Annotated in this window: 212 protein-coding genes, 7 pseudogenes and 1 other annotated feature (2 of these 220 only partly in view); of the genes and pseudogenes, 102 read left to right on the top strand and 117 right to left on the bottom strand. The window is 51.8% G+C overall.

The annotated features are described in order from the left end of the window. Nucleotides 1-638: the final stretch of a tagaturonate reductase gene (locus HV243_RS12890; protein WP_046276380.1), read on the top strand. The gene continues 814 nt to the left of window position 1, outside the view; the window shows 638 of its 1452 coding nt (coding positions 815-1452); its start codon lies beyond the left edge, outside the window; its stop codon occupies nt 636-638. 208 nt (nt 639-846) lie between these two features. Continuing rightward, on the top strand, nt 847-1761 hold the full coding sequence (locus tag HV243_RS12885) for a bestrophin family protein (RefSeq protein WP_046276379.1): 915 nt from the start codon (nt 847-849) through the stop codon (nt 1759-1761). On the opposite strand, the gene HV243_RS12880 is transcribed toward HV243_RS12885, so the two are convergent. The 3 genes from HV243_RS12880 to HV243_RS12870 form a co-directional block, all read right to left on the bottom strand. Beyond that, on the bottom strand, nt 1758-2135 hold the full coding sequence (locus tag HV243_RS12880) for a GFA family protein (RefSeq protein WP_053389807.1): 378 nt from the start codon (nt 2133-2135) through the stop codon (nt 1758-1760). The two genes, HV243_RS12885 and HV243_RS12880, sit on opposite strands and share 4 nt — an antisense overlap. Nucleotides 2136-2266: 131 nt before the next feature. Next, nucleotides 2267-3025, bottom strand: coding sequence for a trans-aconitate 2-methyltransferase (tam, locus tag HV243_RS12875; RefSeq protein WP_016157955.1), 759 nt, complete (start codon nt 3023-3025; stop codon nt 2267-2269). Nucleotides 3026-3793: 768 nt separating this feature from the next. After that, complete coding sequence (locus tag HV243_RS12870) at nt 3794-4510, bottom strand: YebC/PmpR family DNA-binding transcriptional regulator (protein WP_046276377.1); 717 nt, start codon at nt 4508-4510, stop codon at nt 3794-3796. Between the two features lie 454 nt (nt 4511-4964). Between HV243_RS12870 and HV243_RS12865 the strand changes: the two genes are divergently transcribed. Both HV243_RS12865 and HV243_RS12860 read left to right on the top strand, forming a co-directional pair. Then, nucleotides 4965-5252 carry a VF530 family protein gene (locus tag HV243_RS12865; protein ID WP_016153085.1) on the top strand — a complete coding sequence of 96 codons (288 nt, stop codon included), beginning with the start codon at nt 4965-4967 and terminating at the stop codon, nt 5250-5252. A gap of 12 nt (nt 5253-5264) precedes the next feature. Beyond that, on the top strand, nt 5265-6632 hold the full coding sequence (locus HV243_RS12860; RefSeq protein WP_047359101.1) for a glycoside hydrolase family 10 protein: 1368 nt from the start codon (nt 5265-5267) through the stop codon (nt 6630-6632). A 65-nt stretch (nt 6633-6697) separates the two neighbouring features. On the opposite strand, the gene HV243_RS12855 is transcribed toward HV243_RS12860, so the two are convergent. Next, nucleotides 6698-8641 carry a methyl-accepting chemotaxis protein gene (locus tag HV243_RS12855; RefSeq protein ID WP_016153087.1) on the bottom strand — a complete coding sequence of 648 codons (1944 nt, stop codon included), beginning with the start codon at nt 8639-8641 and terminating at the stop codon, nt 6698-6700. Nucleotides 8642-8796: 155 nt separating this feature from the next. Further along, nucleotides 8797-9126, bottom strand: a complete 330-nt coding sequence (hdeB, locus tag HV243_RS12850) for an acid-activated periplasmic chaperone HdeB (RefSeq protein WP_003019999.1) — start codon at nt 9124-9126, stop codon at nt 8797-8799. Nucleotides 9127-9526: 400 nt separating this feature from the next. Here hdeB and HV243_RS12845 point away from each other — a divergent pair, with 400 nt between their 5' ends. Genes HV243_RS12845 through HV243_RS12815 form a run of 7 tightly spaced genes read left to right on the top strand, consistent with a single transcriptional unit; the run spans nt 9527 to nt 16444 of the window. Continuing rightward, entirely contained in the window at nt 9527-10393 is an 867-nt protein-coding gene (locus HV243_RS12845) for a MurR/RpiR family transcriptional regulator (RefSeq protein ID WP_016153088.1), read from the top strand. A 14-nt stretch (nt 10394-10407) separates the two neighbouring features. Then, complete coding sequence (ddpX, locus tag HV243_RS12840) at nt 10408-10995, top strand: D-alanyl-D-alanine dipeptidase (RefSeq protein WP_053389796.1); 588 nt, start codon at nt 10408-10410, stop codon at nt 10993-10995. 15 nt (nt 10996-11010) lie between these two features. Continuing rightward, nucleotides 11011-12573: an ABC transporter substrate-binding protein gene (locus HV243_RS12835; protein WP_016153090.1), complete on the top strand. Its 1563-nt coding sequence runs from the start codon at nt 11011-11013 to the stop codon at nt 12571-12573. Between the two features lie 44 nt (nt 12574-12617). Next, the gene (locus HV243_RS12830; protein ID WP_053389797.1) at nt 12618-13640 is read left to right on the top strand and encodes an ABC transporter permease; all 1023 of its coding nucleotides are present in this window, start codon (nt 12618-12620) and stop codon (nt 13638-13640) included. Continuing rightward, a complete protein-coding gene (gene ddpC / locus HV243_RS12825) occupies nt 13637-14533 on the top strand; it encodes a D,D-dipeptide ABC transporter permease (RefSeq protein WP_049281776.1) in 897 nt (298 codons plus the stop codon). Before HV243_RS12830 ends, ddpC begins: the two co-directional genes overlap by 4 nt. Beyond that, a complete protein-coding gene (locus tag HV243_RS12820; protein WP_016156537.1) occupies nt 14530-15516 on the top strand; it encodes an ABC transporter ATP-binding protein in 987 nt (328 codons plus the stop codon). The genes ddpC and HV243_RS12820 overlap by 4 nt, the downstream gene beginning before the upstream one ends. Next, nucleotides 15509-16444, top strand: a complete 936-nt coding sequence (locus HV243_RS12815; protein WP_053389798.1) for an ABC transporter ATP-binding protein — start codon at nt 15509-15511, stop codon at nt 16442-16444. The genes HV243_RS12820 and HV243_RS12815 overlap by 8 nt, the downstream gene beginning before the upstream one ends. Before the next feature lie 28 nt (nt 16445-16472). On the opposite strand, the gene HV243_RS12810 is transcribed toward HV243_RS12815, so the two are convergent. Next, the gene (locus tag HV243_RS12810; protein ID WP_016153095.1) at nt 16473-17363 is read right to left on the bottom strand and encodes a LysR family transcriptional regulator; all 891 of its coding nucleotides are present in this window, start codon (nt 17361-17363) and stop codon (nt 16473-16475) included. 142 nt (nt 17364-17505) lie between these two features. On the opposite strand from HV243_RS12810, the gene HV243_RS12805 reads away from it, so the two are divergent. From HV243_RS12805 to HV243_RS12780, 6 genes are read left to right on the top strand one after another with little or no spacing between them, the layout of a single operon-like run. Then, nucleotides 17506-18213: a CoA transferase subunit A gene (locus HV243_RS12805; RefSeq protein ID WP_016153096.1), complete on the top strand. Its 708-nt coding sequence runs from the start codon at nt 17506-17508 to the stop codon at nt 18211-18213. Nucleotides 18214-18215: 2 nt separating this feature from the next. Then, a complete protein-coding gene (locus tag HV243_RS12800) occupies nt 18216-18872 on the top strand; it encodes a CoA transferase subunit B (RefSeq protein WP_053389799.1) in 657 nt (218 codons plus the stop codon). 10 nt (nt 18873-18882) lie between these two features. Next, the gene (locus tag HV243_RS12795) at nt 18883-20088 is read left to right on the top strand and encodes an acetyl-CoA C-acetyltransferase (protein WP_047417444.1); all 1206 of its coding nucleotides are present in this window, start codon (nt 18883-18885) and stop codon (nt 20086-20088) included. Then, nucleotides 20078-21001, top strand: a complete 924-nt coding sequence (locus HV243_RS12790; protein WP_053389800.1) for a 3-hydroxyacyl-CoA dehydrogenase family protein — start codon at nt 20078-20080, stop codon at nt 20999-21001. The genes HV243_RS12795 and HV243_RS12790 overlap by 11 nt, the downstream gene beginning before the upstream one ends. A gap of 43 nt (nt 21002-21044) precedes the next feature. Further along, nucleotides 21045-22439 carry a GntP family permease gene (locus HV243_RS12785; RefSeq protein ID WP_196615732.1) on the top strand — a complete coding sequence of 465 codons (1395 nt, stop codon included), beginning with the start codon at nt 21045-21047 and terminating at the stop codon, nt 22437-22439. Nucleotides 22440-22450: 11 nt separating this feature from the next. Next, nucleotides 22451-23221 carry a 3-hydroxybutyrate dehydrogenase gene (locus HV243_RS12780; RefSeq protein WP_053389801.1) on the top strand — a complete coding sequence of 257 codons (771 nt, stop codon included), beginning with the start codon at nt 22451-22453 and terminating at the stop codon, nt 23219-23221. Between the two features lie 47 nt (nt 23222-23268). On the opposite strand, the gene HV243_RS12775 is transcribed toward HV243_RS12780, so the two are convergent. After that, complete coding sequence (locus HV243_RS12775; protein ID WP_047359112.1) at nt 23269-23700, bottom strand: OsmC family protein; 432 nt, start codon at nt 23698-23700, stop codon at nt 23269-23271. A gap of 227 nt (nt 23701-23927) precedes the next feature. Between HV243_RS12775 and sra the strand changes: the two genes are divergently transcribed. The 3 genes from sra to HV243_RS12760 all read left to right on the top strand — a co-directional run bounded on the left by sra (nt 23928) and on the right by HV243_RS12760 (nt 27970). Further along, entirely contained in the window at nt 23928-24068 is a 141-nt protein-coding gene (gene sra / locus HV243_RS12770) for a stationary-phase-induced ribosome-associated protein (protein ID WP_006684530.1), read from the top strand. A 179-nt stretch (nt 24069-24247) separates the two neighbouring features. After that, nucleotides 24248-25945 carry a malate dehydrogenase gene (gene maeA / locus HV243_RS12765; RefSeq protein ID WP_016153104.1) on the top strand — a complete coding sequence of 566 codons (1698 nt, stop codon included), beginning with the start codon at nt 24248-24250 and terminating at the stop codon, nt 25943-25945. Between the two features lie 309 nt (nt 25946-26254). Continuing rightward, a complete protein-coding gene (locus HV243_RS12760; RefSeq protein ID WP_046276369.1) occupies nt 26255-27970 on the top strand; it encodes an ABC-F family ATP-binding cassette domain-containing protein in 1716 nt (571 codons plus the stop codon). Nucleotides 27971-28040: 70 nt separating this feature from the next. Here the strand turns inward: HV243_RS12760 and HV243_RS12755 are convergent, their stop codons facing one another. The 4 genes from HV243_RS12755 to fdnG form a co-directional block, all read right to left on the bottom strand. Then, nucleotides 28041-28640 (bottom strand): inorganic diphosphatase, encoded by a 600-nt coding sequence (locus HV243_RS12755; protein ID WP_046276368.1) that lies wholly within the window; start codon nt 28638-28640, stop codon nt 28041-28043. Nucleotides 28641-28769: 129 nt separating this feature from the next. Then, nucleotides 28770-29426: a formate dehydrogenase-N subunit gamma gene (gene fdnI / locus HV243_RS12750; protein WP_016153106.1), complete on the bottom strand. Its 657-nt coding sequence runs from the start codon at nt 29424-29426 to the stop codon at nt 28770-28772. Beyond that, nucleotides 29419-30303 carry a formate dehydrogenase N subunit beta gene (gene fdnH / locus HV243_RS12745; RefSeq protein ID WP_016156544.1) on the bottom strand — a complete coding sequence of 295 codons (885 nt, stop codon included), beginning with the start codon at nt 30301-30303 and terminating at the stop codon, nt 29419-29421. The genes fdnI and fdnH overlap by 8 nt, the downstream gene beginning before the upstream one ends. Before the next feature lie 13 nt (nt 30304-30316). Continuing rightward, on the bottom strand, nt 30317-33364 hold the full coding sequence (gene fdnG, locus HV243_RS12740; RefSeq protein WP_181603809.1) for a formate dehydrogenase-N subunit alpha: 3048 nt from the start codon (nt 33362-33364) through the stop codon (nt 30317-30319). Between the two features lie 287 nt (nt 33365-33651). Between fdnG and yddG the strand changes: the two genes are divergently transcribed. The 3 genes from yddG (at nt 33652) to HV243_RS12725 (ending at nt 36611) form a co-directional block, all read left to right on the top strand. Then, nucleotides 33652-34533 (top strand): aromatic amino acid efflux DMT transporter YddG, encoded by an 882-nt coding sequence (gene yddG, locus HV243_RS12735; protein ID WP_016156546.1) that lies wholly within the window; start codon nt 33652-33654, stop codon nt 34531-34533. 459 nt (nt 34534-34992) lie between these two features. Next, nucleotides 34993-36087, top strand: coding sequence for a porin OmpD (gene ompD / locus HV243_RS12730; RefSeq protein WP_019076795.1), 1095 nt, complete (start codon nt 34993-34995; stop codon nt 36085-36087). A gap of 143 nt (nt 36088-36230) precedes the next feature. Continuing rightward, a complete protein-coding gene (locus HV243_RS12725; protein WP_087121860.1) occupies nt 36231-36611 on the top strand; it encodes a GFA family protein in 381 nt (126 codons plus the stop codon). On the opposite strand, the gene HV243_RS12720 is transcribed toward HV243_RS12725, so the two are convergent. Beyond that, nucleotides 36612-38099, bottom strand: a complete 1488-nt coding sequence (locus tag HV243_RS12720; protein WP_053389783.1) for an MFS transporter — start codon at nt 38097-38099, stop codon at nt 36612-36614. It lies immediately after the preceding gene. Between the two features lie 117 nt (nt 38100-38216). Between HV243_RS12720 and HV243_RS12715 the strand changes: the two genes are divergently transcribed. From HV243_RS12715 to HV243_RS12685, 7 genes are all read left to right on the top strand, one after another. Next, nucleotides 38217-38795 carry a TetR family transcriptional regulator gene (locus tag HV243_RS12715; protein ID WP_016153113.1) on the top strand — a complete coding sequence of 193 codons (579 nt, stop codon included), beginning with the start codon at nt 38217-38219 and terminating at the stop codon, nt 38793-38795. A 212-nt stretch (nt 38796-39007) separates the two neighbouring features. After that, entirely contained in the window at nt 39008-40393 is a 1386-nt protein-coding gene (locus HV243_RS12710) for a NarK family nitrate/nitrite MFS transporter (RefSeq protein WP_047358146.1), read from the top strand. A 113-nt stretch (nt 40394-40506) separates the two neighbouring features. Next, nucleotides 40507-44247 (top strand): nitrate reductase subunit alpha, encoded by a 3741-nt coding sequence (locus HV243_RS12705; RefSeq protein WP_149330455.1) that lies wholly within the window; start codon nt 40507-40509, stop codon nt 44245-44247. Then, nucleotides 44244-45788: a nitrate reductase subunit beta gene (narH, locus tag HV243_RS12700; RefSeq protein WP_019076801.1), complete on the top strand. Its 1545-nt coding sequence runs from the start codon at nt 44244-44246 to the stop codon at nt 45786-45788. The genes HV243_RS12705 and narH overlap by 4 nt, the downstream gene beginning before the upstream one ends. Continuing rightward, a complete protein-coding gene (narW, locus tag HV243_RS12695; RefSeq protein ID WP_053389785.1) occupies nt 45788-46483 on the top strand; it encodes a nitrate reductase molybdenum cofactor assembly chaperone in 696 nt (231 codons plus the stop codon). Before narH ends, narW begins: the two co-directional genes overlap by 1 nt. Continuing rightward, a complete protein-coding gene (narI, locus tag HV243_RS12690) occupies nt 46480-47160 on the top strand; it encodes a respiratory nitrate reductase subunit gamma (protein WP_003833047.1) in 681 nt (226 codons plus the stop codon). Before narW ends, narI begins: the two co-directional genes overlap by 4 nt. 135 nt (nt 47161-47295) lie before the next feature. Then, a complete protein-coding gene (locus tag HV243_RS12685) occupies nt 47296-48189 on the top strand; it encodes a PhzF family isomerase (protein ID WP_053389786.1) in 894 nt (297 codons plus the stop codon). Nucleotides 48190-48246: 57 nt separating this feature from the next. Here the strand turns inward: HV243_RS12685 and nhoA are convergent, their stop codons facing one another. Next, entirely contained in the window at nt 48247-49092 is an 846-nt protein-coding gene (nhoA, locus tag HV243_RS12680; RefSeq protein WP_053389787.1) for an N-hydroxyarylamine O-acetyltransferase, read from the bottom strand. Nucleotides 49093-49249: 157 nt separating this feature from the next. Between nhoA and HV243_RS12675 the strand changes: the two genes are divergently transcribed. Beyond that, entirely contained in the window at nt 49250-49822 is a 573-nt protein-coding gene (locus HV243_RS12675; protein WP_053389788.1) for a flavin reductase family protein, read from the top strand. A 39-nt stretch (nt 49823-49861) separates the two neighbouring features. Here the strand turns inward: HV243_RS12675 and pptA are convergent, their stop codons facing one another. Together pptA and HV243_RS12665 are read right to left on the bottom strand one after the other, a co-directional pair. Beyond that, the gene (gene pptA, locus HV243_RS12670) at nt 49862-50089 is read right to left on the bottom strand and encodes a tautomerase PptA (RefSeq protein ID WP_047358141.1); all 228 of its coding nucleotides are present in this window, start codon (nt 50087-50089) and stop codon (nt 49862-49864) included. 34 nt (nt 50090-50123) lie between these two features. After that, entirely contained in the window at nt 50124-51128 is a 1005-nt protein-coding gene (locus tag HV243_RS12665) for a LacI family DNA-binding transcriptional regulator (RefSeq protein ID WP_047417410.1), read from the bottom strand. Between the two features lie 319 nt (nt 51129-51447). Between HV243_RS12665 and HV243_RS12660 the strand changes: the two genes are divergently transcribed. Together HV243_RS12660 and HV243_RS12655 are read left to right on the top strand one after the other, a co-directional pair. Next, entirely contained in the window at nt 51448-52644 is a 1197-nt protein-coding gene (locus tag HV243_RS12660) for an L-talarate/galactarate dehydratase (RefSeq protein ID WP_016153126.1), read from the top strand. Between the two features lie 73 nt (nt 52645-52717). Next, nucleotides 52718-54028, top strand: a complete 1311-nt coding sequence (locus tag HV243_RS12655) for an MFS transporter (RefSeq protein ID WP_016156557.1) — start codon at nt 52718-52720, stop codon at nt 54026-54028. Nucleotides 54029-54095: 67 nt separating this feature from the next. Here HV243_RS12655 and HV243_RS12650 read toward each other — a convergent pair whose 3' ends face one another. From HV243_RS12650 to HV243_RS12615, 7 genes and pseudogenes are all read right to left on the bottom strand, one after another. Continuing rightward, entirely contained in the window at nt 54096-54713 is a 618-nt protein-coding gene (locus tag HV243_RS12650) for a glutathione S-transferase family protein (RefSeq protein ID WP_016153128.1), read from the bottom strand. 83 nt (nt 54714-54796) lie between these two features. Beyond that, entirely contained in the window at nt 54797-55570 is a 774-nt protein-coding gene (locus HV243_RS12645) for an amino acid ABC transporter ATP-binding protein (RefSeq protein WP_016153129.1), read from the bottom strand. Beyond that, nucleotides 55554-56480 carry an amino acid ABC transporter permease gene (locus tag HV243_RS12640; RefSeq protein ID WP_053389789.1) on the bottom strand — a complete coding sequence of 309 codons (927 nt, stop codon included), beginning with the start codon at nt 56478-56480 and terminating at the stop codon, nt 55554-55556. The genes HV243_RS12645 and HV243_RS12640 overlap by 17 nt, the downstream gene beginning before the upstream one ends. Before the next feature lie 9 nt (nt 56481-56489). Beyond that, nucleotides 56490-56999 carry a GNAT family N-acetyltransferase gene (locus tag HV243_RS12635; RefSeq protein WP_053389790.1) on the bottom strand — a complete coding sequence of 170 codons (510 nt, stop codon included), beginning with the start codon at nt 56997-56999 and terminating at the stop codon, nt 56490-56492. A gap of 10 nt (nt 57000-57009) precedes the next feature. Beyond that, a pseudogene (locus HV243_RS25560) lies at nt 57010-59268 on the bottom strand (NtaA/DmoA family FMN-dependent monooxygenase). Nucleotides 59269-59293: 25 nt separating this feature from the next. Next, the gene (locus HV243_RS12620) at nt 59294-60415 is read right to left on the bottom strand and encodes an amidohydrolase (protein WP_046275586.1); all 1122 of its coding nucleotides are present in this window, start codon (nt 60413-60415) and stop codon (nt 59294-59296) included. Beyond that, nucleotides 60415-61413 (bottom strand): MsnO8 family LLM class oxidoreductase, encoded by a 999-nt coding sequence (locus HV243_RS12615; RefSeq protein WP_131350800.1) that lies wholly within the window; start codon nt 61411-61413, stop codon nt 60415-60417. The genes HV243_RS12620 and HV243_RS12615 overlap by 1 nt, the downstream gene beginning before the upstream one ends. 516 nt (nt 61414-61929) lie before the next feature. Between HV243_RS12615 and HV243_RS12610 the strand changes: the two genes are divergently transcribed. Then, nucleotides 61930-63471 carry a PAS domain-containing methyl-accepting chemotaxis protein gene (locus HV243_RS12610; protein ID WP_053389793.1) on the top strand — a complete coding sequence of 514 codons (1542 nt, stop codon included), beginning with the start codon at nt 61930-61932 and terminating at the stop codon, nt 63469-63471. A gap of 93 nt (nt 63472-63564) precedes the next feature. Here HV243_RS12610 and HV243_RS25555 read toward each other — a convergent pair. The 3 genes and pseudogenes from HV243_RS25555 to HV243_RS12595 form a co-directional block, all read right to left on the bottom strand. Next, nucleotides 63565-63797, bottom strand: a pseudogene (locus HV243_RS25555) (hypothetical protein). 29 nt (nt 63798-63826) lie between these two features. Continuing rightward, complete coding sequence (tssD, locus tag HV243_RS12600) at nt 63827-64306, bottom strand: type VI secretion system tube protein TssD (protein ID WP_053389794.1); 480 nt, start codon at nt 64304-64306, stop codon at nt 63827-63829. Nucleotides 64307-64545: 239 nt separating this feature from the next. Next, a complete protein-coding gene (locus HV243_RS12595; RefSeq protein ID WP_131350804.1) occupies nt 64546-65238 on the bottom strand; it encodes a hypothetical protein in 693 nt (230 codons plus the stop codon). Between the two features lie 69 nt (nt 65239-65307). On the opposite strand from HV243_RS12595, the pseudogene HV243_RS12590 reads away from it, so the two are divergent. Next, nucleotides 65308-65941: pseudogene (locus tag HV243_RS12590) on the top strand (Tn3 family transposase); the annotation flags it as partial. A gap of 224 nt (nt 65942-66165) precedes the next feature. Beyond that, a complete protein-coding gene (ansP, locus tag HV243_RS12585; protein WP_047358134.1) occupies nt 66166-67608 on the top strand; it encodes an L-asparagine permease in 1443 nt (480 codons plus the stop codon). A 41-nt stretch (nt 67609-67649) separates the two neighbouring features. Here ansP and HV243_RS12580 read toward each other — a convergent pair whose 3' ends face one another. Continuing rightward, the gene (locus HV243_RS12580; RefSeq protein WP_003020157.1) at nt 67650-67871 is read right to left on the bottom strand and encodes a YgdI/YgdR family lipoprotein; all 222 of its coding nucleotides are present in this window, start codon (nt 67869-67871) and stop codon (nt 67650-67652) included. A gap of 136 nt (nt 67872-68007) precedes the next feature. Beyond that, on the bottom strand, nt 68008-69069 hold the full coding sequence (locus HV243_RS12575; RefSeq protein ID WP_046275590.1) for a YncE family protein: 1062 nt from the start codon (nt 69067-69069) through the stop codon (nt 68008-68010). A 260-nt stretch (nt 69070-69329) separates the two neighbouring features. Between HV243_RS12575 and pqqU the strand changes: the two genes are divergently transcribed. Further along, nucleotides 69330-71450, top strand: coding sequence for a TonB-dependent receptor PqqU (gene pqqU, locus HV243_RS12570; protein ID WP_053389777.1), 2121 nt, complete (start codon nt 69330-69332; stop codon nt 71448-71450). 30 nt (nt 71451-71480) lie between these two features. Here pqqU and HV243_RS12565 read toward each other — a convergent pair whose 3' ends face one another. Continuing rightward, the gene (locus tag HV243_RS12565; protein WP_016156570.1) at nt 71481-72518 is read right to left on the bottom strand and encodes an NADP-dependent oxidoreductase; all 1038 of its coding nucleotides are present in this window, start codon (nt 72516-72518) and stop codon (nt 71481-71483) included. 58 nt (nt 72519-72576) lie between these two features. After that, nucleotides 72577-73152 (bottom strand): XRE family transcriptional regulator, encoded by a 576-nt coding sequence (locus HV243_RS12560; RefSeq protein WP_046275593.1) that lies wholly within the window; start codon nt 73150-73152, stop codon nt 72577-72579. Nucleotides 73153-73189: 37 nt separating this feature from the next. Here HV243_RS12560 and mddA point away from each other — a divergent pair, with 37 nt between their 5' ends. Then, complete coding sequence (gene mddA, locus HV243_RS12555; protein ID WP_016156571.1) at nt 73190-73708, top strand: L-methionine sulfoximine/L-methionine sulfone acetyltransferase; 519 nt, start codon at nt 73190-73192, stop codon at nt 73706-73708. After that, complete coding sequence (locus HV243_RS12550) at nt 73705-74154, top strand: DMT family transporter (protein WP_016156572.1); 450 nt, start codon at nt 73705-73707, stop codon at nt 74152-74154. Before mddA ends, HV243_RS12550 begins: the two co-directional genes overlap by 4 nt. Before the next feature lie 66 nt (nt 74155-74220). Here the strand turns inward: HV243_RS12550 and HV243_RS12545 are convergent, their stop codons facing one another. Continuing rightward, the gene (locus HV243_RS12545) at nt 74221-74454 is read right to left on the bottom strand and encodes a YdcY family protein (RefSeq protein ID WP_016153143.1); all 234 of its coding nucleotides are present in this window, start codon (nt 74452-74454) and stop codon (nt 74221-74223) included. Nucleotides 74455-74471: 17 nt separating this feature from the next. Further along, nucleotides 74472-76070: an ABC transporter substrate-binding protein gene (locus tag HV243_RS12540; protein ID WP_016156573.1), complete on the bottom strand. Its 1599-nt coding sequence runs from the start codon at nt 76068-76070 to the stop codon at nt 74472-74474. A 282-nt stretch (nt 76071-76352) separates the two neighbouring features. Between HV243_RS12540 and HV243_RS12535 the strand changes: the two genes are divergently transcribed. Genes HV243_RS12535 through HV243_RS12525 form a run of 3 tightly spaced genes read left to right on the top strand, consistent with a single transcriptional unit; the run spans nt 76353 to nt 82802 of the window. Next, entirely contained in the window at nt 76353-77660 is a 1308-nt protein-coding gene (locus HV243_RS12535; protein ID WP_053389778.1) for an SrfA family protein, read from the top strand. A gap of 4 nt (nt 77661-77664) precedes the next feature. After that, nucleotides 77665-80646, top strand: a complete 2982-nt coding sequence (locus HV243_RS12530; protein WP_046275606.1) for a virulence factor SrfB — start codon at nt 77665-77667, stop codon at nt 80644-80646. Beyond that, nucleotides 80643-82802, top strand: a complete 2160-nt coding sequence (locus HV243_RS12525; protein WP_053389779.1) for a virulence factor SrfC family protein — start codon at nt 80643-80645, stop codon at nt 82800-82802. Before HV243_RS12530 ends, HV243_RS12525 begins: the two co-directional genes overlap by 4 nt. Before the next feature lie 19 nt (nt 82803-82821). Here HV243_RS12525 and HV243_RS12520 read toward each other — a convergent pair whose 3' ends face one another. Further along, nucleotides 82822-82995, bottom strand: a complete 174-nt coding sequence (locus HV243_RS12520) for a GhoT/OrtT family toxin (protein ID WP_016153148.1) — start codon at nt 82993-82995, stop codon at nt 82822-82824. A 192-nt stretch (nt 82996-83187) separates the two neighbouring features. Between HV243_RS12520 and yncL the strand changes: the two genes are divergently transcribed. Then, nucleotides 83188-83283, top strand: a complete 96-nt coding sequence (gene yncL / locus HV243_RS12515) for a stress response membrane protein YncL (protein WP_071524268.1) — start codon at nt 83188-83190, stop codon at nt 83281-83283. Between the two features lie 119 nt (nt 83284-83402). Here the strand turns inward: yncL and HV243_RS12510 are convergent, their stop codons facing one another. After that, nucleotides 83403-84182: a helix-turn-helix transcriptional regulator gene (locus tag HV243_RS12510; protein ID WP_053389780.1), complete on the bottom strand. Its 780-nt coding sequence runs from the start codon at nt 84180-84182 to the stop codon at nt 83403-83405. A gap of 101 nt (nt 84183-84283) precedes the next feature. Here HV243_RS12510 and HV243_RS12505 point away from each other — a divergent pair, with 101 nt between their 5' ends. Beyond that, the gene (locus tag HV243_RS12505) at nt 84284-85411 is read left to right on the top strand and encodes a multidrug effflux MFS transporter (protein ID WP_053389781.1); all 1128 of its coding nucleotides are present in this window, start codon (nt 84284-84286) and stop codon (nt 85409-85411) included. A gap of 195 nt (nt 85412-85606) precedes the next feature. On the opposite strand, the gene patD is transcribed toward HV243_RS12505, so the two are convergent. The 8 genes from patD to HV243_RS12465 all read right to left on the bottom strand — a co-directional run bounded on the left by patD (nt 85607) and on the right by HV243_RS12465 (nt 93443). After that, entirely contained in the window at nt 85607-87034 is a 1428-nt protein-coding gene (gene patD / locus HV243_RS12500) for an aminobutyraldehyde dehydrogenase (protein ID WP_016156580.1), read from the bottom strand. 21 nt (nt 87035-87055) lie between these two features. After that, a complete protein-coding gene (locus HV243_RS12495) occupies nt 87056-87862 on the bottom strand; it encodes an ABC transporter permease (protein WP_003020204.1) in 807 nt (268 codons plus the stop codon). Beyond that, complete coding sequence (locus tag HV243_RS12490) at nt 87852-88796, bottom strand: ABC transporter permease (RefSeq protein WP_016153152.1); 945 nt, start codon at nt 88794-88796, stop codon at nt 87852-87854. The genes HV243_RS12495 and HV243_RS12490 overlap by 11 nt, the downstream gene beginning before the upstream one ends. Further along, nucleotides 88797-89813 (bottom strand): ABC transporter ATP-binding protein, encoded by a 1017-nt coding sequence (locus HV243_RS12485; RefSeq protein WP_053389782.1) that lies wholly within the window; start codon nt 89811-89813, stop codon nt 88797-88799. 16 nt (nt 89814-89829) lie between these two features. Beyond that, a complete protein-coding gene (gene ydcS / locus HV243_RS12480) occupies nt 89830-90975 on the bottom strand; it encodes a putative ABC transporter substrate-binding protein YdcS (RefSeq protein WP_016153154.1) in 1146 nt (381 codons plus the stop codon). Between the two features lie 329 nt (nt 90976-91304). Next, nucleotides 91305-92714 (bottom strand): PLP-dependent aminotransferase family protein, encoded by a 1410-nt coding sequence (locus tag HV243_RS12475; RefSeq protein WP_019076828.1) that lies wholly within the window; start codon nt 92712-92714, stop codon nt 91305-91307. Between the two features lie 92 nt (nt 92715-92806). Next, on the bottom strand, nt 92807-93223 hold the full coding sequence (locus tag HV243_RS12470) for a type II toxin-antitoxin system HicB family antitoxin (RefSeq protein ID WP_131382557.1): 417 nt from the start codon (nt 93221-93223) through the stop codon (nt 92807-92809). Nucleotides 93224-93254: 31 nt separating this feature from the next. Next, nucleotides 93255-93443 (bottom strand): type II toxin-antitoxin system HicA family toxin, encoded by a 189-nt coding sequence (locus HV243_RS12465; RefSeq protein ID WP_049259794.1) that lies wholly within the window; start codon nt 93441-93443, stop codon nt 93255-93257. A gap of 263 nt (nt 93444-93706) precedes the next feature. On the opposite strand from HV243_RS12465, the gene HV243_RS12460 reads away from it, so the two are divergent. The 4 genes from HV243_RS12460 to HV243_RS12445 all read left to right on the top strand — a co-directional run bounded on the left by HV243_RS12460 (nt 93707) and on the right by HV243_RS12445 (nt 96665). Further along, nucleotides 93707-95110: a cytochrome ubiquinol oxidase subunit I gene (locus HV243_RS12460; protein ID WP_016153156.1), complete on the top strand. Its 1404-nt coding sequence runs from the start codon at nt 93707-93709 to the stop codon at nt 95108-95110. Then, nucleotides 95110-96120 (top strand): cytochrome d ubiquinol oxidase subunit II, encoded by a 1011-nt coding sequence (gene cydB, locus HV243_RS12455; protein WP_016153157.1) that lies wholly within the window; start codon nt 95110-95112, stop codon nt 96118-96120. Before HV243_RS12460 ends, cydB begins: the two co-directional genes overlap by 1 nt. Then, nucleotides 96120-96245, top strand: coding sequence for a DUF2474 domain-containing protein (locus HV243_RS12450; RefSeq protein ID WP_003020230.1), 126 nt, complete (start codon nt 96120-96122; stop codon nt 96243-96245). The genes cydB and HV243_RS12450 overlap by 1 nt, the downstream gene beginning before the upstream one ends. A gap of 189 nt (nt 96246-96434) precedes the next feature. Beyond that, complete coding sequence (locus HV243_RS12445; protein ID WP_016153158.1) at nt 96435-96665, top strand: DUF2554 family protein; 231 nt, start codon at nt 96435-96437, stop codon at nt 96663-96665. 3 nt (nt 96666-96668) lie between these two features. Here HV243_RS12445 and HV243_RS12440 read toward each other — a convergent pair whose 3' ends face one another. Together HV243_RS12440 and HV243_RS12435 are read right to left on the bottom strand one after the other, a co-directional pair. Then, nucleotides 96669-98630 carry a U32 family peptidase gene (locus tag HV243_RS12440; RefSeq protein ID WP_046275600.1) on the bottom strand — a complete coding sequence of 654 codons (1962 nt, stop codon included), beginning with the start codon at nt 98628-98630 and terminating at the stop codon, nt 96669-96671. 79 nt (nt 98631-98709) lie between these two features. Next, the gene (locus HV243_RS12435) at nt 98710-99246 is read right to left on the bottom strand and encodes an XRE family transcriptional regulator (RefSeq protein ID WP_016153160.1); all 537 of its coding nucleotides are present in this window, start codon (nt 99244-99246) and stop codon (nt 98710-98712) included. Nucleotides 99247-99351: 105 nt separating this feature from the next. Here HV243_RS12435 and HV243_RS12430 point away from each other — a divergent pair, with 105 nt between their 5' ends. Further along, on the top strand, nt 99352-100518 hold the full coding sequence (locus HV243_RS12430; protein ID WP_053390120.1) for a benzoate/H(+) symporter BenE family transporter: 1167 nt from the start codon (nt 99352-99354) through the stop codon (nt 100516-100518). Here the strand turns inward: HV243_RS12430 and HV243_RS12425 are convergent. Next, nucleotides 100501-101370 carry a helix-turn-helix domain-containing protein gene (locus HV243_RS12425; protein ID WP_053390121.1) on the bottom strand — a complete coding sequence of 290 codons (870 nt, stop codon included), beginning with the start codon at nt 101368-101370 and terminating at the stop codon, nt 100501-100503. The two genes, HV243_RS12430 and HV243_RS12425, sit on opposite strands and share 18 nt — an antisense overlap. Nucleotides 101371-101554: 184 nt before the next feature. Between HV243_RS12425 and HV243_RS12420 the strand changes: the two genes are divergently transcribed. Further along, complete coding sequence (locus HV243_RS12420; RefSeq protein ID WP_016153163.1) at nt 101555-102463, top strand: DMT family transporter; 909 nt, start codon at nt 101555-101557, stop codon at nt 102461-102463. A 34-nt stretch (nt 102464-102497) separates the two neighbouring features. Here HV243_RS12420 and HV243_RS12415 read toward each other — a convergent pair whose 3' ends face one another. The 3 genes from HV243_RS12415 to tehA form a co-directional block, all read right to left on the bottom strand. After that, nucleotides 102498-103172 (bottom strand): DUF3313 domain-containing protein, encoded by a 675-nt coding sequence (locus HV243_RS12415; protein WP_019076834.1) that lies wholly within the window; start codon nt 103170-103172, stop codon nt 102498-102500. Nucleotides 103173-103327: 155 nt separating this feature from the next. Beyond that, entirely contained in the window at nt 103328-103924 is a 597-nt protein-coding gene (tehB, locus tag HV243_RS12410) for a tellurite resistance methyltransferase TehB (protein WP_053390122.1), read from the bottom strand. Next, entirely contained in the window at nt 103924-104925 is a 1002-nt protein-coding gene (gene tehA / locus HV243_RS12405; protein WP_053390123.1) for a dicarboxylate transporter/tellurite-resistance protein TehA, read from the bottom strand. Before tehA ends, tehB begins: the two co-directional genes overlap by 1 nt. Before the next feature lie 113 nt (nt 104926-105038). Here tehA and ydcK point away from each other — a divergent pair, with 113 nt between their 5' ends. Continuing rightward, on the top strand, nt 105039-106019 hold the full coding sequence (gene ydcK / locus HV243_RS12400; protein ID WP_181604066.1) for a YdcK family protein: 981 nt from the start codon (nt 105039-105041) through the stop codon (nt 106017-106019). Here the strand turns inward: ydcK and rimL are convergent. The 5 genes from rimL to HV243_RS12375 form a co-directional block, all read right to left on the bottom strand. After that, complete coding sequence (rimL, locus tag HV243_RS12395; RefSeq protein WP_149330458.1) at nt 106011-106556, bottom strand: 50S ribosomal protein L7/L12-serine acetyltransferase; 546 nt, start codon at nt 106554-106556, stop codon at nt 106011-106013. The genes ydcK and rimL overlap by 9 nt on opposite strands. 102 nt (nt 106557-106658) lie before the next feature. Beyond that, nucleotides 106659-106883, bottom strand: a complete 225-nt coding sequence (locus HV243_RS12390) for a YdcH family protein (RefSeq protein ID WP_003833168.1) — start codon at nt 106881-106883, stop codon at nt 106659-106661. A 167-nt stretch (nt 106884-107050) separates the two neighbouring features. Beyond that, a complete protein-coding gene (locus HV243_RS12385) occupies nt 107051-108706 on the bottom strand; it encodes a glucan biosynthesis protein (RefSeq protein ID WP_053389632.1) in 1656 nt (551 codons plus the stop codon). Nucleotides 108707-108899: 193 nt separating this feature from the next. Further along, entirely contained in the window at nt 108900-110243 is a 1344-nt protein-coding gene (locus HV243_RS12380; protein ID WP_053389633.1) for a VOC family protein, read from the bottom strand. 120 nt (nt 110244-110363) lie between these two features. Continuing rightward, entirely contained in the window at nt 110364-111266 is a 903-nt protein-coding gene (locus HV243_RS12375) for a manganese-dependent inorganic pyrophosphatase (protein WP_053389634.1), read from the bottom strand. 230 nt (nt 111267-111496) lie between these two features. On the opposite strand from HV243_RS12375, the gene pcaQ reads away from it, so the two are divergent. After that, nucleotides 111497-112420 carry a pca operon transcription factor PcaQ gene (pcaQ, locus tag HV243_RS12370; RefSeq protein ID WP_003020288.1) on the top strand — a complete coding sequence of 308 codons (924 nt, stop codon included), beginning with the start codon at nt 111497-111499 and terminating at the stop codon, nt 112418-112420. A 45-nt stretch (nt 112421-112465) separates the two neighbouring features. Here pcaQ and HV243_RS12365 read toward each other — a convergent pair whose 3' ends face one another. The 10 genes from HV243_RS12365 to hrpA all read right to left on the bottom strand — a co-directional run bounded on the left by HV243_RS12365 (nt 112466) and on the right by hrpA (nt 126630). Continuing rightward, nucleotides 112466-114154, bottom strand: coding sequence for a methyl-accepting chemotaxis protein (locus HV243_RS12365; RefSeq protein WP_053389635.1), 1689 nt, complete (start codon nt 114152-114154; stop codon nt 112466-112468). Between the two features lie 169 nt (nt 114155-114323). Continuing rightward, nucleotides 114324-115442 (bottom strand): S-(hydroxymethyl)glutathione dehydrogenase/class III alcohol dehydrogenase, encoded by a 1119-nt coding sequence (locus tag HV243_RS12360; protein ID WP_016153173.1) that lies wholly within the window; start codon nt 115440-115442, stop codon nt 114324-114326. Between the two features lie 32 nt (nt 115443-115474). After that, the gene (locus HV243_RS12355; protein ID WP_003833178.1) at nt 115475-115750 is read right to left on the bottom strand and encodes a metal/formaldehyde-sensitive transcriptional repressor; all 276 of its coding nucleotides are present in this window, start codon (nt 115748-115750) and stop codon (nt 115475-115477) included. A gap of 339 nt (nt 115751-116089) precedes the next feature. After that, nucleotides 116090-117391, bottom strand: coding sequence for an AppA family phytase/histidine-type acid phosphatase (locus HV243_RS12350; protein ID WP_053389636.1), 1302 nt, complete (start codon nt 117389-117391; stop codon nt 116090-116092). A 278-nt stretch (nt 117392-117669) separates the two neighbouring features. Then, nucleotides 117670-118938: a Y-family DNA polymerase gene (locus HV243_RS12345; protein WP_047499135.1), complete on the bottom strand. Its 1269-nt coding sequence runs from the start codon at nt 118936-118938 to the stop codon at nt 117670-117672. A 2-nt stretch (nt 118939-118940) separates the two neighbouring features. Continuing rightward, entirely contained in the window at nt 118941-119360 is a 420-nt protein-coding gene (locus tag HV243_RS12340; protein WP_016153176.1) for a translesion error-prone DNA polymerase V autoproteolytic subunit, read from the bottom strand. A 171-nt stretch (nt 119361-119531) separates the two neighbouring features. Beyond that, complete coding sequence (gene cybB, locus HV243_RS12335; RefSeq protein WP_019076843.1) at nt 119532-120062, bottom strand: cytochrome b561; 531 nt, start codon at nt 120060-120062, stop codon at nt 119532-119534. A 149-nt stretch (nt 120063-120211) separates the two neighbouring features. Beyond that, nucleotides 120212-121651 carry an aldehyde dehydrogenase gene (aldA, locus tag HV243_RS12330; protein WP_053389637.1) on the bottom strand — a complete coding sequence of 480 codons (1440 nt, stop codon included), beginning with the start codon at nt 121649-121651 and terminating at the stop codon, nt 120212-120214. 199 nt (nt 121652-121850) lie between these two features. Beyond that, complete coding sequence (locus HV243_RS12325; protein WP_053389638.1) at nt 121851-122642, bottom strand: YdcF family protein; 792 nt, start codon at nt 122640-122642, stop codon at nt 121851-121853. Between the two features lie 85 nt (nt 122643-122727). After that, complete coding sequence (gene hrpA / locus HV243_RS12320) at nt 122728-126630, bottom strand: ATP-dependent RNA helicase HrpA (RefSeq protein ID WP_047498566.1); 3903 nt, start codon at nt 126628-126630, stop codon at nt 122728-122730. 201 nt (nt 126631-126831) lie between these two features. Between hrpA and azoR the strand changes: the two genes are divergently transcribed. Beyond that, nucleotides 126832-127437: an FMN-dependent NADH-azoreductase gene (gene azoR / locus HV243_RS12315; protein ID WP_006684422.1), complete on the top strand. Its 606-nt coding sequence runs from the start codon at nt 126832-126834 to the stop codon at nt 127435-127437. A 43-nt stretch (nt 127438-127480) separates the two neighbouring features. Here the strand turns inward: azoR and HV243_RS12310 are convergent, their stop codons facing one another. The 4 genes from HV243_RS12310 to HV243_RS12295 form a co-directional block, all read right to left on the bottom strand. Further along, nucleotides 127481-127666 carry a hypothetical protein gene (locus tag HV243_RS12310; protein WP_016153181.1) on the bottom strand — a complete coding sequence of 62 codons (186 nt, stop codon included), beginning with the start codon at nt 127664-127666 and terminating at the stop codon, nt 127481-127483. Between the two features lie 127 nt (nt 127667-127793). Beyond that, nucleotides 127794-128117: a YdbL family protein gene (locus HV243_RS12305; protein ID WP_016156611.1), complete on the bottom strand. Its 324-nt coding sequence runs from the start codon at nt 128115-128117 to the stop codon at nt 127794-127796. Between the two features lie 7 nt (nt 128118-128124). Next, the gene (locus tag HV243_RS12300; RefSeq protein ID WP_016156612.1) at nt 128125-128316 is read right to left on the bottom strand and encodes a YnbE family lipoprotein; all 192 of its coding nucleotides are present in this window, start codon (nt 128314-128316) and stop codon (nt 128125-128127) included. Further along, the gene (locus tag HV243_RS12295) at nt 128313-130952 is read right to left on the bottom strand and encodes a YdbH family protein (RefSeq protein WP_053389639.1); all 2640 of its coding nucleotides are present in this window, start codon (nt 130950-130952) and stop codon (nt 128313-128315) included. The genes HV243_RS12300 and HV243_RS12295 overlap by 4 nt, the downstream gene beginning before the upstream one ends. 690 nt (nt 130953-131642) lie before the next feature. On the opposite strand from HV243_RS12295, the gene HV243_RS12290 reads away from it, so the two are divergent. Both HV243_RS12290 and hslJ read left to right on the top strand, forming a co-directional pair. Next, nucleotides 131643-132632, top strand: a complete 990-nt coding sequence (locus HV243_RS12290) for a 2-hydroxyacid dehydrogenase (RefSeq protein ID WP_003833196.1) — start codon at nt 131643-131645, stop codon at nt 132630-132632. 114 nt (nt 132633-132746) lie between these two features. Further along, nucleotides 132747-133166: a heat shock protein HslJ gene (gene hslJ, locus HV243_RS12285; protein WP_053389640.1), complete on the top strand. Its 420-nt coding sequence runs from the start codon at nt 132747-132749 to the stop codon at nt 133164-133166. Nucleotides 133167-133179: 13 nt separating this feature from the next. Here the strand turns inward: hslJ and HV243_RS12280 are convergent, their stop codons facing one another. Further along, on the bottom strand, nt 133180-133446 hold the full coding sequence (locus HV243_RS12280; RefSeq protein ID WP_003020360.1) for a DUF333 domain-containing protein: 267 nt from the start codon (nt 133444-133446) through the stop codon (nt 133180-133182). A gap of 274 nt (nt 133447-133720) precedes the next feature. Here HV243_RS12280 and nifJ point away from each other — a divergent pair, with 274 nt between their 5' ends. From nifJ to ttcA, 5 genes are all read left to right on the top strand, one after another. Then, a complete protein-coding gene (gene nifJ / locus HV243_RS12275; protein ID WP_053389641.1) occupies nt 133721-137245 on the top strand; it encodes a pyruvate:ferredoxin (flavodoxin) oxidoreductase in 3525 nt (1174 codons plus the stop codon). Nucleotides 137246-137612: 367 nt separating this feature from the next. After that, the gene (gene ompC / locus HV243_RS12270) at nt 137613-138746 is read left to right on the top strand and encodes a porin OmpC (protein WP_016156616.1); all 1134 of its coding nucleotides are present in this window, start codon (nt 137613-137615) and stop codon (nt 138744-138746) included. A gap of 145 nt (nt 138747-138891) precedes the next feature. Next, nucleotides 138892-139104 carry a KTSC domain-containing protein gene (locus HV243_RS12265; RefSeq protein ID WP_043016208.1) on the top strand — a complete coding sequence of 71 codons (213 nt, stop codon included), beginning with the start codon at nt 138892-138894 and terminating at the stop codon, nt 139102-139104. Nucleotides 139105-139185: 81 nt separating this feature from the next. Further along, a complete protein-coding gene (gene uspF / locus HV243_RS12260) occupies nt 139186-139620 on the top strand; it encodes a universal stress protein UspF (protein WP_016153190.1) in 435 nt (144 codons plus the stop codon). A 198-nt stretch (nt 139621-139818) separates the two neighbouring features. Further along, complete coding sequence (ttcA, locus tag HV243_RS12255; RefSeq protein ID WP_016156617.1) at nt 139819-140754, top strand: tRNA 2-thiocytidine(32) synthetase TtcA; 936 nt, start codon at nt 139819-139821, stop codon at nt 140752-140754. A 49-nt stretch (nt 140755-140803) separates the two neighbouring features. Here the strand turns inward: ttcA and dbpA are convergent, their stop codons facing one another. The 4 genes from dbpA to HV243_RS12235 form a co-directional block, all read right to left on the bottom strand. Beyond that, nucleotides 140804-142177, bottom strand: a complete 1374-nt coding sequence (dbpA, locus tag HV243_RS12250; RefSeq protein ID WP_016156618.1) for an ATP-dependent RNA helicase DbpA — start codon at nt 142175-142177, stop codon at nt 140804-140806. Between the two features lie 28 nt (nt 142178-142205). Beyond that, nucleotides 142206-142373 carry a hypothetical protein gene (locus tag HV243_RS12245; protein WP_016153197.1) on the bottom strand — a complete coding sequence of 56 codons (168 nt, stop codon included), beginning with the start codon at nt 142371-142373 and terminating at the stop codon, nt 142206-142208. Nucleotides 142374-142648: 275 nt separating this feature from the next. Further along, on the bottom strand, nt 142649-143632 hold the full coding sequence (gene zntB / locus HV243_RS12240; protein WP_016153198.1) for a zinc transporter ZntB: 984 nt from the start codon (nt 143630-143632) through the stop codon (nt 142649-142651). Nucleotides 143633-143788: 156 nt separating this feature from the next. Further along, the gene (locus HV243_RS12235) at nt 143789-144898 is read right to left on the bottom strand and encodes a methyl-accepting chemotaxis protein (RefSeq protein ID WP_049040722.1); all 1110 of its coding nucleotides are present in this window, start codon (nt 144896-144898) and stop codon (nt 143789-143791) included. Between the two features lie 410 nt (nt 144899-145308). Between HV243_RS12235 and HV243_RS12230 the strand changes: the two genes are divergently transcribed. Together HV243_RS12230 and HV243_RS12225 are read left to right on the top strand one after the other, a co-directional pair. Beyond that, nucleotides 145309-147423 (top strand): EAL domain-containing protein, encoded by a 2115-nt coding sequence (locus HV243_RS12230; RefSeq protein WP_053388541.1) that lies wholly within the window; start codon nt 145309-145311, stop codon nt 147421-147423. 67 nt (nt 147424-147490) lie between these two features. Beyond that, nucleotides 147491-148723 carry a sensor domain-containing diguanylate cyclase gene (locus tag HV243_RS12225; RefSeq protein ID WP_053388542.1) on the top strand — a complete coding sequence of 411 codons (1233 nt, stop codon included), beginning with the start codon at nt 147491-147493 and terminating at the stop codon, nt 148721-148723. Nucleotides 148724-148735: 12 nt separating this feature from the next. Here HV243_RS12225 and smrA read toward each other — a convergent pair whose 3' ends face one another. Continuing rightward, nucleotides 148736-149299: a DNA endonuclease SmrA gene (smrA, locus tag HV243_RS12220; protein WP_053388543.1), complete on the bottom strand. Its 564-nt coding sequence runs from the start codon at nt 149297-149299 to the stop codon at nt 148736-148738. A 213-nt stretch (nt 149300-149512) separates the two neighbouring features. Here smrA and ogt point away from each other — a divergent pair, with 213 nt between their 5' ends. The 3 genes from ogt to uspE all read left to right on the top strand — a co-directional run bounded on the left by ogt (nt 149513) and on the right by uspE (nt 152077). Then, nucleotides 149513-150028 (top strand): methylated-DNA--[protein]-cysteine S-methyltransferase, encoded by a 516-nt coding sequence (gene ogt, locus HV243_RS12215; RefSeq protein ID WP_019076854.1) that lies wholly within the window; start codon nt 149513-149515, stop codon nt 150026-150028. A 194-nt stretch (nt 150029-150222) separates the two neighbouring features. Beyond that, nucleotides 150223-150975 carry a fumarate/nitrate reduction transcriptional regulator Fnr gene (gene fnr, locus HV243_RS12210; protein WP_003020397.1) on the top strand — a complete coding sequence of 251 codons (753 nt, stop codon included), beginning with the start codon at nt 150223-150225 and terminating at the stop codon, nt 150973-150975. Between the two features lie 151 nt (nt 150976-151126). Beyond that, nucleotides 151127-152077 carry a universal stress protein UspE gene (gene uspE, locus HV243_RS12205; RefSeq protein ID WP_016153204.1) on the top strand — a complete coding sequence of 317 codons (951 nt, stop codon included), beginning with the start codon at nt 151127-151129 and terminating at the stop codon, nt 152075-152077. A 48-nt stretch (nt 152078-152125) separates the two neighbouring features. Here the strand turns inward: uspE and HV243_RS12200 are convergent, their stop codons facing one another. Next, nucleotides 152126-152386, bottom strand: a complete 261-nt coding sequence (locus HV243_RS12200) for a DUF2534 family protein (protein ID WP_053388544.1) — start codon at nt 152384-152386, stop codon at nt 152126-152128. 243 nt (nt 152387-152629) lie between these two features. On the opposite strand from HV243_RS12200, the gene HV243_RS12195 reads away from it, so the two are divergent. Continuing rightward, the gene (locus tag HV243_RS12195; RefSeq protein ID WP_016153205.1) at nt 152630-153661 is read left to right on the top strand and encodes a mechanosensitive ion channel family protein; all 1032 of its coding nucleotides are present in this window, start codon (nt 152630-152632) and stop codon (nt 153659-153661) included. 201 nt (nt 153662-153862) lie between these two features. On the opposite strand, the gene HV243_RS12190 is transcribed toward HV243_RS12195, so the two are convergent. Further along, nucleotides 153863-154270 (bottom strand): cupin domain-containing protein, encoded by a 408-nt coding sequence (locus tag HV243_RS12190; protein ID WP_181604077.1) that lies wholly within the window; start codon nt 154268-154270, stop codon nt 153863-153865. Nucleotides 154271-154485: 215 nt separating this feature from the next. Continuing rightward, on the bottom strand, nt 154486-154869 hold the full coding sequence (locus HV243_RS12185; RefSeq protein WP_053388546.1) for a VOC family protein: 384 nt from the start codon (nt 154867-154869) through the stop codon (nt 154486-154488). 117 nt (nt 154870-154986) lie between these two features. Between HV243_RS12185 and HV243_RS12180 the strand changes: the two genes are divergently transcribed. Continuing rightward, a complete protein-coding gene (locus tag HV243_RS12180) occupies nt 154987-155757 on the top strand; it encodes a DeoR/GlpR family DNA-binding transcription regulator (RefSeq protein ID WP_053388547.1) in 771 nt (256 codons plus the stop codon). Between the two features lie 107 nt (nt 155758-155864). Here the strand turns inward: HV243_RS12180 and mppA are convergent, their stop codons facing one another. Further along, nucleotides 155865-157478, bottom strand: a complete 1614-nt coding sequence (mppA, locus tag HV243_RS12175; protein ID WP_053388548.1) for a murein tripeptide ABC transporter substrate-binding protein MppA — start codon at nt 157476-157478, stop codon at nt 155865-155867. Between the two features lie 184 nt (nt 157479-157662). Here mppA and mpaA point away from each other — a divergent pair, with 184 nt between their 5' ends. Next, nucleotides 157663-158391 (top strand): murein tripeptide amidase MpaA, encoded by a 729-nt coding sequence (mpaA, locus tag HV243_RS12170; RefSeq protein WP_016153210.1) that lies wholly within the window; start codon nt 157663-157665, stop codon nt 158389-158391. On the opposite strand, the gene ycjG is transcribed toward mpaA, so the two are convergent. Beyond that, on the bottom strand, nt 158366-159331 hold the full coding sequence (gene ycjG, locus HV243_RS12165; protein ID WP_047417302.1) for an L-Ala-D/L-Glu epimerase: 966 nt from the start codon (nt 159329-159331) through the stop codon (nt 158366-158368). The genes mpaA and ycjG overlap by 26 nt on opposite strands. A gap of 115 nt (nt 159332-159446) precedes the next feature. Here ycjG and tpx point away from each other — a divergent pair, with 115 nt between their 5' ends. Next, a complete protein-coding gene (tpx, locus tag HV243_RS12160) occupies nt 159447-159953 on the top strand; it encodes a thiol peroxidase (protein WP_016153212.1) in 507 nt (168 codons plus the stop codon). A 53-nt stretch (nt 159954-160006) separates the two neighbouring features. Here tpx and tyrR read toward each other — a convergent pair whose 3' ends face one another. From tyrR to pspE, 4 genes are all read right to left on the bottom strand, one after another. Then, on the bottom strand, nt 160007-161551 hold the full coding sequence (gene tyrR / locus HV243_RS12155) for a transcriptional regulator TyrR (protein WP_016153213.1): 1545 nt from the start codon (nt 161549-161551) through the stop codon (nt 160007-160009). A 146-nt stretch (nt 161552-161697) separates the two neighbouring features. Further along, a complete protein-coding gene (locus HV243_RS12150; RefSeq protein ID WP_053388549.1) occupies nt 161698-162759 on the bottom strand; it encodes a YcjF family protein in 1062 nt (353 codons plus the stop codon). Continuing rightward, on the bottom strand, nt 162756-164153 hold the full coding sequence (locus HV243_RS12145) for a YcjX family protein (RefSeq protein ID WP_016153215.1): 1398 nt from the start codon (nt 164151-164153) through the stop codon (nt 162756-162758). The genes HV243_RS12150 and HV243_RS12145 overlap by 4 nt, the downstream gene beginning before the upstream one ends. 142 nt (nt 164154-164295) lie before the next feature. Then, the gene (gene pspE / locus HV243_RS12140) at nt 164296-164613 is read right to left on the bottom strand and encodes a thiosulfate sulfurtransferase PspE (RefSeq protein ID WP_053388550.1); all 318 of its coding nucleotides are present in this window, start codon (nt 164611-164613) and stop codon (nt 164296-164298) included. A gap of 228 nt (nt 164614-164841) precedes the next feature. On the opposite strand from pspE, the gene HV243_RS12135 reads away from it, so the two are divergent. Beyond that, nucleotides 164842-165852: a LacI family DNA-binding transcriptional regulator gene (locus HV243_RS12135; protein WP_016153217.1), complete on the top strand. Its 1011-nt coding sequence runs from the start codon at nt 164842-164844 to the stop codon at nt 165850-165852. Between the two features lie 29 nt (nt 165853-165881). Here HV243_RS12135 and HV243_RS12130 read toward each other — a convergent pair whose 3' ends face one another. From HV243_RS12130 to pspA, 15 genes are all read right to left on the bottom strand, one after another. Next, on the bottom strand, nt 165882-166787 hold the full coding sequence (locus HV243_RS12130; protein WP_016156630.1) for an OmpG family monomeric porin: 906 nt from the start codon (nt 166785-166787) through the stop codon (nt 165882-165884). A 69-nt stretch (nt 166788-166856) separates the two neighbouring features. Further along, nucleotides 166857-167939 (bottom strand): ABC transporter ATP-binding protein, encoded by a 1083-nt coding sequence (locus tag HV243_RS12125; protein WP_016153219.1) that lies wholly within the window; start codon nt 167937-167939, stop codon nt 166857-166859. 10 nt (nt 167940-167949) lie between these two features. Then, nucleotides 167950-168618, bottom strand: a complete 669-nt coding sequence (gene pgmB, locus HV243_RS12120; protein WP_053388551.1) for a beta-phosphoglucomutase — start codon at nt 168616-168618, stop codon at nt 167950-167952. After that, on the bottom strand, nt 168615-170891 hold the full coding sequence (locus HV243_RS12115; protein WP_100250033.1) for a glycoside hydrolase family 65 protein: 2277 nt from the start codon (nt 170889-170891) through the stop codon (nt 168615-168617). The genes pgmB and HV243_RS12115 overlap by 4 nt, the downstream gene beginning before the upstream one ends. After that, nucleotides 170888-171943: a Gfo/Idh/MocA family oxidoreductase gene (locus tag HV243_RS12110; protein ID WP_016156633.1), complete on the bottom strand. Its 1056-nt coding sequence runs from the start codon at nt 171941-171943 to the stop codon at nt 170888-170890. The genes HV243_RS12115 and HV243_RS12110 overlap by 4 nt, the downstream gene beginning before the upstream one ends. A 10-nt stretch (nt 171944-171953) precedes the next feature. Then, nucleotides 171954-172742, bottom strand: a complete 789-nt coding sequence (locus HV243_RS12105; protein ID WP_016156634.1) for a TIM barrel protein — start codon at nt 172740-172742, stop codon at nt 171954-171956. 16 nt (nt 172743-172758) lie between these two features. Beyond that, nucleotides 172759-173811, bottom strand: coding sequence for a zinc-binding alcohol dehydrogenase (locus HV243_RS12100; RefSeq protein ID WP_016153224.1), 1053 nt, complete (start codon nt 173809-173811; stop codon nt 172759-172761). Between the two features lie 27 nt (nt 173812-173838). After that, nucleotides 173839-174681 carry a carbohydrate ABC transporter permease gene (locus HV243_RS12095; protein ID WP_003020474.1) on the bottom strand — a complete coding sequence of 281 codons (843 nt, stop codon included), beginning with the start codon at nt 174679-174681 and terminating at the stop codon, nt 173839-173841. Beyond that, complete coding sequence (locus HV243_RS12090; protein WP_003840754.1) at nt 174668-175549, bottom strand: sugar ABC transporter permease; 882 nt, start codon at nt 175547-175549, stop codon at nt 174668-174670. The genes HV243_RS12095 and HV243_RS12090 overlap by 14 nt, the downstream gene beginning before the upstream one ends. A 20-nt stretch (nt 175550-175569) precedes the next feature. Continuing rightward, nucleotides 175570-176862: an ABC transporter substrate-binding protein gene (locus tag HV243_RS12085; protein WP_053388553.1), complete on the bottom strand. Its 1293-nt coding sequence runs from the start codon at nt 176860-176862 to the stop codon at nt 175570-175572. A 16-nt stretch (nt 176863-176878) separates the two neighbouring features. Further along, nucleotides 176879-178585: a sugar phosphorylase gene (locus tag HV243_RS12080; protein ID WP_053388554.1), complete on the bottom strand. Its 1707-nt coding sequence runs from the start codon at nt 178583-178585 to the stop codon at nt 176879-176881. A gap of 164 nt (nt 178586-178749) precedes the next feature. Next, entirely contained in the window at nt 178750-178980 is a 231-nt protein-coding gene (gene pspD / locus HV243_RS12075; protein WP_047500373.1) for a phage shock protein PspD, read from the bottom strand. A gap of 8 nt (nt 178981-178988) precedes the next feature. Then, nucleotides 178989-179348, bottom strand: coding sequence for an envelope stress response membrane protein PspC (gene pspC, locus HV243_RS12070; RefSeq protein ID WP_003020497.1), 360 nt, complete (start codon nt 179346-179348; stop codon nt 178989-178991). Beyond that, a complete protein-coding gene (gene pspB / locus HV243_RS12065) occupies nt 179348-179572 on the bottom strand; it encodes an envelope stress response membrane protein PspB (protein ID WP_016153227.1) in 225 nt (74 codons plus the stop codon). Before pspB ends, pspC begins: the two co-directional genes overlap by 1 nt. A 54-nt stretch (nt 179573-179626) precedes the next feature. Beyond that, nucleotides 179627-180295: a phage shock protein PspA gene (pspA, locus tag HV243_RS12060; RefSeq protein WP_016153228.1), complete on the bottom strand. Its 669-nt coding sequence runs from the start codon at nt 180293-180295 to the stop codon at nt 179627-179629. 155 nt (nt 180296-180450) lie between these two features. Here pspA and pspF point away from each other — a divergent pair, with 155 nt between their 5' ends. Together pspF and HV243_RS12050 are read left to right on the top strand one after the other, a co-directional pair. Beyond that, a complete protein-coding gene (gene pspF / locus HV243_RS12055) occupies nt 180451-181440 on the top strand; it encodes a phage shock protein operon transcriptional activator (protein ID WP_029139556.1) in 990 nt (329 codons plus the stop codon). A 93-nt stretch (nt 181441-181533) separates the two neighbouring features. Beyond that, nucleotides 181534-182178 (top strand): quinolone resistance pentapeptide repeat protein QnrB10, encoded by a 645-nt coding sequence (locus HV243_RS12050; RefSeq protein WP_032492467.1) that lies wholly within the window; start codon nt 181534-181536, stop codon nt 182176-182178. Between the two features lie 8 nt (nt 182179-182186). On the opposite strand, the gene HV243_RS12045 is transcribed toward HV243_RS12050, so the two are convergent. Beyond that, on the bottom strand, nt 182187-182510 hold the full coding sequence (locus tag HV243_RS12045) for a hypothetical protein (protein WP_072161006.1): 324 nt from the start codon (nt 182508-182510) through the stop codon (nt 182187-182189). 312 nt (nt 182511-182822) lie between these two features. Here HV243_RS12045 and sapA point away from each other — a divergent pair, with 312 nt between their 5' ends. The 5 genes from sapA to sapF are packed head-to-tail and all read left to right on the top strand — an operon-like array spanning nt 182823 to nt 188105. Then, the gene (sapA, locus tag HV243_RS12040) at nt 182823-184466 is read left to right on the top strand and encodes an ABC transporter substrate-binding protein SapA (RefSeq protein ID WP_016153232.1); all 1644 of its coding nucleotides are present in this window, start codon (nt 182823-182825) and stop codon (nt 184464-184466) included. Further along, nucleotides 184463-185428: a peptide ABC transporter permease SapB gene (gene sapB, locus HV243_RS12035; RefSeq protein WP_003020545.1), complete on the top strand. Its 966-nt coding sequence runs from the start codon at nt 184463-184465 to the stop codon at nt 185426-185428. The genes sapA and sapB overlap by 4 nt, the downstream gene beginning before the upstream one ends. Beyond that, a complete protein-coding gene (gene sapC, locus HV243_RS12030; protein ID WP_053388556.1) occupies nt 185415-186305 on the top strand; it encodes a peptide ABC transporter permease SapC in 891 nt (296 codons plus the stop codon). Before sapB ends, sapC begins: the two co-directional genes overlap by 14 nt. Continuing rightward, nucleotides 186305-187297 carry a peptide ABC transporter ATP-binding protein SapD gene (gene sapD / locus HV243_RS12025; protein ID WP_016153234.1) on the top strand — a complete coding sequence of 331 codons (993 nt, stop codon included), beginning with the start codon at nt 186305-186307 and terminating at the stop codon, nt 187295-187297. The genes sapC and sapD overlap by 1 nt, the downstream gene beginning before the upstream one ends. A gap of 1 nt (nt 187298) precedes the next feature. Beyond that, nucleotides 187299-188105 carry a peptide ABC transporter ATP-binding protein SapF gene (gene sapF / locus HV243_RS12020; protein ID WP_016153235.1) on the top strand — a complete coding sequence of 269 codons (807 nt, stop codon included), beginning with the start codon at nt 187299-187301 and terminating at the stop codon, nt 188103-188105. A gap of 38 nt (nt 188106-188143) precedes the next feature. On the opposite strand, the gene HV243_RS12015 is transcribed toward sapF, so the two are convergent. Then, nucleotides 188144-188833: an EAL domain-containing protein gene (locus HV243_RS12015; protein ID WP_053388557.1), complete on the bottom strand. Its 690-nt coding sequence runs from the start codon at nt 188831-188833 to the stop codon at nt 188144-188146. Between the two features lie 441 nt (nt 188834-189274). Here HV243_RS12015 and fabI point away from each other — a divergent pair, with 441 nt between their 5' ends. The 7 genes from fabI to osmB all read left to right on the top strand — a co-directional run bounded on the left by fabI (nt 189275) and on the right by osmB (nt 197388). After that, nucleotides 189275-190063, top strand: coding sequence for an enoyl-ACP reductase FabI (gene fabI / locus HV243_RS12010; RefSeq protein ID WP_053388558.1), 789 nt, complete (start codon nt 189275-189277; stop codon nt 190061-190063). Nucleotides 190064-190262: 199 nt separating this feature from the next. After that, nucleotides 190263-191408, top strand: a complete 1146-nt coding sequence (locus HV243_RS12005; RefSeq protein ID WP_053388559.1) for a carboxymuconolactone decarboxylase family protein — start codon at nt 190263-190265, stop codon at nt 191406-191408. Between the two features lie 89 nt (nt 191409-191497). Next, complete coding sequence (locus HV243_RS12000) at nt 191498-193432, top strand: exoribonuclease II (protein ID WP_047417275.1); 1935 nt, start codon at nt 191498-191500, stop codon at nt 193430-193432. A 265-nt stretch (nt 193433-193697) separates the two neighbouring features. Next, nucleotides 193698-195689, top strand: a complete 1992-nt coding sequence (pdeR, locus tag HV243_RS11995) for a cyclic di-GMP phosphodiesterase (protein ID WP_047502364.1) — start codon at nt 193698-193700, stop codon at nt 195687-195689. 182 nt (nt 195690-195871) lie between these two features. Continuing rightward, nucleotides 195872-196054, top strand: coding sequence for a hypothetical protein (locus HV243_RS11990; protein ID WP_053388560.1), 183 nt, complete (start codon nt 195872-195874; stop codon nt 196052-196054). A gap of 94 nt (nt 196055-196148) precedes the next feature. Beyond that, nucleotides 196149-196901 carry a DNA-binding transcriptional regulator YciT gene (locus tag HV243_RS11985; protein WP_016153242.1) on the top strand — a complete coding sequence of 251 codons (753 nt, stop codon included), beginning with the start codon at nt 196149-196151 and terminating at the stop codon, nt 196899-196901. A gap of 268 nt (nt 196902-197169) precedes the next feature. Beyond that, nucleotides 197170-197388: an osmotically-inducible lipoprotein OsmB gene (gene osmB / locus HV243_RS11980; protein WP_003020583.1), complete on the top strand. Its 219-nt coding sequence runs from the start codon at nt 197170-197172 to the stop codon at nt 197386-197388. Between the two features lie 90 nt (nt 197389-197478). On the opposite strand, the gene yciH is transcribed toward osmB, so the two are convergent. The 5 genes from yciH to pgpB all read right to left on the bottom strand — a co-directional run bounded on the left by yciH (nt 197479) and on the right by pgpB (nt 201132). Next, on the bottom strand, nt 197479-197805 hold the full coding sequence (gene yciH, locus HV243_RS11975) for a stress response translation initiation inhibitor YciH (RefSeq protein WP_016153243.1): 327 nt from the start codon (nt 197803-197805) through the stop codon (nt 197479-197481). Further along, nucleotides 197806-198543: an orotidine-5'-phosphate decarboxylase gene (gene pyrF / locus HV243_RS11970; RefSeq protein WP_049282555.1), complete on the bottom strand. Its 738-nt coding sequence runs from the start codon at nt 198541-198543 to the stop codon at nt 197806-197808. It lies immediately after the preceding gene. A gap of 190 nt (nt 198544-198733) precedes the next feature. After that, a complete protein-coding gene (gene lapB, locus HV243_RS11965) occupies nt 198734-199903 on the bottom strand; it encodes a lipopolysaccharide assembly protein LapB (RefSeq protein ID WP_016153245.1) in 1170 nt (389 codons plus the stop codon). Between the two features lie 6 nt (nt 199904-199909). Beyond that, complete coding sequence (locus tag HV243_RS11960) at nt 199910-200218, bottom strand: LapA family protein (protein WP_053388561.1); 309 nt, start codon at nt 200216-200218, stop codon at nt 199910-199912. Nucleotides 200219-200367: 149 nt separating this feature from the next. Continuing rightward, nucleotides 200368-201132 carry a phosphatidylglycerophosphatase B gene (gene pgpB, locus HV243_RS11955; protein ID WP_019076872.1) on the bottom strand — a complete coding sequence of 255 codons (765 nt, stop codon included), beginning with the start codon at nt 201130-201132 and terminating at the stop codon, nt 200368-200370. A gap of 202 nt (nt 201133-201334) precedes the next feature. Here pgpB and ribA point away from each other — a divergent pair, with 202 nt between their 5' ends. Further along, nucleotides 201335-201925, top strand: coding sequence for a GTP cyclohydrolase II (gene ribA / locus HV243_RS11950; RefSeq protein WP_016153247.1), 591 nt, complete (start codon nt 201335-201337; stop codon nt 201923-201925). A 50-nt stretch (nt 201926-201975) separates the two neighbouring features. Here ribA and acnA read toward each other — a convergent pair whose 3' ends face one another. The 5 genes from acnA to topA all read right to left on the bottom strand — a co-directional run bounded on the left by acnA (nt 201976) and on the right by topA (nt 209328). After that, entirely contained in the window at nt 201976-204651 is a 2676-nt protein-coding gene (gene acnA / locus HV243_RS11945; RefSeq protein ID WP_053388562.1) for an aconitate hydratase AcnA, read from the bottom strand. Nucleotides 204652-204918: 267 nt separating this feature from the next. Next, the gene (locus HV243_RS11940; protein ID WP_016153249.1) at nt 204919-205089 is read right to left on the bottom strand and encodes a hypothetical protein; all 171 of its coding nucleotides are present in this window, start codon (nt 205087-205089) and stop codon (nt 204919-204921) included. A gap of 3 nt (nt 205090-205092) precedes the next feature. Next, nucleotides 205093-205233 (bottom strand): YmiA family putative membrane protein, encoded by a 141-nt coding sequence (locus HV243_RS11935; protein ID WP_213083732.1) that lies wholly within the window; start codon nt 205231-205233, stop codon nt 205093-205095. Between the two features lie 314 nt (nt 205234-205547). Further along, a complete protein-coding gene (gene cysB, locus HV243_RS11930) occupies nt 205548-206522 on the bottom strand; it encodes an HTH-type transcriptional regulator CysB (protein ID WP_016153251.1) in 975 nt (324 codons plus the stop codon). Between the two features lie 208 nt (nt 206523-206730). After that, on the bottom strand, nt 206731-209328 hold the full coding sequence (topA, locus tag HV243_RS11925; RefSeq protein WP_131350876.1) for a type I DNA topoisomerase: 2598 nt from the start codon (nt 209326-209328) through the stop codon (nt 206731-206733). A gap of 397 nt (nt 209329-209725) precedes the next feature. Between topA and HV243_RS11920 the strand changes: the two genes are divergently transcribed. Continuing rightward, on the top strand, nt 209726-209977 hold the full coding sequence (locus HV243_RS11920) for a YciN family protein (protein WP_003020616.1): 252 nt from the start codon (nt 209726-209728) through the stop codon (nt 209975-209977). 53 nt (nt 209978-210030) lie between these two features. Here the strand turns inward: HV243_RS11920 and sohB are convergent, their stop codons facing one another. Further along, nucleotides 210031-211077: a protease SohB gene (sohB, locus tag HV243_RS11915; RefSeq protein ID WP_016153253.1), complete on the bottom strand. Its 1047-nt coding sequence runs from the start codon at nt 211075-211077 to the stop codon at nt 210031-210033. A 210-nt stretch (nt 211078-211287) separates the two neighbouring features. Between sohB and HV243_RS11910 the strand changes: the two genes are divergently transcribed. Both HV243_RS11910 and cobO read left to right on the top strand, forming a co-directional pair. After that, the gene (locus HV243_RS11910; RefSeq protein WP_016156651.1) at nt 211288-212049 is read left to right on the top strand and encodes a YciK family oxidoreductase; all 762 of its coding nucleotides are present in this window, start codon (nt 211288-211290) and stop codon (nt 212047-212049) included. Then, nucleotides 212046-212636: a cob(I)yrinic acid a,c-diamide adenosyltransferase gene (gene cobO / locus HV243_RS11905; RefSeq protein WP_016153255.1), complete on the top strand. Its 591-nt coding sequence runs from the start codon at nt 212046-212048 to the stop codon at nt 212634-212636. The genes HV243_RS11910 and cobO overlap by 4 nt, the downstream gene beginning before the upstream one ends. A gap of 83 nt (nt 212637-212719) precedes the next feature. Here the strand turns inward: cobO and rluB are convergent, their stop codons facing one another. The 3 genes from rluB to rnm form a co-directional block, all read right to left on the bottom strand. Next, the gene (gene rluB / locus HV243_RS11900) at nt 212720-213595 is read right to left on the bottom strand and encodes a 23S rRNA pseudouridine(2605) synthase RluB (protein WP_006684306.1); all 876 of its coding nucleotides are present in this window, start codon (nt 213593-213595) and stop codon (nt 212720-212722) included. Nucleotides 213596-213695: 100 nt separating this feature from the next. Beyond that, on the bottom strand, nt 213696-214316 hold the full coding sequence (locus HV243_RS11895; RefSeq protein WP_016153256.1) for an L-threonylcarbamoyladenylate synthase: 621 nt from the start codon (nt 214314-214316) through the stop codon (nt 213696-213698). Beyond that, nucleotides 214313-215191, bottom strand: a complete 879-nt coding sequence (rnm, locus tag HV243_RS11890; RefSeq protein WP_053388564.1) for an RNase AM — start codon at nt 215189-215191, stop codon at nt 214313-214315. The genes HV243_RS11895 and rnm overlap by 4 nt, the downstream gene beginning before the upstream one ends. A 135-nt stretch (nt 215192-215326) precedes the next feature. On the opposite strand from rnm, the gene trpL reads away from it, so the two are divergent. The 6 genes from trpL (at nt 215327) to trpA (ending at nt 221995) form a co-directional block, all read left to right on the top strand. After that, nucleotides 215327-215371, top strand: a complete 45-nt coding sequence (trpL, locus tag HV243_RS11885) for a trp operon leader peptide (RefSeq protein WP_012905981.1) — start codon at nt 215327-215329, stop codon at nt 215369-215371. Next, nucleotides 215348-215442 (top strand) — a sequence feature (Trp leader region). It overlaps the preceding gene by 24 nt. A 23-nt stretch (nt 215443-215465) precedes the next feature. Next, complete coding sequence (locus HV243_RS11880) at nt 215466-217028, top strand: anthranilate synthase component 1 (RefSeq protein WP_016156654.1); 1563 nt, start codon at nt 215466-215468, stop codon at nt 217026-217028. Then, nucleotides 217028-218623, top strand: a complete 1596-nt coding sequence (trpD, locus tag HV243_RS11875) for a bifunctional anthranilate synthase glutamate amidotransferase component TrpG/anthranilate phosphoribosyltransferase TrpD (protein ID WP_003020639.1) — start codon at nt 217028-217030, stop codon at nt 218621-218623. The genes HV243_RS11880 and trpD overlap by 1 nt, the downstream gene beginning before the upstream one ends. A 3-nt stretch (nt 218624-218626) precedes the next feature. Next, nucleotides 218627-219985, top strand: coding sequence for a bifunctional indole-3-glycerol-phosphate synthase TrpC/phosphoribosylanthranilate isomerase TrpF (gene trpCF / locus HV243_RS11870; protein ID WP_053388610.1), 1359 nt, complete (start codon nt 218627-218629; stop codon nt 219983-219985). A 10-nt stretch (nt 219986-219995) separates the two neighbouring features. Continuing rightward, nucleotides 219996-221189 (top strand): tryptophan synthase subunit beta, encoded by a 1194-nt coding sequence (gene trpB, locus HV243_RS11865; RefSeq protein ID WP_003020645.1) that lies wholly within the window; start codon nt 219996-219998, stop codon nt 221187-221189. Beyond that, nucleotides 221189-221995 (top strand): tryptophan synthase subunit alpha, encoded by an 807-nt coding sequence (trpA, locus tag HV243_RS11860; protein WP_053388565.1) that lies wholly within the window; start codon nt 221189-221191, stop codon nt 221993-221995. The genes trpB and trpA overlap by 1 nt, the downstream gene beginning before the upstream one ends. 32 nt (nt 221996-222027) lie before the next feature. Here trpA and HV243_RS11855 read toward each other — a convergent pair whose 3' ends face one another. The 3 genes from HV243_RS11855 to ompW form a co-directional block, all read right to left on the bottom strand. Further along, a complete protein-coding gene (locus HV243_RS11855; RefSeq protein ID WP_053388566.1) occupies nt 222028-223500 on the bottom strand; it encodes a GGDEF domain-containing protein in 1473 nt (490 codons plus the stop codon). A 185-nt stretch (nt 223501-223685) separates the two neighbouring features. Then, nucleotides 223686-223961 carry a hypothetical protein gene (locus HV243_RS11850; protein WP_016153262.1) on the bottom strand — a complete coding sequence of 92 codons (276 nt, stop codon included), beginning with the start codon at nt 223959-223961 and terminating at the stop codon, nt 223686-223688. 132 nt (nt 223962-224093) lie between these two features. After that, nucleotides 224094-224732, bottom strand: coding sequence for an outer membrane protein OmpW (gene ompW / locus HV243_RS11845; RefSeq protein ID WP_016153263.1), 639 nt, complete (start codon nt 224730-224732; stop codon nt 224094-224096). Nucleotides 224733-225015: 283 nt separating this feature from the next. Between ompW and HV243_RS25550 the strand changes: the two are divergent. The 4 genes and pseudogenes from HV243_RS25550 to yciA form a co-directional block, all read left to right on the top strand. Next, nucleotides 225016-225102 (top strand): annotated as a pseudogene (locus tag HV243_RS25550) (YkgJ family cysteine cluster protein); the annotation flags it as partial. 28 nt (nt 225103-225130) lie between these two features. After that, complete coding sequence (locus HV243_RS11840; RefSeq protein WP_016153264.1) at nt 225131-225874, top strand: YciC family protein; 744 nt, start codon at nt 225131-225133, stop codon at nt 225872-225874. Nucleotides 225875-225928: 54 nt separating this feature from the next. Beyond that, on the top strand, nt 225929-226468 hold the full coding sequence (locus HV243_RS11835) for a septation protein A (protein ID WP_019076883.1): 540 nt from the start codon (nt 225929-225931) through the stop codon (nt 226466-226468). Nucleotides 226469-226633: 165 nt separating this feature from the next. Beyond that, a complete protein-coding gene (gene yciA / locus HV243_RS11830; RefSeq protein ID WP_016153266.1) occupies nt 226634-227035 on the top strand; it encodes an acyl-CoA thioester hydrolase YciA in 402 nt (133 codons plus the stop codon). Between the two features lie 75 nt (nt 227036-227110). Here yciA and tonB read toward each other — a convergent pair whose 3' ends face one another. After that, on the bottom strand, nt 227111-227827 hold the full coding sequence (gene tonB, locus HV243_RS11825; protein ID WP_049282557.1) for a TonB system transport protein TonB: 717 nt from the start codon (nt 227825-227827) through the stop codon (nt 227111-227113). A 224-nt stretch (nt 227828-228051) separates the two neighbouring features. On the opposite strand from tonB, the gene HV243_RS11820 reads away from it, so the two are divergent. The 3 genes and pseudogenes from HV243_RS11820 (at nt 228052) to HV243_RS11810 (ending at nt 229854) form a co-directional block, all read left to right on the top strand. Then, complete coding sequence (locus HV243_RS11820; protein ID WP_003020675.1) at nt 228052-228348, top strand: YciI family protein; 297 nt, start codon at nt 228052-228054, stop codon at nt 228346-228348. A gap of 151 nt (nt 228349-228499) precedes the next feature. Next, nucleotides 228500-229018 (top strand): annotated as a pseudogene (locus HV243_RS11815) (SOS response-associated peptidase family protein); the annotation flags it as partial. 248 nt (nt 229019-229266) lie between these two features. Then, the gene (locus HV243_RS11810) at nt 229267-229854 is read left to right on the top strand and encodes a hypothetical protein (RefSeq protein ID WP_181604064.1); all 588 of its coding nucleotides are present in this window, start codon (nt 229267-229269) and stop codon (nt 229852-229854) included. A gap of 244 nt (nt 229855-230098) precedes the next feature. On the opposite strand, the pseudogene HV243_RS11805 reads toward HV243_RS11810, so the two are convergent. Continuing rightward, nucleotides 230099-230604, bottom strand: a pseudogene (locus tag HV243_RS11805) (S24 family peptidase). Between the two features lie 30 nt (nt 230605-230634). Here HV243_RS11805 and HV243_RS11800 point away from each other — a divergent pair. Continuing rightward, nucleotides 230635-230686: pseudogene (locus HV243_RS11800) on the top strand (DinI family protein) (its annotated part continues 29 nt past the right edge of the window); the annotation flags it as partial.

The following is a 230686-nucleotide window of genomic DNA, read 5'->3' as shown; positions in this document are numbered from 1 at the left end:
ATGACATCAAACCGTACAAAGAACGAAAAGTGGCGATTCTCAACGGCGCACACACCGCACTGGTTCCCGTTGCCTGGCAGGCAGGGCTGGACACCGTGGGCGAGGCGATGAATGACGCAGAGATTTGCGCCTTCGTTGAAAAAGCGATTTATGAAGAGATCATTCCGGTACTGGATTTACCCCGCGATGAGCTGGCGTCTTTCGCCAGCGCGGTGACCGGTCGATTCTGCAATCCGTACATCAAGCATCAGTTGCTGTCTATTGCCCTGAACGGCATGACTAAATTCCGTACCCGTATTTTGCCGCAGCTGCTGGCAGGGCAACAGGCCAGCGGCAAACTGCCGGCGCGCCTGACGTTTGCGCTTGCCGCGCTGATTGCTTTCTATCGTGGAGAGCGTAACGGTGAGGCTTATCCGGTCCAGGATGATGCGCACTGGGTGGCACGTTTTCAACAGCTGTGGTCCCAGCATCATGACCGCCAGATAAGCACCGACGAGTTAGTCAAATCGGTACTGGGCGTTAAAGAACACTGGGAACAGGATCTGACTCAGGTTTCCGGACTCGTGGAGCAGGTTTCAGCCGATCTGGATACCATTCTGGCCAAAGGCATGCGTGAAGCCGTTAAGCCATTGTGCTAAGAAGACAACCCGGCTCAGGCCGGGTTTTTTATAGAACATTCTTTAGTTACAACATACTATTGTTTATTAATAACTACACCGTTCTGTAACTCCGGTGCGTGGTGGTTCTGGCAGAGCAAAAGTTGTTTAGTTAATGTTGCGATTAACTTGCAACATTGATCATGATCGCGTCTAATGTGATGGATTTCACATTTTCCCGAAGAAAACCATGATCGTTCGCCCCCAACAACACTGGCTACGCCTGATATTCGTCTGGCATGGGTCAGTATTATCCAAAATCTTTTCACGACTGCTGCTGAACTTCCTGCTCTCCATCGCCGTTATTATCATGCTTCCGTGGTATACGATGCTGGGAATCAAATTCACGCTGGCGCCATTCAGCATTCTCGGCGTGGCGATTGCAATCTTTTTAGGTTTTCGCAATAACGCCTGTTACTCACGTTACGTTGAGGCCCGACACCTGTGGGGGCAGTTGATGATTGCTTCCCGATCGCTACTGCGTGAGGTAAAAACCACCTTACCGGACGACGCCGAATTAGGGGAGTTTGTTCGTCTGCAAATCGCGTTTGCCCACTGTTTACGCATGACTTTACGTCGAAAGCCGCAGGCAGAGCCGTTGGCGAAGTACCTCAGCGAGAAAGATCTGCAGACGGTATTTGCCTCACAATCTCCAGCAAACCGCATTTTGTTGTTGATGGGAGAGTGGTTGGCCGTGCGCAGGCGTAATGGTCAACTGTCAGACATATTATTTCATAGTTTAAACAATAGGTTAAACGATATGTCTGCGGTACTGGCTGGTTGTGAGCGGATTGCGAATACGCCGGTCCCGTTTGCTTATACTTTGATCCTTCATCGCACGGTATACCTGTTTTGTATCATGCTGCCATTCGCGTTAGTGGTGGATCTGCACTACATGACACCGTTTATCTCTGTGCTTATTTCCTATACATTTATCTCGCTCGACACGCTTGCAGAAGAGCTTGAAGATCCGTTTGGCACAGAGAACAATGACCTGCCGCTGGATGCGATTTGCAATGCGATCGAAATTGATTTGCTGCAGATGAACGATGAAACAAATGTGCCAGCAAAACACATGCCTGATAAGCATTACCAACTAACTTAGTTACGTTCGTTTTGCCACCAGGCTGGCTGCATATCGGAAAACGAATGAAACTCTGGCGCCAGGTCTTCATCGTTAGGGTCATCAAAAGCCCCGGCTAAAAGTGCAATTACCGGGGCATCATCAATAGCGCCCACGGAACTGCCGCAATGAGGGCAAAAGGCTCGACAACTCGTTTCTGATGAGCGCCAGGTTGTCGGTTTTCCGGCTTTTCCCGTCCATTCTACATTTTCTGCATCAAACTCAATCCAGACGACAGTCGGTGCGCCCGTATGTTTCCGGCATATATCGCAGGAGCAGGTATGGGAATTATTAGGACTGCTGGCCGTGAAGCGGATCGAACCACAAAGACACCCACCAATGTAGACTTTAGACATAACAACTCCCGTCAGAAACACGTGGCAAGACACTAGCAGATGCCTCGCATTGTCACTAGATCCTTATGTTAAAAAGGCGAGGGCGCTCATAGGCGATCCTCTATTCCTGTGATCTATCTGATGATAAATGCTTAATTATTGCGGCGCGCAACAATAAACAATCGGGGAAATGCCAGTAAAATTTTGCCATTTTCCTGCAGTGGATATTGCTCCTGAAGTAGTTCGTGGTAGCGCGCCAGATACTGACGTTGCTCGCTTTCTCTCAAATCCTGTAACCAGGGGCGCAGGCCTGTAGAACTTACCCAGTCGATAATTGCTTGATGAGAATCCATAATGTGATAATACGTGGTGCGCCAGATATCCACCTCACAGCCAGTTTCGGTCAAAATATCATAGTAGGCATGTACGCCAGGAAGTGGCGCACGACCCCGGTCCGGGAAACCCTGTTCATAAGCCACTTCGCGCATCAGAACATGCGTGGGTTCCAGCCAGTTATCCGGCATTTGTACGGCCAGAACGCCGTTGCGACCCAGTAGCGATACCAGGTTCGGCAATAATTCATAGTGATCGGGTACCCATTGTAAAGACGCATTTGCGTAAAGCAGATCCACAGGATGCTCGGGCTGGAACTGACTGATATCCGCTTCAATAAAATGGCATTGCGGTAATGCGTTGCGCGCTTCATTCAGCATGGCGGGTGAGGAATCAACCCCGGTTATTACAGCCGAAGGCCAGCGCTGATGCAGTAATGCCGTGCTGTTTCCCGGACCACAGCCGAGATCAACAACTGAACGAACACTCTCTAACGCCACTCTGTTGAGTAATTCCGCTGCGGGTCTTGAACGTTCAGTTTCATATTGCAGATAAAGCGAAGGGTTCCAGTCAGCCATGAATGAATCTCCAGTATGAGAGAAAAAGGCAGAAAGGACCGCATAAGTCCTTGCCGGTGAGCCATTTCATCTAGAAGATTATATGATAATGAAGGATAAGGGCAGAAATATGCCAGGAAGACAGATTGGCATGTCTGTGGTTTGCCTGCGTGAACTACAGTTATCAGTTTTGATGTTCAGTGAGTGATGTGGCACAGGTCGAAAATGGTTAGCGCTGGTAACGGCATTTGAAAAGAGGTTTGACCATCATTATCGAGCAGCACAAGGATTACCATAAAGCATCAGATTCTACCTTACTCAACACTAGTGCGCATAATGTATATTATGTTAAATGCAATTTGGTATTTGATGGATGCTTAGTTCATACCCCTTAGCTGACGCCGTTCCATCAAATCCTTACCCTTCCCTTATCTGCTACGGTAAAAAGTTTTCGTCAGATGACCCCGAATGCAGATCCCTCTTCAGCCATTCTCAGTTTGGCGGTTCCGGTTGGTACACAGTGATGAAAAACGATAAGGTCAGAGCTGTTGTCGCCTTCGAGTCAGGAAGTCAGGAAGCGGTTTTTTTCATTACTGGAAAAGCTCCCCGTGCTAATCCTGACTGAAAACTGCTGGACATGACTGTCTGCCTTGAGCAAAAGCAGACAGTCACTTTGATTTTCTACCGTAAGTTTTTTCTTTTTTTATAATCAATGTATCGGGCTAGATATTTTTGTAACAACTTTATAAGTTAAAGATCTGCCGCAATAACAGATTCCTTTATTTATAATTAGAGGTTTGCAACGTTGTGATAGACTTTTTGAACATCATCGTCATCTTCAAGGGCATCAACGAGTCCTGCAAAGATTTCTAAATCTTCTGGTGAAAGTTCAACTTCTGATTGAGCAATCATTTCTAATTCTGTTGTTGAGAATTCATTAATCCCAGCGGCTTTCAGGGCTGCAATTCCTTTATGAAGGTCTGTAGATTCAGTATAAATAACGATGTTTCCCTCTTCTTCGGTTACATCGCGAACATCTACATCAGCATTAAGCAAAATTTCAAAAATATGGTCAGGATCTGTTCCTGCAAATACAATCACCCCGGTATTGTCAAACATATAGCTGACAGCACCTGCCGCTCCGATATTCCCGCCTTTTTTATTGAAAATTGAGCGCACATTAGCAATCGTACGGTTAACATTTGACGTCAATGTTTCAGCGATAATCAGTGAACCACTTGGACCAAAGCCTTCATAACGCCCTTGCACGAACGTTTCATCGCTGCCGCCTTTGGCTTTATCAATTGCTTTATCAATAACGTGTTTAGGAACCTGTGCTTGTTTCGCACGTTCAATAACGAATTTTAAAGCTGAGTTTGATTCTGGGTCTGGTTCACCTTGTTTGGCAGCAGCATAGATTTCCACACCGAATTTTGCATATATATTAGACGTTGCACCGTCTTTAGCAGTTTTTTTAGCAACAATATTTGCCCATTTACGTCCCACTGGAATAGTCTCCTCAGAAATTCATTTACATTACATGCAGATTAATAGCCTGCAAATTTTTCCGCAATATTATATCATGATATGTAAACTCTCGTCCATGAAAAACAAAATATCCATGTTTTACTAAATGTTACTTTAATTTTATCAATAGTTAACATTATGGATATGTTATTTTCGCTTTTTTTAGATCTTTTGTTTTTTTATTTTAATAGTCGAATGACAGCGATAATACATAAATAAAGAGAAACTGGAGTAACAATCCAGGTATAAATACCCACTTAAGATTAATGAACGCATCTAATCCAGATCTTTTCTTCAGCAATGTTTGGCTGATGTTTACTTCTTAATCATGAAAGCCTGAGGAACAGATGCCATTGCTGGTCGCCCCGCTTTCTTGTAACCTTCTTCCCGTTGCACTACTGACAAAATCTGGAACCACTGAACTGGACTTCATATGAATGCTCATATTTCTAAAGACCCTTTACATGGCGTAACGCTTGAAATGCAGGTCAATGCACTGGTTGATCGTTATGGTTGGGCTGAGCTGGCGCAACGCATTAATATCAACTGCTTTAAAAATGAGCCGAGCGTTAAATCCAGTCTGAAGTTTCTGCGCCGCACGCCGTGGGCGCGGGCAGAAGTTGAAGCGCTGTACCTGGATTCACTGCATGACCTTGCCTCAAATAACACCACCGAACCGGCGTTCGATCCCTGGGCTAACAGCCGAAACAAGAAGAATTAAGAGCAAAATCTGATGTCAGCATCCGGTTTTATTTCAGCAAATTATCAGAAAAAACTGGCGACTATTCTCGCCCGTTCCCGAGCCAGGCTGCCGCGAACCAACATGAAATGGTTTGCGCTGCTCGTAGGCAGTATGTTGCTACTTGGCAGTTGTTCTTCACAGCCGCCCGGTTCAAAAATCACCCCACTGCCCCCGGTGGGCAAACCGCAGCAGAGCAAGGAGCCGGTGCGCGGTATCTGGTTGGCAACGGTTTCGCGTCTTGACTGGCCGCCGATTTCATCCGTCAACATCAGCTCGCCTGCCGTTCGTATCAGCCAGCAGCAAAAGGCGCTGACGGACAAGCTGGATAACCTGAAACGTCTTGGTATTAACACCGTTTTTTTCCAGGTGAAGCCCGATGCCACTGCGTTGTGGCATTCTACAATCTTGCCGTGGTCAGATACCCTGACCGGTAAGATTGGTCAGGATCCGGGTTACGATCCGTTACGGTTTATGCTCGATGAAGCGCATAAACGCGGAATGAAAGTCCATGCCTGGTTTAACCCCTACCGCGTGTCCGTGAACACTAAACCGGCAACGGTTACCGAATTAAACAACACGCTGTCACAGACGCCTTCCAGCGTTTATGTCCTGCATCGGGACTGGATCCGTACCTCGGGCGAGCGTTTTGTGTTAGATCCCGGTATTCCCGAAGTGCGTGACTGGATAACCAGTATCGTGGCTGAAGTCGTTGAGAATTACCCGGTTGACGGCGTGCAATTCGATGATTACTTCTATACCGAGTCTCCCGGCTCTGCGCTCAACGACAGCCAAACCTTCAGAAGATACGGCCAGGGATTTGTCTCCAAAGCTGACTGGCGGCGCGATAACACGCAACGCCTGATCGCTCAGGTTTCACGAACTATCAAGAAACTCAAACCTGAAGTTGAATTTGGCGTCAGCCCTGCGGGCGTGTGGCGCAACCGTTCGCACGATCCGGCGGGCTCCGACACGCGCGGCGCGGCAGCCTATGATGAATCGTATGCGGACACCCGCCGCTGGGTGCAACAAGGCTTGCTGGACTACATCGCCCCGCAGTTGTATTGGCCTTTTGCCCGCGACGCGGCGCGTTACGATGTGTTGGCAAAATGGTGGGCAGATGTCGTCAAATCAACCAACACCCGCCTGTATATTGGGGTGGCGTTGTACAAAGTCGGTGAGCCGTCGCGAAAAGAACCTGACTGGACGGTCAAAGGCGGTGTGCCGGAGCTGAAAAAACAGCTCGATCTGAACGAGTCTGAACCGCACATTAACGGCACAATTTTGTTTCGCGAAGATTACCTTAATCAGCCGCAAACGCAGGAAGCCGTGACCTATATTCGCAGTCGTTGGGGGCGTTAATGGTCGTCCGTATTGGATTTATAACGCAAGAGCGTCCGGTTATACGGACGCTCTTAACCGATTCATCAGGCAACTGAAGGCTCAGGCAATCTGAATGATGAGACCAGCATCGCCAGCTGTTCCGCCTCCTCTTTCAGCGCCTGGGTTCGCGCGGCAGCATCATCTATTAACGAGGCGTTTTGCTGAACGGTGCTGTCCATTTCGGTAACAGCCAGCGTAACTTCGGAAACGCCCTTGCGTTGTTCTTCACCCGCAACGCGTATTTCCCCCATTAACTGACGTACCTGACGTACATTACTGACCAGTTCTCCCAGACGTTCGCCCGCATTGTGAATTTGCTGACTTCCGCTACCTACATGAGAAACGGATTCATCAATCAACGCCTTTATTTCCTGCGCGGCGGTGGCGCTGCGCTGGGCCAGCGTGCGCACTTCGGAGGCCACAACGGCAAACCCTCTCCCGGCATCACCTGCTCTGGCGGCTTCAACCGCGGCATTCAGGGCGAGAATATTGGTCTGGAACGCAATGCTGTCGATAACCGCGACAATTTCCACCATTCTGCCGGATGAGGCACTGACGTTATCCATTGTAGAGATAACACCCTGCATAACATCGCCGCAGCGGTTGGCCGTTTGCGCGGTGCTATCAGAGAGCTCATCCGCCAGTTGAGTATTACTGGCATTTTGATGAACGGTCGCATTTAACTGTTCCATCGCCGCCGAACTCTCTTCCAGCGCAGCGGCCTGTTGCGTCACGCGAGATGAAAGTTCCATATTACTGTCTGCCAGGCTGACAGCGTTATTCGCCACCACTACGCTACTGCTTCTGACAGTGATCAGAATGGCTGAGATTTTATCGACGAACAGGTTAAACGCTTCGGCGATAGCGGAAATCTCATCTTTGCCACGCACATCCAGGCGACGGGTAAGATCGCCTTCTCCCTGCGCAATATCATCGAGAGCCTGACGGGTATCATCGAGACGCGAAATCAGTCGGCGAACCACCAGCCAGGATCCCACCAGCAACAGGGTCATGATCGGGATCAACACTTCCAGCACGTCCTGCATCATCACTTTGGCAAGGCCGACGATACGCGATTCAGGCGTCGCAAGACCAACAACCCAACCGGTATCCGCCATCGGGAACAGCATCACCCGTGAAGCCGAATTCAGGACGTTATCATTTGCAAGCGTAATCGTTTTCACCCCGTCCGCTGGGCGCAGAGATTTCAGACCGTTTTCCACCGGGATAAGCCATTGCGCGCTTTGCGCCAGATCGTTAATGGTTTTATATTTCGCCAGATCGGCCTGCGGGAAATAGAGGATTTGTCCCTGCTTGTCCACCACAAACGCGTAACCACCGGTGCTGTTTCCCTGCTGCTGCATGAAAGTGGCGACGTTATCCAGGCGAATATCGGTGGTGGCGACACCGGCAAACTTGCCCGCCAGTTGATAAGGTACGCTGCACGTCACCATGTTGACGCCTGAACTGGCGTCCTGGTAGACATCAGACCATAAGCAACTGTTTTGTGAATGTCCTTTAGCATGCTGATACCAGTTTTCATTGTGGTATCCGCTTGACCCTTCGACGTTATAGTCGTTGGAATACACCAGTTTACCTTCAGCATTACGCGCCCAGAAAAAGCTTCTTTTCTCCACACCTGCGGTGAAAGCGTCTGGTTCTGGCCAGATGCCGCCACCGGTAATAATCGAATCTTTATCTTCACCAATCAGATGCGGAACGACGCTTTGATAAAGAGATTCATCATTTGGCAGCACCTCAGCCAGTCGTGACAAGCTGACGGTCTCACCTTCAATTCGGGACAATACGGTACTCAACTGGCGGGTTAAACCTTGCCCTGTTTCTTCGATCAGGGCGGTGTTGATTTCAACGACGCGCGGTTGGCCACGCCAGAGCATAATCACCACAATAACAAGGGTCGTGACTGCAAGCAGCAGAATGCCGCCGATGGTTAAACGCGTTGAAATACGAGTAGGATACCAGGCCATACAAACTCCTTCTGCAAAAGGCTAACTTTTATCCAGTATCGGCACAGGCGTTTATATCTTTATAAAGTTTTCTTAAGTATCACAAAATAAATAGGTGACATTGTCACAAATAGCAAAACCCAGCACTTTGGCTGGGTTTTAATAATGACTTAATCTTATTTGGATAATTCTTTTTTGATTTCGTCTTTTATTTTGCTTAATTCGCTCTGCGGATGTTTTTTACAAAGTTCAACGGTCAGAGGAACTGCTGTAGTCACGGTTTCGTTATAGTCTACGTAATCGCCACCCTTGAAATCTTCGTCTTCATTGAGCACCCAGAAAGCCACCGGGGCCATAGTTTGCGGGTTCAAATCAATAAACTCCTGGCAATTCATGCCTTTTGGAGTCACTTCAGTTTTAGCGTTATCAGTTGCTGCATTGACGCTGACACTGGTTAACAGCGCTGCGACCAGAATACCTGCTGTAGAAAGGGAGAATTTATTCATTGTAGTACTCCATTTATAATATAAATAATATCTACACTTGCGCTTCAAACCGTTAATGTAGTTCGCAAAAAATAATACCCCTAACGTCATAAGAATAAAGATTGCCACCATTGATATGGCTGAAATTTATATTTCACATTACTGATTCTGATGTCTGGGCGTAAAACGTGACCACAATGTGATCGTTCCGACGAAATCAGCAGATTCATACCCCTCTTCCCCTGTCGCTGCACCAAAACTGAACTATTCTGCACAAATGTTGATCATTAGTTAACGGATATGGGCTGATTTTTAACAAACATGGTCAGCGTGCCGCTGTTACCAACATGGCACGCGTCCTGCATTGTTAATTTGCTAACAGTGAGCCGTACTCTGACAAACAATTAACAGCGAGAAGGTAATGACAGCGAAACCGGAGTTATTTACCCGCATAGAGCAGACCTTTAGCCAACTGACGCCCAGCGAAAAGCGCGTGGCCGGGTGGCTGTTAGCCCATGCTGTGCAGATCCCTTTTGAAACCGCGGATGGTATTGCTAAAGCGACCGGAACCAGCGGCATTACCGTTGGACGCTATCTGCGTAAACTGGGTTTTCGCAATCTGGAAGATGCAAAAGCCAGCCTGCGGGAGCTACCCATCGTCGCCTATCAACCCTGGGGGATGAACGAGCGGCTGGACTCCTGGCACCAGCAACAAAGCCTGCCAGATCGCGCGCAGCAGTCGCTGTTACTGGAAATCGACGCCATTACCTATGTCTATCAACTCGCGCAAGGCGAAACGTTTTTACGCATAGCGCAGCGGCTGGCGCATGCGGAAGCCGTGTATATCCTTGGGATCCAGTCCACCCGCGGGATCGCTAACGCCTTTTTCAGTCACCTGGAATACCTGCGGCCTAAAGTCAGCTACTCCGAAGGGCTTTCCGGCAGTTGGGTCGAGTCGCTGAATTCAGGATTCACCCAGCCTTACGTGGTGATCACCGATATGCGCGCCTATTCCGCTATCTCGCGACAATATTGCCGCGTTGCCACAGAACGCTGCATTCCGCTGGCGCTAATCACCGATGTGTGGTGCCCGTGGGCCAGAGACTATTCCATTGACTTACTTCAGGTGAAAACTGACACCGGACATTTCTGGGACTCACTGGCTCCGGTGAGCTGTCTGTTCAACTTATTACTCTCTGCGGTGGTGGCCCAACTGGGTGATTCCCTCGCAGAACGCCTGCAAACCAATCGCCAGTTACAACAACAATTTGGTCAATTCGAACAATAAACAGGAAACGTGCTATGTCAGAAACCCCAGAACTGGTCGATCTGTCGGTGATATTCCCGTCGCTGCATATCGATCTTAAATACGCTACGGCAGACAACATTACCGGCGCCCCTATCTACCGGGAAGCTCGTTGCCTGTTGCACACCGAGGCGGTCACTGCGTTGGCGAAAAGTATCAGTATTGCGCAACTGGCGGGCCTGAAGCTTGTGGTATACGACGCGTATCGCCCGCAGCAGGCGCAGGCGGTGCTGTGGAATGCGTGTCCGGATCCTCAGTATGTTGTCGATGTGGCGATAGGATCCAATCACAGCCGCGGGACGGCCATTGACGTTACGCTAATGGACGATCGTGGCAATCTTCTCGATATGGGCGCCGGCTTTGATGAGATGCACGACCGTTCCCATGCCTGGCACCCTTCTGTTCCTCCGGCTGCGCAGCGCAACCGCCTGCTGCTCAATGCCATTATGTTTGGCGGCGGTTTTGTCGGTATCACCAGCGAGTGGTGGCATTTTGAATTACCTGATGCCGCCCGCTATCCGCTGCTTGACGATCAGATAAATTGTTACACTGTCACACCCATAACAACACAACATTCCCTTTAATTCTGGAGCCTGGTTATGAAGACTACACCTGCGTTAAACGCGTTTTTTCGCCCCGCTCTGATAGCCGTTGCGCTGGCGTTTGCCCTGCCCGCTGCGCAGGCCGCCGTTCCCAAAGATATGCTGGTGATCGGCAAAGCTGCCGATCCGCAGACGCTCGATCCCGCCGTGACCATCGATAACAACGACTGGACGGTCACCTATCCCTCTTATCAGCGGCTGGTTCAGTACAAAACGGATGGAGGTAAAGGCTCCACGGAAGTTGAAGGCGATTTGGCCAGCGGCTGGAAGGCCTCTGACGACCAGAAAGAGTGGACGTTTATCCTGAAAAACGATGCCAAATTCGCCGACGGAACGCCGGTGACGGCTGATGCGGTAAAGCAATCTTTTGAACGCCTGCTCAAAATCGGCCAGGGGCCTGCAGAAGCGTTCCCGAAAGATCTGAAGGTTGAGGCTATCGATAACAATACGGTGAAGTTTACCCTCAGCCAGCCATTTGCGCCGTTCCTGTATACGCTGGCCAATGACGGGGCCTCAATTATTAACCCGGCCGTCTTAAAAGAGCATGCCGCAGACGATGCCCGCGGATTCCTGGCGCAGAACACGGCAGGCTCCGGTCCCTTCATGCTCAAAAGCTGGCAAAAGGGACAGCAGTTGGTGCTGGTTCCTAACCCATATTATGCCGGTGCAAAACCGGCGTTTAAGCGGGTTTCGGTAAAAATCATCGGTGAAAGCGCCTCTCGCCGTCTGCAATTGTCGCGGGGTGATATCGACATTGCTGATGCGCTTCCGGTTGACCAGCTTGCCGCCTTAAAACAGGAAGGCAAAGTTAACGTGGCGGATTATCCCTCGTTGCGCGTGACCTATCTGTATCTGAATAACAGTAAAGCGCCGCTCAATCAGGTGGATTTACGCCGCGCCATCTCGTGGGCAACCGATTATAAAGGCATGGTAAACGGGATACTGAGCGGCAACGGTAAGCAAATGCGGGGTCCGATCCCTGAAGGCATGTGGGGTTTTGACGACAAGGCCATGCAGTACAGTTTCGATGAAGCCAAAGCGAAAGCGGCGTGGGAGAAAGTTGCCACCAAACCTGACAGCCTGAGCTTCCTGTACTCGGATAATGACCCCAACTGGGAACCTATCGCGCTCGCGACCCAGGCAAGCCTTGGCAAACTGGGCATTAAGGTGAAGCTGGAAAAACTGGCGAACGCCACCATGCGTGACCGCGTGGGCAAAGGAGATTACGACATTGCCATTGGCAACTGGAGCCCAGATTTCGCCGATCCGTACATGTTTATGAACTACTGGTTTGAGTCAGATAAGAAAGGCTTGCCGGGTAACCGTTCGTTCTATGAAAACGGTGAGGTCGATAAGCTGCTGCGTAGCGCGCTGGCCACGACCGATCAGGTTGCCAGAACCAATGACTACCAGCAGGCGCAAACTATCGTGATTGATGAAGCCGCCTACGTCTATTTATTCCAGAAAAACTATCAGTTGGCGATGAACAAAGACGTCAAAGGATTTGTATTCAACCCCATGCTGGAACAGGTCTTCAATATCTCCACCATGAGTAAATAAGCCACGTTAATGCGGAGCCGCTCTGGCTCCGCAAGGGGAAGCTAATGACGTTCTGGAGCATTTTACGCCAGCGATGCTGGGGACTTATTCTGGTGGTTATCGGTGTTTGCGTAATCACTTTTATTATTTCGCACCTGATACCTGGCGACCCCGCGCGGCTATTGGCGGGCGATCGCGCCAGTGATGAAATTGTCGAAAATATCCGCCAACAGTTGGGGCTGAACCAGCCGCTGTATGTCCAGTTTTTTCGCTATGTCAGCGACATTTTTCACGGCGATTTAGGCACCTCTATTCGCACCGGACGTCCGGTGCTGGATGAGCTGCGCATCTTCTTCCCCGCCACCCTTGAGCTGGCTTTCTGCTCCTTGTTGCTGGCGCTGGTTATCGGTATTCCTTTGGGCATTTTATCTGCGGTCTGGCGCAACCGCTGGCTTGATCACCTCGTTCGCCTGATGGCGATCACCGGTATCTCCACGCCAGCATTCTGGCTGGGGCTGGGGGTTATCGTACTGTTTTATGGTCATCTGCAAATTTTACCCGGCGGTGGACGTTTAGATGACTGGCTGGATCCGCCAACTCACGTCACCGGGTTCTATCTGATTGATGCACTGCTGGAAGGCAATGGCGAAGTCTTTTTCAATGCGCTTCAGCATCTGATCCTGCCATCACTGACGCTGGCCTTTGTGCACCTGGGGATCGTTGCCCGTCAGATTCGCTCCGCCATGCTGGAGCAACTGAGTGAAGATTACATTCGCACCGCTCGCGCCAGCGGGTTGCCGGGCTGGTACATCGTGTTGTGTTACGCGTTGCCAAATGCGCTTATCCCCTCGATAACCGTTCTCGGCCTGGCATTGGGCGATCTGCTCTACGGTGCGGTGCTGACTGAAACGGTCTTCGCCTGGCCGGGAATGGGCGCCTGGGTGGTGACGTCGATTCAGGCGCTCGACTTCCCGGCGGTGATGGGATTTGCCGTGGTGGTCTCTTTCGCCTATGTGCTGGTTAACCTGGTGGTGGATTTACTCTACTTGTGGATCGATCCACGAATTGGACGCGGAGACACACAATGATGCTCACACAAGAAACGCCAGCCGCGCCTCAGACAGCACGCCGTCGCACGGACTGGGCTAAACTGTTCTGGATGATGAAAAGCAGCCCGCTGACGCTGGTTGGCGGGGTCATCATTGTGTTGATACTGCTGCTGATGGTGCTGTCGCCGTGGATAACCCCTCACGACCCTAATGCCATCAATTTGAGTGCGCGCCTGCTGCCCCCGTCAGCCGCTCACTGGTTTGGTACCGATGAAGTCGGCCGCGATCTGTTCAGCCGCGTTCTGGTGGGTAGCCAACAATCGGTCGTTGCGGGGCTGGTCGTGGTGGGTATCGCCGGGGGATTGGGTTCGCTGCTGGGCTGTTTGTCTGGCGTAATGGGCGGACGCGCCGATGCAATTATTATGCGAATAATGGACATTATGCTGTCCATTCCCTCGCTGGTGCTGACGATGGCGCTGGCCGCCGCGTTGGGTCCAAGCCTGTTTAACGCCATGCTGGCGATTGCTATCGTACGTATTCCGTTTTATGTGCGCCTCGCACGCGGTCAAACGTTAGTAGTGCGCCAGTTTACCTATGTGCAGGCGGCGCGGACCTACGGCGCATCACGCTGGCATCTGATTAGCTGGCACATTTTACGTAACTCTCTGCCCCCGCTAATTGTGCAAGCGTCGCTGGATATCGGCAGTGCGATCCTGATGGCCGCCACGCTCGGATTTATCGGTCTGGGCGCACAGCAGCCCAGCGCTGAATGGGGAGCGATGGTCGCAATAGGCCGAAACTATGTGCTTGATCAGTGGTGGTATTGCGCTTTCCCCGGCGCCGCCATTCTGATTACCGCCGTAGGCTTTAATCTCTTTGGCGATGGTATTCGCGATCTGCTTGACCCGAAAGCCGGAGGAAAACAGTCATGACACAACCCGTGCTGGAAATCGAAGATTTGCATTTGAGTTTTCCCGGCTATAAAGCTGACGTGCATGCGCTTAACCATGTATCGCTGCATATCAACCGCGGAGAAATCGTTGGGGTGGTTGGTGAGTCCGGTTCCGGTAAGTCCGTGACGGCCATGCTCACCATGCGTCTGCTGCCGGAAGGCAGTTATCATATCCACCAGGGACGCGTTTCGCTGCTGGGGGAAGATGTGCTCAATGCCAGCGAGAAGCAAATGCGCCAATGGCGCGGCGCACGCGTAGCGATGATCTTTCAGGAGCCCATGACGGCGCTGAATCCGACCCGGCGCATCGGTCAGCAAATGGTGGAGGTTATCCGCCATCATCAGGCGTTAAGCCGCACGGATGCCCGTCAGAAAGCCATCGCTTTACTCCAGGAGATGCAAATCCCGGACGCGGCGGAAGTCATGAAGCGTTTCCCGTTTGAGCTTTCCGGCGGGATGCGCCAGCGCGTAATGATAGCGCTGGCCTTTTCGTGTGAACCGGAGCTTATTATTGCCGATGAACCGACCACCGCACTGGACGTCACGGTGCAACTGCAGGTGCTGCGTTTGCTGAAGTTAAAAGCGCGAGCCAGCGGGACAGCCGTGTTATTTATCAGCCATGATATGGCAGTGGTTTCACAGTTATGCGACCGGTTGTACGTCATGTATGCCGGAAGCGTGATTGAGAGTGGCCCAACGCAAACCGTTATTCAACGCCCGACGCATCCCTATTCCATTGGTCTGCTGAAATGCGCGCCGGAACACGGCGAGCCGCGCGCATTGCTGCCAGCCATTCCCGGCACCGTGCCGAACTTAACCTGCTTACCGACGGGATGCGCGTTTCGCGAGCGCTGCTTTGCCGCTGGCCCCCGTTGTGAAGAAACACCTGCGTTACGCAGTCAGGGAGGCGGGGATCAACAATCTGCCTGCTGGTATCCGCAACTGGAGACAACACATGTCTGATTTTTTACTGGCGCTGCAGAATGTTCATGTCAACTTCCCTGCGCGTAAAAACTGGCTCGGCAAGGTAACGGAACGGGTGCATGCGCTCAATGGTCTGGATTTACAGATCTGTCAGGGGGAAACGCTGGGGATTGTTGGCGAGTCCGGTTGTGGAAAAAGTACGCTGGCGCAACTGCTGATGGGGATGCTGAAACCCAGTCAGGGCAACTATGCGCGCCGTGGTGACAAGCAGCATACCGGTATGCAAATGGTCTTTCAGGATCCCCTTTCATCGCTGGATCCGCGCTTACCGGTATGGCGGATTATCACCGAACCGGTGTGGATCCAAAAACGTCCTGCAGAACGTGAGCGCCGTATGCTTGCTGAAGATTTGGCGCGACAAGTGGGAATTCGTCCTGAATATCTCGACCGCCTGCCGCATGCGTTTTCCGGTGGACAGCGCCAGCGTATCGCCATCGCCCGGGCGTTGTCATCAGAGCCGGACGTGATTGTGCTTGATGAACCTACTTCGGCGCTGGATATCTCCGTGCAGGCGCAAATTCTCAATCTGCTGGTGTCATTGCAGGCGCGCAGAAACCTGACCTACGTGCTGATCTCGCACAACGTGTCGGTGGTCCGCCATATGAGCGACCGCGTGGCGGTGATGTACCTCGGGCAAATTGTTGAGCTGGGCGATGCGCAGCAGGTTCTCACGCAGCCCGCCCATCCCTACACGCGATTATTGCTGGATTCGGTCCCTAAAACGGGAGCACCGCTGGCGGAGGATTTGGTGTTACGGAAAACCGAACTACCGGGGAACCGAACGCTGCCCCAGGGTTGTTTTTTCCGTGACAGATGCCCACTGGCGACCAGCGGCTGTGAGAAGAAACAGGCATTGCTGAAAAGTGATAGCGGTGGTGAAGTTCGCTGCTGGCGGGCGGTTGCATGAGCTGAACGGTTGGCGTATTGCGTGAGAGTCAGGTGCAATACGCCTTTTTCAGTGAATCCACCAGCACTTCAGAAGCGGTAGATAACTTATGATGCGCCGAACGCAAAACGCCGATCCGACGCTGGATCACCGGCGTATCCAGATCGATACAGGTTGCACCCAGCTCTGTCATTTGCGTGCGGCACAATGCGGGCACGGCGCTGCCGCCCAGTCCGCTCGCCACCAGGCGACCAACCGTCACCAGTTGATGGCTCTCCAGCGCCACTTCCAGCGTATGCCCACTTTGCACCAGCTGTTCTTCCAGCATCAGGCGCACGGCGGAAGGACGTTGCAGGGTGATAAAATCCAGCGTCAGTAATTCGCGCCACGCAATACGATCCCGGCCCGCCAGTTTGCATGTCGGCGGAACAATCGCGATAAAACGATCCACGCCGAGCGGGGTGAAATGCAGATGCCCTGAAGAGTCCGGCTCAAAGGCAATGCCCATCTCCACCCGCCCTTCACTGACCATCTCAATCACTTGTTCGTTAATGACGTCATGTACCGTTACGTTGATCCCGGAGTAGGAATCACGAAACGTTTTCAGTACCGATGGCAGGACGTTAGCGGCGAATGAGGGCATGGCGGCAATAGAAATTTTCCCGCGCTGCAGCGTAAAGCGCTGGCGCATTGCCTCTTCCGTATTCTCCCAGTCCGCCAGCAGCTGTCGCCCCATGTTGAGCAGCGTTTCTCCCTCCTGCGTCAGGGTCACTTTGCGGGTGGTTCTCAACAGTAACGCCCCGCCCAGTGAATCCTCCAGTCCTTTAATCGCCAGACTTAAAGCGGGTTGCGACATATTCAGTCTTTCACTGGCATGAGCAAAATTCAGAGTGTGAGCTACCGCTAAAAACGCGCGTAACTGTTTGATGCTCATTCCCATTTCGCATTCCTTTAACTTGTTGAATACCTTTAATTAACATTAAATTGATAAAAAAACCCAATGAGTGAGTCACAAATTTAAAATTAACAAATCATTTTTCACCCCCAATGATGTCGGCAAGGACAACAGGAGGGGCAAGTGTATGGCTGGACTGGATAAACGGGTTGCCACCTATCAAGAGGCGCTGGAAGGACTGACCGATAACATGACGCTGCTGGCGGGCGGTTTTGGCTTATGTGGGATCCCTGAGAACCTGATTGCCGAAGTACGCCGTCGGGAGGTTCAGGGGCTTACGGTTGTGTCAAACAACTGCGGCGTGGATGGTTTTGGCCTTGGCGTTCTGCTGGAAACGCGCCAGGTACGCAAAGTGGTCGCATCTTATGTAGGTGAAAACGCCCTGTTTGAGCAGCAGGTTCTCAGCGGTGAACTGGAAGCTATCCTGACGCCGCAAGGCACGCTGGCTGAGCAGTTGCGCGCGGGCGGCGCGGGGATCCCGGCATTCTTTACCGCGACCGGATACGGAACCCCGGTCGCGCAAGGGAAAGAAGTTCGCGAGTTTGCCGGACGCCCTTACATCTTAGAGCAGGCGATAACCGGTGATTTTGCGTTGGTTAAAGGCTGGAAAGCCGACTGGTACGGCAACGTTATTTATCGCCATACCGCACAGAATTTTAATCCGCTGATGGCTGCCGCTGGGCGTATTACCGTCGTGGAAGTTGAAGAAATTGTCCCTCCCGGAGAGCTGGACCCCGCCGCAATTCACACCCCCGGAATTTACGTTAACCGCATTATCCAGGGGCAGTTTGAAAAACGTATTGAACAACGCACCCTGCGCCAGAAAGGAGCCTGACCATGTTAACGCGTGAACAAATGGCGATGCGTGTCGCCCGCGAGCTGCGAGACGGTTATTACGTCAACCTCGGGATTGGTATTCCTACTCTGGTGGCGAACTACATTCCTGAAGGCATGGACGTAATGCTGCAATCGGAAAACGGTTTGCTGGGTATGGGCCCGTTTCCCACGGAAGACGAAATTGATGCTGACATGATCAACGCCGGGAAACAGACCGTGACGGCGCGCAAAGGCGCGGCAATCTTCGACTCGGCGCAATCCTTCGCCATGATCCGCGGCGGTCACGTCGACCTGACGGTGCTCGGCGCGTTTGAAGTGGATGTTAACGGCAATATCGCCTCATGGATGATCCCCGGAAAAATGGTGAAAGGCATGGGCGGCGCGATGGATTTGGTTGCCGGAGCCGACAACATCATCGTAGTGATGACGCATGCCTCTAAAAGCGGCGAGTCGAAACTGCTTCCCGCCTGCACCCTGCCGCTGACCGGCGTGGCCTGTATTAAACGCGTGCTTACCGATCTGGCGCTGCTGGAGATTGCCGATGGGGCGTTCATTCTGCGCGAGCGAGCGCCGGGCATCAGCGTGGATGAGATTGTCGCCAGAACCGCCGGCAAGCTGATCGTTCCCGAAAATGTCCCCGAAATGCAATTTAGCTGAGGAGCTGACCATGCAGGATGTTGTTATTGTCGCGGCAACGCGCACCCCAATTGGCAGTTTTCATGGCGCGCTGGCTCCGCTTTCCGCGGTTGAACTAGGTTCAGTGGTGATCCGTTCGCTGTTGGAAAAAACCGCCGTGGCACCTGAGCAAATTGATGAAGTGATCTTCGGCCAGGTTCTGACGGCTGGCTGCGGCCAGAACCCTGCCAGGCAAACGGCGTTACGCGCAGGACTGCCGGTCACCACGCCCGCGTTAACCCTGAATCTGGTGTGCGGCTCGGGCATGAAGGCGGTGCATCAGGCGGTCCAGGCGATTCGCTGCGGCGATGCGCAAATTGTGATTGCCGGTGGGCAGGAGAGCATGAGCAATGCGCCCTATTTCCTCGACGGCGCCCGGGCGGGACTGCGGCTCGGTCATGCCAGCATGAAAGACAGCGTGGTGCATGACGGTCTGTGGGATGCGTTTAACGACTATCACATGGGGATTACCGCGGAAAATCTGGCGGATAAGTTCGTGATCGGTCGCGAGCAGCAGGACGCCTTTGCCCTGCGCTCACAGCAAAAAGCGGCCGCCGCCATTGAAGCCGGTCGTTTTAGCGCGGAAATCACGCCAGTCAGCGTCCCGCAGGGCAAAAAACCGCCGCGTGTCGTGGATCGTGACGAACAGCCTCGTCCGGATACGCAGGCTGAAAAGCTGGCGCAGCTCAAACCAGCGTTTCGCCCAGGTAACGGCACGGTGACCGCCGGGAATGCATCTTCAATCAACGATGGCGCCGCCGCGGTGATGTTGATGAGCGCCGCCAAAGCAGCAGAACTCAATCTGCCGGTTCTTGCCAGAGTGGCGGGCTACGCTGTCTCCGGCGTCGACCCTGCGATTATGGGCATTGGGCCGGTAGAGGCATCACTTCAGTGCCTGAAGCGAGCTGGCTGGACGTTGAATGATGTCGATCTCATTGAAGCCAACGAAGCCTTTGCCGCGCAAGCGCTGGCGGTTGGCGAATCCCTGAACTGGGACAGCAATCGGGTGAACGTAAACGGCGGCGCGATTGCGCTGGGCCATCCCATTGGGGCGTCAGGTTGCCGAATTCTGGTGACTTTGCTGCACGAAATGGCCCGCCGTAACGCCGCCAAAGGGCTGGCTACGCTGTGCGTAGGCGGCGGTCAGGGGGTGGCGCTGGCGGTTGAGCGCCCGCAGGAGGTATCTCATGAAAAGTAAGCATATCTGCGTACTGGGCGCGGGTTTAATGGGTGTCGGTATTGCCACCCACTTCGTCCGTTATGGTCACGATGTCTGGCTGTACGACACCGATAGCAACCGTATTGCAGACATTGGCGCAGTTGCCAGCGGTATTCTGGATGAACTGATTGCCACCGAACAGTTTCCTAAAAACGACAAAGAACAGGCTGTGAGTCGTCTGCATGGTACTGCCTCGCTGCACGATATTGCCGCGTGCGGGTTACTGATCGAAGCCATCCCGGAGCGACTCGAACTCAAGCACGCGTTGTATGCACAACTGGAAGCACTGATCGCGCCTGAGGCCGTCATTGCCAGTAACACCAGCGGCCTGCCGCCGGATGCGCTGGCAGAAAAGCTCGCCCATCCTGAGCGGTTGTTAATCGCCCATTTCTGGCACCCGCCGCATTTTATTCCACTGGTTGAGATTGTACCCGGCACGGCCACGAAGCCGGAATATCTGCAGGAACTGCAACAGCTGCTGCTTTCGATGCAGCTGGAAGCCGTCGTGCTCGACCGCGCCGCGCCGGGGTTTGTCGGTAATCGCCTGCAGTTCGCTCTGCTGCGTGAAGCGTTGCATATCGTAAAAAGCGGGATCGCCAGCGCAGAGGTGGTGGATCAGGTAATGCGCGCCTCGCTCGGTCGTCGCTATGCGATGGTCGGTCCGCTGGAGGCGGCGGATATGACCGGACTTTCTACGGTACAGGACATTTGTCGGCATCTGCTACCGGAGCTGGCAACCGGGAGCGACATGATGTCTCTGGTCGCTGACAAGGTGGCTAACGGTGATACCGGTTTGCGCAGCGGTCAGGGATTTTATCGCTGGGATGATTCGCGCAAGGAATATATCCAGCAACGCAGAGAGCATCAGCTGCGCTTTGCCCTGAAACCGTAACTTCTCTTTCTGTACCCCACTATAACAATGATATTGAGGAGTCATGATGAGTGTATTAATCGCCCTGGCAGCGTTGGGCCTGCTGATGCTGGCAGCCTATCGCGGATATAGCGTCATCCTGTTTGCCCCCATCGCGGCATTAGGTGCTGTATTGCTCACCGAACCCAGCGCCGTCGGCCCTGCCTTCACCGGCCTGTTTATGGAAAAAATGGTCGGTTTTGTGAAGCTTTACTTCCCGGTGTTCTTACTGGGCGCTGTGTTTGGCAAGTTAATCGAGTTATCGGGTTTTTCTCGCTCCATCGTTGCCGCCGCCATCAACATTCTCGGGCGTCGTCACGCCATCCCTGTGATTGTGCTGGTGTGTGCACTGTTGACCTACGGCGGCGTATCGCTGTTCGTGGTGGCATTTGCGGTATATCCGTTTGCGGCGGAGCTGTTCCGTCAGAGTAATATTCCGAAGCGCCTGATCCCGGCCACCGTTGCGCTGGGCGCGTTTTCCTTCACCATGGACGCTCTGCCAGGCACGCCGCAGATCCAGAACATTATTCCGACCAGCTTCTTTGGAACTAACGCCTGGGCCGCGCCCTGGCTGGGTTTGATCGGCTCTCTGTTTATCATCGTTGTCGGTCTGGTTTATCTCGAGCGCCAGCGTCGTAAAGCGCAGGCAAAGAATGAAGGGTACGGCACTGAACTGTTAAACGAGCCGGAAACGCCGGATAACATTAACCTGCCGAACCCGATAATTGCTATCTCTCCGCTGATCCTGGTTGGCGTTTTTAACCTACTATTTACCCACTGGATCCCGCAATGGTATGGCGCTACGCATCAACTGGAACTTCCGGGCCTTGCCAAACCGATTACCACCGAAGTCGGTAAAATCACCGCTATCTGGGCGGTAGAGGCGGCGCTGATTTCTGGGATCCTGCTGGTGGTGCTCTTCGGCTATCGCAACATTAAAGGTCGCCTGGCGGAAGGGAGCCGAACGGCGGTTGGCGGTGCGATCCTCGCGGCCATGAACACCGCATCAGAATACGGTTTTGGCGCAGTGATCGCCGCCCTGCCAGGTTTCCTTGTGCTGTCAAAAGCGCTGGCGGCCATTCCCGACCCGCTGCTCAATGAGGCTATCAGCATCACCACGCTTGCCGGGATCACCGGCTCGGCGTCTGGCGGGATGAGTATTGCCCTCGCCGCCATGTCTGACACTTTTATTGCCGCCGCCCATGCCGCCAATATTCCCCTCGAGGTCTTCCACCGCGTGGCGTCAATGGCCAGTGGTGGTATGGATACCCTGCCACATAACGGTGCGGTCATTACCCTGCTGGCCATAACCGGTCTTAGCCATCGTCAGGCGTACGGCGGGATATTCGCCATTACCGTAATTAAAAGTCTGGCCGTGCTGTTTGTTATCGGCGTCTTCTACACCACCGGAATTGTTTAAGGAGAATCATCATGAACTTAACGGGAAAAACCGCTCTGGTTACCGGCTCTACCAGCGGTATTGGATTAGGTATCGCACAGGTGCTGGCGCAAGCGGGCGCTACCCTGATCCTTAACGGATTTGGTGATGTGGAAGCCGCCAAAGATGCCATTGCACAATATGGCAAAACGCCAGGCTATCATGGCGCGGACCTGAGCGATGAAGCGCAAATTGCCGACATGATGCGCTATGCCGATAGCGAATTTGGCGGGGTGGATATTCTGGTCAACAATGCCGGGATCCAGCATGTTTCACCGGTGGAGACCTTCCCGGTTGATAAATGGAACGCGATTATCGCCATTAACCTCTCTTCTGTCTTTCACACCACTCGCCTGGCGCTTCCCGGCATGCGTGCGCGTAACTGGGGACGCATCATCAATATCGCTTCTGTTCATGGCCTGGTGGCCTCAAAAGAGAAATCCGCCTATGTGGCGGCGAAGCACGGCGTGGTGGGATTAACCAAAACCATTGCGCTGGAGACCGCGCAGACGGGTATTACCTGCAATGCGCTGTGCCCCGGTTGGGTGCTTACGCCGTTGGTCCAGCAGCAAATCGATAAACGTATTGCCGAAGGCGCTGAGCCTGACGCCGCGCGTGACGCCCTGCTGGCGGAAAAACAGCCGTCGCACGAATTCGTCACGCCGCAACAGTTGGGTGAGCTTGCGCTATTTTTGTGCTCAGACGGGGCGTCGCAGGTGCGTGGTGTGGCGTGGAATATGGATGGCGGCTGGGTGGCGCAATAAAGATATCTGGTGCCGGATAAGACCCCGTCGCATCCGGCACACCTTCTTTACGATGTTAACTGATAATCCAGCGTGATTTCCGCGTTCAGTACCTGTGATACCGGGCAGCCGGCTTTTGCTTTCTGGATGATGCCGTCAAACGTGGCGGCATCTATCCCCGGGACGCTCACCTGACTGTGTAGCGCGACTTTGGTGATAGCAAATCCGGCATCCACTTTATCCAGAGAAACATCGGCAGTGGTATCAATGGCATCTGGGGTAAAACCCGCTTCGCCCAGCATGAGCGAAAGCGCCATTGAGAAGCAGGCTGCATGCGCCGCGCCAATCAACTCTTCAGGATTGGTGCCTTTCGCCCCTTCAAATCGGGTATTAAACCCATACGGTTGCTGATTCAACACCCCACTTTCGGTCGACACGGTACCTTTACCGCGCTTAATGTCACCTTCCCAGTGTGCCTGACCTTTCTTATGGATAGTCATTACCGCTCTCCTGTGTTGTCGTTGGAGTTACAAGTATAGGACGGCTGAGAAAAAGCATGGCACATACGGGATAGTTCTCATTTGCCGCTTAAGCATTGACCTTTCAGTTGAAATGACCGACCATCCAGAAAGCCGCTATTTTCAACATCGGCTTTCTATCAGGTTGTATTTCGTCCGTTCTCATACGGACTCGCCCTTGAAACCAGTAACAGGATTAAGGAGTTAGAATGAAATCGAACCGTCAGGCCCGTCATATTCTCGGACTGGACCACAAAATCTCAAATCAACGCAAAGTCGTGACCGAAGGTGACAAAACCAACGTGGTCAATAATCCTACCGGAAGAAAGCGCCGCGCTGACGGCAAATAGCCTTTCGCACGTCTGACTGAATAACGAGATAAACACCATTGCAACCGCAGTGGTGTTTTTGCTTATAAAACCCCTTAACCCATTCACAATGCTTTATACTTCGGCCGTTTCCCTGGCGGACAGGCCACATACGATCATAAAGAGTGCCAGGGACGGTTATTCAAAAAAGAGTGAGTGACATGGAAAACGAAACTAAAAAACTGCGTTCCCTTTACATCCCCTACGCTGGCCCGGTTCTGCTGGAATTCCCTTTACTGAATAAAGGGAGTGCTTTCAGTGCGGAAGAACGCCGTAACTTCAACCTGCTGGGGTTACTGCCGGAAGTGGTCGAGACGATTGAAGAACAGGCTGAACGTGCCTGGATCCAATATCAGGGATTCAAAACCGAAATCGATAAACATATTTACCTGCGCAACATCCAGGACACCAACGAAACCCTGTTTTACCGGCTGGTGCATAATCACCTTGATGAGATGATGCCGGTTATCTATACCCCAACGGTTGGCGCGGCCTGTGAGCGTTTCTCCGAGATTTATCGTCGCGCGCGCGGCGTGTTTATCTCTTATCAGAACCGCCACAATATGGACGATATCCTGCAAAACGTTCCTAACCACAATATCAAGGTCATCGTTGTCACCGATGGGGAACGTATTTTGGGACTTGGCGATCAGGGGATCGGCGGGATGGGTATTCCAATCGGTAAACTGTCGCTGTATACCGCGTGTGGTGGGATCAGCCCGGCCTACACCCTGCCGGTGGTACTGGACGTCGGAACCAACAACCAGCAACTGCTCAACGATCCGCTGTATATGGGCTGGCGTAATCCGCGTATCACCGATGATGAATACTACGAATTTGTCGATGAATTCATCCAGGCCGTGAAGCATCGCTGGCCGGACGTGCTGTTGCAGTTTGAAGACTTCGCACAGAAAAACGCCATGCCGCTGTTGACCCGCTATCGCGATGAAATTTGCTCGTTTAACGACGATATTCAGGGTACCGCTGCGGTGACCGTTGGCACGCTGATTGCGGCCAGCCGTGCGGCCGGTAGCCAGTTAAGCGAACAGAACATTGTCTTCCTCGGGGCAGGTTCCGCCGGTTGCGGAATTGCCGAGCAGATCATCGCGCAAATCCAGCGTGAAGGTTTAAGCGAAGAAGCGGCGCGTCAACGCGTGTTTATGGTCGATCGCTTCGGCCTGTTAACCGATAAGATGCCGAACCTGCTCTCTTTCCAGACCAAACTGGTGCAAAAACGCGAAAATCTGCAGCACTGGGATACGCAAGAAGATGTGTTGTCGTTACTCGATGTGGTACGCAACGTTAAGCCGGACATCCTGATTGGTGTTTCCGGACAGACTGGCCTGTTTACCGAAGAGATCATTCGCGAAATGCATAAGCATTGCCCGCGTCCGATCGTCATGCCGCTGTCTAACCCGACTTCCCGCGTAGAAGCCACGCCACAGGATATTATCGCCTGGACCGAGGGTAACGCGCTGGTTGCGACCGGTAGCCCGTTCGCACCGGTACTGTGGAAAGAGAAAATCTATCCCATTGCCCAATGTAACAATGCCTATATCTTCCCGGGAATTGGTCTGGGGGTAATTGCTTCTGGCGCATCGCGTATCACCGATGAAATGCTGATGTCAGCCAGTGAAACGCTGGCGCAGTATTCACCGCTGGTGCTCAACGGCGAAGGACTGGTGTTACCTGAGCTGAAAGATATTCAGACCGTTTCCCGCGCCATCGCGTTTGCCGTCGGTAAAATGGCCCAGCAGCAAGGCGTGGCGGTGAAAACCTCCGCCGAAGCGCTGCAACAGGCGATTGACGATAATTTCTGGCAGGCAGAATACCGCGACTACCGTCGTACCTCTATTTGACGGTTTGCCCGGCGGCACTCTGCTGCCGGGCGCTCAGAACTTGCGCGACTGCGTGACTTACGATTACACTTTCACCATCGATTAACATTTGGAAAATAATAAGGAGGATACTTATGCTGTACTGTGAACGTTTTATCGTTTCACATGCTTTTGGTGATCGCCAGTGCTCAAGCGTTATCGGTATCGTGCTGCGATAACTTCTGCTTGAGCGAAGCTAACTTCTAAATCCCCTTCTCTCGGGCTTACCGGGTTATCGTCAGCGATGTTTGACGAGGCGTTTTTACGCCTGTAACTCTTGAGTAAGCAACAATGAGCACATTACTAACCGCACAATCCTTACACGTTGATACGGCATTTGGCACGTTATTCGACGATCTTTCCTTTACCCTGAAAAAAGGCGACCGCATCGGGCTTATCGGTTACAACGGCTGCGGCAAAAGCACGCTGTTAAAACTGCTCGATGGCACAATTTCGCCGACCAGTGGGGTTATCGCGCAGGCAAATCACTGCCATCTCGCCCGTGTAGAACAACATCTCCCAGACGAAATACTGCCGCTCACGCTGCAGGAAGCCGTTCTGGCTCAACTGCCCGAGCATGAACGCGCAGGTCAGCAGTGGCGAGTTGAAGCACTGCTCGCCGAAATGGGGTTCACGCCGGAGAATTTATCTCTGACAGCACACACGCTGAGCGGCGGCCAACACACGCGTCTGTTATTGGCGCGGGCGCTGATGCGAAACCCTGACCTGCTGCTGCTGGATGAGCCGGGTAACCACCTGGACTTGCCAACATTACTGTGGCTGGAACAGTTCTTACAAAACTGGTCTGGCAGTTTTGTGGTGGTTTCCCACGACCCGCAGCTGTTAGACGCGGTGACTCACGGAACCTGGATCCTGCGCGATCGAACTCTTCATGCCTTCGATCTGCCCTGTAGCGCGGCGCGTCAGGCTCTGGCAGAAAGAGACATCAGCGATGCTCTGCGCCATAAGGCTGAGCAAAAGGAGATAGACCGGGTGACCGCCAGCGCCAAACGGCTGGCTACCTGGGGGCGGGTCTACGACAACGAAGATCTTTCCCGCAAGGCCAAGCAGATGGAAAAGCAGGTACAGCGCCTGAAAGAGGTACAGACTGAAGTGACGTCAGGAAGTCAGTGGACACTAACATTGCAGGGAGATGCCCTGCGTGCGGATCGTTTGCTGGAGATGACTAATCTGTCCGTGGCCCCTGCTCCCGACGCCGATACGCTGTTTTCCATTGCCGGACTCCGGTTAAAAAGCGGCGATCGCGTGGCGATTGTCGGGCGCAACGGTTGTGGGAAATCATCGTTGTTAAGGCTTATCTGGCAACAGTTTCACTCACAACTGGCATCACCTTCACTGGTGTTGCACCCGCGTGTTACGTTGGGGTATTACGACCAGACGCTGCACCAACTCGCAGATAACGATTCGTTATTTGACGCGCTGGAGCCGTTTGCTCCGCAGCCCGATATCCGCAAAATGGCGCTGATTAGCGCGGGTTTTCCGTGGGTTCGTCACGCGCAGCGGATCAGTTCCCTAAGCGGCGGTGAGCGCTCCCGGCTGCTGTTTGTTGGGCTAACGCTTGCGCGCTACAGCCTGCTGATGCTCGATGAACCGACCAACCATCTGGATCTGGAAGGTAAAGAGGCGTTGGCAGAAACGCTGCAAAGCTATAACGGCGGCGTGTTGTTGGTCAGTCACGACCGTCAGCTTATTAGCCAAAGCTGTAACCGGTTTTGGTTGATCGACAAGGGCGAACTCAGTGAATGGCACGATCTGGACGCGGTCAATGCGCGTATTCGGGAAACATCCTCGGAGATAACCGTTCCCAAAACGGTGGTCGTTGCGAGAGTCGAAATAAGCGGTGACAGCGATGGATTGCTGGAACAACTTCTTGAGCTGGAGCAGCGTCTGGCTGACGATCTTGCCCGCAAGCCGAAACATCAAAAGCCGCTGTTACAGGCGCAATGGCGTGAGGAGATTGAGCGCCTGAACTCACAACTGGAGTAAACCGTATTGCCGGATGGCAGCCTACGTCAGCAAAATGCGCGTGTAGGCCCGTCATCCGGCTTATCTTTTGTTATTGCGGTTTTTTCTCTTTCCAGGCATCCCAGGCCTGCTTGATCTCTTGCTTTGCCGTAGCGGCGTCATTGAAACCGTTTAATTCGACCTTCTTGCGCCCTTCCGGCAGATCTTTGTATACGCGGAAGAAAGATTCCAGACGTTGAACTTCAATCTTGGGCAGGTCGCTTAACTCTTTGATGTTGTCATAAGTGGGGTCAATTTTGCTGGCCGGAACGGCGACAATTTTATCGTCCTTTTCACCGCCGTCGATCATCTTCAGTACGCCTATAGCCCGCAGCTTAATCAACGTTCCCGGGGCCAGCGGCGCGCGGGTATAAAAGATAACATCCAGCGGATCGCCGTCACCAGCTAAAGACTGGGTTAGTGAACCGTAGTTGGCGGGATAGGCAACCGGCATTGACTGGAAGCGATCGGCCACGATAAAACCGGTTTTGGCGTCGGTTTCATATTTAATCATTCCACCTGCCGGGATTTCGGTTACGGCATAAAACTCTTCCGGGTTATTTTCTGGCTGAGGAAATTCGAGGATGTTCTGCGCCTGAGCGGACGCACAAAGAAACACGCTGACTGCGAGTAATTTTTTCACCAGATGCATTGTCTTTTAACTCTTCTATTATTGGAAAGACAATACCTTACGTTCAGCAGATGACAGAAACATGACGTTTTTTTGGCAAAAAAATGGCGCTACAGGTGTAGCGCCATTACGATCAGGGCACGTCAGGAGTTAGTTAACCCCTTCCTCGCTCTCTTTTTTCGCTTCTTGTCGTTCAACTTCGCGATACCAGCGTGGGTGATGTTTCTTCGCCCAGCGGCGGCTCACTTTCCCTTCGACCATGCCTTTGATCGATCCTTTCACCCAGAATGCCATATACATGTGGATGAGGATGGCGTGCATCAGGATAATCCCCGCAGCCGCATGGATAAGCAGGCTATAGCGCACGACCTGCATCGGGAAGAACTGCGCAAAGTACGGACGCCAGATAATGATGCCGGTGATCAGCAGCACGAAAATCATGCTCATGATCGACCAGAACATCATTTTCTGTCCGGCATTGTACTTACCCACGTCCGCCACTTTGTGTTCATTGCCTTTCAGCACTTCCACAATGTTTTTCAGCCACGGGATATCTTTTTTATCCGGGATGTTGTGGTGAACAAAGCGTACAAACATGAACATCAGTGCCACGAAGATCAGCAGTCCGAAGAACGGGTGCAAAATGCGCCCCATCTGCGGCGTACCGAAGGTCTGCGTCAGCCATTGCAGAGTCGGGAAGAAAAACGAAATCCCCGACAACGCCACCAGGAAGAAGCAGATCACCACCGTCCAGTGACAGGCGCGGTCGATAAACTTCGTGCGCACAATCATTTTCGACTTACTCATGATGATCCTCCTCGTCGTCGTCCACTTCCTTATTCGGACCGATACCAATGTAGTGGTAAATCAGTCCGGCGAAGGTGGCGATAAATCCGGCAGCGGCCAGCGGTTTCAGCGCCCCTTTCCACAGATTGATAGAGGTATCGATCTGCGGTTCTTTCGGCAGGCCGTGATACAGCTCCGGCTGGTTGGCATGATGCAGAACGTACATCACGTGCGTGCCACCCACACCTTCCGGGTTGTAGACACCGGCATGTTCATAACCACGTGCTTTCAGTTTTGCCACACGCTGTTCGCCCATTTCCAGCATTTCCTGCTTGGTACCGAAATGGATTGCCCCGGTCGGACAGGTCTTCACGCAGGCAGGCTCCTGCCCGACGCTGACGCGGTCCACACACAGCGTACATTTATATACGCGGTTATCCTCTTTATTGAGGCGCGGAATATTAAATGGACACCCGGCAATACAGTAGCCGCAGCCAATACAGTGCTCTGACTGAAAATCAACAATCCCGTTGGCGTACTGGATGATAGCCCCGGCAGACGGGCATGCCTTCAGGCAGCCCGGATCTTCACAGTGCATACAGCCGTCTTTACGAATCAACCACTCGAGCTTGCCGTTCTGTTCGGTTTCGGTAAACCGCATCACCGTCCAGGACTTGGCGCTAAGATCGGCAGGGTTGTCATACACCCCGACGCAGTGGCCGACTTCATCGCGGATATCATTCCACTCTGAGCATGCCACCTGACAGGCCTTACAGCCTATACAGGTGGAAACGTCGATCAGCTTTGCGACCTCAGCTTTGTAATCACGGGCCTGAGGCGGCGGCGTGATGGCGTTTGTTGCGGACCGTTTGATGATGTCCTGCGTTTCCATAGACATATGTTCGCCTCCCTTACGCCTTCTCGATGTTAACTAAAAACGCTTTGTATTCCGGCGTTTGCGAGTTTGCATCACCGACATTCGGCGTCAGGGTGTTGGCGATATAGCCTTTACGCGCGACTCCTTCAAAGCCCCAGTGGATCGGGATCCCAACCGTTTCAACCTGCTGACCGTTGACGTGCAGAGTACGCAGACGACGGGTAACCACGGCAACTGCGCGAATAAATCCACGCTTGCTGCTAACTTTGACGTGATCGCCGTTGGAGATCCCCTTCGCTGCCGCCAGCGTTTCGCTGATTTCCACAAACTGCTCTGGCTGGGCAATCGCATTCAGCAATGCGTGCTTGGTCCAGGTATGGAAATGTTCGGTCAGACGATAGGTCGTTCCGACGTGCGGGAAGTCCTGTTTTGTACCCATGCGTAGCTTATCCGCTTCGTACAGACGCGCTGCCGGGTTGGAGATCACGTTCGGATGCAGCGGGTTCGTACCCAGCGGCGTTTCCATTGGCTCGTAGTGTTCCGGGAACGGACCTTCCGCCATCTTATCGATAGCGAACAGACGACCCAGCCCTTCCGGCTGCATAATAAACGGATTGGTGCCACTGCCCGGTGCTGCGGTGTTGAAGTCCGGGATATCGTTCCCCGTCCACTTCGTGCCGTTCCACTGGATCAGCATGCGTTTTGGATCCCATGGCTTACCTTGCGGGTCCGCCGAAGCGCGGTTATACAGCACGCGACGGTTTAACGGCCATGCCCAGGCCCAGCCCAGCGTATTACCGAGACCTGACGGGTCGGCGTTATCGCGATTGGCCATCTGGTTGCCCTGCTCGGTCCAGCTACCGGTATAAATCCAGCAGGACGATGACGTAGACCCATCATCGCGCAGAAGCGCAAAGCTGCTGAGTAACTGGCCTTTCTTCGCAACCAGCACACCGTTGGCATCATAGAGGTCTTCCAGCGCATAGCCGTTGTTCTCTTTTGCCACTTCCTCGGAGTGCGGTTCATCCGGCTGCTTATAGTTCCAGCTCATTTTCAGCACGGGTTCTACGGCTTTACCGCCTTCAGTGCGATACATGTCGCGCAGACGGTGATAAATACCGGCCAGAATTTCGCCGTCGTTGCGGGCTTCACCCGGGGCATCCTGACCTTTCCAGTGCCACTGCAGCCAGCGACCGGAGTTGGCGATGGAGCCGTCCTCTTCCGCAAAGCAGGTGGATGGCAAACGGAAGACTTCGGTCTGAATAGAAGCCGGATCAACGTCGTTTGATTCACCGTGGTTCTGCCAGAACGTAGAGGTTTCGGTCACCAGCGGATCGATAACCACCAGATACTTCAGTTTGCTCAGGCACTGCACCACTTTGTTTTTGTCCGGGAAGGACGCGACCGGGTTAAAGCCCTGGCAGATGTAGCCGGTGACTTTCCCGCTATCCATCATGTTGAAGTATTTGATGACGTCGTAGGACTGATCCCACTTCGGCAGCCACTCAAAGCCCCAGTCGTTTTCTTTCTGCGCCGCATTGCCGTAGAAAGATTTCATCAGGCTGACGAAGAATTTCGGGTAGTTGCCCCAGTAGTTCACCTGATCGGCCAACGTCGCTTTTGGCGTGTTAGCAGCCAGATAGGTTTGCAGATCGGCCTGTTTCTCTGACGGCAGCGTCAGGTAGCCTGGCAGACTGGTAGAGAGCAGCCCTAAGTCGGTTAAACCCTGAATGTTGGAGTGACCGCGTAAAGCGTTGACCCCGCCACCTGCCATCCCCATGTTGCCGAGCAGCAACTGGATCATCGCCATGGTACGGATGTTCTGCGCCCCGACGGTATGCTGTGTCCAGCCCAGCGCATACAGGAACGTGGTGGTGCGATCCGCTGCGCTGGTGGAAGCCAGCACTTCGCAAACTTTCAGGAAGTCTTCTTTTGGCGTACCGCAGATGTTTTCCACCACATCCGGCGTGTAGCGGGAAACGTGCTGTTTTAGCAGATTCCAGACACAGCGGGGATGGCTTAACGTTTCATCGCGTTTCGCGTAGCCGTTTTCATCGAACTGGTAGTTCCAGGACGATTTATCGTATTGGCGTTTTTTCGCGTCGTAACCGCTGAACAGACCGTCTTCAAAAGCAAAATCATCCCGCACCAGCAGGCTGGCGTTGGTGTAATGCTTAACGTATTCAGCGTTGATTTTGTTGTTTTCAATCAGATACAGCAAGACGCCGGACAGGAACGTAATGTCCGTGCCGGAACGAATTGGCGCGTAAATATCCGCTACCGAGGCTGTACGTGTAAAACGGGGGTCAACAACAATTAGCGTGGCATCATTGTTGTTTTTAGCTTCCATCGCCCAGCGGAATCCCACCGGATGTGCTTCAGCGGCGTTACCGCCCATCACCATCACGACGTTGGCGTTTTTAATATCAACCCAGTGGTTGGTCATCGCACCGCGACCAAATGTTGGAGCAAGACTTGCTACCGTTGGTCCGTGTCAGACGCGCGCCTGGTTGTCTACTGCCAGCATGCCGAGTGAGCGCACAAATTTTTGCGTCAGCATGCCGGTTTCATTACTTGCCGCAGATGCGCACAGCATCCCGGTAGAAAGCCAGCGGTTTACCGTTACGCCCTGCTCATTCTTCTCAATAAAGTTGGCGTCGCGGTCAGTTTTCATCAGCTTCGCGATACGGGTGAAAGCCTCATCCCAGCTGATACGCTGCCATTTGTCGGAGCCTGGAGCGCGATATTCCGGGTAACGCAGACGGTTTTCACTGTGCACGTAATCCAGTAATCCTGCGCCCTTAGGGCATAATGCCCCACGGCTCACCGGATGATCCGGATCCCCTTCAATATGGTAAATCGACTCTTTGGCGTTTTTTGCTCCATCTCCCAGGCTATACATTAATAGCCCGCAACCTACGGAACAGTATGTGCAGGTGTTTCGGATCTCTTTGGCGCGCAACAGCTTATAGTTTCGCGCCTGAGCCAGTGCCATTTTGGGTGCAAAACCCAGAGCGGCTACTGTTGTTCCCGCCATACCGCCCGCGCAGATTTTAAAAAATTGTCTGCGGCTGACGTCCATTGCTTTCCTCTTTTTTGCAGGGATTCGTACAGGAAATCTCTCAAATTGCGCCAGCGCGGCATGATTGAAAGATGACATGTACAACTTCGCGACGAAACTATCAGCTATATCCATATTTTTTTTGCGTCAAATCAATAACGAAACGGTTCCGCTACTAAATAGTGCACTTCGCTTAACCTTTGTACCCATAAGGGAGTAGACAAAAGGGAATTAATTAGCGCGCTACGGTGTAAAGGTGCTATACATTTCAGCTTAATTTTTGCCAGTACCATGGACAGACAACCAGCATGACAAAACAAAAAGCAACGTTAATTGGGCTTATTGCCATCGTGCTCTGGAGCACGATGGTCGGGCTTATTCGTGGGGTAAGCGAAGGACTGGGGCCGGCAGGCGGCGCGGCGATGATTTTTACATTAAGCGGCCTGTTGCTGATATTTACCGTCGGATTCCCAAATATCAGAAAAATTCCTGTGCGATATTTAATCGCCGGTAGCGTGCTTTTTGTTAGCTATGAAATATGCTTAGCGCTGGCCCTCGGCTATGCCGCCACTCGTCACCAGGCTATTGAAGTGGGTATGGTCAATTATCTCTGGCCAAGTCTGACAATATTATTCGCCATCTTATTTAATGGCCAAAAAACAACCTGGTTGGTGATTCCCGGATTAATCATCGCATTGACCGGGGTTTGTTGGGTGTTGGGGGGCGAAAACGGCCTCAATCCTGGAGAAATTATCAGTAATGTTGCCAGCAGTCCGCTTAGCTATTTCCTTGCCTTTCTCGGTGCTTTTATCTGGGCAACGTATTGCACGGTGACCAATAAATATGCGAAAGGTTTTAACGGCATCACCGTGTTCGTTTTACTAACGGCGGCAAGTTTGTGGGTTTACTATTTTATTACGCCTCAACCGGAAATGGTTTTCAGCACTTCGGTGACGATTAAAATGTTCACTGCAGCATTAACGTTAGGATTTGCCTATGCCGCGTGGAATATTGGCATTTTGCATGGCAACGTGACCGTTATGGCCGTCGGGTCTTATTTTACTCCAGTGCTGTCCTCTGCGCTGGCCGCGGTGTTGCTCAGTGCCCCGCTGTCACTATCCTTCTGGCAAGGAGCGCTGATGGTCTGCGCGGGGTCTCTGCTTTGCTGGCTGGCAACACGCCGTGCCTGAAAAAAAGTCGGGTTTTATCACAAACAAATAAAATCCGGCTATACTTTAGACAATTTAATGAATAATAATTGTTCATTCCACTGCGGTTTATGTTTATATTTTTTTAATTAAATGTTAAATATATGGAAATTAATTAACGCCAGAAAGTATTACTCGGTCATCTATATCTCTTCACATGTATATATTACACCTGCGAAACTAACGCCATTTAAATCATAGTCCGCACAATAGTCCCCCATGTAAATATACCCATTCCGATCTGTCACATATTAAGATTAATACAATCAGCTATATTATGTAGATCTGGATCACACAACTTCAAATATTTCGCAATATTATGAAACTTATTATTGAACTTATACCACTGCGTCATTTAAAAATGGTTTGCCATTGACGAACTCCTTCGTTTAGCAATGGTTTAGGAAACACACCAAGAAATAATTATAAGGATTATTTAGAATGAAACTTAAATTAGTTGCAGTGGCAGTGACTAGCCTGTTGGCGGCAGGTGCGGTAAACGCAGCTGAGGTATATAACAAAGACGCAAACAAACTGGACCTGTACGGTAAAGTTCACGCTCAACACTACTTCTCTAACGATACCAGCAGCGATGGCGACAAAACTTACGCGCGTCTGGGCTTCAAAGGCGAAACTCAGATCAACGACCAACTGGTTGGTTTTGGTCAGTGGGAATATGAATTCAAAGGCAACCGTTCTGAAGATCAGGGTTCCGACAAAGATAAAACCCGTCTGGCATTCGCTGGCCTGAAATTCGCTGAATACGGTTCTTTCGACTACGGTCGTAACTACGGCGTAGCTTACGACATCGGCGCATGGACCGACGTTCTGCCAGAGTTCGGTGGCGATACCTGGACCCAGACTGACGTCTTCATGACTGGTCGTACTACTGGCGTTGCAACCTACCGTAACACCGACTTCTTCGGTCTGGTCGAAGGTCTGAACTTTGCCCTGCAGTACCAGGGTAAAAACGATCGTAGCGCCGACAAAGAAGCTAACGGCGACGGCTTCGGTCTGTCAACTACCTATGAGTACGATGGCTTCGGCGTAGGTGCAGCCTATGCGAAATCTGACCGTACTGACTCCCAGAACAACCACAGCGGTCAGTTCAAAGCTGACGGTAAGAACGCTGAAGTTTGGGCTGCTGGCCTGAAATATGATGCGAACAACATCTACCTGGCAACCACCTACTCCGAAACCCGTAACATGACTACCTTTGGTGGTACTGTTAAAGGTACTGAGATCATCGGTATTGCAAATAAAGCACAGAACTTTGAAGCTGTTGCTCAGTACCAGTTCGACTTCGGTCTGCGTCCGTCCGTTGCTTACCTGAAGTCTAAAGGTAAAGACATCAACGGTTACGGCGACCAGGATCTGGTTGAATACGTAGACCTGGGTGCTACCTACTACTTCAACAAAAACATGTCCACCTTCGTTGATTACAAAATCAACCTGCTGGATGCCAACAACTTCACAAGAGCTGCCGGTGTAAGCACTGACAACATCGTTGCTGTTGGTCTGAACTACCAGTTCTAATTTTGTTGTAGTCTGAATACAAAGCCAGTCCTTCCAGGGCTGGCTTTTTCTCTTAATGTAGACTCGGTCATAAGGAGTATGCCGTGCAGACATTCACTGGTCGTTGTCTTTGCGGGCAGAGTCATTTTACCGTCGACGTCGAAATGCTGGATGTCTATGCCTGTCATTGTACGCTGTGCCAGAAGTGGTCAGGTGGCATCGCTATGTATCTGGAAGCCAGCGCTCAGCCGCTGATGTCGCCAGATTCAGCAGAACCTTCGCACTTTCCTTCTTCAAATCGTGGTGAACGTTTCTTCTGTTCCGGATGCGGGTGCCCGCTGTGGTTTACCCTAACGGGCAGCGATCGTTATTTTGTGCCGTGGACGCTGCTGGAGCTGAATGAGGTGGATCGCCGCCGCCTGGTTTTAGCGGCAGAGATCTATACGGAAACACAGCCTGCGTTCTGGAGGCTGACGGGGCAATACGCTCGACTGAGTGGAAAAGAAGTCGAAGAGATGGATTACCCCTGTCATTTAGCCCATTAGTTATTGACGCTGTACCTTTGCCAGACTGAACCACATTCCTACCGCTAATACGATAAGCATGCTGCCGGCGCTGCTTAAGGCCACGCTGTGCGACCAGGTAAAGGCTTCTTTAGCAGCCGACAGCAACGCCTCACTCAGCGACGACGGGAGCGAGTGCGCCAGTTGCACCGCCTCACCCATTGACGATGAGGCTCGTTCTATCTCCTGTGGATTAAGTCCGACAGGCGGCAGAATCGAGGCTGAAAAGCTGCGGCTCAACAACAAACCAAAGATAGCGATCCCAAGCCCGGCCCCCAGTTCATAAGCCATTGTCTCAATGGCGCCCGCGGCTGCGGCTTTTTCTGCCGGGGCTGCCGCCATGATAGCCGCCGTTGAGGCCAGCAGCGCACTGGCGGCGCTGAAACCGAGCAAAGCCATTAATATCCAGGCTTGAATCTGCTGAGTACTGAAATCTGTCATCGCCAGGCCGTAAAAACTGACGGCGCTAAGCGCCATACCCGCCGTTGCCACACAACGTAATCCCAAGCGTGACACCAGCATACCGGCAATGGGGCCGCTGAAGCCGCTTGCCAGCATCACCGGCAGCATAAACAGTCCCGCCTGATACGGTGTTAAACCATGAACAAACTGTAGCTCCTGAGCCATCAGTAACTCGAAACCCACCAGAGTTATCATCGCGGTCATCGCCATCACAACGCCGCTTAAGATGATGCGATGCGTGAACAGCCGCATATCTATCATCGGGCGGGAAGCGGCAAGCTGGATGCGGACAAACTGCCACAACAGTAACGCGCCGGTTAACAGCGTCAACGTAATGGCAACGGTCGCCGTATGCCCTTTCAGCGCGGTTTTAGCGCTGTAAACCAGCAGCAGAATGGCGACAATCAGCATTATTGCATGACCGAAATTTAACGATTGATCGCGACGTCCGGCCTGGCGCGGCACTAAGCGTGCGGTTAAGGCCATTACCACCAGGACAATCGGCACATTAATTAAGAATACGGATCCCCAGTAGAAGTGCTCCAGCAGCATCCCACCAACCAGTGGGCCAAATGCCGCACCGCCGGAACCCACGGCCGCCCAGACGCCGAGCGCCATATTGCGATGCCGTTGCTCAGCGAATGTGGCGCGAATACCCGCAAGCGTTGCCGGAACAATCATCGCCGCCCCAATCGCCAATACGGCCCGGGTGGCAATCAGCCAACCCGCGCTGTGGGCAAAGGCAGCGGCCAGCGATGCGAGGCCAAATAATCCGCCCCCTAACAGCAGCAGACGTTTAAAGCCAATACGATCGCCCAGCGCGCCCATTGGCAATACCATTCCGGCCATTACCAGAGAATAAATATCAATGATCCACAGCAGCTCGTTACCACTGGCACCCAGCGTCATACTCAGCGTGGGCGCGGCAACGTGCAGCACCGTTGCATCAATCGCAACAGGGATGTAGACCAGTACAATAATGACTAACGTTAACCACTGACGAAACATAAAACTCCCTAACGAAACTGAAACTGGACACGTGTCCAGCTTTAGCGATCCTACGGAAATTTGAACGTATGTCCAACTTTTTGTTAGACTGCGTGCTATACGGGTACAGGAGGAAAGATGAGCTATCTGAATCGGGACGAACGTCGGGAAGTTATTCTGCAAGCGGCCATGCGTGTCGCGCTTGAGGAAGGATTTACTGCTATGACGGTGCGGCGTATTGCCACGGAAGCTCAGGTATCCACCGGGCAGGTACACCATCACTTTACCTCTGCGGGTGAGTTAAAATCCCTCGCGTTTGTGCAACTGATACGGACCCTTCTGGATGCCGAACAGGTCAGTGATAACGCCAGCTTCCGCGAACGACTGCATGCTATGTTGGGCAGCGAAGATGGCGGGTTCGAACCCTACATTAAACTGTGGCGCGAAGCGCAGGTCCTGGCGGATAAAGATCCGGAAATCAAAAGCGCCTACCTGCTAACCATGCGGATGTGGCATGAAGAAACCGCCGCTATCATCACTCAAGGACAGAGTGCAGGTGAATTCTCAGCAATACCGGATGCGGCCGAGGTGGCCTGGCGCTTAATCGCATTGGTTTGCGGCCTGGATGGCATCTATGTCTTAGGCATTGAGGAAATGGCCGACCCTGCATTCGAACGCCATTTGGATCGTATGATTACGTTAGAGTTAGTTAATTGATGTTATAGATGAATTAATAATACATCTTTTAATTTTACAATTGGTAACACTTAAGCAACATGTAATTCCCTCATCACGCCGCGTTATTGCGCTTTTTTATCTATTCTTTCAGTCAATATTCCCAAAACTTTTCAATAGTTTCTAAAAAGAACTCGCGCGGCGCTGTGTGCGTTTATTTCTTTTTCATGAACGGCATGGGCATGGAGAATAATATGTCAGCATCAAATGAGAAAAATAATCGTTATCTTTTAACTGACTGGAAACCGGAGAACCCCGCCTTTTGGGAAAACAAAGGTAAGCATATTGCACGCAGAAACCTCTGGATATCAGTAAGTTGTCTGTTGCTGGCGTTCTGCGTCTGGATGTTGTTCAGCGCCGTGGCCGTCAATCTGAATAAAATTGGGTTTAATTTCACCACTGACCAACTGTTTTTATTAACGGCATTGCCTTCTCTTTCTGGCGCAATATTGCGCGTTCCCTACTCCTTTATGGTACCTATATTTGGTGGGCGCCGGTGGACCATTTTTAGCACGATTATTCTGGTTATTCCCTGCGTCTGGCTCGGTTTTGCCGTGCAAAATAACGCTACTCCGTTTGGCGTATTTATTATCATTGCGCTGATGTGTGGTTTTGCTGGCGCAAACTTTGCCTCCAGCATGGGTAATATCAGCTTTTTCTTCCCCAAAGCGAAACAAGGCAGCGCATTAGGCGTTAACGGTGGTCTCGGCAACCTTGGCGTCAGCGTGATGCAGTTGATCGCGCCGCTGGTGATCTTTCTGCCTATCTTTACCTTTTTGGGCGTACAGGGCGTACCGCAAGCCGACGGCTCGTTATTGTCGCTGGCCAATGCCGCATGGATTTGGGTTCCGTTACTGCTGATAGCCACCTTAGCAGCAGGCATGGGAATGAACGATATTGCCAGTTCGAAGGCCTCAATTGCTTCCCAGTTGCCGGTCCTCAAGCGTTTTCATCTGTGGTTATTAAGCCTGCTGTATCTCGCCACCTTCGGTTCATTTATCGGCTTTTCGGCAGGCTTTGCCATGCTGGCGAAAACTCAGTTCCCGGACGTGAATATCCTGCAACTGGCGTTCTTCGGCCCCTTCATCGGCGCTCTTGCGCGATCGGCAGGCGGCGTGATCTCTGACAAATTCGGCGGTGTGCGCGTCACGTTAATTAACTTCATCTTTATGGCGTTGTTTAGCGCCCTGCTGTTCCTCACCCTGCCTGGGTCAGGCGAAGGAAACTTTGTCGCCTTCTACCTGGTGTTTATGGGCTTGTTTCTGACTGCGGGTCTGGGAAGCGGCTCAACCTTCCAGATGATCGCGGTGATCTTTCGCAAAATCACCATATACCGGGTGAAGCTGCACGGTGGTACTGAAGAACAGGCCCAACGTGAGGCGGTAACCGATACCGCTGCCGCGCTGGGATTCATCTCTGCTATTGGCGCTGTGGGGGGCTTTTTCATCCCCAAAGCGTTTGGTTCATCGCTGGCGCTGACTGGCTCTCCGGTGGGCGCAATGAAAATATTCCTCGTGTTTTACATCGTCTGCGTGCTGGTGACCTGGCTGGTCTATGGCCGTAAATCACAAAAAAAATAACAAAATGGATACCGCAGGATCGGACAGTTCGATAGGCCGGATAAGGCGTTAACCGCCATCCGGCCTACCGTTCGATTCACCGTCGGCAATATTCTCAAAGCAGGAGTTATGTCATGAGTAAACTGTTCGATCGCTTTCGCTACTTTAAACAAAAGGGCGATACGTTTGCCGATGGGCACGGGCAAGTGATGCACACCAACCGGGACTGGGAAGACAGCTATCGTCAGCGCTGGCAGTTCGACAAAATTGTGCGTTCTACCCACGGCGTTAACTGTACCGGCTCATGCAGTTGGAAAATCTACGTCAAAAACGGACTGGTGACCTGGGAAACGCAGCAAACCGACTACCCGCGTACCCGCCCTGACCTGCCAAATCATGAACCCCGTGGCTGCCCGCGCGGTGCCAGCTACTCCTGGTATCTTTACAGCGCCAACCGTCTGAAGTATCCCCTGGTGCGTAAACGTCTGATCGAACTGTGGCGCGACGCCCTGTCCCGCCAGCCCGATCCGGTGCTGGCCTGGGAATCCATTATGAACGACCCGCAAAAATGCCAGAGCTACAAACAGGTACGCGGGCGCGGTGGTTTTATCCGTTCCAACTGGAAAGAGCTTAATCAGCTCATTGCCGCCGCCAACGTCTGGACAGTGAAAACCTATGGCCCGGATCGCGTGGCCGGGTTCTCCCCGATCCCTGCTATGTCGATGGTCTCCTATGCCGCAGGCACACGTTATCTTTCGTTACTGGGCGGAACCTGCCTGAGCTTCTATGACTGGTACTGCGACTTACCGCCTGCATCACCGATGACCTGGGGCGAACAGACCGATGTTCCAGAATCCGCCGACTGGTATAACTCCAGCTATATCATCGCCTGGGGGTCAAACGTGCCGCAGACCCGTACCCCGGATGCGCACTTTTTTACTGAAGTACGCTACAAAGGCACCAAGACGATTGCCATTACGCCGGATTACTCGGAAGTCGCCAAACTGTGCGACCAGTGGCTGGCCCCCAAGCAAGGGACAGACAGCGCCCTGGCGATGGCGATGGGCCACGTGATTCTGAAAGAATTCCACCTCGACAATCCAAGCGATTACTTCATCAATTACTGTCGTCGCTATACCGATATGCCGATGTTGGTTTTGCTGGATGCCCGGGAAGATGGCAGCTACGTGCCAGGGCGCATGATGCGCGCCTCAGATCTTGTCGATGGTCTGGGCGAAAGTAACAATCCGGAGTGGAAAACCGTGGCCTTTAACACTGCTGGCGAACTGGTGGTCCCGAACGGGTCTATCGGTTTTCGCTGGGGCGAGAAAGGTAAATGGAACCTGGAGCCACTGGCGGCTGGCGCTGAAACAGAACTTTCCCTCTCGTTGCTCGGTCAGCATGATGAAGTGACCGGCGTGGCATTCCCCTACTTTGGCGGCAACGAAAACCCACATTTTCGCAGCGTGAAACAGGAACCCGTGCTGATTCGTCAACTGCCGGTAAAACATCTTACCCTCGCCGATGGCAGCCGTTGCCCGGTGGTAAGCGTTTATGATCTGGTGCTGGCGAATTACGGCCTCGACCGCGGTCTGGATGACGCTCATAGCGCGCAAGATTACAGCGAAGTGAAAGCCTACACCCCGGCCTGGGGAGAGCAAATTACTGGAGTCCCTCGCCGTCATATCGAACAAATCGCCCGTGAGTTTGCCGATACGGCGCACAAAACGCATGGCCGTTCGATGATTATCCTCGGGGCTGGCGTCAACCACTGGTATCACATGGATATGAACTACCGTGGAATGATTAACATCCTCGTGTTCTGCGGTTGTGTGGGACAAAGCGGCGGCGGCTGGGCGCACTATGTGGGTCAGGAGAAACTGCGTCCGCAAACTGGTTGGTTGCCGCTGGCCTTTGCGCTGGACTGGAACCGCCCGCCGCGTCAGATGAACAGCACCTCGTTTTTCTACAATCACTCCAGCCAGTGGCGTTATGAAAAACTCACCGCTCAGGAACTCCTCTCTCCGCTGGCTGACGCGTCGAAGTTTAGCGGACATTTGATCGACTTTAACGTACGTGCAGAAAGAATGGGCTGGCTGCCGTCCGCGCCGCAGCTCAACCTCAACCCGCTGACCGTCAAAGTAAAGGCAGAACAAGCGGGAGTGTCGCCTGCACAATACACTGCACAGGCGCTGAAATCGGGTGAAATTCGTTTTGCCTGCGAGCAGCCGGATAGTGGTAACAACCATCCGCGTAATCTCTTCGTCTGGCGCTCTAACCTGCTCGGCTCCTCCGGTAAAGGGCATGAATACATGCTCAAGTATCTGCTGGGTACCGAAAGCGGGATCCAGGGGGAAGCGCTCGGTTCAAGCGAAGGTATTAAACCTGAAGAGGTGGAATGGCAGTCCGCGGCGATAGAGGGCAAGCTTGATCTGCTGGTAACGCTCGATTTCCGTATGTCGAGTACCTGCCTGTTCTCCGATGTCGTTTTGCCGACCGCCACCTGGTATGAAAAAGACGATATGAACACCTCGGATATGCATCCGTTTATTCACCCGCTGTCGGCGGCGGTCGATCCTGCGTGGGAATCGAAGAGCGACTGGGAAATTTATAAAGGCATCGCCAAAGTCTTCTCTGAGGTTTGCGTCGGGCACCTTGGGCAAGAAACGGATGTGGTATTACAACCGCTGCAACACGACTCCCCGGCAGAGCTGGCGCAGCCGTTTGACATTCAGGACTGGCGTAAAGGCGAATGCGATCTCCTCCCGGGGAAAACGGCGCCCAATATTGCCGTCGTGGAACGTGACTATCCCGCCACCTACGAACGCTTCACTTCGCTCGGTCCGCTAATGGACAAGCTCGGTAACGGCGGGAAAGGTATTACGTGGAATACCCAGACGGAGGTCGATTTCCTCGGCAAGCTGAACTACACCAAACGCGAAGGTCCGGCGAAAGGCCGACCACTGATAGACACCGCGCTGGATGCGTCTGAGGTGATCCTCGCCCTCGCACCGGAAACGAACGGTCAGGTGGCGGTGAAAGCCTGGGAAGCGCTGGGAGCGATGACCGGACGCGACCATACGCATCTGGCGTTGAACAAAGAAGACGAGAAAATCCGTTTTCGCGATATTCAGGCGCAGCCGCGCAAAATCATCTCCAGCCCCACCTGGTCCGGGCTGGAAAGTGAACATGTCTCCTATAACGCAGGCTATACCAACGTCCACGAGCTGATCCCGTGGCGAACCCTGTCCGGTCGCCAACAGTTGTACCAGGATCACGCGTGGATGCGAGCGTTTGGTGAAAGTCTGGTGGCATATCGTCCGCCTATCGATACCCGTAGCGTCAGCAATATGCGCGAAGTTCCGCCTAACGGCTTCCCGGAAAAAGCGCTCAACTTCCTGACTCCGCATCAGAAATGGGGGATCCACTCTACCTACAGCGAAAACCTGCTGATGCTGACGCTGTCGCGCGGCGGCCCCATTGTCTGGATCAGTGAGACCGATGCTAAAGAGCTGGGCATTGAGGATAACGACTGGATTGAAGCCTTTAACGCCAACGGCGCGCTCACCGCGCGGGCTGTGGTGAGTCAGCGCGTGCCGCCGGGAATGACCATGATGTATCACGCTCAGGAGCGAATCATGAATATCCCTGGCTCGGAAGTCACTGGTATGCGCGGCGGGATCCACAACTCAGTCACCCGCGTCTGCCCGAAACCCACGCACATGATCGGCGGCTATGCGCAACTGGCATACAGCTTCAACTATTACGGCACGGTCGGCTCTAACCGCGATGAGTTCATCATGATTAGAAAAATGAAAAATATTAACTGGCTGGATGATGAAGGTCGCGATCAGGTACAGGAGGCGAAAAAATGAAAATACGCTCACAGGTAGGCATGGTTCTTAATCTGGATAAGTGCATCGGCTGCCACACCTGCTCCGTCACCTGTAAAAACGTCTGGACCGGACGTGAAGGGATGGAATATGCGTGGTTTAACAACGTTGAGACCAAGCCAGGCATTGGCTATCCGAAAAACTGGGAAGATCAGGAAGAGTGGCAAGGCGGCTGGATTCGCGATGTTAACGGGAAGATAAGGCCGCGCCTGGGCGGCAAGATGGGCGTTATCACCAAAATTTTTGCTAACCCAGTGATCCCGCAAATCGATGATTATTACGAACCCTTTACCTACGATTATCAGCATCTGCATAGCGCGCCGGAAAGCAAGAATCAGCCCACCGCACGTCCGCGTTCGCTGATAGATGGCAAACGGATGGACAAGATTATCTGGGGCCCTAACTGGGAAGAGTTGCTCGGCGGTGAGTTCTCAAAACGTGCCCGCGACCGTAACTTTGAGAAAATGCAAAAGGAGATGTACGGGCAATTCGAAAACACCTTCATGATGTATTTACCGCGCTTGTGCGAACACTGCCTGAACCCAAGCTGTGTCGCCACCTGCCCGAGCGGTGCCATCTATAAGCGTGAAGAAGACGGCATCGTGTTGATCGACCAGGATAAATGTCGCGGCTGGCGCTTGTGCATCAGCGGTTGTCCGTACAAAAAAATCTACTTTAACTGGAAGAGCGGTAAATCAGAGAAGTGCATTTTCTGCTACCCGCGTATTGAATCCGGCCAGCCGACGGTATGTTCGGAAACCTGCGTGGGACGCATCCGCTATCTTGGCGTATTGCTGTATGACGCCGACCGCATCGAAGAAGCAGCCAGCACCGAGCATGAGACCGATCTCTACGAGCGTCAGTGCGATGTGTTCCTCAATCCACACGACCCGGCGGTCATTGAAGAGGCGTTAAAACAAGGTATTCCGCACAACGTCATCGAAGCGGCCCAACGTTCGCCCGTTTACAAGATGGCGATGGACTGGAAGCTGGCGCTGCCGCTGCACCCGGAATACCGCACCCTACCGATGGTCTGGTATGTACCGCCGTTGTCGCCGATTCAGTCGGTCGCTGACGCGGGGGGACTGCCGCACAATGGCAACATTCTGCCAGCGGTTGAATCACTGCGAATTCCGGTTCAGTACCTTGCCAACATGCTTAGCGCGGGCGATACCGGTCCGGTGCTGCGCGCGCTAAAACGAATGATGGCCATGCGCCATTATATGCGTTCGCAAACCGTAGAAGGCGTTACGGACACCCGCGCAATAGAGGAAGTGGGTCTGACCGTTGAACAGGTTGAAGAGATGTATCGCTATCTGGCCATCGCCAACTATGAAGACCGCTTCGTGATCCCGACCAGCCACCGTGAAATGGCGCGTGATGCGTTCCCGGAGAAAAACGGTTGCGGATTTACCTTTGGCGACGGCTGCCATGGCTCAGATACCAAATTCAACCTGTTTAACAGCAGTCGTATTGACGCCATCGACATCACCGAAGTGCGCGATAAAGCGGAGGGTGAATAATGCAAATCCTGAAGGTTATCGGCCTGTTGATGGAATATCCCGACGAGTTGCTGTGGGAGTGTAAAGACGAGGCGCTGGCGCTTGTGGCCAGCGATGCCCCAATGCTTACCGAATTTAGCCTGGGGCTGCTCAATGCGCCATTACTGGATAAACAAGCCGAATGGTGTGAGATATTTGACCGGGGCCGGGCCACCTCTCTGCTGCTGTTTGAGCACGTGCACGCCGAGTCTCGCGATCGGGGCCAGGCGATGGTTGATCTGTTGGCGCAGTACGAAAAGGTCGGACTGCAGCTCGACTGCCGCGAACTGCCGGATCATCTGCCGCTGTATCTTGAGTACTTAAGCGTGTTGCCGGAAGCGGAGGCCAAAGAAGGATTGCAGAACGTCGCACCAATTCTGGCGCTGCTGGGGGGGCGTTTGAAACAGCGTGATACGCCGTGGTATCAACTGTTTGACGCCCTGCTACTGCTTGCCGGAAGCCCTCTTTCAAGTGACAGTGTCACTAAACAGGTTGGCACGGAAACCCGCGACGATACCCGACAGGCGCTGGATGCCGTCTGGGAAGAGGAACAGGTGAAGTTTATCGAGGATAACGCCACCGCCTGTGACAGTTCACCGTTACAAAACTATCAACGACGCTTTAGCCAGGACGTGGCACCTCAGTATGTCGACGTCAGCGCGGGAGGCCCGAAATGATACAGTACCTGAACGTCTTTTTTTACGATATCTACCCGTACCTCTGTGGCACGGTGTTTATCCTCGGCAGTTGGCTACGCTATGACTACGGGCAATACACCTGGCGAGCCTCTTCCAGCCAGATGCTGGACAAACGCGGCATGGTGTTATGGTCAAACCTGTTCCACATCGGCATTCTGGGGATCTTTTTCGGGCACCTGTTTGGCATGTTAACCCCGCACTGGATGTATGCCTGGTTCCTGCCGATTGCGGTGAAGCAGCAGATGGCGATGATCGCCGGTGGGCTCTGTGGCGTGCTGACGCTGGTCGGTGGCGCTGGCTTGCTGGTACGTCGTTTGACCAATCCGCGCATTCGTGCAACCTCCTCCACTGCCGATATCCTGATCCTCTGCGTACTGCTGATTCAGTGTATCCTCGGCTTAACCACCATCCCATTCTCTGCGCAGCATCCTGACGGCAGTGAAATGCTGAAACTGGTAGGTTGGGCGCAGTCGGTAGTGACTTTCCAGGGCGGCGCGTCTGCGCATCTGGATGGCGTGGCGTTGATTTTCCGTGTGCATCTGGTTCTGGGGATGACTATCTTCCTGCTGTTCCCGTTCACGCGCCTGGTTCACGTGTGGAGCGCGCCGTTTGAGTACTTTACCCGCCGCTATCAAATAGTGCGTTCACGCCGATAAATCCGCATTGAAATGTCGGGTGACGACACACCTTATCCGGCCTACAACCAGGTACCGTAGGCCGGATAAGATAGCGATCATCGCCATCCGGTATTTTGCACGTTATGATGCTTCTCCATTCCAGGGAGAACGTTAATGAAACCACAGGTTTACCACGTCGATGCCTTTACCTCGGTACCCTTTCGCGGCAATTCAGCAGGCGTGGTTTTGCATGCTGACGGACTGAGCGAAGCGCAGATGCAACTCATTGCTCGCGAGCTGCGTCATTCGGAAACCGCTTTCCTGCTGACCAGCGACGACAGCGATGTTCGCATCCGCTATTTCACGCCGACGGTCGAAGTTCCTATCTGTGGGCATGCTACCGTCGCTGCACATTATGTGCGGGCAAACGTGCTTGGCTTGGGCAACAGTACAGTCTGGCAAACCTCGCTGGCTGGTCGTCATCGGGTGGATATCGAAGCTACCGGGAATGACTATCGTATTAGCCTTGAGCAAGGCGTACCCGGATTTGAACCTCCGCTGGAAGGGGCTATTCGTGGTGCGATTATCGAGGCCCTACACCTGAGCGAAGACGATATGCTGGCAGGCTTGCCGATTCAGGTTGCTACCACCGGGCATTCGAAAGTGATGATTCCGCTTAAGCCCGAGGTGGACCTCGACGCCCTTTCCCCTGATTTGCAGGCTTTGACAGCCATCAGCCAACAAATTGGCTGTAACGGCTTCTTTCCTTTTCAAATCCGCCCGGGCGAAAACGCCACCGATGGCCGCATGTTTTCGCCTGCAATTGGGATTGTGGAAGACCCGGTTACCGGCAATGCCAACGGTCCAATGGGCGCGTGGTTGGTTCACCATGGGCAGATGGCGCATGATGGGAAAACGTTACGTGTTCAGGGACATCAGGGCCGTGCGCTCGGGCGCGACGGTATTGTTGATGTGACGGTGACTATCCGTGATAACCAGCCAGAAAAAGTCACCATTACCGGTTCGGCGGTGATCCTGTTTCACGCAGAATGGGCGATAGATTTTTAATTGTTCCCGTAGGCCGGGTAAGGCGATTACGCCAATCCGGCACTAATTCCGATGCCCCTATTTCCCCGCGTCCGGATGCGTATCAAACGCCGCCATTACCGTCGCCAGCTCATCCTGGGTAAACCCATGCTTCACGTCATCCGCGCCCAGGCCAAACCGCTCCTGCAACAAGGCATACAGGCTAGGGACGTCAGGCAGATTAATCTGTTCTACCGCGTGTCCATCCTGATAATGGGTGAAATGAAAATTGGTTAACGTTAATTTCCCGCCGTCGGGCAGATGACGACACATCAGCAAATGATGGCGAAAATGTGATTGCGGCCAGTGAGCGGACCAGAAGTTGCCTATCAGATAATCGCTCTGATGCTGGACGACCAGGTCGAAACGGTACATTGATTGCCAGTGTTCGTGATGACAGAACTGTAGGATCCAGTCTTCACCTTCCTGAATCAGCCGATACACGCCGTGTGGTGTCTTCTGCTCAACATTCGCCTGCAGACGAATCGGCGCCGTCAGCGTCTGCCCGCCGAAACCAACGTCGGCGATCCACTGCTCTCCCTGCAACTCAACCAGCAACAGACGATGCGTGCGTGGTGGCAGGCTTGACGGGTTCGCCAGTACCACACGTCCGAGCAGACTGCGTACGGTAAAACCGATTTCGCGTAGCGCCCGCTCAAATACTCCGTTCTGTTCAAAACAATAGCCGCCGCGCCGCGCCGTCACCAGCTTCTCCTCCAAAGACAAATCGTCAAGCTGCATCTCTCTTGGAAGCAATACATCCAGGTTTTCAAAAGGTATGGCGGCGTTGTGCAGTAAATGCAGCGCCCGTAAGGTTTCAATGTTGACCCTGGCCAAATCTGACCAGCCAATACGGGCAAAATAAGCGGTTAAAAAAGGCGTCATACGGAGTTCCTGTTCGATTAATGCAGTACTTATAGCGCATTTTTAATTTTGCGCCGTCGATTTTGTGCGTTGTTCCTCCAGACGAGGCGACAAAATCGCTAATACCGTTAATATCTATGTTTATTGTGGTGTGTTATCTCTCAGCCAAGGAGCATCCATGAGCCATTTTCGTCCGATCGAATTAAAACATGCCAGTCGGTTGCTAAATCACGGCCCAACGATATTAATCACCAGCCGGGATGAGCATACCGAGCGGCGAAATGTGATGGCTGCCGCGTGGTCAATGCCCGTGGAGTTTGAACCACCGCGGATCGCGATTGTTGTCGACAAGACCGCCTGGTCACGTGAGCTCATTGAACGTAGCGGCAAATTCGGCATCGTTATTCCGGGCGTCGCCGCCGCCAACTGGACCTGGGCCGTAGGCAGCGTTTCCGGTCGGGTGGAAGATAAATTCAACTGCTACGGCATTCCCGTGGTGCAGGGACCGGTACTGGGTTTACCGCTGATTGAAGCAAAATGTCTGGCCTGGATGGAGTGTCGCCTGTTGCCTGCCACTGCGGCACAGGAAAAATATGACACGCTGTTTGGTGAAGTGGTCTCGGCTGCCGCTGATGAGCGAGCCTTCGTGGAAGGACGCTGGCAGTTTGATGATGGCAAGCTCAATACCCTGCATCACCTTGGGGCCGGAACGTTTGTCACCAGTGGAAAACTCATAACAGCAGCTGAATAATGGCACGACAAAACGGGCGGATTTTCCGCCCGTTTTTTCTTACATGCTGTAGCCGGGTTTTTTAATCAACCTGGCCATCTGTGGCGCAATCTCCACATCCCACACGCCCTGCCACGCCTCGGGCTCAATTTCATTAAGCGCCACGCTCACTGAACTGTCTTTGCTTTGCAAATGACGAATAATGACGTCGGTAATATCCGCCGCCAGCGCGGATTTTTGTTCGTCGTTCAGGTCGCGAGGAAAACATTTGATATCGACGTGCGGCATAGCAGATTCCTTATTGTGTTGGGATGCAGGTAACTTATGCGGATTCTCGTTCCACCAGGTGAAATCCAACATCAATGATATCGTCTTCACGCGGAATTTGTTCGATACGATCGGCAAGCAGAGAGGCGGCGCGTTGTCCAATAGCCCGTCTGTCGACGCTGACGGTGGTGATGGCAGGTCGGTTACTGGCGGCAAAGTCGAGATCGCCAAAACCGATTACCGCTAATTCCTGCGGCACGCGTAGACCACGGCTTTCGGCTTCCATGATCGCCCCCTGAGCTAACGTATCTGAGCTACAGACGATGACATCAAACGCGCGTTCAGCCAATAGCTGTGCCAACCCGCTACGCCCCAATGCCAGAGAGGCAGGAAGCGGGACATCCACCTGTGCGCCAGCCGCGATACCATGACGACTCAGCGCATCGCACAGTCCTTGTTTACGCTGGCCTGCCCGGCGATCGGCGGTCCATAGCAAACCAGGACGGCGATACCCTTTGTCCAGCAAATAGTCTGCTACCGCCTGCCCGACTTTTTCATGCGAAAACCCCACCAGCATATCGATGGGCGTTGGCGTTAAATCCCATATTTCCACGACCGGGATGGCCGCATTAAGAATCACCTTTTTCAGCTCGGCGGTATGATGGATACCGGTGAGCACTACACCATCCGGGCGACGAGAAAGCAGCGTCGCCACCAGCTCAGCCTCTGTTTGCGGCGTATAACCCGACACGCAGAGCAAGATGTGGTATCCGCGTTCAGCCAGTTCATCGCTTAATGACTGGATGGTATCGACAAACATATTGTTGTTAATTTGTGGGACAACCACAGCGATAAGCTTACTGCGACGCGACGCCAGCCCCCCGGCCAGCGCGTTGGGAATATAGCCAGTGGCGCGTACCGCCTGCATCACTTTCTCTACTGTTCTCGGGCGCACCAGTTGCGGGGTATTCAACGCCCTGCTCACCGTCATGGGCGACAATCCCGCGGTACGGGCAACATCTTCCAGCGTGGGTGCGCGCGGAGGTCTGGGATTTTTCACTGTCGATGCCCTTGTCAAAAATCGCTGATTTATCCTGGCATTATTCATCATGATTTCGGCTATTGCCAGCGCCCCTCTACGATAACGCTGAGAAAACAGCAGCTTAGTTAATTAGCGCTATCTTAAATGATAGCGCCATCATAATGACTTGTGCATTTACCCATAAAGTATTGGAATGTGATGCTGTTTACAAGTTACTGCCCTTTTGTCTCAGTATTTGTGAGCGATTGTTCAAAACGCATTCAATTCGCTGGCGCAATGATTGCGCTAACACTAAAAATGTTAGCGCAATCATTTGTTATCACCAGGAGAGATTAAAATGTCATTAAGTGCGAATTCCGATGCCGTAACGTATGCCAAATCAGCCAATGCAAAAACCGCGGCTGAAACCGGCGACCGTATCGAGTGGGTTAAGCTGTCCCTGGCTTTCCTTCCTCTGGCAACACCCGTGAGCGATGCCAAAGTGCTGACCGGTCGCCAGAAACCCCTAACCGAAGTTGCCATTATTATCGCGGAGATCCGCAGTCGCGACGGGTTTGAAGGCGTTGGATTTAGTTACTCCAAACGGGCTGGCGGCCAGGGAATCTATGCTCATGCCAAAGAAATTGCCGATAACCTGTTAGGCGAAGATCCAAACGATATCGACAAGATCTACACCAAGCTGCTGTGGGCTGGAGCTTCCGTAGGGCGCAGCGGCATGGCGGTTCAGGCTATCTCCCCTATCGATATCGCCTTGTGGGATATGAAGGCCAAGCGTGCAGGGTTGCCGCTGGCAAAGCTATTGGGTGCACACCGGGACTCCGTGCAGTGTTACAACACCTCCGGCGGATTCCTGCATACGCCGCTGGATCAGGTGCTCAAAAACGTCGTTATTTCCCGTGAAAACGGCATTGGCGGCATCAAACTCAAGGTTGGTCAGCCAAACTGCGCCGAGGATATTCGCCGCTTAACCGCGGTGCGTGAAGCGCTGGGCGATGACTTCCCGCTGATGGTCGATGCCAATCAGCAGTGGGATCGAGAAACCGCCATTCGTATGGGACGAAAAATGGAGCAGTTCAATCTGATCTGGATTGAAGAGCCGCTGGATGCCTACGATGTGGAAGGTCACGCCCAACTGGCCGCCGCGCTTGATACCCCGATTGCTACCGGTGAAATGCTGACCAGTTTCCGCGAACATGAACAGCTGATCCTCGGTAATGCCAGTGATTTTGTGCAGCCCGATGCACCGCGTGTGGGGGGAATTTCACCGTTTCTGAAAATTATGGACCTGGCGGCGAAACACGGTCGCAAACTGGCTCCGCACTTTGCCATGGAAGTTCACCTGCATCTGTCCGCCGCTTACCCGCTTGAGCCATGGTTGGAACATTTCGAATGGCTGAACCCGTTATTTAATGAACAGCTTGAGCTACGCGATGGGCGGATGTGGGTTTCCGACCGTCACGGTCTGGGGTTCAGCATCAGCGAGCAGACACGTCGCTGGACGCAATTAACCTGCGAGTTTGGTAAACGTCCTTAATTTATTTGGCGGGTAAGTAATACCCGCCCTCTTCCCTACAGAAACGCTCTCAACCTTATGAAAGGAGTGGGTGATGAACACAATAATAAAGCGCACAAAAGTGCGTTACGGTATTTTGATATTTCTGTTTCTTGCCACCGTATTTAATTACGCCGATCGCGCGACGTTATCCGTCGTGGCTCCGATTATGAGCAAAGAATTAGGTTTTGATCCCGAAGCAATGGGGCTGGCCTTTTCTGCCTTCGGTATTTCTTATGTCATTATGCAATTGCCTGGCGGCTGGCTACTTGATCGCTACGGTTCTCGTCTGGTATACGGCTGCGCCCTGATTGGCTGGTCGCTGGTGACAATGTTTCAGGGCACCATTTATCTGTACGCCAGTCCACTTGTGGTATTGATAATCTTACGTTTACTGATGGGTGCCATTGAGGCTCCGGCCTTTCCTGCCAACAGCCGATTAAGCGTGCAGTGGTTTCCTAATAACGAACGAGGATTTGTCACCTCAGTTTACCAGGCCGCGCAATATATCTCGTTAGGGGTAATTACACCGTTAATGACGATTATTTTGCATAATCTCAGCTGGCACTTTGTTTTTTATTACATTGGGGCGATTGGCGTTATTCTTGGCATCTTCTGGCTGGTAAAAGTCAGAGATCCTATGCATCATCCGAAGGTAAACCAGCAGGAAATTGACTATATCCGGGAAGGCGGTGGCGAACCGTCGCTGGGAAATAAAAAAGAGCCACAGAAGATTACCTTTGCGCAAATAAAAAGCGTCTGCGTCAACCGCATGATGATTGGCGTTTACATCGGGCAGTTCTGCGTGACGTCAATCACCTGGTTCTTCCTGACCTGGTTTCCTACCTATCTGTATCAGGCTAAAGGAATGTCGATCCTTAAAGTGGGGTTTGTCGCCAGTATTCCTGCTATTGCCGGGTTTATCGGTGGATTGTTAGGGGGCGTTTTTTCAGACTGGCTATTAAAGCGCGGCTACAGCCTGACGGTTGCTCGTAAGCTACCCGTTATCTGCGGAATGTTACTTTCCTGTGTCATCGTTATCGCTAACTACACCTCGTCAGAATTTGTGGTTATCGCGGCGATGAGTCTGGCATTTTTCGCCAAAGGCTTTGGCAATCTGGGATGGTGCGTACTTAGCGATACTTCACCAAAAGAAGTGCTCGGCATTGCTGGCGGCGTATTCAATATGTGCGGCAATATGGCGAGTATTATCACGCCGCTGGTGATCGGCGTCATTCTGGCGAATACCCAGTCCTTCGATTACGCCATTCTGTACGTCGGTTCGATGGGGCTGATTGGCCTGATTTCTTATCTGTTTATCGTGGGGCCACTGGATCGTATTACGCTGAGCCCGTCCGTCGCGTAATGTAAGCTTATGGCGATAGTTCGCCCGCTGTTCCGGGATTTGCACTCCTGCGGAACAGCGTTTTTTTTCAAATAATCTTATTATTTTTCAGTACAGTACGCAGTCGCGGGTGCTGGCAAACCGCGTCAGCGATGGCGCTGATATTGGGCGTGTTGTCCTGAAACCAGTCATGCCCTGGCCCCCAGGTGCGCATAACGGCAATATAAACGTCCAGCAGTGTTAGCTGATCGCCAAACGCGTACGGCTCAGCGCTTAGCTGGTCGTTCAGCCACATATAAAGCGATTTGCGGTACTCAATACAGTTCTTTTTCAACTGCGCCGCGGCGTCTGGTACCCAGCGTTGTGGATAATCGGCATAGGTAAACGTTGGATAGACATTTGCCACCAGCCATATCAACAGACGCTGAAACTGCTGGCGCTCAGCGTGCCCAACGGGTGGCGCAAGTTCAGGACAACGATCGAGGATCATCAGGGCGATCGCCGCCGTTTCCGTCATCACGTTACCATTTTCCAGTATCAGTGTGGGCACCTGGCACAACGGATTCATTTTTTTAAGCAACTCCCGCGAAGGCCCGTCGCGGTCAAAACCATCCACATCAATAAAGCTGTAAGGGATCTCCGCCAGTGTGAGCATCACTTCACTGATGGCCGATCCCCAGCCCGGCACCCCATAGACCTTAATCATGCTGCACCCCCCCAAAGTTAAAACCCTAAGTGTAGAGCAGCATTCGTCAGTCTATGCAGGCCTGCCTATCTTTCCCTGCAAGTTCACAGCACTTTCGACAAGAACTGCTGGGTGCGCGTGTGGCGTGGATGATTCAGCACCTGCTCGCTGCTGCCCTGTTCGACAATTTTGCCATCGACCATAAACACCACCTGATCCGCCACTTCCCGGGCGAACCCAATCTCGTGCGTCACCACAACCAGCGTGGTTCCCGACTGCGCCAGTGCTTTGATGACATCCAGAACTTCGCCTACCAGTTCAGGATCCAGCGCTGAAGTGGGTTCATCAAACAGCATAACGCGTGGATTTAGCGCCAGCGCACGGGCAATAGCGATACGCTGCTGCTGACCGCCGGAGAGATGACGCGACCAGGCATCGGCTTTATTACGCAGGCCAACGGCATCAAGCAGAGTTAATGCCCGCTCGGTGGCGGCTTTACGCGATGCCAGACCGTGCGCAATGGGCGCTTCAATCAAATTCTCCAGCACTGTTAAGTGCGGAAACAGATTAAAATTCTGGAACACATAGCCGACGTTAACGCGCTGGCGCAAAATTTCCGCCTCTTTCAGCTCATACAGCTTGTCTCCCTGCCGACGATAACCAATGTAATCGCCATCGATTTGAATAAACCCTTCATCGACGCGCTCCAGATGGTTGATCGTCCGCAAGAGTGTGGATTTCCCTGAACCGGACGGGCCAAGAATAACCGTTACCGTTCCGGGAGGGATCTCCAGCGACACATTATCCAGCGCTTTGTGGCGACCGAAATATTTGCTGACGCCGGTAATGGAAATATGGCCTTCAGGCGAGTGGGACATGGACGGCCTCCTGCTGCGGACGTTGACGGTTGCGTTTTTCTGCACGGCTCACCCGGGCGGTATTGATTGCGGAACGTCGCTCGCTGCGGGCCAGCGCGCGTTCGACCAGGTGCTGAATTAACGACAGAACGCTGGTGATCACCAGATACCACACCGCACCCACCATCAACAGCGGGATCACTTCCTGCGTGCGGTTGTAGATCATCTGGATGGTGTAGAACAGCTCTGGCATTGCCAGCACGTATACCATCGCCGTCCCTTTCGCCAGACTGATGATTTCATTGAAGCCAGCAGGCAAAATGGTGCGCAGCGCCTGCGGCAGAATAATTCGCAGCGTACGTCGCCATGCGGGTAAGCCCAGCGCTGCCGCTGCCTCGTACTGGCCGTGGTCAACTCCTAAAAATCCACCACGAATAATTTCAGCGGTATAGGCGCTTTGCACCAGCGTCAGGCCAACCACTGCGGTGGAAAACTGGCCGAGCACATTGATGGTCTCAAAACTGCCCCATTGAATGGGAGTAAACGGAATACCAATCGCCAGCGTGTCGTACAAATAGGAGAAGTTGTACAAAACGATGAGCACCACAATCAGCGGTAACGAACGAAACAGCCAGATGTATCCCCATGCCAGACCGTTCAGTAGCCAGGAAGATGAAAGCCGTGCCAGCGCCAGCAGACCACCGATGATAATACTCAACAGCGTACCGATAAGCGTCAGTAGCAGAGTTTGCCCAAGGCCGGACAAGATAACCGGATCAAAGAACCAACGGGCAAACACGCCCCATTCCCAGCGCGGATTAAACGCCACGGACTGGATAATCACCGCCAGGACAAACAAGGCCATGACTGCTCCTGCGGTGCGCATAGGATAGCGCGCCGGTACGACTTTAATACTCTCCGTCGTTTTCATTTTCTCTCCTCAGGCTATTCTGGCCTGACCGGCGATGGTCAACAGTTTGGTAAAGCGCAGCCGGCCATCAAACGGTGGCAGGCTGTACTCTTCGGGATCGCGCGCTGTATCAAACTGCGGATCGTAACCCTGGCTTAAATAAAGTCGCACGGCCTCTGGCTGGCGAAATCCCGTGGTCAGATAAATCCGGCTGTAGCCCGCCAGCAGCGCCCTGCGTTCCAGCTCCTGCACCACGCGCGCCGCCAGCCCCTGCTGGCGCAGGCTGCTTTTCGTCCAGATGCGCTTAATCTCGGCGGTGTCTTTGTCGTAAGGTTTGTAGGCCCCGGTGGCGATAATCTCGCCGATGCGTTCCAGTACCACGAAAAGTCCCTGCGGTGCCAGATACCATTCGGTCAGCTCCACTTCAGCGTCGCGAGAAAAATAATCGTCATAGCGGGCGGCATATTCACCGAACAGACCATTCAAAATTGGCTGCAGCTCGCTGGCTTCAGGTGAGACCACGCGAAATTGATCGCTCACGATGACCTCCTTAGTCGCCTAAACCGGCCGGGTTGATTTCAGATTGCGGAATACGCTCCACCCCTTCTCCCCAGCGGTTCAGCACCTTGTCATAGTCGCCGTTGCCAATTACGCCGTTGAGGGCGGTTTGTACCGGCAGAACCAGACCGTTGTCCTTTTTCAGCGTCACAGCGATGTGTGCCGCTTTTGGCCAACCGCCATCAACGCTGCCCACCCGTTGCGTTTTTCCGTTGAGTGCAGCTTTCCACGCGCCGATAACGTTAGGACCGAAGTAAGCATCGGCACGGCCTGACTGCAGGGCCAGGGTTTGCGCGGCATCATCTTTGGTATACACCGGCGTAAACGGCTGCAACCCTTTCTTCACGTTCTCATCGTTCCAGGCGAGCAGGATGGCTTCCTGATTTGTCCCCGAACCGACGATGATGCGCAGACCGGCGATATCTTCCGCCTGCTCGATTTTCTTCAGCTTACTGCCGGTTTTGACATAGAAGCCAAGGGAGTCCTTACGATACGTCGCGAAATCGAATTTCTCTTTGCGGGCTTTGGTGACGGTAATATTGCTGATCGCGGCATCATATTTGCCGGACGTGACGCCCAGCGGCCAGTCTTCCCATGACGTGGGCACGACGTTGAGTTCCAGCCCCAGACTATCAGCCACCAGACGAGCGATGTCCGCCTCGCTGCCGATCAGTGTCTTATTGTCATCGGCAAAGACGGTCAGCGGCGGCTGGCTTAACCCGGCAATCGCCACGGTGAATTTACCCGGTACGGCCAGGTGCAGGTTCGCGGGCAACTGCGCAATCGCCTGCGGATTTTTTGCCGTATTGATTGGCGTTTTATTGGCTTCCAGGCTTACGCCCGTACCGTTAATAGTCACATCATTTGCCCAGACGTTAGCGCTGAAAGCCAGTGACAGCGCGAGGAAGACTGATTTTTTCTGCATAGCGTTTTTCTCTTATTGTGTGAATTGGTTTGCAGGTGTCGCGAGTCCCAGGCTTGCGCGCAGGGTCGTACCGGGATATTCATGGCGGAACAGGCCACGCGCCTGAAGCACGGGGACAACCTGTTCGACAAAACGTGGGAAGGTATCTGGCGTTCCCCCCTGGATGATAAAACCGTCTGCGGCTTTTTCGTCGAACCACTGCTGAAGACCATCGGCAACCTGTTGCGGCGTACCGCTGAAACGTGGGCGTGGACTGGCCGCTTCCAGAGCAACCTGGCGTAGTGTTAGGCCACGCTCACGCGCGTTGCGTTTGATCTCATCAGTCGTACTGCGAAAGCTGTTTTGTCCAAGGGAACCCAAATCCGGGAACGGTGCGTCCAGTGGATATTGGGCGAAATCATGATGTTCAAAATAGCGGCCCAGGTAGTTCAGCGCGTCGGTAATAGAGACCAGCGCTGCGGTAGTCTGATACTGCTGCTCAACATCCTCTGCGCTGTCGCCAACAATCACGCTGACGCCCTGGAATATATGCAGTTGTTCGGGATGTCGCCCGGCGTAGGCCAACTGGCTTTTTACATCCTGATAGAACTCTTTGGCCTCCGCCAGCGACTCCTGATGGGTAAAAATAGCATCGGCATGCTGCGCCGCTAATTTCTTACCATCCTGTGAAGCGCCCGCTTGAAATATAATTGGACGGCCTTGTGGCGTGCGCCCAATATTTAACGGCCCTGCGACCTGAAAATAATCTCCATGATGGTTAAGCGTGTGCAGTTTTTGCGGATTAAAAAATTCTCCGCTTGCCTTATTACGGGTAAAAGCATCATCTTCCCAGGAATCCCACAGTCCTTTCACCACCTGTAAATATTCATCGGCGATACGATAACGCAAGGCATGTTCTGGATGCTGGGCACGGGAATAGTTCTTTGCCGAACCCTCCAAAGGTGATGTGACCACGTTCCATCCGGCTCGCCCCTGGCTGAGATGATCAAGGCTGGCGAACTGCCGTGCGGTAGTAAACGGCTCGCTGTATGATGTGGATACCGTGCCAACCAATCCCAGATTCTGGGTAATGCTGGCCAAAGCAGATAATACCGTCAGCGGCTCAAAGCGATTTAAAAAGTGTGGGATTGATTTTTCATTAATATACAGACCATCGGCGACAAAAATAAAATCCAGCTTCCCTTTTTCCGCAATAAGCGCCGTCTCTTTGACAAAATCAAAATTAATACTGGCATCGGCCTGTGCCGCCGGATGACGCCATGCGGACATATTTCCCGCTGCGCCATGCAGAATAGTGCCGAGCCGTAGTTGCCGATTTTCAGCCATAATAACCCCTACCCAACAGGTAAACTTAAAGATGTGCGAATGCCGTTTTTGCTAGCTGTGCAAAGTAATGCGCGGCAGGTTCAATTAAACGTTCGTCCGGATTGAAGCCCGGGTGATGTAATCCGTATTCACTGGCGCTGCCAATACTGACAAATGCGCCAGGCGTATTTTGCAGATAGACAGCAAAATCCTCGCCGCCCATATGCAGGTCGGCATGATGGGTGGTGTAGCCTGATTGTTTCGCCACGGCGGTGGCGATATCGGCCCAACGTGCATCGTTTACCAACGCGGTCGGCCCCGCATGCCAGATAACGTCGATTTGTGCGCCAAAGGCGTGGGCAAAACCGGCGGCGATGTCATTAACCCGTGCTTTAACCTGCTGCTGCACCGAAGTCCGGTGCGTTCTGAGCGTCCCTTCCAGCTCAACGGATTCTGGCAACACATTCCATGTATTTCCTCCCTGAATACGGGTCACGCTAAGCACCACTGAATCCAGTGTGTTAACGTCGCGACTGGCAACGCTTTGCAACACCGTGACCAGTTGGCTGGCGAGCAGGATGGCATCTCTGCCTTCATGCGGACGCGCCGCATGTGCGCCCTTGCCATTAATACGCAGCACGAAGCGATCGACGTTGGCATAGAACGCACCGCCGCGTGTGGCAAATTCCCCCACCGGTAAACCTGGCTCATTGTGCATGCCAAAAATAGCCGCAACGTTGTGCAGCGCACCGGCGCGGATCAGCGTTTTTGCGCCACCGAAACTCTCTTCAGCGGGCTGAAACAAAATACGTACTCGACCCGGTAAGTGTGTTTCCTGTTGTTTAAGCAGCAGCGCGGCGCCCAGCATGACGCTGGTGTGGACGTCATGCCCGCAGGCATGCATCACTCCCGGAGTGAGGGAGCGAAACGGCACATCGGCGCTTTCTTCTATCGGTAGCGCATCGATATCCGCTCGCAGCGCGATGACATCTTCTCCCTGCCCGATTTCCGCGACCAGACCGGTTTTCAGGTCGAACGGCAAAATCTCGACGTCCGCTGCGTGCAGCCAGGCGTGAATGCGCGCCGTCGTTGCTGCCTCTTGCAGGGAAAGTTCCGGGTGCTGGTGTAATTCACGACGCCAGTTGATAAGCGTTGAGGCCAGAGTCATCAGAGCACCTCCACGGCGTTATGGGCTTGCGCCAACAACCGCAGCGATGTCAGACGCGCGTGACCTTCCGCCACTGGCGTGTCGATAATGAACTCCTCAATGCCAAATTGCGTATGCAGGGCATTCAGCTTCACCATCACCTCCTGAGCCGTGCCGTGTAACAACGCCTGCTCACGACGCGCGATTTTGCGTGGCAGACTGCCGGCCTGCGCGGCGAATGCCAGCGCCTGCTCTTCACTGGCTACCGTGACACGTTGACCATTCTCCAGCTCCACGCCCCAGATTTGCACGTTTTCCGCAAGCTGCGCGGCGGTATCGTTACTGTCAGCCACAATCACCTGGACGGCAACTATCGTCGGACGTGCGCTGTGGGTCTGCCAGAAGGACAAAACGTCACGCAATAACGCGCGGTCACCGTTGAGGTGTGCCGCGAAGATAAAATGCCAATTGAATTGCGCTGCTAACTGTGCGCTTTGCACACTGGCTCCCAGGACAAATCCTTCCGGCGGTATCGGTGGGATTGGCGTCGGAAATACCGTTTCCCCGCTTTCCGTGCCGCTCAGCGTCAGCCAGTCGTTAAGCTGGGAAAGTTGGTCGGCAAAACTGCCTTTTTCATCCTGATGCACTCCTTGCTGTAGTGCCTGAGTCGACAGTGGTAAGCCGCCAGGGGCTTTCCCTACGCCGAGATCGACACGCCCGGGTGCCAGCGAGGCCAGAAGATTGAAGTTTTCCGCCACTTTGTACGGGCTGTAATGTTGCAGCATCACGCCACCGGAGCCAACGCGAATACGCTGGGTTTGCCCTAGGATCCAGGCAATCACCAGCTCCGGTGATGGGCTGGCCAGCTGTGGCGTATTATGGTGTTCCGCGATCCAGAAACGATGGTATCCCCACTCTTCTGCCCGCTGCGCCAGACGTAACGTCCGGGCAAGCGCCATCGCGGCGGTTTCACCTTCCCCGAGGGGGCTTTTATCCAGAATACTCAGGCGATATGACATGTTACGGGCCTATGCTTGTTAACATGTCATTATTATTAAATTATCAGATAACCATGCAGAAACATTTAATTCACATTTGCTCAGCTAAAAAGTAGATAACCAGCCCTGACGCTGTCAGGGTTAAAATTCGGATCGCCTTGTACTGGTCGGAACACGAAACTGAAAACACGCGGAATGTATGGCCTACAAAATATAATAGGGTCGTTGGTCTCACGGGAATAACATCCAAATCATTTCATGCCAGTTTTCTTTTTGCGAAAACGTTTTTTAACGCGATTTACGTTAAGTCAGGTTAAATGACTTAAAACGTTATGCGGTTGTATAAAATGTTTCAATTTTATGACCCTGAATGAATATTCCACAGAGATTTTTTAATTTAAATACTTCCACAGAAATGATGATTAGTAGAGAATGCAGCGTTTCTTATTAAAACGGTTTAAAACGGCTTTTTAATATTCCTCCCGATTTTATTGCGGGAATTTTTGTATGGATTATACATATCATTATGGGGCCTCTATGAAAAGTAACATGCCCGTTACACAAATTGAGCACGCACTTAACGACAAAGCGACGCTGCTTTCAACGACGGATAAAGAAAGTCATATTACCTACGCTAACTCTGCTTTTATCGATGCCAGCGGATTTAACGAAGATCAATTAATGGGCGAAGCGCATAATATTATTCGCCATCCTGACATGCCTCCCGCTGCATTCGCCGATATGTGGTACACGCTACAGCAGGGAGACAGCTGGACGGGTATGGTGAAAAACCGCCGCCAAAATGGTGACCATTACTGGGTTCGCGCCAACGTTACGCCGGTCTGGCACAATGAAAAACTCACCGGTTACATCTCAGTGCGTACCGTTCCTTCGCGTGATGAAATAACTCACAGCGAAAGTTTATACCAAAAAATGAATAGTCAGCAGTTTAAAGGCTTTCGACTTTTTAAAGGGATTATCATTCGTCGCGGCTTATTGGCATGGACCTCCATGTTTAAATGGCTGAATATCAGCCAGCGCGTCAATTATTCTTTAGGGGTGACGGCCCTGCTCGCTTTGTTATTTATCTTCGCCCCGTTTAATCCATTTATTCAGTCGGGTGGCTTGCTGGTGTTATTTCTGGCACTGGCTATTTACCTTAAGTATCAAATTTGTCAGCCAGTTAATACGCTCCTGACGCAAATGAAGAAAGTGGTGTCCGGACGTAAACCTGATAACTGTCATTTAAATCGGGTGGATGAGATCGGAATGCTAATGCGACTGGTTAATCAGTCCGGGCTTAATCTGAATTCTCTGGTCGATGACGTCAGTACGCAAATTTCCGGTATTCGCGCTATCAGTCAGCGGGTGTCAAAAGAAGGTACGGCGCTGCATCAGCGTTCAGAAGAAACCTCTGCCGACCTGCAACAAACCGCTGCGGCCATTGAAGAAATTGGTAGCGCGGTACAACAAACCGCTGAGACGGCGGCACATACCATGACCATGGCCGATAAAACCAGCGCCAACGCTGCAGAAGGCGGCGATATCATGAAACAAACTATCGCCATGATGCAGGCGATATCGCGTGACAACGGGCAGATCGTTGACATCATTGGCGTGATCGACAGCATTGCCTTTCAGACCAATATTCTGGCGCTTAATGCCGCGGTTGAGGCCGCGCGAGCCGGGGAATCCGGGCGTGGCTTCGCCGTTGTCGCGGCAGAAGTCCGCAATCTGGCCCAACACTCGGCGTCTGCGGCAAAAGAGATCAAACAGCTTATTGAGAAGAACGTCGCCAATGTTAATAGCGGCGTCAAAATGGTGGAGCAAACGGAAACGCATCTCACCGGGATGATTGGGGATGTACTGCAGATGTCGATGATGATCAAAGACATTAGTCTGGCCACGCGTGAGCAAACCCAGGCTTTGGATCTGATTAACGATTCAATTTCACGCGTTGGCACCATGACACACAATAATGCCGAGATGGTGGAGCGCGTCACCGACGCCACCGCCGATCTGACCCAGCGTTCATCACGCTTACAGCAGGCCGTTCAGGTCTTTGGCGTATCGGCATAACGTTACGGCGCTTATTGGGTGAATGTCTCGATAAGCGCACTCCTCTACATGGGGCTCTACGCCGGAACCGCCGAAATTTCCGGTCCGTTGCTTTTAGTGATCTTTCGGTACCTCAATGACTCCATCAGCAATGCCCCGAGCCAGCCTTTCCATCCATTTTGCAAAGCGAAATATCTAGGGTATTGCAGGCATCTGGACTTTTGAAGCGCTGTCCATCCCCCGTTTAAAGGCATCCATATAGTCATAACAGCCCGCAATAATTGAGCATCATCATTATCATGAACTATCTTCGCCAACTGCCGTTGTTCAGAAGTTAAGTCGACCATTTTCTTTCCTCCTTTGGTGCCCCTCGTCATCAGGCACAACAACGATCGTTCCATGAGTCTCGATAGATAATATTACCCTCCGTATACTTCCAGGTAATCGCCTCATAACGCAACTCGAGCGTTTCAAGGTGAGTACTACTCATACCGTTAGGTGACAGGTATGGCGCAACCGTTGTGAACTTGACGTTTTCCAGAATGATATTGAAATACTCCGCCTCGATGCCCGATTCCAGGATACGGTACATCTTGATTGTCGCCTTCTTCATGGTTCGGCCTTCACAGACAGCGCGGTACAGGAGCGGTGTTGTCTGATCAAATTCCTTCACTATCGTGATCGGGCTATGAACGCGCGTCCCTGTAAGTTTGCCCCAATTGGGGTCTACTGGAATGGTTACGCCGTGCGAAAATGATTTTAATTCGATGGAACCCAAACGCAGGGGCATTAAACAACTGCCAACAATCGGCGCTCCATTTTCATCTTCAAGCCATAAATGAGCGGGAGTAGACATATAATTTCCTTATCAGTGATGATTTAAGTAACTGTGATATTAACGCTGTCACCATTTACAGTAACGCGTGAAAATAACAATCATAACTATGGCGAATACGCCTGTAGGCCAGACAGGGCTGTCAGGGAAAAAATATCCCTGGAGCAATGCGAAAATAATCGTAAAAATGACAGGTCCGTACAGCGATGATAAAAACCTGAGCTGCCACAGTAGAAATTTCTTTAGTGATCGAATCATGGTTATCTGATCATCCGGGTGATGATATGTGCTATACCGGAATCAGATGACCATTGCGCTTCAATTGCGCCCGCGCGCTCAAATACCGGTTCAATCAGGAAATACATCATATCCAGTTGTTGCATGTAAAGTGCAGAGTAATAAGCTGGATACTGGACGTGTAGACGACGAGCACTATCCGCCGCTTTCTGAACCAAGCCGTACGTGGCCACAACCCCCGCAGTCGTACCCGCTGCACGTCCCGTAAGAGCACTGAGTTGCATACTTAGATGCAATCCGATACGGACGCTGGTAGCGACCGCTAAAGCGTACCCCGCACCGGTAAGGGTGCTGGACGCGATATGAACATTTACAGCCATAAGTGCTTTTTTAATATGCTCTAATTGGGCATTAGTTTTGTATTTGAATACTTCTTCAAAGTAGACACGAAGCATTTCATAGACAACGTCACCATGCTGGATAATGCGAATAACAGCATTCCTGAAGCGCAGATCCTCCGTTTTTTGCTGCTGGCAAATATCATTATATTCATCGGTAAAGCAGGACGTGTAATACAGCAGACGGGTAGCGCCCTTTCCCAAGGTTTCAACTTGATTTGTAACCTGCTGACCGACGGCAGAAACTGCATGATCGAGCTTTAATGCAAGGATCCTGTTAGCCTGTAGATAACTGATGACTTCATTGTTGTTGTACATAACCGCTCCATGCTAATTTCATTACATCCAGTTTTTCATTACTTTTCTCGGGAAAGCGTCCGATAAAAGGATTCGTCAGCACATAAAAAATGCCTGATCCAGCCTGCGGGCACATTGTTCTGGACCTTATCACACGCGAAAAAAGCAATCTTGATCGCATCGTCGCCACGCCTGGGCTGAAGGAAATGACGTAGGGAACGCTGATCCGCAAGTTATGTACATATACAACGGCCAACCCGACAAGACAGGCGATATTTGAATACGATCGGCTGGTTCGCAGTATTTACACGCTGAAGTATCTGCGTGACCCGAAGTTGGAACGCAATATCCGTCGCTCCCAGAATCGCGTTTAATCTTATCACCAGTTACGTGCATCAGTCGCCAAAGTCGGCGGTAAGAAAGAGTTAACAGGGAAAAATGATACTGAAACGGACATCAGTACCCAGTGTGGGCGATTGATCTCCAATGCGATCATTTATTACAACTCCGTGTTCCTGTCACGTTTGCTGGAGAGACTGGAAGCCGAAGATAATACCAAAGGCGTCGAGGCGCTGACCCGGATATCACAGATGGCCTGCAGCACATTTTACTGAACGGGCATTACACCCTCCAGAGCAGCAATGAACTTATCGATCTGGATACTCTTGTTGCCGGACTTAAACTGGGTTTCGGCGGTTCCGGCGTAGAACCTCTACAGGTATAAACGCCCTTCTCCTTTATTGGCTGAATCGAGGCCACACCGCGCCAGTACCGGCTGCATAAAAATGCTGAATTCTTGTTACCGGGGCTTTGCGGAACCAATCAATTGAATGTAGGATGCTCGGCCGGCAGTTTTCCCCCGTAACACAATGAAGGGTAAGGCTGTTTTCGCCGCAGCAGGTGCGGCAAAAAGGATGTTGTATTTTTGTCAGGTCAACAGGAATCGTAATGAACACAAACAACACGCAAGCCGCGGAACAACATGCGGCGAAACGACGCTGGTTGAATGCTCACGAAGAGGGGTATCACAAAGCGATGGGCAATCGACAGGTACAAATGATCGCCATTGGCGGCGCAATTGGTACCGGGTTGTTTTTAGGGGCAGGCGCACGCCTGCAGATGGCTGGCCCGGCTTTGGCGCTGGTCTATCTGGTATGCGGTATTTTTTCGTTCTTTATACTGCGCGCGCTCGGCGAACTGGTTTTACATCGCCCTTCCAGCGGTAGCTTCGTTTCCTACGCCCGTGAATTTTTAGGTGAGAAAGCCGCCTATGTGGCTGGCTGGATGTACTTCATCAACTGGGCGATGACCGGCATTGTCGATATCACCGCGGTGGCGTTGTATATGCACTACTGGGGCGCATTTGGCGACGTGCCGCAGTGGGTGTTTGCCCTCGGCGCGCTGGCTATTGTCGGTACCATGAACATGATCGGCGTGAAGTGGTTCGCGGAGATGGAGTTTTGGTTTGCGCTGGTTAAGGTACTGGCAATTGTGATCTTCCTGGTGGTGGGTACCGTTTTTTTAGGTACCGGAAAGCCGCTGGATGGTAACGCCACGGGTTTTCACCTGATTACCGACAACGGCGGCTTCTTCCCGCATGGCCTGCTGCCTGCGCTGGTACTGGTACAGGGTGTTGTTTTCGCCTTTGCCTCTATTGAACTGGTGGGTACCGCCGCCGGTGAGTGCAAAGATCCGCAAACGATGGTGCCAAAAGCAATCAATAGCGTTATCTGGCGTATTGGTCTGTTCTATGTGGGTTCTGTCGTGCTGCTGGTTCTGCTACTGCCCTGGAACGCCTATCAGGCGGGGCAAAGCCCGTTTGTTACCTTCTTTTCCAAACTGGGCGTGCCGTACATTGGCAGTATCATGAATATTGTGGTGCTCACCGCGGCGCTTTCCAGCCTTAACTCAGGGTTGTACTGCACCGGGCGTATTTTACGCTCCATGTCGATGGGCGGTTCGGCACCGAAATTCATGGCTAAAATGAGCCGTCAACAGGTGCCCTGGGCCGGGATCCTCGCCACGCTGGTCGTGTATGTCGTCGGGGTATTCCTGAACTATCTGGTGCCGTCACAGGTGTTTGAGATCGTGTTGAACTTCGCGTCATTGGGCATTATTGCGTCGTGGGGATTTATCATGGTCTGTCAGATGCGTCTGCGCCGGGCCATAAAAGAAGGTAAAACGGCAGACGTCAGCTTTAAACTGCCGGGCGCACCGTTTACCTCGTGGTTAACGCTGCTGTTCCTGGTGAGCGTACTGGTATTGATGGCGTTTGACTATCCAAACGGCACCTATACCATCGCGTCATTACCGCTGATTGCCATCCTGCTGGTCGCGGGCTGGTTCGGCGTGCGTAAACGCGTTGCAGAGATCCACCGCACCGCGCCATAACGGCAGAAGGCCTGACAGGTTAATCCTTCAGGCCTTCTTTTTTAGTTCGCTTCAATCAACTGCGCTACGTCGTTGCTGTTAATTTCCCGCGCATTCCCATCCTGATCGGTATAACTGGTCATTCCCGTGTCTTTATCCAGTTTTGGCTTACCCTGGGTGGTGATGGTTTGTCCGCTTTTGGTCGTCATGACGTAATCGGTGGTGCATCCTGCCAATGTAAACAGCATTACGCCTGCACAAAGACAGATAAATGGCTTTTTCATGGTATTCCCGTGTTATTCAGTTAGCCGTTGAGGGCGTAGTGTAAGTCCCTGAAGTAGGTCAGGCTACTGGCGGGGTGTAACGAGGCGTATCGGGGGATTTAGAGAAGTGACAGGAGGGGTTTCCCCCTCCGGTTAATTACAGCGCAATACGAATAACATCGTCCGGCTGGGTGGCTTCCTGCTCGCGGGTGGACTTCTGTTTCACGCTCACGTACAGGGTTTTACCGTCGGCGGAGAGCGCCAGGCTATTCGGGAATGTTGGGGTCTCGAACGTTTTAACGACTTTATAGCTTTTCGCGTCGATCACGCTCACTTTGCCGGCCTGACGATGGGTCACGTAGGCCTCGTTACGCGCCGGGTTAAACAGCACGGCCAGGGATTCCGGCGCGGCGACTTTTGCCAGGACGTTGCCATTACGGGTGTCGATTACCAGCACTTCCGCCGCTTTAGAGTCGGTGACAAAGGCGCGGTTGCCCGCCGTGTCCAGGCTCAGGTTGATGAAGAAATGCTCTTTTCCATCATCCAGCAGCTTTTTACGGCTGAGAATTTTGTTGGTGGTGGTATCGATGGTGATGAATTCACCGTCCGCATTGGCGGTGTACAGGCGTTTAGCCTTGCTGTCGACAGCCAGAGCGGTGCTCATTTTGCCGGTATTTTGAATGGTGTCCTTCAATGTAATGGCATCACCGTCCACCACCCAAATCACGCTCTCTTTACCAATACCGCTAATGTATACCGTGTTGGTGGCGTCATCGGCGACCAGCTCACGCGGCTGCAGTGGGCGAACGTCTTCAGAACGCTTACGCGCATCCAGCACCAGACGTCCTTTCACCGCGCCCGTTTTAGCATCCATTGCCGTCACCGCGCTGTTTACCGTGTTGCCGAACCACAGCGTTTGCGTGGCGTTGTTGATGGTGGCGCCAAACGGTTTGAGATCGTTATGAATAACCTGAGTCACTTCGAGGGTGACCGGGTCAAGACGGTAAACCACCCCGCCGGTATCCAGTTTGCGGCTCTGCGAAGTCGCCAGCCACAGCGCGTTCTCTTGCTGACTGTATGCCATTTCATAGGCGCCTTTGCCCACGGCTTTGCGCAGCAGTTCTTCTGCAGCCTGCGTAGTAAAAGATGATGCAACGAGCAGTGAACCTAACAGTAAAGAACCACGCAGACGCGGCGAAAACAGATGACGTAAAGACATGACGACTCCCTTTGATAAATTCGTTTGTTACTGCTTCACATAGCTTCAATGAGCAAAATCATGGTTTTGCCTTTTTTAAGAATGAGAATAGTAATCATTATTCATCTCAAAGTGGAGCACTTCTTCACATATTGACTACAATCGTTGTCATTGCCCGAAAAATTAGCGCAATTCAGCAGCGCTGAAATTCATCTTTTATAAAAAAATTCACGCGCTTATCGCTGGTGTTACGGCGTAAGCATCATTAACTGGCCTTGTTCATGACGATTTTTGCATCCCGCTACACTGCACTTCCTGTTTCTTTACTGCCTGTCTTCCTCTCGCCTTATGCCGTGGCAGAAAGTGAGATATACGATCAAACGCTGATCGTTAGCGCGACACCACAGTCCGTTTCTGAACTGGACACCCCTGCCGCCGTCAGCGTCGTTGACGGAGAAGATATGCGTCTGGCAACGCCGCGAATTAACCTGTCTGAATCCCTGACCAGCGTCCCTGGGCTGCAGGTGCAAAATCGGCAGAACTACGCCCAGGATCTCCAGTTGTCGATTCGCGGATTTGGTTCGCGAACCACTTATGGCATCCGCGGCATTCGTTTGTATGTCGACGGGATCCCGGCAACCATGCCGGATGGGCAGGGTCAAACATCCAATATTGATATCAGCAGCGTACAAAATATTGAGGTTTTACGCGGCCCCTTCTCTGCTCTGTATGGCAATGCGTCTGGTGGAGTGATGAATGTCAGCACTGAAACGGGACATGAGCCGCCAACCATTGAAGCCAGCAGTTATTACGGCAGTTTTGGCAGTTGGCGCTACGGGTTAAAAGCAACGGGCGCACTGGGCGATGGCACACAGCGAGGGGATGTGGATTACACCATTTCAACAACCCGGTTTACCACCCATGGTTATCGCGATCGCAGCAGCGCACAAAAAAATCTGGCCAATGCCAAACTGGGCGTGCGCATGGACGATACGAGCAAACTAACCCTGATTTTCAATAGTGTAGAGAGTAAAGCTGATGATCCTGGTGGTCTTACCGAGTCGGAGTGGCAGGCCAATCCGCAGCAATCTCCCCGCGCTGAGCAATACAACACGCGAAAAACCATCAAGCAGACCCAGGCGGGGTTGCGCTATGAACGCCAGCTTAGCGCGAAGGATGATATCAGCATCATGACTTATGCGGGCGAGCGTGAAACCACTCAGTATCAGTCAATCCCGATGGCCCCGCAGTTAAAACCCTCTCATGCCGGAGGCGTTATTACCCTGCAACGTCATTATCAGGGGATAGACAACCGCTGGACTCACCGTGGCGAGCTGGGTATACCCGTGACCTTCACCACCGGTCTGAATTACGAAAACATGAGCGAAAACCGTAAAGGCTACAACAACTTTCGCCTTGATGATGGCGTGCCAGAATATGGTCAGAAAGGCGACTTACGACGTAACGAACGTAACCTGATGTGGAATGTCGATCCCTATCTGCAAACCCAGTGGCAATTAACGCAGAAACTCTCGCTGGATGCCGGGGTTCGCTACAGTTCGGTGTGGTTTGATTCTAACGATCGCTATATTACGCCTGGTAACGGAGATGACAGCGGTGACGCCAGCTATCACCAGTGGTTACCTGCTGGATCGTTAAAATACACCATCACCGATACCTGGAACGTCTACCTGGCCGCGGGACGTGGGTTCGAAACGCCCACCATCAACGAGTTGTCTTACCGCTCCGACGGCCAAAGTGGGATGAATTTTGACCTACAGCCTTCCACAAACGATACCGTGGAAATCGGCAGTAAAACGCGTATCGGCGATGGGCTGTTTACCGCAGCGCTATTCCAGACCGATACCGATGACGAGATCGTGGTTGACAGCAGTAGCGGCGGGCGGACAACCTACAAAAACGCTGGAAAAACCCGCCGTCAGGGAGGTGAGTTATCCTGGGACCAACGCTTTGCCGCAAGCTGGCGCGTAAAAGCTGCATGGACCTGGCTGGATGCGACCTACCGCAGCAACGTCTGTGGCGATCAAAACTGCAACGGCAACCGCCTGCCTGGCATTGCGCAAAACATGGGATTTGCTTCGCTGGGCTACGTGCCTGATGAAGGTTGGTATGCGGGAACTGATGTTCGTTATATGAGCAACATTATGGCCAATGATGAAAATACGGCGCAAGCCCCGTCCTATACCGTAGTGGGTTTAAATACCGGCTATAAATTTTATTACCGCAGTCTGATGATCGACCTGTTCGGTCGGGTGGATAATCTGTTTGATAAGTCCTACGTCGGTTCGGTGATAGTGAATGAGGCAAATGGTCGATATTACGAACCGGCGCCAGGACGAAACTATGGCGTAGGGATTAATCTGGCCTGGCGTTTTGAGTAACACTGGCGGGAATGACTCCCGCCATCCGTTTTACGCATCGTCTGCAAGACGAATCACCACTTTACCGAAGTTTTTGCCGGTCAGCAGGCCGATAAAGGTCTGCGGCGCATTTTCCAGACCGTCGGTGATTTGCTCGCGGTAATGGATTTTGCCCTCTTTAACCCAGCGCCCCATCTCCCGCTGAAACTCCTGAATGCGGTGACCATAATCCTGACCAATGATAAAGCCCTGCATCCGGATTCGCTTTTTCAGCAGCGTTGCCATCAGCAAAGGTAATCTATCGGGTCCGCCTGGAAGCGATGTGGCGTTGTAACCGCTGACCAGTCCGCACAGCGGAATGCGCGCAGAGGTATTGAGCAATGGCAGAACGGCGTCAAATACCTTACCGCCGACGTTTTCGTAGTAAATATCGATCCCCTGCGGACAGGCTTTTGCCAGCTGTTGCGCAAAATCTTGTGCATGATGATCGAGGCAGACATCAAAGCCTAAAACCTCGGTGGCATGTCGGCATTTTTCTGCCCCGCCAGCAACCCCGATCACCCGGCAGCCTTTGAGCTTACCAATCTGCCCTACCGTTGCGCCAACCGGGCCGGTGGCGGCGGCCACAACCAGCGTTTCCCCTGCTTTTGGCTGACCAATATCCAGCAGCCCCATATAAGCAGTAAACCCTGGCATCCCCATCACTCCCAGCGCCCAGGAGGGATGTTCGGGATTATCGCCAAGTTTCACCAGCCCGTTACCGTCGGAGATGTCATAGTCCTGCCAGCCGCTGTAGCTCAGCACCCACTCGCCTGGCTGGTAATCAGGATGGTTGGAGGACACCACGCGACTCACGGTCCCGCCAACCATCACGCCGCCAATCTCTACCGGCGGGGAGTAAGACGGCTCATCGCTCATGCGTCCACGCATGTAGGGATCGAGGGAAAGAAAAATGGTGCGCAGTAAAACCTGGCCTTCACCCGGCGTTGCCACCTCATCGTCTTCAAGACGGAAGTTTTCCGGGACCGGCGCGCCATGCGGGCGGGAAGCCAGTACCCAGCGGCGATTGCGATTAGTCTGTTGACCCATGATGTGCTCCTCTGCTTTTGGCATGATTCCATCAATAGTAGCAGCCTGTGTCCGCCAGTTAGCTGACGACATGATTTAACCGCACAACCAGGTAAACGCAGGGGTGTGCGGTTTCATTGATAAACCGACAATCATTCGGCGGACCAAGCTCCAGGCAATCGCCAGCCCGCATTTCATGACGCACGTCCCCTTCCACAAAGACCAATTCCCCCTGCTGTAGCCAGATAAGTTGTCTTGCCTGCACGTAGGAAGAGGCTGGCATCGGGATGTCGCTTCCGGCAGGCAATTCTATCTGCACCAGATCAATAGGCAGATCGCTGCGCGGTGAAACGTGGCGGCGCAGATAGTGGCTTTGCGGGTCGTGCCAGACAGGCTGATCAGCGAAGCGCAGCAGCTTGCCCTCCTGCATTTCGGCCCGCGCCATCAGCATAGACATGCTGATACCAAAGGCACCGGAGAGCCTGCCCAGCAGCGTGGCCGTTGGGCTGCTCTCACCGCGCTCTATTTTATGGATCATCGCCCGCGACACGCCTGCGCGTTCAGCGAGTTCCGTCAGAGACCAGCCGCGAGACTCCCGCTCAATGCGAATTCTTGCACCGATCCGTTGATTTATGCTGTCTTCAATAGTATTCATATTGTAATACTATAGTGAACAACCCCTGAGGTTCAACATGTCCATTCGATTTGCCAGCAAAGAAGACTGTGCCGCCATTGCAGAAATCTACAACCACGCGGTACTGCATACGGCGGCTATCTGGAACGATCAAACGGTCGATGCCGAAAACCGTATCTCATGGTATCAAGCCCGCCAGTTGATGGGCTATCCGGTGCTGGTGAGTGAAGAGAATGGCGTAATTACAGGGTACGCCTCCTTTGGCGACTGGCGTAACTTTGATGGATTCCGTCATACCGTTGAACATTCGGTATATGTCCATCCTGCTCATCAGGGTAAAGGCCTGGGACGAGCGCTGCTCAGCAGACTGATAGAAGAAGCCCGCGCGTGCGGCAAGCATGTGATGGTTGCGGGCATTGAGTCTCAGAATCAGGCGTCGCTGCATCTGCACAGCACGCTGGGTTTTAAAACCACCGCGCAAATGCCACAGGTTGGCACTAAATTTGGGCGCTGGCTGGATCTGACTTTTATGCAGTTGCAGTTAGACGATCGCCGCGAACCGGATGCCAGCAGATGAACCAGACGCTAACCCTCTCCTTTCTGATTGCCGCAGGTATTGGTCTGGTGGTGCAAAATACCTTGATGGTACGCATCACGCAGACGTCCTCGACGATCCTCATCGCCATGTTACTTAACTCGCTGGTCGGGATCGTGCTGTTTGTCAGCATACTGTGGTTTAAGCAAGGTATGGCGGGGTTTGGGGAACTGGTTTCCAGCGTGCGCTGGTGGACGCTAATCCCTGGCTTGCTGGGATCGTTCTTTGTTTTTGCCAGCATCAGTGGATACCAAAATGTGGGCGCTGCAACCACTATCGCGGTGCTGGTGGCCAGCCAGTTAATCGGCGGACTGGTGCTGGATATTCTGCGCAGTCATGGCGTGCCGCTGCGGGCGTTGGTGGGGCCGGTCTGCGGCGCGGTGCTGCTGGTCGTTGGGGCCTGGCTGGTGGCGAGACGTTCGTTTTAATTGCGCTTATCCGGCCTGAACATGCAGGCCGGATAAGGTGTTACTTCGCCATCTGGCCACAACGAATTAAAGGATTGTGCCGCCTTTGGTCAACTGTTCGCGACGGGTTTCCATATCCTCTTTATGCTGACGGCCATGATGTGCGATAGCCGTACGCAAACGCTGTTGTTGGGTGTAACGTTCTTCCCGGCTCAGCACGACATCATCGCTGAGTTCAATCAGCAATTCATTCATATGCGTAATGACGCTCTCTTCAATGGCGGCATCAACACGTGCGCTGACCTCATCCAGATGCGACATAACCTCTCCTTAACTCATTAATTTAATTTTGCTTTTGAAAAATCGCTGCCCATCAGGCTAACGCTGTATCCGCTGACGTTGCTGCGCGTCGCGTAAAACGTTTTCCCGTTTGCCAACGCAATCCACGGAGCCTGCTGGTAGAAAATTTCTTGCGACTGCTGGTAAAGCGCGGCGCGTTCTTCCGGTTTACTCACCAGTTTCGCCTTTTGAACCAGCGAATTATACTCTTTATCGCACCAGCGCGCGGCGTTAGATCCGGTTTTAATGCTGTCACAGCCCAGCAGTACATCGGCGAAGTTGTCCGGATCGCCGTTGTCTGACATCCAACCGAACAACGCGGTGTCATGCTCACCTTTACGCATTCCGGAGAGATATTCGCCCCACTCGTACGACACAATTTTCGCCTTCACGCCAACCTTCGCCCAGTCGCTTTGGATCATCTCGGCAATCCGTCGGGAGTTCGGGTTGTATGGGCGCTGAACCGGCATTGACCACAGCGTCGCTTCAAAGCCGTTTTCCAGTCCCGCCTGTTTCAGCAGATCTTTCGCTTTTTGCGGGTCATAAGCGTAATCCTGCAGATCTTTATTGAACCCCAACATATTCGGCGGAATTGGCGATTTTGCCACCGTACCGGAACCTAAAAAGACGGCGTTAATAATGGCCTTTTTGTCTGTCGCGTAGTTAAGCGCCTGACGCACCAGCACGTTATCAAACGGTTTTTTCTCGGTATTAAACGCCAGATAGCCGACGTTCAGCGCTTCAACCGAATGCAGCGTCAAATCTTTATTCTTCTTAATCTCGTCAAACTGTACGGGCGCAGGTGCCGGAATTATCTGGCATTCATTGGTTTGCAGTTTCGCCAATCGGGTCTGAACGTTTGGCGTGATTGAGAAGATCAGGTGCTTCGTGGGGACGGCGCCGTCCCAGTAGTTCGGGTTGGCGAGATAGCGGATTTGCGAATCCTGCTTGTACTGCTGCAACACGTATGGCCCGGTGCCAATTGGCCAGTTATCGACGTTTTCCGGAGTGCCTTTTTTCAGCATCACGTCGGCATATTCTGCAGAGAGGATGGAGGCAAAATCCATTCCCCAGTCGGCAAGAAACGCGGCGTTAGGTTCATTAAGGATAAACTGAACGTGATAATCATCGACCTTCTTCACTTCTTTAATCAGTTTATCCAGACCGACATCGTTGAAGTATTCGTAGCTTCCCTGAGAAATTTTGTGGTACGGATGATCGGCATCTTTCTGTCGTAATACCGAGAAAACCACGTCATCAGCGTTGAAGTCGCGGGTTGGTTTGAAGAATTTATTACTGTTGAATTTCACGCCCTGACGCAGGGTAAAAGTGTAGGTCTTACCGTCCGGCGAAATCGTCCAGTCCGTTGCCAGAGACGGAACTGGCGTATTTTTTACCGGATCAAAATTGATGAGTCGGTTGTAGAGCACCTGTGAGCTGGCCACAAACGATGGACCGGAACTGGCGATTTGCGGGTTAAATGACTCTGGCGACGCTTCTGAGCAGTAAATGAGAGTGTCAGTATTGGCCGCGAACGCCGCGCCTGATGGTAAGACGGCGCTGAGCGCCAGCGCGAGTAACGTTTTCCTTGCAATCATGGTTATAAGCCTTCTTATTTTATTATTAACCGGGATATCAGAGCATAGCTGACAAAAACTGACCAATAACAAATCACTATCAGGTTATTCTAATCCGGTGTATTTCGCTGAATAATTCATCACCCTAAGCGAATTAATTTCCCTTAAGTCTTTTTCAAAACGTCAAGATTTTTCCCGGCACTCTATGCCATGAAAATTCGCCCCTTTTTGCCTCTCTTCCACCGTTTGCTCGTTTTTATAAAACGTAAAGTAGATACGTGAAGAAGTCTAAGGGGTAACAACGTGGCAAAAACTCTCTTGCGCAGCGGCAATTTGGATGACTATCAGGCCGTGGGCGGCGGTGGTCAGGCCGTGTTTGATTCAGCATTGCAAATTCGTGAAACGCTTCGCCTGCGTAAACAGCAGGCGATGGTGGATTGTCTGGCGATCCCACAAATTAACGACAACGGCGATCGCGTTGACTGGTATTCGCCGATTGAAGGGAAAGCCGTTGCATGGAAAGCCGCTGATGAAGAGGCCCGTTTTCGTGCGCTGCGCTATCTGGGGAGCACGCTGGAAAATGCGGCGGCGCTGAGCCGTAAAAGCCTGCAATCGGGTAAAACCTCCCTGCAACTGTTTGGCTCACTGCTGGAAAAAGCCATCCAGTTTCCTGGTGAGAATCACGTGTTTCTGGTTGAAGGTAAACCCGTTATTACGTTCTGGGGTTTCGTCAATCTGAATGAAAATCCTCGCGACGATGTGCTCGATTGCCTGCGCCTTGCCGATATTCCTCCGGTCGTCACCGTAGCGGAGCCTGAGCCGGAAGAAGAAATCACTGCCCAAATCACCTTCGTCGAGGCCGACGCACCTTTGCTGACTCCAGTGGTTGAGCTACCTAAACCGGCTGAACCTGAACCACAACCCCCGGTCGTTGTTAACGAACCTGAAGTCTCGCCGCCGCTCGCACAGAAGAAACCCGCACGCCGCCTGCCGCTGTGGAGCCTGCCCGTTGCCGCGGTGATCATTGCAGCCATGGTTGGACCGCTGCTATGGAAGCAACAGACCACCCAGCCCGTACCCGCTGTTCCCCCAAGAGTCGTCGCTAAGGCAGATATGGCACCGCTGCCAGAACTGACATCTGCACTGCCGTTGCATCGGGCTGAAGTGGTTCCGGCTGCCAAAAAAGAAAAACCTGTCGAGGGACCGGTCGTGATCGCCGCGATTCCGAAAGATGCGCTGGTGATGGATGCCAACCAAATGAAGGCAGGAACGACGCGTTTTCTCAACGGTAACTGGCGCGTAATGGTTGATGTTAAAGATCCGGTTAGCGGTAAAGTGCCGTCGCTGCGCTATCAGATCCAGGCCAATAAAGGTACTGCGCGCGTGGTTCATGGCGACAATATTGTTTGTCGTGCCGAGATTTTCTCCGGTTTGCATCAGTCAGGTGAATTAATGATTAAGAGTCGCGGAAATGCCCGTTGTACGGACGGGTCACGTTATCCGATGCCGGAAATTACCTGCAAAGCGGGAACCAATGACGTCGCCGCCTGTACCGCACGTTATGACGATCACGCGGAAATCCCTCTGACGATCAAAAAGATAGGTGCCTGATTTTATGTTGGTGAATCTGTGTGACTACAAACAGAGCGTGACGCTCATCGCCAATAGCGGTGTGCAATTTCTGGATTTTGGCCTGACGCCGCAGGAATCTGCGCATCATGGCCGCTTTGTGCGCAAAACGGCAAACGGTCCCCTGCTGCGGCTGGATTTCGATCTGACAACCGGACGTTATACCTTACCAGGCAGCACCGGCGGTCAGCCCGAAGTGGTGAAGCCGGAAAGCACCCAGAAGCTGCATTATTCGCTGGACGTGCTCGACGGTGTCTGGCTGCCGCTGCCGTTCCTGCGCTTTAATCCGCCGCGTACGTTCGTTGAAGGCCCGGATAACTGGGCGCGCGTACAGGTGCGAAAGCTGGCGCAACCTGACAGCGCGGGCAACACCCACCGCGTCACCGTGGCGCTGGACAGTCAGCTCACTGAAAATGCCCCTGCAGCGTTAACCCCCAACGAAAATGACCTGCTGAACGGTACGCGATTTGCGCTGGCCTGGCATGACAACGAAATTGCCGATTTCCTTGACCAGACCTGGATTGACGGCTGGTTGCGCGAATCCTTTATGCATCATGTCACACAGCATGAGAACCGCTCAGAACAAGAGATCCAGCAGGCGCTGCGTAACTTTGAATATCAGGCGCACTGGCTGAATGTGCTGACCCTGTTAGGCGAGCAGCTTTCCGTTCCGGAAGTGAAACTGGTCACGCATACCCTTAGCACGCCCGCCATTCCCGTTGATCTTATCCTGGATATCGGTAACACCCATACCTGTGGCGTCCTGATTGAAGATCACGGGGATGCCAATGACGGACTGCGCCAGACAGCCGAATTGCAGGTGCGTTCGTTAAGCGAGCCACAGTTTCTCAACGATCCGTTGTTCACCAGCCGACTGGAGTTTTCCGAAGCGCGTTTTGGTAAGCAGCACTTTTCCGTGGAGAGCGGCCGTGATGATGCCTTTATCTGGCCGTCGATTGTCCGCGTTGGCGATGAAGCCCGAAAGCTGGCAATGCAGCGCATGGGCACTGAAGGCAGCAGTGGGATCTCCAGCCCGCGCCGTTATCTGTGGGACGAAACGCCGGTGTTGCATGACTGGCGCTTTAGCCAGATGAATGGCAAAACCCAGCGCGAACCACTGGCTACCGCCTTCCCGCTGATGAACCTGATGAACGATGACGGGCAACCGCTGTTCAGCCTGCCGCAGGATGATCGTCTGCCGGTATTCTCACCGCAATACAGCCGCAGTACGCTGATGACGCATATGTTGTGCGAAATACTGGCCCAGGCGCTGGGGCAAATTAACAGCGTGGCGACGCGTTTGCGCCTCGGATTCCCGGCATCTCCTCGTCAGTTGCGTACGCTGATCCTGACCCTGCCGTCGGCGATGCCCAAACAGGAGCGTGAGATTTTCCGCCTGCGCATGTTTGAAGCTATTGCGTTGGTCTGGAAAGCGATGGGCTGGCACCCGCAGGATGAAGACTTCACCACCCGTAAACAGCAGGAAAAGAGCGTGGTTCCCGTACCTGAGATCCAGATGGAATGGGATGAGGCCAGCTGCGGGCAACTGGTGTGGCTGTATAACGAAGCTATCTCTCACTACGATGGCCACACCGAATCGTTCTTTAACGCCCTTGCCCGCCCGGACCGTTTGCCGGAGCCTGGTGAGACTAAAGGTCGTGCGCTGCGCGTGGCATCGATCGACATTGGCGGCGGGACAACGGATATGGCCGTCGTCCATTACCAGCTTGATGACGGCGTGGGTACAAACGTCAAAATTACCCCGCACCTGCTGTTCCGTGAAGGCTTTAAGGTTGCGGGCGATGATATGCTGCTGGACGTGATTCAGCGTTGCGTGTTGCCTGCGCTGCAAACCCGCCTGCAACAGGCTGGCGTGACCGACGCCGCCGCATTGCTGGCTACGCTATTTGGCGATTCCGGGCGCATCGACACCCAGGCGATTTTGCGTCAACAAACGGCGTTACAACTCTTTATGCCGCTCGGTCATGCGGTACTTTCTGCCTGGGAACAAAGTGATATTAACGATCCGGTAGCGGGTCTGCATGCCACCTTTGGCGAACTCCTGAGCCAGCAACCAACGCGCAACGTACTGAATTACATCCAGCAGGCTATCGATCATGCGTTACCTGCGGGATCGCCAGCGTTTGATGTGTTGAGCGTGCCGTTACAGGTGCAGTTCAGGCAGTTACAAGAAGCGTTACTGGCGGGCCAGTTTACCCTGACCTCCCCACTGCACGCGGTCTGTGAGGCCATTTCACACTATCGCTGCGATATTTTATTAGTGACCGGCAGACCCGCCTGTTTACCGGGCGTACAAGCGTTGATCCGCCATCTGCAGCCCGTTCCGGTTAATCGTATGATCTGGATGGATAACTACCGCGTACATGAGTGGTATCCGTTCAGCCAACAAGGGCGGATTGGTAACCCCAAATCCACCGCAGCAGTTGGTGCCATGTTGTGTAGCCTGGCGCTGGATCTACGCTTGCCGCGATTCAACTTTAAAGCTGCCGATATCGGCGCTTACTCGACCGTACGTTATCTCGGTGTGTTGGATAATACGGTCAATACGCTGCGCGATGAGAACATCTGGTATCACGATATCGATCTGGATAAGCCCGGCGCGAAGCTGGATGCCCGCCTGCACTTCCCATTGCGCGGCAACGTTACGTTAGGTTTCCGCCAACTGGCCAACAGCCGTTGGCCTGCCACACCGCTGTATACGCTCAGCATAAATTCTGCCGAACTGGCAAAAACCATCGCCGGAGATGGCGTGTTGAATGTACGGCTGCAGCTACGCGGTGGTAGCAAAGAAAGCGGCCCGGAGTTCTTCGTACTGAGCGATGCGTGGTTACAGGATGGCACTCCCGTTGCCGCCAATGCCTTAACGTTAAAACTGAATACGCTGGCAGACCGTCGCCATAGCGGGAGCCATTACTGGATTGATAGCGGGAGCGTGTACCTGAAATGAGTAAGATGTTAAACACCGCGCAGGCCGCCATCGAGTGGGTAACTGATACCCGTCAGCGTGCGGCGCGTCTTGATGATGAAGCGGATGCCCTGTTGGCGCAGCTCACCCTGGCCGCCGTTAATGAATCTGCGTTGAAGACGACCTTTTCATCGCGAGGATGCGTTGGGCTTTACGGACATTCGCAATCGGCAAAAGCGCACCTGCTCACAGCATTGTGCAGCAACGCCAATGGCAAAGTGAATATCGTTACCCCGGATCGCAGCTTTGATTACTTTTCACATATTAATCCTGGTCATGCGCCAACCAATATGGCGATCCGCTTTACGCGTGATGAAAATCCGCTCGATGGTGAATGGCCGTTGCGCCTGCGGCTACTCAGTGAAGCCGAACTGGTACAGCTATTTATTACCCAGTTCTGTGCGCTTGCGGACAACCGCCAGGTCGAGAAATCGATTATTGAGGCGCGCCTGGAAAAATGGCAAACGTTGCGCCAGCGTCATCCGGTGCCGGGCATTACCGCGCATGATGTCGCGGCAATTGGTCGTTTCTGGCGCGCCTGCGTACCGGCCAGACAGCAGCAATTTGACGACGCGCTATGGCATCAGTTTGCCACGCTGCTACCCGCTCTGGATCTGACTACCCGGGCAAACGCCTGGGCGTTACTGTGGGGAGAACAACCAGAGTTGACGCAACAGTGGTTGGCGCTGGCGCATACGCTGCAACAAACCGGGAGCGCGCAAGAACTCGCGGCTCCGCTGAGCCTGCTGGTTGACCATTTTGGTTTACCTGCCGAGAGTTTCCTGACTCAGGTAGCATTGAACGGGAATGAGGCGCAAAGCGATGTGGTGGTTCATCCAATAGAAAATGATCAGTTGCTCAATGCGGTCAGCCTTTCTCAGGCTTCGCTGGCGCTGCTCACGCGCGAGCTGGTCCTGACGGTTGAAGACGCGGTACTGGAAAATGTCGATCTGCTGGATATTCCCCTCGCCCCGGATGTTCATCCCCATCCATTGTGGCAGGCCAAATTAGGCTGGATGCTGGAACATTATCGCCAGCATCTGCAACCGGATGTACTTTTAATCTGTAATGCGGTATCTACCCGCTCCCAGACGCCCGCCATCACCCGCAAGCTACTGGGCTGGGTTAACGATACTCAGCCCCTACATGACGCCGCATTGCCGGGAGTGGTCTGGGCCATTACTCCGCAGGATGCGCGGTTTAGCACTCAGCAAAATCTTGATGAATCTGTGCAGCAATTAATGGGCAAGCCCGGACTGCACTGGGGCACGCTGCAGGCGCTGGATAAACACAGCTTACAACGCCTCGTCGAATGGCTGACTCAGGCAACCTCGCCCCAGCAACGCCAGGCGAGATTGACCTCCCTGCGTGAGCAGCACCAGCAGCGTGTACGCGAAACCCTGATCGGCTGGATTAACCCCGTTGAAACCGAATCGGGTAGCAATGAGTCGGTGATCCGCCAGCTCCAGGCCCAGGCGGCAAAGCATGGCGAACTCCTGGACGGTTTGCTCCCGCCGATGCGCCTCTTTGAGTCGCTGCTGCGTGTTCAGCAGCCGCGCGAGGAACAGGTGAGCGGATTATTTAATGAAGAGATTGACCTGTTTGCCGAGGTGCGTGACACACCGCACTCGCCGGAAAGCAAAGAGACCGGGTATCAGGCGCACAAAATGTGGGTTAACCACGTGCGCCAGTGGTGTCGCGATGAAAATAATGCGCGCCGTTTACGTCTCGAGCCGCGTACGCTAAGGCAGGTTGCCGATATCCTCGTCACCACCAGCTATCGGCTGGAGATGCCGCAACGCTTACAGCGCATTATGCAGCGAGAAAACGTCTGCGCCGCGCAGCTTCACGCCGATATTGGGGATTTTATTACCTGGCTTGGATTTGCCAGCGTGGCAGAGGAACAGCGTCCGGCCAGCAGGATCCAAAAAGGATCGGCTATTTTTAGTGCCCCGGCGCAACAGCCGATGTTACGGTTGACGAAACTGGATGAACAACCTTCGCATGGCGCAAGCCGTTACGTTTACGACTGGCTGGTCGCTTTGTATACTCGCGCCAATGAAAACGTGGGATATCAGCATCCGCAGGATGTTTGCGCAGCCGACAAAAAACGATTAGATGCCCTGCTTTCCTCCTGAAACGGCGTTTACGCCGTCATCAGAAGAGAGAAAACATTAACGCGACGGGAAAACTCATCGGCCAGGTCGCCCCGACTAATACCGCGCTGAGAAAACGAATCCGCTTTTTATCGCGGGAAAGAAACCAGGTGATGATTGCCGTGATAGCGGCCATCACCGCATAAAAAACCAACATTTTTTGGTACAGAGACATGTCAGGCATCCGGGCCGAAAGGTAAAATCGCGCGCAATATGCTCTTTTTCATGACCTACATCAAGTTTTATTAATTATTTTAAGAGAAACGCCGGTAAAACAAGCCGTTTTCATTATGTTCAGAATCCGTACTATTGCGGATAGTTATAACCCGTACTATACCCATAAGGGTTAAAACGAAAGGTGGCACAAATGAATGTTTCCAGTAAAACTGTGGTGCTGATAAATATATTTGCTGCTGTAGGACTTTTCAGTCTGATTTCCGCAAGGTTTGGCTGGTTTGCTTGATGTCGTTCTTCTTGATTAATTGCAGCGTCCGCTGGCAGAGAGGCTCTTCTCTCTGCCATTAGTACACGATTTTCCCACTATCCTGCCACCCGGTAAATTATCCTTAGTATGTAATCCCCCTAATCCTTCTGCGGCATTATATTGCCCGCATAACGGCTCGGTGTTGTGCCGGTATGCTGATGGAAAAAAGCGATAAAAGCACTGTCACTGACAAATTCCAGATATTGCGCCATCTGGCTGATCTGCCCCCCGTCAGCCAGCATCTCCATGGCTTTTAATAGTCTAAATTGCTGCCGCCAGCTCTGATAATTCATCCCGGTATCCCTGGTAAATATTCGACTGATCGTCCTCTCGCATGCCCCAACCCGTTGGGATAATTGATTTAGTCGTGGTGGCAATTCGCCCATACGTACTCCTTCAAGCCACACGTTCAGCCGTGGATCTGAGGGAAACTGCAACGTCCAGTTTTCACTGTGGGCGGCCCGCATTTCCTCACAGAAAACGGTGATAAGACTGGCCTGCTGCGCGGCAGGCATTTCCCATGGCCAGAAAGCCATACGTTCTATTACTTCAAAAAAGAGAGGATTAACGTCGACTATCTGCAGCGGTAATTTAGATAACGGCAATGTAGTTGAAAAATACAACGAACGATAAGCCATCACGCCACGCATTATGGCGCGATGTACCGTACCAGCCGGGATCCAGACCGCGCGCCGTGGCGGTAGCAGACACAGGGCATGCTCCAGCTCAATCGTAATGCTTCCCGCTGCCGAAAAAAGTAGCTGATGACGAAGATGGCTATGCCGGCCGGAATCGTGTACGCCCATCTCGGAGGCAATCCCGATTACCGGTTTATCAAAGCTATCCGCATCGAAATCATCATCCGGGGCAATTTCCATTATCTGTCCGATATTTGATATTTAAAGTCTTGATAATGGTAATGCGACACCTCCCTTTCAGCAATAATGCCCGCCAGTTTTCTGTCTCTCTGGATATTGCTATGAACACTCTTCGCCGCCCGCCGCTATGGCTTCTTACTTTGCTGATTATGTTTCCACAACTGGTGGAAACCATTTATAGCCCGGCATTGCCAGGAATCGCCACGTCTTATCACGTAAGCAGTGAGCGCGCGGCGCAAACACTCTCCGTTTATTTTATTGCCTTCGCCATCGGCGTGGCGATGTGGGGTTGGCTGAGCGACTGCATCGGTCGACGTTGGGCGATGCTGGCAGGACTTATCTGCTATGGGTCAGGTTGTGCCCTGGCCGTGGTTGCCACTGACTTCAGCGTTTTGCTGCTGGCGCGGATGATCTCAGCCATCGGCGCGGCTGCCGGGTCAGTGGTGGTACAGACCATGTTACGGGACACTTTTGAATCAACTGCGCTATCCCGCGTCTTTTCCGTGATGGGCGCTGCGCTGGCATTGAGTCCCGTTTTCGGCCTGCTAAGCGGAGGTTGGCTGGTTAGCCTGTATGGTCATACCGGTGTATTTATTGCCCTTGTGCTGCTGGCGCTGCTACTGCTACTACTGACTGCGACCATGCTGCCAGAAACCCGGCCCGAAAATACGCTCAGCCCCAGCCTTGCTGCACTGCTCTCCCGCATGATGCGTGACCGCGAGCTGTGGAAAAATACCATGCTGGTTGCGCTGCTGAACACCATGCTGTTTAGCTATTACAGCCTGGCTCCGTTTCTTTTCGGGCAATTGGGATGGAGTTCCAGAGCCTTTGGCTGGACGGGGGGACTACTTGCGTTTGCTTCGCTGTCGGGCAGCCTGCTGAACCGGAGATTATTGACGACAGACCTGACATCGGAACAGAGGGTACGTTATGCCTGTGCGCTGGCAGCATTGTCAGGCCTCGCCGCGTGGTGGTTACAGCACTCCGCGTGGATTCTGATACCGGTTTTCGGCGCGGTGATTGCCTATGGCATCGCAATCCCTAATGTGCTGAGTCAGGCCCTACGCCACTATCGTGAACAGGCCGGGGCCGCCGGTGCATTATTTGGATTAAGCTATTACCTGTTGCTGGGAATGATGCTGGGGGTTGCAGGCATGGTGCAACAACTGGGGCTGGTTCTGAGCATCTGTGCGCTACTCGCCTGGATTTGCAGCTTGCGCCGCGGATAACCGGATGACGATCGTGAAAGCATAAAGCCCTGACATTAATAAGCCGGGGCTTTGTTGTATAAATTAGCCTGACCTCGCGGATATTTCCAACTTACCGCCGTCCGATGGCGACGAGGCCAGTGGCGCGAATAATATAGACACACGTTTGCCAGTATTTAGCTATCCGTGCCGCATTTATCGCTCGCGCTTCAGATATTACTCATGCTTGATCATGACATGGCGAACAATCGTGTAATCTTCCAGCCCGTAAACCGACATATCCTTGCCATAACCAGACTGTTTTTGTCCGCCGTGCGGCATCTCGCTGACCAGCGTGAAGTGGGTATTGACCCAGGTGCAACCATACTGCAGGCGAGCGCTAAATCGATGCGCGCGCCCCACATCCCGAGTCCAGACGGAGGATGCCAGGCCGTATTTCGAATCGTTAGCCCACGCCAGCACCTGATCTTCATCCTCAAATACGGTGACGCTGACCACCGGACCGAAAACTTCCCGCTGCACGATAGCATCTTCCTGCTTCGCCCCGGCCAGCAGCGTCGGAGCAAAATAGTAGCCTGCGCCGTCCACTTTTTTACCACCGGTGATGACTTTGATATGCCCCAGTGCTTTGGCTTCATCGACCGCTTTAGTCACGCGATCGAGGTGCGCCTGCGAGCTTACCGGCCCCAGCTCCGTCGATTCATCATTCGGTGCGCCGATTTTCAGGCTGGCAACCGCGGCACCAAGTTTCTCAACCAACGCGTCATAAATGCCTTTCTGGGCATAGATTCGACAAGCGGCGGTACAGTCTTGCCCGGCGTTGTAATAGCCAAAGGTTCGCACGCCGCTCACCACCGCATCCAGATCGGCATCATCAAAAATGATGACCGGGGCTTTGCCGCCCAGCTCCATATGTGTGCGCTTAATCGAAGGCGCGGTGTGCTGGATAATGTGTTCACCGGTCGCAATGGAGCCGGTCAGGGAAACCATCCGGACTTTTTCATGACCGGTCAGCGGGTCACCCACCGTTTTGCCACGGCCAAAAAGCACGTTGATAACGCCAGGCGGATAAATATCTTTGGCAAATTCAGCCAGTTTAAGTGCCGTTAGCGGGGTAATTTCTGACGGTTTAATCACCACACAGTTACCCGCCGCCAGCGCCGGTGCCAGTTTCCACGCCGCCATCATCAGCGGGTAGTTCCACGGCGCGATAGAGGCCACCACGCCCAGCGGATCCCGACGAATCATCGACGTATGCCCTTCCAGATACTCTCCGGCCGCCTGTCCTTGCAGGGTACGAGCTGCCCCGGCGAAGAAGCGGAAAACGTCGACGATTGCCGGAATTTCATCGTTAAGGACACAGTGCAGCGGCTTACCACAGTTAAGCGATTCCAGCTCAGCGAAGGTTTGCGCGTTATCGGCGATAGCATCCGCCAGTTTCAGCAGCAGTTCGGAACGAACTTTCGGTGTGGTTTGTCCCCAGGTGGCAAATGCGCTGTCTGCTGCACGTACCGCCGCATCAACCTGCCCGGCTGACGCCTCGGCAATCTCCAGAATGCGTTCTCCAGTGGCAGGGTTATAGACTGGCTGCTTTTCACCTTCACCGTTGACCAGCTCGCCATTAATCAGTAATTGATGTTGCATAGCAATTTCCCATATCGTCGTTTATTTACCGTTTCCGGCGAGAGTGTCGCCTTCACGCGTTAGCCACCAGGCCCCTAAAATTGGCAGTGTTGTCACCAGCATTACCAGCAATGCCACAACGTTGGTGACAGGCACATCTCGTGGTCGACCCAGTTGATTGAGCAGCCACAAAGGAAGTGTTCTTTCATGTCCGGCGGTGAACGTTGTCACGATGATTTCATCAAACGACAAAGCAAACGCCAGCATCCCTCCCGCCAGCAGTGCCGATGCCAGGTTTGGCAGCACGACATAACGAAAGGTTTGCCAGCCGTTGGCGCCAAGATCCATAGACGCTTCAACCAGACTCCATGAGGTACGGCGAAAACGCGCCACGACGTTGTTAAATACCACCACCACGCAAAACGTCGCATGGCCGACCACGATGGTGAGAAAACCGGGTTCCAGGTTGATAGTTTTAAACGCCGTCAGTAGCGCCAGACCGGTAATAATCCCCGGCAGCGCGATCGGCAACAGCAGCAACAGCGATATTGCGCTTTTACCAAAAAAGTCCCTGCGCCACAGTGCGGCAGCGGCCAGCGTCCCCAGAACGAGGGCAATGGCCGTCGACAACGCAGCGATTTTAAGTGACAACGTCACCGATTCCAGAATATCGCTACGTTGCGCCGCAACGCTAAACCACTTCAGCGTTAACCCCTGCGGTGGAAAACTAAAAGCAGCCTCCTCAGTATTAAAAGCATAGGTGGCGATGATGAGGATGGGAAAGTGCAGGAAAATAACCCCGCCCCATGCCGCCAGTTTGAGTAACCAGGGCGCGCGTTCAGAGTGCATCGAAAGCTCCCAGACGCTTCACGAACGCCAGATACAGTGCGATTAACACAATCGGCACCAGAGTAAATGCCGCCGCCATCGGCATATTGCCGATCGCCCCTTGTTGCGAATACACCATATTGCCGATGAAATAGCCTGGCGGCCCCACCAGTTGCGGCACGATAAAATCGCCCAACGTCAGAGAAAAAGTAAAGATCGACCCTGCCGCGATACCGGGTATCGCCAGTGGCAGGACCACATAGCGGAAAGTCTGATGCGGACGAGCGCCCAAATCAGCGGAGGCCTGTAAGAGCGAAGGCGGAAGTCTCTCCAGCGCGGCCTGTACCGGCAGGATCATAAACGGCAGCCAGATGTAGACGAACACCAGAAAACGCCCTAACCCTGAAGTCGACAACGTATTGCCGCCGACCGCAGGCAGCGTCAGGAACGAAAGCAGCAGAGGCTCCAGTCCCAGATGAGTTAAAAACCACTGCGCCACCCCGTCTTTAGCCAACAGTAACGTCCATGCGTAGGCTTTAACAATGTAGCTGGCCCACATCGGCAACATCACAGCAATGTAAAAAAAGGCTTTCATTTTGCCACTGGTATATCGCGCCATATACCACGCCATCGGAAACGCCAGAATCGCGCTGGCAATGGTGACTGCCACCGCCATCGTCAGGGTACGCAAAATGATGTCGTAGTTGGCGGGATTAAACAGCGCCTGCAAATTCGCCAGCGTCAGGTCGGGCGTGACCGACATGGTGAAATCATCGAAGGTATAAAAACCTTGCCACAACAGCGTCAGTAATGAGCCGAAGTAGACGATCCCAAACCACATCAGCGGTCCGAGGAGCAGCAAAAACAGCCCCAGACCCGGATTACGCCAGAAGAACCCTGAGATCCGGTTCAGACTTGTCGACTGTGGAGGCGAATGTAAGACATTCATAGCCATTCACCTCTCCTCAACCAGCGGTACCATCACGTCGCGTGACCACGATGCCATCACCTGTTGACCCGGCGACAGCGTTGTCGGCAGCATTTCTCCCGTCAGGTTCGCCTGGCTAACCAGCAATTTTTCACCGCCGACAAGTTTCAGCTCAAAACGTGTCGCGGCACCCTGGTACTGCACAGCCTGGATAACCCCCCGGGCCTGGACTTCGCCACTGCAATCATTCAAGCGAATGTGTTCCGGACGCAGGGAAAACATCCCCTGTAGCCCGCAAACATTCGCTGACATCGTTTCATCAAAAACATTTGACGTCCCGACGAAACTTGCCACAAACGGTGTGCGCGGACGCATGTACAGTTCACGCGGAGAATCCACCTGTTCGATGCGACCATTATTAAACACCGCCACACGATCGGACATCGACAGGGCTTCACCCTGATCGTGGGTGACAAAAATGAAGGTGATACCCAGGGATTGCTGTAGCTTTTTCAGTTCCAGCTGCATCTGCTCACGCAGCTTAAGATCCAATGCCCCGAGCGGTTCATCCAACAGCAGGACGCGTGGTTCATTGACCAGCGCGCGGGCAATCGCCACGCGTTGCCGCTGACCACCGGAGAGTTGCGATGGTTTGCGTTCATAAACAAAACCGAGCGCAACCTTATCCAGCGCTTCACGTGCTTTTGCGTGACGCTGTTTTTTATCAATACCTTTGACCATCAGCCCGTAGGCGACATTGTCGAGAATCGACATATGCGGGAATAGCGCATAATCCTGAAATACCGTATTGACGTCCCGTTCCCAGGGCGGCAATTCGCTGGCCTGCTTACCAAAAATGGTGATTGCGCCGCCTGACAGTTGCTCAAACCCTGCAATAAGGCGCAGACAAGTGGTCTTGCCGGAGCCGGATGGCCCCAGCATAGAGAAAAACTCACCGTCGTTAATCGCAATACTCACCCCATCAACTGCACGAACATCCCCGTACAGACGCGAGACGTTATGAAACTCCACTGCGTACGTCATAAAACCCCCAGCGGAATTAACGACCGCCCATAATGGCGATGTAATCCTGCGTCCAGCGACTGTAAGGAACGAATTTGCCACCTTCTGCGATCGGCGTTTTCCAGAAGGCAATTTTGTCAAAGTAGCTATAGCCGTTGGTTTCACAGCCCTTTTCACCCAGCAGCGGGCTGGCTTTACAACCTTCAGGCACGACTGGCAGAGAACCAAACCAGGCTGCGACGTCGCCCTGAACTTTCGGGGTTAATGACCAGTTCATCCATTTGTAAGCGCACACCGGGTGTTTGGCTTCGCTGTGCAGCATGGTGGTATCAGCCCATCCGGTAACCCCTTCTTTTGGGAAGACCGTGGCAATAGGCTGACCTTCTCCTTTCAGGGCGTTCGCCTGATAAGGCCAGGCGCTAGACGCCACCACACCTTCGTTTTTGAAGTCGCTCATTTGTACGGTGGTATCGTGCCAATAGCGATGGATGAGTGCGTGTTGATCGCTCAGGACTTTGATCACCGCCTGATACTGTTGTTCGGTGAGCTGATAGGGATCGGTAATGCCCAGTTGCGGCTGAGTCGCCTTAACGAATAATGCAGCATCGGCAATATAGATCGGGCCATCGTAGGCTTGAACGCGCCCTTTATTGCTTTTTCCGTCCCCAAGTTTTTGCTCAACAAATACCACGTTCCAGCTATCCGGCGGCGTTGGGAAAATTTTGGTGTTGTACATCAGCAGGTTTGGCCCCCACTGGTACGGTGTGCCGTAAACTTTTCCGCCAACGTTAAACCACTCGCCTTTTACCACGCGCGGATCGATGCTTTTCCAGTTAGGGATCAGCGCGGTATTAATCGGCTGAACGCGTTTTCCCATAATCAGACGCAAGGAGGCATCACCGGAAGCGGTAACCAGGTCGTAGCCGCCTTTTGCCATCAGGCTGACCATTTCATCAGAAGTGGCCGCTGTTTTAACATTGACCGCGCAGCCGGTCTCTTTCTCAAACTGCGAGACCCAATCATATTGTTTATCGGTCTGTCCACGTTCGATGTAGCCCGGCCAGGCAATAATATCCAGACGGCCTTCCGGTTTATCTAAGGATGTCGGGGGTTCGGCTGCCTGTGCAGTCATCAGCGTCATACTGAGTGCGCACAGGCTACTGAGGGCAAACTGCTTGCTCATAACGTCTTACTCCTGTCTAAAAAATATTGAGCGGCAGCCTTGCCGTAAATATATGTCCTTTCCTAAAAATAGTCGGGGTGTTGTAAGCGTTCCTGCTGGCGCAAGGAAATTTAATCAGGTTGTGAGCTAACGCTCATTACGCTACTGACGCTGATCGGGAGCTTTAATCTTCTGGAGTATAGACAAGGAGTTAGGTGCAACGGTGGCAATAGTAAGAACTATTGATTTTTTGTATGGTAGCACCCGATATAAATAACATCGGGGTTAGGTATTCTCTATTTCGAAAATAAGAACGCGCTATTCTTTTATATTGAATAGCGCGTTACGTTTTATTTCATCATCTCGCGAATTAATTTTCCCAGCTGTTTCACAGCCTGTTCCTCACGCTCTCCCCAGTGCCATGCGGTATTAAAGCGAAAAAAACGAGTCCAGCTCCCCGAGGTCGAAAACATTTTTCCCGGTGCAATGCTGATATGGTGCGCCAGTGCCTGGGTGCTGAGCACGCCTGCATCAAGCGGTTCAGGCAGTTCCAGCCACAGAAAATAGCCGCTGTCGTTATGGTGAATTTTGACTTCCGCCGGAAGATGACGCAGCAACGTTTGCCAGGCCTGCTGTTTGCGTTCCGCCAGTTGACGGCGTAAGCGGCGCAGATGCGCGTCATAGCGCCGGGTTGACAGATAATCCACGAGCGCAAGCTGCATGGGGGAACTGGTGGATAACGTGCTCATGAGCTGGAGTCGCTGAATACGTCGAGCATGCTTCCCGGCCGCCACCCAGCCCACGCGAAATCCGGGCACCAGGCACTTCGAGAAGGATGAACAATGCAAAACGCTGTCGGCGCGATCCCAGGCTTTGGCAGGCAGTGGTTTTTCGCGACCAAAGTACAGCTCGCTGTAGACATCATCTTCTATCAGCATTACATGATATTTTTCCAGCAATGCGACCAGGTGCGCCTTTTTCTCTGGGCTGAGCGTAAAACCCAGCGGATTTTGGCTGTTGGTCATCAGCCAGCAGGCTTTTACCGGATACTCCTGCAACGCTTGCTCCAGCGCGGTAAGATCGATCCCCTCTTTCACGTCGGTGGCAATTGAAAGCGCCTTCAGCCGTAATCGCTCCAGGGCCTGCAACGCCCCATAGAAACAGGGATTTTCGACAATCACCCAGTCTCCCGGTTCGGTAACCGCCTGCAGGCTCAGGTTGAGGGCATCCAGCGCACCGGTAGTGATGACAATTTCATCAGGTGAAATGGTCATCCCCTGTTGAGCATAGCGGCGGGCAATGGCATGGCGCAGCTCATCATTTCCCGGCGGCAGGTTTTCTATCACGCTCATGGCGGTCGCGGTTTTACTGACCTGCGCCAGCGAGCGGTTCAACTGCTGGAGGGGAAACAGACGCGGGTCGGGGAATGCAGAGGCAAATGGCATCACTGACGCATCCCGGCTGGCCTGCAGCATATCAAAAATATAGGTGTTGATATCCACCGCTTCATCGCGCATCACCTGCGCCTGCGGCGCTGCCAGCTCACGTTCAGGGCGCGCGGCAACATAGTAACCCGACTGCGGCCGGGCAATAATCCGGCCCTGACTTTCCAGCAACTGATATGCATGTCCGACGGTCATAAAACTCATGCCGCTGCTGACCACCTGCTCGCGCAAGGATGGCAAGCGATCGCCGGGCTGCCATACGCCAGACGCGATTTGATCGCGAATTTGCTCAGCCAGTCGCTGGTATTTTTTCATTTTTCGTCCTGATAATCGGTGTCGGTGACAAGCACTGTATATATCAGTTTACATAATCAGGGTGTTTTTTATAACTGTTATAGTTAACAGTTTTACAACATCGTTACTGACAGCTCCTTGCCTAAGGCGCGTGCAGCTATTTGCACAGCATCAATTTTTGTCGCGTGCTTTAAATCGAACAAACGGGTAATTTCCTGCTTAGGCCTGCCGATCCTGTTTGCCAGCTCCTGCTGGGTGATTTTTGATTCAAGAAAGGCATTTAACAAAAGAACCTTCGACGCAATGCTCAGGGGGATTTCCACATAGTCACCTTCAGTGCCAACCGCCGAAGGTAAAGGAATCGGTTCGTTATCGTCGAAATAGAATTCAAAAGCGGTCACCAATGCAGACTGCGCAGCCTGCAAAGCCCCATGACGGGTTTCGCCCTGAGTTAATGCTTCAGGAATATCCGGGAAAGAAACCACGAATCCACCTTCCACGGCGGGGATTAGATTAACGGGATAACGCATGATTTTTTCAAAATCTCTCATATAATTAACCTCATATTGATGATGACTGTAAGCCAAGCTGCTTCAGGATCGATTTTCGCAAGGCTTCTTTTATTTCATCACCAGGATGCCTGGGCATAACGCTACGCCTTCCCTGATACCTCAACTTCAGATGATTTGAGCCGTTTGTAACAGCCACTCCCTGAGATTCAAGCCAGCGTCTGAACTCACTTTGCTTCACTGCGCCTCCCTGTCGTCTATTATACGCACAAAGTAAACATTTATGATTACCTTTTCATTACCTCGCTAGTGATAGCGTAAAATCACTCGCATGGGGAGGACGCGATTCAATAACAGGAATCCAGGTTCCAGATTTCATATCAGCCAGGCTAACCTATAACAGCACGACAACTGTTATGGTTAAAAAGAACTGTTCTGTTTCTGCCTTCCATTGCTTCGCAGCCTTAGAATTGCGCTAAATCAATTTTGCCTGCGGAGCTAAGCATGTTCGGTCTTGACGCGTTTCACCTGGCGAGGATCCAGTTCGCGTTTACGGTATCCTTTCACATCATCTTTCCGGCGATTACCATTGGCCTCGCCAGTTATCTGGCGGTGCTCGAAGGGTTATGGTTAAAAACGAAAAATCCGACCTGGCGCTCGCTATACCATTTCTGGTCGAAAATATTCGCCGTAAACTTTGGTATGGGCGTGGTTTCCGGGCTGGTGATGGCTTATCAGTTCGGCACGAACTGGAGTGGTTTTTCCGAGTTCGCCGGTAGCATCACCGGGCCGCTGCTGACCTATGAAGTATTAACCGCCTTCTTCCTCGAAGCGGGCTTCCTTGGGGTAATGCTGTTTGGCTGGAACCGGGTTGGCCCAGGACTTCACTTCTTCGCGACCTGTATGGTTGCGCTGGGTACTATTATTTCTACCTTCTGGATCCTCGCCTCCAACAGCTGGATGCAAACGCCACAGGGCTATGAAATTGTTAACGGGCAAGTCGTTCCCGTCGACTGGTTCGCCGTGATTTTCAATCCGTCATTCCCTTATCGTTTGCTGCATATGTCCGTTGCCGCCTTCCTGAGCAGCGCGTTGTTTGTCGCGGCATCAGCCGCATGGCATTTATTGCGCGGTAATAGCACGCCAGCAATTCGCGCTATGTTTTCAATGGCGCTGTGGATGACGTTAATCGTCGCTCCGCTGCAGGCCTTAATTGGCGATATGCACGGGTTGAATACGCTGAAGCATCAGCCTGCAAAAATTGCGGCGATTGAAGGACACTGGGAAAATCCGCCCGGTGAACCGACCCCGCTGCTGTTGTTCGGCTGGCCGGATATGGAGCAGGAGCGCACCCGCTATGGGCTGGAAATCCCGGCGCTGGGCAGCCTGATCCTGACTCATAGTCTGGATAAACAGGTCCCGGCGTTAAAAGAATTTCCGAAGGAAGACAGGCCCAATTCCACCATCGTGTTCTGGTCGTTTCGCATTATGGCAGGGTTAGGCATGCTGATGATCCTGCTGGGCGCGTTTGCCCTGTGGCTGCGTTATAAGGAGCGGCTATACACCTCACGTCCTTTCCTGCGCTTTGCATTGTGGATGGGGCCCTCCGGTCTGATTGCCATCCTTGCTGGCTGGGTGACCACCGAAGTTGGCCGTCAGCCGTGGGTGGTTTACGGTTTGCAACGTACGGCGGATGCGGTTTCCGCACATGGTGATTTACATATGAGCATCAGCCTACTGTCTTTCTTTGTGGTGTATAGCTCGGTGTTTGGCGTGGGTTACAGCTACATGATCCGCCTGATCCGTAAAGGACCACAGGAAGATGAGCCGACCATTCCACCAACAGGCACGCCGGCGCGGCCGCTTTCTGCTGTCGTTCTCGATTCTCAACCGGAGGCACACCGCTAATGGGTATCGATTTATCAGTTATCTGGTTTGTAATTATCGTGTTCGCCACGCTGATGTATATCGTGATGGACGGTTTTGATCTCGGGATCGGTATTTTATTCCCTGCGATTTCGGATGCGGATGACCGCGATGTGATGGTCAACAGCGTCGCCCCGGTATGGGACGGTAATGAAACCTGGCTGGTGTTGGGTGGCGCCGGATTATTCGGCGCTTTTCCCCTGGCCTATGCGGTGATTGTCGATGCGCTGACGATCCCATTGACCCTGATGCTCATCGGCCTGATATTTCGCGGCGTCGCGTTTGAGTTTCGCTTCAAAGCCACGCCGGCGCATCGACCATTCTGGGACAAAGCTTTTCTCGGCGGTTCAATCCTCGCGACATTCACTCAGGGTATTGTGGTCGGTGCCGTACTCAATGGGTTTTCCGTCACCGGACGCAGCTACAGCGGCGGTCCTTTCGACTGGCTGACCCCCTTTACCCTGTTCTGCGGCGTGGGCCTGGTTGTAGCCTACGCCCTGTTGGGGGCAACATGGCTGGTGATGAAAAGCGAAAATCCGTTGCAGGATAAAATGCGCTGCGTGGCAAGAAAACTGCTGCTGGCGATGCTGGTTGTCATTGCCATTATCAGTCTGTGGACGCCGCTGGCGCACAGCGCCATTGCCGAGCGTTGGTTTAGCCTGCCTAATCTGTGGTTCCTGATGCCGGTTCCGCTCCTGGTTGCGCTGATTAGCCTCTGGCTGTGGCGCTCGCTGGGTCAGCAAAACAGCCATACGCTGCCTTTTGTATTGACGCTGGGGCTAATTTTTCTCGGGTTCAGCGGGCTGGGGATCAGTATCTGGCCCCACATCATTCCACCTTCCATTACGCTGTGGCAGGCGGCAGCTCCGGCGCAGAGTCAGGGCTTTATGTTGGTTGGCGCGCTGCTGATTATCCCGATAATCCTGGTGTACACCTTCTGGAGCTACTACGTTTTCCGCGGCAAAGTTCAACATGGTGAGGGGTATCATTGATGCAACAAACAATCTGGAAACGCCTGATGTGGCTGGTGATCCTCTGGGGCGGCAGCGTGCTGGCCCTGGCCGCCGTTGGTATGTTCTTTCGTCTCCTGATGACGGCCGCCGGATTTAAATCCTGATTCTCTCTCTGATAACAACCGGGCAGCGCTGCACTGCCCGGTTGTGACAAATCCCAACGTTATCTAAACAAAAATGTAAAAAACATCGAAATGACAAAACAGAGATTGTCATTAACCCGATTAAAATATTGAATAGTTACCTGGCGAAATTATCGTCAATTCCGCAGCTAACGTACCAGAGGGTGCATGATGTTTAAGAAAGGGTTAACGGTGTTATTGCTGGCCAGCGCGCTTTTTTCCGGTCAACTTCTCGCTACTAATCAGGGACATGAGTATCTTCAGGTGCAGGATGCCGATCACTTATTACGACACACGGCCGACAGCGATGAACTACGAATGACGGCGGAAGAATCCGCCGCCGATCTTCGCGAACACCATTACTGGCAAAAATCACGCAAACCCGATACACATCAGAGCTAACCGTTAGCTTTTACGCTTTGGCAACGTTTTCAGCAGTTCTTCAGGGCTGACGGAAGCCACCACGCTGCCCGGCAACGGCATCTTCAGAATGTGATGTTTCATCTTGCCGATCACGTGCATTTCGCACGGTCGGCAATCAAATTTCAGCGTCAGGACCTCATCGCCATTAACCAGCTGCATCGGCGTGGCTTTCCAGCTTTTGATATTTCCTTTCGCCTGTTTCGGACACAGGTTAAACGCAAAACGCAGGCAATGTTTGGTGATCATCACCGGCACATCGCCCTTTTCTTCATGCGCCTCATAGGCGGCATCAATCAACTGCACGCCATAACGGTGATAAAACTCTCGCGCTTTATGGTTGTAGACGTTAGCCAGAAAGCTCAGATGCGTTTGCGGGTAAACCGGCGCCGGCTGGGCAACCGGTTTACGGCGACCGCGCTGATAGTTTTGCAAACGAGCTGCATCCAGCATGTCGACCGCTTCACGTCGCAGCTGATTCAGTTGACCGTTCGGCACGAACAATGCTCCCGGCAGATTCACCTGAATATTACGGGCGTAATACAGCGTTTGTCCCAGTTTTGCCAGGCCATCCTGCAGGTTGCTCAACGCTTTTTCTGCATTGTTCGCTTCCTCAAACTGGCCGTCCAGCGTATGGGTGATACTCACCCCCTCCTCACTGGTGAGCGTCAGGATCAACTGTTCCTGCCAGCCGCCCAGCTCAATATCGACCGCGACGCGGCGTTCGCTGGAGGTTTTGGTCAACGCTTGCTGCCAGTTATGATCGAGATTGCGGTTCAGCGGATGGTTGGCGCGCACTTTGTGCAGGTCGGCGGGCATTTCATTCGGCCACACCCGATAACGATTGTGCCCCGTTTTTTCAACGGTGTTGGCGCGAAATCCGACGACCTCACGCTTGATTAACACGTTCAGACCATCCCCGTTGGCCAGCGGTTCTGTTACCTCAACATCGAGATGATCTTTTGCCACCTTCAGGACTTCGCCAACCGGCAGACCGATGAACTTTGGTGAGTCGAATGCGCCGATATCCCCTTTACGGGCATTCACAAAATAATCGGTGCTGCCGCGATGGAAGGTCTTTTCCGTGGATGGAGTAAAGAAATGTTCGGTACGCCCGGCTGAAGAACGGGCAAGATCGCCGCGCTCTTCAATAATGGCGTCCAGCATCTGACGATAATGCGCGGTAATATTCTTCACATAGCTCATGTCTTTATAGCGCCCTTCAATTTTGAAGGAGCGCACGCCTGCGTCAATCAACGCACCGAGGTTGGCGGTCTGATCGTTATCTTTCATCGACAGCAGATGTTTTTCATAGGACACCACGCGCCCCTGATCGTCTTTCAGGGTATACGGCAGGCGACAAGCCTGAGAACAGTCACCGCGGTTAGCGCTACGTCCGGTTTGCGCATGTGAAATATAACACTGGCCTGAATAGGCGACGCACAGCGCACCGTGAATGAAAAATTCAATAGTTGCATCCGTAGCCTGATGAATGGCGTGTATCTGCTCAAGGCTCAGTTCACGCGCGAGGACAATTTGGGTGAATCCGACGTCAGAAAGAAACTTCGCCTTCTCGACGCTGCGAATATCACATTGGGTGCTGGCGTGCAGCTCAATGGGAGGGATATCCAGCTCCAGAATCCCCATATCCTGCACAATCAGGGCGTCAACGCCGGTCTGATACAGATCGGTAATTAATCGCTGTGCGGGCTCCAGCTCATCATCATGCAAGATTGTATTCAGCGTCACAAAGATTTTCGCCCCGTAACGATGCGCAAACGGCACCAGTTCGGCGATATCTTTCAGGCTGTTACTGGCGTTATGACGCGCACCAAAACCCGGTCCGCCAATGTAAACGGCGTCAGCGCCGTGCAAAATGGCTTCACGTGCAATGGCGGTATCCCGGGCCGGGCTTAACAATTCAAGGTGATGAGGCTGCTGGCGCATACAGTTGTTACCATCCACAAGTGGTAAAAATGGCGGCTATTGTAGTCACAAGCGCGGATTTTCGGAATAGTTTTCCCGACTAACCGCGCGGGTAATGGATCAGGGAATGAAAGTGAACCGTTTGTTCGCTACTGTTACGGTAGCTATGCGCCCTGTCTCCCGCAAAACGCACCCCCTCGCCGGATTTCATGGTGCGCCACTGCCCCTCAATACACATATCCAGCAGCCCATTTATCACCACCACGTGCTCTATAACGCCGGTTTCATGCGGAGTCGATTCACTGAGTGCGCCAGGTGCCAGCTGTATCGAAAAATGATCGAAGCACAGTTGTGGGTCCCACGGAAACAATGGCGTGACGACCATCGCCTGCTGCTGGGGATCGAATGTTGGCGCGCCGTCTGACTCTGGCGGTGAAATAAACGTCGAGAATGGCACGTTCAGTCCGGTGGCAATTTTCCACAATGTAGCCACCGTTGGGCTGGATTCGTTGCGCTCAATCTGCCCCAACATGGCTTTTGACACGCCGGTTTCCTCCGCCAAACGTGACAGGCTCCATTCCCGCTGGTGACGTAGCGTGCGGAGCGTTGTGGCCAGATAGTGGGTTAAGTTTTCCATTTTTCGCCTTCCTGACTCTCCTTTCTCAAGGCTACAGCTTAGCACTTGTACGCTATAACGCACAGTGCTACATTGATTGACCGTTATAACGCACACGGAGTGACTATGCGCGCATTTTCCATCCCACTGCCCACCGTATTATCGGGTTTTGTGGCTGTCCTGGTCGGTTACGCCAGCTCGGCTGCCATTATCTGGCAAGCGGCCCTGGCCGCAGGTGCGACCACCGATCAAATCGCGGGCTGGATGACCGCGCTGGGGATTGCAATGGGCGTCAGTACGCTGGCGCTGACGTTATGGTATCGCGCTCCTGTGCTCACGGCCTGGTCAACACCTGGCGCCGCGCTGCTGGTTACGGGTCTGCACGGGGTATCGATTCAGGATGCTATCGGCGTTTTTATCGTAGCTAACGCGTTGATTGTGCTGTGCGGCATAACCGGATTGTTTGCCCGTCTGATGAAAATAATCCCCCACTCACTGGCATCAGCCATGCTGGCCGGGATCCTGCTGCGCTTTGGTCTGCAGGCCTTTAATAGCCTCAACAGTGAGCTTATTTTGTGCGGTAGTATGCTGGTGGCATGGCTGGTATTTAAAGTCACAGCCCCACGGTACGCGACGATCGCCGCGATGCTGGCGGGTATCGCTATCGCGCTAATAAAAGGTGACATTGTCACAAGCGGAGTAAATTTATCGCCGGTCATGCCTGCGTTTATTGCCCCACACTTTTCATTTGCCCACAGTATCAGCATTGCGCTACCGCTGTTTCTGGTTACCATGGCTTCGCAAAATGCCCCAGGTATTGCCACTATGAATGCCTCGGGCTATTCATTACCCGTTTCACCGCTCATTATCTTTACCGGCCTGCTGGCGCTGATGTTTTCGCCGTTTGGCGTCTACTCCATCTGCATTGCCGCCATAACCGCCGCAATTTGCCAAAGTCCCGAAGCGCATCCTGATGACAAACGACGCTGGCTCGCCGCCGCCGCGGCTGGCGTCTTCTATCTTCTGGCAGGGGTGTTTGGCGGTTCAGTCACAGGACTAATGGCGGCACTGCCCGTAAGCTGGATCCAGATGCTGGCCGGTCTGGCCTTGCTCGGGACAATTAGCGGTAGTTTGTATCAGGCGTTGCATAATGAAGCGGAACGCGACGCAGCCATCGTTACGTTTTTGGTCACGGCCAGCGGCCTGACGTTATTGGGGATTGGATCTGCATTCTGGGGGCTGGTCGTAGGCGGTATCTGCTACGCCGTGTTGACGTTATTTCGCCGCACGTAGCTGCGTTGGCGTTTTACCGGTTACCTGTTTAAACCGGTTACTAAAATGGCTTGCCGAACTGAATCCGCAGGTCATCGCAATATCTGACAAACTGCGTGAAGTGTAACAAACCAGATGCTGTGCCAGCGCCATACGACGTTGCATCACGTACTGATGCGGTGCCATATTCATCGACTGGCGAAACATTCTGGCAAAATGGAATTCGCTGAGCGCCGCCTCGCTAGCCAGATCGTTCAGGGTGATCGGGTACGCCAGATGCGCGTCAATATAGGCCAGCACGTTACGCAAGGTGACAGGCGCGAGTCCTCCGGTGACGGTGGGCAGTCGCCATTGAACGTTGCTGTAATGCTGGATCAGATGCGTTAACAGTAGCGAAGATGCCGCGCTGAGCGTGAGGTGATTGGCCGGTTGCTGCCAGTCGTTATCAAGCAGAAACTGACGGTAAACCGCCGTGATCCCCGGGTCACTGCCAAACGTGTGCTCGTCCAGCGTGAAGCTATAGGGACTTCTATCCCAGACTTTTTCACCCACTTCGCGCAGATGTTCGTCGGTACAATAGAGATGAACAAAGGAGAGAGCGTCGCGGATATCCCAACTTGACTCGCTCTCTTTCGGCATCAGGCAAAAACGGTCCGGTCCGCCGCCATTCTTCCAGCCCCCCGCCGTTTTGTGGTAACTCTCGTAGCCATCCGCGATATATAAACTGAGCGTATGGTGATCGCAATACTGGGTGATGGTATCGCGCTTGTTTGACCAGGCCGCCAGTTGGATCCCTGAATGTAACGCAACCGATTCATGCAGCACGGCATTATGTTTGCGTAAGTTTTCAAAGGCATCGTAGGGCTGAGGCATACCATCACATTCAAAATAAGTTAGCAGGCTTTCAGTCTATAACAGCCACATATTGTTAACAGCTTCCTTTTCGCTTTTACGCTAAAAAAGCGCAAGATTTTGCAAGTCCGCCGCAAACCGATGAAAGCCTCCTGCCGCCAGACATGACACAGTGTGAACCTGAATCCAAAAAAGAGAGAGTTGTATGAACGCACTGTTGTACTGCCTGGTGGTGGTAATTTGGGGAACGACATGGATTGCGATTTATTTGCAGCAGGGCCCGGTTTCTGCGCCGGTTTCTATCTTTTGGCGCTTCGCCGTTGCCAGTTCGCTGATGATAGTGATCCTGCTGGTTAGCGGTAAATTACGCAAACTGTCTGGTCGCGATCATCTGTTTTGTCTGTTACAGGGTGGATGCGTTTTTTGCTTCAACTTCTGGTGTTTTTATACGGCTGCGGCCTGGATTAATACCGGCCTGGAGTCGGTGATTTTCTCAATGGCCGTCCTGTTCAATGCGGTCAATAGCTTCATCTTTTTTGGGCAAAAACCACCGCTGCGTTTCTATATAGCAGCCGGTCTTGGACTGACGGGCATTGTGACTCTGTTCTGGCAGGATTTGCTCAACAGCGGATTCAATCATTCCTTGCTGCTGGGTATCGGCTTAAGCGCCCTTGGAACCTTCGGTTTCTCATTGGGTAATATGATCAGCATGCGTCACCAGAAAAAAGGGCTGGAAGTGTTAACGACCAACAGTTGGGCCATGCTGTACGGCACGCTGTTGATCGCTGCCATTGCGCTGATGCGCGGGGACAATTTTACGCCACAGTGGACATTCAGCTATCTCAGCGCGCTGTTATATCTGGCTATTTTTGGCTCAGTGATTGCTTTCGGCGCTTATTTCACACTGGTAGGTCGCATTGGTCCCAGTAGGGCGGCATACAGTACCCTGCTTTTCCCGCTGGTTGCGCTAACGCTGTCAACATTGTATGAAGGATACGTCTGGCAGGTTAATGCTATTGCCGGATTAGTGTTGATTTTACTGGGGAATATGGTGATGTTTGCCCGACCAGAAGTGCTAATGGGTAAACTATTCTATCGCCGCCGGGTGGCATAAAAAAACGCACCATCCTGAGATGGTGCGTTGATTATTATTGTGGTTTTTTGTTCACGTCAAACATGGTGGCATCCGTCGCCATGTCATCAATAACTTTCTTCAACGTTTCGAACGCCATCGGCGTATTTTCGTTGCTCAGATCTTTACCTTCACCCTTACGTACAACTTTAATTACCGGTTTATTGGTCGCAGCATCAATCAACTCACCCTCGAAATAGAGGTTGGTATCCATGGTACGGTGACCCGTTGCCATTTGTGTTCCCGCAACGAGTAGCGCAACCGGGATCACTTCATAGAACTGCAGTCCTTCTTTGCTCGTTGCAACACCGGTAATCGCTCCGCGGAAAATCAGGCTACGTGGCCCAGGGGTAGTAACCAGGGGCTTACGCTTGCTGATGGCGGATTTCAACTGGGTATTGGTGTAGGTCAGCAGTTGATCAAGAACCTGCTGCCCTACCTGCGTGGTAGGTTTAGGAACCGGATAATACGTTACCGGGTTATATACAATGTTGTCATATTTGGATTCGTTGTAGCTCGGATCAACCCAACGGAGTACGGTTTGTCCCGATGCTGATTGTGTTTCCTTCAAATCAGAGTAATTTTTTAAAAACCCAGAATATTTATCCGGCGCAGTCACTTTTGACGCACAGCCGGATAATGCCAACAAGCCAGTAAGCACTGCAACTTTAAATAAAGTTTGAGTACGCATGAAACGATCCCTTTAGTTTTCGCAATGATGCTTAAAAAGGATAGCAAAACCGTTTCATTTTGGATGTACTAAAAATGGTAAACACCGCACAATTTTCTCTCTACGCCCGGCACAAAAAATGCTGAGCGCAGAAAGAGTTAACCCAGGCGGGAGGTTCAGGCAGTTTTGCGTGCCAGCATTGTGGCAAAGCGCAGTTTAATTCGATTACCGTTTTCATCCGTACGATGAAGTTCACCCACGTCTTCGTTATATTTCAGCAGATCCCATCCGCTGTAATAATTGCGCAATTCTCCGGTTTTAAACGCGAACGGGAAACCCACGGTACACGGAAAATCATCGGTATCCATCGCCGCGACGATTAAGTTATATCCGCCCGGTTTAGTGCAACGCTGCATATTTTCAATAAGGCCAGGGATAGTTTTGGCTTCAAGGAACATCAGCACAACGGTAGAAAGAATAAAATCATATTCGCCGTCAATGCGTAATGCGTTGAGATCCGCGACGTTCGCGTGCAGATTGGTCAGCCCTTCCGCCGCTTTGATACGCTCAAGGTTAGCGATGCTCATGGGATTTTTATCCCATGCTGTCACGTCATAACCGTTTGCCGCAAGGTACAGGCTGTTACGACCGTTACCGCAGCCCAGGTCTAACGTTTTACCTGGCTTAACAATTTTTGCCGCTTCAACAACATCGGAATGCGTACGAGTTAAATCGTATTTCTCAGTAAAGTAGTTTTCGTCGCAAAGGGTCATTATTTATCCTCAGATTTCAGTAATGCAGCACGCTCCGTGCGGATGAGCAGCTTCCCCTGCATCAGCAATGCAAACGTACGTACCAGTAATAATGAAATGATAAAATTGGTAAAAATAAACAGTGGGATCGCCAGCGTATGAAAAAATCCTGACTCGCTACCGTGGCCCAGATGCAGCCCTGTTGTTGCCAGAGCCGACACGCCAAACGAGAAGCTCCAGAAAGACGCATTAAATGGCTGTGACAAATACCACGGCATGAGCCGTAGCATGAACAAAAGTTGCAGCAGACCATAGCCGAACAACATTTTGGCTAACGTATCGCCCTCGCCGCCGTTGACGCTAAGCCAGGCGCTGCAGGCGACCAGCGCAGGCGCCAGTTGAATGCCAAGTGAAGTACGTAACACCGCAGGCAACTCGCCGCAGCTACGTAAACGTTGCAGAATCACCGGCTCCAGGCTGAGCCAGGAAAAAACCCCGGCGCCTAAAAACACCAATCCTGCGTCGTTGAAACCCAGTGCGCCACAGGCCATTGCACTGATAAAGTTATTGGCGACGGTCGGCAGATACAGACCCGGCGTGGTGGCTTCCTCTGGATGCGATCCACGCCACAACCCTGCCGTTTGCCAGGCGGCGTAGGCCAGCTGTATCACCACGCCAATGCTGAACAACCCAATCGCCAGCGGTCGATACCACGGGACAAAACCAATCGCGACCAGCATCGTTGTGGCCGGAAACAGACTGACAAAGCTGCTCATCACCGGGTGACGAATTTCCGCCAATACGCTATGCGGAAAACGCAGTAAACGGCTAAGAAAGGCCAGCGTCAGCAGCCCCCAAATGACCATTGCGAGGATCACTAAACCGTCGCCAATCAAGTGACTCACTGGCCACACCTGACTGGCATAACGCCACGCAAACCCCATCCCAATGATGCCCAGTACCATGCCAAAATAACCGGCCGGAAGATTGAGGACCCGCTCACTCTGCTTGTTCTTACTCATTTTGTTTATTTTTTAAAGTATATTTGAAATACATTTTATGGAATTTCCGCTGATTTAGCCAGTGCGGAAAACTTTGCTACGTTTAACTAAGGTGCGCAACATGGAAATGAGCTATGACCAAATATCGTCTCAGCGATGAGTCTCGATCCTTTAGTTACCAGGATAATGGCAATAAAAAAAGCGTATTACTACGCCAAATCATTGCGCTCACTGATTTTAATGATGTCCAGGCCGGCACGCCCGGTGGCTGGATTGACAATGAAAGCGTGCTCTCACAAAGCGGTGATTGCTGGATTTACGATGAAAACGCGCTCGCATTTTCCGGCGCGACGATTACAGGAAACGCCCGCATTACTCAGGCAAGCGTGGTCAGAGATGGCGCGCAAATTAGCGATGACGTGTGGATTGACCGGGCTGAAATCAGTCATAATGCGCAAATACGTGACAACGTCACTATTCAGGATTCTGTGGTTCGCGGCGAGTGCCTTCTCTTTGGTGATGCGCGCGTGGTGCGTGACTCTGAAATCATCGCCGCCAGGGGGCTAACCCGTGAAAGCGACCAGCTCCTGCAAATTTATGATCGGGCTTTTGTCAGCCACTCACGAGTGGTGCATCAGGCGCAGATCTATGGCGATGCGAAAATCAACTATGCCTTTATTGAACATCGGGCGGAAGTTTTTGATTTCGCACAGGTGGAAGGTAATGAAGAGAACAATGTCTGGATTTGCGATTGCGCCAAAGTCTATGGATATGCGCGCGTCATCGCCGGGAGCGAAGAAGATGCCATACCTACCCTACGCTACAGTTCGCAGGTGGCGGAGCACGCGGTAGTTGAAGGTAACTGCGTGCTGAAACACCACGTGCTGGTCGGCGGTCATGCGCAATTACGCGGTGGACCGCTCCAGTTAGACGACCACATCCTGATTGAAGGCCACGTCTGCGTGCTGGGCGAAGTGCTGATCGAGCATCACATTGAGATAGCCGGTCAGGCGCATATCCAGGCGTTTGATGGCGATACCATTCACCTACGCGGACCGAAAGTGATTAACGGTGAACAGCGCATTACGCGCACGCCTATCGCAGGTTTATTCTGAAGAGCCATCAATGATGCGGGCGTAGAGATTCACATCATAGTAATCACCATTAAGGAATTCCGCCTGTTGCATACATCCTTCCAGTTGGAAGCCATTACGTAGCGCCACCTGGTTGCTCTCAACGTTTTCTACGCGACATTTAATCACGAAGCGGCGAATCTCCTGACGCTGCACATAATGATGAATTAAGGCCTGTAGCGCCTGGGACATGATGCCTTGACCCTGATGCTCCTCATCCAGCCAGTAGCCGATATAAGCCGCTTTGTTCAGCGGTTCTATCTGGTTAAACGAGATAACCCCGACCACATTTTCTTGCGCAAAAATCAGGAACATTTTGGCGTAACCGCGCTGGTGCAACATCATATTGCCCTGCACATTCTTGCGGGTGTCCTCCTCAGAGGCAACAAACTGCGGCCAGTTAAGCGACTGCTGGAGCCAGCTTTTATTTTTAAGCACCAACTGATGCAGAGGCGTGACGTGTTGCTCTTCTACGGCACGCAGTTCCAGCGTGTCATTGATGGTAATCACTTCTGACATTTTCATTCCATTATGATGGTTAAGCAGGCCACCCTGCTCATCAAATAAAAACAGGAAGGGCTCCCTTTTGGAAGCCCTTTTACACAGCAAGCGCCGTTTTACTTAGCTCTCACTGACACTCTCTTTTTGCAATATTTTGAGCAGATCTTCCTTCAGGTGGAGTTTCTGTTTCTTAAGGCGAACAATGTCCAAACTATACCCCCGACCATCCGAACCTTCCAGTCTGGAGATCTCATGATCAAGGCTGTTGTGTTTTTCGAATAAGGACAGAAAGCGAGGGTTCTCGGATTTCAGTCGGGAAATAAGGTCTCTGTATTCTGGAAACATACTTTCTCCCTGTTAGTGGAAAAGAACGTGTATAAGAAATACACACCTCCAGAGTACCCACTTGACTTACAGAAAAATGCGAACGGGATCGAGTAAATAGTGTACAGAATGGTTGTGAAGAGGATTACAGATACGGCTCCCCATTCGGAGAGCCGTAAAGGGAGTGATTAACGCATCTCGCGGTCGTCAACGTACTGACGTTTATCAGGCGCTGGCGGGAAGTACTGATACAGCCAGGTTTCACTGATGGCGTCGCCCTGACAACGCAGGAACATACGCATATCTACCGGATCGTTTGAGTCAGAGGTCGGATACCAGTCAAACTGAATGCGATAACCGTCGATAGGTTCCACGTAAAGGATCTCAATCTGTTTCGCTTCACCGCTGGAGAGCGTAATCACCGGTTCAATACCCTTCGGCGCGGCGGCTTTTAGATCGCCACCAACGAAATCAACAGCAAAACGTCGCGCCCATTTTTCCGGGTAGTGCTCGCCCGGCGCCCATCCTTCCGGGAAGCCGCCCATGCCTGTTCGGGTCGCCATCACGCGAGCCAGCGGTGAACGCACCGGCGGCTGAGCACTCCAGTACAGGCGATATTTGAATTCCAGATCATCGCCCGCTTTGATCGACCTTTCAGGCTGCCAGAAGCAGACGACGTTATCCAGCGTTTCGCCGGTCGTCGGGATCTCCATCAGGCCGATAGTCCCCTTGCCCCACTGGTTACGCGGTTCGACCCACAGGCTCGGACGCTTGTTGTACCAGCCCATGATATCCTGGTAATGGGAGAAGTCGCGATCGAGCTGCAGCAAGCCAAACCCTTTCGGGTTGTTATCGGTATAGGCGTTGAACTGCAGTTTTTGCGGGTTATTCAGCGGGCGGCAGATCCACTCGCCATTGCCCCGCCACATCGCCAGACGGTCGGAATCATGAATTTGCGGGTGAATGGTGTCACACATCCGACGTTCGTTGTTGCCGCAGCTAAACATGCTGGTCATCGGTGCAATACCGAGCTGCTTGATGTCTTTGCGCGCATAGATGTAATTTTGTACATCCATGATCACCTGCGTTTTCTCGCAGTGGATCACGAACTTAAATGCACCGGTTACGCTGGGGCTGTCGAGAAGCGCATACACGGTAAAGGAGGTTGCGCCCGGTTTGACCGTTTCGAACCAGAAAGAGGTGAAATCAGGAAACTCTTCTTTGCTGTCGGTGTAGGTATCTACCGCCAGACCGCGGGCCGATAAACCGTACTGATAGGTGTCATCCACGGCGCGGAAATAGCTGGCGCCCAGGAAAGAAACGATATCGCGACGGGCTAATTCTGGCGCTTTAAACACGCGGAACCCGGCGAACCCGAGGTCAGTCTGCCCTTCCAGCTGTTTGGTATCCACACCCGCATCATTGTATTTAAACAGTTCCGGACGGAAGTGGATTTCGCGCGCCATATGCGTGCTGCCATCAACCGAGAACATGCGTACGCGGCGACGAAAGCCCATTCCCACATGGAAGAACTGCGCATCAAGCTGACGATTTTCAACATTGTTCCACAGAGACTGCTCTGCGTCATATTGAATGCTGTTGTAGGCCTGAGGCGTCAGTTTGGCCAGCGTGTCAGGTAACGCGCGCGGTGCGCCGCCCCAGGGCTTCTGTGCTAAGTCATGGGCCATCGATTGCAGAACGGAAAAATCAAAACGTACGGTTTTTCCGTCTGCAATGTCAGACTCTGCCGCAAAGGCGGCGCTGGAAAAGAGTGATGCAATACCACTGGTTCCGCACACGGCGGCCATTGCCATTGAACCTTTAATAAATCGTCTGCGATTCATGCCTGAAAGTAAGTCCTTCTGGTCGTGTAAATGGTCCCGCGCCGGCCATAATCAGCGGCAAGAGAGTGCACATTTCTGACCGCTCACTCTAGACAAAATTCATTAATAATCCAATTGTTGGTCGCCGATTATCTGTACAAAATCGAAAATATTTTATGTCGATGGGAACAGACCGAATCCCATGTAAATTCAATTAAAGTAAACCACACCGCCGTTTACTGCGATCTTGCGCCTCCTGATACAGCGCAAACTCATCATAAACCGCACACCCCAGCGCCTGTTCAAACGCGTCGCGGCTGGAATTACCGTGGCTACGGGCCTGAGTTTCATTCCCCAGATTAGACTGGAAAATCCCCGCGGCGCTCACCGGTAAAAAATCTTCGTAGGTAATGGGCTGAGCAACCAGCCAGCCCCGCTCAATGAGCGGCTGCGGGTCGTCATCCGGGCGAATCGCCTGTCGATGCGCCTCGCCCGACGGCGTCAGCCGGTAGCGGAACCAGGCAAGCCCCTGCTGGCGCAGCAGAAATTCGCTGTCCGGGAATGCTTTGAACACCTCCTGCAAATGCAGCTGATGCGTCAGGTTGTCTTTTCCCGTTCCCGCTTTATTCAGCAATTCGTCGTACAACGCTCTGCCTTTCGGCGTCAGGGCCACGCCGCGCTGTTCGATTTCACCAAAACGCGCCGTGTGAGTGCCACGCATTTCACCGGCAAATAACACCGGCTCTTCCAGCGCTTTAAAACTGGTCTGGCGCAATAAAATGGGCACCTCGCGGCGCGGCGGCCCTTCAATCAGTATTTTGGGTTCAATGCCGCACTCCGGCATCATCGACTGAACCCGGTCGATATCCAGCGTACGCGGCGTCAGATGGTTGATATGACACCCAGGGAAACACACCACATCAGCAATCAGCCGGTGCTCATTGTGCAATGCGTGATAGGTCGCCTCATCGACCGTGGCATGCTGATGCCAGCGGAAAGTTTCCAGCGCTTCTTGCACAAACTCCTGCGCCTGCTCAGACGTAAAACTGCCCTGCACATCAAACTCATCCAATAGTTCGTGACAACGACGGGTGAAAATATCGCGTTTCGCGAGGATCTCCGCGGCTTTTTGCCGTAGCGCGGCGTTTTCGATTAATTCGAGCCGCAATAACGAGGTGAATACCCGAAACGGGTTGCGCGAAAGCGACGCATCGTCAATGGGACGAAACGCGGTGGAATGCACGGGAACACCGGCCTGGGAGAGATCGTAATAACTCACCGGATACATGCCCATAATGGCAAACATCCGGCGTAGCGTAGAAAGCTCCTGCGCAGTGCCCACCCGAATGGCGCCGTGGCGCTCAACGTTTAGCCGGGCCAGCTCATCTGCATTCGCCAGTTTTTCATGCAGCGTAGGATTATTTTCCAGTACCGCCAGATTCACATCAGCGACAAGTTCCAGCAACGTGCCATATTGCGGGACTTCCTGCTGGTACATTGCTGACATTGCCTGCGAAAATTGTTCCCGAATCTCATCTGCCGTGATGGTGTTCGCCATAATGTCATGCCTCCAGTGAATATTACCTGGAGTGTAGAAAACGCCGCTGACTCCGGTGGGAAGAATTTACAAAGTGTGACCCCGCGTAAATTTCCCACCCCTACAGATGCTGAACAGAACCTACTGGCGTGGTTTTAAATGACTTTCCAGCCAGGGCAACATCTGTTTTTTACGGCTGAGCATCCCTTCCACCTTACAGGGCTGCGGGATGTCTGACAGCTCTGGACCGGCAAACCACAGGCTGGTGTCGCCCAGATTGATATCGGTGAGCATCAGTACAACCAGCGCGGCATTCTTTTCCTCTGCATAGCGCGCCATTTCCAAACGGAGATCGTCCAGCACCGCATCCACCTGTTGCAGCGCATACAGTTCAAGCTGCGCCACACACACCGAATGTCCATGAATGGTGAAGGTTTTAATGTCTTTCTGCAGAAGCTCGCGAGCGCTCATGCCTTCCACGCTTGTTTTAGCAGAAAGCAGGTCGCGACTAAACGCCTCGAGATCCACACCGGTTTTTTGGGCCAGGGCCTCCACCGCCAGGCGATCGTCAGAGGTGGTCGTTGGCGAACGAAGCGTGACAGTGTCACTCAATGCGGCACCCAGCAATAAAACGGCCTCAGCGGCAGACAACTGGCCGCGCTCCTCTTCCGTCATCAGTTGCCATAACAGCGTCGCGCTACTGCCGACTGGCTTCACCCATACTTCAGGTGGCAGACGAGTGACTAATCCACCGAGTCGGTGATGATCGATAATTCCCACGACGTTACTTTCTGCCAGCGATGCCGGCCCCTGGGCAGGCTCCGTGAAATCGACCAGCCACACATCACGATCGGTCAGTTCAAACGTCAGCCGTTCAGGCATCGTCAGTCCCGCATGCTCAAAGATAAATTGCGTTTCGCGGTTAGGTTCGCCCAGACGCCATGCCGTCGCCTGCTGGCCACGTAAAGTAAGCCAACGCGCCGTCATGGCGGCGGTACAAATGGCATCGCTATCGGGGTTAAGGTGCCCTATTACATCTATCATTAATCAGTACCTTGTGAAGAGAATGGTTCAAAAGCAAACAATAACGAAAGTATATCGACTGGACGGATTCTCTTCCATGATCCCACCACCCGGTGACGCTGTACAAAACATAAGCAAAATAAATCAGTTGTAAGTAAAATAGGATAAATGTTAATAATATTTTGCTATCAAGTTATCAAAATCGAACAACTTCACTTGTCACCGATACGACTCTGTTTTTAACATCGCTTATGGAAAAAAATGTTCTGTTCAATCAGCGCATTCGCTTGCGCCACCTTCATACTTTTGTCGCCGTTGCACAGCAGGGAACGTTGGGCCGCGCGGCTGAGACCCTTAACCTGAGCCAACCAGCCCTCTCCAAAACGCTGAATGAACTGGAGCAACTGACCGGTACCCGGCTCTTTGAGCGTGGTCGCCTTGGCGCACAATTAACGCTGCCCGGAGAACAGTTTCTTACCCACGCAGTCAGAGTGCTGGATGCGCTCAACACCGCCGGACAAGCCTTAAACCAGCGCGAAGAGTCACAGACGGATGTCGTACGGATTGGCGCCTTACCCACCGCGGCCCTTGGCATTCTGCCGGCGGTCATTGGCCCGTTCCATAAGCAGCAAATGGAGACCACGCTGCAGGTTGCCACTATGAGCAATCCCATGATCCTGGCGGGTTTAAAGTCAGGGGAAATTGATCTCGGCATTGGCCGTATGGCCGATCCGGAATTGATGGTTGGTCTGAACTACGAGCTGCTATTTCTGGAATCGCTCAAACTGGTCGTGCGCCCTAACCACCCGTTGTTGCAGGAAACCATCACGCTGAGTCGGGTGATGGAGTGGCCGGTGGTGGTTTCACCAAAAGGAACCGCCCCTCGCCAGCACGCAGAGGCGTTGTTGCAAAGTCAGGGCTGCAAAATGCCGCCGGGCTGTATTGAAACGCTTTCAGCATCGCTCTCCCGCCAACTGACGGTCGATTACGACTATGTGTGGTTTGTCCCTTCAGGCGCGGTTAGAGAAGATTTACGCCAGGCGACGCTGGTGTCGTTGCCGATACCCACCCACGGTGCGGGTGAACCCATCGGCATTCTTACCCGTGTCGATGTGCAACTCTCTCAGGCCGCGCAGATCCTGATCGCCGCAATACGCAAAACTGTACCGTTTTGATGCCAAAAATTAAGGGACCATCAGGTCCCTTAATTGATTTTATTGTTAAAACGTTTCCCAGTTATCGCCACTGGCAGTTGCCGCCTGCGGGCGTGAATGGTCAGGCTTTGTCGTCACAGGCGCGCGTTTAATAGCACTTGTCCCTGTTAAACGGAATGTGCCAACAGCTTCCGTTAAGCGCGCCGCCTGCTCTTCCAGCGATGCCGCAGCGGCAGAGGCTTCTTCAACCAGCGAGGCATTTTGCTGCGTTACCTTATCCATTTCTGAAATTGCCTGACTCACCTGGACGATACCCCGGCTCTGCTCATCAGAGGCCGCTGCAATTTCCAGCATAATGTCGGTGACGCGTCTTACCGCATCGACAATATCCGTCATCGTATTGCCCGCTGCGACCACTTCTCCGGAGCCCTGGTCAATCAGTCGGACTGATTCGCTGATCAATCCTTCAATCTCTTTTGCCGCCTGAGCGCTGCGGCTTGCCAGCGTGCGCACCTCACTGGCAACCACGGCAAACCCACGGCCCTGCTCTCCTGCTCGCGCCGCTTCAACCGCTGCGTTCAGCGCCAGAATATTGGTCTGGAAAGCAATGCTGTTAATAACGGCTGTGATTTCGGAGATTTTCTTCGAACTCGTTGAGATATTGCCCATGGTTTTGACCACGCCAGAAACCATCTGACCGCCCCGACTGGCCTTACCGGAGGCATCTTCTGCCAGCTTGCTCGCATGATGCGCGTTGTCGGCGTTTTGCTTCACCGTCGCCGTCAACTCTTCCATGCTGGCCGCCGTTTGTTCAATCGCCGCAGCCTGTTGTTCGGTACGTGAAGACAGATCGGTGTTCCCCGCCGAAATCTCACTGGTACCGCGATAAATCTCTTCCGCGCCCTGACGCACCGTGCCTACCGTTTTCCCCAGCGAACGTTGCATTGTTTGCAGATGGCGGCTCAGGCGACCAATTTCGCTGCGCCCGGTCGGTTCCTCCGGCATGGTGAGATCCCCCGCTGAAATTTGCTCAATACGCTGGGCGGCACGCAACAGAGGATGAATGACGGTACGACGCAGAACAATGAACGTCATCACGGTCAGCGCCAGCGCAAGAACGAATGCGCCCAGCATAAAAGCCATACCAAGCTGTGTACGCTGATGCGCCTGTTCGCTTAACTGATTCGCCCTGGTGGTACGAATGTCGATCGCCTTTAACAGCACCTTGTTGTACGCAGAGTCCAGCGGTCTGGCCTGTTCATTTTCATGGTTGATGATCGCTTCAAACATGCCGTTTTTAGCGTACTTCAGCATCGGCTGTAAGCCGTCGGTATAGGCTTTGAAGCTGGCGCTCAGTTCAGCGTCTAACGCTTCATCGGCAGACGTTTTTACCGCGCGTGACATATAAGCATTGAAACCGTCCTGCGATTGCTTAATCCGTTTTTCTGCCTCGGCGATATTGGCCTTCATGTCATCCATTTCGGCAATACGGCTCGCCGCGCCGGCGTGGATCATGTTGATACGCGCGGTACGCAAGTGGTTAGAGCTGTTAGATAACCCCATCCTGACCTGAATCTCATCGGTTACGTCGCGCTGATCGCGATCGGCCTGCATAAGAAAATAGCTTGCCAGTCCGGAACTTAAGGCGAACAGCAGAAGGATGCCACCGAGAATGGAGGAAAACAGCGGAACCAGCCGGATTTGATGCAGAAAGCCCAGTTTATGCTGGGCTTGCATCGATGTAGTGTTGTCCATGACCGTCGACTCTCTTGTAGGGTTTATGCGTGAAAACACGCCCGTTAGATAGTCATCGGCAATCCGGGAAGTTTACTTACCGTGAAAAGCGCCGGATTCGTCACACTTTCACAACATAATTCTAAAAAATTCAGGAAAGTGCCAGCGGAGAAATCCGCTGGCCAATGAATCAGTTATCACCAAAGTGGATAACGGTACGGATGGATTTACCCTGATGCATTAAATCGAACGCGTCGTTAATCTGCTCCAGCGGTAAACGGTGGGTAATAAACGGATCCAACTGAATTTTCCCGCTCATCGCATCTTCAACCATACCAGGAAGCTGAGTACGCCCCTTCACGCCGCCAAACGCGGAACCGCGCCAGACACGCCCGGTAACTAACTGGAACGGACGTGTTTTGATCTCTTGTCCGGCTCCTGCCACGCCAATAATGATGCTTTCGCCCCATCCTTTATGGCAGCATTCCAGCGCCGCGCGCATCACGTTAACGTTACCGATACATTCGAAACTAAAGTCCACGCCGCCATCGGTAAGCTCGACAATCACATCCTGAATCGGTTTGTCGTAATCCTTCGGATTGATGAAATCGGTCGCGCCCATTTCACCTGCCAGCGTAAATTTTTCCGGATTGGTATCAACGGCCAGAATACGCCCGGCTTTCGCCTGCGCCGCGCCCTGAATCACCGCCAGGCCAATACCGCCCAGACCAAATACGGCGACGGTATCGCCTTCTTTCACTTTTGCGGTGTTATGGACCGCTCCGATACCGGTGGTCACGCCACACCCCAGCAGACACACTTTGTCCAGCGGAGCCTGCGGGTTAACCTTCGCCAGAGAGATCTCCGCGCAAACGGTGTATTCGCTGAAGGTGCTGGTGCCCATATAGTGATAAATCGGCTCGCCGTTATACGAGAAACGGGTTGTGCCATCCGGCATCAGACCTTTGCCCTGGGTCGCACGTACGGCCTGACACAGGTTAGTTTTACCCGATTTACAGAACTTACACTCGCCACATTCTGCGGTGTATAGCGGGATCACATGATCGCCCGGTTTCAGGCTGGTAACGCCTTCACCCACTTCAACCACAATGCCGCCACCTTCATGGCCGAGCACCGCCGGGAAAACCCCTTCCGGATCGTCGCCTGAGAGCGTAAAAGCATCAGTATGGCACACGCCTGTGTGGGTAATTTTAACCAGCACTTCACCTTTCTTTGGCGGTGCGACATCGATTTCGACAATTTTTAACGGTTGGCCGGGGCCGAATGCAACTGCTGCACGTGATTTCATTTGTCTCTTCCCATTATTGCGAGGTGATGGTGTTATTTTAGATAAGCACGCAGAAGATGGCCGATTTCAGCCATGCGCACGGCACGCTGGTCTGGGGTTGTTTCCCCGCTGACCAGTTCGTCTTTCAGGTGGATCTCAACCATTTCGCCCATCAGGCCATTGGATGCGCCGCGCACGGCGGCAATTTGTTGCAGGATAGCCAAACACGGCTCGCCGGACTCCAGCGCGCGCTCAAGCGCATCAACCTGACCGCGAATACGGCGTACACGGGTGAGAATGCGTTTTTTATCTTCGGGTGAATGCGGCATATGCCCTCCAAATACTATAGGGGGGTATACTATCAGTCTTTTTAACTAATTGTAAAATAAATAACTTGTTATTCTTTAATGAGTTGCACAAACAGCACATTTAGACATATGTGGACATATCACCGTGTAAAGCGGTTTTAGAGCCGCAACACCGAGCGCTTTGTCGATGTATTCTGCATCGCTGAACAGACCGGATTTTTTCTGGAGCAGCGTAACTGGATTGTCACTCGCAAAGAACAGGCAATTGAAAGACTCATGTAATTATGAACAATACGAATACCCCCGACTACAAACCGGGGGTTTCTATTTTTTAATACGCTATATATAATAATTAATTACTTATTCCGTAACTGCACACTCTGGCACGCGAATTTCCTTAATGAGCCTGGAAAAACTTTTTAACGAACACATTCCCTCAGCATTTTTCTCTTCACATGCAATTAATTTTAAATCAACTTTTCCAGCAGGTTTTTCTAACGACAACGGTTGAATATCCCTCATATCTCTCAGCGTCTGATAAACAAATGAAACCTGAATCCAATCCGTATTATCACTGGTTCTTTTCCACTTTTCGAATACAAGCTCCCCACCAGGAGGGGTATTATCGGGTTGACCGGGTAGCGACCAGTTAAGATCTAAAGCCCCGCTTAAATTTGCAAGATTGGTATCATGACCAGCAATAAACAACAGAGATACGGGTAATTTTATGCCATACCTGTTTTCTGTTGTACCATTTGTCAATAATGCAGTGTCTATCATATCGAGTAATGGTGTGGCCCTACTACGGGCAACTTCTGGAGTTCTTTGCAAAAGATCAAACTGAGCGTTATGCAGACTTAACAAATCTCTCCATTCTTTTTCCCCCGTAATACGCCCCCAGGCTACCTGTGGCATTCCCTGGGCCTCTTGCAACAGAAATATCTCAGTCAGCGTGGAAGAAAGACTCCAGGCACCAGGTAATGATACGTTGTCAGGAGTTACCTTAAGTTCAGACGGTAAAGCCTCTGGTAATGTGCATTTCGTAGACTTTTCTGTAGTCTTACATGTCTCCGATTGTGAGAAATTTAAAACATTTTCCAGGGTCCGAAATGAAGATTGATAGCGTTGGGTATACAGTTCAATATTTCCTCCGGCCCGTTCAAGAATAGCGTTTTTAACCTTCAATGTGTTAAACGAACATTTCCCCATTTTTACCGGATTAAAAAGAGGATCAGTTTTTTCTTCATCCTTCTGATAATGCACTTGAATTTGACATTTTGGTGCTAACCCAGCCAGAAACGCCTCACCCGTTTTACGGGTGCGTTGATCCGTGTCTGCAATAACAGCAACCTGCCCTGGAGATGGGCACGTTTGATTATTCAACAGACCTTTGCTCGTGAACCATAAACGTTGATACTGACCTAATTCAGAAACAAGTTCTCCCCCACGAGGCGTTAGCCATCCTAACGGCACATCCCATTGTGGCCATTGATCGGGTGTAACATCTTTCATTATTGGAGTGAACTTCGTAGGTGCTCTTACTCCATGACGACTCACTATCACAACCCGCTCAAGTTTCATACCGTTCTGCTCTTCAGCATGTATTGAGAAAGAACCGCATAAGAGAGAAAAAAATAATAAACGAATGATGAATGTACTCATTACCAGCACCACCTTTTCGTAAGTGAAAAACAAACAACTCGTATAAGCCAGTTCGATAACTGGTTCTATCAGATAGAAATAATCCTACTCCTGAGTTCACAACAATCCAACTTTTTGAATATCAACTTTGTCTCTTATCGAAGTATTAAAGGAGCGCTAATTTAGCCGCACTGGAAAGGTATCCAAGGTTATGGAATCGTTGGCAATTTACAACGTCCTGTCATTGAAAGGATAATTGATCCGGTATAAATAAGGTGGGCGGAAGCCTTGTTTGGCTATCAATTTACCCGCAGCAAATCACTGTATCTCGTTGTATAACGTGGTGAAAGCATGTCTCGCTTCATCGCCCACGGCTGCTGTATCCCTTGCCCGGCAAAGTAGAGCGTTCCTTTCCCCTGTTCAGCATTAAGAGTATCCAGTAGGTCCATCAATTTATCGCTGTTACGCCGCGGGGCGTTATTATCAAAAAGATTCAGCTGTGCAACGCCAGAGCTAAAAAAATCCCCCAGCATAACGCCCGCTTTTTGATAACGTAGCCCCTCTCGCCAAACGGCGTCCAGGCTGCGCGTGGCTGCTGTAATAATGTCCCGGCTATCCTGAGTTGGCGTCAGCAGTTTTATCGATGCGCTGTTACCGTAATAAGGTTCATTCAGGGCAAACGGACTGGTTTTGATAAACGTAGAGATAAACCGGCAGTACTGGTGTTCTCTGCGCAGCTTTTCCGCAGCACGTGAAGCATAGGTGCAAATGGCCTCTCTCATGGCGTTGTAATCCGTGAGTTTTTCACCAAACGATCTTGAGCAGATAATTTCCTGCTTATCCGGCGCAAACTCTTCCAGAGCCAGACAAGGTTCACCACGCAATTCCCGGACGGTTCGCTCAAGCACGACGCTGAAATGTTTACGAATGAAGCGAATATCGGTATCCGCCAGGTCGAGAACCGTTTTAATGCCCATGACGTCCAGTTTTTTGCCGATGCGGCGTCCGATGCCCCAAACTTCATCAACCGGGAGTGCTGCCATCAGCTTACGCTGGCGTTCAATATTTGAGAGATCCACGACTCCGCCCGTCTGTTCCTGCCACTTTTTGGCCGCATGGTTCGCCAGTTTGGCCAGGGTTTTGGTCTGAGCGATACCGACCCCAACCGTAAGACGTGTTTTCTGCAAAATGGTTGCTCTGATTTCCTGACCAAAATCCGTAAGATCCCTGCAGTTTCGCACGCCCGTTAAATCACAAAAGGCTTCATCAATACTGTATATCTCCACGCGTGGCGACAACTCCTCCAGAATCGACATCACCCTGCTGCTCATATCCGCATACAGTTCGTAGTTCGAACTAAAACAGAACACGCCATAGCGCCTGAACAGATCTTTCTGTTTGAAGTACGGAGCGCCCATATTAACGCCAAGCGCCTTTGCCTCTACGCTACTGGCAATAACGCAGCCATCGTTATTTGAAAGAACGACAACGGGCTTCCCTTTCAGATCAGGCCGGAATGCCGACTCACAGCTGGCATAAAACGCGTTAACATCCACCAGTGCAAACATCATCAGCCCGCTGCTTTAATGATAAATGTCACCACGCCAAATATATCCAGCGTGTCCTCGCTGCTAATCATGATCGGCGCGTAGGCGCTGTTCTCTGGCTTCAGCATCACAACCGGATGTAATTGCAGGCGTTTAACGGTGAATTCGCCCTCAACGGCGGCAATAACGATGTCTCCATGAGCAGGTTTTCTGGCGCTGTCGACAATCAGTAAATCACCCTCGCCGATCCCTGCTCCCCTCATAGAGTCGCCAGATGATTTAACAAAATAGGTTGCGCTGGGATGCCGTACCAGCAGGTCATTGAGGTCGATACGTTTCTCAACGTAGTCCTGTGCAGGAGATGGAAAACCGCAGGGCACAAGATCGCTAAATAACGGAAAGTGTTTAATTTCGCGGCGTTCCGCAGGCTGGAAAAACAACATAATAATCTGCCTCTCATTTACTGTATTTATATACAGTAGTTTTAATAAGAGCAGCAATCAAGTAGCGAGTGTGATGAACTGGACGTTGTTTAACCATCTTGTCGGTAAGTTTTTATGATGTCTGGAAAAATAATCGGCTAAAAAAATACCCCGCATTTGCGGGGCATTACATCAGGAGCGTTTTCGCGGCATCATGCGCAGCAGCGTATTGTCCTTCCAGAAATAGTGGTGCATCAGGGCCGCAGCGGCATGCAGAGCAATAACAAAATAGCCCAGATTTGCCAGCGTCACGTGCCAGGACTTCAGCATATCCACTACATCAAAATTGGCCTCTGCCGCATGCGGCATAACGATGCCGAATGCAATCCACGGGTTACCCCGGTTGTACATCATCACCAGTCCAATAATCGGCAGAACAATAAACAGCAGATAGATAACCAGATGCCCCAGATGCGCCATTCCGGTCATCATCGGCTTCGGTTTTGGCACAATCGGCGGTGCCGGATATTTTAGCCTGACCAGCAGACGCGCCACCATCAGCGTTAAAATAGTGATGCCACAGGATACGTGCACCATGTTAAATAAGGGACGATAGCTGCGCGGGAAAAATCCGCGAAACTCCATAGCGCTGTAGGCCACAATGACCAACAAAAAGACCAGCCAGTGAATGCCAATTTGCAGGCCAGAATACTTATTCCCCATAACACTTCCTGAATAAAAACAATAATGCGTCACCATAACGGGCTTTTGTTAAAAATTCATTAACTTTTGCTCACCCGGCTTATTCTTATGGATCGCCAGCAAAGTGTGAGAATTGCGCCGGGTGGCGTACAGGCTCACCCGGCGAAAACTTAGGACTGCAGATACACCACCTGCGTTTGCAGATATTCGTTCAGACCGTGTTTACCGTCAGCCCCGCCAATCCCGGACTTGCGCCAGCCAGCATGAAAGCCCTGCATCGCCTCGAAGTTTTCACGATTAATATAGGTTTCGCCAAACTTCAGCCCTTTAATCGCCTTCATCGCCGTATTCAGATTCTGCGTATAGATCGATGAGGTCAGACCGTAATCGCTGTCATTGGCCATCTTCAGCGCCTGTTCCAGCGTATCAAACGCTACCACCGGAAGCACCGGACCAAACGTCTCCTCGTGCATAATCGCCATCTCCTGGCGCACGTCTAACAGTAACGTCGGTGGATAGTAATACCCTTTGCCGGAAACGGCCTTACCGCCCAGCACCACTCTGGCGCCTTCCTGCACCGCTCGTGCAACTTTCTGCTCTACACGCTCCAGCGCAGCGGCGTTAATCAGCGGCCCCATTGCAATATCATTGCGCTCAGCCGGATTGCCAAACTGCACGGCTTTCATCGCCTCGCCCAGACGATTGACGAATTGGTCATAAATACCTTTCTGAACGTACACGCGCTCGGCACAGTTGCATACCTGTCCGGTGTTGATCACCCGCGAGTCAACAATTGCCTTTACGGCCAGTTCAAGATCGGCATCATCCATCACGATAGCCGGGGCCTTGCCGCCCAACTCCAGACAAACTTTGGTGATATTTTTAGCCGCCGCAGCCATAATTTTCTCACCCGCCCCGACGCTACCGGTCATGCTCACCATGGCCACCTTCGGGTTTGCGGCCAGCGCCTGACCGACCGTTTCACCACGTCCCAGTACCAGATTAAATACGCCGCGCGGCAAGCCAATATCATCAACAATTTTGGCAAAGGCGATGGCGTTATTCGGTGTAAATTCACTCGGCTTAATGACAATGGTATTACCCGTCAACAGTGCGGGAGCCAGTTTGCGGGCAATCAGGAAAAATGGAAAGTTCCACGGCAGAATGCCCGTAGTCACGCCCAAAGCGCGCTTAAACAGCAGAATATTCTCGCCCGGACGATCGCTTTGCAGGATCTCGCCTTCATAGCGACGCGCCCACTCCGCCATGTAATCGATATAGTCGGCGGTAAACGAGACTTCGACCTCAGCCAGTTGCTGTATTTTTCCACCCTCCGCCACAATCAGCGCGCTGATTTCACTGGCTCGCTGACGGATACCCGCAGAAATTTTGCGTAACCAGTTCGCCCGTTCAATGGCGGGCAGCGCTTCCCATTGCGGCTGAGCGCGCTGTGCAGCATCGATCGCTTTACACGCATCCTCGGCACGTCCATCGGGAATACGCGAGATCACCTCTTCCGTGGCAGGATTGACGACATCAATCCAGGCATCATCGTGCCAGGTCACAAACTGCCCATCGATATACATAGGATGTTGTACGGGTACTGACATGCGGCTCTCCTGTGATTGATTTGTTTTTAACAAGTAAAACTATTGTTAATTAATATCAATCATGCAGGTCGTATTATGGCTGGAGTGGCTGTTCTGTGAGCGGCTTCATAAAAGCGTCTGGCAAAGTGATGATGAAGGGAAAAAACAGGTGTGATTTTTGCCCGTTTGCCGCAAAACGCCGACAAACGGGCAACAGGAATTACAGAGAGCGGCTCTCCAGTAAGTCAGTCAGCACGATGTCATTTTGCAACTGCTGCCAGGCTTGCTCAACGTTCTGAGGAATATCAACATGGGCGATAAAATCGCGGCCGCACGGCCCATAACCGGTGGCATCATCACGCAGGCGAGGAAGCTCACCGGTAACGAGAGACAGATAGCGATCCACTGACCACAAACCTTCTGCTGCTGGCACAAAATCCACGCCGTCTTGCTGTTGGGCCAGCTCAGGGATGAATCCAGGGAAACTCAACCAGCGCGGCGCATGCGGCTCATCGCGGGTTACGCGCTGAAAGGTTGCCATCGTGCGACGTTGCATAGTGGGATCCTGTACCACAATGACGGTATGAATACTTTCCGTCGCCTGATTCAATAATGCACAGCTAAAACGGGCATTCTCACCGCAGTTTGTTGACTGGTCTTCCACCCAAATCTTCTCCCCCGGGATTTGCCAGAACTGATGTGCGATATCGGCAAGGATCGCTGCTTCCGCGCGCCCGGTGGTACGAATGATGTTGTAACGAGGATGCTCTGCAATCGCGTCATACAAAAATCGTGTGGAGTGACCGATGCCACCGCTAATCAACAAGGGAACCTGTTGCTCTTTCGCGATCCGGCAGGCGGCGTCGATGGTCGGAATAACCGCGTTCCCTGCCAGAATCACGCAATCTGACTGAACGGTGATATTCCCCGTAAAATCATTCTGCGCCAACCATCGCCCAACGGTATTGATCGCCGCAAGCGTGGTTGCGGAAAGTGTCGGAAACTGGCTCATACTCATGACTCCTGATCTTAATACTTTATCGGGTTGCATACCGGGCGGTGACGTCACCTTACCCGGTATGCTGTCTGGTACCGATTTATCCCGAAATTTGCTCCATCGCCTGCAAAATACGTTTATCGGAAATCGGATACGGCGTACCAAGCTGCTGGGCAAAATAGCTGACGCGCAGCTCTTCTATCATCCAGCGAATCTCTTTGACATCGTCATCTTCACGGCGCGCGGGAGGCAGTTTATTGAACCACTGCTGCCAGGCCTGCTGCACGCTATCCACTTTCAGCATCTGCGCACGGTCACGATGCGGGTCGATAGCCAGTTTTTCCAGACGCTTTTCGATAGCCTGCAAATAACGCAGCGTATCGCCCAGACGCTTGAAACCATTGCCGGTAACAAATCCACGGTACACCAGCCCGCCCATCTGCGATTTGATATCCGCAAGCCCCAGCGCCATGGTCATATCCACGCGCCCTTTCAGACGTTTGTTGATATTAAACACCGCGGTCAGGATCTGTTCGACCTGCTTAGCAATATCCACCACCGTATCGTTCAGTTCAGCCCGCACTTTCTCATGCAGCGCCGCAAAGCCTTCTTCGGTCCACACCGGACCACCGTTGGCGTCGATCAGTTGATCCACACCACAGGATATACAGTCGTCAATCAAATCCAGCACTTTACCGTACGGGTTAAAATACAGCCCCAGCTTGGCTTTGTTGGGCAGTTTCTCATGCAAATATTTGATTGGTGAAGGAATATTCAGTAACAACAGGCGGCGTAAACCGCACCACATCGCCTGCTGTTGCTCCAGCGGGTTATCAAACAGTTTGATGGCAACGCTATCACGCTCATCCACCAGCGCTGGCCAGGCTTTGACCTTATAGTTACCGCGTTTTTGCTCGTAACTCTCCGGAAGCTGACCGAAGCTCCAGATGTGCAACCCGCTCTGTTCGATACCGTCATCCGCCACCGCAGACAATGTTTCCTGAACTTTACCCTTCAGTGCGTCTTTCAGATCCTGCAGCGAACGTCCTTCCTGCAGCTTTTTGTTCTTATCATCCACTACCCGGAAGGTGATTTTTAGGTGATCGGGCACCTGATCCCAATGCCAGTCTTCACGGTCAACGGTCACGCCGGTCATGCGGCGCAGTTCACGCTCCAGCGAGTCCAGCAGCGGCAGTTCCAGCGGCGTCACGCGGCCTAAAAACGCTTCCGCATAGTTCGGCGCGGGCACAAAGTTGCGTCGTACCGGTTTCGGCAAAGACTTAATCAGGGCGATCACCAGTTCACGGCGCAGCCCCGGAATTTGCCATTCAAAACCGCTCTCTTCGATCTGATTGAGCAGCGGGAGCGGAATATGCACGGTCACACCGTCCGCATCGGCCCCGGGTTCGAACTGGTAACTTAACCGTAGTTTGAGATTGCCCTGATGCCAGAAGTTCGGGTAATCCAGCTTACTGATTTTTTCCGCGCCCTCTTTGATGAGCATGCTCTTTTCAAAGTTGAGCAGATCCGGCGTTTCACGGCTGATCTTTTTCCACCAGCTGTCAAAGTGACGCGCGGAGACTACATCATGGCTGATGCGTTGGTCGTAAAACTCAAATAGCGTCTCATCATCAACCAGAATGTCGCGACGGCGCGATTTGTGCTCTAACTCTTCCACCTCTGCGCGTAACTTCAAATTGTCACGGAAAAACGCATGGCGCGTTTGCCAGTCGCCTTCCACCAGAGCATGGCGGATGAACAGTTCACGCGACAACGCGGGATCGATCTGGCTGTAGTTCACCTTACGGGCTGCAACAATCGGTAAACCGTAGACGGTAACCTTTTCTGTTGCCATCACTGCGCCCTGCGCACGTTCCCAGTGCGGTTCACTGTATGAACGTTTGATCAGATGCTGGGCAACCGGTTCGACCCATTCAGGATCGATACGTGCAGCAATACGTCCCCACAGGCGGCTGGTTTCCACCAGCTCCGCTACCATCGTCCACTTCGGCGGTTTTTTAAATAGACCAGAGCCCGGGAAGATCGAGAAGCGAGCGTTACGCGCCCCGGTAAATTCCTGTTTATCGGCATCTTTCATCCCAATATGTGACAGTAAACCGGTCAGCAACGCGACGTGGATCTCTCTGTATTCAGCGGGTTCGCTGTTAACAGGAATCCCTAACTCTTTCACCACCTGACGCAGTTGCGTGTAGATATCCTGCCATTCACGCACGCGCAGGTAGTTCAGAAAATCAAGTTTGCACTGACGACGGAACTGGTTTGACGACAGCGCTTTCTGCTGCTCGCCGAGATAGTTCCACAGATTCACAAATGCGAGGAAATCAGACTCTTTGTCGTGGAAACGGCGATGCTTCTCGTCGGAGGCCTGCTGCTTATCCATCGGGCGCTCGCGCGGATCCTGAATAGACAGCGCCGAGGTGATAATCATCGCCTCACGTACGCAGCCATGTTTTTGCGCTTCCAGCACCATGCGCGCCAGACGTGGATCCACCGGCAGTTGCGAGAGCTGACGGCCCAATGGCGTCAGTTTGTAAGCGGTTGCCTGTTCGTCGGTGGTTATTGCCCCCAGTTCTTCGAGCAGGCGTACACCGTCCTGAATGTTACGTTTATCCGGCGCTTCAACAAACGGAAACGCCGCGATATCGCCCAGCCCCAAGGCAGTCATCTGCAAAATAACGGACGCCAGGTTGGTACGCAGGATCTCCGGGTCGGTAAACTCCGGGCGCGACAGGAAATCGTCTTCAGAATACAGACGAATACAGATCCCCTCCGAAACACGACCGCAACGGCCTTTACGCTGGTTGGCAGAGGCCTGCGACACCGGTTCAATCGGCAAGCGCTGAACTTTGGTGCGGTAACTGTAACGGCTGATACGCGCAGTACCCGGATCAATCACATACTTGATCCCCGGAACGGTCAGCGAGGTTTCCGCCACGTTGGTCGCCAGCACGATACGGCGACCGCTGTGCGACTGGAACACACGGTTCTGCTCGCTGTTGGAAAGACGCGCATAAAGCGGTAGCACTTCGGTATGGCGCAAATCCAGCTTATTCAGCGCATCGGCGGTATCGCGGATTTCGCGCTCGCCGCTCATGAAGATCAAAATGTCGCCCTGACTTTCACGGCCTAACTCATCTACGGCATCAAAAATTGCCTGCAATTGGTCACGCTCGGTGTCATCTGCGTCTTCAACAATTGGACGATAGCGAACTTCCACCGGATAGGTTCGACCAGAGACTTCGATAATCGGTGCATTATTGAAATGCTTTGAAAAACGCTCCGGATCGATGGTCGCCGAAGTGATGATAATTTTTAGATCCGGACGGCGCGGCAGAAGTTCTTTCAGATAGCCGAGCAGAAAATCGATATTCAGGCTGCGCTCATGCGCTTCATCGATGATGATGGTGTCGTACTGCATCAGCAGCCGATCCTGTTGGATTTCCGCCAGCAGGATACCGTCCGTCATCAGCTTAACCATGGTGTTGTCGCTGACATGATCGCTAAAACGGACTTTATAACCGATACAACCGCCCGGCTCGGTTTGCAGCTCTTCTGCAATACGGTTCGCCACGGTACGCGCCGCCAGACGACGCGGCTGGGTATGGCCGATCAGCCCTTTTACCCCGCGCCCGAGCTCCATACAGATTTTGGGTAACTGAGTGGTTTTCCCTGATCCCGTTTCCCCAGCGACAATCACCACCTGGTTATCGCGGATCGCTTCCAGAATATCCTGTTTTTTCTGACTGACGGGCAGGTTTTCCGGGTAGCTGATGACCGGACGCGCGGCTTCACGCAGCACAACTTTACCTGCAGCGTGATCAATCTCTTTTGCCATCTCCTGGTAAATGGCCTGTTGTGCATCAGGATTTTTAACCTTCTTCACGCCCTGCAGGCGGCGGGCAAAACGCTGTCTGTCACGCAGCATCAGTGAATCCAGCTGTTGCTGCAACATGTTGAAGGTTAATTTTTGTTGTTCTGTCATAGCGTTAAAAGGCAGTGCTCTGCCGGGTTAAATCTCTTTTAGATGATAGGTATAGAGTACCACATCAGCGCTTTTCATGTGTTGTTCAATAATTTCGAACATAGGATTCGATATATTGCGCTATCACTGCGACAGGATTGTGAATAAAGTGTCAACAAGCAACGGGGCACTCCCCCTTCAAACACATAAAAGGAAACACCCATGAGCAAGGTATTAGTTCTTAAATCCAGTATTCTGGCAGGGTACTCTCAGTCTGGTCAGTTGTCTGATTATTTTGTTGAACAGTGGCGTGAAAAGCACTCCGCTGATGAAATCACCGTCCGTGACCTGGCTGCAAATCCTGTTCCGGTACTGGATGGCGAACTGGTGGGTGCGCTGCGCCCGAGCGATGCACCGCTGACACCGCGTCAGCAGGAAGCGCTGGCGTTGTCCGATGAGCTGATTGCTGAGCTGAAAGCGCATGATGTGATTGTTATCGCCGCGCCGATGTATAACTTCAACATCCCAACCCAGCTGAAAAACTATTTCGATCTGATTGCCCGTGCAGGTGTGACTTTCCGTTATACCGAGAAAGGTCCGGAAGGTCTGGTGACGGGTAAACGCGCAGTCGTGTTGACCAGCCGTGGTGGTATCCATAAAGATACGCCGACCGACCTGATCACGCCGTATCTGAACGTATTCCTGGGCTTTATTGGCATCACCGACGTGAACGTCGTCTTTGCTGAAGGCATTGCGTACGGCCCGGAAGTGGCGTCCAAAGCGCAGTCCGATGCGAAAGCCGCTATCGACAGCGTCGTCGCTGCCTGATAATTCACCCTCTCACCATCCGGTGGGAGGGTTTCTCCAGCATTTACTTCTTTACCTGCACCTGTTTGCCGTGAATGCGGTTAATATCACGCCAGATGGTTGCATAATCTCTGCACTTCGCCAGATTCTCTTCCCAGCAATGCAGCAAAAATTGTTCTGGCTCGGCAACATCCCGGCTTAACAGCTTGAATATCCAACGATTCCAGACATACCACTTGAAAAGCCACATGATTTCACTCCGCAACGCGACCGGTGTTGAACTATATCAGCCTCAGTTTGATGCCGTGTGGCAACTATTGCGATGTCGATGAATAAGTCAGCGTCGTGCCTCTCTGGTTGTGTGCAGAGAAGATTTATTATTTTCTCAACCACTTACCATTGATGCCCTGGACGTACTCCCCCGGTTTAGCCCGAGCGACCAGCTTTTGTCCGGCCATTTTCGCCACTTCATCTGGAGGAATGTTATTGCTCTCAGCCAGTTGCTGATAGCTGGCGCTGCGTGCTTTATTAATCTCACTCACCAGCGCCTGCGTTTCGGCGTCGGTTTGCAATGCCACCAGATAACCATTAAGCGTTTCGCCCACCCGCCCCTGGGATCTGGCTTCATTCAAGGTCAATGCCCACCCATTGCCACTGAATAAACTCAATGCCACCAGGATCACTGCAAGCTGTTTTTTCATCGTGACCTCAGAACAAATCGCTGCGCGATTTTAATAAGCTCTCAACGTCTTTATCGACTTTGATATGGATCTCATGCTCGATTTTGACGTTCATATTAATAGTGATCGGCTCTTTAGGCGCAGCCACTTCGATTCTGGGTGTGCACCCGATCAGCAGAGATGAAGCCAGCAGACCCAGCATGGCAGCTATCGTTTTCATTGTTGTTCCTCACATTCCTTGCCTTCCAGGCAATGGGATTCCGGCAGCGCTGCATTTTGTTCAAGCCATGCCTGTAAATTGTCGCCAAAACGCAAACTACGCCATAGCGTAAAGACGTTTTCCTCATGGGTGTAATTCAAATTAACCGTCCCCACTTTGCCATCCACCCGGCTATTGCCAGTTACGGTTGCCTGCATGGTTAAGACACCGAGATTATCCAAATTTATTTTCGTCCAGGAATGGCTTATTTCCATATAACGCAGCCAGTTAATGGCCGCACCGGCTGCCATATTATCTTTGACGACGGCATCCGCCGTGTCTTTATCAATACGCAGCGTCATAGGCCCCGGATTGGTCAGCCAGCCGTCTTTAATGATCCACTTTTCGTTATCCAGCCATAACGGCAACGCACCGCTGACCGGGCCAGACATGGCGAATTGCTTGGGATTAACCGCGCTGATAAGCTCGCTGGAAGAGATATTCTGCACCCGTAATAATGCCGGATCGTGCTGCGGCATCCGCAGTTGTTGCATGATGACTTTGCCCCCCAGCAGTTCGGCGCTGACATCGCTTAACAGTAACGGATTGTCTTCACTCCAGGGATACGCCCCCTGTAGATCGGCGGCGATATTTTTCACCGTCACCTGATTCACCACTTCCGCAATACGCAGTGAAATAGGTCCACGCGTACCCAGTTGCCATGCGCCTTCACTAAACCGGAAAGGCAACACAAAATCGACGCCATTAATTTGGTTATCGGGCATCCAGGCGCTACCGCCTTTTAATACCCCATGGCCGCCCGCTTCAAAGCCCTGTTCCGGGGCAGCCGAAAACGCAACCTGCGCATACAGTTCACCTTCACGTAGCTTCATTTTCCAGTCTGGTGGGATGAGCGGTTGGAATACGGTGAGCGATTGTTTTGGCCACCAGGCCTGTCCGCGCAGGCGGATCCCGTCCCAACGGCCATTTACCTGTACTGGACCTATCGCGCCCGCGTGAAGCTGGCCTTTAAACTGGAAAATCGTCGGGTCGGTGCCTTCCACGCTGAACTTCAGGGTTGACGGCGGTAACACGCTCCCCCCGGTAAAGGTGGTGTTCCCTGCGTCCAGCGACAGCGCGCCGCTAAAAGTCGGTTTGTTAGCATCCCGTACCCAGATGATCGGCTCGTCCATCACCAGGCGTGGGGTATCTACCTTCATGGTGCCGTATTGCAGGTGGTCAAATCCGGTGGAGAGATCAAAAAGCTTCAGGGTGTTGTCATGCCATTCGCCCTTACCCGCCACGTCCCAACGCGCATGCATTGGCGTAAAGCTGCCTTTGCCCCAGTACCGCCACTGCCAGCGACCCGCATCAGGGAGAAAATCATTTGCCAGACCATCCAGATGCAATTCAAAACCGCCCATCTGGTTTTCATGCGCGCGCAATATAGCCTGCAGACGGCCATCTACGCCGCGCTGTGTTACTTTTACGCCCGCCAGCGGCCAGCGAATTTCGTCAATATCCAGCGAGTCAATCACCCGTCCACGCGAACGCAGCAGCGCTCCTGGCTCGAAAGCCAGCTGCGGGTCGTTCAGGCTTCCGGTGAGTCTGACGGGTAATTTGGCGTAGAAGATCAGGTCACCCTGTTTCGCCTCGCCTATCAACTGTAACGGCATGTCGCTACTATCCACACCCAGCTTACCCGGCCCCAGCGTTAATACGGCGTTTCCTTTACCTGCATCGCCTTGGGTCAGTATGTTCAGACGCCCGCTCACCACCGCATTTTCCAGCCCGGCCTGCCAGTTTTCAACTTTCATGCCCAACCGCCCGCTGAGCGGGAATCCCTGATAAGGCCAGTTCCAGCGACCGTCGCTGATGGTTAATTGCTGGCGTGTTATTTCCCACGGAAGATCGAGCAACGGATCGGCATTGTCCCGCGCCATAACGATCAGTTGTCCGCTGTTTTCTTGCCACTCCAGTTCGGCGTCCACCAGTGAGGGCTCCTGCGGCAAGCTCAGAGTAGCAACCGCATGACCGCTCACCGGTAGTCCATCAGGAACCAGTGGCATGGTAAATTCACCGACCAGTTTTACCGGCGGTTGCCCTTCAAACGCGGCTATATCCAGCTCATTTACCGTGAGATTTTGCCCGTGCAGACGCCCCTGGAATTTCACTTTTTCACCCTGGTAGCGCAGTTGCTGGGTCGATGGCGTTAGCGAGAGAGACAGTTTTCCCTGCCACTCCTGCCAGGGGGAGAGAATAACTTTGTCGATGTTAATCCAGGTATTGGGCAGCATCGATTGCCATTCAGCCAGCGTTTTGGGCGCTGCCGGAGACGCTTCTGTCTGCGGTAATTTAGCCAGGCAAGCGGAATCCAGCTCAATTGTCCCGACATTAAGCAACCAGCGGCTGGGATGAGAAAGATCGGCCTGAGTAATGCGCGCTAGCGGGCAATCATCGACCAGATAACGGAGTTCCGGAATATGCAGCCCATGCCGTGTCAGCCGAGGGCTCTCATCCAGCGCGATGCGCGTGCCAACAGGTAACCAGACGCCCACCAGCGTAGGAACCCACAGGCCAAGCGTCATTACCAACGTCAGCGGCACGAGAATCAATAATAAGAGAAGTGCCAGAGCGGCTTTATATTTACCCTTCATGGGTAGTTAATATCCTGATTTAGCGAAAATTTAAGCCGGTTTAGGCCAGTATTGTGGCATGTTTAACAGGATATGCCCACATTAAGAATAAATTCCCATGAAGTATATGCACTATTTATCAATCAACGAGAATTAATAAAATAATAGTTAATTCAATTAGATAATGCATGATTTTATATGGCACGCTGTTACACGTGCCGTCGGGAATATAAAGAACTCAGACTCAATGAGGCCTCAGTTCTCCATCGCTATGTTTAGGTCCTAAACGACCAGCTTCTATCAGAATTTCCTCAATGAGCTCTTCGAGGCACTCCCTACCATGATGATCGCAGACCAGATGTACCTGCCGGGAAATCTCCTCAGGTTTCATACCATCACATAATGCCGCCTTAAGCATTAAGGTGGCCCATCGCTTTGCTTCAGAGTGAGTTAACATGACCCCTCCCGATATTTGCTACCTGTATAAGCGTAGCTGTCTGGATGTGATTCGGCTGGCTTTTTACCTGCATCGATTACGGGTATTGAGTTGGACGGAAAAATATCCAGTTGTTGAAATTGAGTAACCTGCCCACACTAACAACAGATGCGCTGAAATTATTCATTACGCCTATGACTATCAATAACTTTTTAGATTTTGTAAAATAATTTGAATTGGATTAATGTGACGTCAAAATCACTGGAGAAAGTCTTATGAAACTCGCCATCTATAGTACAAAACAGTACGACAAGAAGTATCTGCAGCAGGTTAACGAGGCTTTTGGTTTTGAACTTGAATTCTTTGACTTTCTGCTGACGGAGAAAACAGCCAAAACAGCCCATGGCTGTGAAGCCGTCTGTATCTTCGTCAACGACGATGGCAGCCGCCCGGTTCTGGAAGAGCTGAAAAAACATGGCGTGAAATATATTGCGCTGCGTTGCGCCGGCTTCAATAACGTCGATCTCGACGCGGCAAAAGAGCTCGGCCTGCAGGTCGTCCGTGTGCCAGCCTATTCACCGGAAGCCGTCGCTGAACATGCGATTGGCATGATGATGACGTTGAATCGCCGTATTCACCGCGCCTATCAGCGTACTCGTGATGCCAACTTCTCTCTTGAGGGGCTGACCGGCTTTACCATGTATGGCAAAACGGCTGGGGTGATCGGTACCGGTAAGATTGGGATTGCGGCACTGCGGATCCTGAAAGGTTTTGGGATGCGCCTGCTGGCGTTTGATCCCTACCCAAGCGCTGCCGCACTGGAGTTAGGCGTTGAATATGTCGATCTTAAAACGCTGTTCGCGGAGTCCGATGTCATCTCCCTGCACTGTCCGTTAACGCCGGAGAATTATCACCTGCTCAATCACGAAGCCTTTGAGCAAATGAAAAATGGCGTGATGGTTATTAACACCAGCCGCGGGGCATTGATCGATTCACAAGCCGCTATCGATGCGCTGAAAAACCAGAAAATTGGTTCTCTGGGTATGGACGTGTATGAAAACGAACGCGACCTGTTCTTTGAAGATAAATCCAATGACGTGATTCAGGATGATGTGTTCCGCCGTCTGTCGGCCTGTCATAACGTGCTGTTCACCGGTCACCAGGCGTTCCTGACTGCCGAAGCATTGACCAGCATTTCTGAGACCACGCTGCAAAATCTGGCACAAATCTCCAAAGGCGAAACCTGTCCAAACGCCCTCTTCTAATCCCTGTGCTCCCCCTGGATTCAGGGGGAGCATTTTCAGATAATCACCGATGCTAAAATCTTCAGTATCATTATTATATTGAATGTATTCCCGTCACAAACGTAGAGAAATTGAATGAAAAAAGTTGTCACGTTGGTTGCGCTCAGCATGCTGATGGCTGGCTGTGTGAGCAATGGAAAAGTTTCCGTCAATCGCGAACAGTTGCAGCATCACCGCTTCGTTTTGCAGAGCGTGAATGGTAAAGCCGTCACCGTCGCTAATAACCAACCCGAATTGAGTTTTGGCGAAAACATGACGGTATCGGGAAAGATGTGTAATCAATTCCACGGTCAGGGCAAACTGTCCGACGGCGAGTTGAAGGTTAAAGATATGGCGATGACCCGCATGATGTGCGCCGATCCACAGCTTAACGCGCTCGACGGGATCGTCAGCGACATGTTTAAGCAAGGCGCACAGGTCGATCTGACTGCTGACCAGTTAACACTGGCGACAGCAGAACAAACGCTGACGTATAAACTCGCGGATTTAATGTAGGAAACGCGGTGGCTTAATAGTTGCCACAGCTTCCGGCGGCAAGCGACTGCTCACTACAGCGTTTGCCGTTGGGTAACGCACACATTCCGATAGCTGAACCATCCAGCTGACGGGCAACGGAGAGCGAACCACCAATCATGGCGCAATTAGCTTCTCCAGAACTGGACATTGCGGCCTTCATCCCCGGTGCGACATGCGCGGCGGTTGCCTGCTGAACAGGTTCACTACTACAAGCCGATAATAATAACGCGGCACACCCTACCCAAAACGCTGCGCGCATCTTACTCCCCTCTGAATATTAACCAAACGACACAGCCATAAATAATAGGCAGCGGAAACACCGCCGTCGAGAGGCAATATGCGCATTTATGCGCACTGTTTACATTTTCTGGCAATTTTTTGGCTGCTCCTTTGATCAAACCATTCATTCTGTTTATTCGGGGGACACAAAAGCGAAAATCTGTCTTTAGCGCTTTTGCTAAACTAAAAGGATAACTACAGGATTCGCCGCTGTTACGCGTGTCCCTTTTTTTGCGCAATGTAAGGGTGTCAGTATGATCACAATTGACGGTAATGGTGCGGTTGCTTCGGTCGCATTTCGTACCAGCGAGGTTATCGCCATCTACCCGATTACGCCCAGTTCGACGATGGCGGAACAGGCGGATGCCTGGGCCGGGAACGGGCTTAAAAACGTGTGGGGGGATACCCCTCGTGTCGTAGAAATGCAGTCGGAAGGCGGTGCGATAGCGACCGTTCACGGCGCGTTGCAGACCGGTGCGCTCTCTACGTCGTTTACTTCATCGCAGGGCCTGTTGCTGATGATCCCGACGCTGTACAAACTGGCCGGTCAGTTGACTCCGTTTGTGCTGCACGTTGCGGCACGTACGATTGCCACTCACGCATTATCCATCTTTGGCGATCATTCCGACGTGATGGCGGTGCGCCAAACGGGATGCGCAATGCTATGCGCCAGCAGCGTTCAGGAAGCTCAGGACTTTGCGCTAATTTCGCAAATGGCCACCCTGAAAAGCCGGGTCCCGTTTATTCATTTCTTTGATGGTTTTCGCACATCGCATGAAATTAATAAAATAGTGCCGCTGGCCGATGACACAATCCTCGGGCTGATGCCGCAGGCAGAAATCGATGCTCATCGCGCGCGCGCGCTCAACCCGGAGCATCCGGTTATTCGCGGTACGTCTGCGAACCCGGACACCTACTTCCAGTCACGCGAAGCAACAAACCCGTGGTACAACGCGGTTTACGATCACGTAGAACAGGCGATGAACGATTTCGCTGCTGCGACGGGCCGTCAGTACCAGCCATTTGAATACTACGGTCACCCGCAGGCAGAACGCGTCATTATTTTGATGGGCTCGGCGATTGGAACCAGTGAAGAAGTCGTCGAAGAGCTGCTGGCACGCGGCGAGAAAGTAGGCGTTCTGAAAGTGCGTCTGTTCCGCCCATTCTCTGCCAGACATTTACTGCGCGCCCTGCCGGAAACGGTACGGAGCATCGCCGTCCTGGATCGCACCAAAGAGCCCGGCGCGCAAGCTGAACCGTTGTATCTGGATGTAATGACCGCGCTGGCGGAAGCCTTTAACTGCGGCGAACGAGAAACGCTGCCGCGCGTGATTGGCGGGCGTTATGGACTTTCTTCTAAAGAGTTTGGCCCGGACTGCGTCATGGCGGTCTTTAATGAGCTGAATAGCGTGAAGCCGAAATCTCGCTTTACGGTCGGTATCTATGATGATGTCACCAACCTGTCGCTACCGTTACCGGAAAACACCCTGCCCGGTACCGCGAAGCTCGAGGCACTGTTTTACGGGCTGGGCAGTGACGGTAGCGTGTCGGCCACCAAAAACAACATCAAGATTATCGGTAACTCTACGCCGTGGTATGCGCAGGGTTATTTCGTCTATGACTCGAAAAAAGCAGGCGGTCTGACGGTTTCTCACCTGCGCGTTAGTGAACAACCTATTCGCTCAGCGTATCTGGTGTCGCAAGCCGATTTTGTTGGTTGTCACCAGTTGCAATTTATCGATAAGTATCAGATGGCTGAGCGCCTGAAACCTGGCGGTATATTCCTGCTTAATACCCCGTACAGTGTGGATGAAGTCTGGACACGTCTGCCGCAGGAAGTTCAGGCTGTTCTGAATCAGAAGAAAGCGCGTTTCTACGTGATTAATGCGGCCAAAATCGCCCGCGAGTGCGGTCTGGCTGCACGTATTAACACCGTTATGCAGATGGCGTTCTTCCATCTGACGCAAATCTTACCAGGCGACAGCGCTCTGGCTGAATTGCAGGGTGCGATTGCGAAAAGCTATAGCAGCAAAGGGCAGGATCTGGTTGAACGTAACTGGCAGGCGCTGGCCCTGGCGCGTGAATCCGTCGCCGAAGTGGCGCTTCAGCCAGTTGATCCACATAGCGCTAATCGCCCACCGGTGGTTTCTGATGCCGCACCTGATTTCGTGAAAACCGTCACCGCGGCAATGCTCGCCGGTCTGGGCGATGCCCTCCCCGTTTCAGCGCTGCCGCCAGACGGCACCTGGCCGATGGGCACCACGCGTTGGGAAAAACGCAATATCGCTGAAGAGATCCCCATCTGGAAAGAAGAGCTGTGTACCCAGTGTAACCACTGCGTAGCCGCCTGCCCGCACTCGGCTATCCGCGCCAAAGTGGTTTCACCAGAAGCGATGGAAAATGCCCCTGCCAGCCTGCATTCTCTGGATGTGAAATCACGCGATATGCGCGGTCAGAAATATGTCCTGCAGGTTGCGCCAGAGGATTGCACCGGGTGTAATCTGTGCGTCGAAGTATGCCCGGCGAAAGATCGCCAGAACCCGGAGATCAAGGCCATCAATATGATGTCGCGCCTTGAGCACGTGGAAGAAGAAAAAGTTAACTATGACTACTTCCTCAATCTGCCGGAAATCGATCGCACTAAACTGGAACGCATTGATATTCGTACCTCGCAGTTGATAACACCGCTGTTTGAGTACTCTGGGGCCTGCTCTGGCTGTGGTGAAACGCCGTATATCAAATTGCTTACGCAGTTGTACGGCGACCGCATGCTGATCGCCAATGCGACCGGCTGTTCATCAATTTATGGCGGTAACCTGCCCTCAACGCCTTATACCACCGACGCCAATGGTCGCGGGCCTGCGTGGGCAAACTCCCTGTTTGAGGATAACGCCGAGTTTGGGCTGGGCTTCCGCCTGACGGTGGATCAGCACCGTGTACGCGTCATGCGTTTAGTGGAACAGTTTGCCGATAACATTCCGGCTGAACTGAATGACGCCCTGCACGCTGAAGCTACGCCAGAGGTGCGCCGTGAGCAAGTTGCAGCACTGCGCCAGCACCTGAAAGATGTCGAAGGCGCACAGCAGTTGTTAACCGATGCCGATGCGCTGGTCGAGAAATCTATCTGGCTGATTGGCGGTGATGGCTGGGCTTACGATATTGGTTTTGGTGGCCTGGATCACGTCCTGAGCCTGACCGAGAACGTCAATATTCTGGTTCTGGATACCCAGTGTTACTCCAATACAGGCGGACAAGCGTCGAAAGCTACGCCGCTCGGGGCCGTCACTAAATTTGGTGAGCATGGCAAGCGCAAAGCTCGCAAAGATCTTGGCGTCAGTATGATGATGTACGGGCACGTGTATGTTGCACAAATCTCTCTGGGCGCGCAGTTGAACCAGACGGTGAAAGCTATCCAGGAAGCGGAGGCCTATCCAGGTCCGTCGCTGATTATCGCGTATAGCCCATGTGAAGAGCATGGTTACGATCTCGCACTAAGCCATGATCAGATGCGTCAGCTCACGGCAACCGGGTTCTGGCCGCTGTACCGCTTTGATCCACGTCGAGCAGATGAAGGTAAGCTGCCGCTGGCGCTGGACTCTCGCCCACCGTCTGACGCCCTGGCCGAAACATTGCTTAACGAGCAGCGCTTCCGTCGCCTGAACGCCCAACAGCCAGAAGTCGCAGAACAGCTCTGGAAAGACGCCGCAGCCGATCTGCAAAAACGCTACGACTTCCTTGCGCAGTTAGCTGGAAAAGCGGAAAAGAGCGGTACCGAGTAATGCGTTTTTCTCAGTATTAACCTGGAACTCAAAAAAAAAGCCCGAACGGTTGTTCGGGCTTGTCAATTTATTCGCTGGCTAATTAATAATAGCTATCAATACGTCAACGAAAAATAAAACGTGACAATAAAGGCATATAACACGCGCAGAATAGCCCAACACAATTCACTTGTATAATTTTTATTTTATATATTTACCACCAATACATTCACCATAATTATCATCATTTCCGTAGAATTATTTCTTTAAGGTTTTACTTAAGGCGTAACAATTCATATTTATCCCTTTACGGAACTTCTCCTTTAGCATGCTTTTACTCCCTACATGGGTAGTCACAGGTTAATAAAAAAACTAAAGGATTATTTCAATGAACAGAAAAGTACTGGCTCTCGTAATTCCTGCCCTGCTGGCTGCAGGCGCTGCTCACGCGGCTGAAGTTTATAATAAAGACGGCAACAAATTAGATCTCTATGGCAAAGTAGACGGCCTGCATTATTTCTCTGATGACGCTAACAGTGATGGCGATCAGACTTATATGCGTATGGGCTTCAAAGGCGAAACTCAGGTTAACGATATGATCACCGGTTATGGCCAGTGGGAATATCAGGTTCAGGCTAACGGCACCGAAGGTGATAAAGGCGACTCCTGGACTCGTCTGGCATTCGCAGGTATTAAAGTCGGCGACTACGGCTCATTCGACTACGGCCGTAACTACGGCGTAATGTACGACGTTGAAGGCTGGACCGATATGCTGCCGGAATTCGGTGGCGACTCTTACACCAAAGCAGACAACTTCATGACCGGTCGTGCGAACGGCGTGGCGACCTACCGTAATACCGACTTCTTTGGTCTGGTTGACGGTCTGAACGTGGCGTTGCAGTATCAGGGCGCGAACGAAAATCAGTCACCAGAGCAGGAAGGCACCAATAACGGTGGCGACGATCGTAACATGAAGAACTCCAACGGTGACGGCTTCGGTATCTCCTCGACCTACGATTTGGGTATGGGTGTAAGCTTCGGTGCAGCATATACCTCTTCTGACCGTACTAACGAGCAGGTTAACGATTCTACCGCGGGCGGTGATAAAGCTGACGCGTGGACAGTTGGTCTGAAATACGACGCGAACAACATCTACCTGGCAACCATGTACTCCGAAACCCGCAACATGACCCCTTATGGTGGCTCAAACGGTAGTGATAATACGATTGCCAACAAAACTCAGAACTTTGAAGTGACTGCGCAATACCAGTTCGACTTCGGTCTGCGTCCGGAAGTTTCTTTCCTGATGTCTAAAGGTAAGGATCTGGGTGTAAACGGATCTGATGGCGACCAGGATCTGGTGAAATACGCATCCGTTGGCGCTACTTACTACTTCAACAAAAACTTCTCCACCTACGTTGATTACAAAATCAACCTGCTGGATGAAGATAAAAACTTCTACAGCCAAAACGACATCTCTACCGATGACGTAGTAGCACTGGGTATGGTTTACCAGTTCTAATCCGTCAGCCCGCTGGCAACAGCGGGCTCTCTTTATGTTCTAACAATTCTGTTTTATCCAGATCAAAACATTATATCTGTTGCGCTAAAACACATCTCTGATAGATGATATCTTGCATTAAGACCTGTAGTAGAGGATACCTGCAATGAATCATCATCCTGTAAAATCATCCCGTATTGCATCCGTCGGCTATGACGAATCCTCCCGCACGCTAGAAATTCGCTTTCACCAGTTGGCTACTCTGCAATATCAGCATGTCCCTGCTCGTATTTTTCGTGATTTCCTGAGCGTCGTTTCTAAAGGTCGATTTTACGATGGAGTAATAAAAGGAAAGTTTCCTGAAATAAAAATAAAGTGATGCCAAAATGTGATCTTTGTCATTGTACATAAAGTGCCATTACGCGGTAAGCTTTGGGTGGATACTTAAACAGGAGGTTTTATGAACAGAACGATTCTTGTACCCATCGATATTTCAGACTCAGAATTAACTCAACGTGTTATTGCCCATGTTGAAGCAGAGGCAAAAATTGACGATGCACAGGTTCATTTTTTGACCGTAATTCCGTCACTGCCCTATTATGCTTCCTTGGGATTGGCCTACTCGGCAGAGTTACCGGCCATGGAAGATCTGAAAGCCGAAGCAAAATCTCAACTGGAAGAGATTATCAAGAAGTTCAATATCCCAACGGACAGAGTGCACGTTCATGTCACAGAAGGTGCGCCAAAAGATAAGATTCTGGAGATGGCCAAAAAATTACCGGCTGATATGGTCATTATTGCCTCACATCGACCTGACATCACCACCTACTTGCTGGGGTCTAACGCCGCAGCCGTGGTGCGTCATGCGGAGTGTTCGGTACTGGTAGTCCGCTAAGCTGTCTGGCCCGCACATCGCTGCGGGCTTTTTGTTTCTACCTCTTATACCCCACGATTCCTGTCCTAAATGTGCTGACATTTTTCCCGCTTATCCGTACCATACACGCCACAGTTTTTATATCAGACTTCTTTTGCCGGACTATCCGGCGTGATGCATACTCTTCTGATGCCACACTATGAATTGAGCCTCTATTAAATGTCGCAAAATCAAGATATTAGCAAGAAAGAACAATACAACCTGAACAAATTGCAAAAACGTCTGCGCCGTAACGTGGGCGAAGCGATTGCCGACTTCAATATGATCGAAGACGGCGATCGCATTATGGTGTGCCTTTCCGGGGGGAAAGACAGCTATACCATGCTGGAGATCCTGCGTAATTTGCAGCAAAGCGCCCCAATCAGTTTTTCCTTAGTTGCGGTTAACCTCGATCAGAAACAACCTGGCTTCCCGGAGCATATTCTGCCGGAATATCTGGAACAACTGGGCGTGGAGTATAAGATTGTCGAAGAAAACACCTACGGGATCGTCAAAGATAAAATCCCTGAAGGCAAAACGACCTGCTCGCTCTGTTCTCGCCTGCGTCGCGGCATTCTGTACCGCACGGCAACTGAGTTAGGCGCCACCAAGATTGCGCTCGGTCACCATCGCGACGACATCCTGCAAACGCTGTTTTTAAACATGTTCTACGGCGGGAAGATGAAAGGTATGCCGCCGAAGCTGATGAGCGATGACGGTAAACATATCGTTATCCGTCCGCTGGCTTACTGCCGTGAGAAAGATATCGAGCGTTTCTCCGAAGCGAAAGGTTTCCCGATTATTCCATGTAATCTGTGCGGCTCACAGCCTAACCTGCAGCGCCAGGTCATTGCCGATATGCTGCGCGACTGGGACAAACGCTATCCAGGGCGTATTGAAACCATGTTCAGCGCAATGCAGAACGTTGTACCTTCACATCTGAGCGATATCAATCTGTTCGATTTCAAAGGTATCAGGCACGGTTCAGAGGTTGTGGACGGCGGTGATTTAGCGTTCGATCGTGAAGAGATCCCGCTGCAGCCTGCGGGCTGGCAGCCAGAAGAAGATGATGCTCAACTGGATGAGCTGCGCCTGAACGTCGTGGAAGTGAAGTAAGTCGATAGTACCGGATAAGCGGAGCGCCATCAGGCGCTCCGACGAGTGGTTATTTCAATAACCGAACCCGGCAAGTCTTGCCTTTTATCTTACCGTTTTGCAATTGCTTCCATGCCTTATGCGCTACAGTCTGGCGAACAGCGACATAGACATGCGCCGGATGAACGGCAATTTTGCCGATATCGGCGCCTTCCAGACCAATATCACCGGTCAGCGCACCGAGAACATCGCCGGGACGCATTTTAGCCTTTTTACCGCCATCAATGCATAACGTCGCCATCTCAGCTTCCAGCGGCAGGATTGGGCCGTTAGCTGGAGCTGGCAGCCAGTTCAGCTTCAGTTGCAGCATTTCAGAAAGAATATTGGCCCGCTGCGCTTCTTCCGGTGCGCAGAAGCTAATCGCCAGACCACTGTTGCCGGCACGCGCGGTACGTCCGATACGATGGACGTGGACTTCCGGATCCCACGCCAGTTCGAAGTTAACCACCAGCTCAAGTGATTTAATATCCAGACCACGCGCGGCCACATCGGTAGCAACCAGAACGCGCGCGCTGCCGTTGGCAAAACGGACCAGCGTCTGATCGCGATCGCGCTGCTCAAGATCGCCATGCAGTGAGAGAGCGCTTTGCCCCGCCGCATTCAGTGCGTCACACACGGCCTGACAATCTTTTTTGGTATTACAAAAAACTACGCATGATGCAGGTTGATGCTGACTGAGCAATTTTTGCAGCAGCGCAATTTTGCCGTGGCTGGAAGTTTCGAAAAACTGCTGCTCAATCGCCGGCAGCGCGTCAACGGTATCAATTTCGATCGTTAATGGATTTTGTTGCACCCGGCCACTAATGGCGGCAATGGCTTCCGGCCAGGTCGCAGAAAACAGTAAGGTCTGACGCGAAGCCGGCGCAAAGCGAATGACATCATCAATCGCATCGCTAAAGCCCATATCCAGCATGCGATCGGCTTCATCCATCACCAGCGTATTCAGGGCATCCAGAGAAACAGTGCCTTTTTGCAGATGGTCGAGTAAACGCCCCGGCGTTGCGACAATAATATGTGGCGCATGCTGCAGGGAGTCACGCTGTGCGCCAAAGGGCTGCCCACCGCACAACGTTAAGATCTTGGTGTTAGGCAGAAAGCGCGCTAAGCGACGCAGCTCACCCGCCACCTGGTCAGCAAGCTCGCGCGTTGGGCACAGCACCAGGGACTGCGTCTGAAACAGCGCGACATCAACATGCTGTAATAATCCAAGACCAAAAGCCGCCGTTTTGCCACTGCCGGTTTTAGCCTGCACGCGAACATCTTTCCCCGCCAGAATTGCCGGTAACGCAGCAGCCTGAACAGGCGTCATTTCAAGATAACCCAGCTCGTTAAGATTCTCGAGTTGGGCAGCAGGTAAAACATTCAGGGTTGAAAAAGCGGTCACAATTTAATCTCGCGGTAAAAACTCACAATCAGCAGGCGCGTATCCTCGCAGATCTGCGCCCGCGATGCGACAATTTAATCGGCTCTTCATCCGGTGGGGGATCCGGCATTGGCTGCGGACGAGGTATGGGATCGGGAATGGGAACCGGGTCGGTCGGTAGCGAATCAGTGTGCGGCGTTGCAATCAGACAGTTCATATACCCCTCCAGTTATTCAGGTTGGCTCTTTTAGGGTAGACGCTGATTTCCTGCAGGCAAAAAAAAGCCGACTAATCTAAGTCGGCGTCGTACGAATCAATTGTGCTATGCAGTAATTCAAAAAAGGAAGTAAGACAATATGGAGCGCAACGCCCATCGCTTGACGTTGCATTCACCTGCGAGAGAGATATTGCCCCGAATAGGTAGATGGTTTATTGACTTCGCTCAAAAACCAGGACGTTTTCATGCGCAAAAGTCACTAAAAAACGTTGTTGTTACAACCATTTACTACGATGCAACCATAAAGTAACACCACCAATCAGGACCACTAACAGAATACAAAAAAGTGAGAAGCCAAACTGCCAGCCACCGCCAGGGATACCGCCGAGGTTAACGCCAAACAGCCCGGTTAAAAATGTGCTGGGAAGAAAAACCATTGCCATCAATGACATTGTATACGTTCGGCGAGCCAGAGACTCCTGCATAACCTGCGCAATTTCATCCGCCATAATACCGGTCCTGGCAATACAGGCATCTATTTCATCCAGCCCTCTCCCTAGCCTGTCAGCGATATCCTGCATCCGCCGCCGATGGTCGTCGGTCATCCAGGAAAAACGTTCGCTCGCCAGCCGGGAATAGACATCGCGCTGAGGCGCCATATAGCGGCGCATCACAATTAACTGCTTACGCAGCAATGCCAGGAAACCACGCGGCGGAATCTGCTGATCGAGCAGGTTATCTTCCAGATCGATAATCTTATCGTGCAGTTGTTCGATAAACTCACTGGCATGATCGGTTAGTGCATCGCAAACATCCACCAGCCAACTACCACAATCAGCCGCTCCCGTGCCTTCCTGGAGATCGCTGACCACATCATCCAGCGCCAATACTTTACGCTGACGCGTTGAGACAATCAGACGTTCATCCATATATAAGCGCATCGCAACCAGTTGGTCAGGTCGCTCGTCGGTGCTGCCGTTAATACAGCGCAGCGTAATCAACGTACCTTCCCCTACCCGACTTACGCGTGGGCGCGTGCTTTCACCCGCCAGCGCATCACGCACGTTATTGGGAAGTAAAGGCGTTGTCGCCAGCCATTGCGCGCTTTCAGGATGGGTATAATTAAGATGCAGCCAGCAGGGATGTTGACTGTCGATAACATCGTTATCTTCCAGTGGTTTCACCCCACCACGGCCATCCAACAGCCAGGCAAACACGGCATCCGGCACATTAACATCCGTTCCCTTAATGGCTTCCACAGCGCCTCCACAAACATTCAGCTTTTTTCGTTAGTCTAGCTGTCAGAATATGTTAAGCAATATCTCATTGTCCCATTGTGCTGAAATGATTCATAAAAAGTATCTGATAATAAGAAAAGCGCCGACGAATGCGGCGCTGGTTACGAGATGACCGTCTCAGGCCCGCTGGCGTCTCTCTGATTCAAGCGCATGACTTAAGCGAAATTTATGCGTTCGCGATTGAAGGTCAATCACCTGGTTTTTCAGGATACCTGATGAGTCAGAAAGCTCATCAACCATAATGGCATTACTTTGGGTGACGTTCTCCAGTTCGGCCAGAGCATGGGTAATTCTGATAATTCCTTTCTCCTGCTCCTGCGTAGTGGTTAATATCTCGCCCATCAGTTGGTTTAATTGCCCGGCTCCCCCGACAATATCATGCATGTTTTTCTCAGCTTCACGCACAATAGCAGCGCCTTGCTGAACATTTTGATGGGTTTGGGCAATCAGTTGCTTAATATTCTTAGCAGCATCTGCACTGCGGTGTGCAAGCATTCTTACCTCACCGGCCACCACGGAAAACCCTTTGCCATGTTCACCGGCCCTTGCAGCTTCCACAGCAGCATTCAATGCCAGAATATTGGTCTGGAATGCAATACCATCTATCAGCGTAATAATTTCTGTCATTTGCTGTGCGCATTCGGTGATTGAACGCATATTTGTCGCAACCTGCACCATTAATTCGCCACCCTGACGGGCGCATTGCGTGGCAATTGTTGCCTGGGCGCTGGCTATTTGCGTGTTATCAGCATTATTTCGCGTATTAACCGCTATTTCATCCATGTTGGCAGCCGTCTGCATTAATGCTCCGGATTGCTGTTCTGTTTTCACTGAAAGCTCGGCGCTGCGTTCCGCCAGCTGTTCAGAAAGCGCCATCGCCGTTTGCGAGGATGTTCTGATCTCATTAACGAGTGCTGAAATATTACTTGATAAACTATTGATGCCAGGAATTAGTCTACCCGCACAGTTATTACCAAATTCGGGAATACTGATTGCCAGATTCCCGGATGTTACTTCTTCAATGCTTCTTTTAACCGTATTAATCGGCATGACCAGATATTTCGTCATGTACCACCACAAACATAATATAGAAATAATGCTTACCGCATTAGTGCCAATAATAATTTCTGGGGTAGCCGAAAAAATCATTTCAACAACATTGAGCACAACCGCCGTAATGAGCAGAAATAAAATAATAAAGGTTCTGACGCTAATATCATTTAACATTTTAACCCTGTGCACCAAGAAATAACGTGGATGTTATTTTTATAGCATCTGCAATACAGATTTCCATTGCTCTGTGACGAAAGCTGAACTTTCAATGAGAGCCAACAGACCTTTTACTTAAGTCAATAAATTACACTGGCCATTCATAATAGTTCAGCACTTTATCCCGCCAATGGCGGTAATGTTCCCCACCATCAGATTATTGTGATGGCGAGCACGTGACGAGCATAAAACACACAGAAACATAGTTTTTATGAATGTTTATATAAGTAAAGGCTTGTCATTTTCAATATCTTGCCCTTCGCTCTAATACTCATTGTAAAAACACAAGAACATTCCTGGTTTTATCAGGTTAACTGGACAAAACCTGCTAGATTTATCATCACGGCTTTTTTTCGATAGGTAGTAAGATGTTGCACGTGTCGTGGGACCCTGTATTGATTGGGATTTCCTTTGTTGTCGCGTTTATTGCCTCCTTTATTGCCCTCGACAGTGCGGGTAAGGTAGCAATCTCCAGCAAACGTGAATCTACCTTCTGGCGGCTATCTGGCGGCGCTACGCTGGGTATGGGGATCTGGTCGATGCATTTTATCGGTATGCTGGCCATGAAAATGACTATGCCGATCAATTATCACCTATCACTCACCGCGTTTTCGTTCTTTATTGCGCTCATTTCTGCAACCCTCGCCATCAATATCGCTATTTCCGGTAATACGTTATCAACAAAACGACTGGTCATTGCCACCAGCATATTGAGTGCCGGCGTTGTCACGATGCACTACGTTGGCATGTATGCCATTATCGAACATGTGGCCATCTCATGGGATCGCTCGCTGATTTTTCTCTCTGTAATTATTGCCGTCGTTGCGTCTGGCGTAGGTTTATGGCTGGCCTTCCATTTACGCCAAAACACCCGTCGCGTGCTGATTAACCGACTTATTGCTGCCCTTATTATGGCGCTGGCAATTGCTTCTATGCATTACACCGGTATGGGAGCGGCAACGTTCACCCATTTTGGACACACTGCGCACGATGGGCTCAGTACGCTGGAACTCTCTGTCTGGGTCTGCGCCGTCACGCTGATTATTTTGGGTATCATGCTGGTCGTCTCGATGGTGGATTCACAACTGCGCACTTCCCGACTGGCTGACAACCTGCATCAGTTGAACTGCCAGCTTGAACATCAGGTCCACTTCGACGCGCTGACCGGACTAGCTAATCGAACGCAAATAGATACCCGCTTACAGGCCTGCCTGCGGCATTCCAAATTGCATCAACAGCATTTCGCGTTGGTATTTATCGACCTCGATCGTTTTAAAGTCGTTAACGATACCTGGGGGCATCACATCGGCGATCAACTGCTGATTGCCAGTACACAGCGTATCTACAGTTGCCTTGATGATTCAATGACGCTGGCAAGACTGGGGGGAGATGAATTTATCCTGCTGGTTCCAGACTGCAACCAGCAGGCTATCTCCGCCTTGCTTGCGCAAATTTCAGATGCGATCGGTGACCCCTTTACCTTATTCGGTCATACCATTCGGGTTTCGTTAAGTGCGGGGAGCAGTATTTATCCCGAACATGGCTCGACACTGCATGAGCTAAAAGTGAAGGCCGATATGGCGATGTATCATGTCAAACAGGCGGGCAGAAACGGCTGGGCTATTTATAGTCCCCAGATGGAAGCTATCGCTGATACGCCGCCGACATTTCTACAGGAACTTTCACAAGCGCTTGAACGCAACCAGTTTGAGCTATGGTATCAGCCTAAATATACCGCCGGAGATCATTCCCTGACTGGTTTTGAAGCGTTATTACGCTGGCATCATCCGGAGCGCGGCATGCTGCTACCGGCTGAATTTCTGCCTGCGCTGGAAGAAACGGGCCTGATTATTCCCGTCGGCAGATGGGTTATCCAACAGGCATGTTTGCAGTTGCATCAGTGGACATTACAAGGGAATACAGAATGGACGCTCGCCGTTAACCTCTCCCCCGCCCAGTTTGAACAGCATGATATTATTGATGTTGTTTGCAACGCCCTGGCGCAATACCAACTTTCACCTGCCTGTCTCACGCTGGAGCTCACGGAGAGCACTGCACTTAAAAATTTAAAACGCAGTATTGAAATCCTGAATGCTTTCTCTGCTTTGGGGATCACCGTTTCTATTGATGATTTCGGCACTGGTTATTCAAATATACTGATGTTGAAGTCACTTCCGGCACGGGAATTAAAAATCGACAGGATATTTGTCAAAGATATTAGCGAGAACAGTAAAAATACAAAAATTGTGTCTACCATTATTGACATAGCTCACTCCATGAATATGCGCGTGGTGGCTGAAGGAATAGAAACCCAGGAGCAGGAATTACTTCTTACCCAGATGGGATGTAGCATGCTGCAAGGTTTCCTGTTTGCAAAACCGCTGCCAGCGCATAAGATTCATGAACTGATCCAATCAGAAAACAGCATCAAACAAAAGCCAGTCGTACAACCCTTGTCTCACCGACAATCAATAACTTTGTGAGACTGTAATATCTAAAATATTCGCCATTAAACGGGCAACACAGCAGATAAAGATAACGGGATTATCGATGAGCACAACCGAGCTGCATTCACTGGATTTGTTAACCTTTCCGGTGTGGATTGTTTCGCCACAAACCGAAGAACTGGTGTTCGCTAATATCGTTGCACGTGAGTTAATGCAGGATCTCTGTTTTTCCCCACTGCGCAAGGGCATATTCTCAACGCATTCTCAAAATGATTTAACCATGTATCTCAGTGACTTGAGCAATCATCATCACGTTGTTGAGATCCTCACGGTTTACCGCGATGGTGAGGAAATCGCGTTGGCCAGCCGCCTGTCCATTAAATCTCTGCCGGGCGTGGGGGATGTTATCCTTTTCGAAGGCATTGAAACGCCTACTGCGCAAGGTCTGAAAGCCAGCCGTTCAGCAACTTATCAACGAAAAAAACAGGGCTTTTATGCGCGTTTTTTCCAGACCAACTCCGCGCCAATGTTACTGATTGATCCGTCCCGCGATGGCCTGATCGTTGATGCAAACCTCAGTGCCCTGAATTTTTATGGTTACAACCTTGATGTGATGTGCCAGAAACATACCTGGGAGATCAACATGCTGGGCCGCCATATATTGCCGGTGATGCATGAAATCGCCCATCTGCCCGGCGGCCATAAGCCTTTGCACTTTGTCCATAAACTGGCAGACGGCACCTCACGTCATGTACAAACCTACGCCGGACCGATTGAAATTTACGGTAATAAACTCATGTTGTGCATTATTCATGACATTACCGAACAAAAACGGCTGGAACAGGAGCTTGAGCATGCCGCTCTGCGTGACCCTTTAACGGGATTACTTAATCGCCGACATTTTTATCAGGTAACCGAGCCGGAGCAGACGCATGCGGTATCATTGACGCAGGACTACAGTCTGTTGTTGATCGACATCGATCGTTTTAAAAGCATTAACGATCTCTTCGGTCATTTAAAAGGCGATGAAGTGCTTTGTGCTCTGGCCCGCACACTGGAATCCTGTGCACGAAAAGACGATCTTATTTTTCGCTGGGGTGGTGAAGAATTTGTGCTGCTGCTGCCGCGAACCTCGCTGGATGCCGCCCTCAATCTTGCAGAAGTGATCCGCGCGACGGTAGCCAAGGTTACTCTCCCTGGTCTTCCCCGCTTTACCGTCAGCATTGGCGTTGCGCGGCACGAAACGAACGAAAGTATTGATGAATTATTCAAACGCGTGGACGACGCGTTGTACAAAGCCAAGCACGAAGGCAGGAACAGAGTATTGGCCGCCTGATGAATACGTTGATCAGCGGCTGCGCTTAGCGTGACGCTCCCAGTTTTCCTGTTTTGCCTGCGCGGTTTTACGTAATGCAACATAGCATGCCCCGCTGCCGCCGTGATGCGGCAAAGCGGCGCAGTAGGCCTGGACGTCATCAAATTCTGTCAGCCAGCGCGCCACATAGCTGCGAACAATATTGGCATGAGCGTTATCGTCACGCCCCTTACCGTGTATCACTAGCACATTACGTAATCCATCTTGCTGTGCCTGCAGAATAAAACTGAATAGCATCTGGCGGCATGTTTCTACGGGCTGGCGGATGAGATTAAGGCTCGCCTGCTGCGGATATCTTCCGGTTCGCAGTTTGTCAGTCACGCCGTGCTGTAACCCTTCGCGACGAAACTCCAGCGGCTCGTTCAACGGGATAATATCGAGAAACCCCGTCGTGAGAAAGTTATCCAGTTGAAGCGTATCGATACGCGCCGGAGTGCGGATATTACGCGTTGGCTGCCAGTGTACATCGGCGCAGCCCTTCAGTGGTTGGACATCCCCCATAGCATCCAGAAACAGCGAAGCATCATCAAGATTCATGTTTCTTCCTCCAGCGAATTACGACGAGCATTATCATAACCGCGCACTATTATACCGACAACGGTTTACGATTATTTCCAATAATTCACCCGGCTCGCTCCGCTGAAAAGATCTACTCACGACATACAGATATCCGTTTTTAGGGGTATAGCTGCAACTGTTGCTGGCGTGATAATGTGTAACCTCGCCTGAACGCTGTAATGAGAGAAACGGATGCTGAACTTACTGGAAGATACCATCGACACGCCGCTGGGCCCGCTGTGGGTTATTTGTGATGAGCAATTTCGCCTGCGCGCGGTGGAATGGGATCAGCACCGCGATCGCATGGAACAATTGCTGGATATTCATTACCGCACAGAAGGTTATCAGCGTATTACAGCCAAAAACCCTGGCGGATTAAGCGATAAACTGTCGGAGTATTTTGCCGGGAATCTCAGCATTATTGACACGCTGGAAACGGCAACGGCTGGCACGCCTTTCCAGCGTGAAGTCTGGCAAGCATTACGCACTATCCCGTGTGGGCAAGTCATGCACTATGGTCAACTGGCCGAACAGTTAGGGCGCCCCTGTGCAGCAAGAGCCGTCGGTGCGGCCAATGGCGCCAACCCGGTAAGCATTGTGGTCCCCTGCCATCGCGTCATTGGGCGTAACGGCACCATGACTGGATATGCTGGCGGCGTGCAGCGAAAAGAGTGGTTATTGCGTCACGAAGGTTATTTGCTACTCTAGATTCCAGGCAATTAATGCCTTATTCGTCACACTTTCGTATAATGTGACCACAAATTTAATGCGGTTAATCAAGGAGTTACAAACATTCATTCCGGTTATACCTGAATTATTCTCTATTGGGAGTAGCTCAGGCTTACGTGCTCACCAAAAAGATGTTAAAATTGACAAATATCAATTACGGCTTGAGCAGACCTATGATCCCGGAAAAGCGAATTATACGGCGCATTCAGTCTGGCGGTTGTGCTATCCATTGCCAGGATTGCAGCATCAGCCAGCTTTGCATCCCGTTCACACTTAACGAGCATGAGCTTGACCAGCTCGATAACATCATCGAGCGCAAAAAGCCTATCCAAAAGGGGCAAACGCTCTTTAAAGCAGGTGATGAACTTAAATCACTCTACGCTATCCGCTCCGGAACGATTAAAAGCTATACCATTACCGAACAAGGCGATGAGCAAATTACCGGCTTCCATCTGGCGGGTGATCTGGTCGGTTTTGACGCGATTGGCAGCGGACATCACCCGAGCTTTGCCCAGGCGCTGGAAACCTCAATGGTTTGCGAAATTCCTTTCGAAACCCTTGATGACCTGTCCGGAAAAATGCCGAATCTGCGTCAGCAGATGATGCGTCTGATGAGTGGCGAAATCAAAGGCGACCAGGATATGATCCTGCTGTTGTCGAAGAAAAATGCAGAAGAGCGCCTGGCGGCCTTTATCTACAACTTGTCTCGCCGCTTTGCCCAGCGCGGATTCTCGCCTCGTGAGTTCCGCCTGACCATGACCCGCGGCGACATCGGTAACTACCTGGGCCTGACGGTTGAAACCATCAGCCGCCTGTTGGGTCGTTTCCAGAAAAGCGGTATGCTGGCAGTGAAAGGCAAGTACATAACTATTGAGAATAGCGACGCGCTGGCAGTTCTTGCTGGCCACACGCGTAACGTTGCGTAATCTTTCCGCAAGCATTTCTGTTATCCTTCTGTCAAATCGCTAAATTTTCCCGATTTATTGATCTGGCAGGAGGTTCTCCCCTGTTTCAATCCACATTATTGGGTTACTCTTTTAATTACAAACTGCGATGACAGTTGTAAGGAGACCCTGTATGGCTATGTATAAAAATATGCTGGTCGTCATCGATCCAAACCAGGACGATCAACCAGCATTACGGCGAGCTGTTTATTTGCATCAACGGATTGGTGGCAAAATTAAAGCCTTTTTGCCAATCTATGACTTTTCCTACGAGATGACTACCCTGCTGTCGCCCGATGAGCGTACGGCAATGCGTCAGGGGGTCATCAGCCAGCGAACAGCATGGATCCGTGAACAAGCAAAATACTACATCGAAGCAGGGATCCCTCTTGAAATAAAAGTGGTATGGCACAACCGTCCCTTTGAAGCCATCATCCAGGAAGTCATTAGCGCTCAGCATGACCTGGTCCTCAAAATGGCACACCAACACGACCGCCTCGAAGCCGTAATTTTCACCCCTACCGACTGGCATTTATTGCGCAAATGTCCAAGCCCGGTATGGATGGTTAAAGACCAGCCATGGCCTGAAGAGGGTAAAGCGCTGGTTGCCGTGAACCTCGCCAGTGAAGAGCCTTATCACAACGCTCTCAATGAAAAACTGGTCAAAGAGACGCTGCAACTAGCAGAACAGGTTAACCATACTGAAGTGCATCTGGTTGGCGCCTACCCTGTTACGCCAATCAATATCGCAATTGAACTACCTGAGTTTGACCCCAGCGTTTATAACGACGCGATCCGTGGACAGCATCTGCTGGCCATGAAGGCGTTGCGCCAGAAATTCAGTATCGATGAGAAAGTGACGCACGTTGAAAAAGGATTGCCTGAAGAGGTCATTCCTGATTTAGCCGAGCACTTGCAGGCGGGTATTGTGGTACTGGGTACCGTCGGTCGTACCGGTATTTCTGCCGCGTTCCTTGGTAACACCGCTGAACAGGTTATCGATCACCTACGCTGCGACCTGCTGGTCATCAAGCCGGATGAATATCAGACGCCAGTTGAACTGGATGATGAAGAAGACGATTAACCACACAACTCAATGCCGGATGGCGATCTCATCCGGCATAACAAACGCTTAGTGTTGCGCTTCGCCGCCGAGGAAATAGATTCCCAGCGGGATAGCCAACAGAATCGTAAACACCATGCTGTAGACACAAATCATTGCCGATTGAATGGCGTACATTGAAGCGGTCCAGTCGGATAGCGGAATGTCATACTGTTCAATCACACCACCGATCGTCGCTCGCGTCACGACCGACGCTGCGATAATAAACACCCCAAGCAGGCACAACAGAAACTTCCGTCCCTTCGCTGTCTTCAGCTTAGCCATGATCATAGTACTGTCCTTTTGCAGATGAAAACCTTGTTACTTTGCGCTAACAATACCATGACATCAACTGACTGTCTGCTACATAAACCGCTTTCAGGGTGGATACCAGCGCTATTTCGCCGAAAATAGCGCTAATTGCATTATATATCTCCCCTATGGATTAATGATCTGACCGCCAGAACTGAGTAAAATATTCGAGGATTAGGATATCAGAAGATATTTCACTACCACGGAGCTGTTGGAAGAATCATGATCGCTGAACTGTTTATAAATAATGCGTTTAATTTGACGGTAATTCTCAGCTGCTGTGCCGCGCTGGTTCTGATGAGCGTCTGGTATCATCGTGGAGAGCGTCGCTGCAAAGGATTCATATTTCATGCCGCGCAATTTCTTGTCTATGCCATTATCATCGGGACGTTAGGCAGTATTGCTAATAACGTTATCGAAAATTACAGCCTGAAATTTATCTCCTCCAGCGTGGTCGACTTTATCTGCACCTCGTTGATTGCGCTGATCCTTACCATCAAACTTTTTCTGGTAATTAATCAGTTTGAAAAGACGCAGATTAATAAAGGCAGAGATATCACCAGCGCGAGGATCCTGTCGCGAATCATCAAGATTACCATCGTGGTTGCCATCATTTTGCTGTATGGCGAACATTTCGGTATGAGCTTATCCGGCCTGTTAACCTTCGGCGGCATCGGCGGTATCGCTGTAGGTATGGCAGGCAAAGACATTCTGAGCAACTTTTTCTCAGGGATTATGCTCTACTTCGACAGACCCTTTAGCATCGGCGACTGGATCCGCTCCCCGGACCGCAATATTGAAGGTACAGTTACGGAAATCGGCTGGCGAATGACCAAAATAAACACCTTCGATCATCGTCCGTTATATGTCCCGAACTCGATTTTCTCCTCTATCAGCGTAGAAAACCCAGGAAGGATGACGAATCGCCGCATCAAAACGGTGATCGGGTTACGATATGAAGATGCTGATAAAGTCAGTGCCGTTGTCGAGTCGGTCAGAGAAATGCTGCAAAACCATCCGGGAATAGACCAGAAACAAACCCTGCTGGTTTATTTTAATGAATTCGCCGATTCATCGCTGAATATCATGGTGTATTGCTTCACGAAAACCACCGTGTGGCAGGAATGGCTTGCGGTACAGCAGGACGTTTATTTAAAGATTATTTCGATAGTCAAGGCACACGACGCCGACTTTGCGTTCCCCAGCCAGACGCTGTATATGGATAATCCTGAAGTATCGCCATCGACACACTAACAAAAGAAAAGGCGCGGAAATCCGCGTCTTTTTTCTGCACTTATTTCAATGAGGCAATATCAATGACAAAGCAGTACCAGCGTCAGCGTTGGAATATACGGATTCAGGTCATGTAGATACGGGACTGTATCAATAATCAGCTCAAACTGATTCACTTCGGGCATCGGATTCCTTACCTGCAGAACGCGTGCCCCGCACAGCTCAGGGAAGCAGGTTGTACTCAGCGTCGCTTACCGGTTCAAGCCACTCGTTCGATGCGCCAGCTACCGGGATTTCCACAGCGATATGGGCAAACCAGCTATCACGCGCGGCGCCGTGCCAGTGTTTCATTCCCGCCGGGATGTGTACGACATCACCAGTTTTCAGTTCACGCGCCGGTTGATTCCACGCCTGATACCAGCCTCTGCCGCCGGTCACCAGCAAGATTTGTCCCCCTTGATGATGGATATGCCAGAAGTTACGACAACCCGGCTCAAATGCTACGTTACCAATGACCACGCCTTCCATGGAGAGCATGGTCAGATAGCTGTCGCCAGTGAAATATTTCGCATACGCTTCATTTTTCTCTCCGCGAGGAAAGACACTGTTACCATCAAATTGTTGATTCATAATCTCCGCGCCGGCGCTGGAGACGGTATTCCGTTGATTTTGCATTTCGACTCTCCAAAACGGTGGCAGCACGCGCCACCGATGCTGAAAACTATAAAAATTATAGAGACTCGACAGGCGGGTGATTAGAGGTGAAAAGAAGGACAACCTTATGAATCATGCTCATCAATAGTCGGTAACAGGTACAACGTTTCTACTGAAGATGGCGTGAAGCCTTAGGCCACAATTTCAATCAAGTTGCCGTCAGGATCGCGTATCACCGCTTCGTAATAGCCATCACCGGTGGTGCGCGGACCAGAAACTAATATCCCCTGTTCTTTTGCACGCATCGCCATGGTATCAACGTTTTCACTGCCGCCAACTGAAATGGCGAGATGCACCCAGCCTGAGGTGTTATTGTCGGGAGCATGTTTTGTCAGTCCAGGCTTAGTCATTAACTCAATCGCGATATCCTCACCAATTTTGACAAAATAGGATTCAAATCCTGGATTGGATTTACTGCAGTATTTTTCGTTGATCTTTGCGTCAAAAAACGTGACCCAGAATTGAGCTTGTTGCTCAAGATCCCGTGTCCATAACGCCACATGCGCAACCTTCATAGCTAACCTCTTCTTGTTGTATCCAAACAATAGGTTCCCTAAAGGGATGTTGACATCGTGAACCATAATGCACAATTATGCTTGTTATTGCTCGATGTTTATTTCACTGGAGTATTGATGCTCGATTACGCAGCATTCCCTGAACAGCGCCAGGCGCTTATCTATCAGATCTTGCAGGAAAACGGCAGAGTCATCTGTTCCGAACTCGCCAGCAGGTTAGGCGTTTCGGAACATACAATCCGCCGCGATCTGCATGAACTGAGTAAAGATGGCGTGTGTAAAAAAGTCTATGGCGGCGCGGTCATTGCACTCCCTGAATCCGAAGACATCACCGTGCGCAAGAGTATTAATGTGGCGAAAAAGAGCAATATCGCGCAGAGATGCGCCCGGATGGTCAAATCCGGAAGCTGCATTTTTATCGACACAGGCAGTACTAATCTGGCGATGGCTGAAGCCCTACCCGCCGAGCTGGCGTTAACCGTGGTAACAAATTCCCCGGAGATTGCCGCCGTTTTACTAAAAAAACCACTGTTTGATGTCATTATGCTGGGCGGCACGGTGCAACGATCTTCTGGAGGGTGTGTGGGTGCCACCGCTATCTCGCAGGTGCAGGGCATTTTATTCGATCAGGGATTTATTGGCGGCTGCGCGATGTCGCCAGAATCCGGCTTAACCGGATTTGATTACGCGGATTGTGAGTTCAAAAAAGCGGTGATCAACCAGTGTAATGAAACTATTGTCGCGCTGACGGCTGAAAAGATCCCGGCCGTCGCCCGTTATGTTGTTACCGAAAGCAGCAATATCGATGTAATTGTCGTCGAGGAAAATATCAGCAAAGAGTATGCCACGGCGTTTCAGGCGCACGACATTCGTATTTATACAGTGTAACCCATTCTATTGGGTGATACTTTTCCATTGCTTTTATGAGCCACCTTCTCCACAGCCTTGTCTGTTCGGGAAATCGCCAATGCAACGTCCCGAACATGCCAGCGATATCAGTGCTTCACAATATACATTGTACGACTATAAGCCACATCTTCAGGGTTAGTAATCGGATACCCTTTCAGCCACGGTTTAATTAAACGCCCGTTGGTGTACTGATAAATCGGCGCAATGGGAGCCTGTTCCATCAGAATGTTCTCCGCAGCGTTATAATCAGCATTGCGTGCTTTCTGCGTATTCTCCAGGGTTGCCTGGGTCAACACTTTATCGTACGCCGGATTATTAAAGCGGGAGATATTGCCCGTATGGGTTGATGTTAATAGCGACAGGAACGTAGATGGCTCATTGTAATCGCCCACCCACGAGGCGCGGATCACATCAAAATTACCGGTATTGCGGCTATCGATATAAGTTTTCCACTCCTGGTTTTGCAGTTTCACGTCAACGCCGAGATTTTTCTTCCACATAGACGCGACAGCAATAGCAATCTTCTGATGATTTTCAGAGGTGTTATACAGAAGCGTCAGTTTAAGTGGTTTCTGTGGACCATAGCCCGCCGCACGCAGCAGCGTTTTCGCCTGAGCGTTCAGCTCTTCCTGACTCATTTGCTCAAACGGTGAAGGTTCCGGCACAAACCCTGCCGTTACATCCGGCGTAAAATGCCATGCGGGCTTTTCGCCGGTACCCAGAACTTTCTCCGCCATCAGGCGACGATCGATAGTCATGCTGAGCGCCAGGCGCACGCGTGAGTCGGCAGTCGGTCCCTTCTGGGTATTAAAGGCATAGTAGTAAGTGCCAAGCTGCGGCGGGGTATAAACCTGGCCCGGGATGTCCTTCAACAGTTTCTGATACATGTTTTTCGGGAACGACTCGGTAATATCGATATCACCAGCAAGATAGCGCTTGGTCGCTGCCGATTCCTGGTTAATAGGCAGGAAGGTGACTTTTTGCAGCACCGTTTTGGCGTTGTCCCAATAATGCGTGTTCGGCACAACGTCCAGTTTTTCGTTCACCACGCGATCTTTGAGCACATAAGCGCCGTTACCAATTAGATTGCCTGGTTTGGTCCAATCTTTACCGCTCTCAACGTTAGCTTTTTTTACCGGATAGAAAGCAAAACTCGCCGTCAGATTAGCAAACCAGGGCAGCGGTTTATCCAGTTGGACCTTCAATGTACGCGCATCGATCGCGCTAACGCCGAGCTTATCTGGCGAGGCTTTTCCATCGATGATCGCCTGTGCGTTGTTAATACCCGCCAGCGCAGCAAACCAGGCAAACGGCGACAGCGTTTTCGGGTCAACCAGACGCTGCCAGCTATAGACAAAATCCTGCGCCGTTACCGGCGTACCATCTGCCCATTGCGCATTATCGCGCAGCGTAAACGTCCAGATACGGTTATCGTTGCTTTTCCACTGAGTGGCAACACCGGGCACAATCTCGCCCTTCTCATTCTGGTTGACCAGCCCTTCAAATAAATCACGAATAACCTGAATTTCAGGAAGCCCGACGGCCTTTGCCGGATCCAATGACGCCGGTTCGTCTTTGATATGACGCACCAGTTCTTGTTTTTCTGCCAGTACCGTTCCGCTGGGAACATCAGCAGCCCAGGATAATGAAATGCTGCTTACCAATAGCGCACAACAGGTTACTGAAACAGAATGCTGCATAAAATACCCTCAATTCCGGCTACTAAGTGAATGTGTAATTATTTGTATCGCCAGCAGGAAATGCAATTAACTTTCGACAAGGAAATAATATTACATCTGAAAAGATAAGTGTGTGAAAACGATTTGATTATCCATACATTTTGCACAACACTGCGAGTAACAATCCACGCATTCAGAGATGACTATGACCGTTACCCGACCCCGTGCCGAGCGCGGCGCATTCCCACCTGGAACCGAACATTACGGACGTTCATTATTAGGCGCGCCGCTAATCTGGTTTCCCGCAATGGCGGCCGATCGCGAAAGCGGTCTGATACTGGCAGGAACGCACGGCGACGAAAACGCATCGGTCGTCACCCTTTCCTGCGCATTGCGTACGCTTAACCCTTCCTTACGTCGTCACCATGTGGTGCTGGCGGTTAACCCTGACGGTTGCCAGCTCGGGCTGCGCGCAAATGCGAACGGAGTGGATCTAAACCGTAACTTTCCCGCTGCCAACTGGAAAGCGGGTGAAACGGTGTATCGCTGGAACAGCAGCGCAGAAGAACGCGATGTGGTGTTGTTGACCGGCGAAAATCCGGGCTCAGAACCAGAAACCCAGGCGCTGTGCCAGCTTATTCACCGAATTCATCCTGCGTGGGTGGTCTCTTTTCACGATCCGCTGGCCTGTATTGAAGATCCCAGGCGCAGCGAATTAGGCGCATGGCTGGCGCAGTCGTTTGAATTACCTCTCGTCACCAGCGTAGGTTATGAAACGCCCGGCTCATTTGGAAGCTGGTGCGCAGACCTGAACTTACACTGTATAACCGCCGAATTTCCGCCCATCTCTTCAGATGAAGCGAGCGAGAAATACCTGCTGGCCATGTCCAATCTCCTGCGCTGGCACCCTAGAGATGAAGTTGTCCGGTCGTAAAATGCAGGGCCGGCTCCGCGTCGCTGGCAAGCCAGGTAGGGCCATCAAGATCGGCAAAGTTAACCTGCGGCGTAAGCGGTAACGCCGCCCCAATCGCCCGGGAAGTGCACAACATGCAGCCCAGCATTAGCGTAAATCCCTGCTCGCGGGCTTCGGTTGCCAGCGCCAGCGCCTCCGTCAAGCCGCCTGTTTTATCCAGTTTGATATTGACCATTTCATAGCGCCCGTGCAGCGCTTTCAGGCTGCTGCGGGTGTGGCAGCTTTCATCTGCGCAGATCGGCAGCGGATGCACAAAATTTTCCAATGCGGCATCGTCCTGCGCTGGCAGCGGCTGCTCCAGCATCGCCACCCCTAAATCAGCCAGAAGCTGGCAGCGCGCCGCCAGACCTTCTGCCCGCCAGGATTCATTGGCGTCGACAATAATCGTGGCATCAGGGACTGCTGCACGAATAGCAACCATCCGCTCGCTAATCAAGCGTGCATCCAGTTTAACTTTTAGCAGTTTCGCGCCATTTTCCCACAGTGCAGCCGCACTCACCGCCATTTGTTCCGGCGTGCCAATTACCACGGTTTGCGCCGTCGTCACCACTTCCGCCAGTTCACTTCCCACCAACTCTGCCAGTGACAGTTGCTGTTGACGCGCACTCAGATCCCACAACGCGCAGTCCACAGCATTACGCGCGGCTCCCGCTGGCAGCAGCTTTTGCAGCTCTTCACGCGTCAGTCCATTTTCCAGTTGTGGGGCAATGCTCATAATTTGCGCCAGCACTGAGGCATCGCTTTCACCATAGCGCGGATACGGTGTGCACTCGCCGATACCCGTGACGCCGTTTTCTGCCACTTCAACCACCACCACATGCGCTTCGGTTCTGCTCCCACGGGCAATAACAAAGGGAGTGTGCAGCGGCCAGGCTTCCTCATATACCTTAACTGTTCTCATTTGCTTTCCTTAATGCAGTCCCTGAAGCGGATATCCGCAAATAGCGTTTGCCGTGTTAACTGCTGATGGCATAAACTAGCCTCGACGTTAACTATATGTAAACAGGAAGATAACCATGTCACAAACCGTTCATTTCCAGGGCAACCCGGTTACAGTTGCCGGCTCAATTCCTCAGGCTGGAAGCAAAGCTCAGGCTTTTACCCTTGTGGCTAAAGACCTGTCTGACGTTACGCTGGGCCAGTTCGCAGGCAAGCGCAAAGTGCTGAATATTTTCCCAAGCATCGATACCGGCGTTTGTGCGGCATCGGTACGTAAGTTTAACCAACTGGCGACAGAAATCGACAATACCGTCGTACTGTGCATTTCGGCCGACCTGCCATTCGCCCATTCACGTTTTTGCGGCGCGGAAGGTCTGAGCAACGTTATCACGCTGTCCACCCTGCGCAACGCAGAATTTCTGAAAAACTACGGCGTAGAAATCGCTGAAGGCCCACTGAAAGGTCTGGCCGCACGTGCCGTGGTCGTTATTGATGAAAATGACAACGTCGTTTTCAGCCAACTGGTCAATGAAATCACCAACGAGCCAGACTACACTGCTGCGCTGGACGTACTGAAAGCTTAAGCCACGTCTGCATACAAAAATGCCTCCGCAGGGAGGCATTTTCATTTACCGTGTTACTCTTCGCTTTTTTTCTGCTGGCTCAGGCCGTATTCACGCAATTTGTTGGCAATCGCGGTGTGCGAAACGCCAAGGCGTTTGGCCAGTTTGCGCGTGCTGGGATAATTCATATAAAGCTGCGTCAGCACAGAGCGTTCAAAGCGGCTGGTAATTTCATCCAGCGATCCTTCCATCACCTCTTCTCCGACCGCAACCGTTGCCGCATCGTAATCCGGCAGTAAAATATCCTGCGGCCGCAGCTCATAGCCTTCAAGCTGGGTCAGCGCCCGGTAGATGGCATTTTTAAGCTGACGCACGTTGCCCGGCCAACCGTAGCGGGTTAACACCGTGCTGAGATCGGCAGATAGCTTCGGACGCGGCACGCCCTGCTCGTCGGCGAAGCGCGCCACAAACAGTTCGGTAAGCGGCATAATATCCTGCGGGCAATCGCGTAGCGGCGGCAGATTTAGCGTCAGTACATTCAGTCGATAATAGAGATCTTCACGGAAAAGCCCTTTCTGCACCATTTCCACAAGGTTCTTTTGCGTCGCGCAAATCACGCGGACATCAACATGAACTTCGTGATCTTCTCCCACGCGGCGGAACGTGCCGTCATTGAGAAAACGCAGCAATTTGGTCTGCATACGCGGCGACATTTCACCAATTTCATCTAACAGAACCGAGCCGCCATTCGCCTGCTCAAAGAAGCCTTTTTTGCCTTCCGGGGCATGGCCAAACAGCTCACTTTCGACCGCATCCTCAGGAATTGACGCGCAGTTCAGCGCCAGATACGGCTTCGACGCACGCGGGCTTGCCAGGTGGCAGGCATGGGCAAAGAGATCTTTGCCGGTGCCGGTATTACCAGTAATCAGCAGCGGCGCACTCAGTGTCGCCAGCTTACGCGCCTGTTCCACTACGTGTTTCATTTTGGCGCTGACGGCAATAATCTGGCTAAACGCGCTCAGATCCTGCGTAGTCATATTTTGCAGCTGACGCCCCATCCGGATGGTGGAGCGCAGCATGACAACAGCACCGGTCAGCATCTGCTCCTGATTTTCACCCTGCAAATGGACAGGCGTAATCTCCATCAGGAAGTTCTGTCCGTTAATTACGACATGCTCGCTATGAGAATCCTGTGGATTGCTTTCGAGCCAGCGCTGGAAGTTAAACCCATTGATTAACTGGGCGGCGGTATGATTGCGCATCCGATCCTGAGTGTGCGCGAAAAGCTGACAGCTCGCAGGGTTCGCCATCTCGATTTTGCTTTTCATATCCAGAGAAAGGACCGGTTCTGGTAACGCCTCAAGCAGCGCACTCAGCGCAAGATGTTCTCGTTCGGAAGGCATCCAGGGCACGGTACGCACATCCGTAACCCCTGAAATACGGCGGATTTCAGCCATCAGACTACTGAAGTTGGTGAACTCCAGTTCCGCAAAATTGAGGTAAATCCGCCCGATGGGGTCAATCTCGATACCGCGTAAATCAATGCTTCTCAGCACCAGTAAATCGAGCAATTCGCGGGTCAGACCAAGTCGGTCTTCACAAAAGACTTCCAAACGCATAGGAACCTTCACCTGGACAAGGGATTATGTATTAAATGATAAGACAGTATTGGGTTTGCAGGAAGAACTCTGTCAACAAATATTGACAGCTCGCTGGAAAATCAGGCGCCGGACGTAAAGTTAAACGACTGGCGCCCAATTTTTAGCTAACTTTCGCGCGGCGATTTGTTCTTTTGTAAGGTTTCTTTCACCTGACCAATCAGTTGACGGCGAAAATCGCCCAGTCGTGGCTTATCGTCATCGATCCACGGCAGCGGTCGGCAAAGTTCCATGGCTTTAATACCCAGACGCGCCGTTAATAATCCCGCGCCAATACCCTGCGCGGCACGCGTCGATAAGCGGGCGGCTAAATCCTGCGACATCCAGTCCATTCCCACTTCCCGCACCAGCTCACTGGCCCCGGCAAAAGCGATATTTAGCAGCACCAGGCGGAACAAACGCAGGCGGCTGTAATAACCGAGTTCAATGCCATACAGCGATGCGATGCGATTAATCAGCCGCAGGTTTCGCCAGGCAATAAACGCCATATCCACCAATGCCAGCGGACTGACGGCAATCATCAGCGTGGACTCCGCCGCTGAACGGCTAATCTCACGTCGGGCCTGCGCGTCCAGCACCGGCTGCACAAGATGGGCATACAGGCTGACGACTTCGCGATCGTTCTGCGTTTCATGAATTGAGGCATACCAGCGCTGTAGCGCCGGATGGGACTGATCGATACCCGCCTGCTGCGCCAGCTTTTCGCAAAATGCACGACCTTTTCCGGTTCCATGGCTGTGGAGCAGATCTCGCGCTTCATCACGCTCATGCGCACGCTGGCGCAAACGCCATAGCCGACGCCACTCGGTCGCAACCGATCCGACACCTGCGCCGATAATCAATGCGCCAGCGGCACATCCTCCCAGCGCGACCCAATCATGAGTCTGCCAGGCATTCATGGTCCATTGTACGCCCTGAGCGACAACGCTCGCGCCAAACAGCGCCAACCCGCCCATCACCATTTTGCGCCACAAACTGCGTTTGGGGCGTAGGGCCGCATCAATGACGGCCTCAGCCTGACCTTCGTCTTGCAGAGGTTCATCCACTGTCGCCGGAGAAAAAGTCTGCGCCTCCGTTTCGTTGAACATCTGCTGCGCTTTAAACGCCGCGTTTTGTTCCACGTCCAGCGGACCTGAGAAATCGATACGCGGTTTTAACGGCTCGCTCATCGCAATTTATCTCCTATTAAAAACTCCATCGCGGCATCAAGACGAATATGCGGTAAGGGTTTATCAACATCCATAACCTGCGGGCGAAACGCTTCAAACTGAAAGCCCTGGCTGTCCCAGAATGCTTGTCCAGGTAAACGCGCGGGCACTTCCCCCGGATAAACGGTTAGCGGTTCACCATCGCTCAGACGATGACCACGCAGCGCCGGGATCTTTTCGCCTTTCACATCGATCAGGCCGCTGGTGGTTGCCTGTACTGATGCCAGTCCCAGACAATCCATGCTGATACCTTCGAACGCAGCGTTTTGCCAGGCGTCCTGGATCAACTGCTGCAATAACGACACCATATTGGCGTGCTGATCGACCGTGACGTGGTCGGCTTTGGTGGCGGCAAACAGCAGTTTGTCGATCACCGGGGAAAACAGCCGACGAAACAGCGTACGCTGTCCGTAATGGAAGCTTTGCATCAGTTGGGTGAGTGCCAGACGCATGTCGTTAAACGCCTGTGGCCCGCTGTTGAGCGGTTGCAAACAATCGACCAGCACAATCTGACGGTCAAAGCGCAGGAAGTGATTCTTATAAAATCCCTTCACGACTTTTTCACAGTAATAATTAAACCTGTCGCGCAGCATGCCCGCATTGGTGTGTTTGTCTGCCTGCGCCAGCTTCGATTCCCCCCAGGCATCAACGTCCGGCCACGGGAAGAACTGCAGCGCAGGCGCCCCCGCCATATCTCCAGGCAGAACAAAACGGCCCGGCTGAATAAAATGCAGTCCCTGCTGCTTGCACTGGTGCAGATACTCCGTCCAGGCGGCAGCAATTTCCGCCAGACGGTTTTCATCAGCAGGCGCCAGCGGATCCAACCCCTGGCATAACTGCCGCCATCTTGCCGACCATTCGCCCCGCTGTCCCTGTAATAATCCGGTCATTTGCCGCGACCAGCTGAGATAATCCTGGGCCAGCATCGGTAAATCGAGCAGCCACTCCCCCGGATAATCGACGATTTCCAGGTACAGCGTGGAGGTGTCTTTAAAGTGGCGCAGTAAAGAATCATTGGATTTGTAGCGCAGCGCGAGGCGTATTTCACTCACACCGCGCGTAGGTGTCGGCCAGGTCGGTGGAGAGCCATACAACTGCGCCAGTCCCTCATCATAGGTAAAGCGCGGAATACCAAAATCGCGTTGTGGAACCCGTTTAACGCCGAGCAGACGCTCTTCGCGCACGCAACTGAGCAACGGCAGACGCGCACCGGCATGAATATTGAGTAACTGGTTTACCATCGCGGTGATAAACGCCGTCTTACCGCTACGGCTAAGTCCGGTGACAGCCAGGCGCAAATGCCGGTCTACGCCGCGATTAACCAGCGAATTGAGTTCATTTTTAAGTCGCTTCATCGCCATCCCGTTTTGCTGAAGGAACCGAAGAAATTATAACAAACAGGAAGTAAAGATAGGGGTCAATTCTTACTTATCAACTACCTGAGCCGTAACAGGCGGCATTATTCTTACCGCCTGTAGCAGAAGGAATGCGAGCGGTTTATTGATTCTCTACTTTAGGAAGCGCTATCTGATTGATGCCACCTTCGTTGGTCACCTGCGTGTAGCCCATTTCCGTCAACATATCCTTCGCCTGCCCCGATTGACGCCCGGAGTTGCAGTACAGCTTCACGGTGTCGGTCTTATCAGGAACTTCAGCAGCGATACGCGCCTTCATCTCTTTTAATGGAATGTTGACCGCCCCCTGAATATGCTGCTGTTGATACTGTTCAGGAACGCGAACATCAATCCAGTGCACGGCTGCAAAAACCGGCATGCCGATGACCAGTGCCAACGCTAATACGCCTTTTTTGAACATAATATCTTCCTGACTGATAGTTGGATTTAACCAACACACTATACGCCAGTTCTTAAGAAAATATTGCGATCGCATTATCACCCTCTGCACCCTTGGACGACTCTTCCTCTGGTTGCGCATACTGCGGTTAGTTTTTTGATTTTTCTGCCCGCATTCCGATATTGTTGTCATTCGCCAATTAACTCCATAATATGTTCGCCATTGACTCTCGGACGGAGCTTGGGATCTATGTCTCCTACCATTTATGATATTGCACGAGCCGCTGGCGTATCAAAATCCACGGTATCGCGCGTGCTTAATAAGCAAACCAATATCTCGCCGGAAGCGCTTGAAAAAGTGCTGCGTGCTATTGATGAGTTACAGTACCAGCCCAATAAACTTGCTCGCGCACTCACCTCTTCCGGGTTTGATGCAATAATGGTGATATCTACCCGTTCAGCAAAAACAACCGCCGGTAATCCGTTTTTCTCTGAAGTGCTGCATGCTATTACTGCCAAGGCTGAAGAGGTCGGTTTTGATGTCATATTACAGACGTCGCGAAGCACTGAAGATGATTTACAAAAATGTGAGAGCAAAATTAAGCAGAAATTGATCAAAGGTATCATTATGCTGAGCTCTCCCGCCGATGAATCTTTTTTTGCGAGGCTGGATAAATACAACGTACCGGTCGTGGTTATTGGAAAGGTTGAAGGCGACTACGCCAATGTCTATTCTGTAGACACAGATAATTATCGCGACAGCATTACGCTAACTGATGCGCTGATTGAGAGTGGACACCGTAATATAGCCTGTTTGCACGCGCCGCTTGATGTTCATGTTTCTATCGATCGCGTTAACGGATATAAAGCCAGCCTTCAGGCGCATAATATTAAAATGCGCGATGAATGGATTGTTGACGGGGGCTATACCCATGAAACAGCCCTGCTTGCTTCACGGAAATTACTGAGTCAGCAGCCGTTACCCGACGCCGTATTTGCCACCGACAGCTTGAAATTAATGAGCTTATATCGCGTGGCGGCTGAGAAAAATATAACCATCCCGCAACAACTTGCCGTTGTGGGCTACAGTAATGAGCTGTTGTCTTTTATGCTCACGCCCGTTCCTGGAGGAATTGATGTCCCTACCCAGCAGTTGGGTGAACAAAGCTGTAATTTATTATTTAACCTGATTGCGGGCGAGAAAGGATTACAAAATATCACAGTGAGCACGCAAATATCGCTGGCCGACTCACTGGTGTAAAAACTGGGGCATAAATGCCCCAGTATATTTTAGAATGCGTAGTTCACGCCTATACCAGCATAATGGAATCTGTCGCTTTCGCCTTCGTCGTGATCTTCCCACTCATAGGCATACTCCAGTGACATTGATAAACCATTCTGGAAATCATATGCATACAGTAAACCGAGACGATTGAAATTATGGCCTTCACGTTCCGGATCATCTCGCCAGTCCCAGTTTGACCAGCGATCAAGCCCCAGACGGGTATACGGCGTCAGGGTGGTATTGCCTAAAGACAACGGTAAATATGCACGAATTTCCTGGGTAGAGAACTCACCATTATTGCGCGAATCAGCCAGGTTAAAGCCGCGCTCAAGGTAATAGTTGACCGTTAAGCCCACCGTTTCGTTAAACCTGTAATTCAGACCGGTCTCGCTTTCGACACGACTATCGGAGTAGCCAGTAGTATTCAAATCATTAACGAATTGATACATCGACAGCCAACCGCTAAAGCGCAGGTCGTCGGTCAGTTTAACATCCCAATCCGGCTGAACTTTCCAGCGCTGCATATTAGCGGTGTCGTTTCCTGGTTCATTGACATAGTGATAACCGTAATTACGGAAGCCACCGGTCAAACCGAAATTAACATCCTCACTTTCCAGAAATTGATAGCGAATTTCCAGTTCCGGACGATCAAACCAGGTACCACGCTTACCTTCGCTGTAATCAACCGGTCCTTCCTGATAATAGGCCAGCGATATTTTCCATGGCCCATTAGATGCGTTGAAATAGACGGACGGCTCAGCCAGTCCATCCATATCTTCGCCCTGACCTTCAACGTTTTCTATTTCGTACATAGCACCAATATTAAAGTGCCAGTCATTATTTTCAGCAGCCTGCGCGCAGGCCATTCCTGCGCTCATAATCAGCGCAGTAGCGGACAGTAGGGTTTTCATTATTATTCCTTGTTAAAATACTCGCAAAAATGCCCCAAGGCTTGGGGGGGATTTATTCCCCCCGGAATTTTATTGAATAGCCACTTCAGTTTCAGCATCAAAGAAATGGCATTTCGCCATATCAAAATGAATAGTGATATTTTCTCCTGCATGATAATCATTCACTGCCCCAGCACGGACCACCAACTCATGCCCCCCAACAATGGTATAAAGCATAAATTCAGCGCCGGTTAATTCTGCAACGCTAATTTTTGCCGATATACTATTTTCGTTATTAAGCTGCGGGTGTATATCTTCAGGACGAATTCCCAGAGTGACCGCCTGATGTTCATAACCCTGCGCTTTTAATTGTGCTAATTTATTTTGTGGAATCGTTAATTTCAGTGTTTCAGTAACAAACTTATCACCATCAATCGCGCCACGAATAAAGTTCATGGCCGGTGAGCCAATAAATCCGGCGACAAACATATTAGCCGGGTGGTTATAAACCGTTTTCGGCGCACCAACCTGCTGAACGATGCCATCTTTCATAATCACAATACGCGTCGCCATAGTCATGGCTTCGGTTTGGTCGTGGGTAACATAGATCATAGTGGTATTGAGTTTCTGATGCAGTTTGCTAATTTCAGCCCGCATCTGAACGCGAAGTTTGGCATCGAGATTCGATAAGGGTTCATCCATCAGGAAGACCCCCGCTTCACGTACAATCGCACGCCCCAGCGCCACACGCTGACGCTGACCACCGGATAACGCGCCGGGTTTACGCTGCAGATAATCGCGCAGACCAAGGATCTGCGCCGCCCAGTTGACGCGCTCCTCAATCACAGCAGGCGCTATTTTCTGCATTTTCAGACCAAACGCCATGTTGTCATAGACGGTCATGTGTGGGTACAACGCGTAGTTCTGAAAAACCATCGCAATGTTGCGTGATTTCGCCGGCACATCGTTCATCCGTTTACCGTCAATCAGCAGATCGCCGCCGCTGATCTCCTCCAGACCGGCGATCATGCGCAACGTAGTTGACTTCCCGCAGCCGGAAGGTCCAACAAAAACAATAAACTCTTTATCTTCAATTTCCAGATTGAAGTCTTTAACGACGTGTACCTGGTTGTCGTAAATTTTTTGAATGTGTTGCAACGAAAGCTGTGCCATGTTGAATCCTTTACTTGTCGTGTTGCCAGAAAGCCGATAAGCACGGCCACGTCAGAAATTCGGTTGCCGGAAGCAGCAAGTCTGCCCCATTCAGCCCTTTACCGATGCCGACAGAAAGCATGCCGCAGGCGTTGATTGCATCAATTCCCGCTTGTGCATCTTCTATGCCAATACATTGTTGCGGGTCAACGCCAAGACCCGCGCAGGCTGCCAGGAAAATTTCCGGATCCGGTTTCGAGCGGGTGAGCAATGCCGCATCCGCACAAAAATCAAAGCAAGAGCTAAGATTAAGCGCTTGTAAAATAGCCGGGGCATTGCGCGACACAGAGGCCACCCCCACCGGAATCCGTTCTTCCCGCAACGTCATCAACAGCTCACGTATTCCCGGTAATACCGAGTTAACCGTCAGTTGGCGCAAAGAATGGACATACAGTCTGTTTTTTCTCTCGGCCAATTGTGCGCAGGCCCCGGAAGAAAACGCCCCCGCCTTCCCACCATGGTGCAAAATACGCTGTAGTGATTCGCCGCGACTAATCCCTTTCAGGCTGTCATTAAATGCTTCGTCGATCACAATCCCTATTTCATCGGCTACCTGCCGCCAGGCCAGAAAATGCAGATGCGCGGTATCGGTAATCACGCCATCCAAATCAAAAATGATGGCCTGTGGTTTGAGTATCATTCATCGCCCCTTTTTGTGGTAGCGGTCCCATAAGTGGGCGAAATAATGGCGTCATTGCGGATTACGGTTTCCCCCTGCACGGAGACCTTTTCACCATTGACCCAAAGGACAATCTGCTCAGTGCTGTTAATACGGATTTCAGCCGCATTAATGATTACCTGCATATCGATGCCCTGCCAGCGCAGCGGGAAAGACAGCGTTTGCCAATGAGCCGGTAAGGCAGGAGCAAGGTGTAACTCCCCGTGGCGAATATTCACGCCAGCAAATCCCTGGATTGCGCCCAGCCAGATGGCGCCCGTTGCCGCAGCATGAATGCCGTCATCGCAGCTATGTGGGTCCTCCCCGAGATCGATAAGCGATCCTTCACGCCAGAACCGATAGCCCTGTGCCGGATCACCGCAACGCGCTGCCACAATCCCGTGGATCGCTTTACTCAACGAGGAGTCATGAATTGTGCGCGGCTCGTAAAAGCGCAGGTTTGCCAGACAGGTTTGCGGGCAAAATTGCTCCGGTAACATGTAGGTCAGCATCACCACATCGGCCTGTTTGAGAATTTGCATCTCATTGACTTCTGCACGGGAGTAATCGAGCAAAATCGTCTGCTTGCCCGCTTTGGCTTTGTACTGTGACAGATCGATAGTCGGTTTGCTCAGGAAGGTATCGTCCTGAGGTAGCACGCCATCGGGCTGAACTTCCGGTCGCCAGAGATGCTGTAAAAAATACTCTGCGCGGTGAATAAACGTCTCATCACCGCAGCCCAACCGACGGGCAAAACCCAGCGCCTGTTCCACGTTGTACCAGGCCATGTAGTTGGTGAACGCGTTGTTGTTCACATGCTCAGTGTATTCATCCGGGCCAATCACATCGTGGATCTCTAAACGATCATTAACCATGACCGCCCTGCTGATCCAGAACTTCGCCGTTTCCAGCAGCAACGTCATTCCCTCACGGGACATGAAGTTTAGATCCCCTGAGGCATGCCAGTAATTGATTACCGCCCAGGCAATATCCGCCACGAGGTGATGTTCAGCCTGCGCCGAGGCCACTTTCTGACGCAGTCCGGTACGGATGTTGATCGCCGCAAATTCAGGCGTTTCCTCATCACCGCTGCGAGCGCTTTCCCACGGGAAAAGCGCTCCCTGCCAACCGTTACGGCGAGCTTTCTCACGCGCCCCCGACAGATTATGCCAGCGGTAACGCAACAAACTTCTCGCGGTTTTCGGCTCGGTAAAGAGATGAAACGGTAACAGAAAGACCTCGGTATCCCAGAATATGTGGCCTTTATACCCTTCCCCCGTCAGACCTTTGGCCGCAATACTGCTGCGCTCATCATGGTCAGGAGTCATCACACGCAGATGATAGAGCGCATAGTCCAGCGCTCGCTGATCGCTGGCATCAGTGCTGGTGACCTGAACGCGACGATTTTGCCACCAGGCATGCCAGTTAGCAGTCGACTCCGCCAGCAGAGCGTCATAGCCCTGCTGCGCGCACGTTTCCAGGTTGCGCAGCGACTGGCGTCCCCAGGTCTCAAGCGACAGGCTGCGTTCGCTCGCCCAGTCTACCCAGCTAATTTTTGTCAGCGTGACACGCTGTCCGGCTTTCGCCTGCACGCTGTTGTGTTGTAACAGCCGACGTTCTTTCGCGGTGAAGCAGCGCTGCGCTGCACCGTCTACATCGCAATACGTGGTGATAGCGATATCATTACGATTGTCCTGGGTGGTGTAAATCCCTTGCATAAGATGCTGGCCAAAGACCCGGACCTGCGTTTCATCCAAATGCTGACGACCATGATTGGTCATCGTGGCGTCAATTCCGGTCGAGATACCAATGCTGGCATCGCCATCCAGTGGCGTGACGACAACTTCCATAGCAAACAGCGGCAGTTTTTGTGCCGAGACAAATCGCCGGCTCTCAATGGCAAAACGCGCCCCGCCAGACGCACGCCAGGTAAGCGTACGGCGTAATTCCCCACTGGCAAAATCCAGTTCACGTTGCCAGCTTTCGATAACGCCGCTGGTGAGCGAGAAAATCTCACCATTGAGTGAAATCTCCACCCCCACCACATCAGGCAGATTAACCAGTTCATTAATCTCGCCTTTCCCTGCCCGGTGATACAGTCCAGCAAGGTACATGCCGCGAGTTTGTAAGGTGTAGGCTTCCTCGTGGCTGGCGCGAATCCCCATATAACCGTTACCGGTCGTCATGAGTGACGCATATTTATTCAGGTTGTGTGGGCAAAAAGCCGGTTCAGTTAGCATTACTGGCCTCGTCATAAGTCTACGTAGGTCCCTGTTTCAGCCGATTGATACAGTGCGGCAACCAGTTGTTGAATAACGACGCCTTGCTCTGCGTCAGCAATAGTGACAGGCTCGCCCTGGACATGATTCACAAAAGCTTCCATGCTGCGATAATGACGATTGTCATCGGCCATTTCGCGTTGAAGCAGTACGTCAAGCGTCCCCTCACGATCGGTATAAACCTGGGCCGGGAATAACGTCGCCCCTGCCAGATCGCCGCAGAAATTAACGTTCATAATCGATTGTTCCGGGATATTCAGCGCGAAAGAGGTTTCCAGTCGCAGGATACCGCCGTTATGAAATTCAATCGTCCCGAACAGAGAATCCTCCACGGTATACGTCTCGGGATCCCATTTCCCAAACTGGCCGCTGTTTTTACGCGTGCCAATGCGTTGATAACTGTGTGCGTTAACACGCTTTACTGCCGGAAACCCCAGCACATACATGGCGGCATCAAGCATATGGATGCCGAGATCAATCAGCGGCCCGCCGCCCTGCAGTTCTTTGTTGGTAAATACCCCCCAGCCGGGCACGCCGCAGCGGCGCAAAGCGCGGACATTAGTGACATAGATTTCACCCAGCACGCCGGCCATCACCTGCTCACGAAGCAGCTGCGTATCCAGTGCGAAACGATGATGAAAATCATAAGCCAGAACTTTCCCCATTCGACGCGCCGTGTTACACATTTCCAGCGCCTCGGCTGGCGTCATCGCCGGAGGTTTCTCACACATCACATGGCATCCGGCGTTCAGCGCCAACATGGTGTGTTCATAATGAAAACGATTGGGTGAACAGATGCTGACGATATCTGGCTTAGCCTCGCGTAGCATCGTCTGAGGATCGTCCCAAACCTGCGGATTGCCGTATTTCTCTGCCAACGCCTGCGCCTGTGACAGGCGGCTGTCACAGACAGCCACCAGTTCCAGATCGTTGCGGGTGCAGTAGTACGAAGCATGAACTTTATCCGCCACCTGCCCGGCGCCGATAATGGCGATGCGTAGCGGAGAGCTTGTCAGTGCACTTTTCACAGAAATCCTCTTAGCAGGTACGCAGCCAGGCCAGTGACTGACGGTACGCTTCCGGCAGGTTCTCTGCCCGTACACGCCCTTCGTACACGACGTAACCCTGATAATTATCTTCACGCAACTGATCAAACAGCGCAGTGAAATCCAGCGTACCGCTCCCCGGCTGATAACGATGGTTATCCGCAATATGGACGTGTCCCAGCAGATCGCGATTGTCATGCAGCGCCTGAGCCATATCGTCTTCTTCGATATTCATATGGTAAAAATCACCAATGATTTGCACATGCTTCAGGTTGTTTTCCACGATATAGCGACGGGCATCCGCCAGGGTGTTGATCATATGATCCTGATAGCGATTGAGCGGCTCCAGATACACCACCGTCCCCGTACGCTCGGCAACTTTATCGAGATAAATCAATGAATCACTTACTGCTTTACGATCACCCGCCAGGCTGCGCGGAGAGGTCATCGGCGGTAAGCGGAAGGTAAACATGCCCCATGCAGCGGGTACAATAATGCCCTGCCCACCGACTTCGGCCAGCGCTTCGAGAATGCGGGTAATCTGCTGTAAGCCATTCAAACGACGCTCTTCGATAAAATCACCGATCCAACCGTCATATCCTCCACAGGCGGTGGTGACGGGCAGGCCTGTTTCTTTGATTGCCGCTTTCACTTCTGCCAGGTTGTTAACCAGCAGCTTGCCGTCAATTTCAAAACCGTCAAACCCCATCTCTTTGATGTAACGGAATTTCTCGAGAATATTTTCCGGGAAAAAAGCCTGGTTCTGTGTTCCAATTTTCATCTTCTGCATTCCTTAATTAAAACGTCACGCCCATTTTGATGCTCTTTTCCGGATGGCGATCGACATACTGCATATAGCTTTCCGGGCTGCTGGCAAATGTCACTACCGGGTCAATAAGTTCTTCACAGTTCAGGTAACCGTTCATCAACAGTTCCCAACAGGTCTCCTCAATACGCTTGCGGCTCCAGCGCGGATAATCCGGATTTGGCTCACTGCAGGCACGGGAGAAGACAATTTTGGCGTTGTTGAAGTGCGCTTCACGCCCCAGGTTGAAGCCTTCAGCAAAAGGTTTCGCGAAAGCGACATAGGAGATTGTTCCACCATAGGCCAGACCGCGTAACGCCGATTGCAACGCATCCGCATAGCCGCTGGTTTCGATAATCACATCCGCGCCCTGCTTGCCGGTCAGCTTCTTAATTTCCATGCCGACATCGGTGCCAATAGGATTCAGACAGAAATCCGCGCCATGACGACGCGCGATATCGCAACGATGGGCAATCGGATCCACACCAATGACCACCGAGGCTCCCGCTTTCTTAGCCAGTTGGACGGCAATCTGGCCAATCGCCCCTAAGCCGACGATGACAACAAAGTCGCCGACACGCACATTGGCGTCGCGCACGCCACTCATGGCGAACTGTGCCGGGTCATAGCACACGGCATTTTTCCACGAACTACCTTCCGGCATTTTGCGCAGTTTGTAGTTGTTTACCGCATTAAAGAAAACCGTTTCTGCCAGTGGGCCGTAGCCGCAAACTGAATCGCCAACGGCGTATTCGGTCACATCGCTGCCACACTCAATAACATCGCCCACCACCATGTTGCCAAGCTGGAACTTGCCGAATTCAATCCCGCGCGGCGCCCCTTCCGGACGCGGCATGAACATTTGCCATTCGCCGTTGAAATCTTCGTCAATAAACGGACTGGCAGCGCGAAAATCGACCACTTCCGTGCCATGTTTCGGCGCACCAAAGCGAACGCGAACTTTCACTTCATTGGCGGATACAGCTCTGTCTTCATATTCCACCAGCGCCGCAACACGCGGTTCTGTGGCAACTAACTTCTTCATTTACAACTCCTTAATTAAACTGGCCGCTTAGCCTTTCACGCCGCCTGCGGTCAAACCACTTTTAATAAAACGTTCGGAAAGCGCATACATAATGACGACCGGCAATGCGGTGACTAACGATGCCGCCATCATGCGTCCCCAGATATAGTCAGGCGTACTGAACAGCGCGTTCAGACCGACCGGTAAGGTAAAATTGCTGGCGCTGGAGAGGAAAATCGAGGCAAACAGATAGTCATTCCACGCCACCATAAAGCAGTACACAAAGACCGAAACCAGACCGGACATCGCCAACGGCACGGTAATGCGAAAGATGATCTGCAGACGGTTCAATCCATCCATCATCGCGGCTTCTTCTATTTCATCCGGAATGGTGTCGAAGTAGCTTTTCAGCATGAACACCGCGGTCGGCAGCGTCTGGGTGACCATGGTGATAATCAACGCCATTTCGGTGTCATAGATGCCAAGTGCCGTAATGATTTTGAATAGCGGCACCACCAGTAGAATCCCCGAAAACATGTACACCGTGTAAAAGCTGGCATTGATGGTCATTCGCCCCTTAAAACGCAGGCGGGAAAGCGCATACGCTCCGAGTACGCCGAGAAATACCGCCACCACCGAAGAAGTGACCGATACCACCAGGCTATTACGGAAGTAGTCAACAAACGGGAAAATCATCGGGTTGAAGATGTCGATGTAATGTTCCAGCGTCCATTGCTGCGGTAACAACGTCGGATGCAGCGAGATCGCCTCTTTGGCGCTTTTAAATGAGGTCATCAGCATCACAAAAAATGGGAATAGCGTGATGCCCAGGAAGACAATTAATCCACAGTAAAAGCCGATGCGGCCAAGCGTGCGCTTATTTGTTGCCATTGAGGTTCACCCGTTTTCTGGTCAGCAGGATAACAGCGAAAATAATGACGAAGAGGACGACAGAAATAGCGGCCGCTTTGCCTAAGTCGTTAAATGCAAATGCTGTTTTATAGAGATAGACCCCGAGAATATCGACTTTAGTGGTCAGCAGATAAACATCGGCGAACATGTAAAACATCCAGATCGTGCGCAGCGTGACCACGGTTGCCAGCACCGGCATAATCGCTGGCAGCGTGACGATACGAAACCGTTGCCAGGCGTTCGCGCCGTCCATTTCTGCCGCCTCATACAACGATTTATCAATCGTCTGTAAAATCGCCAGAAACGAGATAAAGGCATACGGGAAGTAGCGCCAGATGGCGAACAGCACGACCAGCGCGAAGCTACTGCCGGGATTGTCGAACCACAGCGGCGCCTGATCGTAGAGATGCAACAGATCCACGCCGAGGTAGTTCACAATGCCGTAGCCGTTGTTGAACATGTATTTCCAGGCAAACACCAGCGAAATTGATGGCGTCACGTAAGAGAGGATGACCAGTGAGCGCGCCGTTTTCCGCAGACGAAACTCACGGTTAAAAAACATCGCTACGCCCAGCCCCAGTACCGTGCTTCCTGCCACAACCAGCGCGGTATACCAGACCGTCATCCACAGCGAATGCCAGAATCCGGGATCGGATAAGATACGGATATAGTTGCTTAGCCCGACAAACGTAGACTCAATTTGCGGATTCAGCGGCAGTCGCATAAAGCTGATTTCGATGTTTGATATCATCGGCCACGCCACTAAACCGCCCAGCAACAGCAAGCTGGGCGCCAGCAGCAGCATGGCGAATGGCATATCAGATCGACCTGAAAAGAACTTATTCATCACGGCTTTCCATTTCCCCATTAGCGCTGTTCAACGAGGTCATCCAGTTTTTTCTGGCTCGCTTCAATCGTGGTGACGAGGTCGGCTTTGCCTACCGTCACGTTGTGCACCATTGAGCTCACAACACCGGAGCCTGTGACGTCACCCATGCGGGTGAAGTTCTTATCGCCGACGGCGCCAAACACCTGGATATTCGGCAGTTCGGCAATTAGCTGATCGGGTAATTCACCCAGCGCTTTGATGACAGTGTTATCTTTCCACGTCGGGGTATTCACCACCGCTTTGTTAACCGGCAGCGCCGCCCCTGGCGACATCATGACCCAGTCCGCGATGTTGTCGGCCTGCTCCATAAAGGTGACAAATTTCTCTGCCGCTTCTGTCTCTTCAGACTTTTGACCCGCGGTAATGGTTAACGACGTCAGCATGCCGTAAACAGCAGAGTTTTTTTCCGTCGGCACCATAAAGCCCACATTTTTAGGATCGCCCTCTTTAATCACCGCCGGGAGGAGATAGGTGGAATAAATCGCCATCGGCGCCGTGCCGTTCATGAACGCGTCTTTGACTTCCATGATGTCGTTTGAGCCCGGCATGGTGTTCATTGCCAATTGGCGGTAATACTGCAGCGCCTGCGCCATTTCAGGTGTGTTGAGCGTTATCTTTCCTTGCGCATCAAAAACGTTGGCCTGGTTTGAGAGCGCGAACTGGGAAAATGACTGTTCGGTCAAAACGCTTTCCGCCGTGGGTAGCGCAATACCATATTTCTTACTACCAGGATTGTTTAGCTTCTGCGCCACGCTCAGCAGTTGTTGCCAGTCTTTTGGCTCTTCCAGCCCAGCTTTTGCCAGCACATCTTTGCGATACCAGATCCCGCCAATCCAGGCGCTAACCGGAACCCCGGTCCAGGCGGTACCGTCTTCAGTACGCACAATACGCAGCACGCCATCATAAAAAGTACCTTCACCTACGGCGTTGATGACCTGCGCTACGGCTTTACGATCGATAAGTGATTCTTTATCCATAACTTTCGCGTAGTCATGGCTGGTTTCAATGACTTCAGGCAGTGAACCACTCCGCGCCAGGGTAATGACCTTGGTGTTGTACGCATCTTCTTCTACAGGAACCTGTTTGACACTGATCCCTGGGTTCTCTTTTTCAAAACGCTCAATCAGTTTTGCAATAACCGCCTGTCGCTCCTGTTCAACAGAAGAGTGCATAAATTCAATCGCAACAGAGGACGTTTTATCATCCTTACACCCGGAAACCAGGGCGCAGGAAACCAGTGCTGAAATCAGCACAATTTTAGTTTTAAGCATGAAATGTTCCTTTTTATTACTTAACCCACATGACCTGCCAGGCGTTCAACGTTAATTCTTTACCTGAAATAGTTTCACCGCTAATCAAATCAAATCCATTTTCAACATCAATACTAATGGTTTGCGTATGACCGCTGACATTAAATAATCCGGTAATTTTTTCGCCTGTTTCCGCCGTACGTTTAATTTGCATTACAGCCGGTGTAACACAGCTAATCTGAAAATCACTATCAGGGTGAAATGCTTTATTACTACGACGTATTACAATTAATCGGGATAATTCATGATAAATAGCGTGGCGCAAACTGGTTTCATCTGCCAGCTCCGTTTCGATTTGGCTTATTTGATATTTTTTGCGGTTGATCGCGCGGTTATAACCTAGCGCCTCGACACCTTTATAATCATTGCGTGACCCAAGAATGCTTTGAATGTAAACCGCAGGTACACCCGGAAAACTCAGCAAAATGGCATGTGCGAGAATAAAACGGGAAAAACGTTCGGCATCACTACAATTGCCTGGCGTCAGTGCGTCCATATATGTCACGTTAATTTCATACGGACTGCGACTACCATCAGGGTTATTTTTCCAGTTAACCAGCGCGCCTTCCTGTTGTAATTCCGTCACCAGGCGCACGATCTCGTCTTCAGGTAACAAACCACGTAATGGGTTGAGACCAATACCGTCATGCGATGCGAGGAAATTAAACCAGGTGGTCTCACTGGAGGGCAGTTCCAGTGATTGCGCCCACTGGCACAAGGTTGAGGTATCCTGGCGTTGTACCGCATGCAGCACCAGCGGCGGTAACGAGAACTGGTACACCATATGCGCTTCATCACGGCCATTTCCGTAGTAGGACACATTATCCTTATGCGGAACGTTTGTTTCAGTAATAATCGCCGTACCAGGCGCCGCGCAGTCAGCAATAGCGCGAAATAGTTTGATAAGCTGATGCGTTTTTTCCAGGTGAATACAGGTCGTTCCTGGCTCTTTCCACATAAAGCCAACCGCATCCAGGCGGACATAATCAGCGCCCTGCTCAAGATAACTCAATAGCACATCGACCATCGCCAGTAACACTATCGGGTTGGCATAGTTGAGATCGATCTGGTCGTCGCTGAACGTCGTCCATAAATAGCGTACGGTGTTATCTTTCAGCGTAAAAGGCGTCAGTAACGGTAATGCGCGTGGACGCGTTACGTTGCTCAGGTCCGTATCAGGATCCATCGCAATAAAGAAATCTTCATAACCGTCAAGCTGTTGCAAATAGTTATTAAACCATTCGCTTTTCGCTGACATATGGTTACAAACAAAATCAAACATCAGTCGACTGGATTTACCCAATTGCTTAATATCATTCCAGTCACCGGTTTCTTCGGCAACCTGATGGTAATTAATTACGGAAAAACCATCATCCGATGACCACGGATAAAACGGCAACAGATGCATATGAGAAAATGTCGACTTAAGCCATTCATTATAAAATTGATTAAACATCGGCAGTGGTTTTTTGCCTGCCCCGTGGAATTGATCGGCGTAGGTAATAAGAACCACATCGCCCTCGTCCCAATGCGCTTTACGGATTTTTTTAATTAATCCCTGTGATTTCTCTAAACGTGCAATCAGCGCTTCATAGTGGCATGAAGTAAACGTATCACCATAAACTTCTGCCAGGCATTTTTGGATTTTTTGGTTCACCTTCAATTCTCGTGGTAGCGGTCCCATGAATCAAGAGACTACTCTGCGGGAAATAAGCTGTCAATCGGCTGAGGTGGCCAGGAGGGGGATAATAAAAGAATTTTGGCAGCCAAAAAATCGTATTTGTGAGCTGCCGCAAATTAACAGTGGGAATGTTGATTAATTGTTGCTTGCTTTTGCTGATTCGGATATCAGCGTTGATTACCTGAATAGCGTTTCGATAATTTTGCCGCTGCCCGACTCAAAACCGGCTCCAGGACCAACGCCAGCAGCATTTTAAGCGGGCGTCGGGCGACGGACTTCACCGCCCACCCTGCTACCCCCGCCGGGCCGTAACGAAGCGCAGTTAAAAGCACCAGCTTACCTGCTATTTTAAAGCCCGGCTTAACCCTTTGCCCGGCACGTTGCCAGCGATTGTTCATTTCTATCCTCACAATTGGCGGAAACGGCTGCGCAATGAAAAGGTATCAGACGTGACATAACGCTCCATTTCACGCAAACGCTTTTCACTTGCCGCCAGCTCGCGATCGACGGCATCCAACAGCTCGCCGCTTGATGGCTGCTGCTCACCGGAAACCACATTGTCCGGCATCGGGTCCAACACAAACGTCAGCACGATGTAAGCGACGAAGGTGAAAAAGGCCAGACCAAAAAAGACGGACAACACCACCAGGATCCGTACCAGCTTCACAGGCACATCGAGGTAATGCGCAATACCTGCGCAAACCCCCTTCACCATGCCCTGTTGCGGAATACGCCACAGTTTTTTGTTCAGATTAACGCCTCCCATTAGCGGTCCCTCCAGTTTGGATGTTCAGCATCAAGGATGTCTTCCAGCGCCTGAATGCGCTCGCGCATCCGCTGTGCGTCATCGTTGAGTTCTACCAGACGTTGCTGTTCACTTTGCGCCAGTTCGCCACGACTGGAACGGTTGCTGTAATGCAGCCAGAGCCAAATCGGTAAAACGAACAGCACAAAGATGGTTAATGGGATAGCCAGAAATAGCGCGCTCATGAGTACTCCTTACAGGTTATGAGCGGCGGCGCGTTCGGGCGCCGCCAGATGTTATTATTGCTTATCTTGCTGCATTTTGGCTTTAAGTTGCGCCAGCTGCTCGCTGATTTCATCATCTGCTTTCAGGTCAGCAAATTGCTGATCCAGAGACTGCTGTTTACCGAAGTTATGGCTTTCAGCCTCAGCTTCCATCTGATCGATACGACGCTCGAAAGATTCAAAGCGTGCCATCGCTTCATCCAGCTTACCGCTGTCCAGTTGACGACGAACATCACGCGAAGAGCTCGCAGCCTGATGGCGCAGCATCAATGCCTGCTGACGAGCACGGGTTTCACTGAGTTTATTTTCCAGCTCACCGATCTCTTTTTTCATTCGCGCCAGCGTATCGTCAACCAGCGTCACCTCATGCTCCAGAGAAGCAATCAGATCAGTCAGTTTCTGTTTTTCGATTAAAGCAGAACGCGCCAAATCTTCTTTCTCTTTACGCAGCGCCAGCTCGGCTTTTTCTTGCCACTCTGCCTGTTGTGCGCTGGCCAGTTCGATACGGCGAGATAATTGTTTCTTTTCTGCCAGAGCGCGTGCGGAGTTTGAGCGCACCTCAACCAGCGTATCTTCCATTTCCTGGATCATTAACCGCACCAGCTTCTGCGGATCTTCAGCCTTTTCCAGCAACGCATTAATGTTGGCGTTCACGATGTCGGCAAAACGAGAAAAAATACCCATAATGTAATCCTCACTTACTGTTCTGATATCGGGCTATGCCCTGCTGTTTTCGTAATGCACTTGGCGTGCCAACTTTTTAACAAATTGATTTTAATATAAATACCTAATTTTACCTGACGGGAGAATTAGGGTAAATTGGTGAATAACACTAACAAGTGGTGAATTTCATCATGGCAGGATACAAAGACAATATTCTGGGCGAAGCGAACAGCTTTATTGAAGTGCTGGAACAGGTTTCTCATCTGGCGCCGCTGGATAAACCTGTACTGGTTATCGGTGAGCGAGGTACGGGGAAAGAGCTTATTGCCAACCGCCTGCACTACCTCTCCAGCCGTTGGCAGGGCCCATTTATTTCGCTTAACTGCGCAGCTCTCAACGAGAACTTACTTGATTCCGAACTGTTTGGTCACGAAGCCGGTGCGTTTACCGGTGCACAAAAACGCCATCCAGGACGTTTCGAACGCGCCGACGGCGGCACGCTGTTTCTTGATGAACTGGCGACCGCGCCAATGTTGGTACAGGAAAAACTGCTGCGCGTAATTGAGTATGGCGAGCTGGAACGCGTCGGCGGCAGCCAGCCATTGCAGGTTAACGTGCGACTGGTCTGCGCGACCAATGCCGACCTGCCACGTATGGTCAGCGAAGGCACTTTCCGCGCAGACCTGCTGGATCGTCTGGCCTTTGACGTGGTGCAACTTCCCCCACTACGCGAGCGTCAAAGCGACATCATGTTAATGGCCGAACACTTTGCCATTCAGATGTGCCGCGAGATCGGGTTACCGCTTTTTCCGGGATTTAGCGCCGAGGCCAGAGAAACCCTCCTCCATTACCGTTGGCCGGGTAATATTCGTGAACTGAAAAACGTCGTGGAGCGCTCCGTTTACCGGCACGGTACCAGCGATTACCCGCTGGATGAGATCATCATTGACCCCTTCCGCCGCCATGTTGCGCAGCCACAGGCAGCACCACCCAAGCAGACATCTGTAGCATTACCGCTGGATCTGCGTGAATTCCAGCAGCAACAAGAGAAAGACTTTCTACAAACCAGTTTGCAGCAGGCAAAATTTAATCAGAAAAAAGCCGCTGAATTACTGGGTCTGACTTACCATCAGCTACGCGCGTTGCTTAAGAAACACCAGATCTAATACGCATTTGCAGGTGTCATACTGGCGGGTTTGACGCATAACGTCATAAGGTTTACCATGGCGTCATTACTGTATAAAAAAACAGGTGTAGATATGACTCTGGCATTAGTTGGCGAAAAAATTGACAGAAATCGCTTCACCGGTGAGAAAGTTGAAAATAGTACATTTTTTAACTGCGATTTTTCAGGTGCCGACCTGAGCGGCACTGAATTTATCGGCTGCCAGTTCTATGATCGCGAAAGTCAAAAAGGATGCAATTTTAGTCGCGCAATGCTGAAAGATGCCATTTTCAAAAGCTGTGATTTATCAATGGCAGATTTCCGCAACGTCAGCGCATTGGGCATTGAAATTCGCCACTGCCGCGCACAAGGCGCAGATTTCCGCGGTGCAAGCTTTATGAATATGATCACCACGCGCACCTGGTTTTGCAGCGCATATATCACTAATACCAATCTAAGCTACGCCAATTTTTCGAAAGTCGTGTTGGAAAAGTGTGAGCTATGGGAAAACCGCTGGATGGGGACTCAGGTACTGGGTGCGACGTTCAGTGGTTCAGATCTCTCCGGCGGCGAGTTTTCGACTTTCGACTGGCGAGCAGCAAACTTCACACATTGCGATCTGACCAATTCGGAGTTAGGTGACTTAGATATTCGGGGTGTTGATTTACAAGGCGTTAAGTTAGACAACTACCAGGCATCGTTGCTCATGGAGCGGCTTGGCATCGCTGTGATTGGTTAGCTCAGCGTTTACACCGGGAGATGCGTTTGACGATTTACTTTTAACCAGTACGACTCCTGGCAAGCATTGTGAAATGTTTTCTCCAGTGGACGAATATCCTGACCTGCCGCATCAACGACATGCCATCTAATGCTGCATTCTGGACAGGAATTTGATGGATATATAACCAATTCATTTTCGCGAGAACAACGAATAACCACTCCCGAATCATGAAGCCATGTCTTATTTATAATCTCAACTTCAGCCATGTCATCCCGTTTACTGACATCCTCAATACAAATAACATTTTTGCCTATTTTTATAGCATTGACGTAATCCGCTAAGTTGCTCATTTATTAAATATTCCCTTTGATTCGTACACTAACGCATTGTAATCGCTTATGCATTTTGTCACAGCGAGGAAACCGTAACAAATTACGCCAACTGTCCACATCCTGCACCGCGTTTATAGCGAGTCAGATGGGTCATGAAAATGCTAAGATAGTTAACAGAGTAAATTCAAAGTGGATAGCGGGTATGAAGGGTGACCCTGTCGCGATGTTGAATTCGCGGTTATCACCTCTACGGCCCCAAACACAAACGGTAATGGCAAATGTCATTAAATATTAGTAAGATAGCCTCTTTATTTATAATCCTTTAAAATTATGCGCCTGGTTTTATCATCTCTGATCGTGATGGCTGGATTTCTGAGTGGTCAGGCTGCTGCCGCGCCTGAACAGGCTTCGCATGCTGATATTCGTGACAGCGGCTTTGTCTATTGCGTTAGCGGGCAGGTCAATACGTTCAACCCGCAAAAAGCGAGCAGCGGTCTTATCGTCGACACCCTGGCAGCCCAGCTGTATGACCGACTACTCGATGTCGATCCGTACACCTATCGACTGGTGCCTGAGCTGGCTGAAAGCTGGGAGGTGCTGGATAACGGCGCAACCTACCGCTTCCATCTGCGTCGTGACGTCCAGTTTCAGAAGACGGCCTGGTTCACCCCCACCCGCAAACTGAATGCAGACGACGTGGTGTTTACCTTCGAGCGCATCTTTGATCGCCAGCATCCGTGGCACAATGTAAACGGTAGCAGTTTCCCCTACTTCGACAGCCTACAGTTCGCCGATAACGTCCAAAGCGTACGCAAGCTGGACAACAACACCGTTGAGTTCCGCTTAACTCAGCCCGATGCCTCCTTCATGTGGCACCTTGCCACGCACTATGCCTCCGTGATGTCAGCAGAATATGCGGCTAAATTGGCAAAACAGGATCGTCAGGAGCTGCTCGACAGACAACCCGTCGGCACCGGACCGTACCAGCTTTCGGAGAATCGCGCAGGGCAATATGTTCGACTGCAGCGCCATGAAAAATTCTGGCGTGGTACTCCTCTGATGCCGCAGGTGGTTGTGGACCTCGGCTCTGGCGGCACCGGACGTCTATCGAAACTCCTGACCGGTGAGTGTGATGTTCTGGCCTGGCCTGCCGCCAGTCAGCTCAGCATTTTGCGTGATGACCCGCGCCTGCGTCTGACCCTGCGCCCGGGGATGAACATCGCCTATCTGGCATTCAACACCAATAAACCACCGATGGATAATCCCGCCGTGCGGCATGCGCTGGCGCTGGCCATCAATAACCAACGGCTGATGCAGTCCATCTACTACGGGACGGCGGAAACCGCAGCATCTATTTTGCCTCGCGCCTCGTGGGCTTATGACAACGAAGCTAAAATTACAGAGTACAATCCGGCAAAATCGCGCGAGCAGTTAAAAGCACTGGGGCTGGAGAACCTGACATTACAGCTTTGGGTACCCACCAGTTCTCAGGCCTGGAACCCCAGTCCACTGAAAACCGCCGAGCTGATTCAGGCTGACATGGCTCAGGTGGGTGTGAAAGTTAAAATCATTCCGGTAGAAGGTCGTTTTCAGGAGGCGCGATTAATGGATATGAACCATGATCTAACGTTATCCGGTTGGGCGACGGACAGTAACGATCCTGACAGTTTTTTCCGACCGTTGCTAAGCTGCGCCGCCATCAACTCGCAGACTAACTTCGCCCACTGGTGTAATCCGGAATTTGACAGTGTTCTGCGCAAAGCCCTCTCTTCGCAGCAACTCTCATCGCGAATTGATGCCTATGACGAAGCGCAAAATATTCTCGCGAAAGAGTTACCGATCCTGCCGTTGGCCTCTTCACTGCGTCTGCAGGCTTATCGTTACGATATCAAAGGACTGGTGCTGAGTCCGTTCGGCAATGCATCTTTTGCCGGGGTTTCCAGGGAAAAGAAAGATGAGGTGAAAAAGCCATGATTATCTTCACCCTGCGTCGTTTTTTATTGCTGCTGGTCACCCTTTTCTTTCTGACCTTTATTGGTTTCAGCCTGAGCTACTTCACGCCTCATGCGCCGTTACAGGGTGCATCGCTGTGGAACGCCTGGGTATTCTGGTTCAATGGCCTCATTCACTGGGATTTTGGTGTATCCAGTATTAACGGCCAGTTGATTTCAGAACAGTTGAAGGAGGTGTTCCCGGCGACGATGGAACTGTGCATTCTTGCCTTTGGTTTTGCGCTGATGGTTGGGATCCCCGTTGGTATGCTGGCAGGGATCACGCGGAACAAATGGCAGGACCGCTGCATCAGCGCCTTAGCGTTGATGGGCTTTTCCATTCCGGTTTTTTGGCTGGCGCTGTTGCTGACGTTGCTCTTTTCACTGACTCTCGGCTGGCTTCCCGTTTCGGGACGCTTTGATCTTCTCTATGAAGTGAAGCCCGTTACCGGATTTGCCATTATTGATGCGTGGATCTCCGACTCGCCCTGGCGCGATGAAATGCTGGTCAGCGCAATCCGTCACATGGTGCTTCCGGTGTTGACGCTTTCCGTCGCCCCTACCACGGAAGTTATTCGCCTGATGCGAATCAGCACCATTGAGGTCTTTGATCAAAACTATGTTAAAGCGGCCGCCACGCGCGGTCTGTCACGCTTAACCATTCTGCGCCGTCACGTTCTGCACAACGCCCTTCCGCCGGTGATCCCGCGTCTGGGCTTACAGTTTTCCACCATGCTGACGCTGGCGATGATCACCGAGATGGTCTTTAGCTGGCCAGGTCTTGGCCGTTGGCTGATTAACGCAATTCGCCAGCAGGATTACGCGGCAATTTCGGCGGGCGTCATGGTGATTGGCTCACTGGTTATCATCGTTAACGTCATCTCTGATATTTTGGGTGCTATGGCTAACCCTCTGAAACATAAGGAATGGTATGCCTTACGATAGCGTCTACAGCGAAAAGCGCCCGCCGGGTACGCTGCGCACCGCATGGCACAATTTTTACGGCGATGCGACTGCAATGATCGGCCTGTATGGCTGCGCAGGATTGGCGATTCTGTGTATTTTTGGCGGTTGGTTTGCCCCTTATGGCATCGACCAGCAATTTCTCGGCTATCAGCTTTTACCGCCGTCATGGTCGCGCTATGGCGAAGTCTCATTTTTCCTCGGAACTGACGATCTCGGGCGTGACGTGCTAAGTCGCCTGCTCAGCGGCGCGGCCCCGACCGTTGGCGGCGCGTTTGTCGTCACCCTCGCCGCCACACTATGTGGCCTGTTACTGGGCGTGGTTGCCGGCGCAACGCACGGTTTGCGCTCCGCGGTGCTGAACCACATTCTGGACACCCTGCTCTCGATCCCTTCGCTGCTGCTGGCGATTATTGTGGTGGCCTTTGCCGGACCGCATCTGACACACGCGATGTTTGCCGTCTGGCTGGCGCTGCTGCCGCGCATGGTACGCTCCGTCTACAGCATGGTGCATGACGAGCTGGAAAAAGAGTACGTTATCGCCGCTCGCCTGGACGGTGCAACCACGCTCAATATCCTGTGGTTTGCCGTTCTGCCCAATATTACCGCCGGACTTATCACTGAAATCACCCGTGCGCTGTCGATGGCGATTCTGGACATCGCTGCGCTGGGTTTTCTCGACCTTGGCGCACAGTTGCCGTCACCAGAATGGGGAGCCATGCTTGGCGACGCGCTGGAGCTGATTTATGTCGCACCCTGGACGGTTATGCTGCCAGGTGCGGCGATTATGATAAGCGTGCTGCTGGTTAACCTGCTGGGAGATGGCGTGCGCCGGGCAATTATTGCGGGGGTGGAATAATGCCATTACTGGATATCCGCAACCTGACCATTGAATTCAGAACCGGCGACGACTGGGTGAAGGCGGTTGACCGCGTCAGCATGACCCTCAATGAAGGTGAAATCCGCGGACTGGTTGGCGAGTCTGGATCGGGCAAGAGCCTGATCGCCAAGGCCATTTGCGGCGTCGCTAAAGATAACTGGCGCGTAACCGCAGACCGCATGCGCTTTGATGATATCGATCTGTTGCGCCTTTCCGCTCGTGAACGACGCAAGCTGGTCGGCCATAACGTTTCCATGATCTTTCAGGAACCGCAATCGTGTCTCGATCCGTCTGAGCGCATTGGACGACAACTGATGCAAAATATTCCGGCATGGACTTATAAAGGCCGCTGGTGGCAGCGTATCGGCTGGCGTAAACGCCGCGCGATTGAACTCCTGCACCGCGTCGGGATAAAAGATCATAAAGATGCGATGCGCAGCTTCCCGTATGAGCTGACCGACGGCGAATGCCAGAAGGTGATGATCGCAATCGCCTTGGCTAATCAGCCGCGTTTACTGATTGCCGACGAACCAACGAACGCGATGGAGCCAACCACTCAGGCGCAAATTTTCCGCCTGCTGACCCGTCTGAACCAAAACAGCAATACCACCATTTTGCTGATCAGCCATGACCTGCAAATGCTCAGCCAGTGGGCTGACAAAATTAACGTGATGTACTGTGGGCAAACGGTGGAAACTGCGCCCAGTAAAGAGCTGGTGACTATTCCGCATCATCCTTATACCCAAGCGTTGATTCGCGCCATTCCTGATTTTGGTAGCGCAATGCCGCACAAAAGCCGCCTGAATACCATGCCAGGAGCCATTCCATTGCTGGAACAATTACCTATCGGCTGTCGTCTGGGGCCGCGCTGCCCTTATGCTCAGCGCGAATGTATCGAAACCCCAAGACTGACCGGAGCAAAGAATCATCTCTACGCCTGTCATTTCCCGCTGAACATGGAGAGAGAGTGAGATGGTAGAAACCCTGCTCGAAGTTCGTAATCTGAGCAAAACCTTTCGCTACCGGACGGGCTTATTCCGCCGTCAGACCGTTGAGGCCGTTAAACCCCTGAGCTTTACCCTGCGCGAGCGTCAGACGCTCGCCGTTATAGGTGAAAATGGTTCCGGTAAATCTACGCTGGCGAAGATGCTGGCCGGTATGATTGAGCCTACCAGCGGTGAGCTGCTGATTGACGATCACCCGTTAAAATATGGTGATTATTCATTCCGTAGTCAGCGTATCCGTATGATTTTCCAGGATCCGTCAACGTCGCTTAACCCACGGCAACGTATTTCGCAGATCCTCGATTTTCCGCTACGTCTGAACACCGACCTCGAGCCTGAACAGCGCCGCAAACAGATCATCGAGACCATGCGCATGGTCGGTCTGTTGCCTGACCATGTGAGTTATTACCCGCATATGCTGGCTCCGGGACAAAAACAGCGTCTGGGCCTTGCCCGAGCGCTCATTTTGCGACCCAAAGTCATTATCGCCGACGAAGCCCTGGCCTCTCTGGACATGTCGATGCGTTCGCAGCTCATCAATCTGATGCTGGAATTACAGGAAAAACAGGGGATTTCATATATCTATGTGACTCAGCACATCGGCATGATGAAGCACATCAGCGATCAGGTATTAGTCATGCACCAGGGTGAAGTGGTTGAACGCGGCAGTACAGCAGATGTTCTGGCCTCGCCGTTGCATGAGCTGACCCGTCGCCTGATCGCCGGTCATTTCGGCGAAGCGCTTACCGCTGACGCGTGGCGTAAAGATCGCTAGCAGATGCAGCCCTCCTCAACCGGAGGGCAATTTTGCAATCAGTGACAAACATTTGGTAAGAGCAGTGTATCAACCTCGCTAAACGCGACCGAAGGGAAAAGAGATCCCTGCATCACCCAAACACCAGCCGCGCCTACTTCGTCGATAAGCTGTTTGGTTTCCACGCCCTCCACCGCAATGCGGTCGCAATATTCGCGGATGTTTTTAATTAGCACCGGGAACATCGGTTTTTCAGCCTGATCCAGGAAAAAACCACGATCCAACTTTACAACATCAAAACGACCGCAAACCAGCGGACTGGCCCCAATGTTGCCGGAGCCCAGATCGCCCAGCCATAATGCGTTTGGACCGTCGCAAAGTGAATTAATCAGCAGATTATTCAGACATACGGTATTCGTCAGAAAACGCTCTGAAAGTTCCAGGGCGACAAAAGGCATGGCATGTAGCGCCGATTTGACGCTCGGGTCGCCAATTGCCAGCAGCGCCATTTCATCAATGAGGTTCAGAGTACAGAAAAGGTTGTGGCTCTCAAACCAATTACGCTTTTCGGCAATTAATCGAATTTGCTCGAGCATGAAATTACGTTTTTGTTCGCTATTCCACGCTGAAATGATGAACTCTGGATGTATCGGCGAAACCGTATCTGAAGCAAACCGGACGCTCATCTCAACACCCAGTAACGTATCAGTTGTGTCTCTCATCGGTTCCGCGATGAAATGATAGTGCATAAGACCACTCCAATTGATCATAACTTCCTGATAATGCACTTTTAATCACAATCAATCAATAATAACGATCAATGTATCAATATCGATCGATAAAAACAATATATCATAACGAACTGAATACGGTCATATTTTTTGTTTTAAGAAAGTTCCTACATTGCTATGTTTTAAAACATAAGCTAGCAGTTAATAATACCATTGAGATGCCTTCAAAGCCTTGTATTTTCTCCATCCCCCCGCGCTTCGCAGAATGAATGAGACTTAACCAGGGAAAGTGTTATAACCCTCATGTGTAATGAAAAGTGATTATCAGTAAGGGATGATAACTATTCTACAAGGCACAAAGAGTGGGATATAATTGCTGCCCCATTTCGAAACACCTTCAAATTGTGATCATAACTCATTGATTGCTAAAAATAAGCAATGACCATAAGGATTAAAGCTATGGGTTTTCTTTCCGGTAAGCGCATTCTGGTAACGGGTCTTGCCAGCAAACTGTCCATCGCCTGGGGTATCGCTCAGGCCATGCATCGCGAAGGGGCTGAACTGGCGTTCACCTACCAGAATGACAAACTAAAAGGCCGCGTCGAAGAATTTGCAGCTCAACTGGGCTCCAGCATCGTACTACAGTGTGATGTGGCGGAAGACGCCAGCATTGATACACTGTTTACCGAACTGGGCAAAGCCTGGCCGAAATTCGACGGTTTCGTGCACTCCATTGGTTTTGCGCCCGCAGACCAACTGGATGGCGACTATGTGAATGCAGTCACCCGCGAAGGCTTCAAAATTGCTCATGACATCAGTGCTTACAGCTTTGTGGCGATGGCAAAAGCCTGCCGTTCCATGCTGAACCCAGGCTCAGCGCTGCTGACGCTATCCTATCTGGGCGCAGAGCGCGCCATCCCTAACTACAACGTGATGGGCCTGGCAAAAGCCTCACTGGAAGCGAACGTCCGCTATATGGCTAATGCGATGGGTCCTGAAGGCGTGCGTGTGAACGCTATTTCTGCCGGTCCAATCCGTACACTCGCCGCTTCCGGCATTAAAGATTTCCGTAAAATGCTGGCGCATTGTGAAGCGGTTACGCCGATTCGCCGCACTGTAACCATTGAAGATGTGGGCAACTCCGCAGCATTTTTGTGCTCCGATCTTGCTGCCGGCATCTCGGGTGAAGTCGTTCACGTCGATGGTGGCTTCAGTATCGCGGCAATGAACGAGCTGGAACTGAAATAATCGTAAGTCTTCTATGGGCGGTCTTGCCCCGCCCATGACTCTCCTCTGCCCGCTGCCATATATGCTTTTCTGATATTTATTATCACGGAACAATCTTTCATCCCCTCTTCTGCTTACGTCAGGATATTGCAGCGCAAACGATCCGGCGTAGTAGTAGACGACGTGTCCGGGTCGCCACTTTTTAGACCAAGGACCGCCCATGGAACAACGCCGAATTGAAGGCAAAAGCCACTGGTATCATGAGACGCAATCCAGCAAGCATCCGCAAGATATTCTGCCGCTGGTGCCGGAAGCCGCTCATGTCGACGACTGCTTTTTACTGGATCTGGCGATACCTGATGACGCCCTTTTGCCTTTTCAATCCTGGTTAACCCCTGCCCGTAAACTTGCCCAGGTTCTCTTCCCGGTTCACGTAAACCTGAATCAGATGCACACATTCAGCGCCTATGAGCGGATGAGTACGGCGCTAACCGTCGCTCAGGTGTATGGCGTCCAGCGATTGTGCAATCACTATGCCGCGCGGTTAACACCGCTTCCTGGTCCTGACTCGTCACGGGAAAGTAACCATCGGCTGGCGCAAATCACCCAATATGCTCGCCAACTTGCCAGCTCTCCTGACGTGATAGGCGCACGCGATCGCCAGCATCTGGATGCGGTCGGGCTGACTACCAGCGATAGTATTTTGATGAATCAGATCATCGGCTTCGTCGGTTTTCAGGCCCGGACCGTGGCCCTGTTTCAGGCCTGGTTTGGACATCCGGTACGCCGAATACCGGGGCTGGATATACAGCAATTCGCTCACGCTTCGCCATTTAGTGCAACAAACGCTACCTGGCACGCTGCGCCATTCCCAATCGAAAAATATCCTGCTCAGGACGAGACGACGGCCAGACATTTTCCCGATGAGCTGCAAGCGTTGGTGCCATTACTGATTCATTCACCGGTCATTTTAGATTTATTCACGACACTGATTTCCAGTACCCGGCGCAGCGCTGTGCCGGTGCGGGCATTTTCACTGGCGGCGCTAATGACGTCACGGATTAACGGCAGCGTGGCCTGCTTTAATGAACAGGCACATACAGCCAATGAATTAGCCAACGTTATCGCCCTGCTTCGCCAGGAGGAACGTGAATTACAGCGTTGGGAACAGCGACATCCGGTTGAGCGCGTCACCCTGCAGGCGGTACAATGGCTAACCCGAGCGCCCGACCGTTTTAGCGCCGCGCTGTTAACCCCTTTGTTCGATCAGGGCATCTCTTCTGAACAAGCGATTAACCTGCTGGCCTGGAGCGGATTGTGCGGATGGTTGAATCGCTTGAAAATCGCGCTGGGCGAGACTTATTAACCGATCCACTTACTGAAAGAGCGCTTGCCGCAACTGAGAGAATCGCGTAAAACTGTCAGCCGCTCTTTTAGCCACGAAAATAGACAATTATGCTTCAGGACAACCCGCTGCTAGCGCAGCTTAAACAGCAACTGCATTCCCAGACGCCACGTGCTGAAGGGGTGGTAAAAGCCACGGAAAAAGGCTTTGGCTTCCTGGAAGTCGATGCACAAAAAAGCTATTTCATTCCACCGCCGCAGATGAAAAAAGTGATGCATGGCGACCGCATTGTTGCGGTTATCCATACAGAAAAAGATCGTGAATCTGCCGAGCCGGAAGAACTGATCGAACCCTTCCTGACGCGCTTCGTGGGTAAAGTTCAGGGCAAAAATGATCGTCTGTCCATTGTGCCGGATCATCCGTTACTGAAAGAAGCGATCCCTTGTCGTGCCGCCCGCGGCGTTGAGCACGATTTTAAAGAAGGTGACTGGGCCGTCGCTGAAATGCGCCGCCACCCGCTGAAAGGCGATCGCACCTTCTATGCCGAATTAACCCAATTTATCACTTTTGCTGATGACCACTTTGTCCCGTGGTGGGTCACGCTGGCACGTCATAATCTCGAAAAAGAAGCGCCGGACGGTGTGGCAACTGAGATGCTGGATGAAGGTCTGGTTCGTCAGGATTTAACCGCCCTCAACTTTGTCACCATCGACAGCGCCAGCACCGAAGATATGGACGATGCGCTGTATGCTGAAGAGCTGGCCGACGGCAAACTGCAATTAACTGTCGCCATTGCTGACCCTACGGCCTGGATTGCAGAAGGCAGCAAGCTGGATAAAACGGCAAAAATTCGCGCGTTTACTAACTATCTGCCGGGGTTCAATATCCCGATGCTACCACGCGAGTTGTCTGACGATCTGTGCTCTTTACGCGCGAACGAAGTGCGTCCAGTTCTGGCTTGTCGTATGACCATCGCCGCGGATGGCGCGATTGAAGACAACATCACCTTCTTCGCAGCGACGATTGAGTCGAAAGCGAAGCTGGTCTACGACAACGTCTCCGACTGGCTGGAAGGCGCCGGCGACTGGCAGCCTGCAAATGACGCGATTGCTGAACAAATCCGTCTGCTACACCGTATTTGCCTGAGCCGCGGTGAATGGCGTCATAACCATGCTCTGGTATTTAAAGATCGCCCGGATTACCGTTTTGTTCTTGGTGAAAAAGGTGAAGTCCTGGACATCGTCGCTGAGCCACGCCGCATCGCAAACCGAATCGTGGAAGAATCCATGATTGCGGCAAACATTTGCGCCGCCCGCGTGCTTCGCGACAAGCTCGGCTTCGGTATTTATAACGTCCATATGGGATTCGACCCGGCCAACGCCGACGCTCTGGCCGCGCTGCTAAAAACCCATGGTATGCACGTTGATGCCGAGGAAGTCCTGACGCTGGAAGGTTTCTGCAAACTGCGCCGCGAGCTGGATGCGCAGCCTTCTGGTTTCCTCGACAGCCGAATTCGCCGCTTCCAGTCTTACGCTGAAATCAGTATCGAGCCAGGGCCGCACTTTGGGCTGGGTCTGGAGGCTTATGCCACCTGGACCTCTCCTATTCGTAAATATGGCGATATGATTAACCACCGTCTGCTTAAGGCCGTCATCAAAGGTGAAACCATCGCCCGCCCTGGGGATGATACCACGGTGCAAATGGCGGAACGTCGTCGCCTGAACCGGATGGCTGAGCGTGATGTGGGCGACTGGTTATACGCCCGTTTCCTGAGTGACAAAGCCGGGACCGATACCCGCTTTGCGGCCGAGATAATTGACGTCAGCCGCGGCGGTATGCGCGTACGTTTAGTTGATAATGGTGCAGTAGCATTTATTCCTGCCCCATTCCTGCACGCCGTTCGGGACGAGCTGGTATGCAGCCAGGAAAGCGGTACGGTGCAAATTAAAGGTGAAGTGGTTTACAAAGTCACGGATGTGATTGACGTAACCATCGCCGAAGTTCGCATGGAAACCCGCAGCGTTATCGCGCGTCCAGCCGCGTAACACGTATCAATCCAGCGACCTTTCTCATTTTGTGAAAGGTCGTTTCTTTTTCCCGCCCAAATTCCCACCACCGCACTACACTTCTTTCATTCGGTCAATTTTATTTTTTTACTTTTTTCAGTTCCGCTGGCTTTGCTTTTTACGGATTCTGGATTAAACATAAATATATAAAAAAAACAATACGTTCAGCCATAATCACCCCGAATGAATCATGGCTACCCATACTTTTGAGGCTCTATGCGCTTTAAACGGGATAGTACACATGATGAAAGACGTCCGGGAGCTGGTTACGTTGTATAGCTATGTGGGCACTCATAACCCCTACTGGCGTTTGTCAGAGGATTGCAACATCCTGCATTTCTCTATCGACGAAGCGTCAGAAGCTGATCAGACCATCGAATTATTACCTGAACAAGCCGATCGCATTCGTGAGATGACGGTGATCACATCAAGTCTGTTAATGACGTTGCCCATTGAAGATGACGACATTCCCGTGCATCTGGTCGGTCGAAAAATCAATAAGCGCGAATGGGCCGGTAGCGCATCAGCCTGGGATGACACCCCTTCCGTCGCCCGCGATCTGGCCCACGGCCTCTCTTTTGCCGAACAAGTCGTTTCCGAAGCCAATTCCGTTATTGTCATTCTTGACCGCATGGGCAACATTCAGCGGTTTAATCGCCTGTGCGAAGAGTACACCGGCCTCAAAGAACGTGAAGTCATTGGTCAAAGTGTATTCACATTATTTATGAGCCGTCGTGAAGCGGCGGCTTCACGGCGCAATATTGAGGTCTTTTTTCGCGAAGGTAACTCGTATGAGGTTGAACGCTGGGTCAAGACCTGCAAAGGCCAGCGTCTGTTTCTGTTTCGCAATAAATTTGTGCATAACGGTAGCGGAAAGAACGAAATTTTTCTGATCTGTTCCGGGACCGATATCACAGAAGAACGCCGCGCGCAGGAACGATTGCGGGTGTTGGCGAATACCGACTCCATCACTGGATTACCAAACCGCAACGCAATTCATGAACTGATCAGTAATGCGATTGAGAACGCGGGCGATACGCAGGTCGGTATTGCGTACCTCGATCTGGATAACTTCAAAAAGGTAAACGATGCCTACGGGCATATGTTTGGCGATCAGCTACTACAAAGCGTGTCGCTGGCAATCCTCAGTTGCCTCGAAGACAACCAGATCCTGGCGCGATTTGGCGGCGATGAATTCATTGTTCTTGCCACCGAAACATCCCAGGGCACACTGGAAGCCACCGCATCACGCATTCTGACGCGCCTGCGCCAGCCCTTCCGCATCGGTCTGATTGAAGTCTATACCGGATGCTCTATTGGTATATCCCTCGCACCTCAGCATGGCCAGGACTGCGAGAGCGTCATTCGTAACGCGGATACAGCCATGTACACCGCGAAAGAAGGTGGCCGTGGGCAGTTTTGTGTTTTTTCTCCGGAAATGAATCAGCGGGTATTTGAATATCTGTGGCTGGATACTAATCTGCGTAAGGCACTGGATAACGATCAACTGGTTATCCATTATCAGCCAAAGATAACCTGGCGCGGTGAAGTGCGCAGCCTGGAGGCGCTGGTTCGCTGGCAATCTCCGGAACGCGGCCTCATTCCACCGCTGGAGTTTATCTCCTACGCCGAAGAATCGGGGCTCATCGTCCCGCTGGGGCGTTGGGTTATTCTCGACGTTGTGCGCCAGGTCGCGAAATGGCGTGACAAGGGAATAAACCTGCGCGTGGCGGTAAACGTTTCTGCCCGCCAGCTCGCCGACCAGACGCTTTTTACCGCACTTAAGCAGGTGCTTCACGAGCTCAACTTTGAGTATTGCCCCATCGATGTTGAATTAACGGAAAGCAGTTTGATAGAAAATGAGCAACTGGCGTTGTCAGTCATTCAGCAGTTTAGCCAGTTAGGAGCGCAAATCCATTTGGATGATTTTGGTACCGGTTATTCGTCGCTGTCTCAACTGGCCCGCTTCCCGCTAGATGCCATTAAACTGGATCAGACCTTTGTCAGAGAGATCCACAAACAACCTATTTCACAATCGCTGGTACGGGCCATAGTTGCGGTAGCGCAGGCGCTCAACCTGCAGGTCATCGCCGAAGGCGTGGAAAGCGCGAAAGAGGATGCGTTTCTGACCAAAAATGGCGTCAATGAGCGTCAGGGGTTTTTATTCGCCAAACCAATGCCAGCCGCCGCATTTGAACGTTGGTATCGCCGCCATCTGAGTAAAAAAATGCGCTAATGCAGAGAGAATGAAGGTGATAAATAGCCATAAATGGACATTACATGACGACGCTATCCACATGTAATCACAGAATATATAATATTCTTCAATCGTTCAGGTTAATACTATTTTTCCCTTCTCTTTTGCCATGAAATTCTGCATCATGAAATTCAAACTCTATTGCCATTAGGATGACGACCATGTCTGATATCGACGCTCAGCGTCTGGCCGAACGTATTGATACCGTGCTGGATATCCTCGTTGCAGGTGATTACCACTCAGCCATCCACAATCTTGAAATTCTGAAAGCTGAACTGTTAAACACGGTCAAAGAAGATGCCGAATCTTTGGCGAAAAAGCAGAAGGTGCCATGGGAGATCTGATGACAGTGATCTTTTGATGTCGCTGCTATCAGCAAGTGCAGATAATGCAGTTTCCGTTTAATTTCCGATACGATATCGCAATAAAATTAATACTATGAATTCCCGACAACAATCTATTTTGCAGATGGTGACCGATAAAGGTCAGATGAGCGTCGCCGATCTGGCAAAAGTCACCGGTGTCTCCGAAGTGACGATTCGACAGGATCTGAACACGCTGGAAAAACAGAGTTACTTACGCCGAGCCCACGGTTTTGCTGTTTCATTGAACAGCGATGATGTTGAAACGCGCATGATGACCAATTTCACTCTGAAACGTGAACTGGCTGAATTCGCTGCATCTCTGGTCAGTCCAGGCGAATCCGTATTCATTGAGAATGGCAGCAGCAATGCACTTCTGGCCAGAACGCTGGCAGAGCAAAAAGATGTCACCATCATAACCGTGAGCAGCTACATTGCTCATCTGCTCAAAGAAACGCCCTGTGAAGTGATACTTCTCGGTGGAATTTACCAGAAAAAAAGTGAGAGCATGGTCGGCCCCTTAACTCGCCAGTTTATCCAGCAGGTACACTTCAGTAAGGCCTTTATCGGCATTGACGGCTGGCAGGCTGATACCGGTTTTACCGGACGCGATATGATGCGTTCTGACGTGGTTAACGCGGTGCTGGAAAAAGGCGCAGAAGTTATTGTGTTGACCGACAGCTCAAAATTCGACGCCATTCACCCTTACACGCTGGGTCCATTAGAGCGATTCAGCCGCGTAGTAACGGACTCCAGACTCAGCGCCAGCGTACAAATGCAGCTCGAACATTCAGGATTAATCGTCAATATCATTGATGCCCACGCATAAAATCTTCAGTAGATGGTTTGTCACCAGACAAATCATCTGCTCTCTGAGAGTTATCTGACAGTCCAATTAAGACTTTTTACCTGTCGTTAACAGGATAAAGTCGTAAAATTAATGTTAGCGATATAACAGGAACGAACCTCCAACTTCAGGATAGTGTTTGTAATGACTTCGCTAAACGGTTTCACGGAAATATCTTCGATAGTCTTAATTTGACGCTATCCTTAAAGAACACTGGATTCCGTGAATCAATAATTCAGGAGAAAGTATTATGTTAGTAACGAGCAAAAAAATGACCGCTGCCATTCTGGCGATTACTCTGGCAATGTCGCTGAGTGCCTGCTCTAACTGGTCCAAACGAGATCGTAACACCGCAATCGGTGCTGGTGCAGGTGCAATAGGTGGTGCAGTCCTGACTGACGGTAGCACGCTGGGTACGCTGGGTGGTGCTGCAGTAGGTGGTATTATTGGCCACCAGGTGGGTAAATAATCTACGGTTAAACGGCTCGATATAATAATACGTTTACTTTTTCAGGTCTGTATTATTAAAAAGCCACGGATATTTTCCGTGGCTTTTTTATTAACCGCCAGCCAGTTTAACTTTCATTCCTTTAGCTTCCAGCAGCGATTTAATCAGGTCGCGTTTATCCCCCTGAATTTCAATCACGCCATCTTTCACTGCTCCACCGCAACCACACTTTTTCTTCAGTTCTGCGGCTAATTTGGTCAGTTCGGCATCGTCTTGATCAATACCGGTAATCAGGCACACGCCCTTCCCTTTGCGACCACTGGTCTGGCGCTGGATACGAACAATGCCATCGCCTTTTGGACGCTCAGGCGCTGTTTTCGGTTCATCAATACGCCCGGAGTCGGTAGAGTAGACCAGACGAGAGTTTGAGTCGTTCATTTACGCACCTCGTTTCAGGGAAGCATTGATCATCTTCAGCGTCTGCGCGGGATCGGCCGACTGGGTGACCGGACGACCAATCACCATGTAATCCACACCTGCTAACTGCGCCTGTTCCGGTGTCATAATACGACGCTGATCGCCCGCCTCGCTGCCTTCTGGACGAATCCCCGGCGTCACCAGCTTAAATGCCTGGCCCAACGCCTGCTTGAATCGCACCGCTTCCTGAGCTGAGCATACGACACCATCCAGACCACAATTCTGGGTTAAGCGCGCCAGTCTTTCAGCATAATCTGCAGGTGACAACGTCACGCCGAGATCGGCGAGGTCGCTGGCTTCCATACTGGTCAGAACCGTCACGGCAATCAGCAGCGGCGCATCCTGGCCAAAAGGCACTAAGGCTTCACGGGCTGCAGTCATCATACGCGCCCCGCCAGAAGCGTGAACGTTAACCATCCAGACGCCAAGTTCGGCAGCAGCGGCAACTGCATGCGCGGTGGTATTGGGAATATCATGAAATTTCAAATCAAGAAAGATGTCAAAACCACGCTGTTGTAGATCGCGAACCAACTGAGGCCCAAAAAGCGTGAACATCTCTTTGCCCACTTTCAAACGGCAATCACGAGGATCAATTCTGTCGACAAAAGCTAATGCTTTATCACGATTAGAATAATCGAGAGCGACAACGACAGGAGAATCGGTAACAGCACGAGAAGAAGATGAAGCAGTAAACGTCATGACCAGACCTTCTTGAGGATGGGCGCCCACGGCGGCGCGAAATGGGTAAACGGCGTGCATTCTACCTGCGGTAATAGAAAATTAACAGGCGCGATTACATTTATGCCAGGCGAACCGGCAGCGGAGGTTGAGGATGGATCGATTACACACCAATAGTATGTTGTAACTAAAATGAGGTTTTTTTTAAAAATTACAGCCCATCAAGTCCGCGAATGGGCTTAATGGTTGACCATGAACGGCAGGATGGACAGTGCCAGTACAGCGTATACGCCGTAAAACCGCACTTCTGGCAGCGGTAACGCGGTTTACTACGTACCTGCTCTCCGACCATATCGCGCAGAACCATCAGGCTCTCTTTGGCACGCCCTTCTTCGGCTTCGTGGAGATGATAATCCATCAGCTTGTGGAACACGCGCATCGTAGGATGACGTTGCAGCTGACGAGTGATATAGACCTGAGCGGTATCAGCCCCCTCACGCGCCTCAAGAATATCCGCCAGCATCAGTTCGGCGGCGGCACCAGTATTTTCCTCGACGGCCCGACGTAAAAACTCCGCCCACTCATCGTTTTTCCCCAGATGCTGGTAGCAGCTTTGCAGCATTTCCAGCGTTTCGCTGACCAGCTCTTTGTCCTGGGAAATGACCCGTTGCAGGCTTTCAACCGCCTTCGCGTAATCACCTTTTTCCATGTACACGCGACCCATCATGATGGATACCCGTGCACTGTTTTTGTCTGCCGCGGCGCCTTTTTTCAACAGCGTCATGGCGCGATCCATATCGTCGCTACCCATTTGCTGTAAGGCCAGTTCGCAGTAGAAGTGGGCTATCTCATTACGCTGTTTGTCTTTGCCGAGTTTTACCAGACGCTCTGCTACATCAATGGCTTTTTGCCATTCGCTGGTGGCCTGATAAATTTGCAACAGTTGCTGTAATGCGCCAACCCGAAAATCAGTTTCATCGGTAAGCTGATTGAACATGTCTTCCGCGCGGTCGTACAGTCCCGCGGCCATGTAGTCGCGCCCCAGCTGTTGCACGGCCAGCAAACGCTGCTCGTAGGTCAGCGAGGCACTTTCCATTAACGTTTGATGGATGCGGATTGCGCGATCGACTTCACCGCGAGAGCGGAACAGGTTTCCGAGGGTGAGATGAGCCTCAACGGTGCCTGTGTCCTCTTTTAGCATATCAAGGAACAGATCCACCGCTTTATCTTGTTGATTGCTCAGAAGGAAGTTAACCCCGGCGACATAGTCACGAGAAAGACGGTTAGCTTCATCCTGCTTGGTTTGTTGCGCACTTCTGCGACCCATATACCACCCATAGGCAGCGGCTACAGGTAAAAGCAGAAACAACAACTCCAACATAAATAATTATTCCTTCACAACCGACGAATCGGCAGATACCGCAACGTCGGTCGTAGGCGCAAGCTGGTTTTCCAGTCGTTTGATTTTACGTTCGGCGCGCGCAAGAGACACACGAACCTTCAGCCAGAAAAGGCCGCAAATTAACCAACCAATCGCAAACCCTGCAGCAAACAATACAGCAAGCAGCGTAGAGATACGATACTCACCCTGAGCCAGCAGGTAATTAAACGTAACCTGTTGATCGTTTTGCGCACCCAATGTCACCGAAATAACAAAAATCGCCAACACCAGTAAGAAAATGAGTAAATATTTCACATTACTTCCCGTTATGTGGTTTGAGCGAATAAATCGTGTCCAACTTACCGCGTTGAGCCCTTTAAATTACCATTTTCACAACGAGTGCGAAACGGAAAAGCGCTTTCCACTTTCTGATTTAAGGGCAAAATTTGAAAAATCAATCATCGCTAGCTTTCTTGTTCTCGCTGCGCGATTTCTTTTTTCTCCTGCACTGGTGGGGTTAATGGTCCGCATACCCGCTGTGCAAGCCAGGTTGCCAGCGTCACCAACAGCCACGAAATCAGCGTTGCCACCACCAAATCACGGGGCCAGTGCATGCCTAACAGCAAGCGGCTGCCCATCACGCCGGTCGCCCAGATCAGCAAAAACACAATCGTCAGCGTACGTCTGCGCGGCCATAACAGCCCTACGCCCAGTAAAGCCCAACTGGCGGCAAACATCGTATGTCCGGACGGAAAGGCAAACCCCGTTTCTTTTTGCCAGTGCTTGCGTAAAAACGTTGGAATATCCTGCTGTTCAGCCAATTGTTCTTTGACTAAATGCCCACGATCTTTACGTTTTAAAGTGTAGAACTCATCAACCGGAATATGGTGCGTTTTTTCCAGCCACACGACAAAAGGTCGCGGTTCTTGCACCCTGTCTTTTACCCAGGACTTCACGCCCTGTCCCACTAAAATCGCTGCGGCCAGAATAGCAAACAACATTACCGCGGCTTTAAGACGAAAACGCAGGCACCACAGAAACCATGCACAAAGCGCAACGTGAGTGATAATTCCCCACGGCTGCGTCACCGTTTCCGTTACCCAGTACAAGGACTTTAACCACCAGACATTGTGCCCCGGCTGCCAGCTCCAGCCTGATACCCATACGGCAACCGGCATGATAAGTAGCAGTCCGGTCCCCACTGCGGTGCGCTTTGCAATAGACAGCATTGCCTCTCCTTTCGTCGATAAGTATCACAATCATAACTGAAAAATTCACACGTCGGGAAAATTGACAATTTTGTGCCATTCCAAAAGCGAATCCGTGGTCGCGATTAGGTGAACGTCGTTGCCTTATGGCAAAATAGTGTAATACAGAACAGAAGCCGACAGGCGAAGGCACGACGAGTGCCAGCATAATCTGGAGAATTACATGCAGCTTAAACGTGTGGCAGAAGCCAAACTGCCAACCCCCTGGGGTGATTTCCTGATGGTGGGATTTGAAGAACTGGCAACCGGACACGATCATGTCGCACTGGTTTTTGGTGATATCACAGGCCAAACACCTGTCCTGGCGCGCGTCCACTCCGAATGTTTGACTGGTGATGCGCTGTTTAGCCTGCGTTGCGATTGCGGTTTCCAGCTTGAAGCGGCCCTCACCCACATTGCTGAAGAAGGGCGTGGCATTCTGCTTTATCACCGTCAGGAAGGACGCAACATTGGCCTGCTCAACAAAATCCGCGCTTACGCGTTGCAGGACCAGGGTTATGATACCGTTGAAGCGAATCATCAGTTGGGATTTGCGGCAGACGAGCGCGATTTCACGCTGTGTGCCGATATGTTCAAGCTGCTGGGCGTGGATGCGGTACGTTTGCTGACCAATAACCCGAAGAAAGTAGAAATCCTGACCGAAGCGGGAATCAATATTGTTGAACGCGTGCCGCTGATCGTGGGCCGTAATCCAAAAAATGAACATTATCTGGACACCAAAGCCGCCAAGATGGGACATTTGCTGGGCAAATAATCGTTGTCACCGCCTATCAAAAAGCCTGCTCTCGCAGGCTTTTTTGCATTTTAATTCAACACATTACGAATCACGTAGTGCAGAATGCCGTCGTTTTGGTAATACGTTAGCTCCGTCGCGGTATCAATGCGACAGCGGCATAGAATTACCTCTTTACGCCCATCTGCGCATACCATACTCACCGGAACTGTCGCCCCTGGTTTAATGTTTTGTAGGTCCGTAATATCGATCGCCTCCTCACCGGTTAATCCCAGCGTTTTACGCGTGACGCCCTGCGGGAATTCCAGCGGTAAAATGCCCATGCCAATCAGGTTAGAACGGTGAATTCGCTCAAAAGACTCTGCGATAACCACGCGAACGCCCAGCAAACGTGGGCCTTTCGCCGCCCAGTCACGGCTGGAGCCGGATCCATACTCTTTCCCAGCAATCACCGCCAGAGGCACGTTCTCCTGCTGGTATTGCATGGCCGCATCATAAATAGCCACCACTTCGGTTCCCGGCAAATGACGCGTCATGCCACCTTCCACGCCAGGTACCATCTCATTGCGAATACGAATATTGGCGAAGGTACCACGCATCATCACTTCATGATTCCCGCGTCGCGAACCGTAGGAGTTAAAATCTTTACGCTCAACGCCATGGCTTTGCAGATAACGCCCCGCCGGACTGTCTGGTTTAATACTGCCGGCAGGAGAAATATGGTCGGTGGTAACAGAATCTCCGAGCATCGCCAGAATACGCGCACCGTGAATGTCCTGAACCGGATCCGGCGTAGCCTGCATACCATCGAAGAACGGTGACAAACGGATATAGGTCGAGTCAGCCTGCCAGCCATAGGTATCAGCGCGATCAACCTGGATTGCTTTCCATTCTGGCGTGCCTTCAAAGACTTCAGCATACTCTTTGTGGAACATGGCGGTAGAGACCTGCTCAACGGCGCGGGCAATTTCCTTGGCTGTCGGCCAAATATCTTTCAGATAAACAGGATCGCCTTTTCTGTCATGGCCTAACGGATCTTTCGTCAGGTTGATATTCATATTCCCCGCCAGGGCGTAGGCCACCACCAGCGGCGGAGATGCCAGCCAGTTGGTCTTCACGAGCGGATGGATACGACCTTCAAAGTTACGGTTTCCAGAAAGCACTGCCCCAACTGTAAGATCGCCTTTTTTGATGGCGGTTTCGATAGGATCGGGTAAGGGTCCAGAGTTGCCAATACAGGTGGTACAGCCATAACCCACAAGATTAAATCCCAGCTCATCAAGGTACGGAGTGAACCCAGCCTTTGCCAGATAATCGGAAACCACCTTCGATCCTGGCGCCAACGAGGCTTTCACCCATGGCTGACGTTTCAAACCAAGCGTTACGGCTTTTTTCGCCAGCAGCCCCGCCGCCATCAATACGCTTGGGTTTGAGGTGTTGGTACAAGAGGTGATAGCGGCTATCACCACCGCGCCGTCCGGCAGCTTATACTGCTGACCGCTCATGGTATAGTCCACTGGCTGGCGGTCTTTAAGCGAGCTATTCACCTCAAGTTCATTACTCGCCGAAAAGGCTTTCGGCACATCAGCCAGCGCCACCCGATCCTGCGGACGCTTCGGTCCAGCAAGGCTTGCCTCTACGCTGCCCATATCCAGCTCCAACGAACTGGTAAACACAGGTTCATCCCCTGGGTTACGCCACATTCCCTGCGCTTTGGCATAGGCATTGACCAACTCAACCTGTTCCTCACTGCGCCCGCTCAGACGCATATACTCAAGGGTAATGTCATCGATCGGGAAGAAACCGCAGGTTGCGCCGTATTCCGGTGCCATGTTCGCAATGGTTGCTCGATCGGCCAGAGGTAAGGTGTCCAGCCCATCACCGTAGAATTCAACGAATTTACCGACTACACCGTGCTTACGCAGCATCTGGGTGACGGTCAGAACCAGGTCGGTGGCAGTGATGCCTTCCCGCAGTTTACCCACCAGTTTAAAGCCCACAACATCCGGGATCAGCATTGAGACCGGTTGACCCAGCATTGCTGCTTCAGCTTCAATGCCTCCAACGCCCCAGCCCAGCACACCGAGACCATTAATCATCGTGGTATGGGAATCGGTACCGACCAGTGTATCGGGATAAGCCACCCACTCACCGTCCTGTAACTCGCTCCAGACAGCTTTGCCAAGATATTCAAGGTTAACCTGGTGGCAAATCCCCGTACCCGGCGGTACAACGCTGAAGCGACTAAATGCCTGCTGTCCCCATTTCAGGAACACATAACGTTCATGGTTACGTTCCATTTCCAGGCGCACGTTTTCTTCGAAAGCATCATCATCACCGAAACGATCCACCGTTACAGAGTGATCAATGACAAGATCCACTGGCGAAAGCGGATTCACTTTTGCCGTATCCCCACCCAGACGTTTCACCGCTTCGCGCATGGCGGCGAGATCGACCACCGCCGGCACGCCGGTAAAATCCTGCATCAGAACACGAGCAGGTCGATAGGCAATTTCTCGATCGGCATGAGCGGTCTTCAGCCAATGCGCAAGCGCATGAATATCATCTTCGGTAACGGAATTACCGTCCTGCCAGCGAAGCAGGTTTTCCAGCAAAACTTTTAGCGATTTCGGTAAACGGGTGATATCACCCAGTGATTTAGCGGCCAGCGGCAGACTGTAGTAACGGTAGGTTTTATCTTTAACCTGCAATGTGTCCTTACTGGCTTCTCGTAGGGTCGACGACATAGCTCCTCCTTAATGACAGGGTTGGATCCCCTGATTTTCCTCAGGGTTAGTATTAAAGATAACACAAACAAAATGTAACGCTTTGATAACAACTCAAATTGATAAAAGTGGAGGGCTACAAAAGGGGCAACTGAAGTATCTGGCGAGGAGAAAGGTTTAAGCGGTCAAGGTTAATACGGTGATAAGCATGGCTCATCACGATTGCCCGGAATAAAATATTTGCAGTACAAGACAACGGACTAATAATAATTATAAAATTCGTATCAATTATTGTTTCTGTTCATCATCATCCGCAAACAGATCGATAAACGCCCGTTGTTCAGGAGAGAGTTTCCAGGTCGCTGGAATATTCGGCTTATTCTCTGCGCTGCGTTGACTCTCTTGTTCATGGTCATCCGGAGATGGCATCACGGTGGAGCGTTGTTCCAGTGTGGACATGACCTACCCCCACACGTTCCAGGCCACGAGCGCGACAATAACCCAGAACACGGCAGAGCCAAGAAACACAGCGAACCAGGCTTTACGTTTCATCACGGGATCCCGGCGTGCTGGCTGGTTTCCTGAAGGCATCGCTAACCTCATACTATCGAAATCACTTATCATTTAAGCACCAAACAATCGGTACAATTAATCATCAGATAGGAGGAATCCTAATAAAAAAGGTCAAAAAAAGCCAGATAATTTTCATACTCGACCTGATAAATAAATTAATTATTTGATCGGTTATAAATATTTGAGAGGGATTTTTGGCGACCTTACTAATTTGAAACTACTTTAGCAAGTGTTTACCATAAACAATATATGGTTAATATATAGAGGAAAAATATTGAATAGATTCAGACTCTGCCGTCGGTATCGCTTTATGTTTGAGGATACCGACGAGGTAACAGCCGTTATTATTTCTCAGGCAATTTAATATCTTTAAACATGGCTTCAATATCGTCGTTGGAACGTAGCGCCACCGCTGTATCCACCACATCACGCGTCAGATGCGGCGCGAAACGTTGAATAAAATCATACATGTAACTGCGTAAAAAAGTGCTGCGACGAAAACCAATCTTGGTGGTGCTATGGCTGAAGATATCATGGGCATCAACGCGCACCAGGTCAGGGTCGGAGACAGGATCAACCGCCATACTGGCAATTACCCCCACGCCGAGGCCCAGGCGTACATAGGTCTTAATGACATCGGCATCGGTCGCGGTAAAAACTATACGCGGCTCAAGCCCCGCACGGTTGAACGCGGTGTCCAGTTCCGAACGTCCGGTAAATCCAAACGTGTAGGTCACCAGCGGGTACTGCGCCAGTTCTTCAATGGATACGGCGGATTTGCCCGCCAACGGATGGTCCGGCGTAACGACAATCGAACGATTCCAGTGGTAGCAAGGCAGCATCACCAGATCGTCATACAGGTGCAGGGCTTCCGTCGCGATAGCAAAATCTGCATTCCCTTTCGAGACGGCTTCGGCGATTTGCGTCGGCGATCCCTGGTGCATATGCAATGAGACGCGTGGATAACGCTCAATAAAGCCTTTAATAACGTTCGGCAAAGCGTAACGCGCCTGAGTGTGCGTGGTGGCGATATACAGTGAGCCTTTGTCCGGCCAGGTATGTTCGCCAGCAACGGACTTAATGGCATCCACCTTCGACAAAACTTCTCGCGCGATTCGAATGACTTCCTGGCCCGCTGGCGTAACCTGGGTCAGGTGCTTACCGCTACGGGCAAAAATCTGGATGCCAAGTTCATCTTCCAGCATACGAACTTGCTTACTGATACCTGGCTGCGAGGTATAAAGCCCTTCCGCCGTTGAGGAGACATTAAGGTTGTGGTTCACCACCTCAACAATGTAGCGAAGCTGCTGTAATTTCATGTTAAGCCATCCCGATTTGCGCCATCAAATCATCGTTTCAGAGCAGGCTCGTTGGCGCTGCTAATACGATTTAATAATAAAAAGTGTGTTAACTATAACCACTATATCATTTCTATGTGAGCTGTATAGGGATGACAAAAAATAATACGCCAGAAACAAAAAGGGCCGCTTACGCGACCCTTTGAGGAGAAACTCAGCCGGAATGCTGTTATTTCTTCCCTTCTACCCATTTACCGTCAACGTAGAACGCGGACCAGCCGGTCGCCTTACCGTCTTTCTCCGCAGCAACGTATTGCTGCTTGGTTTTACGGCTGAAACGAACCATCGACTTGTTGCCGTCCGGGTCAGTCTGCGGCGCATCTGCCAGATAGCGCAGTTTTTCCGGCAGACGATCGCGGAAGCGGTACAACTCTTCAACCAGCGGCGCACGTGTCTCACGTGATTTCGGGAACGTATTTGCCGCCAGGAAGATACCTGCAGCACCATCACGTAACACGAAATACGCATCAGATTTTTCACACGGCAGTTCTGGCAACGGAACCGGATCCTCTTTAGGTGGAGCAACTTCACCGTTACGCAGGATCTTACGGGTATTTTTGCACTCGTCGTTGGTACACGCCATGTACTTGCCGAAACGTCCCATTTTCAGGTGCATTTCAGAGCCACATTTCTCGCACTCAACGATAGGACCGTCATAACCCTTGATGCGGAATTCGCCTTCTTCGATCTCATAGCCGTCGCAGGTAGGGTTATTACCACATACATGCAGCTTGCGCTTAGGATCGATAAGGTAGCTGTCCATCGCCGTGCCGCACTTCTGGCAGCGACGTTTGGCGCGCAGAGCGTTGGTTTCCGCATCGTCGCCTTCCAGCACGTTCAGCACTTCGTTTTCCGGCACCAGATTAATGGTGGTTTTGCAACGCTCTTTCGGGGAAAGCGCATAGCCAGAACAACCCAGGAAAACGCCGGTGCTGGCGGTACGAATACCCATCTTGCGACCGCAGGTTGGGCAATCAATGCTGGTCAGCACCATCTGGTTCGGACGCATACCGCCCTCTTCAGGATCTTTCTCGGCTTTATCCAGTTGCTGAGTAAAATCAGTGAAGAAGTTGTCGAGTACGCCCTTCCATTCGGCTTCGTGATTTGCCACCTGGTCGAGACTGTCTTCCATCTGCGCGGTAAAGTCGTAGTTCATCAGTTCGCGGAAGTTTTCTTCCAGACGATCGGTGACGATTTCACCCATTTTTTCAGCGTAGAAGCGACGGTTCTCAACGCGAACATAACCGCGATCCTGAATCGTAGAAATGATCGACGCATACGTGGATGGGCGACCAATCCCACGTTTTTCAAGCTCTTTAACCAGCGAAGCTTCACTGAAGCGCGCAGGCGGTTTGGTAAAGTGTTGCGCAGGTGTCAGTTCGATGAGCGTCAACGTATCGCCTTTATCCACCGCTGGTAAAATGCGGTCTTCATCGCCCTTACGCAGCGCAGGCATCACTTTCGTCCAGCCATCGAAGCGCAGAATACGACCACGCGCCTTCAGACGGAAATCACCCGCACCCACCGTCAGCGTGGTGGAATCATATTTAGCAGGCGTCATCTGACAGGCAACAAACTGGCGCCAGATCAGCTGATACAGTTTTTGCGCATCGGCTTCCATATCTTTCAGCGATTCCGCCTGCACGGCGACATCGGAAGGACGGATAGCTTCGTGCGCTTCCTGCGAGTTCTCTTTGCTGGCGTACTGGTTCGCGCTCTCCGGCAGATACTTTTTGCCGAAATTATCGCTGATGTAATCGCGAACCATGTTCACCGCATCCTGGCTCAGGTTGGTTGAGTCAGTACGCATATAAGTGATGTAGCCCGCTTCATACAAGCGCTGCGCCATCATCATGGTTTTCTTCACGCCGAAGCCCAGACGCGTGCTGGCGGCCTGCTGTAGCGTGGAGGTGATGAACGGCGCACCCGGCTTGCTGCTGGTCGGCTTATCTTCGCGTTCCAGAACGCTGTAGCGCGCATTTTCCAACAGGCTAACGGCGGCAAGCGTTTGTTCCCGGTTGACCGGACGGAACGGTTTATCATTCTGATGCGTCACCTCAAGCGGTAACGCGTCACCGCCTGGCGTGGTCGTGTTAGCATCAATTTCCCAGAACTCTTCAGGAATGAATGCTTTGATTTCGCGTTCACGCTCAACCACCAGACGCACGGCAACCGACTGTACGCGGCCTGCTGACAGGCCTCGCGCAATTTTTTTCCACAGCAGCGGCGACACCATATAGCCCACAACACGGTCCATAAAGCGGCGCGCCTGTTGCGCATTGACGCGGTCGATGTTCAGTTCGCCCGGTTTTTCAAACGCCTGACGAATAGCGTTTTTGGTAATTTCGTTAAACACCACGCGACTGTAGCGGGTGTCGTCGCCGCCGATCACTTCCCGCAGGTGCCACGCAATGGCTTCCCCTTCGCGGTCAAGGTCGGTTGCGAGATAGATGTGGTCGGCTTTTTCAGCCAGTTGCTTCAGTTCAGAAACAACTTTTTCTTTACCGGGCAGCACTTCATAGCGCGCATCCCAGTTGTGCCACGGGTCAACACCCATACGATTGACGAGAGCGCCACGTTCATCCTTTTTGGGCTTTTTAGCCGTTTTGGTGGAGGTTGAGTCGGCGCTCTTTTTAGTTGCTGAGCCACTGGTCGGCAAATCACGGATATGACCGACGCTGGATTTCACCACGTAGTCATTACCCAGATACTTGTTGATCGTTTTGGCTTTTGCCGGGGACTCAACGATGACAAGAGCTTTACCCATATTCACCTTTACCTAATTTGATTCTTCCAGAATGCGTCGCACGTTGATTCACCTTCCACTGGCGACGAGACATCGATATGGTCTCTGCGTCGGCGGATATCAACCCTTAAACTGATTCGCGCTTGTAATGTAACTCTCATGTAACTGAGTTAACAGGCTTTTTTGCTCACAAACGCTATAGCACGACGGAGTATTGGTCGAATGTCAAGCAAATCTGTTGCCAGATTGACGAAAGCGTCACACTGTACCTGATAAAATGCGTTACGCAACTTTATTAGCATGCAAAAACAAATCTCGCCACTTGCAACACCGTCGTAAGACCTTCATTTAAGTCAGGGAATATTTGCCCATAAGCCGGGCTCGGCGTAGACTAATGTCCTTGTTTAAGGAGTAAATAATGCATAAAGACACTCAACCCATCGATCGCGAAACACTGCTGATTGAAGCCAACAAAATCATTCGTGAGCATGAGGACACGCTGGCGGGGATTGTCGCCACCGGCGTAACGCAGCGAAATGGCGTGCTGGTTTTCAGCGGAGATTACTTTTTAGACGAGCAAGGGCTACCGACGCCCAAAAGTACGGCGGTGTTTAATATGTTTAAACATCTGGCGCACGTACTTTCTGAAAAGTATCACTTGATCGATTAACACGAGAAATGATTTGCCGGATGACGGCTGCGCCTCATCCGGCAATTACAATTTTACATCAGCGGTTTTTGTCCTCGCTGCCACCAACGCATCAGTAAACGATCGGCGCTCTCGGCGGCACTGCCGGTAAAACGGTCCATCAGTTTTTTACGCTGCAGATAACGTACGTTTAATACGTCACGACCGTCCATCAGCCCGAGGATCACCTCATCACTGGTATTGATCTCATCCACCAGCCCGTTGGCCAGCGCCTGTTGACCAAACCAGTGTTCACCCGTGGCAACCTGCTCAATGTCCAGAGCCGGACGCATGCGCTGTACAAAATCTTTAAACAGATGATGGGTTTCGTTCAGGTCTTCGCGGAATTTCTGCCGCCCTTCTTCCGTGTTTTCACCAAGTAAGGTCAGCGTACGCTTGTACTGTCCGGCGGTGTGCAGTTCGATATCAATATCTTTCCCTTTCAGGAAGCGGTGAAAGTTCGGGATCTGTGCCACAACGCCAATAGAGCCGACAATAGCAAACGGCGCCGAGACAATTTTATCCGCCACGCAGGCCATCATATATCCGCCGCTCGCAGCGACTTTATCTACCGTAACGGTCAGCGGGATCTGCTTATCGCGCAGACGTTGTAACTGGGACGCGGCCAGGCCATAGCCGTGTACTACGCCGCCCGGACTTTCCAGACGAACCACGACCTGATCCTGGGGTTTAACGACCGCCAGCACTGCCGTCACCTCTTCGCGTAATGCGCTGACCTCATGGGCATCCATACTGCCTTTAAAATCAAGTACCCATACCCGTGGTTTATCAGATGACGTACTGTCTCCCAGTTTCGCTTTTGCCTTAGCGGCCTTCGCCTCAAGCTTGTGTTTCTTTTTCTGCGCCTTATGCCAGAATTTTTGCTGATGCCCATCCAATAAGGCCAGCGACAGGTCTTCTTTCATCTCTTTATATTGATCGCTGAGATTAATAACCCGCAATTCCCCACGCTGACGTTTGCGTTGTGTCGCGTTTACGATCAGCATAACTACCACCGCAATAGCCACCACGACAGTGACAATTTTTGCCAAAAACAACCCATATTCAGACAACAATTCCACGTGACCCACCTTGGTTAAACAACGCTACTTTCGCTCAGTGTACAACAGCCTTGTTAACCCGTCTTGCTTCATCCATTCAGTAAAAAGCATGACAACGCGTTCATTTTGCGGTGTTATTGCCTTTGGCTGATTGAAAAAGAACAGGGTTTAAGGCATAAAGCCCAAAAGTTATCGCGAACGAGATGGCCAGGACGTCGCCGAGGAGTAGCCGTGCATTATCAACCGAAACAAGATCTTCTACAGGACCGCATTATTCTGGTCACCGGTGCCAGCGATGGTATCGGGCGTGAAGCCGCACAGACCTACGCGCGTTACGGCGCGACCGTTATTCTGTTAGGGCGTAACGAAGAAAAGTTGCGTCAGGTTGCCCGCTCCATCGCCGAAGAAAAAGGTACGCAACCACACTGGTTCACGCTGGATCTGCTCACCTGTACGTCTGACGAATGCCACCAGCTCGCACAGCGCATTGCCGCGCATTTCCCGCGTCTGGATGGAGTACTGCATAATGCCGGATTGCTCGGTGACATTTGCCCGATGAGCGAGCAAAACCCGCAGGTATGGCAGGACGTGATGCAGGTAAACGTGAACGCCACCTTTATGCTGACTCAGGCATTGCTGCCGTTGTTGCTCAAATCCGATGCCGGATCGCTGGTCTTTACCTCCTCCAGCGTCGGTCGCCAGGGGCGCGCCAACTGGGGGGCATACGCCACCTCCAAATTTGCTACCGAAGGAATGATGCAGGTTCTGGCTGATGAATATCAGAACCGCCACCTGCGCGTAAACTGTATCAATCCTGGTGGAACGCGTACCGGCATGCGAGCCAGCGCGTTCCCGACGGAAGATCCGCAAAAATTGAAAACCCCCGCCGATATTATGCCGCTCTACCTGTGGCTGATGGGCGATGACAGCCGCCGTAAAACCGGTATGACTTTCGATGCCCAGCCGGGCCGTAAACCAGGAATCGCCCAATGAGTGAAGAACGCTATCAGCAGCGCCAGCAGCGCGTAAAAGACCGGGTTGACGCCCGTGTTGCCGCCGCCAGAGACGAGCGCGGGATTATTATTGTGTTCACCGGAAATGGTAAGGGTAAAACCACCGCCGCGTTCGGTACCGCCACGCGCGCAGTAGGCCACGGTAAAAAAGTCGGCGTAGTGCAATTTATTAAGGGGACGTGGCCAAACGGTGAACGAAACTTACTCGAACCCCACGGCGTTGAGTTTCAGGTCATGGCGACAGGATTTACCTGGGAAACGCAGAACCGCGAGTCGGACACCGCAGCCTGTATGGCCGTATGGGAACACGGCAAGCGGATGCTGGCCGACGCTGAGCTGGATATGGTGATACTGGACGAGCTGACCTACATGGTTGCATACGACTATCTGCCGCTCGACGAGGTCATCAATGCCCTAAACGCGCGCCCTGCCCATCAAACGGTTATTATCACCGGTCGTGGATGTCATCGCGATATTCTGGAGTTAGCGGATACGGTCAGCGAACTGCGGCCAGTTAAGCACGCCTTTGAAGCGGGTGTGAAAGCCCAGATGGGGATCGATTACTGACAGTAGGCCGGATAAGGCGCTTACGCCGCATCCGGCTCCACGCTAACGCCTGATGGCGCGTTGCTTATCAGGCCTACTCATGATTAACCGTTGTTGCTGCGACCGCCCGGACGACGGCTGCCGCCAACCTGAGAGTGGCGCTTCACCGCACGGCGGATCTGGTTTGCCTTCATACGGCGACGATCTTTCTCGACGGCAACTTTAGAGGTGGTTTCCGGCTTCAGCTCCACCAGTTCACGCAAATAGTTGGTCTGCGCGAGGTCAAGTTCCGTCCAGCCGCCACGCGGCAGGCCCTTCGGCAGTGGGATATCACCGTAACGTACACGGATAAGACGACTTACCTGCACGCCCACGGCTTCCCACAGGCGACGGACTTCACGGTTACGCCCTTCGGTCAACGTGACGTTATACCACTGGTTGATCCCTTCACCGCCGCTGAACTTGATCGTTTTAAATGCGGCCGGACCATCTTCCAGCTGCACGCCACGACTCAGATCGCGCAGTTTTGCGTCATCAACCTGACCAAACACACGCACCGCATATTCACGTTCAACTTCGCGGCTTGGGTGCATCAGACGGTTCGCCAGTTCGCCATCGGTGGTAAACAGCAGTAAACCACAGGTATTCACGTCCAGACGTCCCACGGCAATCCAGCGCGCATCGCGCAGTTTTGGCAGACGATCAAACACGGTCGGACGACCTTCCGGGTCGTTACGGGTACACAGTTCACCTTCTGGCTTGTAATAAGCCAGAACACGGCAGATTTGCTCCGCAGATTCTTTAACCGAAATCAGATGACCGTCGATACGGATTTTCAGACCCGGCGTAACTTCAACGCGATCGCCGAGCGTGGCAATTTTGCCATCAACGCTCACGCGCCCCGCGGCAATTATGGATTCAATTTCACGGCGAGAACCGTGGCCAGCGCGCGCCAGCACTTTTTGTAACTTTTCGCTCATAGAGCTTCCTTTAGATGTCGCCTTCACAGGCGTCGAACAGGAGAATCAACGGCGCCAGTCAGCGCCATTTTAAGGCCGCGTAGTATAGCGGTTCGCGCCCTTATAAGAAAGGTTTAACGTCGCCGACGCCTTCGCGCAATACCACCGGGGAATCATCGGTTAAATCGATAACCGTGGTTGGCTGCTGGCCGAGATATCCACCGTGGATAATCAAATCCACCACTTTCTCCAGACGATCTTTGATTTCTTCCGGATCTGACTCGGTAAATTCGCTGCCCGGCAGCATCAGTGATGTAGAGAGCATAGGCTCGCCCAGCGCTTCCAGCAGCGCCAGCGCAATCGGATTCGAGGGTACACGCAAGCCGATGGTCTTACGTTTTTCCTGCAACAGTCGACGTGGTACTTCTTTCGTCCCCTTCAGGATGAACGTGTAGTTACCCGGCGTGTTGTTTTTAATTAAACGGAAGGCCACGTTGTCGACAAACGAATAGGTCGACAGTTCGGACAGGTCACGACACATCAGCGTAAAGTTGTGCCCGTCCGGCAGGTGACGGATGCGACAAATGCGCTCCATTGCGCCTTTATCTTCAATTTTGCAACCCAACGCATAGCCGGAATCAGTTGGATAGACGATCACCCCTCCTTTACGCACGATTTCAACGGCCTGATTGATCAGTCGCTGCTGTGGGTTTTCGGGATGAATATAAAAAAACTGGCTCATACTTTCCTCTCTGTGGTCTCGGGCTGTTCCCAAAGTTGCCAGACGCCTTCTACGCCTGCGGGCAACCAGAGTTTACGACCCAGCTCAATCCATGGGCAGGGTAGATGAAAATCAGACCCTTGCGATGCCCACAGTTGATGCTGACGCGCAAGCGTCGCCAGATGGGTGCGTTCATTGGGAGACTGCTGGCACTGTGCCACTTCCATCGCGTCGCCGTGATGTTCAGCAAAATGCGCAACCAGTCTTTTCAGCCACTTAGCGCTAAGATCGTACCGCCCAGGATGAGCCAGAACTGCCTTACCGCCAGAATGATGAATGACATCAATAGCTTGTTCTATTGTACACCACTGTGGCGGAACGTAACCGGTTTTCCCACGAGCAAGATATTTTTTAAAGACATCCGCCATGGTTGTGGCTTTTCCGCACTCCACCAGGAAACGCGCGAAATGCCCCCGAGTGATCGCCCCGCCATCAGCCAGGCGTAATGCCCCTTCCCACGTGCCGGGAATATGCGCTTTGTCGAGTCGTTCAGCAATCAGGCGCGCGCGCTGCTGACGACGTTCCGTTTGCTGCGCCAGAAATTCGCACATCATTGGATGGACGATATCAATGTTCAGACCCACGATATGGATCTCATGGTTTTCCCAGACTGTTGATATCTCGACGCCAGGGATCAAATTTAACGCTAAACCCGCACGTGAAATTTCTTCTCTTGCCGCCGCAATACCCGCTGTGGTGTCATGATCGGTGATCGCCAGTGTACCGACTCGCATCTCTACCGCACGGTGTACTAAGGCTTCTGGCGTTAATCGCCCATCGGAGGCTGTAGTATGACTGTGCAGGTCATAAATCACTGCGTAATTCGTGTCGCTCAATGCGGCTCCCGTTTCACTAAATGTCTTAACACGCTCATCATAGCGGTTTAGACAAATATACTGAAATCAGGTGTTGACTTTATTCCATCGAACTAGTTAACTAGTACGCAAGTTCACATGAAGAAGGTATCTGAGATGAAAGCAACATTTGTTCTGCACGGTTGGTGGCGCACTTCCTGATTTCGGGCAGTGTCTTACGTCTGCAATATGCAACCAGATACCCGGCCCGCCAAATGAGCGGGCTTTTTTTTGAACAAAATTAATGAGAATAACGATGCAAACACAAAAACCGACACTCGAACTGCTTGCCTGCGATGCCGCCTACCGTGAAAATCCGACGGCGCTGTTTCATCAGGTGTGTGGCGCACGTCCGGCAACGCTGCTGCTGGAATCTGCCGATATCGACAGCAAAGACGATCTGAAGAGCCTGCTGCTGGTCGACAGTGCATTACGCATTACCGCCATCGGTGACACTGTCACCATTCAGGCATTATCCGCTAACGGCGCATCGCTGCTGCCGCTGCTGGATGCTGCCCTGCCCGCGGGCGTTGAGAACAAACAACAGCCGAATGGTCGCCATCTGCGATTCCCTGCCGTTAGCCCGCTGCTGGATGAAGACGCCCGCTTATGTTCCCTGTCCGTATTTGATGCCTTCCGTTTATTGCAGGAGCTGGTTAATGTTCCTGCGCAAGAACGTGAAGCGATGTTCTTTGGCGGTCTGTTTTCCTACGACCTGGTTGCTGGTTTTGAAGATTTACCTCAGCTTGAAGCGGGCAACCGTTGCCCTGACTACTGCTTCTATCTGGCAGAAACGCTCATGGTCATCGACCATCAGAAGAAAAGCACCCGCATTCAGGCCAGCATATTTACCCCCAGCGATGCAGAAAAACAGCGTCTTAATGCCCGTCTGGCGCAACTGAGCCAGCAGCTTACCGAACCTGCGCCGCCGCTGCCCGTCACTGAAGTTCCGCACATGCGCTGCGAATGCAATCAGAGCGATGAAGAGTTTGCCGCCGTGGTTCGTGGTATGCAAAAGGCCATTCGCGCTGGCGAAATTTTCCAGGTTGTTCCATCCCGTCGTTTCTCGCTGCCCTGCCCATCACCGCTGGCGGCCTACTATGTGCTGAAGAAAAGTAACCCCAGCCCGTACATGTTTTTTATGCAGGACAACGATTTCACACTGTTCGGCGCTTCTCCGGAAAGCTCGCTGAAATACGATGCCACCAGCCGGCAGATTGAAATCTATCCGATTGCCGGGACCCGCCCACGCGGTCGTCGTGCGGACGGTTCGCTGGACCGCGATCTCGACAGCCGTATTGAGCTGGAGATGCGTACCGATCATAAAGAGCTTTCCGAGCACCTGATGCTGGTAGACCTGGCGCGTAACGACCTGGCGCGCATCTGCACACCCGGCAGCCGCTACGTTGCTGACCTCACCAAAGTGGATCGTTATTCCTTCGTTATGCACCTGGTTTCCCGCGTAGTCGGCGAGCTGCGTAGCGATCTGGATGTGCTGCATGCTTACCGCGCCTGTATGAACATGGGCACGCTAAGCGGCGCGCCGAAAGTTCGCGCCATGCAGCTTATCGCCGAGGCCGAAGGCCGTCGTCGCGGCAGCTATGGCGGTGCAGTAGGTTACTTCACGGCCCATGGCGATCTGGATACCTGTATTGTGATTCGTTCCGCCCTCGTGGAAGACGGTATTGCCACCGTACAGGCTGGCGCCGGAATTGTTCTGGATTCCGTTGGGCAGTCAGAAGCCGATGAAACCCGTAATAAAGCGCGTGCGGTTCTGCGTGCTATCGCCACCGCACACCACGCACAGGAGACCTTCTAATGGCTGACATTCTGCTGCTCGATAATATCGACTCTTTTACCTATAACCTGGCAGATCAGCTGCGTACTAACGGTCATAACGTGGTGATTTACCGCAACCATATTCCGGCCCAGACATTAATAGACCGCTTAGCGACCATGAAAAATCCGGTGCTGATGCTCTCTCCAGGTCCAGGTGCGCCAAGCGAAGCGGGCTGCATGCCGGAGCTGTTAACCCGCCTGCGCGGCAAGCTGCCGATCATCGGTATTTGTCTGGGGCATCAGGCCATTGTCGAGGCCTATGGTGGATACGTGGGACAGGCGGGGGAAATCCTGCACGGCAAAGCGTCCAGCATTGAACACGACGGTCAGGCAATGTTCGCCGGTCTGGCAAATCCGCTGCCGGTGGCGCGTTATCACTCGCTGGTTGGCAGCAACGTTCCGGCCGGATTGACCATCAACGCCCACTTTAACGGCATGGTGATGGCGGTACGTCACGATACCGATCGCGTATGTGGCTTCCAGTTCCATCCAGAATCCATTCTGACCACCCAGGGCGCACGTCTGCTGGAGCAAACGCTGGCCTGGGCGCAACAGAAACTCGAACAGACTAATACGCTGCAACCTATTCTGGAGAAACTGTATCAGGCCCAGACGCTGTCTCAGCAGGAAAGCCACCAGCTTTTCTCCGCCGTGGTACGCGGTGAACTGAAGCCGGAACAACTGGCTGCGGCGCTGGTGAGCATGAAAATTCGTGGCGAGCACCCGAATGAAATTGCCGGTGCGGCAACCGCGCTGCTGGAAAACGCCGCCCCGTTCCCGCGGCCTGATTATCTGTTTGCCGATATTGTCGGTACCGGCGGTGATGGCAGCAACAGTATCAATATTTCCACCGCCAGCGCCTTTGTGGCGGCCGCTTGCGGACTGAAAGTCGCCAAACACGGCAACCGCAGCGTCTCCAGCAAGTCGGGCTCTTCGGATCTGTTAGCGGCTTTTGGCATCAATCTGGATATGAACGCCGATAAATCCCGTCAGGCACTTGACGACCTCGGTGTGTGTTTCTTGTTTGCGCCGAAATACCACACCGGTTTTCGCCATGCTATGCCAGTACGCCAACAGTTGAAAACCCGTACGCTGTTTAACGTCCTCGGCCCGTTGATTAACCCGGCACATCCGCCGCTGGCGCTGATCGGCGTTTACAGTCCGGAACTGGTGCTGCCAATTGCCGAAACGCTGCGCGTGTTGGGGTATCAGCGGGCAGCCGTGGTGCACAGCGGCGGCATGGATGAAGTTTCGCTGCATGCACCGACCATTGTGGCGGAGCTGCATGATGGCGAAATCAAGAGCTATCAACTGACGGCAGAAGACTTTGGCCTGACGCCTTACCACCAGGAACAGCTGGCTGGCGGCACGCCGGAAGAAAACCGTGACATTCTTAGTCGCTTGTTACAAGGTAAAGGTGAAGCCGCTCATGAAGCTGCTGTTGCCGCGAATGTCGCCATGTTAATGCGCCTGCACGGTGAAGAAGATTTAAAAGCCAATGCGCAAACCGTGATTAATGTACTGCGCAGCGGCGCGGCCTATGACCGTGTCACTGCACTGGCAGCAAGAGGGTAAATGATGCAAACCGTTTTAGCGAAAATTGTCGCAGACAAGGCGATTTGGGTAGAAGCCCGCAAACAGCAACAACCGCTGGCCAGCTTTCAGAATGATGTTCAACCCAGCTCTCGTGATTTCTACGATGCGCTGCAAGGTGCACGCACCGCCTTTATTCTGGAGTGCAAAAAAGCGTCTCCGTCAAAAGGCGTGATCCGTGATGACTTCGACCCGGCACAGATTGCGGGCGTATATAAACAATATGCTTCTGCGATTTCCGTACTGACCGATGAGAAATATTTTCAGGGGAGCTTTGATTTCCTGCCCATCGTCAGCCGCATCGCACCGCAGCCGATTCTGTGTAAGGACTTTATTATCGATCCTTACCAGATTTACCTGGCGCGCTTCTATCAGGCGGACGCCTGTCTGCTGATGCTGTCGGTGCTTGATGATGAGCAATATCGTCAACTCGCCGCCGTCGCCCACAGTTTGAAAATGGGCGTACTGACCGAAGTCAGTAACGATGAAGAGCTGGAGCGAGCTATCGCACTGGGCGCCAAAGTCGTCGGTATCAACAACCGTGATTTACGCGACCTGTCGATTGATCTGAATCGCACCCGCCAACTTGCGCCGCGACTGGGTCATGGCGTAACCGTCATCAGCGAGTCCGGTATCAATACCTATGGTCAAGTGCGAGAACTCAGCCACTTCGCCAACGGTTTTCTGATTGGCTCTGCGTTGATGTCGCATGATGATCTGCATGCTGCCGTGCGTCGCGTTCTGCTCGGCGAAAATAAAGTCTGCGGTTTAACCCGGCCTCAGGATGCAAACGCGGCATACGAAGCGGGTGCCATATACGGCGGGTTGATTTTTGTGTCCACATCGCCACGCGCGGTCAGCGTTGAACACGCGCGCGAGGTCATGACCGGCGCACCGCTGCAATATGTCGGGGTGTTTCGCAACGCAGAGATCACCGACGTGCGCGAAACAGCGGCGGCTCTGGGGCTAACAGCCGTGCAATTGCATGGTAGCGAAGACCAGGCCTATGTTGACGCCCTGCGCGACGCGCTCCCCGAACAGGTGCAAATCTGGAAGGCGTTAAGCGTCAGTGAAACGTTGCCAGCCCGTGATTATCAGCACGTCGATAAATACATATTCGACAATGGCCAGGGAGGCAGCGGTCAACGCTTCGACTGGTCACTTTTAGGCGGACAATCGCTGGATAACGTTTTACTGGCTGGCGGACTCGGCGCTGATAACTGCGTTGACGCGGCAAAAACCGGCTGTGCCGGTCTCGATTTCAATTCTGGCGTAGAGTCACAGCCGGGCATCAAGGATGCACGTCTTTTGGCTTCGGTCTTTCAGACGCTGCGCGCATATTAAGGAAAAGGACATGACAACATTACTCAATCCGTATTTTGGTGAATTTGGCGGTATGTATGTGCCACAGATTCTGATGCCTGCCCTGCGCCAGCTGGAAGAAGCTTTTGTCAGCGCGCAAAAGGATCCTGAATTTCAGGCGCAGTTTACAGACCTGCTGAAAAACTATGCTGGTCGTCCAACTGCCCTGACCAAATGCCAGAACATTACTCAAGGCACCAACACTACGCTGTATCTCAAACGTGAAGATTTGCTGCACGGCGGCGCGCACAAAACCAACCAGGTATTGGGCCAGGCTTTGTTGGCGAAGCGTATGGGGAAAACGGAGATCATCGCCGAAACCGGCGCGGGCCAGCACGGTGTTGCATCAGCTCTCGCCAGCGCACTGCTGGGGCTGAAATGCCGTATTTATATGGGTGCAAAAGACGTTGAACGCCAGTCGCCAAACGTTTTCCGTATGCGTCTGATGGGGGCTGAAGTTATCCCGGTTCACAGCGGTTCTGCAACGCTGAAAGATGCCTGTAACGAAGCGCTGCGCGACTGGTCTGGCAGCTACGATACCGCGCACTATATGCTCGGTACGGCGGCAGGTCCACATCCCTTCCCGACCATTGTTCGTGAATTTCAGCGCATGATCGGCGAGGAAACTAAAGCGCAGATCCTTGAAAAAGAAGGTCGCCTGCCGGACGCGGTTATCGCCTGCGTGGGCGGCGGTTCTAACGCCATCGGTATGTTCGCGGACTTTATTAATGAAACCAGCGTCGGTCTGATTGGCGTCGAGCCTGGCGGCCATGGGATTGAATCAGGGGAACATGGCGCACCGTTGAAGCATGGTCGTGTCGGGATTTACTTCGGCATGAAGTCCCCGATGATGCAGACCGAAGAAGGACAGATTGAAGAGTCTTACTCTATTTCCGCGGGGCTGGATTTCCCGTCTGTCGGGCCGCAGCATGCGTATCTGAACAGCATTGGTCGCGCCGATTATGTTTCGATCACCGACGACGAAGCGCTTGAGGCCTTCAAAACGCTGTGTCTGCACGAGGGGATTATTCCGGCGCTGGAGTCCTCCCATGCCCTGGCACACGCATTGAAAATGATGCGTGAAAACCCGGAAAAAGAGCAGTTACTGGTGGTTAATCTCTCCGGTCGCGGCGACAAAGACATTTTCACCGTACACGATATTCTGAAAGCGCGAGGGGAAATCTGATGGAACGTTACGAAAACCTGTTTGCACAGCTGAAGGACCGCAAAGAAGGTGCTTTTGTCCCCTTCGTAACCCTGGGCGATCCGTCTGTTGAGCAGTCACTGAAAATCATTGATACGCTGATTGAAGCCGGTGCCGATGCCCTTGAGCTCGGTATTCCGTTCTCCGATCCGCTGGCTGACGGTCCAACCATTCAGGAAGCCACCTTGCGTGCGTTTGCCGCCGGCGTCACGCCGTCGCAATGCTTTGAAATGCTGGCGCTGATTCGCCAGAAGCACCCTACGATTCCCATTGGCTTGCTGATGTATGCCAACCTGGTGTTTAGCAAGGGCATTGACGAGTTTTACGCCCAGTGTGAAAAAGTTGGCGTGGATTCCGTGTTAGTAGCCGATGTTCCCGTTGAAGAGTCCGCGCCATTCAGAGCTGCGGCGCTCCGCCACAACATTGCGCCAATTTTTATCTGCCCACCGAACGCTGATGAAGAACTGCTGCGCCAGATAGCCTCTCATGGCCGCGGCTATACCTATTTGCTTTCGCGTGCGGGCGTGACCGGTGCAGAAAATCGAGCGGCATTACCGCTGCATCACCTGGTCGAAAAGTTGAAAGCATATGATGCTCCGCCTTCTTTACAGGGATTTGGTATCTCTGCGCCTGAACAGGTAACCGGCGCGATTGACGCTGGCGCTGCTGGCGCTATTTCCGGCTCGGCAATAGTGAAAATCATTGAGAAAAATGTTGCGATACCGGAACAGATGCTGGCTGAGCTGAAAGCTTTTGTCAGCGCGATGAAAGCCGCCACACGGCAGTAAGCTAAATCAACCGCCAGAGACTTCTGGCGGTTTTACGCTTCTTTCGTGTGCTTCATTTTATACATGGCGCTATCTGCATTCTGAATAGCCACATCCAGTTCACCGTTCACCTCTGCAATCCCCCACGATACTGACAATGGCACGGTATGACCGTCCACTACAAACACATGGCTGGTCACCTGCCCGCTGATACGTTGAGCGATTGCGATGGCATCAGTTGCCTGCGAGCGAAACAGCAGGATCATAAATTCATCCCCGCCGGTACGAATCACAATATCGTGACTGGTGCGGGTGTTTGATAACATCCTGTTGGCGATAATTTGCAACGCACGATCGCCTGCCGCGTGACCCCAGGTATCATTGACGGCCTTGAACTTATTGCAGTCCAGTAGCACCACCGAACAGTGGGATAAATCACGGCGCTTGATGATGTCGAGTATTCGGCGATTAAAGCAACCGGTCAGGGTGTCTATATAAACCTTCAGGTCGCTTTCGTTTAGCCATGATTTTAGCGAAAAACTAATCATGATGAAAAAGAACGGTGCCAGCAGGATCACGATCCCGGCATGGGTATCGCGCGTCATAAAACGGCCTAATGAAAGCGAATAGTGCAGCGCATATTTCTCCGAAAAATTGCGCACTAAAAAACGGGATTGACCTGTACATTTACCGGATAAACAGAGACTTTCATTGTTGGTCAAATTTACCAATTCCACATTCAGCTCTGGTGGGAGCTGGTAGTCAAATGCTTGAGCCAACGCTTCCTGCAATTCGGGCTTTGAATGGTCATAAACCAGATAGGCCACGATTTGGTCTGATATCTCTTTGCCAGACAGATCGTAGATATAGCTCACCACGCTGTAAGCTTTTTCACCGGTAATTTTATCGGTATAGAAGTTCGTTGAACTAAGGGCTTTGTTTTTGACGTTTTTTTGCAACAGTCGGGTATAGAAATCGACCGGCGGATAGAAAAAGTTGGTGAGATCCCGCGCCATTTCAGAATTTGAGAAACTGAAGTTGCGCGAATCGGAAGCCATAAACCAGTAAAAATAATCTGAATTTTTGGCGATAATATAACGATGTGCATCGAAGCTGCCCGGATTTAGCTCATTAACCATACCACGAATAAACTCCGCCGCCGTATACATACACAGCGCGTTGTGGCTGGCTTGCTGGGCAATAATTGTCCCCGTTTCCGAATGCAGACGCTTTGGGTCGGCGTTAATTCCCCATTCAATCTCATTGCGGGGAACAAATTGTGAAATATCGCCACATTGCTCACCCGATTTAATATGGTGATAGCGCTCACCAATCGCATCGGCGATCAGCTCATTATCGTTAAAAATGTCCATCATGCGCGCTTGCATGCGGTTAACACCGTCACTGACTGCAGCCATCCGCTGCTCATAAATTATAAACAGAAACAACGACGTAAATATCAACGTAATGAGCCCTGATACCAGCAGTGCCTGCCTGTTTCTGAGCTTGTCCTGCACAATCTTCACGAGTTCACCCTGATAGTTAACATATTGCCAAACCGGTTACCCGTTTCTGTCGTTGCATAACTGCGCTGTATGTTGATTGAGAATGTTAACCGTCCCTAAGCTGATGCCTTAGAAGCCCGCCATTGTGTGCGCTAAAGTTACAGACTTATACAATAAAAGCACATTTTTGTTAACATAAATGCAAACTAATCATCACCCTCAATCGGATACCCTGCCCGACGAATGGCCTCACGACAATCGCTCACGCCTGCGGCATAGCCCGCTTCAATCTCACAAACAGGACTGGCGCTGCAATAAGGTAGTTTAACCGGAGTCGCAATGCGTTTCTCCAGCACTTCAATTTTATCCATAAAATTCAATAAATCACGCGCGGCACTCACGGCGAACTCTGCCGTTTCATCTCCGGTGAAAGGTTCCAAAAGTGTGATTTTTTGTTGTAGCAGGTGGCGAGTCAACATCATCGTCAATACCCTCAAAGCCAGTTTGCTTAAAGAGTAGCATTACATCGACGGGGAGAAAGGCAGGAAGAAATAAACTGGTAATAAAAAAGCTGACCGTGGAACGATCAGCTTTTCCGTATTTTAATCACGGACTTAGAAGCGATAACCCGCGGAGAACATAAACACCCACGGATCGAGGCGGACGCTGTCATGCTGCTGGGCGCCAGCCAGTTTGTAGCTCGCGGTGGTGTCGATATCCATGTACCAGACCGACATGTTAATCAGCCAGTCGCGGTTAATCAGATAGTCCATACCCACTTGCCCTGCTGCGCCCCAAGAGTCTTTCAGGCTCAGGTCAGATAAACCGGTTTCTTTGCCGTTATTGTTAAAGCCTTCGTCAAAGAAGGTGGTGTAGTTCACACCGACACCAACGTACGGACGCAGTTTGCTGCTGGAATCGCCGAAATACCACTGCGCCATTAAGGTCGGCGGTAAATGGTGAACGGTCGCAATATCACCTGTTGTGGCAGTGCCAATTTTATGGCGGAACGGCGTGGCTGCCAGTAATTCAACACCGATATTGTCGGTTGCCATGTAGGTAAATGTCAGACCCAACTGCGTGTTATTGCTGACATCAAAGCCACCCAGGCTTCCCAGCGTACCACCCGCGCCTTCCGTCGGTCTGACGGTGGCAGAACCTGCACGAATAAAGAATTCTCCGGCCTCATGCGCAAATACGTTACCAGAGAGAAGAGTTGTTAAAGCCACTGCTGCAACTGTTAATTTTTTCATGTCCGCTCCATCGTTATGGTTATAAAAGCGGAACGAATATACCCACATTGGAGTAATAAGTGATCTAACCTGGATCACATTGACTTTGATAATTTAACATTTATTGATCCAGATTAAGTTAGAACTTGCATTCAAAATCCTGGTTAACCTAATTCAGATCAATTTTGATATATTTTCGCCACGCAAGTACCTGGCCTCCGTTGCAGAATGGCGATGGTTATTTGTTCGTGATGCGCAGAGAACAACCAACGTTCTTGCATGACGCTGAAGTCATAGTCAAAAATTACCGGGGCTTTACAAAGATATGCTTTTCCATACACCGCGCGATGCTGCCACTGTAGAGTTATCCAGGGTACAATTGCCCACAAATGAACACCTGCAAAACTCAAGGAGAGTGCATGTCTATCACGGCGAAATCCGTTTACCGTGACACGGGAAACTTTTTCCGTAATCAATTCATTACCATCTTGCTGGTATCGTTGTTGTGCGCGTTTATCACAGTGGTGTTAGGGCATGCCTTTTCTCCCACCGACGCACAAATTGCGCAACTCAGTGAAGGCGATCAGTTAACCAGCAGCGTGGGATTGTTCGATCTGGTGCAAAACATGACCCCGGAGCAACAGCAAATTTTGCTACGCGCTTCCGCGGCGTCGACGTTTTCCGGTCTGATTGGTAATGCCATCCTCGCCGGAGGCATTATCCTGATGATTCAGCTGATTTCAGCCGGTCATCGGGTCAGCGCGTTACGCGCCATCGGTGCCAGCGCGCCGGTTTTGCCGAAGCTGTTTATTCTGATTTTTCTGACTACTCTGCTGGTGCAAATCGGTATTATGCTGGTTGTGGTACCCGGTATTCTGCTGGCTATCCTGCTGGCACTTGCACCGGTGATGTTAGTACAGGACAAAATGGGTGTCTTTGCCGCGATGCGCAACAGTATGCGTCTGGCGTGGTCGAATATGCGTCTGGTTGCACCAGCAGTGATCGGTTGGCTGCTGGCAAAAACGTTGTTGTTGCTTTTTGCGCCAAGTTTTGCGGTACTTACGCCAAATGTAGGCGCGGTATTGGCGAATACGCTGAGCAATATGATCTCCGCCGTGTTGCTGATCTATTTGTTCCGCCTGTACATGCTAATTCGCCAATAAACCCTGAACGCATTCCGGGCTTGTACCCGGTGCTTTTGATGACGGAATCGAAGAATGAAGCAGTTTCTTGATTTTTTACCGCTGGTTGTCTTTTTTGCTTTTTATAAGCTCTATGACATCTATGCGGCGACCTCGGCGCTGATTGTTGCCACGGCTGTGGTTTTGATTTACAGCTGGGTCCGCTATCGCAAGGTCGAGAAGATGGCATTGATCACTTTTGTTCTGGTAGCCGTGTTCGGTGGCCTGACCATCTTCTTCCACAATGATGAATTCATTAAGTGGAAAGTAACGGTGATTTACGGGCTGTTTGCCGGTGCGCTGCTGGTTAGCCAATGGGTAATGAAAAAGCCGCTGATTCAGCGCATGTTAGGTAAAGAGCTGAGCTTGCCACAGCCGGTTTGGATAAAACTTAACTTCGCCTGGGCCGTCTTCTTTATCCTGTGCGGTCTGGCGAATATCTATATCGCGTTTTGGCTACCGCAGAATATTTGGGTCAACTTTAAAGTATTCGGCCTGACCGCCCTGACTTTACTATTTACGTTACTGAGCGGAGTCTATATTTACCGCCACCTTCCACAGGAAGATAAATCGTAATAAATGCTCGCCAGATCTCCGGATCTGGCGAATTTTTATCCCTTCGAGTTCCTTGTTGCCATCAACCTGGCTTACTTCCGCCCCGCAGGCCGCATCCCCTCTGTTCTCAGCGCGTAAATTCTAGTAGCATCGCGCCTGTAATCTTTCTCTATAGTCGGTTCTACAATGACAACAACGAATAACACTCCTCAGGGCGAACTGGTTTTACGCACTCTGGCTATGCCTGCCGATACCAACGCAAACGGTGATATTTTTGGCGGCTGGCTGATGTCACAAATGGATATAGGTGGCGCTATTCAGGCCAAAGAGATCGCACATGGTCGCGTGGTCACGGTGCGGGTTGAAGGAATGAGCTTTTTGCGCCCGGTTGCCGTGGGCGATGTGGTTTGTTGCTATGCACGCTGCGTGAAACGCGGGACGACCTCGATCAGCATTAATATTGAAGTCTGGGTGAAGAAAGTCGCTTCAGAACCTATCGGCCAGCGCTATAAAGCTACCGAAGCCCTGTTTATCTACGTTGCCGTTGATAAAGACGGTAAACCGCGGCCGATTCCCTCCCTGGCCTGATAGCACGCGCAAGCATCGCCATCCGGCAATCATTCTGCCGGATTTGGCGGCGTAACGCCAAATCCGGCCTGATGCTTACTCGATCTGTGTTGTGCCGTTCAGGCGGAAAACAATATTCACCACCAGCCCGGAGCCTGGCTTACCGGCTTCATAACGCCATCTGCGCATCGCATTTTTCACTTCACGCTCAAACATATTCGCAGGCTGTGCGGACAGAACTTCCACATTTTCAACCCGGCCATCCGAGGTCACGTCAAATTTGACCTTCACACGGCCTTCAATGCGCAACGCCTGTGCACGTGCCGGATATTGAGGCTGATTACGACTTAAGGCTCGCGGACCCGATGGTACGCTCACCGCCGGTTTAGTGGTTGCCGGAGCGGTACTGGTTGTTGGACGCGCAGGCGCCGTATTTTCAAACGGGGACGTCGGACGCGGCTCTGCTGGTTTAACATCACGCTTCGGCTGCTCTTCCACCTTTTTCACCGGTTTTGGCTTCGGTTTAGGCTTGGGCTTCGGTTTCTCAATCACTACCGGCGCTTCTTTTGGCGGTTCGGGGATCGGTTCTGGCTCCGGTTCAGGCTCGACGACGGGTTCCGGCGGCGGCTGAACGGCCTGAGGCGGTTCAAGATCGGCAGGCGCAACCATCGTAACGGAGATCGGCTGCGCTGGCGCAGGCAGTTCAATAACCTGATGTACCGAGGTATACAGCAAACCTGCCACTACAGCACCATGAATGCCGACAGAAAGTAACGTAGGCCAGGGAAAGCGACGAGGTAAATCAAGGGTCATTGAAGTCATAATCGTTTCAGTAAAAAAACCAGGCCCTGATTTTAAATGCAAATAGCAATCATATTCAATAAGACCGTGAAGCTAACTGGCATTTAAAACGCGATTTTATGATAAAAAACCATTTTCAAAGTATGGCCTTAACATATTAGTTATCTTTCCGTTGCAGTTACCAGGCCTTTCCAATAACGTAAATATGACCTTTTACCGTTCAAGGAGCTCTACCCGTGCTGTACGTTATTTACGCTCAAGATATCGCAGACTCTCTCGAAAAACGTCTTTCCGTACGCCCTGCTCATCTGGCTCGTCTGCAACTCCTTCATGACGAAGGCCGTTTGCTCACGGCGGGTCCCATGCCAGCGGTTGACAGTAACGATCCGGGCGCCGCAGGCTTTACCGGCTCAACGGTGATTGCAGAATTTGAATCTTTAGAAGCCGCGCAGGCGTGGGCGGAAGCCGATCCCTACGTGGCGGCAGGTGTTTACGCGCAGGTTTCAGTAAAACCGTACAAAAAGGTTTTCTGAATTTAAATAATTTCCTTTAAATTCAAATCAATAATAGAAAAAACTTATCCAAAATTCAAATAAAGGGCGCATTTAGGTACACATTAACCTACGCGTCCTCTTTTTTAGTTACCGCCTATACTTTCAGTCTGGCATATGGCTGGAGATTTCTATGTGTGGACGCTTTTCACAGTCAATGACGCGTGAAGATTATCTTGCCCTGCTCGCTGATGAATCAGAACGCGACATTCCATACGATCCAGAACCCATCGGAAGATTCAATGTAGCGCCAGTAACAAAAGTTCTGCTTCTGAGCGAACGTGACGAGAAACTCCATCTTGATCCAGTTATTTGGGGATACGCCCCCGGATGGTGAGATAAACCACCGCTAATTAACGCACGGTCTGAAACTGCGGCCACCAGCAGAATGTTTAAACTACTCTGGCAGCATGGGCGTGCTATTTGCTTAGCTGATGGCTGGTACGAATGGAAAAAGGAAGGTGACAAGAAACAGCCCTACTTCATTCATCGAGCCGATGGCCAGCCGATATTCATGGCTGCGATCTGCAGCACACCTTTCGAACGTGGAGATGAAGCAGAAGGTTTCCTGATAGTGACGACTGCTGCCGACAAACGACTGGTAGATATTCACGATAGGCGATCACTAGTACTGTCACCAGAAACAGCTCGCTAATGGCTGTACCGTATATGCCCCCTTACTTACACAACTTGCACATACGACTCCTCCCTGGATCTCGTGAAGTATTTCACACACCAGAGATTGTTATAATAGTAATCTCCATGCTTTCATTTCTGTGAAACAATTTTTAAACTAAAAGTGAATTAAGTGTATAATCTTATACTTGATATTAATACCTAGGGGCGTAGTTTGCCTTAAGGTGCTCTATGATTTTAGTTTTATATAGGATGAAACAGTTGATGGAAAAAGAAATAAAGCAATTATACTTATTAAGCATTATGTTCGCTCTTTTCGTAGCATTCATAGTCGGCATCTATATTTTTTATCTACACTCACTCCCTATATCTAAAAGCTCAAGTGATTGGGGAGCACTAGGGGATTATTTTGGTGGTATGTTAAACCCTATAATATCAGCTCTAACGCTTATTTTTGTTGGTAAAACGTATATTGCACAAAAAGTTGAACTGGAAAGGCTTTCGCAAACTGCAAAGGAGGCAGATGAACGGAATGAGAGAGCGACGATTGCTCAAACGGAAATGGCAAAAAATTATCTTGAACAAATCGAAGCAGTAAATAGAAATGCAAAGATTACTACCATAACAGCTAAAGTAGATTTTTCATTGAAATTAGTTGGTATATTCCAAGAGGAAATGACTCGTGCAACTAATGCTACTAATGGCTTTACAGTTTTCTACGCTATGGATGGCGATAGTTATACAGGAAATGAGTTAAAAAGATATAAGAAAAATCTAGGGGAACTGATAAAAAACGAGCAATATAAAATTAACAAACTTATAAAACAGGTTGACGAAATTAATAAATTCTAAAAGCTTTATTTAATTCAAATCCAATCTTTCGGGGGTTATCGTCTCTAGGCACAAAACGACTTTTAAGATAGTTGAGTCTGCATGAGATATTGGGGAACAGAGGTTCAATCCTCTCGTGACGACCCAAAATCCTCTAAGAACCAGCCTGTTACGGCTGGTTTTTTATGGCTATTTTCTGAACGGGGAATAATCGGGGAAAAACCCCCGACACAAGGCATCGACTTCACCGTAAAATTTCAGCTATTCACTTCACCGGACAATCATCAAACTCCGCGTTCCTGGCATCATTAATGATGTAAGTAATCACCCCGAATATAGCGGGTGCAGAACCGTAACCGTCATCATCTACTGGTAGCGCCTCCCTTCTCCCGCTCTCCAGATTAATCAGGTGGGGTTGAGGATGAGCCCGATATCGCTTGATCCTGAACTCCCCGTCGATTGCACATATCAGCAGTGAGCCATCGCAGGCAGTAAGTGACGCATCTACCACAAGCAGCGCCCCCTGGAGTATCCCTTCCCTGAAATGTGAACGCGATGCCCGCATGAAGTAAGTCGCTGCTGGCTGGCTGATAAGCTGCTGATCGAGTGAGATCCTCGTTTCAACGTAATCGCTGGCCGGTGAAGGGAACCCCATGGCTATAGTCCTCCGTTTGGATTGAACAGCTGAAAGGTTCGGTTCTCGCCTTCCTGCGTGGAGACATCGCGGAATGTTGTCACATAACATTCTATCCAATCGTTGGCCTGCTTCAGCGTCCAGTGCCAGTTAACCTTACCCAGTTCCTGGACAAACCGCTGTGTGGTGACAGTCTTCCGGCCATTCGGTTCTCGCTGT

It is taken from the genome of Citrobacter sp. RHBSTW-00599, from assembly GCF_013784065.1.
Lineage (GTDB): Bacteria > Pseudomonadota > Gammaproteobacteria > Enterobacterales > Enterobacteriaceae > Citrobacter > Citrobacter braakii.
Note: the sequence above shows the minus strand (reverse complement) of the source record. Positions and strands in the feature narration are given on the sequence as shown.

Excerpts from the sequence above, each read along its gene's own strand:
- HV243_RS12885 (WP_046276379.1), top strand. The coding sequence starts at position 847 with ATGATCGTTCGCCCCCAACAACACTGGCTACGCCTGATATTCGTCTGG.
- HV243_RS12880 (WP_053389807.1), bottom strand. The coding sequence starts at position 2,135 with ATGTCTAAAGTCTACATTGGTGGGTGTCTTTGTGGTTCGATCCGCTTC.
- tam (WP_016157955.1), bottom strand. The coding sequence starts at position 3,025 with ATGGCTGACTGGAACCCTTCGCTTTATCTGCAATATGAAACTGAACGT.
- HV243_RS12865 (WP_016153085.1), top strand. The coding sequence starts at position 4,965 with ATGAATGCTCATATTTCTAAAGACCCTTTACATGGCGTAACGCTTGAA.
- HV243_RS12860 (WP_047359101.1), top strand. The coding sequence starts at position 5,265 with ATGTCAGCATCCGGTTTTATTTCAGCAAATTATCAGAAAAAACTGGCG.
- HV243_RS12855 (WP_016153087.1), bottom strand. The coding sequence starts at position 8,641 with ATGGCCTGGTATCCTACTCGTATTTCAACGCGTTTAACCATCGGCGGC.
- hdeB (WP_003019999.1), bottom strand. The coding sequence starts at position 9,126 with ATGAATAAATTCTCCCTTTCTACAGCAGGTATTCTGGTCGCAGCGCTG.
- HV243_RS12845 (WP_016153088.1), top strand. The coding sequence starts at position 9,527 with ATGACAGCGAAACCGGAGTTATTTACCCGCATAGAGCAGACCTTTAGC.
- ddpX (WP_053389796.1), top strand. The coding sequence starts at position 10,408 with ATGTCAGAAACCCCAGAACTGGTCGATCTGTCGGTGATATTCCCGTCG.
- HV243_RS12835 (WP_016153090.1), top strand. The coding sequence starts at position 11,011 with ATGAAGACTACACCTGCGTTAAACGCGTTTTTTCGCCCCGCTCTGATA.
- HV243_RS12830 (WP_053389797.1), top strand. The coding sequence starts at position 12,618 with ATGACGTTCTGGAGCATTTTACGCCAGCGATGCTGGGGACTTATTCTG.
- ddpC (WP_049281776.1), top strand. The coding sequence starts at position 13,637 with ATGATGCTCACACAAGAAACGCCAGCCGCGCCTCAGACAGCACGCCGT.
- HV243_RS12820 (WP_016156537.1), top strand. The coding sequence starts at position 14,530 with ATGACACAACCCGTGCTGGAAATCGAAGATTTGCATTTGAGTTTTCCC.
- HV243_RS12815 (WP_053389798.1), top strand. The coding sequence starts at position 15,509 with ATGTCTGATTTTTTACTGGCGCTGCAGAATGTTCATGTCAACTTCCCT.
- HV243_RS12810 (WP_016153095.1), bottom strand. The coding sequence starts at position 17,363 with ATGGGAATGAGCATCAAACAGTTACGCGCGTTTTTAGCGGTAGCTCAC.
- HV243_RS12805 (WP_016153096.1), top strand. The coding sequence starts at position 17,506 with ATGGCTGGACTGGATAAACGGGTTGCCACCTATCAAGAGGCGCTGGAA.
- HV243_RS12800 (WP_053389799.1), top strand. The coding sequence starts at position 18,216 with ATGTTAACGCGTGAACAAATGGCGATGCGTGTCGCCCGCGAGCTGCGA.
- HV243_RS12795 (WP_047417444.1), top strand. The coding sequence starts at position 18,883 with ATGCAGGATGTTGTTATTGTCGCGGCAACGCGCACCCCAATTGGCAGT.
- HV243_RS12790 (WP_053389800.1), top strand. The coding sequence starts at position 20,078 with ATGAAAAGTAAGCATATCTGCGTACTGGGCGCGGGTTTAATGGGTGTC.
- HV243_RS12785 (WP_196615732.1), top strand. The coding sequence starts at position 21,045 with ATGATGAGTGTATTAATCGCCCTGGCAGCGTTGGGCCTGCTGATGCTG.
- HV243_RS12780 (WP_053389801.1), top strand. The coding sequence starts at position 22,451 with ATGAACTTAACGGGAAAAACCGCTCTGGTTACCGGCTCTACCAGCGGT.
- HV243_RS12775 (WP_047359112.1), bottom strand. The coding sequence starts at position 23,700 with ATGACTATCCATAAGAAAGGTCAGGCACACTGGGAAGGTGACATTAAG.
- sra (WP_006684530.1), top strand. The coding sequence starts at position 23,928 with ATGAAATCGAACCGTCAGGCCCGTCATATTCTCGGACTGGACCACAAA.
- maeA (WP_016153104.1), top strand. The coding sequence starts at position 24,248 with ATGGAAAACGAAACTAAAAAACTGCGTTCCCTTTACATCCCCTACGCT.
- HV243_RS12760 (WP_046276369.1), top strand. The coding sequence starts at position 26,255 with ATGAGCACATTACTAACCGCACAATCCTTACACGTTGATACGGCATTT.
- HV243_RS12755 (WP_046276368.1), bottom strand. The coding sequence starts at position 28,640 with ATGCATCTGGTGAAAAAATTACTCGCAGTCAGCGTGTTTCTTTGTGCG.
- fdnI (WP_016153106.1), bottom strand. The coding sequence starts at position 29,426 with ATGAGTAAGTCGAAAATGATTGTGCGCACGAAGTTTATCGACCGCGCC.
- fdnH (WP_016156544.1), bottom strand. The coding sequence starts at position 30,303 with ATGTCTATGGAAACGCAGGACATCATCAAACGGTCCGCAACAAACGCC.
- yddG (WP_016156546.1), top strand. The coding sequence starts at position 33,652 with ATGACAAAACAAAAAGCAACGTTAATTGGGCTTATTGCCATCGTGCTC.
- ompD (WP_019076795.1), top strand. The coding sequence starts at position 34,993 with ATGAAACTTAAATTAGTTGCAGTGGCAGTGACTAGCCTGTTGGCGGCA.
- HV243_RS12725 (WP_087121860.1), top strand. The coding sequence starts at position 36,231 with ATGCTGGATGTCTATGCCTGTCATTGTACGCTGTGCCAGAAGTGGTCA.
- HV243_RS12720 (WP_053389783.1), bottom strand. The coding sequence starts at position 38,099 with ATGTTTCGTCAGTGGTTAACGTTAGTCATTATTGTACTGGTCTACATC.
- HV243_RS12715 (WP_016153113.1), top strand. The coding sequence starts at position 38,217 with ATGAGCTATCTGAATCGGGACGAACGTCGGGAAGTTATTCTGCAAGCG.
- HV243_RS12710 (WP_047358146.1), top strand. The coding sequence starts at position 39,008 with ATGTCAGCATCAAATGAGAAAAATAATCGTTATCTTTTAACTGACTGG.
- HV243_RS12705 (WP_149330455.1), top strand. The coding sequence starts at position 40,507 with ATGAGTAAACTGTTCGATCGCTTTCGCTACTTTAAACAAAAGGGCGAT.
- narH (WP_019076801.1), top strand. The coding sequence starts at position 44,244 with ATGAAAATACGCTCACAGGTAGGCATGGTTCTTAATCTGGATAAGTGC.
- narW (WP_053389785.1), top strand. The coding sequence starts at position 45,788 with ATGCAAATCCTGAAGGTTATCGGCCTGTTGATGGAATATCCCGACGAG.
- narI (WP_003833047.1), top strand. The coding sequence starts at position 46,480 with ATGATACAGTACCTGAACGTCTTTTTTTACGATATCTACCCGTACCTC.
- HV243_RS12685 (WP_053389786.1), top strand. The coding sequence starts at position 47,296 with ATGAAACCACAGGTTTACCACGTCGATGCCTTTACCTCGGTACCCTTT.
- nhoA (WP_053389787.1), bottom strand. The coding sequence starts at position 49,092 with ATGACGCCTTTTTTAACCGCTTATTTTGCCCGTATTGGCTGGTCAGAT.
- HV243_RS12675 (WP_053389788.1), top strand. The coding sequence starts at position 49,250 with ATGAGCCATTTTCGTCCGATCGAATTAAAACATGCCAGTCGGTTGCTA.
- pptA (WP_047358141.1), bottom strand. The coding sequence starts at position 50,089 with ATGCCGCACGTCGATATCAAATGTTTTCCTCGCGACCTGAACGACGAA.
- HV243_RS12660 (WP_016153126.1), top strand. The coding sequence starts at position 51,448 with ATGTCATTAAGTGCGAATTCCGATGCCGTAACGTATGCCAAATCAGCC.
- HV243_RS12655 (WP_016156557.1), top strand. The coding sequence starts at position 52,718 with ATGAACACAATAATAAAGCGCACAAAAGTGCGTTACGGTATTTTGATA.
- HV243_RS12650 (WP_016153128.1), bottom strand. The coding sequence starts at position 54,713 with ATGATTAAGGTCTATGGGGTGCCGGGCTGGGGATCGGCCATCAGTGAA.
- HV243_RS12645 (WP_016153129.1), bottom strand. The coding sequence starts at position 55,570 with ATGTCCCACTCGCCTGAAGGCCATATTTCCATTACCGGCGTCAGCAAA.
- HV243_RS12640 (WP_053389789.1), bottom strand. The coding sequence starts at position 56,480 with ATGAAAACGACGGAGAGTATTAAAGTCGTACCGGCGCGCTATCCTATG.
- HV243_RS12620 (WP_046275586.1), bottom strand. The coding sequence starts at position 60,415 with ATGACTCTGGCCTCAACGCTTATCAACTGGCGTCGTGAATTACACCAG.
- HV243_RS12615 (WP_131350800.1), bottom strand. The coding sequence starts at position 61,413 with ATGTCATATCGCCTGAGTATTCTGGATAAAAGCCCCCTCGGGGAAGGT.
- HV243_RS12610 (WP_053389793.1), top strand. The coding sequence starts at position 61,930 with ATGAAAAGTAACATGCCCGTTACACAAATTGAGCACGCACTTAACGAC.
- tssD (WP_053389794.1), bottom strand. The coding sequence starts at position 64,306 with ATGTCTACTCCCGCTCATTTATGGCTTGAAGATGAAAATGGAGCGCCG.
- HV243_RS12595 (WP_131350804.1), bottom strand. The coding sequence starts at position 65,238 with ATGTACAACAACAATGAAGTCATCAGTTATCTACAGGCTAACAGGATC.
- ansP (WP_047358134.1), top strand. The coding sequence starts at position 66,166 with ATGAACACAAACAACACGCAAGCCGCGGAACAACATGCGGCGAAACGA.
- HV243_RS12580 (WP_003020157.1), bottom strand. The coding sequence starts at position 67,871 with ATGAAAAAGCCATTTATCTGTCTTTGTGCAGGCGTAATGCTGTTTACA.
- HV243_RS12575 (WP_046275590.1), bottom strand. The coding sequence starts at position 69,069 with ATGTCTTTACGTCATCTGTTTTCGCCGCGTCTGCGTGGTTCTTTACTG.
- pqqU (WP_053389777.1), top strand. The coding sequence starts at position 69,330 with ATGACGATTTTTGCATCCCGCTACACTGCACTTCCTGTTTCTTTACTG.
- HV243_RS12565 (WP_016156570.1), bottom strand. The coding sequence starts at position 72,518 with ATGGGTCAACAGACTAATCGCAATCGCCGCTGGGTACTGGCTTCCCGC.
- HV243_RS12560 (WP_046275593.1), bottom strand. The coding sequence starts at position 73,152 with ATGAATACTATTGAAGACAGCATAAATCAACGGATCGGTGCAAGAATT.
- mddA (WP_016156571.1), top strand. The coding sequence starts at position 73,190 with ATGTCCATTCGATTTGCCAGCAAAGAAGACTGTGCCGCCATTGCAGAA.
- HV243_RS12550 (WP_016156572.1), top strand. The coding sequence starts at position 73,705 with ATGAACCAGACGCTAACCCTCTCCTTTCTGATTGCCGCAGGTATTGGT.
- HV243_RS12545 (WP_016153143.1), bottom strand. The coding sequence starts at position 74,454 with ATGTCGCATCTGGATGAGGTCAGCGCACGTGTTGATGCCGCCATTGAA.
- HV243_RS12540 (WP_016156573.1), bottom strand. The coding sequence starts at position 76,070 with ATGATTGCAAGGAAAACGTTACTCGCGCTGGCGCTCAGCGCCGTCTTA.
- HV243_RS12530 (WP_046275606.1), top strand. The coding sequence starts at position 77,665 with ATGTTGGTGAATCTGTGTGACTACAAACAGAGCGTGACGCTCATCGCC.
- HV243_RS12525 (WP_053389779.1), top strand. The coding sequence starts at position 80,643 with ATGAGTAAGATGTTAAACACCGCGCAGGCCGCCATCGAGTGGGTAACT.
- HV243_RS12520 (WP_016153148.1), bottom strand. The coding sequence starts at position 82,995 with ATGTCTCTGTACCAAAAAATGTTGGTTTTTTATGCGGTGATGGCCGCT.
- yncL (WP_071524268.1), top strand. The coding sequence starts at position 83,188 with ATGAATGTTTCCAGTAAAACTGTGGTGCTGATAAATATATTTGCTGCT.
- HV243_RS12510 (WP_053389780.1), bottom strand. The coding sequence starts at position 84,182 with ATGGAAATTGCCCCGGATGATGATTTCGATGCGGATAGCTTTGATAAA.
- HV243_RS12505 (WP_053389781.1), top strand. The coding sequence starts at position 84,284 with ATGAACACTCTTCGCCGCCCGCCGCTATGGCTTCTTACTTTGCTGATT.
- patD (WP_016156580.1), bottom strand. The coding sequence starts at position 87,034 with ATGCAACATCAATTACTGATTAATGGCGAGCTGGTCAACGGTGAAGGT.
- HV243_RS12495 (WP_003020204.1), bottom strand. The coding sequence starts at position 87,862 with ATGCACTCTGAACGCGCGCCCTGGTTACTCAAACTGGCGGCATGGGGC.
- HV243_RS12490 (WP_016153152.1), bottom strand. The coding sequence starts at position 88,796 with ATGGCTATGAATGTCTTACATTCGCCTCCACAGTCGACAAGTCTGAAC.
- HV243_RS12485 (WP_053389782.1), bottom strand. The coding sequence starts at position 89,813 with ATGACGTACGCAGTGGAGTTTCATAACGTCTCGCGTCTGTACGGGGAT.
- ydcS (WP_016153154.1), bottom strand. The coding sequence starts at position 90,975 with ATGAGCAAGCAGTTTGCCCTCAGTAGCCTGTGCGCACTCAGTATGACG.
- HV243_RS12475 (WP_019076828.1), bottom strand. The coding sequence starts at position 92,714 with ATGAAAAAATACCAGCGACTGGCTGAGCAAATTCGCGATCAAATCGCG.
- HV243_RS12470 (WP_131382557.1), bottom strand. The coding sequence starts at position 93,223 with ATGCGTTATCCCGTTAATCTAATCCCCGCCGTGGAAGGTGGATTCGTG.
- HV243_RS12460 (WP_016153156.1), top strand. The coding sequence starts at position 93,707 with ATGTTCGGTCTTGACGCGTTTCACCTGGCGAGGATCCAGTTCGCGTTT.
- cydB (WP_016153157.1), top strand. The coding sequence starts at position 95,110 with ATGGGTATCGATTTATCAGTTATCTGGTTTGTAATTATCGTGTTCGCC.
- HV243_RS12450 (WP_003020230.1), top strand. The coding sequence starts at position 96,120 with ATGCAACAAACAATCTGGAAACGCCTGATGTGGCTGGTGATCCTCTGG.
- HV243_RS12445 (WP_016153158.1), top strand. The coding sequence starts at position 96,435 with ATGTTTAAGAAAGGGTTAACGGTGTTATTGCTGGCCAGCGCGCTTTTT.
- HV243_RS12440 (WP_046275600.1), bottom strand. The coding sequence starts at position 98,630 with ATGCGCCAGCAGCCTCATCACCTTGAATTGTTAAGCCCGGCCCGGGAT.
- HV243_RS12435 (WP_016153160.1), bottom strand. The coding sequence starts at position 99,246 with ATGGAAAACTTAACCCACTATCTGGCCACAACGCTCCGCACGCTACGT.
- HV243_RS12430 (WP_053390120.1), top strand. The coding sequence starts at position 99,352 with ATGCGCGCATTTTCCATCCCACTGCCCACCGTATTATCGGGTTTTGTG.
- HV243_RS12425 (WP_053390121.1), bottom strand. The coding sequence starts at position 101,370 with ATGCCTCAGCCCTACGATGCCTTTGAAAACTTACGCAAACATAATGCC.
- HV243_RS12420 (WP_016153163.1), top strand. The coding sequence starts at position 101,555 with ATGAACGCACTGTTGTACTGCCTGGTGGTGGTAATTTGGGGAACGACA.
- HV243_RS12415 (WP_019076834.1), bottom strand. The coding sequence starts at position 103,172 with ATGCGTACTCAAACTTTATTTAAAGTTGCAGTGCTTACTGGCTTGTTG.
- tehB (WP_053390122.1), bottom strand. The coding sequence starts at position 103,924 with ATGACCCTTTGCGACGAAAACTACTTTACTGAGAAATACGATTTAACT.
- tehA (WP_053390123.1), bottom strand. The coding sequence starts at position 104,925 with ATGAGTAAGAACAAGCAGAGTGAGCGGGTCCTCAATCTTCCGGCCGGT.
- ydcK (WP_181604066.1), top strand. The coding sequence starts at position 105,039 with ATGACCAAATATCGTCTCAGCGATGAGTCTCGATCCTTTAGTTACCAG.
- rimL (WP_149330458.1), bottom strand. The coding sequence starts at position 106,556 with ATGTCAGAAGTGATTACCATCAATGACACGCTGGAACTGCGTGCCGTA.
- HV243_RS12390 (WP_003833168.1), bottom strand. The coding sequence starts at position 106,883 with ATGTTTCCAGAATACAGAGACCTTATTTCCCGACTGAAATCCGAGAAC.
- HV243_RS12385 (WP_053389632.1), bottom strand. The coding sequence starts at position 108,706 with ATGAATCGCAGACGATTTATTAAAGGTTCAATGGCAATGGCCGCCGTG.
- HV243_RS12380 (WP_053389633.1), bottom strand. The coding sequence starts at position 110,243 with ATGGCGAACACCATCACGGCAGATGAGATTCGGGAACAATTTTCGCAG.
- HV243_RS12375 (WP_053389634.1), bottom strand. The coding sequence starts at position 111,266 with ATGATAGATGTAATAGGGCACCTTAACCCCGATAGCGATGCCATTTGT.
- pcaQ (WP_003020288.1), top strand. The coding sequence starts at position 111,497 with ATGGAAAAAAATGTTCTGTTCAATCAGCGCATTCGCTTGCGCCACCTT.
- HV243_RS12365 (WP_053389635.1), bottom strand. The coding sequence starts at position 114,154 with ATGGACAACACTACATCGATGCAAGCCCAGCATAAACTGGGCTTTCTG.
- HV243_RS12360 (WP_016153173.1), bottom strand. The coding sequence starts at position 115,442 with ATGAAATCACGTGCAGCAGTTGCATTCGGCCCCGGCCAACCGTTAAAA.
- HV243_RS12355 (WP_003833178.1), bottom strand. The coding sequence starts at position 115,750 with ATGCCGCATTCACCCGAAGATAAAAAACGCATTCTCACCCGTGTACGC.
- HV243_RS12350 (WP_053389636.1), bottom strand. The coding sequence starts at position 117,391 with ATGAGTACATTCATCATTCGTTTATTATTTTTTTCTCTCTTATGCGGT.
- HV243_RS12345 (WP_047499135.1), bottom strand. The coding sequence starts at position 118,938 with ATGTTTGCACTGGTGGATGTTAACGCGTTTTATGCCAGCTGTGAGTCG.
- HV243_RS12340 (WP_016153176.1), bottom strand. The coding sequence starts at position 119,360 with ATGTTGTTTTTCCAGCCTGCGGAACGCCGCGAAATTAAACACTTTCCG.
- cybB (WP_019076843.1), bottom strand. The coding sequence starts at position 120,062 with ATGGGGAATAAGTATTCTGGCCTGCAAATTGGCATTCACTGGCTGGTC.
- aldA (WP_053389637.1), bottom strand. The coding sequence starts at position 121,651 with ATGTCAGTACCCGTACAACATCCTATGTATATCGATGGGCAGTTTGTG.
- HV243_RS12325 (WP_053389638.1), bottom strand. The coding sequence starts at position 122,642 with ATGAGCCAGTTTCCGACACTTTCCGCAACCACGCTTGCGGCGATCAAT.
- hrpA (WP_047498566.1), bottom strand. The coding sequence starts at position 126,630 with ATGACAGAACAACAAAAATTAACCTTCAACATGTTGCAGCAACAGCTG.
- azoR (WP_006684422.1), top strand. The coding sequence starts at position 126,832 with ATGAGCAAGGTATTAGTTCTTAAATCCAGTATTCTGGCAGGGTACTCT.
- HV243_RS12310 (WP_016153181.1), bottom strand. The coding sequence starts at position 127,666 with ATGTGGCTTTTCAAGTGGTATGTCTGGAATCGTTGGATATTCAAGCTG.
- HV243_RS12305 (WP_016156611.1), bottom strand. The coding sequence starts at position 128,117 with ATGAAAAAACAGCTTGCAGTGATCCTGGTGGCATTGAGTTTATTCAGT.
- HV243_RS12300 (WP_016156612.1), bottom strand. The coding sequence starts at position 128,316 with ATGAAAACGATAGCTGCCATGCTGGGTCTGCTGGCTTCATCTCTGCTG.
- HV243_RS12295 (WP_053389639.1), bottom strand. The coding sequence starts at position 130,952 with ATGAAGGGTAAATATAAAGCCGCTCTGGCACTTCTCTTATTATTGATT.
- HV243_RS12290 (WP_003833196.1), top strand. The coding sequence starts at position 131,643 with ATGAAACTCGCCATCTATAGTACAAAACAGTACGACAAGAAGTATCTG.
- hslJ (WP_053389640.1), top strand. The coding sequence starts at position 132,747 with ATGAAAAAAGTTGTCACGTTGGTTGCGCTCAGCATGCTGATGGCTGGC.
- HV243_RS12280 (WP_003020360.1), bottom strand. The coding sequence starts at position 133,446 with ATGCGCGCAGCGTTTTGGGTAGGGTGTGCCGCGTTATTATTATCGGCT.
- nifJ (WP_053389641.1), top strand. The coding sequence starts at position 133,721 with ATGATCACAATTGACGGTAATGGTGCGGTTGCTTCGGTCGCATTTCGT.
- ompC (WP_016156616.1), top strand. The coding sequence starts at position 137,613 with ATGAACAGAAAAGTACTGGCTCTCGTAATTCCTGCCCTGCTGGCTGCA.
- HV243_RS12265 (WP_043016208.1), top strand. The coding sequence starts at position 138,892 with ATGAATCATCATCCTGTAAAATCATCCCGTATTGCATCCGTCGGCTAT.
- uspF (WP_016153190.1), top strand. The coding sequence starts at position 139,186 with ATGAACAGAACGATTCTTGTACCCATCGATATTTCAGACTCAGAATTA.
- ttcA (WP_016156617.1), top strand. The coding sequence starts at position 139,819 with ATGTCGCAAAATCAAGATATTAGCAAGAAAGAACAATACAACCTGAAC.
- HV243_RS12245 (WP_016153197.1), bottom strand. The coding sequence starts at position 142,373 with ATGAACTGTCTGATTGCAACGCCGCACACTGATTCGCTACCGACCGAC.
- HV243_RS12235 (WP_049040722.1), bottom strand. The coding sequence starts at position 144,898 with ATGTTAAATGATATTAGCGTCAGAACCTTTATTATTTTATTTCTGCTC.
- HV243_RS12230 (WP_053388541.1), top strand. The coding sequence starts at position 145,309 with ATGTTGCACGTGTCGTGGGACCCTGTATTGATTGGGATTTCCTTTGTT.
- HV243_RS12225 (WP_053388542.1), top strand. The coding sequence starts at position 147,491 with ATGAGCACAACCGAGCTGCATTCACTGGATTTGTTAACCTTTCCGGTG.
- smrA (WP_053388543.1), bottom strand. The coding sequence starts at position 149,299 with ATGAATCTTGATGATGCTTCGCTGTTTCTGGATGCTATGGGGGATGTC.
- ogt (WP_019076854.1), top strand. The coding sequence starts at position 149,513 with ATGCTGAACTTACTGGAAGATACCATCGACACGCCGCTGGGCCCGCTG.
- fnr (WP_003020397.1), top strand. The coding sequence starts at position 150,223 with ATGATCCCGGAAAAGCGAATTATACGGCGCATTCAGTCTGGCGGTTGT.
- uspE (WP_016153204.1), top strand. The coding sequence starts at position 151,127 with ATGGCTATGTATAAAAATATGCTGGTCGTCATCGATCCAAACCAGGAC.
- HV243_RS12200 (WP_053388544.1), bottom strand. The coding sequence starts at position 152,386 with ATGATCATGGCTAAGCTGAAGACAGCGAAGGGACGGAAGTTTCTGTTG.
- HV243_RS12195 (WP_016153205.1), top strand. The coding sequence starts at position 152,630 with ATGATCGCTGAACTGTTTATAAATAATGCGTTTAATTTGACGGTAATT.
- HV243_RS12190 (WP_181604077.1), bottom strand. The coding sequence starts at position 154,270 with ATGAATCAACAATTTGATGGTAACAGTGTCTTTCCTCGCGGAGAGAAA.
- HV243_RS12185 (WP_053388546.1), bottom strand. The coding sequence starts at position 154,869 with ATGAAGGTTGCGCATGTGGCGTTATGGACACGGGATCTTGAGCAACAA.
- HV243_RS12180 (WP_053388547.1), top strand. The coding sequence starts at position 154,987 with ATGCTCGATTACGCAGCATTCCCTGAACAGCGCCAGGCGCTTATCTAT.
- mppA (WP_053388548.1), bottom strand. The coding sequence starts at position 157,478 with ATGCAGCATTCTGTTTCAGTAACCTGTTGTGCGCTATTGGTAAGCAGC.
- mpaA (WP_016153210.1), top strand. The coding sequence starts at position 157,663 with ATGACCGTTACCCGACCCCGTGCCGAGCGCGGCGCATTCCCACCTGGA.
- ycjG (WP_047417302.1), bottom strand. The coding sequence starts at position 159,331 with ATGAGAACAGTTAAGGTATATGAGGAAGCCTGGCCGCTGCACACTCCC.
- tpx (WP_016153212.1), top strand. The coding sequence starts at position 159,447 with ATGTCACAAACCGTTCATTTCCAGGGCAACCCGGTTACAGTTGCCGGC.
- tyrR (WP_016153213.1), bottom strand. The coding sequence starts at position 161,551 with ATGCGTTTGGAAGTCTTTTGTGAAGACCGACTTGGTCTGACCCGCGAA.
- HV243_RS12150 (WP_053388549.1), bottom strand. The coding sequence starts at position 162,759 with ATGAGCGAGCCGTTAAAACCGCGTATCGATTTCTCAGGTCCGCTGGAC.
- HV243_RS12145 (WP_016153215.1), bottom strand. The coding sequence starts at position 164,153 with ATGAAGCGACTTAAAAATGAACTCAATTCGCTGGTTAATCGCGGCGTA.
- pspE (WP_053388550.1), bottom strand. The coding sequence starts at position 164,613 with ATGTTCAAAAAAGGCGTATTAGCGTTGGCACTGGTCATCGGCATGCCG.
- HV243_RS12135 (WP_016153217.1), top strand. The coding sequence starts at position 164,842 with ATGTCTCCTACCATTTATGATATTGCACGAGCCGCTGGCGTATCAAAA.
- HV243_RS12130 (WP_016156630.1), bottom strand. The coding sequence starts at position 166,787 with ATGAAAACCCTACTGTCCGCTACTGCGCTGATTATGAGCGCAGGAATG.
- HV243_RS12125 (WP_016153219.1), bottom strand. The coding sequence starts at position 167,939 with ATGGCACAGCTTTCGTTGCAACACATTCAAAAAATTTACGACAACCAG.
- pgmB (WP_053388551.1), bottom strand. The coding sequence starts at position 168,618 with ATGATACTCAAACCACAGGCCATCATTTTTGATTTGGATGGCGTGATT.
- HV243_RS12115 (WP_100250033.1), bottom strand. The coding sequence starts at position 170,891 with ATGACGAGGCCAGTAATGCTAACTGAACCGGCTTTTTGCCCACACAAC.
- HV243_RS12105 (WP_016156634.1), bottom strand. The coding sequence starts at position 172,742 with ATGAAAATTGGAACACAGAACCAGGCTTTTTTCCCGGAAAATATTCTC.
- HV243_RS12100 (WP_016153224.1), bottom strand. The coding sequence starts at position 173,811 with ATGAAGAAGTTAGTTGCCACAGAACCGCGTGTTGCGGCGCTGGTGGAA.
- HV243_RS12095 (WP_003020474.1), bottom strand. The coding sequence starts at position 174,681 with ATGGCAACAAATAAGCGCACGCTTGGCCGCATCGGCTTTTACTGTGGA.
- HV243_RS12090 (WP_003840754.1), bottom strand. The coding sequence starts at position 175,549 with ATGAATAAGTTCTTTTCAGGTCGATCTGATATGCCATTCGCCATGCTG.
- HV243_RS12085 (WP_053388553.1), bottom strand. The coding sequence starts at position 176,862 with ATGCTTAAAACTAAAATTGTGCTGATTTCAGCACTGGTTTCCTGCGCC.
- HV243_RS12080 (WP_053388554.1), bottom strand. The coding sequence starts at position 178,585 with ATGGGACCGCTACCACGAGAATTGAAGGTGAACCAAAAAATCCAAAAA.
- pspD (WP_047500373.1), bottom strand. The coding sequence starts at position 178,980 with ATGAACAATCGCTGGCAACGTGCCGGGCAAAGGGTTAAGCCGGGCTTT.
- pspC (WP_003020497.1), bottom strand. The coding sequence starts at position 179,348 with ATGGGAGGCGTTAATCTGAACAAAAAACTGTGGCGTATTCCGCAACAG.
- pspB (WP_016153227.1), bottom strand. The coding sequence starts at position 179,572 with ATGAGCGCGCTATTTCTGGCTATCCCATTAACCATCTTTGTGCTGTTC.
- pspA (WP_016153228.1), bottom strand. The coding sequence starts at position 180,295 with ATGGGTATTTTTTCTCGTTTTGCCGACATCGTGAACGCCAACATTAAT.
- HV243_RS12050 (WP_032492467.1), top strand. The coding sequence starts at position 181,534 with ATGACTCTGGCATTAGTTGGCGAAAAAATTGACAGAAATCGCTTCACC.
- HV243_RS12045 (WP_072161006.1), bottom strand. The coding sequence starts at position 182,510 with ATGAGCAACTTAGCGGATTACGTCAATGCTATAAAAATAGGCAAAAAT.
- sapA (WP_016153232.1), top strand. The coding sequence starts at position 182,823 with ATGCGCCTGGTTTTATCATCTCTGATCGTGATGGCTGGATTTCTGAGT.
- sapB (WP_003020545.1), top strand. The coding sequence starts at position 184,463 with ATGATTATCTTCACCCTGCGTCGTTTTTTATTGCTGCTGGTCACCCTT.
- sapC (WP_053388556.1), top strand. The coding sequence starts at position 185,415 with ATGCCTTACGATAGCGTCTACAGCGAAAAGCGCCCGCCGGGTACGCTG.
- sapD (WP_016153234.1), top strand. The coding sequence starts at position 186,305 with ATGCCATTACTGGATATCCGCAACCTGACCATTGAATTCAGAACCGGC.
- sapF (WP_016153235.1), top strand. The coding sequence starts at position 187,299 with ATGGTAGAAACCCTGCTCGAAGTTCGTAATCTGAGCAAAACCTTTCGC.
- HV243_RS12015 (WP_053388557.1), bottom strand. The coding sequence starts at position 188,833 with ATGCACTATCATTTCATCGCGGAACCGATGAGAGACACAACTGATACG.
- fabI (WP_053388558.1), top strand. The coding sequence starts at position 189,275 with ATGGGTTTTCTTTCCGGTAAGCGCATTCTGGTAACGGGTCTTGCCAGC.
- HV243_RS12005 (WP_053388559.1), top strand. The coding sequence starts at position 190,263 with ATGGAACAACGCCGAATTGAAGGCAAAAGCCACTGGTATCATGAGACG.
- HV243_RS12000 (WP_047417275.1), top strand. The coding sequence starts at position 191,498 with ATGCTTCAGGACAACCCGCTGCTAGCGCAGCTTAAACAGCAACTGCAT.
- pdeR (WP_047502364.1), top strand. The coding sequence starts at position 193,698 with ATGAAAGACGTCCGGGAGCTGGTTACGTTGTATAGCTATGTGGGCACT.
- HV243_RS11990 (WP_053388560.1), top strand. The coding sequence starts at position 195,872 with ATGTCTGATATCGACGCTCAGCGTCTGGCCGAACGTATTGATACCGTG.
- HV243_RS11985 (WP_016153242.1), top strand. The coding sequence starts at position 196,149 with ATGAATTCCCGACAACAATCTATTTTGCAGATGGTGACCGATAAAGGT.
- osmB (WP_003020583.1), top strand. The coding sequence starts at position 197,170 with ATGTTAGTAACGAGCAAAAAAATGACCGCTGCCATTCTGGCGATTACT.
- yciH (WP_016153243.1), bottom strand. The coding sequence starts at position 197,805 with ATGAACGACTCAAACTCTCGTCTGGTCTACTCTACCGACTCCGGGCGT.
- pyrF (WP_049282555.1), bottom strand. The coding sequence starts at position 198,543 with ATGACGTTTACTGCTTCATCTTCTTCTCGTGCTGTTACCGATTCTCCT.
- lapB (WP_016153245.1), bottom strand. The coding sequence starts at position 199,903 with ATGTTGGAGTTGTTGTTTCTGCTTTTACCTGTAGCCGCTGCCTATGGG.
- pgpB (WP_019076872.1), bottom strand. The coding sequence starts at position 201,132 with ATGCTGTCTATTGCAAAGCGCACCGCAGTGGGGACCGGACTGCTACTT.
- ribA (WP_016153247.1), top strand. The coding sequence starts at position 201,335 with ATGCAGCTTAAACGTGTGGCAGAAGCCAAACTGCCAACCCCCTGGGGT.
- acnA (WP_053388562.1), bottom strand. The coding sequence starts at position 204,651 with ATGTCGTCGACCCTACGAGAAGCCAGTAAGGACACATTGCAGGTTAAA.
- HV243_RS11940 (WP_016153249.1), bottom strand. The coding sequence starts at position 205,089 with ATGTCCACACTGGAACAACGCTCCACCGTGATGCCATCTCCGGATGAC.
- HV243_RS11935 (WP_213083732.1), bottom strand. The coding sequence starts at position 205,233 with ATGAGGTTAGCGATGCCTTCAGGAAACCAGCCAGCACGCCGGGATCCC.
- cysB (WP_016153251.1), bottom strand. The coding sequence starts at position 206,522 with ATGAAATTACAGCAGCTTCGCTACATTGTTGAGGTGGTGAACCACAAC.
- topA (WP_131350876.1), bottom strand. The coding sequence starts at position 209,328 with ATGGGTAAAGCTCTTGTCATCGTTGAGTCCCCGGCAAAAGCCAAAACG.
- HV243_RS11920 (WP_003020616.1), top strand. The coding sequence starts at position 209,726 with ATGCATAAAGACACTCAACCCATCGATCGCGAAACACTGCTGATTGAA.
- cobO (WP_016153255.1), top strand. The coding sequence starts at position 212,046 with ATGAGTGAAGAACGCTATCAGCAGCGCCAGCAGCGCGTAAAAGACCGG.
- rluB (WP_006684306.1), bottom strand. The coding sequence starts at position 213,595 with ATGAGCGAAAAGTTACAAAAAGTGCTGGCGCGCGCTGGCCACGGTTCT.
- HV243_RS11895 (WP_016153256.1), bottom strand. The coding sequence starts at position 214,316 with ATGAGCCAGTTTTTTTATATTCATCCCGAAAACCCACAGCAGCGACTG.
- HV243_RS11880 (WP_016156654.1), top strand. The coding sequence starts at position 215,466 with ATGCAAACACAAAAACCGACACTCGAACTGCTTGCCTGCGATGCCGCC.
- trpD (WP_003020639.1), top strand. The coding sequence starts at position 217,028 with ATGGCTGACATTCTGCTGCTCGATAATATCGACTCTTTTACCTATAAC.
- trpCF (WP_053388610.1), top strand. The coding sequence starts at position 218,627 with ATGCAAACCGTTTTAGCGAAAATTGTCGCAGACAAGGCGATTTGGGTA.
- trpB (WP_003020645.1), top strand. The coding sequence starts at position 219,996 with ATGACAACATTACTCAATCCGTATTTTGGTGAATTTGGCGGTATGTAT.
- trpA (WP_053388565.1), top strand. The coding sequence starts at position 221,189 with ATGGAACGTTACGAAAACCTGTTTGCACAGCTGAAGGACCGCAAAGAA.
- HV243_RS11850 (WP_016153262.1), bottom strand. The coding sequence starts at position 223,961 with ATGATGTTGACTCGCCACCTGCTACAACAAAAAATCACACTTTTGGAA.
- ompW (WP_016153263.1), bottom strand. The coding sequence starts at position 224,732 with ATGAAAAAATTAACAGTTGCAGCAGTGGCTTTAACAACTCTTCTCTCT.
- HV243_RS11840 (WP_016153264.1), top strand. The coding sequence starts at position 225,131 with ATGTCTATCACGGCGAAATCCGTTTACCGTGACACGGGAAACTTTTTC.
- HV243_RS11835 (WP_019076883.1), top strand. The coding sequence starts at position 225,929 with ATGAAGCAGTTTCTTGATTTTTTACCGCTGGTTGTCTTTTTTGCTTTT.
- yciA (WP_016153266.1), top strand. The coding sequence starts at position 226,634 with ATGACAACAACGAATAACACTCCTCAGGGCGAACTGGTTTTACGCACT.
- tonB (WP_049282557.1), bottom strand. The coding sequence starts at position 227,827 with ATGACCCTTGATTTACCTCGTCGCTTTCCCTGGCCTACGTTACTTTCT.
- HV243_RS11810 (WP_181604064.1), top strand. The coding sequence starts at position 229,267 with ATGGAAAAAGAAATAAAGCAATTATACTTATTAAGCATTATGTTCGCT.